Origin of the sequence: Streptomyces sp. NPDC056144, assembly GCF_042264145.1 — a bacterium.
Taxonomy (GTDB): Bacteria; Actinomycetota; Actinomycetes; order Streptomycetales; family Streptomycetaceae; genus Streptomyces.
The window spans coordinates 527,149-753,578 of record NZ_JBHJVF010000001.1 but is presented as its reverse complement, the minus strand read 5'-3'; the positions used below and the strand labels follow the sequence as shown (position 1 = coordinate 753,578).

The window sequence follows — 226,430 nt, the reverse complement described above, 5'->3', positions numbered from 1 at the left end:
GCCACCCGGCTGGTCGCCGGCCCGGGCGTCGCCGACCCGCTGGCCGTGGTCGTCATCACCACGTTCGACCTCGACGAGTACGTGTACGGGGCGCTGCGCGCCGGTGCCCGCGGATTCCTCCTCAAGGACACGGGCCCGGACCTTCTCGCGCAGGCCGTACGGTCGGCGTCCGACGGTGAGGCGCTCATCGCGCCCAGCGTCACCGTCCGCCTGCTCCAGGCCTTCGCGGACCTGCCCGCCGGCCGGCCCGCGGCCCAGCCGGTCTCCCCCGTCACCGCCCGCGAGGAGGAGGTGCTCCTCGCGGTCGCTCGCGGGCTGACCAACACCGAGATCGCCGACGCCCTGCACATCAGCCTCAGCACGGTGAAGACGCACCTGGCCAGCCTGATGGCCAAACTCGGTGCCCGGAACCGGGTCGAGATCGCCATGTGGGCGTACGAGACGCGCCGCATCCTGCCGGGGGCGTGAGGCCAGGGCTCTGCCCGGACGGGCCGAGATCAGGCGGCGATCCGGCCGCGATCAGCCCGCGATCACGCCGCGCGGCAGAGCGTCGCGGGGTCGGCCGGGGGCGCACCGTCGGAGACCGCCGCGAGCAGGACGGGCCGCGCCGTCGCCTTCGTACGGCTCCGGGCGAAGACGACGAGCCGCAGGACCGCGAACCGCGCGACACCGGCGAGGGCGGACGCCGCGAGGTAGACGACCAACTGGATTACGGACCCGGGCCGTTCCACCAGGTACGGGAGCGCGAGCACCGCCAGGCAGGTCACGACGTAGGCGGCGAGCGCGGAACCGGCGGACTGCGCGTGCTGGCGCACGGTGGCACGCCCACCGGCGCCGAAGGTGAACCGGGCGTGCAGCTCGGTGGCGAGCACCGTCGAGACGACGGTGACGAGCGCGTTGGCCAGAGCCCAGGGGAGCCACGCGGCGAGACCTGCCACCGCGAAGCTGGAGGCCAGCCCGACACCGCCGCCGCAGAGGACGAACCGCGCGAAGGCGCGGAAGGCGCCGGGCGCCGCCTGCTGCCCGTTTCCCGCTGCCTCCATGACCCGACCCCTTCGCTCGACACCGCGAACCCGCAGTGGTGCCACTATGGCACACATGTGGCGCCATCGCGAGCCATTCGTGATGCCACAGAGGGGCCGAAGGGGCTCCGAAAGGGCTCGCACGGGCGACCACGCCGCGGCATCCCGCCGCCGACGCGAGGGAGTCGCTCAGCCTCGGCCGAGAATGTCCGTAGTTCGGACAGGGGCCGAAAGAATTCTTCCGCGCGGGCGCCCCCGCCCACTCCGACGCGCCGTGCGGCCGTATCCGAAGAAGGGGTGTGGTACGGCCGATTCGGGGCATGCGATACCCGGGAATCGCCTGTGGCGCGGGGGGCATCTGCCGCATATTCCGACAGCACCCTCACAAACGACTCTCTTGACGTTTCTGGCAGTTGATGATCAAGTCAAGTACTCTTTCGGTCGCTCCCGGGACTCGTGAAGACCACCCGGGATCACAACCTGGGGGGCCTGTGTTCAACGCCGCGATGCTCGATCTACCGTTCCCACCACGCGCCAATCCGCATCGCGGATTCGGCGCGGAGGGCAACCACGCCTGGCTCCTCCGTCACCAGGGGCTCGCCGCCCCTCTCGACCTGTCGTCGTACGACAAATGGGACGTTCCCCGCCTCGCCGCGTTCACCAGCCCCGAATGCGACGCCGAGGACCTGGTCCTCGCGGTGGACCTGATCAGCTTCTACTTCCTCTTCGACGACCGCTTCGACTCGGATCTCGGCCGGGCCCCGGCGCGCGTCGCGGAGGTGAGCGCCCGCCTGACCGCCCTGCTGCACGGCGAGGGGCCGGAGCCCGAGTCCCGTACCCCTGTCGAGGAGGCGTTCGTCGACCTGTGGGAGCGCAGCGCGCGCGGCATGTCGGCCCGCTGGCGCGCCCGTTCTGCGTACAACTGGGAGTGGTACTTCGCCTGCCACCCCGCCGAGGCCGCCGGGCGGCTTTCCGGCCGACTCCCGGACCGGGAGGGCTACTTGGCGCTGCGCCGGGGCACGGCCGCGATGGAGACCCTCTTCGACATGGTCGAGCGGCTCAACCGCTTCGAGCTGCCGCAGGAGCTCCTGCACCACCCCGACTTCCGCCGCATGCGTCAACTGGCCGCCGACATACCGTCGTTCACGAACGACGTGCACTCCTACGCACAGGAGCTCGAACGGGGCGACGTCGCCAACCTGGTGATGATCGTTCGCGAGGAGCGCGGCGGCACGCCCGAGGAGGCGGCCGCACAGGTCATGCGGGAGGCACAGACGATGGTCGACCGCTTCGTCGAACTGTCCTCCCGCGTACCCGAGATATGCGACCTGCTCGGGATCACCGTCACCGGCCGCGAGGCGGCGCAGCGGTACGTGGACGGTCTCGCGGCCTGGATAGCCGGGTACCACCGCTGGGAGATCGCCACCGGCCGCTACGCCAACTAACCCACCAAGTCGACGAGTTCGGGCACGTACGTCAGGGGTACGTGCGCACGTCGTCGTTGTACTCCGCCGCCCGCTCCCGCACGAGCTCGGGCAGCTCCCCCGCCACCAGGTCCGCGAGCGTCGTGCCCTCCAGGACCTGACGCAGGCTCGTCCGCACGGCCCGCCACACGTCGGGCAGCGGCGCCGCCGCCCGCTGGTACTCCAGCCCCGTCAGTTTCAGGTCACGCACGCTCACCAGGGGTCCGTCCATCGCCCGGATGACGTCGGCGAGCGTGATCTCCGCCGCCGGCCGGGCGAGCGTGTAGCCGCCTTCGGGGCCGCGCACGCTCGTGACCAGCCGCGCCTGCCGCAGATCGCCGAGGACGACGAAGAGGAACCGGCCGGGAATGTCCTGGCGGCCGGCGATGTCCTCGGCCTTGAGCGGCCGGTCGGGGGCGTCGGCGAGTTCGGCCATGGCCCGGATGGCGTAATCCGTACGTGCAGAGATCCTCACCGGCCCAATGTCTCACAGGGGTTCGCCCGAGCGGCAGTCGGCGGGCTCCCGCACGCCTCCCCGATCACCTCTTCACGCCCTTGTCCGAATCCGGCGTTGCCCATCCACTTTGTTCATCGACATAGTGAACAACGTCGCTCCTTCCCGCTACTCCGTCCGCTCCGGAGGTACCCGTGGCGTCCGCCGCCGTGTCAGCCCCATCCCCCACGACCCGGTCGCGCGCGACCGTGGCCGTCGTCGGTGCCGGCGCGGCCGGCGCGCTCGTCGCCATCCAGCTCTGCGAGGCCGCGGCCCGGCGGCGCAGCCCGCTCGATCTGGTCCTCATCGACCCGGCCCCCGAGGCCGGCCGGGGCGTCGCCTACTCCACCCCGGCGCCCGAGCACCGGCTCAACGTGCCCGTGGGCGGCATGAGCTGCTACCCCGACGACCCGGGGCACTTCCAGCGCTGGCTCACCTGTCACGGCGAGTCGACCGTCACCGCCGGGGACTTCGCGCCGCGCCACCGGTACGGCTCCTACCTGGCCGACACCCTGGGCCGCGCCATCATCGCCGCGCACGGCACCGTGTCCGTGCGCCGTCTCCGTACGCGCGCCACGCGTTGCTCCGAGACCGCCGCCGGGCGCGTCGAGCTGACGCTCGCCGACGGCGGGAGCGTGACGGCCGACAGCGTGGTCCTCGCCACCGGCCCGGCGAAGGGCCGCGCCGAATGGGCCCCGGCCGCGCTCGCGGCGTCCGACCGGTTCGTGGCCCGCCCCTGGGCGCCCGGGGCCCTGGACCCCGTAGCCGACACGGACGACGTCCTCCTCGTCGGCACCGGCCTCACCGCCGTCGACCTCGCGCTGCTCCTCGACCGGCCCGGCCGTACCGTGCACGCCGTGTCGCGGACCGGTCTGCTGCCGCAGCCGCACGCGCTCGCCCCGCTGCCCGCCGTCGCGCCGCCGCGGGACCTCGCCGCCCTCCCCTTCGCGCGCCTGCGCCGGGAGTTCACGCGGTACGTCGCCGAGACCCGCCGTCTCCACGGCGACTGGCGGCCCGCGTTCGACGGCGTACGCCCCTGGATCGGCCGGCTCTGGGAAGGGCTGACGGACGAAGAACGGGCCGAGTTCCTGGGCCGCGACGCCACCCGATGGAACGTCCACCGGCATCGGATGGCCCCCTCCACCGCCGAGGTGATCGCCCGGGCGCGGGCCGCCCGCCGCCTGCGGATCCACGCCGGGCGGGTCGCGTCCGCCGCGCCGCGCGAGGACGGCGGGCTCACCGTCTCGCTCGCCGACGGCCGTGAGGTGCACGTGGCGTGGGTCGTGGACTGTACGGGGCCCGGGCTGCGGGCCGACGCGGGCGGCGACCCCCTGTGGGGCGGCCTCCTCGCCGACGGACTCGCGGTGCCCGGGCCCCTGGGCATCGGCGTCGCGACGGCCGACGGGCGGCTCCGCGACGCCGAGGGCCGGACGGACCGGCGCCTGTTCACGCTGGGCTCGCCGCGCCGGGGCGAGCTGTGGGAGACGACGGCGATCCCCGAGATCCGCGTCCAGGCGAAGGCGGTCGCCGAGGCCGTCCTCACCTCGCTCCCCCAGGCCTCGCGCCCCACCGCCCGCCGCCGCCCGACGGACCAGTTCGGCCTGTCGCTCTCGACCCACGCGGCCGCGGCCGCCGCGTACCGCAGCGGGCTCGGCCGGGTGATCACGGTACGGGCCAAGGCGGCCGAGGCGTTCACCCGCGCCGTCGAACTCGACCCGGGCTTCGCGCTCGGCCACGCGGCCCTCGCGCTGCTCGGCCACGAAGGCGGCGCGGACGTCGACGCGGCCCGGGCGCTGGCCGACGCCCAGCGGAGCGTGCGCGAGCGGGCGGACGAGCGGGAGCGCTCGTTCGTCGACGTCGTGACCCGCCGGATCCACGGCCACGCCTCCCCCGGGGCCGCCGCGGACGGCGACACGGCGCTCGTCGACCACCTGTCCCGCTTCCCCGGCGACGCGTTCGCGCTCGGCATCGCGGTCCCGACCATCGCCTTCGCGGGCGTCGGCGACCTCGACGGCAGCCTCGCCCTCCGGCTCGTCGAGAGCACCGCCCCCGCCTACGACGGCCACTGGTTCCACACCTCCCTCCTCGCCTTCGTACGACAGGAGGAAGGCCGGATCGACGAGGCGGGCGACCTCGCGCGGGCGGCACTCGCCGCCGAGCCCGCCTCAGGGCACGCGGTGCACGCCCTCGCCCACGTCCACTACGAGTCCGGCGCGCACCGCGTCGGCCGCGAGTGGCTGGACGGCTGGATCGGCGGCCGGGGCCGGGGCGCCGTGCACCGGGCGCACTTCTCCTGGCACGTGGCCCTGCACGAACTCGCCCTCGACGACACGGCCGCCGTCCGCCGCCGCTGGTTCGCCCAGCTCGCCCCGGGGCAGGTGAACGGCGTACGGGCCCTGGTCGACTCGGGCTCGCTCCTGTGGCGGGCGCGGATGTCGAAGAACTGGTCCGGCCGCGTCCCGGTCGACGGCGTGCTCGACGCCGTCACCCGCGACCTGGTGGAGCGCCCGGCGACCGCGTTCACCGCCCTGCACAGCGCCGTCGCCCTCACGGCCGCCGGCGACCTCCCGGCCCTGCGCCGCCTGAGGACCCACGCGTCCGGCGCGGACCCGGTCCAGCGCGAGGTCGTCGTGCCCCTGTGCAGCGCCCTGGAAGCCGTACTCGAAGAGGAGTGGTCGACGGCCGCGACCGGCCTGCGCGCCCTCCTCCCGAACCTCCGCCGGGTCGGCGGCAGCGCGGCCCAGCGCGAGGTCGTGGAGGAGACCCTCCTCTACGCCCTCCTGAAGGCAGGCCAGAGCGACCCGGCCCGCCGCCTCCTGGAACAACGCCTCGACCGCCGAGCCTCCCCCCTGGACACCCGCCGCCTGTCCGGCCTGACCTCCTGACCCGACGCGCGTCTCAGTCCGCCGGGCACCCTTCAGGCCCGGCCGCGGACCGGCCTGTTCTCCAGGCGCGCGACGACGTCGGTGTGGAAGCGGTCGACGGCGTCGTCCACGCTGCGGATGAATCCGCTGTCGGCGTTGCCCCGGGTGTTGCCCAGGCTCTTGCGGAGGGAGAGACGGAATCCGGTGATCCGGGAGCCGTCCTTGGGGAGGAGGTCGCCGGGCTCCGGGCGGAGGTGGGCCAGGGTGCCGCGGGGGCCCGCGGCGTCGCCGTCGAGGAGGGTCTCGACATGCAGGTCGGCGGGGGCGTCGGCGAGCTGGCGGACCAGACGCTTGGCCCAGGTGAGCGGGTAGCCGGACGCGGGCACCGGAATGTCGATCGACGTGCGGAGCTTGCCGGTGCGGAGATCGGCGGTGATGCCGGTGGCCCCGGGGGCACCGTCGATGCGGATCTCGGCGTGGAGCCGGCCCTGCTCGCAGAGCGAGTCGGCCAGGGCGGCACGCCGGGCGTCGGGGCCGGTGCCCCGGCGGGTGCGCTGGACGGGGAGCACCTTGCGGCCGAGTTCGCCGCCGAGACGCAGGCAGATCTGGAGGATCAGACGTTCCCAGTTCTCGGCCACCTCGACGGCGCGCTGATCGCCGCGGGCGAGCGTCTCGTCCTCGACTCCCTTGCGGGTCGGGACCCAGGACGGGCCCATGTTCTGGAAGCCGTGGCAGCCGGACTGCTCGTGCTGGAGGTAGTGCAGCAGTTCCTGGAGGAGCCAGGCGTGGGCCGCGTTGCCGACGCCGTCGTGACGGATCAGCATCTGCGCCTGGTGGGTGACCTCGGCCCAGGACAGGTGCCAGAGGGCGACCTTGTGCTTGCGCCGCCCGTCGGTCTTCACGTGGACCAGCGGCACGCCGTCGAGGGCCACGTCGTTGGAGAGGGTGATCACGGCCTCGTAGCCGCGGCGGGCGGCGATGTCCATGTACGCCTGGACCTGCTCCTGCTTCAGCGGGTTGCCGTTGGTCTTCGTCTCGACCAGAGCGGTCCAGATCTTGCCCGCGCGCTCGACCCGGATGACGCCGTCGGGTCGCCGGGGCGTCTCGCCGTGCGGCAGCGTCACCTCGGTGAACGTCTCCGTACGGCCGGACGGGGCGCCGAAGGGAACGGTCAGACGGCGCCCGAACTCCGGGACCTGAGCCATGACGGACAGCAGGACGGAGGTGGCCCGGACCTCGCGCTCCCGGTCGCTCTTCAGCGAGGGCACGGGGAAGAGCCGCGCCAGACGCCAGTCGTCCTTCTCGGCGAGCGACGGCTGCGCGGCCTTGGGGAGGGTGACCTTCTTCTTCGCCGTACGAGGCCGCTGCCGGGGAATCGGAGAGGCCGCCTCCGGCTCCGGAGACCGGGGCGACGCCTGCGCCGGAACGACCACCGGGGCCGCCTCGGCCGCCGCGATCTCGGTGTCGTCCGTGTCGAGGACGGCGACCTCGGCCGTCTCCTCCGGCGAGTCGTCCACGTCGATGCCGAAGTCGGTGGCCAGTCCGGCGAGTCCGGTGCCGTAGCCCTGGCCGACCGCGCGGAACTTCCACGCGTCGTTCCTCCGGTAGAGCTCGCCGAAGATGACGGCGCTGTCCGCGCCGGCGTCGGCGACGGAGAAGCTGAGGAGCGCCTCGCCGGTGCTGTCGGCGATCGTGACGCGCAGATCCTCGAGGTCGCCGAACGCGGCGCCCGCGTCACGGCTGGCGGCGACCACGACGCGGTGGACGTCCGAGGGAACGGCGTTCAGGTCAAGGCTGATCCGGTCTTCGTTGCCGCCGGCCGCCGGCCTCCTGTCGAGCAGCTGGACGCTGCCGTCGGCGGCGGTCGGGTTGTTGTAGAAGACGAAGTCGGAGTCGTCGCGGATCTTGCCGTCCTCGTTGAGCAGCAGGACCGACACGTCCGCGTCCGCGTCCCCGGTGGTACTGCTCCAGGAGAGACTGACCATCACCGAGGCGGCGCTCTCGCTCAGCGTGTCCAGTCCGACGTTCGCGCCCTTGACCATCTCGAGCATGTGGCCCCCCACAGGATCCGGGCCGGTGCAGCACCCGCCCCAGGGGGCCCGGCCGCCGTGATGATTGTGCGGTGAACCCTATCCACTCACTCCGGGCGGCCGTGCCGAGAACAGCAAAAAGTCCTGGCCGAGACGGTGTCTCGACCAGGACTTCGCGATAGCCCGTGGGCTACCAGGTGGTGTCCGAGGGGGGACTTGAACCCCCACGCCCGATAAAGGGCACTAGCACCTCAAGCTAGCGCGTCTGCCATTCCGCCACCCGGACAAGGTGTCTGTCGTTTCGCGGGGTTTCCCTCGCGGCGACAGAGAGAAATCTACCAGGCCTTCGGGGTGTTGTTCGACCACGTTTCCCGTGGTCAGGGCGGTTGAGTGGAGCATACGGGGAGGGAGTGGGGTGAATCGTGTCGAAAGAAGTGGATCGCTGGTGCACTTCCGCCATGCCTTTCGACCACTACGGCGTGCTGGTGGGGACGCTCCACCGGCACTACCGCGACGAGCCCGACAACCAGGGCCGCTGGTTCCACGTCAATCTGGAGGTGGACGCGCCCCTCGGGCGGTACCACTGCGCGGTCGACGTCGACAGTCACAAGTCCAACGTGGGGGTGCGGTGGAAGTCCTTCACCGTGGACGCGCGCGCCCTCGGGCCCGTCGCCGCGTTCGGGCCCGGGTACCACGAGCTGGATTCCACGGCGTTCTCCGGCGCCCTGGACTACCTGCGCCATCCCGAGCTCGTGGACCACACCGGAGTGCTGTTCGAGCGGCGTCCGCCGTCCTGGCTCCGGGAGCTGCTCGAACTGTTCGGGTCGCGGCCCTGGGAGGCCGGGTCGAACGTCGACGCCGCCGCCGCGCTGGAGGGCGTACTCGTGCCGGGGCAGCGGGTGCTCGTCTTCGGGGAGCCGTTCACGGACGATCCCGAGGGCGATCTCGGGATGCACAACGTGCATCAGAACCAGGGCGACCCGGTGGGCTCCCAGTGGTGGCCGGAGAACGGGATCTGGCAGGACGGGGCGACCCTCGCCCGGCGTGACGACGGCCGGTACGACGTCTTCCTGAACCGGTTCTCCAGCCAGGCGGCCGCCACGGACGCCGACGGGCACCCCGTCTGACGCGCTTCTAGCGCGTCGGGGTGCTTTCGCGGACCACCTGCTCCGCCGGGAGCAGGAGGCCGCTGGTCGGGGCCGACGCCGGGTTCTCGACGGCCGTGATCAGGCGGTCCACCAGGGCGTGGGCGATGTCGGCGAGCGGGAGGCGCACGCTGGTGAGCGTGGGCTGGAGGACCGTGCAGACCGGTGAGTCGTTGAAGCCGGTGACGGCGACGTCGGTGCCGACGGTGAGGCCGGCCGACCGCACGGCCTGGTACGCGGTCAGGGCGAGCCAGTCGTTGACGCAGACCAGGGCCGTCGGACGGTCGGGGCCGGCGAGGAGGCGGCGGATCGCGTCGGTGAGGGCGGCCGGGTCGTCGTCGGGTACGCCGATCTCGAAGGCGCCGTCGGGCGCCGCGGCCGCCGCGCGCAGGAAACCGGCCCGGCGGTCGGCGAGCCAGGGCAGGGTGGCGGCGGAGTTGACGAAGCAGATCCGTCGGTGGCCCTGGCCGAGGAGGCGGGCGACGAGGGTCGCGGTGGCCTCGGCGGAGTCGATGTCGACCCAGTTCTGCGGGCGGCCCGGGGCGGTGCGGCCGAACGCGGCGAAGGGGACGCCCGCCTCGGTGAGCGCGTCGACCCGGGGGTCGTCGTGGACGACGTCGGAGAGGACGAAGCCGTCGACCTGGCGGCCGGCGATGAGCCCGTTGAAGGACTTGGCGACCGCGCCCGCACCGCGCGCGGGGTCGCAGCGGAAGAGCAGGATGCGGTGGTCCACGGCGTCGGCGGCGCTCACCAGGGCCTGGAGGAAGCCGCCCATCAGCGGGTTGGGGTCGGCGGGGTTGTCGGCGGGCGCCGGGTAGCCGAAGACCTTGCGGGTGCCGGTGCGCAGGCTGCGGGCGGACTGGTCGGGCTGGTAGCCGAGCTCGTCGATGGCGGCCGTGACCCGGGCGAGGGTGGTGGCGCGCAGGCGGTGGGGGGCGTTGAGGGCGTTCGAGACGGTCTGGCGGGAGACGCCCGCCGTGCGTGCGACGTCCTCGATGGTCACCTGTCGAGCGGTCATCTGTCCTCTGTGTGCGGTGGTCGGCGGGCTGCGGGCGGTGGACGGCCCGCCCGCGGCCCGCCGTCGGTCAGCGCTCGCGGGTCAGGGTGAGCAGTCCGCCGGTCGGAACGGTCACCGGGTTCACGCCGGCGACGAGGTCGAGCACGGTCTCGGACAGGATCTCACCACGGCAGTCCTGGACACGGGCGAGGGCCTGTTCCGGTCCCTCGGAGACCAGGAGGAGGGTGGTGTCGGCGTCCGCGTTCGCGACGAGCAGGAGCTCCCCCGCACCGGTGCCGTTCCGCTCCGGGACGGCCACGGGCAGCGGCGCGTACCGGGCCACGATCGTGGTGCGGCCGTCGGCGGAGCGCGTGACGACCTGCGGGTAGCCGAGCTCGGGGCGTGCCGGTTCCAGGGCCCCGGTCTGCAGCACGTCGGCGTGCTCGCGGAAGACGCCCAGCCAGAAGCGGAGCGCGGCGAGCTGGTCCGGGGTCTGTGTCCCGAGGTCCACGGAGATCTGCGGCACCGAGAACAGCGCGTTGACGAGGTGGACGGCGATCGCCTCGGGCGTCTCCGCCGCGTGCCACATGATCATGTCGGCGTGGACGGCGAGCGGTCCCCCGACGAGCCGGCAGTCGACGGTGCGCTGGCGGTTCTCGGAGGGGCTGAGCGGGCAGTCGGTGGCGCGGACCATGGTGGCGTACGGCCACAGCCCCGGGCTGACGTACGGCTGGCGGTGCTCGACGATGACGTCGGGCTTCGCGCGGCGCAGCCGGTCGTCGAGGCCCGCGAGCAGCGCGCGTACCCCCTCGTGGACGGTGGCGTGGTCGGCGCCCTCGGGGGCGGGCGGCGGGGTGGGGACCGCGAAGAGGTCGACGAAGTCGATCTTCACGCCGTCCATGCCCCATTCCTCGACGGCGCGGGAGATCTTCTCGATCAGGTGCTCGCGCACGGCGGGGTGGCGCGGGTCGAGCACGGCGGCGTCCATCGTCGGGACCTCGCGGAGCGTGAGCCCCTTGAAGCGGTCCCAGGCCTCGTTGTGGCGGCCGATGAAGGGGATCGCGTACCAGAGGAGGTAGGCGAGGCCGAGGCGGTGGACCTCGGCGACGTGCGCGCGGATGTCGGGGAAGGCCTCGGTGTTGACGTCCCAGTCGCCGCAGTGGCCGTAGCCGCGAGCGCGGTCGGCGGTCTGCCAGCCGTCGTCGACGATGATGCTGTCGCAGCCGATCTCGGCGGCCAGCGCCGCCTGGCGCTCGACGGTCGCGGCGTCGACGTTCTGGTGCAGGCTGTACCAGGTGGAGTAGGCGGGCATGCGGGCGGCGGGGGCGACGCCGGGGTGTCCGGTGCCCTCGGCCCACCAGTCGGCGACGTCCTTGAGGGTGGTCGCGAAGTGCCGGCCGCTCAGGTCGATCCGTATCCGCAGCGGCGGTCCGTCCGGGGTGAGGTCCTGCTCGACGGTGAAGGCGAACTCGCCGCTCTCCTCGACCACTCCGGCGCCGACGCGGACGGGCGCGCTCGTCTCGCCCGCCGCGGCGGTGCACAGGGCGCGGTCGCCGGTGCCGACGAGGCTGGCGACGGGGGCGCCGAGGGCGAGGGAGACGGTCTTGGGGACGATCCAGGACGGCGGGAGCCAGCGCGTCGCGTCGGTGTTCGGGGTCCAGTAGGCGGTGGCCCCGAGACAGGGGACCCGCCATTCGGCGCGGAGGGTGAGCTCTTCCTTGGCCGTGATCTCGACGAGGGCCACGCCGTCGGCGACGGCGACGGCGGACGACTCCCAGGCCTCGCCGCCGAGGCCGGTGAGGTGGAGGGTGAGCGGGGTGCCCTCGGGGAGCGTCAGGCCGGTGGGCAGCTGTCGCTCGACGACGATGTCGGGGGTGGCGTCCGCCGGGTGGTGCGGGCGCCACGCCGGGACGGGCTGCGGGGCGGTGGTCACGGGGTCACTCCTTGGTGGCACCGGCCAGGAGGCCGGAGATGAACTGGCGTTGCAGGACGAGGAAGAGGGCCATCACGGGGATGGCGGCGATCGCGCTGGCGAGCAGCACCTGCGCGTAGTTGGTCGTGGCGAGGCCCTGGAGGGTCGCCGTCGCGACGGGGAGCGTGTACATCTCCGGGCTGCGCAGCGCGATCAGCGGCCAGACGAACTGGTTCCAGCCGCCGAGGAAGACGAAGAGCGCGAGGGCGGCGATGATCGGCCGGTTGACCGGGAGGACGATCTTCCACAGCACCCGCAGCTCCCCGGCGCCGTCGACGCGGGCCGCGTCGAGGAGCTCGTCCGGCATGGACTTGAGCGCCTGGCGCATGAGGAAGATGCCGAACGGGGTCACGAGGCCGGGCAGGATGATCGACTGGTACGAGTCGATCAGGCCGATCTCCATCATCATCTGGAAGATCGGGATGAGCATCACCGTGTCGGGGATGACGAGGGTGCTGAGCAGCAGGACGAAGAAGAGGTTCCGTCCGCGGAACTCGAACTTGGCGAAGGCGTACCCCGCGAGGACCGAGACGGTGACGGCGCCGATCGTCTGCACGCCCGCCACGATCACGGTGTTGAGGAGGACGCGGTCGAGGCCGACGGACTCCTGGAGGCCCCGGAGGTTCTCCATGAGGTGACCGCCGGGGAGCAGCTTCGGCGGCCAGGAGAAGACGTCCTCGTTGGCCTGGGTCGCGGCCATGGCGAGCCAGTAGAAGGGGCCGACGCAGAGCCCGAAGGCGGCGGCGAGGAGCAGGGTGAGGATCACTCCGCGCGGCTTCCGCGGCTTGTGCGGCTTCACCGTCTCCGTGGGTGCCGTGGGTGTCGTGGGCGCCTTGGTCGTCGTCGTGCTCATCGGCGCTCCCCCATCATCCGGACCTGGACGATGCCGAGGACGGAGACGATCAGCGCGAGCGCGTACGCGAGCGCCGAGGCATAGCCGAAGTCGAAGTACTTGAAGCCGTTGTTGTAGAGGTACATGGTCACCGTGAGGGTGGAGTTGTCGGGGCCGCCGCCGGTGAGGACGTACGGCTCGTCGAAGAGCTGGAGCGTCCCGATCGTGGAGAGCACCACGGTGAGGAGGAGGATCGGCCGCATCTGGGGCAGCGTGATCGAGAAGAAGCGGCGGACCGGTCCGGCCCCGTCGACCATGGCGGCCTCGTACAGCTCCTTGGGAATGCCCTGGAGCGCGGCGAGGTACATGACCGCGTTGTAGCCGGTGTAGTGCCAGGTGATGACGAGGACGACGGCGACGCGGGCCCAGGCGGGGCTGCCGAGCCAGTTCACCGGGTCGATGCCGACGAGCGAGAGCACCCAGTTCATGAGGCCGGCGTCACGGTTGAGGATGACGGAGAACATCACGCCGGCGGCGACGAGGCCGGTGAGGGACGGGACGAAGACGCCGAGCCGCCACAGGGGCCGCAGCCACACCTTGGCGGAGTTGAGGCCGAGGGCGACGAGCATGGCGAGGCCGAGCATCAGCGGCACCTGGACGACCAGGATGAGCCCGGTGTTCTTGAGCGCGGTCCAGAACAGCGGATCGGCCACGAGACGGCGGTAGTTGGCGAGACCGGAGAACGTCGTCTCGTCGCCGTTTCCGGTGGTGAGGCTGATCCAGAACGAGGCCACGATGGGGTACGCCTTGAAGACGGCGAAGCCCAGGACGGCGGGCATGATCAGCAGGTACGGGAAGGACGTACGGGTCAGGAGGGCGCGCCGGGCGGGGCGGGCGGCCTCCCGGCGGGCTCCACGAGCGCCGGAGGTGCCGGGCGTGCCGGCCCCCGCGGGGCCCGAGGGACCGGTGGCGACACCGGCCCCCCGGGCGGTCGCGGTCCCGCCCTCGGAGGCTCGTTCGGACGGTGCGAGGGACATGGTCAGGCCGCCTGCTGCCGGCCGGTCTGCTGGGCGAGCTGCTTGGCCGCGGCCTTGAGCGCGTCGGCCGGGTCGGCGCCCTTGACGAGGACCTGGCTCTGGGCGTCGCTGGCGAACTTGAGCGCGCGGCTGTAGTCGCCGGTGAAGTTGGTGGCCTCGGAGCCCTTGGCGAGCGAGTCGGTGAAGGAGCGCAGCACCTTCTGGCCGCCGTAGAAGGGGTTCGGCGCGTCGAACTTCGGGTCGTCGTAGGCCGCCTTGAGGGCGGGGAAGACGCCGCCCGCGGCGAACATCTTGTTGATCGGGGCGGACTGCGTGAGCGCGTACTCGATGAAGCGCCAGGCGGCCTTGCGGCGCGGGCTCGTCGCGGACACGGTCAGGAAGGTGGAGTTGACGATGACGCTGCGCTTGCCCCCGGGGACGGCGGCCGGCGGCTCCATGACCCGCCACTTCCCGCTCTGCGCGGCGTAGTTGGAGGAGAGGTACTCGATGGCCCAGGCCGGGTACGGGGCGCAGGCGAGCTTGCCCTGGCTGAGCAGGCGCTTGCCGGTGCCGGTGCCGGCGGTGTCGGCCATCAGGCCGGCGTCGTTGAGGCGCTTGATGATGGTCATGGCCTTGACGGCCTCGTCGGAGGCGAGGGTGACCTTGCCCTCCTGGTCGAAGTAGAAGGCGCCCTGGAGCTGCATCAGGTTCTGGAAGAAGTCCATGTCCTGGGTGGTGCCGGGCTTGTCGAGGCCGATGAGCTGGGCGCCGGTGGCGGCGCGGATCTTCGGTCCGGCGGCTATGAGGTCGTCCCAGCTGGTGATGGAGGCCGGGTCGACCTTGGCCTTCTCGAAGTAGTCGTTCCGGTAGAAGAGGCCGAGCGGGTTGACCTCCCAGGGCAGGGCGTGGACGGCCTTGTCCTTGCCGATGGTGGTCGGCCAGAGGCCCTCGGCGAACGCGTCCTTGTACGTGTCGGCGCCGAGCTTGGAGAGGTCGGCGAGGCCCTTGGGGAACTTCTCCATGTAGCCGGGGAGGTAGTCGACGCCGATGTGCAGGACGTCGCCGAGACCCTTGCCGCCGGCCGCGAGACCGACGGTGATCTTGTCCCAGATGGCGGGGTTGCCGAGGTCCTGGACGTCGACCTTGATGCCGGGGTTGGCCTTCTCGAAGTCGGGCACGACACCGCGCAGGGCCTGGGCCGCGGTGGTCCAGCTCCAGACGGTGATCTTGCCGCTGTCGCCGTCGGCACCGGCGTCGTCGCCGCCGCCCGCGCCGCCGTTGTTGCCACAGGCGGCCAGACCGAGTCCGGCGGCCGCCGCGGTGGTGAGGTGAAGCATCTGTCGACGGCTCAGGTGGTGGGACATGACGGCTCCTGGGTGCGGGTGGTGTCGCTGGTGGGCGGGGTGAGGGTGATGTCGCCGGACGTCGCCGGGACGGTGGTGCCGGTCCTGCTGGTGGTGCTGGTGGTACTGGTGGTGTCGCCGGTCGCCGGGACGGTGGTGCGGGTGGTGCGGGCGCGGCCGGAAAGCGTGTGCAGCACGTCGGCGAGCAGGTCCGCCGCGACGGCCGGGGTGGAGACGTGGGGCGAGAGCCGGATCCACTCGCCGCGGCGCGTCGTGACCACCCCGGCGGCTTCGAGGGCCCGGTGGACGGTGGCGGAGTCGTGGCCGGGGAGGCGGAACGTGCCGATGCCGGCCCGTTCCCCGTAGGCGATCCCGTCGAGCAGGACCTCCGCCCCGGCCTGCCGGGCGCGGTCGAGCAGCTCGGCGAGGGTGGCCCGGATGCGGGTCCCCACGGCGGCCGGGCCACCCTGGCCGAGCAGCTCGTCCACGGCCGCGCCGATCGCCGCGGCGGCCGGGAAGTCCGGGTTGGTCGCCAGGTGGGCGGCGGCGCCCGGCAGCGGCGGCGCGGGATGGTGCCCGGCGAAGGGGTCCTCGACCCCCGCCCAGCCGCCGAGCCCGGGGGCGAGGCGCTCGGCGCACCGGTCGCGGATCATCAGCAGGGCGGCTCCCCAGCCGGCCCGCAGCCACTTCTGGCCGCCGCTGACGAGGACGTCCACGGCGTCCGTGTCGAGCGGGACGGCGCCGAGGCCCTGGATCGCGTCGACGATCAGGAGCCGGTCCGGGCCGAGGACCTCCTTCAGGTCGGCGAGCGGAGCCACGTACCCGGTGAGGGAGTCCACGGCGCTCACCGTGAGGGCGGTGACCTGGGGGGTGAGGTGGCGGCGCAGCTGGTCGGGGGTGATGTGGCGCCATCCGACCGGGTCGACGAGGCGGACGTCGGGGCCGCCGCGGCCGGCGAAGCGGAGCCAGGGGTAGAGGTTGGCGGGGAACTCGTTCCGGGGGACGAGCACGGTGCCGGGGCCCCGGAGCGCGGCGGCGACGGTGAAGAGGCCGTTGCTGGTGGACGGGGCGAGGGCGACCTCGTGCGGTGCGGCGCGGAGGAGCGTGGCCGCCGAGGCGCGGGCGGCGTCGCCGAGGGCGAAGAGCCGGTCGACGTCGGCGGGGGCGGCGCGGGTGGCCAGCGCGGTCGCGGCGGCGGAGGCGGCGACGGCCGAGCGGCTGATCGGGCCGATCCGGGCATGGTCGAGATAGCCGGGGGCAGGTCCCGGCGGAGGGAGGTGATCGGTAATTTGATCGTTCAAAATATGTTCCTCAAAAGGCCAGGCGCGTGGCACTCCCTGGATTTGAAGGTTCACATTAGGGAGAACGGACCACCCCGACAAGAGGTCTGGCGGAGAGATTTCCCGGACGATGGGAAGAGGTGACGGCACCGACCCCGCGTCGCCCCGACCGGAAGGTGGGAGTCCCGTGGCCGTACAGCCCATCCCCAAGGAGTACCCGCGCATCACGCCGTACCTCTGCGTCGACGGGGCGGCGGACGCGATCGACTTCTATGTGTCGGTGTTCGGCGCGGTCGAGCGCATGCGGATGCCGGCGCCCGACGGCACGATCGGCCACGCCGAACTGGCCCTCGGCAACTCGGTCGTCATGCTCGCGGACGAGTACCCCGGCATGGACTTCCGCTCCCCCAAGGCGGTCGGCGGCACGCCCGTCACGCTGCACGTGTACGTGGCGGACGTCGACGCGGTGTTCGCCAAGGCGCTCGCCCGGGGCTCGCGCGAACTCCAGCCGGTCAAGGACCAGTTCTACGGCGACCGCACCGGACAGCTGGAGGACCCGTTCGGCCACCGGTGGAACATCGCGACGCACGTGGAGGACGTCTCCGACGAGGAGATGGAGCGCCGGGCGACGGAGGCGATGAAAGCGATGGGCGGCGGGGGCGGGGGCGGGGGCGGGGTGGCGGCCTGAGGAAGCCTCGGCTCAGAAGCCGTAGGGGAGCCAGCCGAAGGTGATCGCGTACGCGCGCCGCCACGCGTGGCGTCCGTGGTCCGTGTCGACGTACACCCCGGTCAGGGCGGCGAGGAACAACAGCAGGAAGGCGCCCGCCACGATCCCGCACGCCGGGAAGGCGCCGAACACGCCGAGGACGATCAAGGCGACGGTCACGAGGGCCGCTCCCGCGTGGGCGTCGCGCAGGTGGACCGGCGCGGCCCGGCGGCGCGCCCGGCCCTCGGCGCGCTCGGCTTCGAGGCGTGCGTCCCGGACCGTCTGGGGCTCGTTCACGTCGAAGGTCATGGATCCTCCGCGGCCAGGGGCCTCGGGCGATCCGGGGCCTCGGGAACGGAGACCTCCCCGGGCACGGAAAGGTTGCCCGAGAACGGCCGCGGCACCGTGCCGCGCCGGGGAGGCGACGCACGGTGCCGGGGGTGGGGAGGGAGACGGGCGGGCGGGGGCGGTGGGGTCAGGAGATCTCGGGGAGCAGGCCGGTCGCGAAGGAGGCCTGGTCGGTGAGCTGGGTGAGCTGGTGCAGCTCGTTGACGCCGTTCAGCCCGCCCAACTGCTGCGCGACACCGGGGAACTGACCGCGCGACTCCTCGGGGATGCCCATCGTGGTGACGGCGTCGAGCTCGGTCACGGGGTTGATCGGCGGGCCGAGCGGGCTGGTCGGGGCGGCGGTCGCCGCGGTCGCGCCGAGCGTGGAGACGGCGGCGGCGAGGGCGAGGACGGCGGAGATGCGTCGTGTCGAAATCACACCCTCACAACGGGACGGCGACCCGACGGACACGGCCGCCGCCCCTCCTGACGGCCGAACAGGGGACCCCGATTCCGTCGGGGCCGACCCTCCTCGCCGCGTCGCGGCCGACGGCTCTACACCCGTCGCAGCCGCGCGCTCCACGGCCCGTCCGCGCTCTCGACCTGCACGATGAGCGGCCCCGCCGGCAACGGCACCGTCTCGCGCCGGGGCCCGGACTCGCAGACCAGGTCCTCCATCTCGGGCAGGGTGGTGGGGTCGTGGTGCCCGCGGAGCTCGTACATGTTGGCGATGAACAGGCCGTCGGCGCGGTAGTCGATCACGAGGTCGGCCAGACCGCCCGTGTGCAGCAGCACCTCCGGCCCCCCGTACGCCAGTTCGGCCTCCGTCAGCACCGGCGCCGACGCCAGCGGTGCGACCTCCAGCCGCCACGGCCCCTCCGCCTCCAGGCGCAGGCGCAGGTTCCCGTTGGCGGGCACGGTGGCGAGCATCCGCCCCTGGAAGTCGTCCTCGGTGCTGCTGACCAGGTCGTCGACGTCCTCGGACTCCTTGTTGCGGTGGTCGAGTACGTACAGGCCGGTGTAGCCGCGGCCCTGGATCTCCAGCTGGACCACGACCGGCCCCGGGGGCAGGCCGGGTACGGAGATCACGTCGTTGTACCGCCCGGTCAGGACATGCGGGGCGAAGACGTGACCGTACGGCCACGGGACCGGGGCGGGCGTCGGGACGGGGGCCGGAACGGGGGCCGCTGCCTGCGGCGGAGGGGGCGGGAAGTAGCCGGGCGGCGGGCCGTACGCCGGCGGCGGGCCGTAGCCCGGGGAGGCCGGGGGCGGCGGCGCGAAGGCCGGGGCGGGCGGCGGTGTCCGCACGGCGGGAGCCGTCGGCGTTGCCTCCCGCGCCACGTCCACCCCGTGGTCCGTCGCCAGCCCCGCGAGCCCGCTCGCCCAGCCCTGGCCCACGGCCCGGAACTTCCATCCGCCGTCCCGCCGGTACAGCTCGGCCAGGACCATCGCCGTCTCCCCGGCGCCGTCCGTCACCTCGTACCGCGCGACCGAGGCGCCGTCGGGGGCGTACGCCTCCACGCCGAGACCCGCCACGTCCCGCATCGTGCCGTGCTCCGTCGAGCCGACGACCAGGACGCGGGTGATCCCCGCCTCGACCGTCGGGAGGCCGACCTCCAGCCAGGACGTGCCCGCCGCCGCGTCCCCCTCGGTCAGCCGGACCGTGCCGGTCGGATGCGCGGGTGCGCCGTGGAAGACGACGTCCGCGTCGCCCCGGACGGTGCCGTGCTCCGTGAGCAGCAGCGCCATGGCGTCGAGTCCCCCGCCCCGCACGGCGATCCGCAGCGGTACGGACGGCACCCAGCCGTTCTTTCCTTTGATCATGGTCCCCACCCCAGCCCGATGCTTCCGCGCACGCCTACCCGGCGATCTTGCAGGCGCGGGACGCCCCGGACAAGGGCGGCGGGGGGAAGGAGGGAGAAAAGAAGAAGGGCGGAGGGAAACACCACCTCTCGCCACTCTTAAGTTATAGCGCACAGGGGGGCTTGCGGCAAGGCCCCCTCCGGAGCGGAGAATCTCGGACCATGACCCCCCTGAGCACCAGCGCTTTCGACCTGCCCGACCGACTTTCCGACAAGGCCGACCCGGCCCTGATCGCCGCCGACGAGCGGCACTTCGCGGACATCGAGGAGAGCCTGACGCGGGTGATCGCCGAGCTGTCCGACCGTCTCGACGCCGTCCTCAGGGCGCCGGGCGGGGTCGGCCGCGAGGCGATGGAGCGGGACATGGAGGTGCACCGGCTGTCGGCGCGGCTGCGCGCGCTGCGCCGGTTCGGGCTCGACCTGTGCCTCGGGCACATGGTGGCGGGCGACGGCTCCGAGCCGCTGTACGTGGGCAGGCTCGGGCTCACCGACACCTCGGGCCGCAGGCTGCTCGTCGACTGGCGCTCCCCCGCCGCCGAGCCGTTCTTCGGCGCGACCCACGCCAACCCGATGGGGCTGACGAGCCGGCGTCGGTACCGGTGGACCCGGGGCCGGATCGGCGACTACTGGGACGAGGTCTTCGCCCCGGAGGGCTTCGCCGGGCACGCGGCCGCGCTCGACGACCAGTCGGCGTTCCTCGCGAGCCTCGGGAGCAACCGGTCCTCGCGCATGCGGGACGTGCTCGGCACGATCCAGGCGGACCAGGACGCGATCATCCGGGCGGGCTCCCGGGGCGCGCTGGTCGTGGACGGCGGGCCGGGTACCGGCAAGACGGTCGTGGCGCTGCACCGCTCCGCGTACCTCCTCTACTCCGACCCGCGGCTCGGTCACCGGCGCGGCGGCGTCCTGTTCGTCGGTCCCCACGACCCGTACCTCGCGTACGTGGCCGACGTGCTGCCGAGTCTCGGCGAGGAGGGTGTGCGGACCTGCACGCTGCGCGACCTCGTGCCGGAGGGGGCGGGAGCCCCGGACGAGTCGGACGCGGCGGTCGCGCGGCTGAAGTCGTCGGCGGACATGGTGCGGGCGGTGGAGAAGGCCGTCCGGTTCTACGAGGACCCGCCGACCGAGGGCATGACGGTCTCCACGCCGTGGTGCGACCTGTGGCTGAGCGCGGCGGAGTGGGTCGAGGCGTTCGAGGCGCCGGGGCCGAGTACCCCGCACAACGAGGCGCGGGACCTGATCTGGGACGAGCTCGTCACGATCCTGTGGGACAGGTTCGAGAACGACGACGAGGAGGACGCGGTCACGCCGGAGCAGTTCCGGCGGGCCCTGTCGCACGACAAGGAGCTCGTCGGCACGCTCCACCGCGCGTGGCCGCTGCTCGAACCGGGCGACGTCGTCGGCGACCTGTGGTCCGTACCGGCCTATCTGCGGATGTGCGCGCCCTGGCTCGACCGGGACGAGGTGCGGCTGCTCCAGCGGGCGGAGCCGCAGGCCTGGACGGCGTCCGACCTGCCGGTGCTGGACGCGGCGCGGCAGCGGCTCGGCGACCCGAAGGCCTCGGCGCGCCGGCGGCGGCTCGACGCCACGGTGGCGGCCGAGCGGGAGCGGATGGCGGGGGTCATCGACGACATCGTGGCGGCGGACGCGGACGGCGAGGGCGCGGTGACGATGCTGCGCGGGCGGGACCTCCAGGACAGCCTGGTGGACGAGTCGGCGCTGCCGCCGGGTGACGTGGATCCGCTGGCCGGGCCGTTCGCGCACGTCGTGGTGGACGAGGCGCAGGAGCTGACGGACGCGGAGTGGCAGATGCTGCTCGTACGGTGCCCCTCGCGGAGCTTCACGATCGTGGGCGACCGGGCGCAGGCGCGGCACGGCTTCACGGAGTCGTGGGAGGAGCGGCTCGCGCGGATCGGTCTCGACCGGGTGGAGGTGGCGCGGCTCTCCGTCAACTACCGCACGCCGGAGGAGGTCATGGCGGAGGCGGAGCCGGTGATCCGGGCGGCGCTGCCCGACGCGAACGTGCCGACGTCGGTCCGCGCCAGCGGTATCCCGGTGGTCCACGGCCAGGTGGCCGACCTCGACACGGTCGTGGAGGGCTGGCTCGCGGAGAACGCCGACGGCGTCGCCTGTGTCATCGGCGCCCCGGACTTCCCGGAGTCGGCGCGTGTCCGCTCGCTGACGCCGAGCCTGTCGAAGGGCCTGGAGTTCGACCTGGTGGTCCTCGTCGACCCGGAGTCGTACGGCGAGGGGATCGCGGGCGCGGTCGACCGCTATGTGGCGATGACGCGGGCGACCCAGCGGCTCGTGATCCTCACGTAGGACGGGGCCGGGCCGCCCGAAGGACCGGGCGGCCCCGATCCCTCGCGGGGCGGCCCGGTCCAGGGCTCGCGCTGGGCTCTGTCACCAGTAGTGGTTTCGCCCGCCGACCGCGTGACCGGTCGCGCCCATGATCCAGAGGACGGCACCGATGAGCAGCAGGATGATGCCGATGGTCCACAGGATCGAGATGCCGGTGACGAACCCGATGACCAGAAGGACGACTCCTAGAAGGATCATGACGTGCCTCGATTCCGTGAACCCCCTGACCCGTGCACGGCGTCTGCCCACTTCCGGCCGGTTCATGGGTGAAAGACGCGGGACGGCGGGTCGGGGGGTCCGGGGGCACGTCAGGTGATCAGCTGCTCACCGCCACGCCGAGGTCCGTGAGGACCTCGTCGGCCGCGCGGACGCCGGACTCGGCGCCGCCCTCCATGTAGCCCTGGGCCACCTCGGAGGTGTGCTCGCCCGCGAAGTGGGTGTTGCCCTGGCGGACGCCCTCGTAGCCGGCGTACTGGTGGGCGTAGCCGGGCGGCCAGGCCGAGTACGAGCCGTACGCGTTCGGGTTGAGCGGCCAGGCGGCGAGGGTGGCCTTGCCGGTCCAGTGGGCGGTGATGCCGGGGAAGACCGGTTCGAGCTGGGCGAGCGCCGCCTGCGCGTAGCCGGCGATCTGGGGGTCGGCGGCCGTGCGGAAGGGCGAGGACGGGGTGAAGCCGGCGGTGCGGCTGCCGCCGGCGTAGACGGTGAGGATGCCCTTGGTGCCGGTCTGCGCGCGGCTGGAGTCCCAGGAGGTCTGGTAGCCGGTGTCGGACATGGTGCTGCCGGTGGCGATGCCCCAGGGTCCGGAGCCGTTCCAGTGCCGGGTGTCGAACTGGAGGGAGAGCTTGCAGTTCTTGCCCATCCGGAGGGCCGCGATGCCGGCGCGCTTGCGGGCGTCGAAGCCGGAGGCGGAGAGGTCGAGGCGCTGGAGGACGCCGATCGGGAGGGCCAGGATCGTGTGGTCGGCGAGAACCGTCTGCGTACACCCGGCGGCGGTGAAGGTGAGGAGCTGTCTGCCGCCGGCGGCCGCGGCGACCGACTGGAGGCGCCAGCCGTGGCGGACGGTGCCGGCGGGGAGGGCGGCGGCGACGGCCTGCGGGATGCGGTGGTTGCCGCCGCGGACGCGGTAGCGGGTGTCGCTCTCGCCGAAGAGCGAGAAGCCGTTCGGCGTCGGCTGGTACGCGAGCATGCCGAGGATGCCGAGCGCGGAGGAGGCGTCGGTGTCGACGCCGAACTCCGTGGTGTACGCGACGTCGAGGAGCTGCCCGAAGGGCGAGGCGAGGCCGCCGGGGACGCGGGTGGCGATCCAGTCGCGGATCGTCATGTTCGACAGGGCGACGGCGCCGGGGCTGTTGGCGGCGTTCCAGGCGACCGGCCAGTTGAAGGTGGCGAGGTCCTGCTGGATGACCGGCTTCAGCTTCTTGAAGTCGGCGCTGGCCTGGGCGTACGTGTAGTAGGCGCCGTCGAAGCGGTAGACCTCGGTCGAGCCGGCCGGTTCGGCGGCGCGGATGTCGTCGAGGGGCAGGTTGAAGCGGGCGGCGAGGCTCTGCATGATCTGGTGGCCGGTGTCGATCATCTCGCCGCCCCACTCGGAGCTCTGGCCGTCGCCCCAGTAGGCGCCGGCCGGGTTCGAGTGGATGCGGCCGCCGACGCGGGTGTCGGCCTCGTAGACGGCGGAGGTGATGCCGTGGTCGGCGAGGCGGAGGGCGGCGGCCAGGCCGGCGATGCCGGCGCCGATGATCGCGACGACGGGGGCGGCCGTGTCCGCGCGGGCGGTGCCGGCCGCGCCGAGGGTGGAGGCGGCGGCCAGGCCGACGCCGGCGGCGAGCCCGCCGAGGACGCTGCGGCGGGAGAGGCCGTGGGTGCCGCCCTGCGTCTCGACATCGGTGTCGGTGGAGTGTTCGGCGACGATCCGGCGCAGCATGCGGGCCGGGGCGGTGCGTGCCATGTACGGCTCCTTCCAAGGGGGGCCGGTCCACCCTGGGTGGCGGGAGGACCGGGAACGGCGGTGACGGGATGTCACGGCCGAGGTCGGGAGGGCCTCGCGCGAGCGGCGGTGGGTCAGCCGAGGTAGCGCGCGGGGCGGCGGGCCGGCCAGCCGTCGAGGGTCTCCAGCTCGGCGGCGACCCGGACGAGGGCGGCCTCGTCCCAGGGGCCGGCGATCAGCTGGCTGCCGACGGGGAGGCCTTCGGCCGAGGTGAAGGTGGGGAGGCTGATGGCGGGCAGGCCGGTGATGTTGCAGATCGCGGTGAAGGAGATCATCCGCGTCTCGGTGGTGCGGGGGCCGCCCGGGTCGGCGTTGGCCTCCTTGAGCAGGGCGTCGACCGGCGGGGGCAGGCAGGCCATCGTGGGGGTCAGCAGGAGGTCGAACTCCCGGCCCCACTGCGCGCGGATCTCGCGGGACTCCTCGGCAAGGAGGTTCGCGGCGCGGGTGTACTCCCCCGAGTGCTTCCCGGCCGCCCGGTCCATGCGGAACCGCAGGTGCGGCTCGGCGAGTTCGGGCTGCTGGTAGGGCGCGGCCCAGAGGGCGGCGTCGAGGACGGTCTGCGCGTACCCGGTGATCGCCCTCTCGCTGAAGAAGCGGGGTGCGGCGGGGGCGACGTCGTGGCCCAGGGCGACGAGGAGGCGCGCGGTGTGCTCGGCGGCGGCGACGCACTGCGGGTCGACGGGGAGGCCCGTGGGCGCCTCCGTGAGCAGGCCGATCCGCAGGCGTCCGGCGTTCCGGCCGATCTCGTCGAGGTACGGCCGCTCGGGCGCGGGCGCCTGGTACATCGCGAGGCGGTCCGGTACGGCCATGGCGTCGAGCAGCGCGGCGGCGTCGCGGGTCGTCCGGGTGATCGCGCCCTCGACGGTCGCGTGTTCCCAGCCCGGCACCTGCTGCGGGACCCGGCCCCGGCTCGGCTTCAGGCCGACCAGGCCGCAGGACGAGGAGGGCATCCGGATCGAGCCTCCGCCGTCGTTGGCGTGCGCGACGGGCGCGAGTCCCGCGGCGACGGCGGCGGCGGCGCCGCCGCTGGAGCCGCCCGAGGAGTGCTCGGGGCTCCAGGGGTTCCGGGTGCTGCCGAAGCGGGTGTTGTCGGTGGTCGAAAGGAGCCCCATCTCCGGGGAGTTGGTCCGTCCCATGAGCAGGAACCCGGCGTCCAGCAGTCGTCCGACCACCGGTTCGGTGAGTTCACGGGGACGGTCGTCGACCCCGTACGACCCGTAGGTGGCCGGCTGGCCCTGGACCTGCGTCAACTCCTTCACGGGCACGGGGACTCCGTGGAACGGCGCGAGGGTCCGGCCGTCGACGACGTCCTGTTCGGCCCGGCGGGCGGCGGCGAGCACGGCCTCCTCGTCGACCCAGGTGAACGCGGCGAGCTCGGGGTTGTGCGCGTCGATCCGGCGCAGGTAGGTCTCGGCGATCTCGACAGGGCTGAGCTCACGACGGCGGACGGCCGCGGCGAGGTCGGTGGCTGAGGAGAAGGGGTCCATGGTGGTGCTCCTGGGCTGGGTGGGGTGGGGTGGGTCAGCTCACGGCGAGCAGGGCGTTCAGACGGTCGCGAAGGCCCTCCTCGTTGGGTTCGTCGAGGACGACGCGGCCCGCTTCCATCGCCACCACGTGGCGGCTGTGGTCGAGCAGGGCGCCCGCGTGCTGGTCGACCAGGAGGACGGCCGTGCCCGCCGCGGCGATGGTCCCGAGGGCTTCGAGGACGTCGGTGACCACCGAAGGCTGGAGGCCCTGGGTGAGTTCGTCGACGGCGATCAGGGTGCGGCCCGCCAGCATCGCGCGGGCGATGCCGAGTTGCTGCTTCTGGCCGCCCGAGAGCGTGCCCGCCTGCTGGCCCGCCCGGTCGGTGAGCAGGGGGAAGACGGCGTACGGATCGACGGCCGGCGTCACGTCCTTGCGCCGGGCGAGGCGGAGGTTCTCCGCGACGGTGAGGGCCGGGAAGACGCCTCGGTCCTCGGGCATGAGGGTGGCGCCCGCCCGGGCGAGGAGTTCGGGGCGCCCCGGAGGTACGGCGACGCCGTCGAGGGTGACGGTCCCGCCGTGCCGGTCGGCGAGGCCGAAGACCGTGCGGAGCAGGGTCGTCTTGCCCGCGCCGTTGCGGCCGATCAGGGCGGTGATCTCGCCGCCCCGTACGGTCAGTTCGGTCGGGTGGACGACGGGGGCCTGACCGTATCCCCCGGCGAGAGCGGTGAGTTCGAGCATCAGTGCGCTCCCAGGTAGGCGGCGCGGACGGCGGGGTCGGCGGCGACCTCGTCGAGCGAGCCGCGGGCGAGGACGGTTCCGCCGGCCAGGACCACGACCTCGTCGGCGAGTTCGCGGACGATGTCCATGTCGTGTTCGACGACGAGGAGGGCGCAGCCCGTGCGGCGGTTGAGCGCGCGGAGTTCGCGGGTGAGTCGGCGGGCGTCGTCGGGGCCGAGTCCGGCGGCGGGTTCGTCGAGGAGGAGCAGGCGGGGGTTGGCGGAGAGGACCATGGCCAGTTCCAGGCGGCGGCGGTCGGCGAGCGGGAGGGTTCCGGCGGGGCGCAGCTCGTCGGCGGCGAGGTCGGCGAACTCGGCCGGCGGGTCGACGGGTTCGGGTGCCTCGACGCGGGCGAGGCGGAGGTTGTCGGCCGGGGAGAGGTCGGCGACGACGCTGGGGATCTGGAACATGCGGCCGACGCCGAGGCCGACCCTGCGGTGGACGGGGAGTCCGGTCGCGTCGGTACCGAAGATCCGGAGGCTGCCGGCGTCGGGGGTGAGCTGTCCGGCGACGACGTTGAGGAAGGTGCTCTTCCCGGCGCCGTTGGGGCCGATGAGGCAGACGCACTTCCCGGACTCGACGGTGAGGTCCATGCCGGTGAGGACGTCGACGGGTCCGAAGGACTTGCGGACGCCGGTGACGGCGAGGGGCGGTGCGGCGGAGTCGGGTGCCTCCGCCGCCGGAGCCGTACGGGTGTGGGTTCGGCGCGCGGAGGCCGGGAGGCGCAGGTCGGGGCCGGGGCCGGCGAGCCACCGGCGCGGGGCGGCGGTGAGGCCGGCGGGGGCGAACTGGACGACGACGAGGAAGAGGGCGGCGAGGGCGAGGACGTACCAGCCCTGCCAGGTGGAGCCCAGGTACTGCTGTCCGGCGGTGACGGCGAGGGCGCCGAGGAAGGGGCCGACGGTGGACTCGCGTCCGCCGAGAGCGAGCCAGATCAGGACGGCGGTGGACAGGCCGAGACCGAAGACCTGCGGGGAGACGAGCCCGGCGACGGGGGCGTAGAGCGCTCCGGCGAGGGCGGCGACGGCGGCGCTCGCGGCGAAGGCGGCGGCGCGGACGCGGGTGCCGTCGATGCCGCTCTGGGCGGCGCGTTCGGGGTTGCGGGCGGCGGCGACGAGCCGGGTGCCGAAGCGGCCCCGGTGGAGGACGAGCGCGCAGACGGCGACGACCGCCGCGACGGCGCCGAGGGTGACGTAGTACGCGGTGACGACGTCGGGTCCGGAGACGGAGAGGCCGTTGGTGCCGCCGGTGACGGGGGTGAGGGTCGTGGCGGCGCGCTGGAGGAGCAGGCCGACGCCGATGGTGAGGAGGATGAGGGGCGCGTCGGGGACGGGCGCGGCGAGGCCGATGCGGACGACGGGCAGGGCGAGGAGGACGGCGGCGGCGACGGCTCCGGCGACCGTGACGGTCCGGGGGAGGTCGTGTTCCTGGGCGAGGGCGACGGCGTAGGCGCCGAGGCCGAAGAAGGCGGCGTGGCCGACGCTGAGGAGTCCGGCGCGGCCCCAGGAGAGGTCGAGGCCGTAGGCGAAGAGGCCGTGGCAGAGACCGAGGGTGAGGGTGGCGACGGCGAAGGCGTCGAGGCCGAAGGGGGCGGCGAGCAGGCCCACGGCGGCGAGGCCGGGGAGCGCGACGCGCAGGGTCCGGCGGAGGCGGTCGGCCGTGGGGGTGGTGACGGTGGCGGGTCCTGGGGCCGTGGCCGTCGCGGGGACGGTCACGAGCAGCCCTTCTTGGGGGTGTTGTCGGCGACCATCGGGTGCGTACGGGTCACCTTGTAGGAGCCGTCGGCGCCGATGGTGACCTCGCGCATGTCGGCCTGGAAGACGTGGTTGGTGGGCGAGAAGCGGGTGCCCTTGCCGAGGGGGCTGTCGAGGGTCAGGCCGCCGATGGCCTTGTTGACCGCCTCGGGGTCGCCGGAGCCCGCCTTCTCGGCGGCGGCGAGGAAGAACTTGACGCCGAAGTAGGCGTTTCCGGCCACCTCGGGGATGGGGGCCTTCCACTGGTGGGCGTCGCGGTAGCTCTTGGCGAAGGCGGTGCTCTCGGGGTCGTCGAGGCCGTCGCTCCAGCGGACGGTGTGGGTGCGGCCGGTGACGAGGTCGGAGAGGGCGGGGTAGAAGTCGGCGTCGAGGGGGGCTCCCTCGTAGCCGAGCTTCGGGGTGAGGAGGCCGAACTCCTTGGCCTGCTTGCTGAAGGTGACGGCGTCGGCGCCGACGACCATGGAGAGGACGGCGTCGGGCTCGGCGTTCTTGAGGCGGCTGATGACGGGCTGCCAGTCGGTCTGCCCGAGGGGGCTGAACTCCTTGGCGACGACCGTGCCGCCCTCCTTCTTCACGAGCTCCTCGGCGACCTCGGCGTAGAAGCGCGGGTAGTTGTAGTCGGAGCCGGCGAGGGCGATCTTCTTGCCGTACTTCCGGACGAGTCCGGGCACGGTCGGGACGAGCATCTGGCGGGTGGACTCGCCGAAGCCCCACTGGTAGGCGAAGCAGCGGTCGGTGTCGCCGAGGATGGCGGTGCCGAAGGGGACGTGGGCCTCGTCGGCGACCCGGCCGACGGCCTCGGCGGTGTCGCCGGTGATGGTGCCGAAGAGCATCGTCACCTTGTCCTGGCGGATGAGGCGGCGGGCGAGCTGGGTGGAGTTGGCGGGGTCGCCCGCGTCGTCGACGACGACGTACTCGACGGGCCTGCCGTGGACGCCGCCGTCGGCGTTGACCTTCTTGACGGCCAGTTCGAGGCCGTTGCGCAGGGCGGTGCCGACCTGGGAGACGGGGCCGGTGAGCGGGACGACCACGCCGATCTTCACGGGTCCGCTCGCGGCCGGGGCCGCGTCGTCGTCGAGGGCCGCGCCCTGACAGCCGGTGAGGGCGAGGGTGAGGGCGAGCGTGCCGGCCGCCGCGAGCGCGGTGGAGCGGGGGGTGAGCGTCATGCGGCGCTCACCGGCGCGGGAGTACGACGGAACCATGCGGAGAACCTTCCGATCCAGGGGCGCGAGCGCAGGGCGGCGATCGCGACGACGACGGCGTAGAAGACGGCTTCGGCGACGGTGTCGGAGAGCCACGTGCGCAGCAGGACCGACAGCGTGGCGATCAGCAGGGCGGCGCCGGCGGCGGTCGCCAGGGCACCGGGGCGGCTGAGCAGCAGGCCGAAGAAGACGGGGACGAGCAGGCCGAATCCCATGCTGGGGTTGACGGCGAGCACGGGGCTGTAGAGGGCTCCGGCGAGGATCGCGAGGAGTCCGCCGACGGTGAAGGCGGTGGCGCGCATGCGGCGCGGGTCGGTGCCGAGGAGCGCCGCCATGGACGGGTTGTCGGCGACGGCGCGGAGCCGGAGGCCCCAGTCGGTGCGGTGGGCGGCGAGGAGGACGAGGCCGATGACGGCGATCGCGGTCACCGCGCAGACCAGCCGGTAGACGGGGTAGGGCGTGCCGAGGATCGTGACGGTGCCCTCGACGGGTACGGCGACGGTGCGCGAGGTCCCGGTGAAGAGGAGTTCCGCGCCCTGCCGCAGGGCCATGCCGAGGCCCCAGGTGACGAGCATGGCGGCGAGGCCGTCGGTGCCGATGCGGCGCAGCAGCAGCCGCTCGACGAGGAGGAGGAGCGGCACGCCGGCGACGAGGGCGAGCAGGGTGCGCAGGCCGAAGGGGAGGGTGGTCGCGGTGGCGGCGACGTACGCGCCGACCATGGCCAGGTCTCCCTGGGCGAGGTTGACGACCCGGGTGGCCGCGAAGATCACCGCGATGCCGACGGTGAGCAGCCCGAAGAGGCCGAACTGGCCAAGGATGGCCAGAAGTACATCCATCTGTTACCGCCTGTGTGCTTCAGGTACAGCGAGGACTCTGCGAGCATCTGGCAATCCCGTGGTGGGCACTGGTCCGGCAGCGCAGAGTTCTGTGCCCGCAGTGCGCGGACCGGACGGCGCGAAGGATGCGTCCGGGGCGCACGGGGATCGGGAGGGAGTACGACCATGCCGGTGGAGCGACGGGACGACGGCAACCTCGTCTTCGGCTACCTCGACACCGCGGCGGACCGCGCGGGGGCCTTCGACACGGTGCTCGTACGGGCACCGGCGGGTGACTCGGGGTACGCGGCGGACATGCGGTCGAGCCGCTTCGGCGCGCTGAACGGCTGTGACATCAGCGGGGAGCAGGAGATCCGGGTGATGCCCCGGCCCTCCCCCGCCGCGCGGAAGCCGGGCCACCTCCTGGGGCTTCTGGTGTCGGGGCGGGGTGAGCTGGAGCAGGACGGGCGGCGGGCGGAGCTCGCGCCGGGCGACTTCGTGCTCTACACCGGGGCACGCCCGTTCCGTCTGGAACTGGGCACCTCGCACCGGTACTTCGTGCTGTCCCTGGACGAGGGGACGGCGGGGCGGGTGGCGACGGCTACGGGCGCGGTGACGGCCAACGCGGATCTTCCGCGCTCGCCGAGCGGCCGGGTGCTGTCGGCGGTGGTCGGCGAACTGGCGGAGCGGGCCCACGGTTTCGGTCCGCTGGCGCGCCGGGAGATGGGCGAGCACGTCTCGGCGATCCTGGGGACGCTGCTGCGCGAGGCGGGCGGCGGGGCCGTCTCCGCCGCGCGGGGCTCCGCGGATGCCGTCGACCGGGTCCTCGCCTACATCGACGACCACCTCGCGGAGGACCTGTCGCCGGGGACGATCGCGGCGGCGCACCACATCTCGGTCCGTCACCTCCACGCGATGTTCCGGGAGTCGGGCGTGACGGTGAGTGATCACGTACGGCGCAGGCGGCTGGAGCGGATCCGCCGCGACCTCGTCGACCCGGCGCTCGCCCACCTCCCCGCGTACGTCCTCGCGGCCCGCCGGGGCCTCGGCGAGGCGAGCCACTTCAGCCGGGTGTTCCGCGCGGAGTTCGGGCTGTCGCCGCGGGCGGTACGGGAGCGGGCGCGGGCCGGGGCGTAGGGCCTCGGGCACAGGGGCCCCGGGCGCAGGGGCCTCGGGCACAGGGGCGTCGGGCGCAGGGCGTCCTCTACGATGCCGACGATCATCAGCGCCGCCGCTCGGGGCACCTCCGGGGGCGGCACCACGTTCCGGGGGGAATCAGTGGACCAGTACAACGTGCCCGTGGGGCCGGCCGCCGTGCGCGGGCCGCGCTATCGCTTCCGCAACCCCGCGGGGCCGGCGTTCGTCGTCCAGAGCCTGTTCGCTACGCAGGCGATCACCGACGTGTACGTGATGGCCACCGGCGGCAGCCGGTCCCCGTGGAGCACGGACTTCGGCGCCGAGGCCGGGGCTCTCCAGATCGCGTGCTGGGTCGCGTTCCTGTTCTGGTTCTACCGCGTGCGCTGCAACGCCGAGGTGCTCGCCCCGGGGAGCCACAAGTACTCCCCGGCGTTCGCCCTCGGCGCCTGGGTCGTCCCGCTCGCGATGTGGTGGCTGCCGCGCCGGATCACCCTCGACATCCGCCGCGCCGGCGGTCCGCCGGTCGACGTCTGGCTGATCAACGCCTGGTGGGCCGTCTGGCTCCTCGACGGACCGGTCTCGGTGCTCGTCCACTACCTGGTGCTCCGGCACTACGACTACGGCAGCCCGATGGACCTGGTGCTCAGCGTGGTGGACGTGGTCCTGGCGATCGCGGTCGTCCGCCGAGTGACCGCCGACCAGCCGGCGGGTCCGCTGCCGTACTTCAACATGACCTAGGGCCTGTCCGACCCTGATCCGCCGGACAGGCCCTGGAGGGGTGGTCCCACCCCTCCTCGCTCAGCTGTCGAAGCCGAGGCCGAGGCTGTCCAGGGTCCTCAGCCAGAGGTTGCGGCGGCCCCGGTCGTGGTCCGCGCGGGTCATCGACCACTGGGTGATGCCGATGCCGACCGAGCGGACCGGCTCGGGCGGGAACGGGAGGGGCTTGCGGCGGACCAGTTCGAGCTGGGTGCGTTCGGTGCGGGCGCCGTCGAGGAGGTCGAGCATGACCTCCGCGCCGAAGCGGGTCGCGCCGACGCCGAGGCCGGTGAATCCGGCGGCGTAGGCGACCTTGCCGCGGTGGCTCGTGTCGAAGAAGACGCAGAAGCGGGTGCTCATGTCGATGGCACCGCCCCAGGTGTGGCTGAAGCGCACCCCTTCGAGCTGCGGGAACGTCGTGAAGAAGTGCTTCGCCAGGGTCGCGAAGGTCTCGGGCCGCTGGTCGTGCTCGGCGCGCACCTTGCCGTTGTAGTGGTAGATCGCGTCGTAGCCGCCCCACAGGATCCGGTTGTCGGCGGAGAGCCGGACGTAGTGGAAGTGGTTGTTCATGTCCGCGAAGCCCTGGCGGTTCTTCCACCCGACCGCGGCGAGCTGCTCCTCGGTGAGCGGCTCCGTCATCAGCGCGTAGTCGTAGATCGGGATGGTGTACGGGCGGTGGCGGCGCAGCAGCGAGGGGTACGCGTTGGTGGCGAGGGCCACCTTGCGGGCGGCGACGCTGCCGTACGGGGTGCGGACGGTGACGGTGTGCCCGCGCTCGTCGAGGGAGAGCGCCGGGGTGTTCTCGTGGAGGCGGACGCCGAGCGCGAGGCAGGCCGCGCGCAGGCCCCAGGCGAGGCGGGCCGGGTTGACCATGGCGACGTCGTGCTTGTTCCACAGGCCGGCGAGGAAGGTCGGGGAGTCGATCTCCGCCCGTACGGCCTCGGCGTCGAGGTACGTGGAGGAGCCGCCGTAGCGCGCGACGGTCTCTTCCTCCTCCTTGAGCCACTCGACCTGGTGGGGCTCGGTGGCGACGGCGAGGGAGCCGGTGCGCTCCCAGTCGCAGTCGATGCCGTGGCGGACGAGGGTGTCCTCCATGGCCTGGAGGTTCTCCCGGCCGAGGCGCTCCAGGAGGCCCATCTCCTCGGGCCAGCGGGTGACGCCGTTCTGGAGGCCGTGGGTGAGGCTGGCCTCGACGAAGCCGCCGTTGCGTCCGGAGGCGGCGCCGCCGGCCTCCTGCGCCTCGACGAGGACCACGTCGAGGGAGGGGTTGCGCTCCTTCGCGACGAGCGCGGTCCACAGGCCGGTGTACCCGCCGCCGACGACGAGAAGGTCGCACGAGGTCGCCCCGACGAGGGCGGGGGCGGCGTGCGGCTTCTCGGGACTGTCGAGCCAGAACGGGGTCGGTTCGGCGTCCCGGAGCGAGGCGAGGGGATCCATGACGGCGTGCTCCTTGGAGGGGTCGCGGAGGCGAGGTACGAGCCTCCGAAGTACCGCCATGACACCGTCCGGCCAGATCAAGGTCAATGGTGTTGACATAAGAGCGGCCGGGTCCGCCCGCGCGATCCCGGACGTGCGCCCGGGCAACCCGGGGCGTGCGGCCGACGTCCTATCCCTTACGGTGACGCACTGCGCCTTCAGCCCCCACCCCAGCGAACAGGACATCCCATGAGCGACAAGGCCCGCATACTCTTCGACGCGCTCGACCTCGATCACGACGGCAGCCTCACGCGCACCGAGGTGATCAGCGCGCTGCGGTCCAAGGGTCCGACGCTCGCCGCGCAGGGCGTCATCCCCATGTGGGGCGTCGGGGACGTCGACGACTCGGCGGCGCTGTTCGACGCCTGCGACCAGAACGGCGACAAACTCCTCTCGTTCGAGGAGTTCGCCGCCGTGGTGAACCGCCGTTTCGGCTGGTGACGTCCGGCGCGGGCCGCGCCGGACGGTCCGTCAGTTCTCGATGCTGATCTCGCGCTTGAGGATCTTGCCCGTCGGGCCCTTGGGCAGTCCCTCCACCAGCTGGACGATCCGCGGGTACTTGTAGGGCGCCACGCGCTCCTTCACGAACGCGCGCAGTTCGTCGGCGGTCGCCTCCGCGCCCGGGCGCAGGGTGACGACGGCCGCGATCTCCTCGCCGTGCACCTCGTGCGGGACGCCGACGACGGCGGCCTCGGCGACGGCCGGGTGCTCGTAGAAGACCTCTTCTATCTCGCGCGGGTAGACGTTGTAGCCGCCGCGGATCACGAGGTCCTTCTTGCGGTCCACGATGAAGTAGAACCCGTCCTCGTCGCGCCGCGCGAGGTCGCCCGTACGGAACCAGCCGTCGACGAAGGCGGCGGCGTCGGCCTCGGGGCGGTTCCAGTAGCCGGGCGTCACGTTGGGGCCCTGGACGGCGATCTCGCCGACGTCGCCCTCGGGGACGTCCTTGCCCTCGTCGTCGAGGAGCCGGACCCGGACGCCGTCGATCGGGGTGCCGATCGAGCCGGGCTTGCGGGGGCCTTCGAGCGCGCCGAAGGTGACGACCGGGGAGGTCTCCGAGAGGCCGTAGCCCTCGACCACCACGCAGCCGAAGGCGTTCTCGAAGCGGTGCAGCACCTCCACGGGCATCGCCGAACCGCCCGTCACGCTCAGGCGCGGGCCGCCGTCCGTGAGCCCGGTCGAGCCGGCCGCCTCGGCGGCGGCGAGCAGGCCGAGGAACATCGTCGGCACGCCCTCCATCACCGTGACCTTGTCGCGGGAGAGGATCTCCAGCGCCTTCGCCGCGTCGAAGCGCGGCAGCAGGGTCACCCGGGCGCCGGTGAGGACGGCCGCGTTCAGCCCGCAGGTCTGGCCGAAGACGTGGAAGAACGGCAGACCGCCGAAGACGGTGTCGGTCGAGGTCATGCCGAGGACGCGGGCCACGGTGTCCGTGTTGGAGCCGAGGTTTCCGTGGGTGAGCCGGGCGCCCTTCGGGCGTCCGGTCGTGCCCGAGGTGTAGAGCAGGACGGCGAGGTCGTCCGCGCTCCGCTCCACGACCTGGTGGCGCGGGTCGACGGCGGCGAGCACCTGGCCGAAGGCCGGGTCGGTGACGTCGACGCAGTCGATGCCCAGCTCGGCAGCGGCCGGGCCGGCCTCGGCCAGGGCCGCGCCCCAGGCGAGGATCAGGCGGGCCTGGCAGTCCCCGGCCCCGTACGCGATCTCGCCGGACTTGAGCAGCGGGTTCATCGGCACGGCGACGGCGCCGGTCCGCAGGACGCCGTAGTAGGCGACGGCGAAGTGCGGGATGTTCGGCAGCATGATCGCGACACGGTCCCCGGCCCCGACCCCCCGCTCGGCCAGCCAGCCGGCGACGCGGGCGCTGCGCTCGTCGAGCGACCGGTAGTCGAGCGCCAGGTCGTCCAGCTGGATCGCCACGCTGTCCGGCCGTGCCGCCGCCGTACGCGCGAGGTTGAGGGCCAGGTTGGTCATCGTCGACCTCTTTCCGGGACAAGGATGTTCGCGAAGAGCCGGAACTGGAATGGTGCCTCTTCCGCGACCCTCGCGTCGATGCGATCCAGATCACTTCCACCCAGCTCAGGGGCCAGGTTACCGGCCGGTTCTGTCACCCGCTTGCCGGTCCCCCGGTTGCGGCTAGGGTCGAAGGAGAGGCCATACGAGAGGAGGCCTTCCATGACTACGAACCGGACATTGCGGAGCGCCGTCGCCCTCGCCGGAGCCGCGGCTCTGGCGCTCGGGGCGGCGGCGCAGATCGGGGCGGCCACGCCGGGGGCGGGGAGCGCGGCACAGGGCGAGGTACGGATCGGGCTGCTCCTGCCGGAGAGCAAGACGACGCGGTACGAGAAGTTCGACCGGCCCTACATCGAGGCCAAGATCAAGGAGCTGGCGCCCGGCGCCACCATCGACTACTACAACGCCGCCGAGAGCGCGACGACCCAGCAGCAGCAGGTGAACACGGCGCTCGCGAAGGGCGACAAGGTCCTCATCCTGGACGCCGTGGACGCCAAGTCGATCCAGTCCTCCGTGCAGAAGGCCCATGACGCGGGCGTGAAGGTCGTCGCGTACGACCGGCTGGCGCAGGGGCCGGTCGACTCGTACGTCTCCTACGACAACCGCAAGGTGGGCGAGCTCCAGGGCAAGGCGCTCCTCGACGCGCTCGGCGACAAGGCCGGGGACGGCGAGATCGTGATGCACAACGGCTCCCCGACCGACCCGAACGCGGCCGAGTTCAAGGCGGGCGCGCACTCCGTCCTCGACGGCAAGGTGAAGATCGGCAAGGAGTACGACACGCCGAACTGGGACCCGAACAACGCCAACCAGCAGATGTCCGGGGCCATCAGCGCCCTCGGCAAGGACCGGATCGTCGGCGTCTACTCGGCCAACGACGGCCTCGCCGCCGGCATCGCGACCGCGCTCAAGGCCGCCGGTCTGAACGTGCCGCTGACCGGCCAGGACGCCCAGCTCGACGCGATCCAGCGGATCCTCGTCGGCACGCAGACGATCACGGTCGAGAAGCCGTACAAGCCGGAGGCCGACATCGCCGCGACGATGGCGGTGGACCTCGCCGAGGGCAAGGAGCTCCCGGCCTCGCTCACCCCCACCACGGTCACCAGCGGCAGCGGCCAGAAGGTCCCGGCCAACCTGCTGACGCCGGTCGTGGTCGACAAGACCAACATCAAGGACACGGTCGTCAAGGACGGGCTGTACACGGTCGAGGAGATCTGCACGCCGACCTACGCGGCCGCGTGCGAGGAGGCCGGACTCCGCTGACCGGGGCCCGTGCCCTTAAGCAGGAGGAGGCGGTTCCCTTGCCGGAGCCACCCGTGCTCACTCTGCGGGGGATCTCCAAGCGGTTCGGCGCGGTCCAGGCCCTGAAGGGGTTCGACCTGGAGGTCCGCTCCGGCGAGGTCGTCGCGCTGGTCGGCGACAACGGCGCCGGGAAGTCCACCGCCGTCAAGGCGATCGCCGGGGTGAACCCGCCCGACGAGGGGGTGATCGAGTGGGAGGGCCGTCCGGTGGCCGTCAACCGGCCGCACGACGCCCAGAACCTCGGCATCGCGACCGTCTACCAGGACCTCGCGCTCTGCGACAACCTCGACGTCGTCGCCAACCTGTTCCTCGGCCGCGAGCTGCGCCGCTTCGGCGTGCTCGACGAGGTCCGCATGGACCAGCGCGCCCGCGAGCTCCTCGACACGCTGTCCATCCGCATCCCGAGCGTCCGCATCCCCGTCGCCTCGCTCTCCGGCGGACAGCGCCAGACGGTCGCGATCGCCCGCTCGCTGATCGGCGCGCCGAAGGTCGTGATCCTCGACGAGCCGACGGCGGCCCTGGGCGTCGAGCAGACCGCCGAGGTGCTCGACCTCGTGGAGCGGCTCCGGGACCAGGGGCTCGGGACCATCCTCATCAGTCACAACATGGTCGACGTGATGGCGGTCGCGGACCGGATCGCCGTCATGCGGCTCGGCCGGAACAACGGCGTCTTCGACAAACGGTCCACGACCACCGAGGAGATCATCTCCGCGATCACCGGGGCCACGGACAGCGCGGTCACCCGCCGCCAGGCCCGTAAGCGCGGGGAGGAGGCGGAAGGGTCATGAACGGCGACGCGCGCCGTGGACGCGGCCGTCGGCTCTCCGACGACTCCGTCACCCAGGAACCGGCGAAGGGCGCGGTCCCCGCCGTCGACTCCCGGCTCCTCGTCCGCGAGGAGGGCGTCAAGGGGTACGCCGACGAGTTCCGGCGCAAGCTGCGCAGCGGCGAGCTGGGCTCACTGCCCGTCGTCCTCGCCCTGATCATCATCTGGACGGTCTTCGGCAGCCTCGACAGCGCCTTCCTCTCCGCCCAGAACCTCTCCGACCTCAGCCAGCAGATCGTCGGCACCGGCATGATCGCCGTCGGGATCGTCTTCGTCCTGCTGCTCGGCGAGATCGACCTGTCCGTCGGCTCGGTGAGCGGCCTGTGCGCCGCGATCTTCGCCGTGCTGAACGTGCTCAACGGCATGAACGAGTGGCTCGCGCTGCTCGTCGCCGTCGCCGGCGGCGCGGTCGTCGGGCTGATCCACGGGTTCTTCTTCGCCGTGGTCGGCGTGCCCGCCTTCGTCGTCACGCTCGCCGGCAACCTCGCCTGGAACGGGCTGATGCTCCAGGTCCTCGGCACGAGCGGCACGGTCAACATCCCCGCCGAGAGCGTCGTCTCGCGGCTCTACTCGACGATCTACCACAGCCCCGCCGCCGCGTACGTGACGGCCGCCGTCGGCGTCGGGCTCTTCCTCGCGGCCTCGCTGCTGGACGCGCGACGCCGCAGGGCGGCCCGTGTCCCGTCCCGCCCGGTGGCCGAGATCGTGCTGCGTACGGCCGTGATCGCCGCGATCGCCTTCGTGGCGGCGTACATCCTCAACCGGTACCAGGGGCTTCCGCTCGCCCTCCTGGTCTTCCTGGTCCTGCTCGTCGTCCTGGACTTCGTGCTGCGCCGCACGACGTACGGCCGCCGGATCTTCGCGGTCGGCGGGAACATCGAGGGCGCGCGCAGGGCGGGCATCAGCGTGCCGTTCGTCCGGATCACCGTCTTCTCGATCGCCGGGACCATGGCGGCGGTCGGCGGCCTCTTCCTCGCCGGCCAGATCCAGTCGGCGAGCCAGACCTCGGGCGGCGGCAACCTGCTGATGAACGTCATCGCGGCGGCGGTCATCGGCGGCACGAGCCTGTTCGGCGGGCGCGGCACGGTCTGGTCGGCGCTGCTCGGCGCGCTGGTCATCGGCTCCATCCAGTCCGGCATGAACATCATGGGAGTGAGCAACGCCGTCCAGTTCATGATCACGGGTTCGGTGCTCCTCGCCGCCGTGGTCGTCGACTCGCTGTCCCGACGCAGCCAGAAGGCGGCGGGACGGGCCTGATCCAAGGGAGGCTGGTCGCCCATGGGAGCCGATCGAGAGGACACCGGCGGCGGTGCGGAACGCCGAGACGGCCGGGACGAGACCGAGGACGAGCGGGCGGACCGGCGCTGGCAGGAGGTCATCCAGGAGATCCGCGTCGCGCAGACCGGTGTGCAGATCCTGCTCGGCTTCCTCCTCACGGTCGTCTTCACCCCGCACTTCCAGGGGCTCGACCAGTCCGACAAGACCATCTACATCGTCACCGTCGTCCTCGGCTCCCTGGCGACGGGCGCGCTCATCGGCCCGGTCGCCTTCCACCGGATCGTGTCGGGGCGCCAGGTCAAACCGCAGGCCGTGGTCTGGGCCTCCCGTCTGACCTTCACCGGTCTCCTGCTCCTCCTCGCGACCCTCACCTCCGCGCTCCTGCTCGTGCTGCGCGTGGCCACGGACGACTCGTACGTGCCGTGGCTGGTCGCCGGGGTCTTCGCCTGGTACGTGCTCTGCTGGTTCGCGCTGCCGCTGTGGGTGCGGCTCCGGTACACCAGCGGCAAGTGAGCTCACAGCGGGGACACGGGCGCTGTGTGACCGGCGTTACGGACCATGATCCGATCGGTTGACACGGGCGTAACGGCCCTTCCGTACGGTCATGACTCGATCGGTTCCACGGAGAGGCGCCCCGGTGACCCCACACGACACACAGGTCCGGTCCGTCTGCTCGTACTGCGGTGTCGGCTGCGGCCTGCTCCTCGACGTCGGGATGGGCGCCGACGGCCGGCGTACGGTCCTCCGGGCGACCGGCGACAAGGACCACCCGGCCAACCGGGGCCGTCTGTGCACCAAGGGCGCCACCACCGCCGACATGCTCGCCGCGCCGGGGCGGCTGACCACCGCGCTCGTCCGCGAAAGCCGGGCCGACGGCGCCGGTCGCGCCGCGGAGCCCGTACCGACGAGCGTGGAGCGCGCCGTCGCCGAGACCGGGCGCCGGCTCCGGGCGATCGTCGACGAGCACGGCCCCGACGCCTTCGCGCTGTACGTCTCCGGCCAGATGAGCCTGGAGGCGCAGTACCTGGCCAACAAGCTCGCCAAGGGATTCGTCGGCACCAACCAGATCGAGTCGAACTCCCGGCTGTGCATGGCGAGCGCCGGAACCGGCTACAAGCTGTCCCTCGGCGCCGACGGCCCGCCCGGCTCGTACGACGACCTCGACCACGCGGACGTCTTCCTCGTCATCGGCTCCAACATGGCCGACTGCCACCCCATCCTCTTCCTCCGGATGATGGACCGGGTCAAGGCCGGGGCGAAGCTCGTCGTCGTCGATCCGCGGCGGACCGCGACCGCCGAGAAGGCCGACCTGTTCCTCCAGGTGCGGCCGGGCACGGACCTCGCGCTCCTCAACGGACTCCTGCACCTGCTGCACGAGAACGGGCACACCGATCCCGCGTTCGTCGCCGCGCACACGGAAGGCTGGGAGGCGATGGTGCCGTTCCTCGCCGACTACCCGCCCGCGACGGTCGCCGCGCTCACCGGGATACCGGAGGGCGACCTGCGGACGGCGGCCGAGTGGATCGGTACGGCGAAGGAGTGGACCAGCTGCTGGACCATGGGCCTCAACCAGTCCACGCACGGCACCTGGAACACCAACGCCCTGATCAACCTGCACCTGGCCACCGGCGCGATCTGCCGCCCCGGCTCGGGCCCCTTCTCGCTCACCGGCCAGCCGAACGCCATGGGCGGACGCGAGATGGGGTACATGGGCCCCGGCCTCCCCGGGCAGCGGTCGGTCCTCGTCGCCGAGGACCGGGCGTTCACCGAGGAGCTGTGGGGGCTCCCGGCCGGCACGATCCGCGAGGACGGCTCGGGAACCGGCACGGTCGACCTCTTCCGGCGCATGGCGGACGGCGCGATCAAGGCCTGCTGGATCATCTGCACCAACCCGGTCGCGTCGGTCGCCAACCGGTCCACGGTGGTGGCCGCGCTGCGGGCCGCCGAACTCGTCGTCACCCAGGACGCGTTCGCCGAGACGGAGACCAACGCGTACGCCGACGTCGTCCTCCCGGCGGCCCTGTGGACCGAGACCGAAGGCGTCCTGGTCAACAGCGAGCGCGGCCTCACACTCGCCCGCCCGGCCGCCGACCCGCCCGGCGAGGCGCTCGCCGACTGGCGGATCATCGCGGGCGTGGCCCGGGCGATGGGGTACGGGGAGGCGTTCGCGTACGAGAGCGCCGAGGAGGTCTTCGAGGAGATCCGACGCGCCCGGAACCCCAAGACGGGGTACGACCTGAGCGGAGTGACGTACGAGCGGCTGCGCGAGACGCCCGTCCAGTGGCCGGCGGCGAGCGACGGACCGGCGCGGAACCCGGTCCGGTACGTCCCCGGGGACGCCCCCGGCCCCGTCTTCCCGACGCCGAGCGGGCGGGCGGTCTTCCACGCGCGCCCGCACATCGACGCGGCGGAGATGCCCGACGACGACCACCCCTTCGTCCTCAACACCGGCCGCCTCCAGCACCAGTGGCACACCCTGACGAAGACGGGGAAGGTCGCGAAGCTCAACAAGCTGAACCCGGCACCCTTCGTGGAGGTGCACCCCGAGGACGCGCGGGGACTCGGCATCGCGGAAGGGGACGCGGTCGAGGTCGTGTCACGCCGGGGGAAGGTGGTCCTTCCGGCGGTGGTGACGGACCGGGTGCGGCCGGGGAACTGCTTCGCGCCGTTCCACTGGAACGACCTGTTCGGCGAGGACCTGTGCGTGAACGCGGTGACGAACGACGCGGTGGATCCGCTGTCGTTCCAGCCGGAACTGAAGGTGTGCGCGGTGGCGCTGAGGCGGGTGGCGGTCCCCACGGCCGTCCGGCCGGGCCCGGACCGGGCCCCCTCCGTCCTCGGGGCCGTCGAGACCCCCGGGCCGCTCGGGGCCTTCGGGCTCGCCCCGGCCCCTCCTCCGGTGCTGAGCGCGGAGGAACGGCAGTACCTGGTGGGCTTCCTGGCGGGGCTTGAGCAGGGGGCGCCGGGGGTGCCGGTGCTTCCGCAGGGGGCGCCGTTCCGCGAGGAGCACGCGCGCTGGGTGAACGGGGTGCTCGCGGGGATGTACTCCCGTGCGCCCGAGGCCGCGCCGTTGCCGCTGCCGATGTCGGTGCCGGTGCCGGTGCCGGTGCCGGTGCCGGTGCCGGTGCCGGTGCCGGTGCCGGTGCCGGTGCCGGTGCCGGTGCCGGTGCCGGTGCCGGTCGGGGACGGCCGAGAGGTCGTGGTCCTCTGGGCCTCGCAGACGGGGAACGCGGAGGAGTTCGCGGCGACGGCGGCGGAACGGCTCCAGGCGGCGGGCCACCGGCCGGCGCTGACGGGCATGGACGCGACGGACCTGACGGCCCTCTCCCCCACGGCCGACCTCCTCCTCATCACGAGCACCTTCGGCGACGGGGACGCCCCCGACAACGGCGCCGGGTTCTGGGACCGGCTCGCCGCGCCGGACTCGCCGCGCCTGGACGGGCGGCGGTACGCGGTCCTGGCGTTCGGGGACTCCTCCTACGGCGACTTCTGCGGGCACGGACGGCGCCTGGACGACCGGCTGGGCGAGCTCGGAGGCGTACGCCTGGCACCGCGCACGGACTGCGAGCCGGACTTCGAGCCGTCGGCGCTGGCGTGGCTTGACCAGGTGCTCGCGGGCCTCGGCGACGGCGGGGCGCCCGCGCCCGCCCCCGCCCTCGACCCCGTGAAGCCGAAGCGCCGGCCCGGTCCGGTGACCACCCCTGCCCGTCTGGTCGGCAACCGGCTCCTGAGCCTGCCGGGGGCGGGCAAGGAGGTGCGGCGGTTCACGTTCGACACGAGCGAGGGCGGGGGTGCGCCGCTGGGGTACGAGGCGGGCGACGCGCTCGGCGTGCAGCCGGTCAACTGCCCGGACCTGGTGGCGGAATGGCTGGCGGTGACGGGCCTGCCGGCGGACGCCCCGGTGGAGCTCCCCACCCTCTCCGCGCCGATCGCCTTCGGCGAGGCGCTCCACCGCCACCTGGACATCACCCGCGCCACGGGCGCCTTCCTCACGTTCGTCACGGAGCGGACCGGCGACCGGACGCTGAAGCGGCTGCTCCGCCCCGACAACAAGGACGGCCTCGCGCAGTGGACCTGGGGCCGCCAGGCGGTCGACGTGCTCGCCGAACACCCGGTCCGGGCGGGCGCGCAGGAGTGGGCGGAGGTCCTGGCCCGCCTCAAGCCCCGCCTGTACTCGATCTCGTCGAGCCCCCTCACCGACCCCCACCGGATATCCCTCACGGTCTCCGTCATCCGGTACGAGAACCTCCACGGCCGCGCGCGGAAGGGCGTCTGCTCCCCGTTCCTCGCGGACGCGGAACAGGGCGCGGAGGTCCCGGTCTTCGTCCAGCGCACGCCGAACTTCCGTCCCCCTTGCGACAGTTCGACGCCCCTGATCATGGTCGGCCCGGGTACGGGCGTGGCCCCCTTCGTCGGCTTCCTGGAGGAACGCCGGGCGCTCGGCCACCGCGCCCCGAACTGGCTCTTCTTCGGCGAGCAGCACCGGGCGACGGACTTCTACTACGAGGACGACCTGACCGCCCTCCTGGCTGACGGCACCCTCACCCGCCTCGACACGGCCTTCTCCCGCGACCAGCGGGCCAAGGTCTACGTCCAGGACCGCATGCGCGAACACGGCCCCCAATTCTGGTCCTGGCTCCAGTCCGGTGCCCACGTCGCCGTCTGCGGCGACGCGACCCGCATGGCGAAGGACGTCGACCACGCCCTCCGCGACATCGCGATCACCCACGGCGGCCACGACGAGGCCTCGGCGGCGGTGTACCTGAAACAACTGGCGGCCGACCGGCGGTACGTGCGGGACGTGTACTGAGCGCCGTCGCGCTCAGCGGGGCATGCGGCGCCCCAGATCCCGCGCCCGCTCACGCAGGCCCGCGGACCAGGCTCCGCCTTCGGCGGGGGCGGCCATCCCCGTACCGGCCAAGACCTGGACGTCGTGGAGCGGCCCTCCGGGGGCCCGTTCGTGGCTCGACCAGTCCACGGTGACCCCGGCACGCTCGGCGAGGACGAGCATGACGGCGACGAACCCTTCGGACAGGGCAAGCCGGACGGCGTGGGTCGTTCTCCGGTGCTCGGCCAGGAGGGCGTTGACGAAGACGCCGAGCGCGACGGGGTCGATCTGGCACTCGTCGTTCTCCATCGGCGCGACGCCCGAGGTGATCCCCAGCTCGGCCTCGAATACGGCCACTTGGTGCCGGAACATGCGGGACGCTCCGTTCGCCGGGTTCCACAGCGTCTCTTCGCCGATGTCGTAGTACTGGCTCATCGCAGGCCCCTCACGTCCGTCCCTGGTGGAGCGGACCAAGGTAGTCAGCCGGGTCGACGGCGTCGTGGGGATTTCCTCGTGCCTCGGGACGCCGGTGCTCGCACGGAGGGTTGTCAGCCGTGGGGTGGCGGCCTATTGTCGCCCACGCAGAAAGCGCTTTCCAGGAGGTGTGAGGACGACACAGACGACCTGATCCCGCCCTGTGGCGGGAAGCGAGGAAGGCAACCCATGAGACGACTTCAGGCAGGGCTCGCCGCCATGGCGCTCGCCGCCGCGGCCGGGGCCGTGGTCGTGGCGCCCGAGGCGTCCGCCGCGATCGGCGGGCCCACCGGGTACGCGACGCAGAACGGCGGCGCCACCGGCGGCGCCGGTGGGCAGACCGTGCGGGCCACCACGGGGACGGCGATCCACGCCGCGCTCTGCGCGCGGGCCAGCAGCAGCACCCCGATCGTCATCGAGGTCGAGGGGACGATCAACCACGCCAACACCACCGCGGTGTCGGGCCCGAGCTGCAACACCGCCGCCGGGGTCATCGAGCTCAAGCAGATCAGCAACGTCACGCTCGTCGGCGTCGGCGCCGGGGCCGTCTTCGACCAGCTCGGCATCCACATCCGCCAGTCGAGCAACATCGTCATCCAGAACGTGACCGTCCGGAACGTCAAGAAGTCCGGCTCCCCCACCTCCAACGGCGGCGACGCCATCGGCATGGAGACCGACGTGCGGAACGTCTGGGTCGACCACGTCACCCTGGAGGCCTCGGGCGGGGAGTCCGAAGGCTACGACGGGCTCTTCGACATGAAGGACAACACCCAGTACGTCACCCTGTCCTACAGCGTGCTGCGCAACTCCGGGCGCGGCGGGCTCGTCGGATCGAGCGAGACGGAGCTGTCGAACAGCTTCCTCACCTACCACCACAACCTCTACGAGAACCTCGACTCCCGCGTCCCCCTGCTGCGCGGCGGCACCGCCCACATCTACGACAACCACTACTCCGGCATCAACGAGTCCGGCATCAACTCCCGCGCCGGCGGCCGCGCCAAGGTCGAGAACAACTACTTCCAGAACTCCAAGGACGTCCTCGGCACCTTCTACACCGACACCACCGGCTACTGGCAGGTCGGCGGGAACGTCTTCGACAACGTGACCTGGTCGAGCCCCACCACCGACTACCGCCCCGCCGGGCCGAACCCGCAGTCCAACACGACGATCTCCGTCCCGTACGCGTACACCCTGGACCCGGCGAGCTGCGTCCCCGACGTCGTGAGCCGAACGGCCGGAGCGGGCAAGGGACTTCAGGTGTCGGACGGTTCCTGCACGCCGACGACGCCGAGCCCGACTCCCACGGCCACCACCCCGGCGCCGACCGCCACGCCGACCACCCCGGCGCCGACCACCTCCGCGCCCACCGGCACCAACCTCAGCATCGGCGCCGGTTCCGACGGCTCCGGCAAGGCCGACGGGACCAGCTACGGCAACGTCCGGGACGGTGACCTCGCCACCTACTGGTCGCCCGCCGGGGCCACCGGGTCCGTCTCCGTCAAGTGGGGTTCCCCGACCGCGATTTCGAAGGTCGTCATCAGGGAGCCGAGCGGCGCCACCGGCCGGATCGGCACCTGGCGGCTCCTGAACGCCGACACCGGAGCCGTACTCACCTCCGGTACCGGCGCGGGGACCCTCTCCTTCGCCTCGACCACCCTGAGCAAGGTCACCTTCGAGATCACCGGCTCGTCGGCCACCCCGCGGGTCGCCGAGTTCGAGACGTACGCCGGATAACGCCGGACAGCGCCGGACAACGGCGGCGCACGTCTCGTTCGCTCAGCCGCCGGCCAGCAGCTTCCGCAGGTCGGCGGTGAGGCGTTCGTACTCCTCGGGGCGGTTGTAGATCTGCCCGGAGATCCGGATCCCGCCGCCGGTCGGCCAGTTCCAGATGAGGACGCGGTGGCCGAGCCGCGCGGCGATCTCCTCCCGCAGCTCCGCCGCCTCCGTCTTCGTCCGGGCCAGACCGCCCGGCAGCCGCAGCGAGCGGATCGCGAGACCCTCGCTGTACGGGAGCGGCGTCGCGCCCGGGATGCCGTCGAGCAGCAACTCCGTACCGTAGGCGACGAGTCCGGCGTTGTGGGCCCGGACGTCGGCCGCTCCGAGGTGTTCGATCAGGTCGAGGCCCTCGGGCGCGGCGAGCCAGCCGGTGTAGTCGACGGTGGCCCGGAACTCGACCGAGCGGGGGTAGCCCCGTTCGTCCTCCCAGGACGGCACGGGCGGGGCGACGCGCGCCCGGTACGCGGGGGCCACCGAGAGGATCGCGGTGCCGGCGGGGGCGTACGCCCACTTGTGGAGGTTGCCGAACCAGAAGTCCGGTTCGCCGGCGAGGGGGTCGGCGAGCATGCCGGGCGCGTGGGCGCCGTCGATGACGGTGGCGATCCCGCGCTCGCGGAGCTCGGCGAGGAGCCGGGGCGTGGTGAGGATCCGCGCGGTGGGCGAGCTGATGTGGTCGATGAGGACCGCTCGGGTGCGGGGCGTGACGGCGCCGAGCACCGCCTCGCGTACCGCGTCCTCGTCGGGCAGGCCGAGGCCGAGTTCGACGGTGACCGTCCGGGCTCGGCGCTCGGCGGCCGCGACGACCGTTCCGTAGCCGTGGTCGGTGACGAGGACCTCGTCGTCGGATTCGAGGCGCAGGGCGTCGAGGGCGAGGTTGGCGGCCTCGGTGGCGTTGGCGACGAAGGCGAGGCCTTCGGCGTCGGCGCCCAGGTGGGCGGCGACGCGCTCCCGGGCGGCCGCGATGCGGTCGGGTACGCCGATGAAGAAGGCGTCGGGGTCGGCCGTGACCTCCTCCGCGAGCCGCCGCTGGACCTCGGCGACCGGCAGGGGGACGGCGCCGAAGGAGCCGTGGTTGAGGTGGGCGACCGCCGGGGTGAGGCCGAAGAGCTCGGCCCCGCCGGGGAACGCGGCCGGGGTGCGGCCCTCTCGGGAGGCGGCTGTCGTGCTCATCGGACCTCGATCGTGACAGTGCGGCCGGGGGCCACGCGCGTACGGACGACAGTGTAGGTCGCGCCGTCGATCACCTCGGTCCTGGCCCCCTTCGCGGCCGCGCCGTCGACGGTGACGGCCGCGTGCGCTCCGGGGAAGCGGGCTTCCCAGGTGTACGGGGCGGTGCCAGAGGTGTGGGTGAGGGTCGAGCGGCGGTCCGTGTCGTGGCGGAGGGCGAAGACGGAGTCGCCGATCCGCAGGTCCTCGATGCTCAGCCAGTCCATGCCGGAGGGGAGGCGCGACTGGGTGGCGAGCTTGCGGGCGGGGGCGTTCGGGGTGACGCCCATGAGGCCCTGGACGGTCTGGCCGACGAGGGTGAAGGAGACCTCGGGGTAGTCGCCGTTGGTGCCCTGGCGGGCGTTGACGTGCTGGACGTCCTTCTGGGCGTAGATGTGCCGCATCCACTTCCACGCGGTGTCGGCGCGGTTGTTGGTGAGGAAGGTGTCGGGGAGGTAGGTGAGGGCCTCGATGTTGTCGGGGCGGCCGTCGCCCTCGGCCTGCTGGTCGATGTAGTCGAGGTAGGCCTCGCGCCGCTCGCCGGGGGCGACGATCTGCTTCATCGGCATGAACCAGCTGTTCTCCTTGCCCCAGCCGGTGAGGGCGCGCCCGTCGGTGGTGTAGCCGCGGACCATGTCGGCTCCGGTGCCGGTGCCGCTCCAGGTGGTGTTGAAGTACGTCTTGAGGTCGCGGGCCCGGTTCGCGAAGCGGGCGGCGAGGGCGTGCTCGCCCTTGGCCCGGGCGAGGGAGGCCATGGCGCGGTAGGCCTGGTACTGGGAGCCGATGGCGTCGCCGGCCTCGGCCAGCGGGTCGTTGCTGGTCTCGTTGTAGCTGGCCACGCCCTGGAAGATGCCCTTGCCGGTGCCTTCGGCGACGTTCACGCCCGGCCCGTTGTCCTTCTGTCCGTCGTGGAGGGTGACGAACTCCTCGGTGGCGTGGCGGTAGAAGGCCCAGAGGGCGGGGTCGTCGAGGTAGGCGGGGTCGCCGCTCCAGCGGTACGCCTCCTCGGCCTTCTGGACCAGCTCGAAGGGGGCGGGGACCTCGCGGACGAAGAGGTCCCGGTCGCGGTAGTCGATGGAGAGGTAGGTCCGGTTGTCGAAGTTGAGGGCCCACACCGGGTAGTAGGCGTGTTCGTCGGTCGCGGAGGCGGCGAAGGCGCGGAGCATCTCCTTGTTCTCGGCGTGGAGGCCGAGGACTCCGGCGCCGGACAGCTGGTGGGCCATGTCGCGGGAGTAGTAGGCGCTGCGGTTGGCGTAGCCGGCCCAGTAGGAGGGTCCGTAGACGGCGTTGCCGATGCCGCCGGTCTGGCGTTCGTCGGCGTTGAGGGGGCCGCGGGTGCCGGGGAGGTGGACCCAGCTGTTGGCCTTGGTCTTGGCCCAGTCGAACATCGCGACGATCTCGGGGTCGCTGGAGGTGACGCGGGGGTCGGCGGGGCTCGCCGGGGAGATCATCACGTCGTCGACGTTGACCCAGCCCTGGCCCGACTCGAAGGCGATCTCCAGGCGGTCGCCGGGGGCGAGGGCGATCCGGCCGAGGGTGTGGCGGCGGTAGTTGGCGGCGGCGGGCAGGGTCCGTTCGGCGACGGTGGTGCCGTCGACGCGCAGGACGTACCGGGCGCCGGGTCCGCCGGTGGCGATCCAGGCGGAGACGAGGTAGTCGCCGCGACCGGTGGCGGTCACGGTCTGGGAGACCTTCAGGCCGCTGCCGGCGTCGAGGTAGGCCTGCCGGTTCCCGGCGTGCGGGTAGTTGGTCCCGACGCCCGTTCCGGAGGTGAACTCCCAGCCGGAGACGCCGTGCTCGAAGCCGGGGTTGGCGACGGACAGGGGCGCGTCGGCGGGGCCCTGGGCGGGCGCGCTCGCCGCCGCCGGGGTCCCGGTCGCGGCGAGCGGGGCCAGCGAGGCGAGCAGGGCGACGGCGGACAGCAGCGACAGGCGGGTGCGCGACATGCGGGGTCTCTCCCGGGTCTGGGCGGTGCGGGGCAGGTCAGGGCGGGGCAGGTCAGGGCGGGCGGCACGCTAGCAACAGCCATGACGTCTTCGCAATGGTCACGTCATGAATCGACAGTCGATCGGACTGAAAGTTTTCACGGCTCAATTGCAAGTCGAGCGAACTTGCTTGTAACGTCCCGCCCCGTCACCACGACGAACCACGTGAGCAAGGGGACCCGACATGACCGACCAGACCAGCGGAAGACAGCAGCCCGGACAGCGGACCGGTCAGCGGACCGGTCAGCGCCCCGGACGCCGGCAGGTGCTCCTCGGGGGCGGCGCCCTCGCCGCGGCCGGCTTCGCGGGGCTCGGCCTCACCGGCTGTTCGGGCAGCGGAGACACCGGCGCCGGCGCCTCGGGCTCCGCCGGCGACCCGAAGAAGGGCAAGATCACCGTCTGGTCCTGGCAGGGTCCCGCCGCCGAACTGAAGGCGCTGCTGCCCGAGTTCAACAAGAAGTTCCCCGACATCCAGGTCACCGTCGAGGACATCGGCAACCCCGCGATCTGGGACAAGATCACCGCCGGTCTCGCGGCCGGCGGCCAGGGCCTCGCCGACGTCCTGCACATCGGCGTCGACTACCTCCCCGGGTACGTCGAGAAGTTCCCGGGCGGCCTCGCCGACCTCGCCCCGCTGGGCGCGACCGCCCACAAGGACGCCTTCGCCAACGGCCTCTGGGCCACCGTCTCCCCCGACGGCAAGCGGGTCAACGCGCTTCCCTGGGAGGCGAACTCGGCGGGGTTCTACTACCGCGCCGACCTCTTCGAGAAGGCCGGTGTCGACGTCGAGGCGCTCCAGACCTGGGACGAGACCATCGAGGCGGGCAAGAAGCTCAAGGCGAAGACCGGCGTCCACCTCCTCGGCATCGACAAGCCGGCCTCGCAGCCGGACGCCGCGAACTTCTTCCAGATGCTGCTCCAGCTCCAGGGCACCTTCTACTTCGACCTGGAGGGCAACATCGCCCTGGATTCGCCGGAGGCGGTCCGGGCGATGACGATCATCAAGAAGATGAACGACGCCGGGCTCGTCAGCGATCTCGCGGGCGGCTGGAACGCCCTGATGAGCTCCCTGACGAAGGGCACGGCGGCGGTCCTGCCCTGGCCCACCTGGTTCGGCGGGATCATCGAGGAGCAGGTGCCGGAGGAGGCCGGCAAGTGGAAGGTCCGGCTGCCCCCGGCCGTCCGTCGCGGCGGCCCCACCGCGGCCACGGTGAACTCCACCCACCTCGCCGTCTCCGGCAGCAGCAAGCAGCAGGCGGCGGCCTGGTCCTTCGTCGAGTTCGCGCTGACCCGCCCCGCCTCGCAGGTCAGCATCTACCGGGGCAAGGGCATCGCGCCCGCGCTCCTCAAGGCGTACGACGACGCCGTCTTCCACGAGCCGTCCGCCTTCTTCAGCGGGCAGCGCAAGGGCGAGACCTTCCTCGCCGCGCTCAAGGCCCCGAGCCCGGCGGTGAACTACACCTCCGACTACGCCCGCGCGCTCAAGCTCGTCACCGACGCCCAGACGAAGGTGCTGCTCAAGGGCGCCGACCCGGCGAAGGTCCTCGGCGAGGCGGCGACCGAGCTGGCCCGCCAGACGGGCCGGAAGAACGCCCGATGACAGCGAGCGCCCCCGGCGCCTCCGTGTCCCGCCCCTCCGCGCGTCAGCGGAGGCGGCGGGGCACGGCCGCCCCGTACTTCTTCGTCCTGCCCGCCCTGCTGCTGTTCGCCGGGTTCAAGCTCTACCCGATCGTCTGGTCGTTCTTCCTCAGCCTGCACCGCAAGGTCGGCGCGACCGAGACGTTCGTGGGCGCCGACAACTACCTCCGGCTCGCCGAGGACCCGCTCTTCCTGACGGCGCTGCGCAACACCGGAGTGATCCTCCTCGTGCAGGTGCCGCTCATGCTGGCGCTCGCCACCGGGCTCGCGGTCGCCCTCGACTCGACCCTGCTGCGCGGCCGGCCCGTCTTCCGGCTCGGCTTCTTCCTGCCGATGGTCACGGGCCTCGTCGCGTACGGCATCGTCTTCTCCGTCCTCCTCAACCAGGAGTACGGCCTCGTGAACTGGCTGCTCGGCCTCGTCGGCATCGACCCGGTGCCCTGGCTGACCCAGGGCATGTGGGCCCGTATCTCCCTCGGGCTCGCGCTGACCTGGCACTACACCGGGTACAACGCGGTGATCCTGCTCGCCAGGCTCCAGACGATCCCGCGCGAGCTGTACGACGCCGCGGCCGTCGACGGCGCGGGCGCGTTCGGCGCGTTCCGGCACGTCACGCTGCCCGGCCTGCGGCCCGCGCTGCTGCTCACCACGGTCCTGTCCACGATCGGCACGCTCCAGCTCTTCGACGAGCCGTACGTCCTGACCGGCGGCGGGCCCGACAACGCGACCCTGACCATCGGCGTGTACCTCTACCAGAACGCCTTCAAGTACTTCGACTTCGGCTACGCCTCCGCCATCGCGTACGCGCTCACGCTGATCGTCGGAGTCCTCGGCCTGCTCCAGTTCCGTCTCCTCGGGGAGAAGTCGTGACCGCCGACCGCACCGGCACGTCCGGTCAGCTCCGCCACCCCGGCCGGAGCATCCTGCTCACCTCCGGGCTCGCCATCGCCCTGGCCGCCGTCGCGGTCCCCTTCTACTGGCTCGCCATCGGCGCCACCCACAGCTCGCGGGAGATCTTCGACAGCCCGCCGCCGCTGCTGCCCGGCGGGCAGCTGGCCAGGAACCTCGCCACCCTCCAGGAGACGGCGGACTTCGGCCGGGTCGTGCTCAACTCCCTCGGCATCGCGACCGTCTACACGCTGCTCGCCGGGGCCGTGTGCACCCTCGCCGGATACGGCTTCGCCACGTACCGCTTCCGCGGCCGCGAGGCCCTGTTCGGGCTGCTCATGCTCGGCCTGGTCGTGCCCGCGCAGATCACCCTCGTCCCGCTCTTCCAGATGATGGCCGACCTGCACTGGCTCAACACCTACCAGGCCGTCATCGCCCCCAACCTGGCCCTGCCCTTCGGCATCTTCCTCATGCGCCAGTCGATGGCCGGGCTGCCGCAGGCGCTGCTCGACTCGGGACGGATGGACGGCTGCGGGGAGTTCCGGCTGTTCTGGCGGGTCGCGCTGCCCCCGATGCGACCCGCGCTCGCCGCGCTCGCGCTGTTCCTCTTCCTCTACCAGTGGAACGACTTCGTGTGGCCGCTGATCGTGCTGCGCGACGACAGCACGTTCACCATCCCGGTCGCGCTCGCCTCCCTCCAGGGCCTCGACGAGACCGACTACGGCGCCATCCTGGCCGGCACCGCCGTCGCCGCCGTACCGATGGCGATCGTCTTCCTCGCGCTCCAGCGCCACTTCGTGTCCGGGCTCCTCGCGGGCGCGGTGAAGGAATGAACATGACCACGAGTACCCCCGTGAGCGCCACCGTGACCACCGCGCACGCGGCCCCCGCCCCCTCCGAGCCACTGCTCGACGACGTGTCGATCGCCGTCCTCTCCCCCGGCCACCCGGAGGTGCGTCCGGACTGGGAGCTGACCGAGCTCCCGGGCGGGACCCGGATGCTCTCCGTCCGGGCCGACGGGCTGCCCGTCGAGATCCGGTTCTCGGTCCCGCTCGGCGACGCGGCCGGGTACTGGCATCCGCAGGGCGGCTGGCGGCGGACGCTGGTGGCCGACTGGGAGGGGATCAGCGGAACCTTCCTGGTCAGCGGGCCCGCCGTCGGCTGCCTGTACGAGCACTCGGGGGCGACGCTCCTCGCGTTCGCCGCCGCCGACCCCGTGCCCGAGGCCCTGATCCGCTTCGGCGTCTCCGAGGAGAACGACACGCACGTCGTGCACCTCGCCCTGCCCGCGTCCGACGGGCCGCACCGGATCCTGCTCGTCCCGCGCGCCCCGTCCGTCGCCGACGCCCTGCGACGGGTCCGCGCCTGGTTCGCCGCCGCCCTCCCGCCGATGCCGGTGCCGGACGCGGCCCGCCTGCCGGTGTACTCGACCTGGTACGCCTTCAACCAGGACGTCACCGCCGGAGCCGTCGAGGCCCAGGCCGGGCCCGCCGCCGACCTCGGCTGCGGGGTGCTCATCCTCGACGACGGCTGGCAGCGCTTCGGCAACGGCCGCGGGTACGCCGGGGTCGGCGACTGGACGCCGGACACCGCCAAGTTCCCCGACCTCGCCGCCCACGTGGCCCGGGTCCGCGACCGGGGACTGCGGTACGTGCTCTGGACGGCGCCGCTGCTCCTCGGCCCCGAGGCCGACTGCCACGCGCGTTGGGAGTCCTCCGCGCCCGTACGGGCCACGGTGCCGGGCGCCTTCGTGCTCGACCCGCGCCTGCCCGAGGTCCGCCGGCACGTCGTCGACCTGTGCGTCTCGCTCGTGCGGGAGTTCGGCGTGGACGGGCTCAAGCTGGACTTCCTCGACGAGGCCGGGGTGTACGCGGGCGACGGCGCAGGGGACGTGGGCCTCGCGATGACCACGCTGCTCACGGAGGTGCGCCGCGCGCTGGAGGCCGTACGGCCCGGGCTGCTGCTCGAACTGCGTCAGCCGTACGTCGGTCCCGGCATGGCCCCGTACGGGAACATGCTGCGGTCCTTCGACTGCCCGGCGGACGCGACCGCCAACCGGGTCAGGACCGTCGACACCTCCCTCCTCGCCGTCGGCGGGGCCGTCCACTCCGACATGGTCATGTGGTCGCCCACCGCGCCGGTCGAGGCGGTGGCGCGCCAGATGATCGGCGCGCTCCACGCGGTGCCGCAGATCTCCGTCCGCCTCGACGAGGCGCCGGCGGAGCACCTGGCCGTCGTGCGGTTCTGGCTGGGGCGCTGGCTGCACCACCGGGAGCTGCTGCTCGACGGGGTCGTGGAGCCCGGGCGGCCGGACGAGCTGTACCCGCTGGTGCGGGCGGCGCGGGGCGACGAGTGCCTGGTGAGCGTGCACGGCGACCGGGTCGTGGAGCTCGACTTCGCCGCGTACCGCGGCTTCCACCTGGTCAACGGCTCGGACCGGGACCGGATCGTCGTGGACGTCACCGGGGGCGGCGGGCGGGTGGCCGCCCGGGTCCTCGGACCGGACGGCCGTATGATGGATGATCCGCTGGCGCTCCTGCCGGAAGGGCTCCGCGCCCTGGCCGTCCCGCGTGGCGGTCTGGTGTCGCTCGTACTCACGGAAGGACCGCGATGAAGGTCGGGATCACCGACGTCGCAGCCCACGCACAGGTCAGCGAGGCCACGGTCAGCCGCGTCATCAACCGGCGGCAGGGCGTGTCGAAGAAGACCCGCGAGGCGGTCGAGCGGGCGATGGCCGAGCTCGGCTACGAGCGGGTCACGCAGGGGCAACTGGTCGCGGTCGTGACCGAGTTCGTCTCCAACCCGTTCTTCGCCGACGTCGCCGAGCGCATCGAGTCGGCGCTGGCCCCGCACGGCCTCAAGACGGTGCTCTGCCCCGTCTTCCCGGGCGGTGTCCAGGAGTTGGACTTCCTCACCTCGCTCGTCGACAAGGGCGTCGCGGCCGTCGTCTTCCTCTCCGCGTCCAACACCGTGGAGGGCGCCGAGACGGACGGCTACGAGCTGCTGCGGCAGCGCCGCGTGCCGTACGTCGGGATCAACGGCGAGTTCGCGGACGGCGTGCCGGTCCCGGTCTTCTCCACCGACGACGCGCTCGCCGCCGAGCTGGCCGTCGACCACCTCCACCGGCTCGGACACCGCCGGATCGGCATGTCCTCGGGCCCGGCGGGGAACCGGCCGGCCGACCGCCGGGTGCGCGGGTTCGTCGAGGCCATGGCCCGGCGGGGCATCGAGGACGCCGGGGACTGGGTCGTGCGCCAGTCGTACAGCGTGGAGGGCGGGCAGGCGGCGGCGACGACGCTGGTCGGGCTCGGAGTCACCGGCATCGTCGCGGCCAGCGACTTCATGGCGCTCGGCGCCGTGCGCGGCATCCGCCGCCAGGGCCTGTCGGTGCCGGGGGACGTGTCGGTCGTCGGCTACGACGGGTCGACGGTGACCGAGTTCACCGACCCGGCGCTGACCACGGTCCGGCAGCCGGCCGACCGGCTCGCCCTGGAGGTGGGCCGGAGCGTGCTCGCGCTGGTCAGCAACCGCGAGGTGCCGACGGGCGAGCTCCTCTTCGACCCGGAGCTCGTCATCCGCGCGTCGACGGGTCCGGTGGCCTCGTAGGAGGCACCGGGTCGGTTCTCGGGAAGGAGACAGGGCCAGTGACGGAGTCCGGGAAGGCCGGAGCGGCCTCGCTCAGCGCGCGGGCGCGCGAGGCCGTGCTCCAGCGCATCGTCGACCGGCGGTACGCGCAGGGCGCCCGGCTCGTCGAGCGGGAGGTCGCCGAGGAGCTCGGCATGTCCCGTGTCCCCGTCCGCGAGGCGCTGCGCGCGCTCGTCGCCGAGGGCCTGCTCGAACTGCTCCCGCACAGCGGGGTGCGCGTCCGCCGGCTCGAACGGGCCGACGTGGAGCACCTGTACGAGGTGTGGGAGCCGCTCGCCGTCCAGGCGTCCCGGCTCGCGGCGCGGGCCCTCGCCACGGGCGCGGGCCGAGGCGACGGCGGCGGCCAGGGGCTCGCCGCCCTGGAAACCGCCCTGCGGCAGGCCGAGTCGGCCGCCGCCGCGGACGAGGCGAGCCAGGAGGTCGCCGCCCACACCGCCTTCCACGAGAGCGTGGTGGAACTGGCGGGCAATCCGCTGCTCGCCCGGACGATGGGGCAGCTGAGCTGGCAGCTGCGGCTCCTGTTCGGGCTGCGCGAGGAGCCCGCGCACATGCGGGCCCAGCACGCGGAGATGTTCCGGCACATCGCCGCGGGGGACGCGGACGCGGCGGCGGCGAGCACGCTGCTGCACGTGCGGGACAGCAGGGCGGTCGCGCTCCGGTCCCTCTTCGGCGACGCCTGAGAGTATTTGTATACCAATCCCGACTTCAAGCATCTCCGGCGCCGAGTCGCCGTCTCTCTTCGTGCGGATTTCGTGGACTTTCCGGACTCCCGATCGTCACCCTTGTTCACGGCGTGACGCTTGGTATACAAAACGGGGACCACCTACCGGCCTCGCCGAAGGAGCCCCCATGCAGCCCTCCCCCACCCCCGCGCTCTCCCGCCGCACGATGCTCGCCGGAGCCGCCGCCCTCGCCGGCGCCACCGCGACCACGGCCGCCACCGCCGGCGCGGCCCAGGCCGCCCCGCTCTCCCGCGACGAGGCCGCCGTGTCCGGCGCGGCCGGCCGCCGCGCCAAGGCCGTCGTCTACCGCAACGTCCGCCCGCTCGGCGCCGTCGCCCCCACCGACCTCGTCGTCGTCGACGGCCGCATAGCCCGCGGCCCCGCGCCCAAGGGCGCGAAGGTGGTCGACGGCGGCGGACGCATCGCGCTCCCCTCGCTCGTGGACGCGCACATCCACCCCGAGAAGACGACCTGGGGCGGCTCCTGGGTGTCGCGCCGGCCGGCCGAGACCATCGCCGACTACGTCGCCCAGGACGTCGAGCTCTTCAAGGCCCAGCGCCGCTCCGTCGCGGAACGCGCGTACGGCCTGATGTCCCACGCCGTCACCCGGGGCACGCGTGCGATGCGCGCCCACGCCGACGTCGCCCCGGCGTACGGCCTCACCGGGGTCGAGGGACTCGGCCAGGCCCGCGAGCGGCTGCGGCACGCCCTCGACGTGCAGATCGTGGCCTTCCCGCAGCACGGCGTCGTCCGTACGCCCGGCACGGCGGCGCTCCTGGAGCAGGCGGCGCGCGAGGGGCTCATCGACATGATCGGCGGCATCGACCCGATCGGCTTCGACCACGCCCTCGACGAGCAGCTCGACATCGTCTTCGGCATCGCGGACCGGCACGGCGTCGGCGTGGACATCCACCTCCACGACCGCGGCGAGAAGGGCCTCGCGGCGATGCGGGGCATCGTGGACCGTACGCGCGCGCTGTCGCTCGCCGGGAAGGTCACCGTCAGCCACGTCTTCTGCCTGCCGGGCCTCGCGGACCGCGAACTCGGCGCGCTCGCCGCCGACCTGGGCGCCCAGGACATCGCGCTCACGACGGTGGCGCCGTCCGACTCGCTGGTGCTGCCGATCGCGCGGCTGCGCGAGTACGGCGTGCGGGTCGGTCTCGGTTCCGACGGTGTCCGCGACTCGTGGAGCCCCTTCGGCAACGCCGACATGCTGCACCGCGCGCAGCTCCTCGGCTGGGTCCGCGACGTGCGCCTCGACGAGGAGCTGGAGGACTGCTACCGCGTGGCGGCCCACGGCGGCGCGGACGTCATGGGCCTCGCCCACGCCGACCTGACGCCGGGCGCGCCCGCCGACTTCGTCCTCGTCCGCGGCGAGTGCACGCCTCAGGTCGTCGTCGACATGCCGCAGCGGGACATGGTCGTGCACGGCGGGGCGGTCGTGGCGCGCAACGGCGAGTTCCTGGACTGACGTCTCGGGGCGGGCCGATGCCTGGGAGCGCTCTCAAGCGGGGAGGGCCACGGCTATTCTGGTGGCACGGACCGCAGCTCAGGAGACGCAGACGAGGGAGCGCCCGCCTTGCCCGATCAGCCCACGGGGTCACGCCCCACGCTCGAAGTCGTCGCCGCGCGCGCGGGCGTGTCCCGCGCCACGGCCTCGCGGGTCGTCAACGGGGGTGCGGGGGTACGCGCTCCGCTGGTGGAGAAGGTGAACCGGGCCGTCGAGGAGCTCGGTTACGTCCCCAACCACGCGGCCCGCACCCTCGTCACCCGGCGCAACGGCGCGGTGGCCGTCATCATCGCCGAGCCCGAGTTCCGGATCTTCTCCGACCCGTTCTTCGAACAGCAGGTCCGCGGGATCAGCCGGGAACTCACGGCGCACGACACCCAGTTGGTGCTGCTCTGGGCCGAGGGTCCCGGTGACCACGAGCGGATCTCCCGCTACCTGGACGGCGGGCACGTCGACGGGGCGCTCGCGTTCTCGCTCCACAGCGACGACGAGCTGATCGCCCTGATCGACCGGGCGCGCATCCCCGTCGTCGTCGGCGGGCGGCCCGGCCCCGGCACCGACCCGGCCGTGCCGTACGTCGACGCCGACAACCGCGGCGGGGCCCGCGAGGCGGTGGGCCATCTGGTCCGTCTGGGCCGCCGGGCCGTGGCCCACATCGCCGGGCCCCCCGACCAGACCTCCGCCACCGACCGGCTGCACGGCTACCACGACGTGCTTCCCGACGCCGATCCGGCGCTGCTCCGGCACGGCTCGTTCACCGAGGAGAGCGGCGCCCTGGCGATGGCCGAGCTCCTCGACGCCCGGCCGGACCTCGACGCCGTGTTCGTCGCCAACGACCTGATGGCGAAGGGCGCGCTCCGCACCCTGGGCGAGCGGGGCAGGCGGGTCCCGGAGGACGTGGCGGTCGTCGGCTTCGACGACATGGCCTCCGTCGCCGAACTGACCGTCCCGGCGCTCACCACGGTCCGCCAGGACATCGAGGGCATGGGACGGCTCATGGTGAGGCTGCTGATGCGGCGCCTGGACGGGGACGGGGGTTCGGCGCCCGCCTCCGTGATCACCCCGACCTCGCTCGTGCGGCGCGATTCGGCCTGAGGAACGCGAGAAGGAGCGGATGGCCCGGAGGTCATCCGCTCCCTTGTGCGCGCGGGGTGGGTCGGTCTTGCTGGGTTGGTCGGTCTTACGGGACGGGTCGGTCTTGCGGGACGGGTCAGTCGTACGGGATGACGATCACGGACTGGTCCGCGCCCGTCCTGAGCTTCGCGTCCCCGTTCCCGATGGCGGCCCAGACCTCCAGGCGGACCGTGCCGCCGCGCAGGTCACCGAGGGTGCCGGTGGCGGACTTGAGGCCGCGGGTCTGGGCGTACTCCTCCCAGCCGGCGACCGGGTCGGTGGCGAAGTAGTGGTACGTCTCCGTCCTGTCGAAGCTGCCGTCGCCGGTGAGGTCGTAGCTGATCCGGGCCTGCTGGCCGAGGCCGACGAGGCCGGCGGCGTCGACGTGGAGCCGGAAGGCGGTGGTGCCGCCCGCCCTGAGGGTGCCGTTGACGTTCCTGATCTCGTAGACGAGCGGACGGTTCGGCGTGCCGTCGTGGTTGGCGCCCTGGGCGGAGAGGACGGTGTCGCTGCCTTCCGTGCCTCCGGTGGCCGTGGTGAGCGTGCCGCCGGAGCGGAGCCGGAAGGTGTTGCCGGTGGAGGGCTGCGGCTCCGGGTCCGGGTCGGTGCCGCCGCCCGATCCCGTGCCGGTCGCGGTGGAACGGGCCGGGACCGTCAGGGTCTTGCCGTCGGAGAAGGTGACGGTGCGGGCGGTCGTGCCGTGGTTGTGGGCCACGTACGTGCGGGTGGTGCCCTTCGTGAAGACCGCCGAGGTGGGCAGGTTGCCCGAGACGGAGGCGTCGGGGGCGCCGAGCGTGTCGAGGGCGGTGAGCCAGTGGTAGGTGTGGGCCTTGGACTCGCCCGCCTCCGGGGTGTATCCGGCGTTGCCCGCGTCCCACTTGGCCTTGGCGGCGGCCGGGTCGGCGAAGGACTGGAACTCCCAGAGGATGTCCCGCCATTCGACGGCGGGGCCGCCGTTCTCGCGCTCCATCTCGGCGATGTTGCGGCGGACGGCGTCGGGGCGTCCGCCGAGGTGGAGTGAACCGCCGGTCACCGGCAGGACGTTGATGCCGTGGATCTCCTCGGGGTTCGCGGTCCACCAGGTGGAGTAGGCGGCGCCGCTGCCCCAGACCATGCCGGCCGTGTCGTGGGTGAAGCCGGACGGGAAGACCTGCTGGTCGGCGTCGAACCAGTACTGGGCGATGGCCTCGCCCTCGGTGGTGAGGAGATAGGTGCCGAGGTCGCGCAGGGAGGCGTCGCCGGTGGCGGATCCCCAGAGGACGAGGGCGGCGCTGAGGTTGGTCGACTCGGAGGACGACTCCTGGTTGTTGCCCGCGGCGAAGCCCTGGTGGCCGCTGGCCCAGCTGTGCCCGGCGTAGACGTCGAAGCCGCGCAGGAAGGGGTAGGCGCCGTCGGTGCGGCTCGGGTTGGCGGTGTCCCTGACGAGGGTCTTCACCATGGAGCCCCAGGCGGAGTCGGCGGCCCAGGACGGGTCGTACTGCGCGACGATCGCCGCCGCGTAGACGTAGTAGCCGTAGTGGAAGTGGTGGTCGTTGAGCTCGGTGTCGCTGCCGTACGAGGCCGGGTAGCCGGTGAGGGTCTTCCACGACCCGTCGTACGAGAACTCGGCCGCCCCGCCTGCCGTGAACCACTCCTGGAGACGGCCCTTGATCAGGCCGAGGAGCTTGTCGCGGACGGCTCCCTCGCCGATCTGGTCGGCGAGCGGGACGAGCTGGGCGAGCTTGCCGAGGGCCTTTCCGGTCCAGTACGTGTCGACGGCGCCGGAGAACGGGTCGGAGGCGTTCGCGACCTCGTTCAGGTAGCCGCGCAGCCGGGCCGGGTCGGCTCCCGTGCCGCCGGGGAGGAGGGCGGGCAGGGTGGCGGCGGCGCGCTGGGAGGTGGTGAAGGAGGCGGCCTCGCGGACCTTCATGGTGCCGCGCGGCGAGACGTACGTGTACGCGGTGAGCGGGTCCGTGGTGTGCAGCCACTGGTGGCGGTAGAGGGCCTGGAGGGTGCCGCGCTCGGTGCCCTCCTTGGCCTCGGTGGTGAGTGCGTAGGTGGCGCGGACGGTTCCGGCGTCGTAGGTCCAGTTCACGGTGGAGCCGGTGACGAAGCTGTAGGCGTACTTCTTGTAGGTCGCGAGGGCGCCGGTGGAGGGCAGGACGGCGACGGAGAAGTAGTCCTTGCCGCCGAGGCCGGCGGTGAGGGTCGAGCCGGAGATGTTCCAGTCGGTGCCGGTGGGGGCGAAGAGGGCGTAGTGGTGGCCGGCGACGGTGATGCCGAGGACGTTGCCCTGGTCGGCGAAGACGGTGGGGCTGCCCGCCGTGGTGATCCGGGCGTCGCCGCCGGTGCCCTTGGCGTACACGAAGGGCATGCCGTGGCCGATGGTGGTCCGGAGCGTGCGGGTGCCGTCGGACCAGGCGGGGGTGACGGTCCAGTCGGACCAGGCGTCGACCTTGGTGTCCGGCGAGTTGAGCCCGGTGAGGCCGAGGGTGAGGTCGCGCTGGTGGGCGTACTCGTACTGGCGGCCCTCGCCGACGACGGCCGGGGTGGTCGGGTAGCCGATGTCGAGGCCGCCGGAGGTGGCCTGGTAGGTGAGCGGATGGCCGTACATGGGGGTGGACCAGGGGTTGTCCCCGTAGCGCTGGAAGGCGAGGGAGGACCACCAGTCGTTGGTGGGCACGGGCTTGCCCTGGGCGGCGGCGGTGAGCTTGGGCGCGACGGGGGCGCCGGTGTTGGTCGTGGGGCCCGAGGTTCCGGCGGGGCGGGTGTCGGAGTAGCTGCCGGCGCCCGAGGGGACGGTGGCGGCGGCCGCGGGGGCGGCGGCGGGGCCGAGTCCCAGGGCGGCGAGGGCGGAGACCAGAGTGAGCACGGCGGCTGATCTGGCGCGGGGGGCTTTGCTGGCGCGGGGCGCTGGCATGGACGGCACCTCATGTCCTCATGGTGGGGGATGAGTGAGAGCGCTCTCAGAATGTCCGGACGGCCGAGAACGTAAAACTCTCGAAACCTGGGTGTCAAGAGAACCGACAGAGAGGGGAGTTGGCGACAACTCCGCCACGAGTCCAAGCTGTTACGCCTTCAAGTCTTGACGGAAGCATCGCCGCGCGGGCACGCTCCATTCGCATTCCTGAGAGCGCTCTCAACCGGCTCTCTCGCTCGCCCGTCGCCCAGGGAGGCCCCCCATGACCACTGCCCGAGCCGCCAGAACCGCCCGCCTCACCGCGGTCGTCCTCAGCGGCGCGCTGCTCGCCGCCTGCGGAGGAACGTCGGACGACGCCTCCTCCGACGGCGCGGCCGGCGAGGTCACGATCACCGTGGACCTCTTCGGCTCCTTCGGATACAAGGAGGCCGGTCTCTACGCCGAGTACGAGAAGGCCCACCCCGGCGTCACGATCAAGCAGACGGACACCGAGGACGAGGCCGACTACTGGAAGTCCCTCCAGACCCGCCTCGCCGGCGGCGGCGGCCTCGCGGACGTCCAGGGTGTCGAGGTCGGCCGCATCGCCTCCGTCACCCAGCAGCAGGCCGACAAGTTCGAGGACCTGAAGAAGTACGGGGCCGAATCCCTCAAGGGACAGTTCGCCGAGGCCAAGTGGGCGGCGGCGACCGGGAAGAACGGCGAGGTGCTCGGTCTCGGCACCGACGTGGGCCCCGAGGCGATGTGCTACCGCTCCGACCTCTTCGCCAAGGCCGGACTGCCGACCGACCGCGAGGAGCTCGCCAAGCGGTGGGCCACCTGGGACGGGTACCTGGAGCTCGGCAAGCAGTACAAGGCGAAGGCCCCCGCGAAGAGCACCTGGCTCGACAGCGTCGGCAGCCTCTACTCGATCATGATCGGCCAGGAGAAGGAGCGGTACTACGACGCCTCCGGCCAGCTGATCTGGGAGAAGAACCCCGCCCTCCGCACCGCCTGGGACCACGCCGTCGCGGCCGCCGACGCCGGGCTCAGCGCCAAGCTCGACCAGTGGTCGCCCCAGTGGAACCAGGCCTTCGCCGCCGGTTCCTTCGCCACCATGCCCTGCCCCGCGTGGATGCTCGGCTACATCAAGGGCCAGGCCGGCGAGGGCGGCAAGGGCAAGTGGGACGTCGCGAAGCTGCCCGGCGGCGCCGGGAACTGGGGCGGCTCCTACCTCGCCGTGCCGAAGGCCGCCGAGCACAAGAAGGAGGCGTACGAGCTGATCGCCTGGCTCACCGCCCCCGAGCAGCAGACGCGGCTCTTCGAGAAGCAGGGCAACTTCCCCTCCTCCACGGGCGCGATCGAGAAGGTGGCCGCCGCCAAGGACCCGTACTTCTCGAACGCGCCGATCGGAAAGATCTTCGGTGACGCGGCGAAGGCGGCCCCGGTCCAGGTCCTCGGCGTGCACGACCAGAACATCGCGCAGCAGATCACGAACGCGCTGAGCGAGGTCGAGCGCAAGGGCACCAAGCCCGAAGCCGCCTGGGAGAACGCGCGGAAGGGCGTCGCGAACACCCTCGGCTGACCGCGCGCCGGAGCCGCGGCGGGCGGGGGCCGCCCACCCGGGCACGCCCCCGGGCACACCCCGGGCGAGCCCCGGGCACGCCTCCCGGGCGCGTCCCCGCCCCCGCCCTCCTTCCCCGACCACGATCCCCTCCCCCGAAGGGCCGCACCGTGACCCTCACCGCCCCGGCGCCGCCGCCCCAGGCCGCCACCCCTGCCCCGCCCCGGCGCGAGCCGTCCGTCCGCCGCGCCTGGCGGAAGGCCTCGCCGTACGCGTACATCGCCCCGTTCTTCACCCTCTTCGCCGCCTTCGGCGTCTTCCCGCTGCTCTACACGGCGTACGTGTCCCTCTACCGCGTCGAGCTCCAGACCCCCGGCTCCATGGAGTGGCGGGGCCTCGGCAACTACACGGCGCTGCTCGGCGACACGTACTTCTGGACCGCGCTGCGCAACACCTTCACCATCGGCGTGCTGTCCACCGTCCCGCAGCTCGTCATGGCGATCGGCCTCGCCCACCTCCTCAACTACCGCATGCGCGGCCGGACTTTCCTGCGGACCGCGATCCTGCTCCCGTACGCGACCTCGGTGGCCGCCGCCACCCTCGTCTTCACCCAGCTCTTCGGCCGCGACTTCGGTCTCGTCAACTACGCCCTGGACCTGGTCGGCATCGGCCCCGTCGACTGGCAGACCGACACCGTCGCCTCGCAGATCGCGGTCTCGACGATCGTCGTGTGGCGCTGGACCGGGTACAACGCGCTGATCTACCTCGCCGGGATGCAGTCGATCCCCGACGAGCTGTACGAGGCGGCCGCCATGGACGGCGCCTCCCGGTGGCGGCAGTTCTTCCACGTCACGCTGCCCGGTCTCCGCCCCACGATCGTCTTCACGGTCATCGTGTCGACGATCGGCGCCACGCAACTCTTCGGGGAGCCGCTGCTCCTCGAAGGCAAGCTCTCCGGCGGCATCTCGCACCAGTACCAGACGCTCGGGCTCTACATGTACGAGCAGGGCTGGGGCTTCTTCCACCTGGGCCGCGCCGCCGCCATCGCCTGGGTGATGTTCCTGCTCATCGTGGTGCTCGTCGGGGCCAACGCCCTGATCGCGCGCCGCCGTTCCCGCAAGGAGGCCGGCCGATGACCTCGACCGTCCTGGCCCGCACGCGACGCGCGGGCACCACCGGGGCCGAACGCACGGGCCCCTCGCGGGCCGGGCGCACGCTGCACGCGGGCCCCTTCGCGTACGGGATCCTGATCCTCGCCGTCCTGGTCTCCGCGTTCCCGTTCTACTGGACGCTCGTCGCGGCGAGCCGGACCAACGCCGACCTGGCCCGGGTCCCGCCCTCGCTCGTCCCGGGGCCGCACCTGATCCGCAACTTCGAGGCGGTTCTCGAAGAGGCCGACATCGGCAAGGCGTTGCTCAACTCGCTGCTCGTCTCGGGGTCGATCACGCTGGGCACCGTGCTCTGCTGCACGCTCGCCGGCTTCGCCTTCGCCAAGCTCCGCTTCCGCGGCCGGGGCGCGCTGCTCGCCGTGACCGTCGGGACGATGATGATCCCTCCCCAGCTCGGCGTGATCCCCCTGTTCATGCTGATCGCCGAGCTCGGCTGGGTGAACCAGCTCCAGTCGGTGATCCTGCCCGGGCTCGTCTCCGCCTTCGGCGTCTTCTTCATGCGCCAGTACCTGGTGCAGACGCTGCCGGACGAGCTGATCGAGGCGGCCCGGGTCGACGGGGCGTCCACGGCACGGATCTTCTGGTCGATCGTGGTCCCCATCGCCCGGCCCGGCATGGCGGTCCTCGGCCTGCTGACCTTCATGTCGGCCTGGAACGACTTCTTCTGGCCCGTGGTGGCCCTGAGCTCCTCCGAGCCGACCGTCCAGGTCGCCCTGCGGCAGCTCGGCGGCGGCTACGTCCACGACCAGTCGGTGATCATGGCCGGCACCCTGCTCGGCACCCTTCCGGTGCTGCTCGTGTTCGGGCTCCTCGGCCGGCAGATCGTCGGCGGGATCATGCAGGGCGCGGTCAAGGGCTGAACCCGTCCCCCCTTCGCCTCCACTCCTCACCCGACCTCTCACGTACGGGAGTTCCCACCCCATGACCGCGCTTGACGCACGCCCCCAGTCCCCGGCCACCGTTCTCCGCTTCCCGGAGGGGTTCCGCTGGGGCACCGCCACGGCCGCCTACCAGATCGAGGGCGCCGCCGCCGAGGACGGCCGGACGCCGTCCGTCTGGGACACCTTCAGCCGGACCCCGGGCAAGGTGCGCAACGGCGACACGGGCGACATCGCCGCCGACCACTACCACCGGCTCGACGAGGACATCGCCCTGATGCGCCGCCTCGGCGTGACCGACTACCGCTTCTCGATCGCCTGGCCGCGCGTCCGGCCCGGTGGGAGCGGCCCGGTGAACGCCAAGGGCCTCGACTTCTACGGCCGGCTCGTCGACGGGCTCCTGGAGGCGGGCATCCGCCCCGTGGCCACGCTCTACCACTGGGACCTTCCGCAGGAGCTGGAGGACGCAGGAGGCTGGACGCACCGGGACACCGCGTACCGCTTCGCCGAGTACGCCGCGATCATGGCGGAGGCCCTCGGCGACCGCGTGGCGACCTGGACGACGCTCAACGAACCCTGGTGCGCGGCCTTCCTGGGGTACGGGAACGGAGTGCACGCCCCGGGCCGCACCAGCGACCTCGACGCGCTGCGCGCCGCCCACCACCTCAACCTCGCGCACGGCCTCGCCGCGCGGGCGCTGCGCGGGGCGCTCCCGGCGTCCTCGGAGATCTCCCTGACTCTCAACCTCCATGCCGTACGGCCCCTTTCGGACTCGCCCGAGGACCGTGACGCGGCCCGCCGGATCGACGCCGTCGGCAACCGGATCTTCCTCGACCCGGTCTTCCACGGCCGGCTTCCCGAGGACCTGGTCCGGGACACCGCCGACGTCACCGACTGGTCGTTCGTGGAGGACGGCGACCTGGCCACGGCGGCCGCGCCGATCGACTCGCTCGGCATCAACTACTACTCCCCCGCCGTGGTCGCGGCGGGCTCCTCTGAGTCGCCCTCGCCGTGGGCGGGCGCGGAGCGGCACGTGCGCTTCGAACCGGCTCCGGGGCCGCGGACGGCGATGGACTGGCCGGTGGACGCGACCGGCCTGTACGAACTGCTGACGCGGCTGCGGGACGAACTCCCGGGCGTTCCGCTGGTGGTGACGGAGAACGGCGCCGCGTACGAGGACTACGCCGATCCCTCCGGGAACGTGAAGGACCCCGAGCGGGTGGCGTACCTGGACGGTCATCTCCGTTCCGTGCACCGGGCGTTGGCGGACGGCGCGGACGTACGCGGGTACTTCCTGTGGTCGCTCCTCGACAACTTCGAGTGGGCGTACGGCTACAGCAAGCGGTTCGGGATCGTGCACGTGGACTTCGCGACGCAGCGGCGGACGCTGAAGGACAGCGCCCGCTGGTACGCGGAGGTGATCGCGCGCGGCGGACTGGAGAACTGACGAAGGGGGTGCGACGAGGGGGCACGGCGAAGGGGGTGCCGCGACACCCCCCGGGGCCGCGACACCCCCGGTCATCGCCAGGAGGAGGGACTAGAGCTCGGGTCAGAGGCGCTGCCAGAGGGCGGGGACGTTCGGCGGCTCCCAGCCGGTCTGGGCCTGGTGGCCCTGGAGGCAGCGGTACGTGGCTCCGCCGTACGTGACGGTGTCACCGGCCGCGTAGACCTTGCCCGCCGCCCACGTGCCGCCGGGCTGCGGCTCGCCCGGGCCGGGGCCGGGGCCCGGGTCGCTCCCGGTGGTCTTGAGGGTGAGGCCGTAGTTCTGGAGGATCGGGTTCAGCGGCTGGAAGTAGGTCGTGCCGCCGCTGGAGCAGTTGCCCGAGCCGCCGGAGGTGACGCCCTGGGCCTGGCTGCCGGAGATGTACGAGCCTCCGGAGTCGCCGGGCTCGGCGCAGACGGTCGTGCGGGTCACGCCGGAGATGGTGCCCTCCGGGTAGGTGACGCTGGTGTTGTGCTGCTGGATGGTGCCGCAGTGCCAGCCGGTGGTCGAGCCGGAGCGGCAGACGGAGGCGCCGACGGCCTGCAGGACGGAGCCGGTGACCTGCACGTTCGCGCCGCCGGAGCCCTTGACGTACGGGGTGGCGGTCCAGTTGGTGTTGGTGGCCACCCAGGCCATGTCGTTGCCGGGGAAGATCGAGGCCTGGAAGCTGCCCTGGGCGACCTGGTTGAACCCGGTGGTGGTCGTCCCGGCGCGCCCGCAGTGACCGGCGGTGGCGAAGCCCTGGGTGGTGCCGCGGGTGATGGGGAAGCCGACGGAGCAGCGTCCGCTGCCGTTCATGTAGTACGCGTCGCCGCCCCGGATGTCGTACAGCGGGCGGGGCGCCTCGGTGGTGCGGACGACGCGGACGAGCTCGCGCGGGACGCCGGTGGCGCGGACGAGGGCGGCGCCGGCTCCGGCGCGGGCCTCCTCGACGACGAGGACGTTGGCGCGGACGTCGACGTAGCGGACGGGCGCGTCGGCGGTGGCGGCGCGGTCGAGGGTGTCCTTGGCGCGTTCCAGCGCGGCGAGGCCCCGGGTGACGATCCGGGCCTGTGCGCCGGTGGCGCGGATCGCGGCGGCGTCGGCGGCGCGGGTGGTGGCGACGGTCAGGGTGCCGGACTCGGCGCCGTCGACCCAGGCGCCGGCGAAGGCGGCGCCGAGCCCCTGCCGGAGGCGGGCGGCGGTGGCGCCGGCCTCGGCCTCGTTGGCGAGCCGGGCGCGGGCCTGGGCGGGCGTGAGACCCAGGTCGCGGCCCATGGCGGCGATCACCTCGGGCTGTACGTCGCCGACGGCGAGGGTCTGGGCCGCGCTCTTCGCGGCGGGCCCCGGGTCGGGCGCCGCGACGGCGGCCCCGCCCTGGAGTCCGGCAAGCACGAGCCCTGCGGCGGCCAGGGCCGTACACGCCGCGCGGGCGTGTCGTCGGAGCATGGGGAGTCTCCTCGGTTCTCGGTGGGGGATCGTTCCCCGGTGGGGGAGAGTGGGGGATCTGCCGGAACCGTAGGGAGACGGGCGGGGGCGCGGGGAGCTGTCGTCCTGCCCCTGCCACGGCGTTATGGTCCGCCGGTGGCCGGGACGCGTCGGGCCTCCCGGCCCGCCTGGGTGCCGCCCGCGCTGCGGGTCAGGGCCTCCGCGTGGGCCGCGCGGGCGTGGGTGAGGACCGCGGGGGCGCGGGTCGCGGCGCGGGCCTCGGGGTGCCAGCCGAGGAGGTGGCGCCAGACGAGGGGGGTGCCGGTGAGGGGGCGGGTGACGAGTCCCGGGGTGGCGGGGAAGGTGGCCCGGCAGAGGCCGACGGCGCGGCCGACCTGGACCAGGTGGACGCAGGAGGCGGTGTCCGTCTCGTACACGCAGGCGGGGGTGAACCCCGCGCGGACGCAGGCGGCGGCGAAGCAGTCGCCGAAGCAGCCGTCGCCGGGGACGTCGGTCCAGGCCTCCACCGCCAGTTCGGCGAGGTCGAGTTCGGTGCGGGAGGCCAGCGGGTGACCGGCCGCGAGCATGACGTGGACGGGGTCGCGGGCGATCTCGGTCCAGGCGAGGCGTCCCGCCTCGGGCGGGGAGCTCTCGCCGCAGACGCCGACGAGGGCGAAGTCGAGGCGGCCGGCGGTGACCCCCCGGGCGATCTCCCCTTCCGACCAGGAGGTGTGGGTGGTCACCGGCGCGCCCGGGTCGGTACGGGCCAGCCGGTCGACGAGGCCGCCGAGGAGCGGTCCGTGGGTGCCGCCGAGCCGGTAGCCGTCGGCGCCCTCGCGGGCGAACCGGACGGCTTCCCGCTGGAGTTCGCAGACCGCGGGGAGCACGACGCGGGCGCGTTCGAGGACCAGGTCGCCGAGGGCCGTGGTGCGCACGCCCTCCCGGCTCCGCTCGAAGAGCGTGCCGCCCAGGGCGCGTTCGATGCGTTTGAGCTGGGCACTGAGCGCGGGCTGCGCGAGACCGAGGGTGGTGGCGGCGCGCGTGAGACTGCCCGCGTCCGCGATGGCCCGGATCGCCTTGAGGTGCCTCAACTCCAAGTCCATGACCAAAGCTTGACCCGCGCGCGCCCACAGGTCCAGACCAAGGACCGCTACCGCGGTTCCGTGAGCAGGGTCGCCAGCGTGTCGGCGTACGCCACGAGGTCGTCCCGCCCGGATCCGTCCCGCGCGCGCCGGAATCCGTGCCGCCGCCCCCAGAACGCCGCCTGCACGGCGTGGAACTGGGCCCAGCGCCGCACACGCTCCCGGTCGAGTTCGGCGGCTTCGCCGAACACGGCGACGGCCCGGTGGACGGCGGCCCGCAGGTCGTCGGCGGCGAGGAAGGCGAGCGCGCGGGTCTTGAGGAGCGTGCCGCCGTCGTAGGCGGGGTCGCCCGCGCAGCCCTTGGGGTCGACGGCGAGCCACGGTTCGCGGACGGCGGGCAGGATGTTGCGGGCGTGCAGGTCGCCGTGGACGAGGGTGTCGGGCTGGACGGAGCCGAGTTCGCGGACCGTGGCCACGGCCTCCGCCACGACGGCGTCGGGCAGGGCGCCCGCGAACTCCGCCGCGTCCGCCCGCAGCCCCTCCTCCCACGCCTGCGCCTTGTCCTGGAGCCGGGGCAGTCCGGCGGGCGCGGGGACGGCCAGGCGGCGGCTGAGGCGGCCCGCGACGCGCAGGACGGCGTCCTCGTCGGGGAGGTCGGCCAGGGTGCCGGGCGAGGCCCGCTCCAGGAGCATCGCGAAGCGGGCGTCGTCCCGTTCGTGGAGCAGGACGGCGCCGCGTCCGCCCCAGGCGGCGAACGCGTCGGGCTCGTGGACGTTGCCGGGGTGCGGGAAGGAGACCTTCAGGACCGCGGCCGTCCCGTCCGCCCGCCGTACGGGGACGATGACCCCGACCCCGCCGTGCAGGACCTCGCCGTCCCGCGCGCACCGCCACGAGCCGAGCAACTCCGCTACCAGGGAGGGCAGTCCGGAGAGCCACGCCTCGCCCTTCTCGCCCTCGCGCTCGATCGTGGTCCGCGCGAACGCCTCTGGTGTTCCGATCATCCCGACACGGTACGCGGGGACGGGTAGCGGCTCCGTCAGGACCGCCCCGCTCGTTCACGTACATGAACTGCACATACATACGCACCCATTGACGCGCCCACGGCGACACCTTTAGCGTCCCGTCCAGAGCCGCTGGAAAGCGCTTTCTGCATCGCTTCCGGCACCCCCACACCCCCACCTCGACCCTCACCCCCACACCCTGGAGAACACCGATGCGCACGGGACCCGTCATCGCCTGTGCCGGTCTGCTGGCCGGCACGCTCGTCTCCCTGACCGGCACGGCCGCGCAGGCCGCCGCCACCCCGTACGAGGCCGAGGCCTCCCCCGCCGTCTGCACCGGCGCCATCGAGTCCAACTGGGCCGGTTTCAGCGGCACCGGCTTCTGCAACGGCACCAACGCGGCCAACGCCTATGCCCAGTTCACCGTCAACGCCTCGGCCGCCGGTACCGCCGCCCTCACCGTCCGCTTCGCGAACGGCACCACGACCGCCCGCCCCGCCGCCCTCCTCGTGAACGGCGCGACGGTCTCGTCCGCCTCGTACGAGGGCACCGGCGCCTGGTCGTCCTGGGCCACGAAGACCTTCACCGTCCCGGTGAACGCGGGCGCCAACACCGTGCGCCTCAACCCCACCGCCGCCGACGGTCTCCCCAACATCGACCGCCTCGACGCCGAGGTCACCGCCACCACCCCGCCGCCCGCCGGCTCCGCCCTCTACGTCGCCCCGAACGGCACGGACGGCGCGGCCGGGACGGTCTCCGCGCCCACCACCCTGGCCTCGGCGATCTCCCGCGTGACCTCCGGCGGGACGATCTACCTGCGCGGCGGCACCTACAGCCACAGCACGACCGTCACCGTCCCGGCCGGGAAGAACGGCACGGCGTCCGCCCGCACCAAGCTCTCCGCCTACCCCGGCGAGGTCCCGGTCCTGAACTTCTCCGCCATGACCGAGGACCCGGCCAACCGCGGTCTCACCCTGAACGCCGACTACTGGCACGTGACCGGCCTCGTCGTCGAGCGGGCCGGGGACAACGGCATCTACGTCGGCGGCAGCAACAACGTGATCGAGCGCACGGTGACCCGCTTCAACCGCGACTCCGGCCTCCAGCTCGGCCGCATCGCCTCCAGCACCCCGCAGAGCCAGTGGCCGTCGAACAACCTCGTCCTGAGCGCCGAGTCCCACGACAACGCCGACTCCGACGGCGAGGACGCCGACGGCTTCGCCGCGAAGCTCACGGTGGGCGCCGGGAACGTCTTCCGGTACGCCGTCTCCCACCACAACATCGACGACGGCTGGGACCTCTACACCAAGACCGACACGGGTCCCATCGGCGTCGTCATCGTCGAGGACTCCCTCGCCTACGACAACGGCACCCTCTCCGACGGCACCCAGAACACCGCGGGCGACCGCAACGGCTACAAGCTCGGCGGCGAGTCCATCCCCGTGAACCACGTCGTGCGCCGCAGCATCGCCTTCCACAACGGCAAGCACGGCTTCACGTACAACAGCAACCCGGGCACGATGGCCGTCTCCAACAACCTGAGCGTCGACAACGGGCAGCGCAACTTCGCCTTCGACGTGGGCACTTCGGTCTTCCGGAGCAACACCTCGTGCCGCTTCACCGGCACCACGACCGACAAGATCACCGGGGACGCCGACGGCTCGAACCAGTTCTGGTCGGGGACGAACGGATCGCGCTGCTCCTCCTACTCCGGCGCCCTGAGCTGGTCGTACGCCTCGGACGGCCGTCTCGTGGTCACCCTGGGCGGCAAGCAGGTGATTCTGTAACGGCCGATCGGGTGGTTGTCCGCCACGGCGGGAGGGCCGTACGGGTTCCCCCGCCGTGGCCGGTTCACCATGATGACCCCGGCGGATCCCTCGGCTTCCGCACCCGCGCACGGTGGTGAAGGGGAGATCATGGGCTTCCGACTCAGGGCCGCCTCACGGCTCCTGACGATGTGTCTGATCATGGGCGCCTCCGGCGGAGGAACCCAAGGCCCGGCCTCCGCCGCCCCTCCGCCCAAGGCCCCGGCCGCCCTCCCCGCCGACCAGCACACCATCTCCCACGACGACCTGCGGACCGGCTGGGACAAGGACGAGCCCGGCCTCGCCCCCTCCCAGGTGTCGAGCTCCGACTTCGGCCTCCAGTTCTCCACGACCGTCGACGGCCAGGTCTACGCCCAGCCCCTCGTCGTCGGCGACACGCTCGTGGCCGCCACCGAGAACAACAAGGTGTACGGGATCGACGCGGCCGGCGGGGCGATCACCTGGACCAGGAACCTCGGCGCCCCCTGGCCCGCCTCCGCCATCACCTGCGGCGACCTCGTGCCGAACATCGGCGTCACCTCCACCCCCGTCTACGACCCGGCGACGAACGCCGTCTACCTCACCTCGAAGGTGAACGACGGCCCCGACCTCCAGCACCCCAACTGGTACGTGCACGCCCTCGACCCCGCGACCGGCGCCGAGCGCTCCGGCTGGCCGGTCAAGGTGACGGGCGCGCCCGTGAACGATCCGGGGCGCGCGTTCAACCCGTACACGGCGGGGCAACGCCCCGGCCTGCTCCTGATGGGCGGTTCCGTCTACGCGGCCTTCGCCTCGCACTGCGACCGGGGGCCGTACGTCGGCTATGTGATGGGCGTGAACACGGCGACCCGCAGGACGACGCTGTGGGCCACCGAGGACGCCTCCGCCAACGGCATGGCGGGCGTCTGGATGAGCGGCGGCGGTCTCGTCTCCGACGGTCCGGGCCGGATCCTCTTCTCCACGGGCAACGGGGTCTCCCCCGCGCCGGGCCCCGGCACCCCGCCGCCCGGCCAGCTCGCCGAGTCGGTGGTGCGGCTCGGGGTGAACAGCGACGGCACGATGTCGGCGCAGGACTTCTTCAGCCCGTCGAACGCGGCCGAGCTCGACCTCAACGACACCGACCTCGGCTCCGGCGGCCCGGTCGCCCTCCCCGGACCGGTCTTCGGCACCAGCCGGTACCCGCGGCTGCTCGTGCAGATCGGCAAGGACGGGCGGCTGTTCCTCCTCGACCGGGACAACCTCGGCGGGCGCGCCCAGGGCCCCGGCGGCTCCGACAAGGTGGTCGGCGTGTTCGGCCCGTACGAGGGGGTGTGGGGGCACCCGGCGGTCTACGGCGGCCAGGGCGGGTACGTGTACACGATCGGCAGCCGCGGTCCGCTGCGGGCCTTCGCGTACGGGCTCACCGGCTCCGGCCTGCCGGCCTTCACCAACACCGGGAGCAGCACGGGCACCTTCGGCTACACCTCGGGTTCGCCGGTGATCACCTCGACGGGGACGAACGCGGGCTCGGCGCTCGTGTGGGCGGTGTACTCGGACGGCGCGAACGGCGCCAACGGCCAGCTGCGCGCGTACGACGCCGTGCCGGTGAACGGGCAGCTGCGGCTGCGCTGGTCGGCGCCGATCGGGATCGCCTCGAAGTTCGCCGTGCCCGCGACGAACAACGGCCGGGTCTACGTCGGCACCCGCGACGGGCACGTCATGGCCTTCGGCCGCCCGGCGAACACGGCCCTGACGGGGTCGCCGGTGGACGTCGGGGACGTGGCGGTCGGGGCGAGCGGTACGGCCACGGCGACCGTCACGGCCACGCGTGACGTGACGGTCTCCGCGGTGGGCACACCGGGCGGGAGCCCGTTCACGGTGTCGGCCGTGGGCCTGCCCCGGGCGCTGCGCACGGGAGAGTCGTTCAGCGCGCAGGTGAGGTTCGCGCCGACCGTGCCCGGGCCCGACACGTCCGCGGTCACCTTCACCACCGATCTGGGTGACAGCGCCCTCGGGGTGACGGGGTACGGGACGCGGCCGGGGCTGCTCGCCTCGCCCGCCTCGCTCGACTTCGGCACGGTCGCCACGACGACGAGCAAGTCGCTCGGCGTCACCTTCACGAACACCGGCACGGAGGACGAGACGGTCGCCTCCGTCGCCGTCCCGTCCGCCCCGTTCACGGCGACGGGCCCGCCCGCGCCGGGCACGGTCGTCCCGCCGCGCCAGTCGCTGACCGTGCAGGTGGCGTACGCGCCCACCGTCGCCCGGGACGACAGCGGGACCCTCGCCGTGACCGGGCAGAACGGCACGGCGTCCGTGCCGCTGAAGGCGACCGCCGTGACCGGGCGCGCCCAGCTGACGGTGACACCGACCTCCACCGGTTTCGGGCAGGTGAAGGTCGGCCAGTCCGTCACCAGGACCTTCGACATCAGCAACACCGGCAACATCCCGCTCACCATCACCAAGGCGAAGCCGCCGACCGCGCCCTTCCACGTCACCAACCCGGTGAGCGAAGGCCAGGTCCTCGGCCCCGAGGACGTCGTCCACCAGTCCGTCACCTTCTCGCCGACCTCGCTCGGGGCGGTCACGGCCGCGTACGAGCTGACCGCGAACGACGGGCGCGGTCCGCAGAACGAGACCCTGACGGGGACGGGTGTCGCCGGGACCGGCGTCACCCTGCCCGCCCCGAGCGCGGGCGGCTGGAAGCTGAACGGCTCCTCGCGGGTCTCCGGCGCCGACCTCCAGCTGACCCAGGCGAGCCCCTCCCAGCGCGGCTCGGCCGTCTTCCCGGTGCCCGTCCTCACCGACGGCCTCAAGGTCAGCTTCCGCGCGGTGATCGGCGGCGGCACCGGCGCCGACGGCCTCGCCCTCGCGCTCCTCGACCCGGCCCGTACGACCCCGAGCGCGCTCGGCGGGACCGGCGGAGGCCTCGGCTACAGCGGCCTGCCGGGCGTGGCCGTCACCGCCGACACGTACAAGAACCCGGGCGACCCGTCGGCGAACTTCGTCGGCATCGCCACCGGCGGCTCGGGCTCCTCGCTCACGTACGCCGCCACGACCACGGACATCCCGAACCTGCGCGCCGGCACGCACACCGTCGCGTTCACGATCAGCGGCAAGACGTTCACGCTCTCCGTCGACGGCGTCCAGAAGCTCACCACCACCGTGGCCGCGCTGCCGCCGGCCGCGCTCCTCGCCTTCACCGGCGGGACCGGGTCGATCACGGACATCCACGCCGTGCGGTACGTGACGATCAGCGCGAGCTCGTACGCGCTGCCGCCACCGGGCCCGAACGGCTGGACGTACAACGGCGCCGCGGCCCTGTCCGGGACGAGTCTGGTCCTCAACCCGGCCCAGACGTACGTGAAGGGCACGGCGATCCAGGGCACGGCGGTCCCGTCGGCGCGGCTGCGGGCCCGGTTCACGGCGACCCTCTCCGGCGGGACGGGCGGCGACGGCATGGCGCTGATGCTCCTCGACGCGTCGAGGACGACTCCGAAGGCGATCGGCTTCGGGGGCGGCGGGCTCGGCTACAGCGGGCTCCCGGGGATCGCCGTCACCCTGGACACGTACCGCAACCCGGGCGAGCCGTCGTCGAACTTCGTCGGCGTCGCCACGAGCGGCTCGGCCTCCACCCTCACGTACGCCGCGACCTCGACGGCCGTCCCCGCGCTCCGTACCGGCAGCCACGTCGTCGACGTGAACGTGTCCTCGACGGGCCGGCTGCTCGTGCTCGTCGACGGCCGCCAGGTGATCGACGCGGCGGTGACGCTGCCGCCGAACGTCCTAGTCGGATTCGGCGGCGCCACCGGAGGATTGACGGACCGTCATGTCGTCACGGGCATGCGCGTCGGGTACTGATCACCCGGCGCCCCACGCGGTAGTGTCGCCGCTTTCGGCACTCTTCCGCGAAGTGGGCGATGCGCATGACCGAAATGAGCCGGATATACGCCGACACCTGTCTGAAGGAGTCCGGGGGCGGCGGTCTCGGGGACGCCGTCACCCGGGCCGTCTTCCCGCCGGCCTTCGAGAAGGCCTGGCGCTCCTACCTCCTGCCCCGGCCCTGGTTCGTGGACGCCGCGGAGACGGAGGCCTTCGCCCGGGACCTGGGCACCCTCTTCGAGCTCCTCGTCTCGCTGCCGGAGCGGCTGCACGGCGGTGACATGGAGCGGTACGCGGAGGCCGTCGGGATCGACCCGCGCCTCGGGGCGCTGCTCGGCCGGGGCGCGTCGGGGAAGCCCGCGCTGCTCGGTCGCGCGGACGCGTACCACGACGGCACCGCGTACAAGCTCCTGGAATTCAACCTCGGCAGCGAGGTCGGCGGCCTCGAACTCGCCGTCTTCAACCAAAGCCTCCTCGGCGTACCGGAGTTCGCCGCCTTCGCCCGCGAACACGGCCTCGGGCACGTGGACATCGGCGCGCGGATGGCGGCCGTGCTGCGCGAGCGGGCACGCCCCGCGGTGGCGGGCGGCGGCGAGCCGGTGATCGGGCTGATCGAGGGGCGGGGCGGAGTCGCCGCGTACGGCCGGATGATGGAGGCCACGCGGGAGGCGATGGCCCGGCACGGTCTCGACCTGCGGGTGGGCGAGGTCGGGGACGTACGGACACGGCCCGACGGCAAGCTGACCCTGCGCGGGACGCCGCTCGACCTGGTGCTGCGGAACTTCGCGGCGAGCCAGCTGCTCGACGACCCGGACGGGCCGGAGGTGGTGGAGCCGTTCCTGCGGGCCGACGCGGCGGGGAAGACGGTGCTCTTCACCTCCCTGGAGAGCGGCTTCTTCGGGAACAAGAACGCCCTCTCGCTGCTCACCGACCCGCGCGCGGCGCTCGACGCGGACGAGCTGGCGCTGACCGAGCGGCTGCTGCCCCTGACCCGCCGTCTTGACGCGGCCGGCGACCCGGCGGTCGTCGACCGCTGCCTCGCCGAGCGGGAGCGGTACATCCTGAAGCCCGGCGCCGGGTACGGCGGACTCGACACGTACGTCGGCTGGGAGACGTCCGAGGACGCGTGGCGGCGGCTGGTCACGCGCGCGCTCGCGAGCGGGGACTACGTCGTGCAGGAGCGGGTCGTCCCGCGCCCCGAGCCCGTGTACGACCCGGCGACCGGGGCCGTCGACGACTGGATCGCGGTCCTCGGGATCTTCGTCACCGAACAGGGCTACGCGGGCACGCACGCGCGGGCGAACCGGGCCGACGGGGGCGCGATCGTCGGCCTCAGCAGCAATCCGGGAACGCGGATGGTGGGCGTGTTCTCCCACTCCTGAGAGGGGTCAGGAGGCGCTCCGCGGCCCGGGCTTGAGCGCCTCCACCGCGCTGAGCATCAGCTCCAGCGCGAAGGGATAGCCGCTGTCCCGCATGTCCGCCGCGAGGAGCGGGAAGATCGCCGCGATGTGCGGGTGGGTCTCGGCCGAGAGCTTGCCGTACACCGACTGCCAGACCTCCTCGTCCGCCTCCCTGGCGGCCGGCGGCAGGGACTTCGCCGCCGCGTCCTGGGCGGCGAAGGCCAGCGCCTGGTCGACGAAGGCGTGGTAGATCCGCACGGCGAGGGGGTCGGGGAAACCGCCCTCGCGCAGGATGCCGAGGATGCGTTCCACGGCCCGGGTCTCGTGGACGCGTCCGGTGGTGCGGAAGGCGGCGAGGACGGCCGCCTGGGGGTGGTTCTGGTACGAGGAGTGGATCCGCAGCCCCATGGTGCGCAGGTCCGTCCGCCAGTCCCCCGTCTCCTCCCAGCCCTCCTGGGCCCGGCCGATCAGCGTGTCGGCGATGGCGAGGAGCAGCGCGTCGGTGTTGCGGAAGTAGCGGTAGAGCGCGCTCGGGTCGGCCCCGAGCGCCGCTCCGAGCCGCCGTACGGACAGCGCGTCCGCGCCGTGCTGGGCGACGAGGCGGAGCGCCGTGTCGATGATCAGCTGCTCCGAGAGGACGGCGCCCTGCTTGGTGGGGCGGCGGCGCTGCCTGCTGACTTCGGGGACCACGCGTTCGGACATGGCCGGAACCTTACGACAACACCATTGACGTGTAAACGGGCTCACGCTTCCCTTGCTCCCGTCGATATGACGTCCGTCTCATCGTCGTCCAGCACGTTTGGAGCGTTCCATGGCCAAGGCCGATCTGGTCTTCACCCAGGGTCCCGTGTTCACCGCGGACTCCGCCCGTACCCGGGCGACCTCCCTCGCCGTCATCGGGGAGCGGATCGCGGCCGTCGGCCATGACGAGGTGCGCGAGCTCATCGGCCCGGACACCGAGGTCGTCGACCTGACCGGGAAGCTGCTGCTCCCCGGCTTCCAGGACGCGCACATCCACGCGGTCTTCGGCGGCGCCGAGCTGTCCCAGTGCGACCTGACCGAGACCGTCGACGTCGCCGAGTACCTGGCGCGCGTCCGCGCCTACGCGGAGGCCAACCCGGACCGCGAGTGGATCACCGGCGGCGGCTGGTCGATGGAGAGCTTCGAGGGCGGCCTGCCGACCCGGCAGCTCCTCGACTCCGTCGTCCCGGACCGCCCGGTCCTGCTCACCAACCGTGACCACCACGGCGCCTGGGCCAACACGCGCGCCCTGGAACTGGCCGGAATCACCGCCGCCACCCCCGATCCGGCCGACGGCCGCATCGAGCGCGAGGCCGACGGGTTCCCCAGCGGCATGCTCCAGGAGGGCGCCACGGCGCTCGTCAGCAAGCTGACGCCGCCGAGCACGGCCGCGGACCGCCTGGCGGGGCTGCACCGCGCGCAGACCCTCCTGCACTCGCTCGGCATCACCGGCTGGCAGGACGCACTCCTCGGCGAGCTGCACGGCCAGCCCGACCCCTCCGACGCGTACGTGACGGCAGCCAACGACGGCACGCTCACCGCCCGGGTGACCGGCGCGCTGTGGTGGGACCGCGAGCGGGGCACCGAGCAGCTCGCCGAGCTGGTGGCGCGCCGCGAGAAGCTGACCACGGGCCGCTTCCGCGCGACCTCGATCAAGATCATGCAGGACGGCGTCGCGGAGAACTTCACCGCGGCGATGATCAACCCGTACCTGGACGGCTGCGGCTGCGCGACGACGAACTCCGGCCTGAGCTTCGTCGACCCCGAGGCGCTGCGCGGGTACGTGACCGAGCTCGACGCCCTCGACTTCCAGGTCCACTTCCACGCGCTCGGCGACCGTGCCGTCCGCGAGGCCCTGGACGCGGTCGAGGCGGCGGTCGCCGCCAACGGCCGCCGCGGCAACCGCCACCACCTCGCGCACCTCCAGGTCGTGCACCCCGACGACCTGGCGCGCTTCGCGCAGCTCGGCGCCATCGCCAACATCCAGCCCCTGTGGGCGGCCCACGAGCCGCAGATGGACGAGCTCACGATCCCGTTCCTCGGCCCGGAGCGCGCGGCCTGGCAGTACCCGTTCGCCTCGCTCGTCCGCGCCGGTGCCACGCTCGCCGCGGGCAGCGACTGGCCGGTGTCCAGCCCGGACCCGATCCTCGGCATCCACGTGGCCGTGAACCGCCAGGACCCGGAGTCGCCCGACGCGCCGGTCTTCTACCCCGAGCAGCGGATCGACCTGCCGACCGCGCTGGCCGCCTACACCGCCGGCACGGCCCACGTGAACGGGCACGAGGACGCGGGCAGCCTGCGCGCGGGCAACCTGGCCGACCTCGTGGTCCTCGACCGCGACATCCTCACGGCCCCGCCGGAGGAGATCGCCGCGGCCAGGGTCGAGCGGACCTACGTCGGCGGCAAGCTCGTCCACGCGGTCTGACCGGGCGGGGCCGGCCGGTCATGTCACCCCTGTCGCTCCCGGTCCTCCCGCCTCAGGGAGGAGCCGCGCACGTCGAGCCGCGTCGGGACGAGCGTCCCGGACTGCTCCACGCGGCCGTGTTCCAGGACCGCGAGCATGTGCTCGACGCCCGCTTCGGCGACGGCGTCGGGGCGCAGGCTCACGGTGGTCACGGGCGGTTCGGTGTGCTCGGCGGTGACGTCCTCGCTCACGCAGGCGAGGAGCAGGTCGCCGGGTACGTCGTAGCCGAGCCGGCGGGCCGCCTCCAGAACGAGGGGCGGGCTCGCCTCGGCGACGACCAGCAGGGCGTCCGGCCGGTCTCCCCGGTCCGGCCGGTCACCCCCGTCCGGCCCGTCCCCGTGGTCGCGCAGCGCGGTCTCGACGGCGTGGACCACGGCTCCGTTGCCGGTGTCCGCGGCCCGTACGACCCGTACCTCCGCGTCGTTCTCGGCGCACCACGCCCGGTGCGCCGCGTCCACGTCGGCGTGGAAGCGGGTGGTGCTGTCCGGCACGACGACGACCGGTCTGCGGGCTCCCTGCTCGCGGAAGTGGTCGAGGACCGAGCGGACGGCCGCGTCCGTGTCCACGTCGACCCAGTGGGCCCCGGGCCGCCCCTCCACGGAGCGGTCGGAGAACACCGGGATCCGGGCGGCGAGGAGTTCGTCGACGATCCGGTCGTCGGCGGCGGGGTCGGTGACGATCACACCGTCGAGCGGCAGGTCGGCCCACTCGCTCTGGAGCGATCCGGCGGGCAGCAGGACCATCGCGTACCCGTTCCGCAGCGCGGTCGCCGCCACGGCCCCGGTCAGCCGGGCGAAGTAGGGCGACTCCACGAACGCCCAGGGCGCGCCGGCCAGTTCCCCGAGCACGTACCCGATCAGCTTGGCTCGTCCCGCGCGTAGTTGGCGCGCGGTGGCATTGGGCCGATAACCCATTCTGCGCGCTGTCTCGCGGGCCTTCTCGCGCACGGCGGGAGAGAGTCTCCCGGTGCCGTTGAGGGCCGCCGAGACGGTCGTCTTGGAGAGTCCCGCCTCGCGGGCCACATCGACGAGACGGACGCGCGGGGTGGGCGGCGAGGGCTGCCCTCGGTGGCGTGAGGCATCGGTCATGAGGACGATGTTGCCACCCCTCTGACCTTTGCAAAACCGTTCCCGCAAGGTCTTGTGCGGGAACGTTCCCGCATTAATACTCGCTGCATCCCCCAGCGCCCGTCACTACACCCGTAAAGGGGTGAGTCTGCATGCGCATGTACAGAACCATCGCGCTTCTCGCCTGTACTGCCTCCCTCGCGGCCACGACCGCCGCCTGTTCCGGCGCCACGAAGCCCCCCACGACTTCCGGGGGAGGAGCCGGCTACACGGTCTCCCCGACCTCGGCTCCCGCGAAGGGGTCGCTCGACTCCTTCACCTGGTCCCTGTACGCCGAGCCGTACACGCTCGACTACGCCCTCGCGTACGACTACCCGCCGAACACGGTCATCGCGAACCTCTGCGAGTCGCTCTTCCGGGTCACGCCCGAGATGAAGATCGAGCCGGCTCTCGCGACCGGGTACAAGCAGCCCGACCCGCGCACGCTCGTCTACACCCTGCGCTCCGGGGTGAAGTTCCACGACGGCACGACGATGACGGCCGACGACGTCGTCGCCTCCATGAAGCGCCAGATGGACCCGGCGACCGGCTCGCCGTGGGGATCGGTCTTCAAGAACGTCGACAGCATCGAGAAGACCGGGCCGCTGGAGGTCACCCTCCACCTCAGCAAGCCCGACGTCCTGCTCCACGAGCTGATGGCCGCCTCCCCCGGCACCGTCGAGAGCGCCGCCTACCTCAAGAAGGCCGGCAAGGACTACGGCACGCCCAAGGGCGGCGTGAACTGCACCGGTCCCTTCTCCCTGGAGAAGTGGGACCAGGGATCCGGCATCACGCTGAAGAAGAACGACGCCTACTGGGACACCAAGCTCGCCCCGAAGTCGAACGAGGTGAAGTTCAGCTTCATCGAGGACCCGGCGGCCCGTACGAACGCCTTCCTCACCGGCACCGCCGACGGCGGCTACATGATCCCGGCGTCCGCGTACGGACAGCTCCGCGGCAAGGGCAAGGGCGAGCTCCTGTTCGGCCCGAACACCGCCGCCTGGGACCTCGCCGTCCTCGACTTCAACGGCCCGCTCGGCAACCTGAAGGTCCGCCAGGCCCTCTCGCTCGCGCTGGACCGGAAGAACATCATCAAGGCCGCCGCCGGCGGTGTCGGCGTCACCGCGAAGGCCCCGGCCGCGCGCGGTGCCTGGGCGCTCGTCCCGGGGAAGGCCGCCGAGCACTACGACCCGCTGCCCGAGCCGGCGTACGACCTCGCCGCCGCGAAGAAGCTCGTCCAGGAGGCCGGCGTCAGCGGCCGCACGATCACCATGGTGACGAGCACGCTCGCGCCGGAGATCAGCGTCGTCGCCAACGCCCTCCAGGCCGCCGGCAAGCAGATCGGCCTGAACGTCACGCTGAAGCCCGTCTCCCCCGACGCGTACAGCAGCATCTTCGTCGACCCGAACGCCCGCGAGGGCATCGACCTGGTCATCACCAGCGGCTACGACAACACGCCGGACCCGCTGGAGTTCTACCAGTACTTCCGCACCGGGGACTTCGGCAACTACGGCAAGTGGTCCGACGCCGCGTACGACGTCGCCTTCGACGCCGCCAACTCCGAGCAGGACCCCTCCGCCCGCGCCGACAAGACCGCCGAGCTCCAGAAGATCGCGGTGCGCGAGCTGCCGAGCATCCCGGTGTTCGAGGCGCCGTACTCGGTCTTCCTCGGCAAGCGGATCACCGGCGCCCCCACCGGCATCTCCCAGCTCTACTACCCGTGGGCCGCGATGATCGGGGCCGCGAAGTAATGACCCGCTACCTCGTCGGCCGGCTCCTCGGGCTGCTGTCCGTGCTCTTCGTGACCTCTCTCCTGGTCTTCGGAAGCATCCAGCTGGCCCCCGGCGACCCGGTGACCTTCCTGCTCCACGGCCGCCCCGCGACGCCCGAGGCCGTGGCGGCCCTGCGCTCCCAGTACAACCTGGACGATCCGCTGATCGTCCAGTACGGCAAGTGGCTCGGCGGTGTCCTCCAGGGCGACTTCGGGGACTCCGCCCAGTTCCACCAGCCGGTCACCGACCTCCTCGCCTCGCGCCTGCCGGGCACGGCCATGCTCGTCGTGTACGCCGCGATCCTCGTCGCCCTCATCGGCGTCGGCTCCGGCATCCTCGCCGCGCTGCGCCCCGGCGCCGTGGACCGCACGGTCCTCATCGGCACCGGCGTCGCGACCGCCACCCCGTCCTTCGTGACCGCGATCCTGCTCGTCTCGGTCTTCTCGGTCCAGCTCGGCTGGTTCCCCGGCCCCGGCGGCACCGCGGAGGGGTTCACGGACGAGCTGTACCACCTGACCCTGCCGGCCTTCGCCCTGGCGCTCACCTTCGCGGGTCTCCTCGCCCGGGTCACCCGCTCGGCGATGCTCGACGAACTCGGCCGCGAGCACGTCGAGGTGGCGCGCGCCCGCGGCGTCGCGGGGAACACCGTGGTCCGCCGGCACGTCCTGCGAAACTCCCTCGGGCCGGTCGTCACCGTCGGCGGCACCATGCTCGCCGGACTCCTCATCAGCACCTCGATCGTCGAGACCGCCTTCGACGTCACCGGCATCGGCTCGCTGCTCGTGCAGTCCGTGACGGCCCAGGACTTCGCGGTCGTCCAGGCCATCACCCTGCTGAGCGTGGCGGCGTTCGTCCTGGTGAACCTGGTCGTCGACCTGCTCGCGCCCCTCATCGACCCCCGGCTCTCGCTCCTCGGGGAAGGCACCTCATGACCTCCACCACCACGACCCCGGTGCCGTACCGCAGGCCCGGCTTCCGCCGGCTCCGCGTCTTCGGCCAGGGCCCCCTCTTCGCCGTCTCCGTGGCGGTGCTCGCCCTCCTCGTCCTCGTCGCCGTCTTCGCTCCGCTCCTGGCGCCGTACGACCCGGAGGCCGTCGACCTGACGGCGAGCCTCGTCGGCACCAGCGCCGACCACCTGCTCGGCACCGACCAGTCCGGCCGCGACATCCTGTCCCGGCTGCTCTACGGAGCCCGTACGGGTCTGCTCGGACCGCTGCTCGTCGTCGCCGTCTCCACGCTCCTCGGCACCCTCCTGGGCGTCGTGGCCGCCTGGCGCGGCGGCTGGGCGGACACGATCCTGTCCCGCTCCATGGACATGATCTTCGCGATCCCGGGTCTGCTCCTCGCGATCCTGCTCGTGACCGTCGTCGGCCCCGGCATGACCGCGCCGGTGATCGCCATGTCGATCGCGTACACCCCGTACGTCGGCCGGCTCGTGCGCGGCATCGCCCGCCAGGAGAAGGCCCGCCCGTACATCGAGTCGTACCGGGTGCAGGGCTGGTCCGGGTGGAACGTCTCCGTGCGCCACCTGCTGCCGAACATCGCCCCGACGGTCTTCGCGCAGTCCGCGATGAACTTCGGCTACGCGCTGATGGACCTGGCCGCGCTCTCCTTCCTCGGCTTCGGCGTCCAGCCGCCGACCGCCGACTGGGGCGCGATGATCAACGAAGGCCAGTCGGCCGTCCAGCAGGGGGCGATGCTGCCCGCCCTCGCCCCCTCCGCGTGCATCGTGCTCGCCGTGGTGGCGTTCGGCATCGTCGGCGAGGGTCTCGCCGACCGGATCGCGAAGCGTGAGCGGTGAACGCCATGAACGACACGAACAACGCGGCCCAGGGCTCCGTCCCGATCCTGGAGATCGACGGGCTCGACGTCCGCCTCCCGCTCGACCGCGCGGGGCGCCCGATCCTCGACGGCGTGAGCCTGCGGGTGAACCCGGGTGAGAGCGTCGGCCTGGTCGGCGAGTCCGGCTCCGGCAAGTCCGTGGCCTGCCGCAGCGTCCTCGGCCTCCTGCCCGGCGGCGCCCGTACCACCGGCCAGGTCAGGGTCGGCGGCAAGGACGTCCTGTCCATGAACCGCAAGGAGCTGGCCGCCCTGCGGGCGAGCCAGGTCTCCATGGTCTTCCAGGACCCCCGGGCCTCCGTGAACCCGCTGCGCCGCGTCGGCGACTTCCTCACCGAGGGCCTGCGCGCCGCCGGTGTCCCGGCCGCCACGGCGACCGCCCGCGCCCTGGAACTCCTCGAAGCGGTCGGCATCCGCGACCCGAAGGGCGCGCTGCGCCGCCGCCCCCACGAGTTCTCCGGCGGCATGCTCCAGCGCGTGGTCATCGCGGCGGCGCTCGCCTCCGAGCCCGCGCTGCTCGTCGCCGACGAGCCGACCACCGCCCTGGACGTCACCACCCAGGCGGAGATCGTCCAGATCCTCACCCGCCTGCGCGCCGAGCACGGCACGGGCATGCTCTTCGTCACCCACGACCTGGAGCTGGCCGCCGCCGTCTGCGACCGCGTGTACGTGATGTACGCGGGCCGGATCGTCGAGACCCACGGCACGGACGAGCTGTTCGAGCGCCCGCGCCACCCGTACACGGCGGGCCTGCTCGCCTGCACGCCGAACATCGAGCCCGGCTCCCCGCCGCCCCGGCCCATCCCGGGCCGGCCGGTCTCGCTCGCCGAGTCGCCGAAGGGCTGCGCCTTCGCCGCCCGCTGCGCGCACGTCGTGGCCCGCTGCCACGAGGAGAAGCCGGTCCTCGCCCCGTTCGGCGACGGATTCGCCGCCTGCCACCGCGCCGACGAAGGGATCACGCTGTGACCACCTCAGCGAAGCCCGCCCCCGCCGGCGAGGGCCGGACGACCGAGGAGGGCCTCGTCGTCGAGGGCCTGCGCAAGCAGTACGGCGACCACACGGCCGTCGACGGCGTGTCCTTCACCCTCGCGCCCGGCTCCTCCCTCGCCATCGTGGGCGAGTCCGGCAGTGGCAAGACCACCACGGTCCGGATGCTCGTCGGCCTGGAGCGCCCGGACGGCGGCACCGTCCGCCTCGACGGCCGCGACCGGTCCGCGCGCCCCAAGGGCCGGGCGGAGCGGCTGGCGCGGGCCCGGGAGATCCAGATGGTCTTCCAGGACCCGTACCTCTCGCTCGACCCCCGGATCAGCGTGTCCGGCTGCGTCGACGAGGTGCTCCGCCTCCACACGGACCTCGACAAGACGGCGCGCGCGGCGCGGCTCGCCGAACTCCTCGACCAGGTGGGACTCGGCGCCCGCGAGGCCGCCGCGCTCCCGAAGGGGCTCTCCGGCGGTCAGCGGCAGCGTGTCGCGATCGCCCGCGCGCTCGCCGTGCAGCCGCGGGTCCTCGTCCTCGACGAGGCCGTGGCCGCGCTCGACGTGTCCATCCAGGCGCAGATCCTCGAACTCCTCGCCGCCATCCGGCGCGACTCGGGCATCGGCTACCTGTTCGTCACGCACGACCTGGCCGTCGTCCGGCACATCGCGGACGAGGTGATGGTCCTCAAGTCGGGCCAGGTCGTGGAGTCGGGCCCGGTCTCCCGGGTCCTGGGCTCCCCGGAACACCCGTACACCCAGCTGCTCCTGAACTCCGTGCCCCGGCGCGGGATGTTCTCGAAGGACGGCTGACCGGTACGGACGGGACGGGGGACGGACGGGGGAACAGCAGGGGGAAGCAGGCGGGGCCGGTGGCGCGGGGGGCGCGACCGGCCCCGTCGGCGTGCCGGGGTGTCAGCGCGCTTCCGTGAGGTGGCCGAGGACGGCGCGCATGGCCCGCTCCACCGCCGCGCGGGACGCGTCGGTCGGGTCGACCAGCTCGAACGCGTGGTGGCCGTCCGGTACGTCCACGATCTCGACGTCCGCGTTCCGCTTCGCGGCGGCGTCCAGGAAGTCCTGGACGGTGTCGGCGAAGGCGGGGTGCTCGCGCCCCGCACGGGTGAGAACGACCGGCGGCCCGTCGGCGGTTCCCACCGTGTCGGCAGGCCGGAAGCGGGCCTCGACCGCGCCCCAGCCCGGCAGCGGTCCGAGGGCCGGGTAGCTCGCCGCCACGCAGCGCAGCCACGGGGGCGGCGCCGCGAGCCAGTCCGCCGCGAGCGGGCCGCCGGTGGAGAAGAACCAGAGCGCGATCCGGTCCGCGTCGACGCGCGGGTCGGCGCGGACGGACGCGACGGCCTCGGCGAGGTCCTCGGCGGCGCGCGGGTAGTCGGTGAGGGCGTGCAGGCGGTGGTCCAGGGTCACGCCGACGGCGCCCAGGCTCGCCGCGTAGCGGCCGTACCCGAGGAAGAACGGCGTGTCGCGCGGGGTGGGCCGCTGGTCGGGGGCGATCGGTCCGCCGTGGACGAAGACGACGGCGGGGCGGGGGCCGTCGGCGGCGGGCAGGTGGAGGTCGACGCGCCCGTGCCGCTCGCGCGGTGCCTCCGGGACGTCCATGAGGAACGGCAGGAGGTGGGACGGCGTCCCGTGGTCCGTCGTGGCCGCCCGCTCCGGCGCGGTCACCCGCTCCCCCTCTCCCGCCGCCGCGCGCAGGAGGGCGGTGGCGAGTCCGGCGGGGTCGGAGAGCATCGGCCAGTGTCCGGTGGGCAGTTCGAGGAAGCGTACGTGTTCCTCGGTGAGCGCGAGGAACTGCGGCGGCCCCGACTCCACCAGCATCCGGACGAGGTCGAGGCTCGCCCCGTTGCCGGTGCACAGAACGCCGGTGACCGGCAGCGTCGCGGTCGCGCCGGAGAGCCGGACCGGCTGGGTGAGCGTGGCGCGGGGCTGGGGAGCGGCGCGGCGGGCAAGCCGGTCGAGGGCCTCGGCCGGGACGTCCTCGGTGCTCCCCCAGCGCGCCCAGGTGTCGCGCGTCGGGGGCGGGACCAGGGTGTCGGCGGCCGATACCGCCCGGGCCCGGAGGTCCGGGTCCTGGACGGTGCCCAGGGCGGGTTCGCCGGGCTGCGGAAGCGGCGTGTCCAGGGCGACGATCCTCGCGATCCGGCCGGGGCGCCGGTCGGCGGCGGCGAGGGCGGGGTGGAGCCCGTACCCGTGGCCGACGAGGACGACCTCGCGCGCGGTGAGTTCGTCGACGAGCCGGAGGACGTCCTCGACGTGGGTGTCCAGGTCGACACCGGCACCGCTCGCCCCGCCCTCCCCGTCCATGCCGGTGAGCGTCACCGCGTACGCCCGCGCTCCCGCCTCCCGCAGTCCCGAGGTGGTCTCGTCCCATATCCAGCCCCCGGTGAAGGCCCCTGCCACCAGCACGAATGCCGTCATGATCGTCTCCTCGCGACACCTCGGCGATCTCCTGCGGTTACGCTAGAAGCTCCCGCTGGGGGAGGTTCAAGTCGTGGGTTCCGAGGACCTGCTGAGCATCGGGGAGCTCGCCGCGCGGGCGGGCGTCACCGTGAAGACCGTCCGCTACTACTCGGACCGGGGCCTGCTCCCCGAGGCCGGCCGCAGTGGCGGCGGGCATCGGCGGTACGGTCCCGAGGCCCTGGACCGGCTGCGGTTGATCCGCTCGCTGCGCGGGCTCGAACTGCCCGTGCCCGAGGTCGAGAAGGTCATCGAGCGCGACGACGTCCTGGAGGAGGTCCTCGCGGGGCAGTTGAGGGAGCTCGGCTCCCAACTCACCGCGCTGCGCTGGCGGGAGGCGTCGCTGCGGCTCGTGAAGGAGTGCGAGGCCGGTGAACGGGCCGAGCGGCTGCGGCTGATCGGGACGATCACCCTGCCGCCGGACACGGGCGCGCTGGCCCGGTTCTGGCGCTGTTCCCTGCCCGCGCGGCTGCCCGCGCCGCTGACGCGGACGGTGCTCGACGCGGTGGTGCCGCGGCCCCCGGAGGACCCGACGCCGGGCCAGGTCCTGGCGTTCGCCCTGCTGCACGGGCTGGTGACCGATCCCCGGCTCGCGGACGAGACGTTCCGTCCGGCGCCGCCACTGCCGGCGGGCGCGTACCGGGCTGCGGTGCTGTACGAGGGGCTCGCCGAGGCCTACGCCCTGGCGGAGCGGGCGCCGAAGGCCGAGGACGGTTCGCCCGGGGAGGGCGGCGAGGCGCTCGACTGCTTCGTGGCGGCGTACGCGGGCGCTCTCGGCACGCGCGACACGCCCGCGTTCCGGCGGCGGCTCCTGGGGCTGCTGGGCCTGAGCGACGGCCCGGTGATCCGCCGCTACTGGAAGCTCGCCGCCGGCCTGTTCGCCCCGGGCGAGCCGGTGCTCGGCGCGCTCCACCACCACCTCTCCGTCGCCCTGCACGCGCAGGTCGCCGCGCGGGCGGCCTGACCGGTCGGCGGACGGCCGTCAGCGGACGGCCGTGTGGAGGTGCTGGGCGCGGGTCCTGGACGGCGGGTCGGCGGGGAGGGTGGCGGTGAGGGGGAAGCCGCGGCCGAGGGCGGTACGGCAGGAGCCCTCGTTGCCGACGGCGTGCACCAGCTCCAGGGCGCGTCCCGCGAACGGGCTGTCGTCGCGCGCGGCCCAGTCCGCCACGAGCCCCAGGGCCCGGGAGGCGATGCCGCGGCCTCTGGCCTCGGCGGCGGTCCAGTAGCCGATCCGCACGGGCGCCGGGGGCGCGCCGGTCGTGGTGAGGGCGATGTGCCCCAGCGGACGGCCCGCGGCGTGCGGCCCCGGACCGGTCTCCTCGACGGCGAACGCCGCCCTCGTCCCCGCCTCCCACCCGCGGCGCTGCGCGTCCACCCACTCCCGCGCCTCGGCGGTCGTGTCCAGGTGGGTGGCGAGCCAGGCGCGCAGCTGGTCGTCGCCGTGGTGGCGTACGAGCACGTCGGCGTCCTCGGGGGCCCACGGGCGCAGCGACAGGCCCTCGGCGGCGCTCTCCCGGAGGGTGGGTTGTGCGGTGTCCATGGGGGGACGGTACCCCGGGGCCCGGCGCACCCGTGCGCGTGGTGTTTCCGCGCACACGGGTGAACGGGCGCATGCCGGGCGGTGGGGCGGGGAAGGCGCGGGTGCGGCCGGGGAGCGGCCCGGGACCGGGAATCGAGGAGTTGGTGAGGGTGGCGGTGAGCGCGGAGGCGGTGGGCGCGCCGTGCTGGGTGAGTCTGGCGGCACGCGATCTCGACGCGGCGGAGCGGTTCTACGGGGCGGTGTTCGGCTGGTCGTTCCGGCGGGGCGCGCTCGGGGACGAGTACGCGGTCGGCGAGCTGGACGGGGTGCCGGTGGCCGGGATCGCGGCGGTGGCCTCGCAGCTGGCGGTGCCCGTGGCGTGGACGGCGTTCTTCGCGGTCGACGACGCGGACGCGGCGGTGGCCCGGATCAGGGAGCGCGGCGGCACGATCGGCGTGGGGCCGGTGGCGTTCCCGCCCCGGGGGCGGGCGGCGCTCGCGACGGACCCGGACGGGGCGGCGTTCGCGGTGTGGGAGGGGCGGCTCGTCTCGCGGTGGCGGGTGGGCGAGCGACGGGCCCCGGCCTGGCTCCAGCTGCACACCCGGGACGCGTTCGACGCGGCGGTGTTCTACGGCGGCGTCCTCGGCTGGGCGGACGGCAGCCCCGGGGGCTGCGAGGTCAGCTACGAGAAGGACCAGGTGGTGCTGCGGTGGCGGGGCGAGGCCGTCGCCCGCCTGAACAGCGGCCCCGTGGAGTCGGCCTCGCCCCGTCCGCAGCTGCGCCCGCGCTGGCTCGTACGGTTCCGGGTTCCGGACCTGGAGGCGGCGAAGGCGGCGGTGGTCGCGCACGGCGGGGCGCTCGTGCCGGGCGAGGACTGGGGCGGGGTCGGCGCGCCGGAGGGCGGCGACGACGGGGTGGTCGTCCGCGACCCGGACGGCGCGCTGTTCACCCTGGACGCCGCGACGGAGGAGGACGCCCTGTAGGGGAGCCCTCCTCCGGACCTTCTCTTCTGCGGTTCTCCTCTTGTACGGGCTACCGCAGGGCGGCGCGCGAGCCGGCCTCGTCGTCGGTTCCGGCGGAGCCGCCCTGTGCGGGCACGTTCGGGCGGGCGGCGGTGGCCGGGGCGAGCCGGGCGGGGATGAGCGCGGCGACGGCCGCGGCGACGAGTCCGACGCCGGCGCCGATCGTCATGGCGGTGCGGAAGCCGTCCTCGGAGGGCAGGGTGTGGCCGCCGAGGGTGGTGGTCATCTGGGCGAGGACGACGCCGATGACGGCGGCGGACGCCGAGGTGCCGATGGACCGCATGAGGGTGTTGAAGCTGTTGGCCGAGGCGGTCTCCGCCTGCGGGACGGCGCCCATGATCAGCGCGGGCATGGCGCCGTACGCGAGTCCCACGCCGGTGTTGCAGACGATCGTGACGACGAGCAGGCCCCAGGTGGAGCCCATGAGGGCGAGCGAGGAGGCGTACCCGGCGGCGATGACGAGGGAGCCGACGGAGAGGGTGACCTTGGGGCCCTTGGCGGCGGAGAGCTTCGCGCCGAGCGGGGCGAGGGCCATCATCATCAGGCCCGCGGGGGCCATCCAGAGACCCATGGCCATCATCGACTGGCCGAGGCCGTAACCGGTCGCCTCGGGCAACTGGAGGAGCTGCGGGACGACGAGCGACTGCGCGTACATCGCGAACCCGACGAGGACCGAGGCCGCGTTGGTCAGGAGGACGACCGGGCGGGCGGTGACGCGGAGGTCGACGAGCGGGTCGGTGGTGCGGAGCTCCCAGAAGCCCCAGGCGAGCAGGACGACGGCCGAGCCGGCGAAGAGGCCGAGGGTGGTGGCGCTGCCCCAGCCCCAGGTGGCGCCCTTCGAGACGGCGAGGAGCAGGGCGACGAGTCCGGCGCCGAGGCCGAGCGCGCCGGGCAGGTCGAAACGGCCGGGGGCCGGGTTGCGGGGGCCGGCGGGGACGACGCGCCAGATCGCGAGGCCGACGAGGGCGCTGAAGGCGGCGGCGACCCAGAAGAGGACGCGCCAGCTGGCGTTCTCGGCGACGGCGGCGGAGAACGGCAGGCCGAGGGCGCCGCCGACGCCCATCGAGGCGCTCATGAGGGCGATGGAGCCGCCGAGCTTCTCGGGCGGCAGAAGGTCCCTGAGGAGGCTGATGCCGACGGGGACGACGCCCATGCCGAGGCCCTGGAGGCCGCGGCCGACGATCATCGGGACGACGGAGTCGGCGAGCGCGCAGACGACGGAGCCCGCGACGAGCGGGACGACGGAGGCGAGGAGGACCCGGCGCTTGCCGAGGGTGTCGCCGAGGCGGCCGGCCACGGGGGTGGCGACGGCGGCGGCGAGGAGGGTGGCCGTGATCACCCAGGAGGCGTTGGACGGGGTGGTGCCGAGGAGTTTCGGCAGGTCGCCGATGAGCGGCACCACCAGGGTCTGCATGAGCGCGGCCACGATGCCCGCGAGGGCGAGGACGCCGACGACGCCTCCGGTGCGGGGTTCGGGCTGGGGGCCGTCCACGGGTTTCTCCCTGGGTTTCACGAAAGACGAGGTACATGCGATCGATATGCATGATGCACATGGATTGCTTCATACACAAGCCATGCAGGATGCACATCAGATCATTCCGGGAGAGAATGACCCCATGGACAAGCCCACCCACCTGGTCGAGTTCGAGACCATGCTGCTCAGCCGGCACGCCCATCTCTACGCGCCCCGCTCCCGGGCCGCCGGGGGCCAGCTCGACCGCAGCGCGTACGTCCTGCTGAGCCGCATCGAGATGCACGGGCCCATGTCCATCGGACAGCTCAGCGAGGCCTTCGGCCTCGACGCCTCCACCCTCAACCGGCAGACCGCCGCGATGCTGCGCACCGGCGTCGTCGAGCGCATCCCCGACCCCGAGGGCGGGATCGCCCGCAAGTTCCGCATCACCGAGGAGGGCGCGCGGCGCCTCGCCGCCGACCGGGACGCGAACATCGAGGGACTCGACCGGGTGATGGAGCACTGGTCGGCCGAGGACGTGGCCCGGTTCGCCGCCTTCCTCGAACGCTTCAACCAGGACATCGAGCGCCTGGAAGGCCGTCCCTGGCCGCGCGCCTGACCCGCCCTCACCCACCCCTGCGGGGCCCGTGACCACCTCGGTCGCGGGCCCCGTTTCCGTTCGATCCCTTTACGCGGGGCCCCGGCGGGGGTAACTTCCGGCCGACGCAAGATATTTCTGCAACTTTCCGACTGTGTTTCCAACGGATTCCGCATCCCCGCCTCACGACCGGACTCCGCACGGCGACACGGCGCCCCCCCCGCCTGGAGAATTCAGATGACACGCACCCGCAGACGGCTGCCGGCCCGCCCGGTCGCCGCCCTGGCCGCCGCCGCCGGCGTCCTCGGCCTGGTGGTCGCCTCCCCCGGCTCCCCCGCCTCCCCCGCCTCGGCTCCTCGTACGGCTCCGGTGGCCGCCACCGCCGACAGCACGGCCACGGTCTTCTACTGGACGAAGACCAAGAACTGGGCGCTCTACAACCTGCACTACGCGCCCGACGGCGGCGCGTGGACGACCGTCCCGGGCGTGGCCATGGAGGCCGCCTGTACGGACTGGGTGAAGAAGACCGTCACCCTCGGCGCGGCCACCGGCCTCCAGGCGACCTTCAACAACGGCAGCGGCACCTGGGACAACAACGGCGGCAAGAACTACGCCCTCGGCACCGGCGCCATCACGGTCAAGGACGGGGTCGTCGCCCACTCCGACCCGTGCGCCGGGACCGAGCCGACACCCACGCCGACGCCCACGCAGACCCCCTCCCCCGCCGCCAAAGCGACGGTCTACTACTCCACCGAGGCGCTCGGCTGGTCCACCGTCAACGTCCACTACCAGCCGGCCGGCGGCTCCTGGACGACCGCCCCCGGTGTCGGCATGCAGGCCGCGTGCACCGGCTGGTGGAAGCGGGAGATCGACCTCGGCACCGCCACCTCCCTCAAGGCCGCCTTCAACAACGGCAACGGCACCTGGGACAACAACCGGGGCTCCGACTACACCATCGGGACCGGCGTCAGCACCGTGCGGAACAACGTGGTGACCGCCGCGGCCGCCGACCCGTGCGCCGCCGCCGTCCCCGACACCCAGGCCCCGACCGCGCCCACCCGCGTCACCGCCGCCGCCGACGGCGTCTCCGTCCTCCTCACCTGGGACCCCGCCACCGACGACCGAGGCGTGACGAAGTACCAGGTCACGCGCGTCGGCGGCAGCGGCACGGTCGTCACCGACGTCGGCTCCACCGTCTTCTCCGACACGAACCTCGCCGAGCGGACCGCGTACACGTACACGGTGAAGGCCGTGGACGCCGCCGGGAACGTCTCCGCCGCCTCGGCCGCCGCGACCGCCACCACCGGCGACAAGCCACAGACCCCGGCGGCGGGCAAGCCGATCGGCACCGACCCGCGCAAGGACCCGATCTACTTCGTCCTCACCGCCCGCTTCAACGACGGCGACCCGGCGAACAACCGGGGCGGCAGCCAGCACACCAAGTCGGGCAACGCGGCCAACGACGACCCCATGTTCCGGGGCGACTTCAAGGGCCTCATCCAGAAGCTCGACTACATCAAGGGCCTCGGGTTCTCCGCGATATGGGTGACCCCGGTCGTCCTCAACCGCTCGGACTACGACTACCACGGGTACCACGGCTACGACTTCTACAAGGTCGACCCCCGCCTGGAGTCCGCCGGAGCCTCGTACCAGGACCTGATCGACGCCGCGCACGCCAAGGGCGTCAAGATCTACCAGGACGTCGTCTACAACCACTCCTCCCGCTGGGGCGCCAAGGGCCTCTTCGTGCCGACCGTGTACGGCGTGCGGGACAGCCAGTGGAGCTGGTACTACGACGAGAAGCAGCCCGGCTTCGAGTACGACGGCCTGACCGTCGACGCCAAGTCCGGGAAGTCGTACTACAACGGCGACCTGTGGTCGACGGCCGAGCCCACCGGCAACACCTGCCTCAACTGGGGCAAGCCGACCGGCGGCAAGAGCGCCGAGGGCTACACCGTCTACAACTGCCAGTGGCCGAGCCCGACCTCCGGCATGTTCCCCAAGTCCCTCTTCCACCAGTGCTGGATCGGCAACTGGGAGGGTGAGGACTCCCGTTCCTGCTGGCTCCACGAGGACCTCGCGGACTTCAACACCGAGAACGCGACCGTCCAGAACTACCTGATCGGCGCCTACAACAAGTACATCGACATGGGCGTCGACGGCTTCCGCGTCGACACCGCCGTGCACATCCCGCGCACCACCTGGAACCGCCGCTTCCTGCCCGCGATCCAGGAGCGCGTGACCCAGCGTCACGGAGCCGAGGCGGCACAGAACTTCTTCGTCTTCGGCGAGGTCGCCGCCTTCGTCAACGACAAGTGGAACCGCGGCTCGGTCAACCACTCGGCGCAGTTCTACACCTGGAAGGAGCGCAAGGAGTACGACGCCGACGACACCAAGGCCGCCCTGGAGATGTACGACTACGAGCAGCAGCAGGGCACCGGCAACCAGCCGACCTCCAACAACGCCTTCCTCAGCGGGAACAGCTACCACGCCCCCGACCACAGCCGCTTCTCCGGCATGAACGTCATCGACATGCGCATGCACATGAACTTCGGTGACGCCTCCAACGCCTTCTACAACGGCAAGGACTCCGACGACAGTTACAACGACGCCACCTACAACGTCGTCTACGTCGACAGCCACGACTACGGCCCCAACAAGTCGAGCGAGCGGTACGCGGGCGGCACCGACGCCTGGGCCGAGAACATGTCGCTGATGTGGACCTTCCGCGGCATCCCGACGCTGTACTACGGCTCCGAGATCGAGTTCCAGAAGGGACAGAAGATCGACTGCGGGCCGACCTGCCCGCTCGCCACCACGGGCCGCGCCTACTACGGCGCACACCTCGCGGGCTCCGTCACGGCCTCCGACTTCTCGCAGGTCTCGTCGGCCTCCGGCGCCGTGGCGACCACCCTCCAGCAGCCACTGGTCAAGCACGTGCAGCGGCTCAACCAGATCCGCCGCGCGATCCCCGCGCTCCAGATGGGCCAGTACTCCACCGAGGGCATCTCGGGCGGCATGGCCTTCAAGCGCCGCTACACCAGCGGTTCGACGGACAGCTTCGCGCTCGTCACCGTCTCCGGCGGGGCGACCTACTCCGGCATCCCGAACGGCACGTACACCGACGCCGTCACGGGCGACGTCCGGACCGTCACCAACGGCAGCCTCACGGTCGCCGCGCCCGGCAAGGGCAACCTCCGGGTGTACGTCCTGAACGGCCCCGGCAGGATCGGAGCCGCCGGACCGTACCTGAAGTAGCGGACGGAGGGGTGTCGGACGGGCGCGGTGGCGCGCGTCCGACACCCCTCGCGCCCGTCCGACAGCCCCCGCGCCCGTTTGACACTCCTTGCGGCGCGGCGGACGGTGGGAACCGGGGATGCCGGACCACCTCGCACGAGGGAGATGAGAGCCGGATGGCAGCCGGTACGGAGCTCCGCGCCGCGCCCGCGCTGACGCAGCGGCCCTCCCCGGTCATGGCCCTGCACACCACGCCCGCCCTGGTGGCCTTCGCCTCCTTCCTCCAGCTCCCCTCCTGGGAGCTGGAGGCCCGGGTCGCCCAGGAACTCGCCGAGAACCCCGCGCTCGAAGAAGACCCGGCGGCCGCCGCCTGCCCCCTCTGCGGGACACCACTGCGGCCGCCCGCGCTGTGCCCGTGCCTGTACGGGGACGCCGACGGCCGCTCCGGGGCGGCGCCCGGACCGCGTACCGAGTCCCGCACCGAGCCGCGTGCCGAGGACCGTGCCGCACGGCTCATCGCCGAGGTCGGGGCGGGGCTCCCGGCGTCGGACGCGCCGCTCGCCGCGTACCTCGTCGGCAGTCTCGGACCGCGCGGCCGGATCGACGCCTCCGCCGAGGAGATCGCCGCCGCCCTCGGCGTCACCCCCGCCCGCGTCCGGCGCGGCCTCGCCGCCCTGCGGGCGGTGACGCCTCCCGGGACCGGCGCCATCGACCTGCGCGAGTGCCTGCTGCTCCAGCTCGACCGGTGGGAGGAGACCCACGGGACGCGGGAGCCGGCGGTGCGGGCCGTGCTCGCCGGACACCTGGAGGCGCTCGGCACCGAGCAGGACATGGCGGGGGCCGCGCGGGCGCTCGGGATGCCGGCCGAGGAGATCCGGCGGGTCCGGGACTTCGTCCGGGCGGAGCTGCGCCCCGGTGCCGCGCTCGACCTCGGGCCGCCGCCGGCCGGGGCCTGTGCCCCGCCGGACCTCGTCGTCGCCCGCGACCCCCGGGCCCCGGGGACGTACACCGTCGTCCTCCTCGAACCCCTTCGTCTCCGGCTCGCCGTCAGCCCCGCCTACCTCGCCTACCTCTCCGGCCCGGCCCCGGCCGCCGCCGACGCCCGGCTCGCGCGGGACCAGGTCGGACGGGCCCGCGAGTTCCTCACCCGCCTCGACCGGCGCTGGCGGACGCTGCACCGGATCGCGGCGCACGTCGTGGACGCGCAGCGGCCCTTCCTCGACCACGGCCCGGACGCGCTGCGGCCCCTGTGCCGCCGCGAGGTGGCGGCCGCCCTCGGCCTGCACGAGTCCACGGTCTCCCGGGCCGTCGCCGGGCGCGTCGCGCTCCTGCCCTGCCGCCGTGTGATGCCGCTCGCCGGGTTCTTCGGTACGGCGACGGGCGACGGCGTCCACGGAGTCCACGGGGTTCTGCGGGAGCTCGTGGAGCGGGAGAGCCGCCCGCTCACCGACACCGAACTCGCCCGGCTGCTCGCCGCGCGAGGCTTCCCGGTCGCGCGCCGCACGGTCGCCAAGTACCGCGCGGGCCTGGGCATCGCCCCCTGCTCCGCCCGCCGCGCCGCCCCCTGCTCCGCCCGCCGCGCCGCCTCCTGATCCCGCGCGCCCCGCCCCTTCCCGCGCGCCGCTTTTCCCCCGACCCGCCGAAGCTCCCTTCGCCGCCGTCCCCCCGGCCCGGCGAAGGGAGCTTCGGCCGACCCGGTCCCCCGCCCCGTGATTCCGGCCCCCTCGCCCTGGCACGCGACTTGCAGGAGAGGAAGGTGAACCGAGGAGGCCGCCATGCACAACATGGATCGCACACCACTCGAGTACGACGCCTACGCCCCCGAGTTCGAGGGCGCGGCCGGGTACGGCCTCCAGGAGGCCGAGGGGAGTCTCGACGAGGTCCAGGAGATGGAACTCGCCGGTGAGCTCCTGGAGGTGGCGGACGAGGCGGAGCTCGACCACTTCCTCGGGAAACTGGTGCGCTCCGCCGCGCCCCTGCTCCGGGGCGGTCCGGGCAAGGCGCTGCAAGGCCTCCTGAAGAACGCGGCCCGGCAGTTCCTGCCGGTGCTCGGCGGCGCGGCCGGCAATCTCGTCCTGCCCGGAGTCGGCGGGCTCGTCGGCTCGCAGCTCGCCTCGCAGGCGGGCGGACTCTTCGGTCTCGAACTGGAGGGACTGAGCCCGGAGGACCAGGAGTTCGAGGCGGCCCGCCACTTCGTCCGCTTCGCCGCGGACGCGGCGCGGACGGCGGCGGACGGGGACGGAGAGGCCGAAGCCGAGTACGAGGGTGAGGGGGAGACCGAGTTCGGCGCGGAGTTCGAGGCCGATCCTGAGTACGCGTACGCGGGCGAGTCCGAAGGGGACTTCGAAGGGGACTTCGAGACGGACATGATGTCCGGGGAGTTCGAGGCCGCCGACTTCGAGGCCGCCGACTTCGAGGGCGCGGATCTCGAAGCGTCCGACTTCGAGGAGGGGTTCGGTCAACCCGGCGAGCTCGAAGGCGGCGGGGAAGGTGTCGACGAGATCGACGCGGGTGCCGCGCGGGCCGCCCTGCTCAGCGCCGCGCAGCGGTACGCCCCCGGGCTCGTCCCCCTGGCCTCGGCGCCCGGAGCTCCCTCGTACGGAGCTCCCTCGTACGGGGGCCCCGCGTACGGCCGTCGGCGGACCAGCGGCCGGTGGATCAGGCGGGGCCGCACGATCATCCTCCTCGGCATCTGAACGGGCACCGGAAGGGAGACCGGTCATGAGCACGCACGAGTGCGGGTGCGGCGGCCACCGGCGGGCCGCGGAAGCGGAGAGCGCCGGCGCGGTCGCCCCGGAACTGCGGGACTACGCGGCCGAGACGGGCCTGCTCGGCGGCGAGTACGGAAGCCCCTTGACCGAGGCGGAGGAGAACGCCCTCGCGGCGGAGCTGCTCGGCGTGTCCGACGAGCGGGAGCTTGAGGCCTTCCTCGGGTCGTTCCTCGCGCCCGTCGCCCGCCGCGACGGCGGATTCCTGAGCTCCTCGGCGGGCGCCGCTCTCGGCGGCGTCCTCAAGAACGTGGCCATGACCGCACTGCCCGGCGGGGCGGGCGCGGGCACCGGCGGCGGCAGGGGCGCGGGGTCTACCGGCCCCGGCCGGCAGGTCGTGGAGCGGCTGCCGATGCTGCGGCGGCACGCCGGGACCCCGCCCGACCTGATCCTGAAGTGGAACGCGATGGACCGGCCGTCCCGGATCGACGTCGTGGTCCATCTGCACGGCTTCGCCGTGCGGGGTCCGCGCATGACCCTGCCGGCGGACATGGAGGCGGTGAGCGGCCTGGACCTCGGCGCCAACCCGGCCCGCACGCGGCCGACCCTGCTCGTCCTCCCCCGGGGCCACTACTTCGGCGGCCGGTCGGGGCGCGGGTACACGCACCCGGCCCTGGAGGGCCGGGGCGCGATCGACCGTCTGGTCGCCGAGTCCCTGGCCCGGTTCAAGGCCGCCACGGGCGTGGACGCCCCGCTCGGGCGGCTCGTCCTCACGGCCCACTCCGGCGGCGGCGCCTCACTGATGCGGATCCTGCGGTACGCCGACCCCGACGAGGTGCACACCTTCGACGCGCTGTACGGGGACCCGGGGGCGCTCGTCGACTGGGCGCGGCGGCGGATGGCACGGGGTGACGGGGCGCTGCGGGTGCTCTACCGGCCGGGCGAACCGACCGCCCGCAACAGCGAGCGGGTGGCGGCCGCGGTGCGGCCGGCGGCCTCGCCGCGGTTCCGGGTGGAGTGGACGCGCGTCCCGCACATGCGCATTCCCCGGCTGTACGGGCCGCTGCTCCTCGCCGACGCGGGGGCGGACCTGCCGGGCACGGGTCCCTCGCCCCTGCGCCGCGGCACCCACCGGGAACTGGGCACCGACCGTGAACTCGGCGCGCAGGACGAGCTGGAGGAGGAGACGGGCGGCGGGTGGAACGGTGCTCCCGAGCAGGTCGACTTCCGGCAGCGGGTCCTCGACGCGCACCTGGCGCGCTCCCGGAAGCGGAAGGCTCCCGGACGCGACCTGACAGCGGGCGAGTTGGACACCGTCCCCGGGACGTCCCTCTCCATGCGCACCGACGCCGCCGCCGCGGCGGGCCGACTCCTCGCCGCCGCGAACGCGGCGCTCGTGGCGGCGCAGGCGGCGGGCGACGAGGACGCCGCCCACACCCGGCGCCTGACCGGCGGCAGCGGCTACCGGGGCAGCGAACACCAACGACGGCTGTGGCTCGGCTACTTCAGGAACTACTACAACCAGACCCGCGACGCGCGCGCCGGGCTCCCCGGCGGTCCGCACGGTCCCGCCGCCGTCCGGTTCATGCTGGACGTCTTCGGGATCCCGTCGAAGATCGCCGCGCCGGGGTACAGCAACCACCAGAACGGGATCGCGATCGACTTCCTCCAGGTGCGCGGGCGCGGCTTCGCCCTCAGCAACAGCACCGGCGCGCGGGCCGTGAAGCGCTGGCACGCGACCTGGTTCTTCCGCTGGCTCCAGTCCCACGCGCACCGGTTCGGCTTCGTCCCGTACGACCGGGAGCCCTGGCACTGGGTCTACCGGGGGTCCGGCACGCCGCCCCTCGTCGGCCGCGTCGGCCAGGCCGCCGGACTGTTCGGCGAGACCGGCGAGTGGGACGGCTCGGGCGAGACGGGCGAGACGGGCGAGAGGGAGGAGATGGACGAGATGGAGGTGGCGCGCCGGTTCGTCCGGCTGTCGGCGGCGGCCGCGAGGAACGCGGCGATGGCGCCCCGCGACCGGCACCGCCGGTACCGCCCCTACCGGGGACGGGCCGGTGACGCCGCCGTGGGCCGGGCGGCCGTGTTCGCCGCCGCCCGCCGGTACGCGCCGGGCCTCTACCGCAGCTTCCCGCGCTACGCCCGTCCGGCCCGCTGGACCTGGCCGCGACCGCTCCCCGTCCCCCGCCGCCGCTGGTACGGCCCCGGTTACCGGTACGGCTACCCGTACGCCTACGGGCATCCGGGCGGCTACGCCGACGGCGCCGGGTACGCGGCGGAGCCCGTAACCCCGCCGCCGTACGCCCCGCCGCCTTACGCCCCGGGTCCGTACATCCCCGGCGCGGGCGACGCCGGTGCGGGTGACCTGGGGGCGGACGCACCCGTCACCCCCGAACCCGCCGCCGCACCGGACGACGGCCCGCAGCCGGGCGGCCAGGAGCCCCCGGCAGAAGGCACCACGGCTTCAGCCGACCCCACTCCCACCACCGGCACCTGGGTCCGCCAGGGCGACCGGGCCGTGATCACGGAGGCCTGACCATGCCCGGCACGTCGTCGACCGCCACCGCACGCCGGCTGCTCTCCGGCGAGGCGCGGGCGCTGCTCACCCGGCTCGACCGGGTGCAGCCCTTCGCCGTGCGCGAGACGATGCTGCCGGCCGCCGCCCTCTCGCCGGCCGCGCAGATCGGCATCGAGCGGACGCTCGTCGCCGGGCGGCGCGAGCTGCGCGGCCGGGTCCGGGCGTACCTGGCCTGGCTCGACGGGGAGGGCGGGGCGGCGACGCCGGCGGAGATGCAGCGGCGGTTCACGGCCCTCCGCTGGCGGTTCAACGACGTCCTGGGCCAGGTCGACCTCTTCCAGCAGGCGATCACCCAGCGCAGCGAGCACGAGATCGGGCTCTGGCTGTCCGGGATGGACGTGGTGGCGGCCGACGCGCTCGACGTGCCGGGCCGGCTCTTCGAACCGCCGCCGGTGGTCTGTTATCTGGACCGGGGTCCCGGCGCGGCGATCCGGCGCGCCAGGACCCGTCTCCCCGGCGGCGGTTCGAGCCCGGTCGCGATCGTGCGGGTGCCGCGCGAGCGGATGGTCGGCGGGTACGGGCTGAGTTCCTCGCTCTGCCACGAGGTGGGCCATCAGGGCGCCGCGTCGCTCGGCCTCGTACCGTCGCTCCGGAGCGAGGTGCGTCGCACGCGGACACGGACGACAGGGGACGAACTTCCCCTCCCTTGGGCGCTGTTCTCGCGGTGGATGCCGGAGATCGTCGCCGACGTCTGGGCCATCGGCAAGCTCGGCGTGACGGCGACGATGGGGCTGATCGGCGTGCTGAGCCTGCCGCGCCGGTTCGTCTTCCGTCTCGACCCCTTCGACAGCCACCCCTTCCCCTGGATCAGGGTCCATCTGGGCCTCGCCGTCGGCGCGTTGCTGCATCCCGATCCGCAGTGGCGGGCGCTCGGCGACCTGTGGTCGGCCCTCTATCCGCCCGACGGTCTCGACGCCGCCTCGCGCACGCTGCTCGCCTCACTGATCTCGGCGGCCCCCGACCTCGCGGCCCTTCTCGTCGCGCACCGGCCGCGGGGGCACGAGGAGTTCACCCTCGGCGGCCTGTTCCGGCCCGCCGAGCGTTCCCCGCGCCGGCTGCTCGCCCTGTACGCGTCCGCGCGGCTCCGTCCCGAACTGCTCGAACGGGCCGCGCCGACACTCGCGTTCGCGGCGCTCGGCCAGGCCAGGGCCGCCGGTCTGATCTCGCCCGAGGCGGAGAGCCGCCGGGCGGAGGCGCTGCTGCGGCGCTGGGCGCTGCGCAGCACCCTCGCCACCACGGCGGCCTGCGCGCGAAGCGCACCACCGGCCCTCGGGCCGGCCGTTCCCCGGAAGGCCGTCCCCGTGGGCGGCGGCCTCCCTCTCCGTACCACCCTGCCCGAGGAGGAGTCATGGGCACACCACTGACACCGCGCGCACCGCTCCAGGTCACGCTGACCGCCACCCCCGACGAGGTGACGCGGGGCGAGATGGTGCGGCTGCGGGCCGACACGACGGAGCCGGGCGTGAAGTACGCCTGGGCCGTGTCGGGCGGCACGCTCGCCCTGTGGTCGGAGGACGACGCGGAGGTCGTCTGGGACACCCGGGGCGCCGACGCGGGCGTGGAGAACGCCAAGGTGGAGGTCCGCGACACGCACGGGCGGATCAGCACCCAGTACGCCGACGTCCGGGTCAAGCTGCCGGTCGACGACGCGCGGCGCGCGTCGGCCTTCGACGCGCGGCGCGCCTCCGTCTCCGTGCACCTGGAACCGGCGGGGGTCGTACGGACCGACAGCCAGGCGCTGTGGACGGCGATCCGCAACAGCAGCGAGGCCCTCGGCTTCGGCGAGTACCAGGACTTCATCGACCTGGTGCTGTGCCCCTCGCCGGACGGGCTCGACCGCGAGTCGCGGCGGCGGCGCGCCGAGGGGCGGGCCGAGCTGAAGGCTGTACGGAAGACGGGCGGGCTGCCGTATCCGGACGTGGACGCGTACTGGCTGCTGAAGACGGCGACCGAGGCGTTCATGCGGCTGCGCTGCGGCATCCTCGTCGACCCGAAGCGGCCCGGTGAGCCCTTCGAGGGCGTGGACCTCCTCCAGGAGCAGCACCGCTACCAGGACGGTCCGGTGTCGCGCGAGGAGATCGAGGCGATGTGGAAGGCGTTCATCGAACCGGTGCCGCAGGACCCGAACTTCTACACGCTGCCGTACTTCGCCCGGATCCTGGACGGGCTGCGGGACGTGCAGGTGCGCGGGGCGGGCAAGCTGGGCTTCCCGTGCGACGCGATCCTCCGGTACAAGCTGACGCACCCCTGCCTCATCGAACTCCTGTGGAACTACTGGGAGGAGGAGAGCCTCCTCGTCCAGTCCATGATCGAGATCAGCCGCCGGTTCCAGAACATGCGGCGCTCGGTCGAGCCCGATCCGCTCGCCCATCTGGAGATCGCGCCGCTGCTGCCGCTCGGCAACCTCCTGTGGGGGTACATCCAGGACGAGCAGCACCGCCTGTCGGTGGTGCGCAGGGCGTACGAGTACGACCACCACTACGGAATCACGCTGATCGGCAGGGCCGTACCGCCGCTGCGCGGGGCCGACAGCCGGTCGAAGTTCCTGGAGGCGTTCCACAGCCTGCTCAAGCTGTGCACGACGTTCTTCACGCAGGCCGACGACATGACGGTGACGCCGGACGGGTTCCCGGTCCTGAACGGGCTCAAGGAGGTCCACCTGCTGCTCACGGAGGGGCAGCACAACCAGTACGGCGACCTGCCATGGACGGCGCGGCAGGAGATGCTGATGCAGCAGTGGCTGCTGGCGAGGCCGGAGATGCGGCAGTTCCTGCCGGCGCGCGCGATGGTCGCGTACCCCGAGCCCTGGATGGGGACGGTGGACGTGATGAAGAAGCTCCAGGGGTGGACGGACACGCCCACGCTGCACTTCCACAACCTCGCGTCCTTCGGCGAACGGATCCTGCTCTCCATCCGGTTCGGCGACTGGAACTCGGTCATCGACCGGGACGAGGCGGCGAACTGGGCGCGCTACTGGCGTGCGGAGATCCAGGGGTACATCCACGCCTACCGGGCCGCGACCGGTGTCGACCTGACCTCGGACCGGCTCGACGTGACGATGCCGGCGGTCCATCTGCGGCGGCGCAGGGCGCAGCAGCTCAGCGGCGCGGGCCGGGAGCGGGCGGCGCTCGGCGGCGGGGCGCGGCCGGGAGCGCGGGCCGGCGCGTGGGCGGGCTCGTGGGCCGGGGCCGGGATGGCGGGGCGGCGGGCGCGGCGGATGCCTCCGCCGGACCAGCCGTACTGAGCGGCCGGTGCGTGTCATGTCGTACGAGACGCTCTCCGGCCCGCCCTTCGTGGCGGAGTTCGAGGGGGGCACGGGGTTCAGCCCGTGGGAGCTGGCGCGGGTGGTGGGCGCGGTCGCCCGGGGCAACCGGGACGAGGCGGCGCTGACGAGCCTGGTGTTCCACCAGCGGCATCCGGAGCGGGGCGGGGCGCGGATCGGCCGGGGCGAGTCGGCGGCGGTACGGGAGTGGCTGGCGATCCGTGACACGGTGGTCCGGCCGCTGCTCGCCGGAGGCCGTACGACGGCGTCCCCGGCACCGGCCCCCGCACCCGCACCCGCACCCGCACCCGCCGGGGATCCCGCCTCCGCCCCGCGCCCGGCGCGGTCCTGCGCCGCCCCGGGCGGGACGGCCGTGACGAAGTGCACGCGGCCGGGGCGGCTGGCCTGCCCGCCCGTCCCCGGACTGCTCTGCGCCGAGGGCGTGGACGGGGTCCCCTTCCACTACCCCGAGGCGGTCCGGCGCGACCCCCGGAGCGGGCTGCTCGTCGTGACGGACCGCCAGTGGCGGCGCGAGCAGCGGTTCACGGCCCCGGTGAGGGACGCGATGAGCGCGTTCCTGCGGAACATGCGCGGGTTCGGCATGCCGGTGGAGGCGATCCTCACGGCCGGTTCGCTGTACTGCCGCTGCGTGAAGCGCTCCGACCCGGCGAAGCCGGACATCCTCAGCAACCACTCGTTCGGCGACGCGCTCGACGTCGTCGGGGTCCGGTGGCCGGCCACCGGCGGCCCGCCGGGCGCGCCGCGCGAGACGATCGTGCACAACTGGACCGACCCGGGGCAGCGGGTGCTCCTCCGGCGGATCGACGCCTGCCTGCGGCTGTCGTTCGCGACGGTCATCGACTACTACCGGGCCGACCACCGCGACCACTTCCACTGCGACACCAACCGGGGCCGGGGCGACCTGCCCCGGACGACGGCCGGTCTGCCGTTCACCCGCGAGGCGCTGAGGGCGGTGGGCCGTCCGGTGGTGCCGACGGGGCATCCGGAGGCCGACGTGTTCCGCTCGCTGGGGGCGTTCGCCGGGGTGTCCCCGGCGGCGCTGCGGGACCCTTCGGTGCTGCGGCGGGCGCTGCGGGACCTGTTCACCCGGGTGGCGTCGGGATGATCGTCGACTGCCACTGCCACGCGGGGCCCGGAGACCGGCTGACCGGGCCGTGGGACGACGCGGGGCTCGGCCGCTACCTGCCGCGCGCCGAGCGGGCGGGCATCGACCGGACCGTCCTCTTCCCGGCCTTCCACCGGGACTACGCCGTGGCCAACCGGTGCGTGGCCCGGATCGTGGCCGCGCGCCCCGACCGGTTCCTCGGCTTCGCCTTCGTCCACGCGGACCGGGACGCGGGCAGGATCGCCGGGCTCGTCCGGACGGCGGTCTGCGCGTACGGCTTCGTCGGGATCAAGGTGCACCGGCACGACGCCCCGATCACCCGCGAGGTCTGCGACGCAGCCCGCTCCTTCGGGCTGCCGGTGCTGTACGACCCGATGGGCGAGGTGGCGGTGGCGGAGCTGCTCGCGGAGCACTACCCGGACGTGCCGTTCGTCTTCCCGCACCTCGGGAGCTTCGCCGACGACTGGCACGCCCAACTGGCCTGTGTGGACCACCTGGTGCGCCACCCGAACCTCTACGCGGACACCTCGGGGGTGCGCCGCTTCGACCTGCTCGCGGAGGCGGTGCGGCGGGCGGGTGCGGAGAAGGTCCTGTTCGGTTCGGACGGCCCGTGGCTGCATCCGGGGGTGGAGGTGGCGAAGGTACGGGCCCTCGGCCTGGGCGCCGAGGAGGAGTCCCTGGTCCTGTCGGGCAACCTGCTGGCGCTCGTACGGGGCGAACGGCGACGGGCCAGGCGCCGCACGCGCGGACGTCCTGGCCCTCTCCGGCGGGGTGACGGTTACTCGCCGATGCCGGCGCGGAGGATCGCGGGGAAGGCCGTGGTCGTGTCGACGTAGTACTTGCGGATCAGCGGGCCGAAGCCGCTGGGGTCGTTGCCGAGGATCATGAGCTTGATGTGCGCGACGGCTTCCGCGTGCGTCATCGTGGCAACCTTGGCGGCGGTGTCCCCGAGGGTCTTCTTGATCACCCAGGCCATGCGGGACTCCGGCGTGGCGCTGACATCGGGGTCGAAGCCGAGGAAGAAGGACCGGCCGCCGGGACCGCCGTCGGTGCCGGTGGCGAGGAGGATGATGACGTGGAACCCCGCTCCGTCCTCCCGGAGGAACAGGCTCCTGGAGCCGCCGACGTGACCGGTCGGCCCCTTGACGGTCGCGGCGCGGTCGAGGTGCAGGCGATCGCGGATCCCGTTCCACTTCCCCATGATGTCGTCGGCCGCCGACAGGTCCGCGGGTTCCCACAGCCCCCCTGCCGCGGCCGAACTCAGAACGATCCCGAGGCGCTTGCCGCGGGCCTCGCACAGCTTGTCCAGCGTCGTGGTGAACATCGAGGTGGTCGGTGCTTGCAGCCAGTAGGTGACACGGTCGAGGGCGGTTCCCGCACCCGGCGGGGGATTGTTGTCGATCGCGTTCCCGATCCGGGTCCGTAACGCCGCGACCGTCGGGTTGGTCACGTCCCCCTGCTGAACGTACGCCTGCTCGATCATGAGAGATCCCCTCCCATTCGGCTCTGTTGCTCCCACTATGGCGCACGCCACGTGTTACCGGTGGAATAACCGGAAAATCACCAACTGCGGCGCCTGGCAGGCGTCATGGCCTCCTCGTGCCGTTCGCCGCGTCGGGAGCGGCGGCGCGGCGGAGCTGGAGGGCGCGGTCGGTGACACCGAGGGCGCGGGCGGCCTCCTGGAGGTTGCCGTCGGCCTCGCGGAGGGCGATGTCGACGGCGAGGTCGCGGGCACGGACGCCGATCTCCTTGAGACGGACGCCGGAGGCCAGGGCGGCACGGAGGGAGCGCTCGAACCCGTCGTCGGGCCAGGAGTCCACCCCCGCTTCCCCGGCCGAGGGCGGTGCGGCCGGTCGCTCCTCGGGCGGTACGTCCCCGGCGCTGATCGGCCCCGATCCGACGTGACGGCGGGCCATCCGGCCGACCAGCTGCCGCAACTCCCGGATGTTTCCCGGGTACTCACGCTCCGTCAGAAGTCCTTCGACGGCGGGGTCGAAGCCCTCGGGTCCGGACTCCGTCCCGTCGGCGGGGCCCAGTTCACGGAGGAAGTGGCGGGCGAGGGGAAGGATGTCCTCGGGGCGCTCGCGGAGGCTGGGCAGTCGGCAGGTGTGGGCGGCGATGCGGTGGTAGAGGTCGCCGCGGAAGCGCCGTGAGCCCTCCTCGCCGGCGAGGTCGCGGTGGGTGGCGCAGACGAGGCGGAAGCCGGTGGTGTGCCAGGCGTTGCCGCCGACCTTCTTGTAGGTGCCCTCCTGGACCACGCGGAGCAGCTCGGCCTGGAGTTCCAGGGGCAGTTCACCCACCTCGTCGAGGAAGAGGGTGCCCCGGTCGGCGAGGGCGAAGGCTCCGTCGCGGGAGGCGAGGGCGCCGGTGAAGGCGCCCTTCTCGTGGCCGAAGAACTCGCTGCCGGCGAGGGAGGGCACGATGGTGGTGCAGTCGAGGAGGACGAGCTGTTCGGTGCCCCGGCGCGGGTCGAGGGCGTGGACGAGGCGGGCGACGAGCTCCTTTCCCGTACCGCTCTCGCCGGTGACGAGGACGGAGGTGTCGCTGAAGACGGCGGTCTCGACGATGTCGCGCAGCAGGCTCCGCCAGGCCGCGCCGTCGCCGACGAGGTTGTCGGTGACGAGGGGCGAGGTGACGAGGGCGTCGACGGCGGCCCATCGGCGCAGCCGCCGCAGGACGTCCTCGGCGGGGGTCGGGGAGGCGTCCCAGGCGAGGACGTCGGCGGCTCCGGCGTCGAGCAGGGGCCACGGGCCGGACGGCCCGAGGGCCGCGCGGGTGAGCGCGACGGCGAGGACCCGGTGGCGTCCGCCGTCGCAGAGCCGGGCGAGGCGGGTCAGGAGGGTGTCGTCGGCGGCGGTGAGGAGCAGGACGCCGGGGCCCTCGGCGGGCTCCCGTCCACCGGTGCCGGTGCCGGTGCCGGTGCCCGTGCCGAGGTTGATGTCGATGTCGAGGCCGGTGCGCCGGAGCCGGGCGACGGCGGGTTCGGCGCGCTCCTCGTGGCCGGGCGGGTGGACGGCCACCCAGGCCCGGACGGGAGCTTCCTCCTCGCCACCGTCACGCACAGTCACCCATTATCGCGCGCCGCCTCCTCCCTCGCGAACCGGGCGCGTCGGGCCACGGGCGCGAAGCCGAGTCCGCGGAAGAGCGCGGCCGAGGCCGGGTTATCGGCGTTGACGTCGAGGTAGACCTGGCCGTGGCCGTGGGCGCGCAGCCGGTGGAGCGCGGCGGTGGCGAGCGCCCGGCCGAGGCCGGTGCGGCGGTGGTCCGGTACGACGCCGAGCTGGACCACGTACTCCTCGGCGCAGGTCACGAAGGCGACGGGGGTGCCGTCGGCGGTCCGGGCGAGGAGGGAGCAGCCGGGCAGGAAGGTGTCGTCGACGAGCCAGGTGGTCCAGGCGTGGAGGGAGGGGTCGGGGAAGCCCGGCCGGTCGGCGAAGGAGGCGCGGTAGGCGGCGTGGAAGCCGGCCGGGCCGGCGTCCGGCCATTCCTCCGTGGTGATCCCGGCGGGCAGCGGCGTGACCGGCGGCGCGGAGTCGGGTGCGAGGCGCAGGACGTCCTCGGTGAAGGTCCGCGCGAGACCCCGGGCTGCGAGGAACTCCTCGCCGCGCGGCTTCAGGGACTCGGTCTCCAGGAGGAGTTGTCCGGTCACGCCACCGGTCGCCTCCGTCACGAGGGTGAACAGCTGCGATCCCAGGCCGCGTTCGCGGTGGTCCGGGTCCACGAGGCCGGTGGCCATGGTCCCTTCGGGGATCTTCCGGCGTGCTCCGCACGCGATCAGCCGGTCTCCGGCGAAGGCCCCGACGGCGAACGCCCTTCCGTCGGCGCCCAGCCCCACGTACCGCCGTCGCAGGAAGTCCCGCGTCGCGGTGGCGGGGAGGCCGCCGTCGTGCGCGGCGACGCGGGCCGCGAGGGCGACGACCAGGTCCAGGTCACTTTCGGACAGCACTCTCCAGCCGCCGCCCTCCTCGGGAACGAACGACGCTTTTTCCCGCATACAACCACCTTTCCGGCACCTTCAGATCAACAGTACGCAACACGAACACGCTTTTCGGGCAGAAGACTTCCCTCCGCCGCACGATTCTGGGATCTTGCGTCCACCCCACACACCACAGGGCCCGTCAAGCGCCACCCGCGCCACCGGGCCATCGGAGGACGCATTGTTTTCCCACATATCCAGCCGGTTGAGAATCTCGGCCATCGCCGTCGCGGCCCTCGGCACGACCATGGCGCTCGCCGCTCCCGCAGGATTCGCCCAGGCGGCGCCCGTCGACACCGCGCCCGTCGCGGCCAACTCGGCTGACGCGACCCGCACCCCCACGAGCGCCAAGGCCGCCGCCGCCCCCTCGGCCTGGGCCGCCGGCACCCGCGCCTACCTGGTCATCACCGCCCCCGGCGGCACCGCCGCCGTCTCCGGCGCGGTCGCGACCAACGGCGGCTCGGTCTTCGCCACGTACGACGCCATCGGCGTGATCGTGGCCCACTCGACCTCCGCGACCTTCGCCTCCTCGATGCGTACGGTGAGCGGCGTCCAGCAGGTCGGCGCGACCCGCACCTCCGACGTCCCCGCCGACGCCTACAACCCGGCGCTCCCGGCGAACCCCGCGCAGTCCGCGACCACGCTCACCGAGTCCAACCGCTGGGACATGACGCAGATCAAGGCCGAGCAGGCCTGGGCCGTCACCACCGGTTCGGCGACGGTCAAGGTCGGCATCCTGGACACCGGCGTCGACGACCAGCACCAGGACATCGCGCCCAACTTCAACGCCGCCGACTCGGCGTCCTGCGCCTACGGCAAGGCGGACACCCGCGCCGGTGCCTGGCGTGACGTCGGCACCCACGGCACGCACGTCGCCGGCACGGTCGCGGCGGCGAAGAACGGCAAGGGCGTCATCGGCGTCGCGCCGGGCGTGAAGATCTCCTCGGTCCGCATCGCGGAGCCCGGCAGCAGCCTGTTCTTCGCGGAGAACACGATCTGCGGCTTCGTGTGGGCCGGTGACCACGGCTTCAAGGTCACCAACAACAGCTATTACACGGACCCGTGGCAGTTCAACTGCCCGGACAACATCGACCAGGCCGCGATCATCGAGGGCGTCCGCCGCGCCCAGGTGTACGCCGAGGGCAAGGGCTCGCTCCAGGTGGCGGCGGCCGGCAACTCGAACTACGACCTGGCGAACAAGACGACCGACTCCGAGTCCCCCAACGACTCGACGCCGGTCACCCGCACCATCACCAACGCCTGCATCGACATCCCGACCGAGCTCCCGGGCGTCGTGACGGTCGCCGCGCAGGCGAGCGGCGGCGCGAAGGCCTCGTACTCGAACTTCGGCAACGGCGTCATCGACGTCGCCGCGCCGGGCGGTGACGGTTCGACCCAGGTGTACTCGACGCTCCCGGGCGGCAAGTACGGCAACATGAGCGGTACGTCGATGGCGTCCCCGCACGTCACCGGTGTCGCCGCGCTCATCGCGAGCGTCAACCCGACCTTCACCCCGGCGCAGATCCGTGACCAGCTCGGCGTCCAGGCGAACGACCGGGCCTGCCCCTCGGACGCCCGCTGCACCGGCACCACCGCGAAGAACGGCTTCTTCGGCGAAGGCGCGGTCGACGCCCTCAAGGCCGTCGGCGGCTCCACCCCGCCGCCCGGCGCGTACTTCGAGAACCTGACCGACGTCACGATCTCCGACAACGCCACGGTCGAGAGCTCGATCACGGTGAGCGGCGTGACGGGCAACGCCCCGGCCACCCTCAAGGTGGGCGTGGACATCAAGCACACCTACATCGGTGACCTCAAGGTCGACCTGGTGGCGCCGGACGGCTCGGTCTACACGGTGCACAACCGGACCGGCAGCGGCACGGACAACATCGCGCAGACGTACACGGTCAACGCCTCCTCGGAGGTCGCGAACGGCGTCTGGAAGCTGCGCGTCAACGACAACGCCGCCTCGGACACCGGCAAGATCGACGCCTGGAACCTGACCTTCTAGGCAGCACACGGGAGGGGCCGGAGCCGACAGGTTCCGGCCCCTTTCGCGTGCCCGCGGCCGCGCCCTCGGCCGTACCCGCGGTAACTCCCTTCGAGAAAGTCCGTACCGAGGGGTAGGAACACCCCGGAGTCTTGCTATACCTTCCGTCTAACAAGCTTGCTAGACGCGATGTCTAACAAGCCCCGAGGAGTCGAGGAGCCGAGGAGCCGCCCCATGGGACACGACGCACGCAACGAAGGCACCGACATCGCCTCGCGGCTGCTCACGTCCGCCGCGAAGCTCTCGTACGACCCCGCCGTCGAGGTCGACTGGGACACCCCGCTCGACAGGGACTTCCACGGCCAGAGCCCCGAGTGGAACAGCCTCTACGGGACGGCCTACTGGAACGAGATGACGGAGGCGCAGCGCAAGGAGCTGACCCGTCAGGAGACCGCGTCGGTGGCCAGCACCGGCATCTGGTTCGAGATGATCCTCCAGCAGATGGTGCTCCGCGACATCTACCGGATGGACCACACCGACCCGCGCTTCCAGTGGGCCCTGACCGAGATCGCCGACGAGTGCCGGCACTCGATCATGTTCGCCCGCGGCTCGGAGAAGCTCGGCGCCCCCGCGTACAAGCCCAGGCGCGCGGTGCTCGAACTCGGCCGCTTCATGAAGACCGTGGGCTTCGGCGAAGCCGCGTACGCCGGGATCCTCGTCGCCGAGGAGGTCCTCGACGTCATGCAGCGCGACTGGATGCGCGACGAGCGGGTCGTCCCCTTCGTCCGCACCATCAGCAACATCCACGTCGTCGAGGAATCCCGGCACATGAAGTTCGCCCGGGACGAGACGCGCCGCCACCTCGCCCGCGCGAGCCGGCCGCGCCGCCACTTCCAGGCGCTGATCGTGGCCATCGCCGCGTACTACATCATCACCAGCCTCGTCAGCCCCGAGGTGTACGTACGGGCCGGGCTCGACCCCGAGCGCGCCGTCCGCGAGGCCGCCGCCAACGAGCACTACAAGGCGCAGCTGCGCGCCAGTTGCGCGGGGCTGATGGAGTTCCTCGCCGACGTCGGCATGCTGACGCGGCCCGCGCTCTACTTCTACCAGCGCGCCCACCTCGTCTAGGGCCTGCGGGCCCCTTCTCCCCTCCCCTCTCCCCCGAGCCGAGCAGAGCAGAGCCGACGACATGACCTACGCGATCACCCAGACCTGCTGCAACGACGCCACCTGCGTCGCCGTCTGCCCGGTCAACTGCATCCATCCGACGCCGGAGGAACCGGACTTCGGCACCACGGAGATGCTGTACATCGACCCGAAGGCCTGCATCGACTGCGGAGCCTGCGCCGACGCCTGCCCGGTCGACGCGATCTTCCCCGTGGAGCGCCTCACCGGCCGCCTGCGGGAGTACGAGGACATCAACGCCCGCTACTACGCCGAGCGCACGCCCGCGCCGGTCCTGGCCTCCCCCAACTTCCACCCCTGGGGCGAGCCGTCCTTCCCGCGCTCCCTGCCCGCCGACTTCGCGCCCCTGCGGATCGCGGTCGTCGGCACCGGACCGGCCGGGATGTACGCGGCGGAGGACCTGCTCCTGCACACCAACGCCGAGGTGACGCTGATCGACCGGCTCCCGGTGGCCGGCGGGCTCCTCCGGTACGGCGTGGCCCCCGACCACCCGGCGACCAAGGGCGCGGGCGAGACCTTCGCCCGCTTCCACTCCCACCCGCGCGCCCGGCTGCGGCTCGGTGTGGAGATCGGCCGGGACGTCACCGTCGAGGAGCTCGCCGCGCACCACGAAGCGGTGGTGTACGCGGTCGGGGCACCCGCCGACCGGCGCCTCGGCATCCCCGGCGAGGACCTGCCCGGCAGCGTCTCCGCGACCTCCGTCGTCTCCTGGTACAACGCGCATCCGGAGACGGCCCCGGACGCGGTCGACCTCACCGCCCTCGCCGCCGAGCGGGTCGTGGTCGTCGGCAACGGCAACGTCGCCCTCGACGTCGCCCGCGTCCTCGTCATGGACCCCGCCGCGCTCGCCGCCACGGACATCGCCGACCACGCGCTGGCCGCCCTCCTCAGGGGTACGGTCCGCGAGGTCGTGCTCCTCGGCCGGCGGGGCCCCGAGGACGCCGCGTACACGAGCTCCGAACTCCTGGCCCTCAAGCACCTGCCGGGCGTCGACCTGGTCGTCGACGACCAGGACCCGCGCACGGGAGCGGCGATCGAGGCCGCCGCGACCGGGGAGAAGGCGGCGCTCCTGAAGGACGTGGCGCGGGAGGCGGTGGACTGGGCGCGGGGGCCCGCGCGCGACCGGCGCCGGATCGTGCTGCGCTTCCACTCCGCGCCGGTGGAGGCGCTCGGCGAGGACGCCGTGCGGGGCGTCCGGGTCACGGCCGCTGGAACGCCGGGCGGCACGGAGATCGCGACCGGGCTGCTCGTCCGGGCCATCGGCTATCGCGGGGTGCCGCTGCCGGGGCTGCCCTTCGACGAGGCCACGGGCACGGTCCCGCACGAGGGCGGGCGGATCGCCGGGATGCCCGGCGCGTACGTCGTCGGGTGGGTCAAGCGCGGTCCCTCGGGCGGTATCGGCGCCAACCGGGCGTGCGCGGAGGAGACGGTCGGGACGCTGCTCGCGGACGCGGTCGCGGGTGCCCTGCCGACGCCCTCGGGGACCTCGCAGGGCTTCCGGAAGCTCGTACGGGGCCGGAGCGGGGCCCTGGTGGACGCGCGCGGTCTCGCGGCGATCGACCGGGCCGAGCGGGAGCGGGGCCGGGAGGCGGGGCGGCCGAGGGTGAAGCTGGCGACGGTGCCGGAACTGGTCACGGCGGCGCGGGGCGGGCGGTGGCGGCTCTCGCGGTGAGGTCGACCGGTCGAGAGGGACGGCCCGGGACGGCGGGCCGGTCGGTCGTACGGCTCAGGCTGCGACGGTCACGGCCTGGCGGAGCACGATCGCGTTGAGCCGCACCGCGAACGGGACGACATCGGTCAGCTCCAGGGCGGTGGCCTCGGCCTTCGGCAGCTCGACGGTCACGTCGACGCAGAAGGCGAGGGCGTAGAGGTCGTCCCCGGTCCGCTCGTCCTGGAGGGCGAAGAACAGGTCGCGGTAGAAGCGGGTGCGGTGCTCGGACTCCTCGTAGAAGGCGAGTCCGGGCTGCCCCTCCTGCGCGGCGAGGCCGGTGAAGGCGCCGACGAGCTCGCGCTCGACGGTCTCCCAGAACCCGGCCTCGGCGTACTCCGGGGGCAGGGCCTGGCGGACGGCCTCCTTGAGGGAGAGCACCATGACGAGGACGGGGGCGTGTTCCTGGAGCCCCCAGCCCCGCACCATGCGGACCACGGTGGCGTCGGGGACGGCCGCGGCCGCCTCCCGGATCGCCTCGAAGTCGAAGTTGACGGTCGCGGGCGCGATCGCGTCCTGGAACACCCGGTCGATGGACCGGGCCTGGTCGAGGTGGTCGGGACCCACCTCGACGACGGTCCTGAAACTGGCGGCCAAAGCTCCTCCTGGCTGATCTCGATGATCAACTCGATGATCAAGAGGGGCCAGTATGCCCGCAGGACGCCGCCCACGGCCTTTCTCAGCCGCGACCGCGGCGGGGCTTCGCGCCCTTGCTCGTCTTCGCGGCCTTGCCCCGGGCGGGCGCGGTGCCCTTCGCGGCGGTACGCGCTCCGCTCTTGGCGCCGCCCTTCGGCCCGCCCTGCTTGGACCCGGCCGCCTGCTTGGCCCCGCCGCCCGACCTGGCGCCGCCCGGCTTCTTCTTCGGGTCCTGCCGGGGCTGCTTCTTCCCCTTCAGCTCCTCGGCGCGGCGGCCGCGGGTGCTGTTGACCGTGCGGCCGCGCACGATCCCGATGAACTCCTCCACCAGGTCCGGGGCCTCCTCGGCCGCCGGCCAGGACAGCGCCACGCGCGACTGCGGGACGTCGTTCAGCGTCCGGTAGGTGAGGTCCTTGCGGTGGTGCAGGCGGGCCAGGGACTGCGGGACGGCGAGCAGGCCGACACCGGCCGCGACCAGCTCGATCGCGTCGGCGGTCGTCGCGGGGCGCTCCAGGGCGGGGCGGCCCGGCGGCTGCTCCCAGCCGAGGGTGTCGTCGAGCGGGTGGAGGACGAGCTCGTCGGCGAGGTCGCTCGCGAAGATCTCCTCGACCTCGGCGAAGAGGTGGTCCTTCGGGACGACGACGACCGTGGTCTCGGTGTAGAGCGGGATGGCGCTGAGGTCGTCCCCGTCGACGGGGAGCCGGACGAGCCCGGCGTCCGCGGCGCCCCGGCGGAGCAGCCCGAAGGCCTCGGCGGGCTCCGCCTGGACGAGGGCCAGGGGTACGTCGGCCAGGCGCTCGTTCCAGATCCGCACCCACTTCGAGGGCGTCACGCCCGGCACGTACACGAGCCGAAAGGAGGGAAGGGAAGGGGTGGCGGTGGGGGATTCCGCAGGGGAATCCGCGAGGGGAACGTCCGTGCCTGTCACCCCGCAAGGCTACCGGTTGGCCGACGTGGTCGGAGGTCGCCCACATGCTCGATACCCTTGACACCATGACGTCGCACCAGAGCACCCAGACGATGAAGCCCGCGACCGCGGCGAAGAAGCTGGGTGTGTACCTCGAAGCCACCCCCGCCGAGTTCCAGGAGGGTGTCGTCTCGCGCGCCGAGCTGACCGAGCTCCAGGCCAACCCGCCGGCCTGGCTCCAGGAGCTGCGCGAGAACGGCCCGCACCCGCGCCCGGTCGTCGCCAACAAGCTCGGCGTGTCCATCGCCGGCCTCGCGCGCGGCGGCATCACCGAGCCCCTCACCACGGAGCAGATCGAGGCGATCAAGCAGGAGCTCCCGGAGTGGCTCAAGAAGGAGCGCTCCACGCAGTCGGAGGTCCGCAAGGAGACCGTCCGCATCAAGGAGCGCAACGCGGAGCGCGCGGAGAAGGCGCGCCGCGAGCAGAACGCCTGAGCCCTCCCTCTCTTCCCCGCACCGGCCCGCACCGATTCGCTTCGGTGCGGGCCGGTGTGGCGTTCGGGCGCGCACGGGAGGCATTCCCTCATGAGTGACATGAGCACAGCGTCCGAGCGGCCGGTCGTCGTGGGCGTCGACGGGTCCGATCACAGCCTCCGCGCCCTGGAGTGGGCCGTGGGGGCCGCCGAGAGCCTGGGCGCGCCTCTGGTCGTCGCCCACGTCCGCTCCGACGCGCTCCAGCTCGGGGAGGCGCGGATCTCCTCCCTCGGTGAGGAGCGGACCCTGCCCGACACGCTCCTGGACGCGGTCCGGACGGTGGTCGAGGAGCGGGGGCACCGGATTCCGGTGCGGTACGAGTCCCTGGACGGCTCCGTGACGGACGCCTTGCCGGCGGCGGCGAAGGGGGCGCGGCTGCTGGTGACGGGGTCGCGGGGGCACGGCGGGTTCATGACGCTGCTGCTGGGTTCGACGAGCCGGACGCTGGCGATGACGGCGCCCTGCCCGCTGGTGGTGGTGCCCCACGAGGCCCGTGCGCCGCAGGCGTCCGGCGGGGGCCGGGTGCTGCTCGGGCTCCAGCCGGAGGAGACCCCGGACGAGGCGGTGGCCTTCGCCTTCGAGGCGGCCGAGCGGGCCGGCGTACCCCTGGAGGTGGTGACGGCGTTCCGGCTGCCGCCGGAGCCGGGGGCGCTGCTCGCGGCGCCGTCGCCCGCGCTCCAGGTGCCGCCGCCGCTGCCGGACGTCGAGGACGCGGCGGAGCTCGTCGAGGGCGCGGAACGGGAGCAGCGGGAGCGCCTGCGGCCGTTCGCGGACCGGTGGCCGGGGGTCGAGGTGCGGTCCTCGGTGGTGCCGGGGGACGCGGCGGGCCGCCTGGAGGAGGGTTCGCGGGACGCCGGTCTGCTGGTCGTGGGGCGGCATCACCGGCACCGTATCGGCACGCTCCTCATCGGGTCGGTCGCGCACGCGGTGCTGCACGAGGCGCACTGTCCGGTGGCCGTGGTGCCGCCGTCACCGGCCGTTGTCAGTGGCGGCTGATAGACACGGGGCATGACGACCGAAGACCACGCCTCGACCGCTCTCCGCAATGTCCGGCCGCCGTCCGCGCAGGCCTCGCTCGGCGCGGGGGTGATCGTCGTCGACGGCGCGGGCCGCGTGCTGCTCGGGCTCGACCCCTCCGGGGTGTGGGAGCTGCCGGGCGGCAAGGTGGATCCCGGCGAGTCCGTCGAGAGCGCGGCGGCCCGCGAGCTGGCGGAGGAGACGACGCTGGTCGCGGACGCGGCCGACGTGGAGGTGCTCGGGCTGATCCTGGACTCGGTCACCTCGGCGGAGCTGACCCGGATGACCGTGGCCACGGTGGTGCGGAGCTTCTCCGGCACGCCGGCGGTCGCCGAGCCGGAGAAGATCGTGCGCTGGGAGTGGACGGATCCGGAGGACCTGCCGGAGGGGCTGTTCCTGCCCTCGGCCCAGGTGCTGCGGATGTGGCGGCCCACGCTCGCGGTCCCGGACGGCCCGTTCCACCGCTACGCGATGAGCCGTCTCGCCGACTGAGCGTCGCCGTCACTCCGTGTCACCGAGCGGGGTGCGGCGGGCGTGGTTAGCGTGTCAGAAAGACCCGATGTCGAGATCGAGCAGTCGAACGCACGAGGGAGAGTTACGGTCATGGCCTCACGACCCGCAGGCACACCGGTCTGGTCCGACGCGATGTTCACCGACGTCGAGGGCGCCAAGACGTTCTACGGCGACGTGCTCGGCTGGACCTTCGGCGAGTCATCGTCGGAGTACGGCAACTACACACAGGCGTACAAGGACGGGAAGGCGGTCGCGGCCGTCGTCCCGCCGATGCCCGGACAGGACGGGGAGCCGCAGTCGGCCTGGTGTCTGTACTTCGCCTCGCCTGACGTCGCGGCGACGGCGGAGAAGATCCGGGCGGCGGGCGGCACGGTCCTGATGGACCCGATGCAGGTCGGCACGTTCGGGTCGATGTGCATCGCGCAGGACCCGACGGGCGTGGTCTTCGGCGTCTGGCAGGCGGGCGACCACGTGGGCTTCGAGCTGGAGGGCGAGTCCGGCTCGTACGTCTGGGCCGAGGTCTTCACGCGGGAGCCGGAGAAGTCCGACGCCTTCCTGACCTCCGTCTTCGGGTACAACACGAAGAAGATGACGGACGAGCACATCGACTACAAGGTCTTCGACCTGGGCGGCGAGCAGCCCGTCCTCGGCCGGATGAAGATGGAGGCGAAGGACTTCCCGCCGGAGATCCCCGCCCACATCCAGGTGTACTTCGCCGTCGACAACTGCGACACGGCCGTGCAGAAGGCCGAGGCCCTCAAGGGAACGAAGCTCTTCGGGCCCATGGACAGCCCGTTCGGCCGGTTCGCGACGCTCCGCGACCCGCAGGGCGCGGTCTTCGCCGTGATCGACGTCAAGACGACGGTCGGCGAGATGCCCGAGCTGGCGTGAGCGGTGGGCGCGGCGCTCCCCCCGGGGGGCGCCGCGCCCTCACGCGTCAGGCTGCTGTCAGGCTCCGTCGCGGACGGCGACGATGCCGTTGAAGACCCCCACGTACGCGGTGCCGTCGGGGCCGATGGTGATCGGCGCCCAGTTGTTGTCGTAGGCGTATCCCGTGCCGGTGAAGCGGGTGAAGGCCCGCTGTCCGGTGCGGAAGTCGACGGCGGTGAGGTACCAGGCGTCGATGCCGAGGGCGTTGGGGCGCTTCTCGTAGAAGTAGAGCAGCCCGTTCGCGGTGGAGAGCTTGGGGACGGTGGAGGGCGAGCGGACGTCGCTCTGCCAGACGGTGTCGCAGCCGCTGCCGTCGGCGCGGACGTCGATCCGGGTCGCGCCGCCGACGACGCTGCGGCCGAAGGTGAGCGTGCTCGGGTTCTCGTAGCCGTAGTTGTTCTCGACGACGAGGCTGTTGCCCCAGCTGATCAGCGAGTTGTCCGTGGTGGACGCCCCGGAGCCGAAGACCGGCACCTTGCAGACGAGCCGCTCGGCGGCGGGGACGTCGACGCCCCTGCGGTAGACGAGGACGTTCATGCGGTCGTCGGCGTTGTCGGTGATCGCGACGTACTGGCTCCGGTCGCCGAACAGGTCGGGGGTGGTGCCCGAACCCTGGTTCACGGAACCGGGCTTGGTGCCGGTCCCCCGGTCGTACGTCTCGCGCCACTGGACGCGCGGGGTGCCGTCGGCGGCGGCGCGGAAGCTGTAGAGGGCGTGGTCGGTGACGATCGAGACGCCGTCATCGGCGACCGAGAAGGAGTTCTGGATCTCCTCGCCGTCCAGGCGGATCACGCGGAGCGCGCCGGTCGCCGGGTCGACGGTGCCGACGCGGCCGAGGCGGGTCACCCACCAGATGCGGCCGTCCCAGTCGGGCATGACGGAGGTCACGGGGTCGCAGACTCCGCTGGGGAAGAGGTTGGTCCAGCTGACACAGTCGTGCGGGACGAGGGAGGTCAGGTCCCAGTCGTTCTCGACGACGAACTCCCAGGCCCCGTCCGCCTTCTGACGGTGGGCTATGCGGAGCACGTGCTGCCGGGAGTCGGCGAGGACGACCCGGTCCTCGTTGTCGAGGTAGAAGTAGGCGCCGCCCGAGGTGTCCTTGAAGATCTTCTCGAAGTCGAGGCGGGTGACGGCCTCGACGGTGGAGGAGCGCTGCGGCAGCTTGTACTCGGCGAGCGTGGCCAGGGTGCGCGGGTCGAGCAGCTTGAGCAGGAAACCGGTGAAGGTGCCGCAGACGGTGACGAGTCGGCCGGCGGTGTCGAAGGTGACGGTGGCGCACTCGCCGCCGACGGCGGCGATCTGCTCGCTGGTCACCTTCGGGTCGCGGCCGAGCGGGCCGGACCAGGGGTAGGTGGCGCTGCCGGCGCCGTCGGCGTGCATGCCGCTGCGCCCGTTGGGCGCGAGGTACGGGTGCTGGACGGGGGCCGTGCCGGGCACGGGCCGGGCGGTGGCGGGGGCGCCGTCGTAGTGGTCGACGAGTCTGTGGCCCGGGGCGAGTGGGATCTCCTCGGCCTGGGCCACGGGTGCGGAACCCGCCAGGACGGTCGCCGCGAGCGCGGCGATCAGCGCGAAAGCGCGTGCTCGTCTGCGGGGCGGTGGGCTGGTCAAATCGGCTCCTCGGGGGTCCTGACTTGTGTCGCGCCGACGGCCGACGCTAGGCCCGAGTGCGTGAGATGTACATGGCATCGCTCTGCGTTCCAGGCCCGTTCACGATGCTGAAACGATCAAGGTCGGAGGGCTGGAGAGCTCGTCGAAATGCGGCACCCCGGAGCCCTGGGGAGAATCTGGGGAGAATGCGCGACCTTGTAGAGTGAACGACTGACTGACCGGCCTGCGGCTCTGCTCCCCTTCACGGCCAGACAGAAGCCGAACTGCTACTGCGGCCGTCACTCAGAGTGCTGGCCGAGCTGACATGCGGCTGCTCGATGTCGCGCAGCCCATACAACGAGAACGGGTGGCACAGCGTCTGCCGTGCCACCCGTTCTCTCAGGTGAGGGTGAGGACTTCTGGGGTTCGCTCAGGCACCACGCCAAGCAGTGCGTCGACCGCAGCGCGCCCCTTTCCACCGGCCTCGGGCATGAAGTGAGCATAGTGGTCAAGGGTGATGGTCGGGCTGGAGTGGCCCAGCCATCGGGAGCACGCTGCCCTGTGTGCGTCAGGCCGTCAGGCCCGCCACGTTCAGGGTGTAGGCCACCAAGGGATCGCGGAAGCGTGGTTCAAGGCGTGGTCGTCCAGGGGAGCCATCACCTTCATCGTCTCCTCCGCCGCACCGATGAACAGCGCCGGGGCGCCGTACGGTGGTGCCCCTGCGGCCGCGCGCGGTGTTGTGGGCGGCATTAGGCCGGCGGACCGGGCGGTGCCCGGCGTCGAAGGGCCACACCCCGAGCACCCAGCAGATCCACTTGACGCCGAAGTCAGCGCGGTGGTCGGAGATGAAGTCCCAGCGGCGAGGGCTCACTTCACCTCCCGAGCGAAATGCGCGGCCGCCGGGCGCAGGATCTCCCGCTCGAGCTGCCACTCCTTCTCGGCTTTGAGCAGCCGGGCGTTCTCCGCCCGCAGCCGGGCCAGCTCCTCCGCCTCGCCGCCCTTGTCACGGCGTCCGGGCACAGCGTGGGCGTCGCCCTTACGCACCCACGTCCGCAGCGACGTGCCCGCGTACAAGCTCATCTGCAGAACCCCGTACAAGCCACAATGCAGAAGCCGAACGCCACTCGTCCGGGGCCATCCGATAGCCCGCCGAGCCTCGGATCGGGACGAGTTGTCCAGGGTAGGCGAAGCCCATCGCGCAGCGACGCCGCAGGCGCCCTTGACCACTCGGCGCGGTCAGCACACTTCCAGATCGGATGGCCTCGGCAGCCTTCGCGTGTACTCCAGTTGGAGCAAGTCGATCTCTGCGCTTGAGCCCGTACCGGGCTGTGTACGTGAGCTTGTACTCGACAGGCAAGCCAGACCTGGGCGAACTCGTCGAGCGCGGCACGGGCCACCGTCGGTGAGCGCGTAGTAACGGCGGGGCGGTCCGGAGGCGGACTCCTGCCAGGTGGTGGCGGCCAGGTCGTCACGGCGGAGCCGGGAGAGCAGCGGGTAGACAGTGCCCTGGCTGGTGGCCAGGGCATCCGACTCCTCCAGGGCACGGATCAGCTCCACGCCGTAGCGAGGTCGGTCCCGCATCAGTGCGAACACGCAGTACTCCGGAGCTCCCCTGCGCAGCTGAGCAGCCACTCGGTCATGGGAGCCGGCCATGGCGGCCAGGACCCTACTGTCGGCCTACGTGCCCATGACGTCCCCGCGGATGATGCCGCCCGCCCCGCCGAGGGTCACGCGAGAACGAACCCGGCGAGTCAGGTGGGACTGGGAGCAGCCGCGGTTCTTGCCGCCGGTGTAGACGACGACACCGGCGTAGTAGGTGGGCGTTCTTCTTCGCCCTCATCGCGGTGAGCGAGGGCGCCGTGCACGCGTCGAACGCCCGGCCCATGTGCGTCCGCTGCGCCGGTCACACGGTGGCCGCCATGGAGGTCTACGCCACGGCCCCGGAACCCGCCACGGCGACGACGCCTGTCGTCGCCAAGGTCATGTAACGGCCCTTCTTGGACAGCCGGTGCTTCGCTATCCCCGACCCCGTCCGGATATCTGGTTTCTGGTCTCCGGACCCTCCCAACATATGCGGGCACGACGGGACCGGAGCGACCGGTCGACGCCGCACCCGCCGACACGCATCGGGGCGGCCAAGGAATTCTGGCCGCCCCGACGTTCATCGTCCGCTTCCTACGTCGGCGTCCTCGTCCTCCGACGCTGCTGGCGTCGGAGGCGAATCAGTCCCGATACTCCTCATCCGATGTTTCGGACAGTGTCTTCGGGATCTGTTCGATCTCCCATTCCTGACCGCCGTCCGCCAGTCCGTGGCGAGTGTGGTCGTGGAAGGGATCTTCGTGGGTGAGGAGCTCGTGCATCGCCTGAGCAGCACTGCCCAGTTCCACGGCACAGTCACCGGCACCCAGATCGGCCAGCCTCTGGGTGACGTGCGCGAACCATTCCTCCTGGTTGGTCACGACGAAGTCCCAGCGGCCCGTGACGCTGACGCGCTCGACGTCTCCGGACACCGAGCTGTCATCGGACTCGTCGTCTTCCGTGCCCTCAACGTTCTCCTCGTCCTCGAACAGGTCGGAGAAGGGGCTTCCCCATCCCGATGATTGGAAGATGGCGTCGGAGTAACGCGCTGCAGCGACCCGCACCCGTTCGGTGGCCTCGACAGCCCTTTGAGGTGCGACTTCCTGACCAGACATCACCTTGGCGTGTTCGGTCAAGGAAGCCACGAGCTCATTCAGCGCGGCAGGGATACTCATGTGCTCGGTACCGTTTCCTTCGTCTTCGGCTTTCTGTCCATGTCGCCCCGTCACCAGTTGTAGTGGCGAGTGTGCGAGATGCGCCCGCTCTTGTTGAAGTAGTCCACGTGAACGTGGTTGCCCGAGGAACAGACTCCACGGTAGCGGCAGCGCCCGCCCAGTCGGGCATCACGCCTGGCGGCCGCTATCGCCTGCGCCTTCGACTTGAACTTCGTCGGTGTGCGCAGATCCATCCAGCCCCGCTTCTTGGGAATACGGCGAGCACAGTTGTGGACGAGCGCGGATTTCCCGTCAGCCACCACGAAGTAGGTGTGGGTACCGGCGACGGTCAGGTTGAAGACGGTGCGAACCGCCTGTGTGCGCTCGGTGGCCGTGACCTTCGGAGTGCTCCCGTCCGAGTTGGTCAGGCGTGAGCCAGGGGTCAACTGGACCGCGTCGACCCATCCGCGCCCCTGAACGAAGAAGGGGTGGCCGGCGGTCGCGGTGATCTTCTTCGACCGGCCGTTGCCGTCCGCGTCCACGGACAGGGTGACGAGGTCCTTGGTGCCGTGGCCGACGATCACGTCGGAGACCGGAGAGACCTTGGTCTCGCCGGTGATCTCATCGACCGCCTTGACCCGGTCCCCGACCTTCACCTGGCTGATCGACTTGGTGCTGCCGTCGGCCATGACCACCGGTGTCTCGGGCAGGAAGGAGTTACCGCGGCAGCTGCGCGCGATGGTGCGTGCGGCGCGCAGGGCTCGGTAGCCGCGGTAGGCCCGGTAGCCCCAGGCTGCTGCACCGAGGCCGGGGATGAACCCGGCGGCAGTGAGCGCGATGTCCCACTTATTGCGCCAGGCCCAGCGCTTGGCCTTCTTGAAGAGCTTCTTCCAGCCCCACTTACCGTCGAGGTCGAAGCAGTTCACCGGGTCGGCCGAGCAGTATTCGTAGGCGTTGGCGTTGCCGCCTTGCTGGGGGTCGACGGACAGGAAGCGGCCGGTGGCGGGGTTGTATTGACGTACGCCCATGAGGGTGAAGCCGGCCAACGTCTCGCTGGAGCGCTGCTTTCCGCCCACCCAGCCGTAGCGCACGGCCTGCTGCTTGTCGCGCGGGTTGCCGTACTCATCGGTGTCGAGGACGATCGGGGACTCACCCGCGGCGAGCGGGAGCTGGAGCGCCACGTCGCCGTGGATGTCGGTGAACTGCAGAACCGTGTCCCCGGTGCCGCTGGTGATCGCGCCGAGGTTGCCAGAAAGGGCGTCCACGTTGCGGGTCAGGGCGCCGGTGGCAGTGTTCTCGACGATCCAGCGCGGATTGTCGTTGTCACCGTCGTAGTGGTTGAGCTTGTTCTCAGTCGGCGACCAGGTTCCGCCGCTGTTGGTCTCCACCGTCCAGCCGCGGAAGCGCAGTGCGGCGTCGAGGGTCCACGTCTGTCGCTTTGCACCGCTGGTCTGCTGGTGGGCGAGGTCGTTGGCGTAGTAGCCGACGCTCACGCCGCCCGGCAGGGCGGTGGTGCGGCCGAAGGCGTCGTAGACATAGCCCGCGTCGGTGATGCGGTCGGCGCTGTCGAACATCGAAGTCTTGCTGGTTCCTCCACTGGTGGGGCAGTCCATGCCGGGCGTCGAGGCGGCCGTGGTCAGGGACGTGCGGTTGGCCTGCTTGTCGAACCCGTAGATGCGCCGGGTGCAGACCGTCTCCACCGTGTCGTCGACCTGGACGAGGCGGCCGACGGCGTCGTAGCGATAGGTCTGGTCCGACCAGCCGGCGTGGCTGGTCGTCTGGCCCTGCACGGACTCCGTGACCGTGTCGGACATCACCACGGTGCCATCGCTGTCACGGGTATACGTGCGCTTGACCGGAGTGCCGGTGGTGTCCTCGGTCTGGGTGAGGGTGTACCCGCCGGGCAGTTTCTCCGTGACGACCGAGCCGTCCGCGTCGTACGTCGCCTGGAAGACACCCGCGATGGAGTCCGTCGCCTTCGTAGTGAGGCCACGGGGCTCGGCGGTGTGGTCGTAGGTGAAGGTGACCGTGGACGGGACGGTGTCGCCGACCTTGACCGGCCGGTCCAGCAGGTCGAACTCGGTGGTGGTCTTGCCGCCGTCGGCGTCCGTGTACGAGGCGAGTCGCCCGAGCTTGTCGTAGACCCGCATGATGGTGCCGCCCGTCGGCGACGTGGTGCGGATCTCCTGTCCGGTGGCCGGGTCGTACTCGGTGGTGACGTCCGGGACGGCCTGGCCGCTGCCACCGGTGATCTTCACCGTGGCGGGGCGGCCCGCTGTGTCGTAGGTGGTGGTCGAGGTCCGGGTGACACCGTTGGCGGTGTCGGTTCCGGTCGTGGCGTTGCCCCACCAGTCGTACTGGGTGGTGGTGGTCGGCAGTTGCGCCGGGTTGCTGCCGCCGCCGGTGATGGCGCCTCCCGGGCCGGTGGAGCAGACAAGGTCGGCCCACTCCGGGCGGCCGTTGCAGGTGCCGGTTCCGGTGGCCGACCAGTAGGTGGTCACCACGGCGCCCGCGTCGGCCCCTGTGCTGCCCGTGTTGTACGTCTTGGTGACGCGGCCCTGGGCGTCGTACTCGGTTGTGGTGGTGATGGCCAGTCCGGCTGGGTCCTGGACGGACTTCGTCGGAAGGCCCCTGGCCCAGTCGTACTGGGTCTCGACGACGCGCTTCTCGGCGTGGACGCCCGGATGCTCGCGGACCTGGGCGCCGGTGGTGACCCTGGTGAGCTGGTCCTTGATCGTGGCGGTCCCGTCGGTGGGACGGCCTGCGTCGTAGTCGTTGACGGTCCAGCTGCGCGCCACGACCGAGGTACCGGCCGTCACCAGGGTGGTGGTGCCCGACTTCAGATCGGCGGTGAGGTCGACGCGCCGCAGCGGGCCGAACTCCTCCAACTCCCGTGTTCCGTTGTCGTTGTAGACGGACTTGGTGGTGAGCAGGTCGGCGCGCTCGGACGCGGGCCGGGAGGCGATACCCAGTTCGGCCTGCATCGCACGGTCCGCGACGCTCGTGCCGAGTGCCACGGCCCGGTTGGCCGCGGTCAGTTCACGGACTGTGTTGCCGAAGCGGTCGTACTCGGTCGTCGTGATGTGCCCGCCGGGCGTGGCGGCGTTCACCGCACGGCCCGAGGCACCCATGTAGGTGACGTCTGCACGCTGGTAGGACGTGGCGGACAGGGCACTGCCGGCGTTCGACGCCGGGGTGACGTCGGCGGGGAACACGGCGGTCGCGTCGGTCGGCGCGTCGTCTGTCTGGCCCCACGCCTTCACATCGGCGGCGCCCATCTTGTGGGGGGCAGTGGTGCCGGTCAGCGGCACGTCGTAGACGATGCTGGTGGCAGACGTCCCTTCGATCACATCGAGGGTGCCCTGCCGCAGCGCGGGCCGCGACGCCTTGAGCAGCATGCCGTCACCGACCGCGCTGCCCGCGCCCGCCGTGCCGTAGGTGAACGTCCACGGCAGCTGACCGGGCGGGGTGAGCTGAGTGACGCGGCCCGCAGTGTCGTAGGCGTACCGCGTCTTCAGCGCAGGGCTGATCAGAGGGTTCCACGTCTCGGTGAGCCGACCCGCCCCGTCGTACCGGTAGGTATGCACCGCCTTGGAGGTTGCCGAGGCGGCCCCGGGGTCGGTCGACCACAGACGGATCTCCTTCACCTGGCCGACGAAGTCGCCGAGCGTGGTGGCGTCGGCCGTGGTGGTCGTCGCGTAGACGAACTCCAGCGAGCGGCAGCCCTTGGCGGCGGGTGTCGCGGTGCAGGTCGCGGCGGACGCCGCCGACGTGGGTGCGATGACTCGCTTGGGGCGGGCCAGCGTCTTGCCGGAGACGCTCACTGTCTCGGAGACGACGGTCGTCGTGGTCTGTGCCATGCCGTCCAGCAACGCGCTGGAGACCTGCCAGGTCGTCGCCGACGGGTCCGGCTTGGTGAACTCGGTGACCGTACCCTCGGTATCGGAGAGGGTGAAACTGCCGGTCACGCTTCCAGTAAGCGTCAGATCCTCCGATCCGGGCTCCGGTATCCAGCCGTTCTTGGCCGCGTTCGCGGTGAAGGAAGTCTCCTCGCCTTCCAGATCCACCACGGCCACGGCCGTGTCGGAAATCCTCCGCAGGTGTGAGTAGTCGGAGTTGGTGGCTTCGGCGGCGGTGCCCGAGACCCATTCCTTGCCGAAGACGGCCGCTTGACCAGTCTGCTGCGCCCCGGCGTCCGGCTTGCGGGAGGACGCGGTGCGGGTCACCGACAGGTCGAAGTGTGTCGTGTCGGTGGTGGGCAAGCTGTAGTCACCGGTGAGCAGGTTCAGCGAACCCGGGCCGATCTCGTCCACCGCGGCACCAGACGCGTTGCGGTCGACGACGACGGCGAGGGGCTGAGTGCTGCCGGTCGCGGAGTTGGGTCCGGTGAAGTCGGCCTTGATCCGGATGGTGCCGTCGGGATCGACCGTGTCCGTGGCATTCCACACCAGCGGGCTGTTCCTGCCACCGCTGAGCGGTACTGGCCAGGTGGTCAGCGGGGTGCCGCCGGAAGAGACCTGGCCGGCCGGAATCGTCACCCAGGCGTCGGCCTCGGAACGACGCCAGGAGAAGGAGACCTTGTCGTACTTGCCGCCGTCGGCCTCGGCGACCAGCGGCAGACGGCGGGCGGTGCGCTCGCCCTCGCTGGGCTGGACGAACCCGCCGGGGCCGGCGTGGAAGGTGTACTCGACCGGCTCGGACTTGTTGTCGGCCTTGTCCACCTGGCGTATCTGGAGGCTGTGGGTGCCGTCCTTGGGCGGGGTGACCGAGAGGGCCTTGGCAGCGGTGGAGCCACCGGTGGCGACCTTAGTCCAGGTCACACCGTCCAGTGACCACTCCAGCCAGTTGTGGTCGGTGCCGTTCGGCGTGACGGTGAAGGTTCCGGCCTGCCCCGCGCCCTTGACCCACGCGGTGGACGGGTAGTCCGTCGAGGTGATGCCGGTGGGGGCGGACGGTGCGGCGGTGTCGACCGTGAAGGTCTTCCACGCCGACCAGCCCAGGTTGTAGTGCGCTCCGTCGTACGGGGAGGTGCGGAATTTGTACGTCTTGCCGTTGGTCAGCACACCGGCCGGGACGGTCACGGAGGCGACCTGTCCGGAGTTCACCCACGGGGAGACGATGACGTCACCGACCTGCGTGTTGGTGGCGTTGTCGAAGATCTGGAAGGTGCCGTTGACCTTGTCACCGTTGGCGTCGACGAAGGTGTCACGCAGCGTCGGCGTGAGCGTGTTGACGACGTAGGCGCCGCTGTAGGAGAAGTACGGCGGGCCGGCCTCCTGCTTGGTGCCGGTGCGCGGCCGGTAGTTGTAGGTGACGGTCAGCTTGGGGACGTTCGAGGCGGCGTTGGCGGAGTTGACCCGCTTCCACTCCTTGATGTCGTTCTCGTCCGTGGCCTTCAGTCCCATGCCGGAGTGGGACCACTTGTTGTTCGCCCAGTGCTGGACCAGGTCGGTGACGTCGGCGTTGATCCACCCGTCGGGCTGCGTGGAGCAGCCCGCGTTTCCTCTGGTCTGGGTGGAGGTGGCCATCTTGGTCACCATGGCCGGCCGGTTCGTCCAACGGGAGGCGGTGGAGGCGTTGTTCGCCGTCCACACCTCCCACGGCTGCGCGGTGCAGTCGGTGTTCCCGGAGTGGAAGTTCCACAGGCTCAGTGTGGCGCTGGAGACCAGGGCGTCGGAGACCGGCGCGGTGTTCCAGGTGATGTACGACTGGGCGATGCGGTAGGTGCCGTCGGCGTTCTTGGTACCGGGATTGCCGAGGTCGAGCTCGGTGTCGGCGGACCAGTCGACGGTCTCGCCCTGCTGGACGTAGGTGTCAAACAGGTTCCCCAGCGATGATGTGGACGGGTCCACAGTGACCGGGTATTTGGTAGCGGGGTCGGTGAGGAAGGCCACGTCCGGAGTGACGACCAGATCGACGCCGCCCTTGGTCTTGGCGACCTTCATCGCGACCTTGGCACGGCGGGTGTGCTCCCCGGAGACGTCGTCGACGGTGGCATCCCACATCACCGGGGCCGGCATCGTCGCGGTCTTCTGTGACTTCTTGTCCGTGAACAGCACACTGCCGTCGGCCTGCTGCTCGACCTTCAGCCCCTTGGCCTTCAGCGGCAGCGTGTAGGAGAAGCCGTCGGCGGAGGTCCTCTGCTTGACCTCGACGAACTGCTCGAAGCCGGTACGCGTGGCCTCGACCACCACATCCGCTCCGGGCACCGCGTTCACATAGGTAGCACGCGTGCCGTCCAGCTGGGGCGAGGGTAATCCTCCCCGCCACTGCAGGGTGATCTGCTCGTCACCCTGGCCAAGGGTGACCAGGTCAGTGGCGGCAGCGGTCTGGGCCGCGCGCAGAGAATGCGCGGGCACACCCGCCTTCCCTGCCAAAGTCAGACCTTCTGGATGCGCCTTGGCAGCGACCGAGCCGTCAGCCTGGGCCACCAGATCAACATCCACGTCGCGCCAGGAACCGGTGGCGGAGTCCTGGAAGCGCACCGGTCCGGCGGCCAGTTCGGTGGTGAGGGAGCCATCCTTGTTGGCCCAGGTAGTCGCCGTCTCGGTCCGTTCGGAGAGCGCCTCGACCCTCTTGCCGGACAGCTTCGCGGCCACGCGCGCCGATGCGATGTCAGCTGCCTGCGTCACCACTTCCTGATTCAGCTCGGCTGCGGGCTCCTTCCGCGGCTGAGCCATGGCGGAACCGGCGCCGTTGAGTGTAGTGATGGCTAAGACCAAGGCGAGGCCGCCGGCGATGTGCCGCAGGCTCCTCCCAGTCCAAGGCCGATCCCGCTCCTGTGGAGCGGGTGTGTGAATCGTCATGATCCCTCTGTCTACTGGTTCCTGACGCACCGTTGCTTGGTGCACGCATTGAACGTACAGAGAGAAGAATCATCAAAAAACTCGCAAAGGTCCCGCAAAGTGGCAGCGGCAGATCCAGCTTTCGAAGTGATTTGCGGCACTCTTCTCCGCAAATTAACGCCCCAGCCTTGCCGGCTGCGACAGCGCTGCCCGACCGTGAGCGCCCGATCCTGAACGAGGCGATCCGTTCCCTGCGGCGCACGCCGTCGTGGATCATCTCCCGGGCGGTGCAGGACGGTGCCAGTGAACTCATGTGGACAGAAGATCTGATCATGCAGTTGGAACTGTCGGCCGACGAACTTCGAAGGGCTAGCTAGCTAGCTAGCCGGGAGCATCAGCGGCAACATCTCCGCAGGCCAGCACCTCGGAACTCCTGTACCACCAGCAGACCAAGAAGCTGCTGGACTCCGATCGAGCAGCCCAGCACCCTGCGAGCGGGCGGCATCCACCCCGCCCATCTTCCGCTACGGCATGCAGGCCGTTGGGGAGCGGCTGGGGAGAATCGACCGCGTCTCGAATTCGAGTCGGGTGACGGCCTCGACAGTGGAGGAGCGCTGCGGCAGCTTGTACTCGGCGAGCGTGGCCAGGGTGCGCGGGTCAAGCAGCTTGAGCAGGAAGTCGGTGAAGGTGCCGCAGACGGTGACGAGCCGGCCGGCGCTGTCGAAGGTGACGGTGGCGCACTCGCCACCGACGGCGGCGATCTGCTCGCTGGTCACCTTCGGGTCGCGGCCGAGCGGGCCGGACCAGGGGTAGGTGACGCTGCCGGCGCCGTCGGCAGACGCTAGGTCCGGGGCCCCGAGAAGTACATGCAACTGCCATGCTTTTCATGGCACTTGACGATCACTCAATGATCGTCACGGCTGGATGCCGGAGACCACGTTGGCGGTGGCGGCGACACCGTTGTGGATCGTCGGGGCCATGCTCGTACCGGCGAGGAAGAAGCCGAGCAGGGCGCAGACGAGCGCGTGGGTGAGCTTGAGCCCGCCGCTGCGCATGAAGATCACCGCCAGTACGAGGAGCAGCACGAGCACAGAAATGGAAACGGCCATCGCCTTCACGTCCCTCCGTCGCCGCACCGGAATTGCGGCGTTCGGCGGACAGTGTGGCGGAATGGGCGGTCCGTCCGGGCGTATGGCGGGGCGGCCATCCGGGTGAGATCCGGGTGAGATCCGGGTCGGCTCCGGGCGCTACGCGGCGGGCAGGCAGTCGGTCCACTCCACCGTGCGGTCGCACCAGCGGTTCAGCAGCGTGCGGTCGTGGCCGACGGAGAGCAGGCCCGCGCCGGATTCCGCGCGGTAGCGCTCGACGGCGGCGACGAGGGCGGCCGTGGTGGACGCGTCGAGCATCGCCGTCATCTCGTCGCAGATCAGCCAGCGCGGGCGGAGCGTCAACGCGCGGGCCAGGCAGGCGCGTTGGAGCTGCCCGTCGCTGACCTCGTGGGGGCGGCGGCCGAGGAGGTCGGGGGTGAGGCCGACAGCGGGGGCCAGTTCGGCGAGCCGGTCGGCCGCCTCGCCCTTGCGGCCCGTGGCGCGGAGCGGCTCGGCGACGAGGTCGGCGAGGGTGAGGCGGGGGTCGGCGGCGGTGCGCGGCTGCTGGAACACGACGCCGACGGAGGTACGGAGCTCACGCGGGGCCCGGTGCCGCCAGGCCCGGACCTCGACGCCGTCGAGGACGAGCCGTCCGGCGTCCGGGCGGTGCAGCAGCGCGGCGACGCGCGCGAGGGTCGACTTGCCGCAGCCGCTCGGTCCGAGCAGGCCGACGGACTCGCCGGGTGCGAGGGTGAGCGACGCGCCCCGGAAGACGGGCTCGCGGCGGTCGTATCCGGCGGTGACGGAGTCGAGCTCAAGCACGGGACTGCTCCGGGTGGTGACAGGCGACCCCGGCGCGCGGCTCGGGGCGGGTGGTGGCGCAGAGGTCGGTGGCCCGGGGGCAGCGCGGGGCGAAGGCGCATCCCTCGGGGAGGTCGGAGAGCTCCGGCGGCATCCCGGGGATGGGAGTGAACGCCCGCTCGGGGAGGGCGTCGAGGAGCCCCCGGGCGTACGGGTGGCGGGGTCCGGTGGCCCCGAAGAAGCGGTGGGCGGGGGCGATCTCGACGATCCGGCCCGCGTACATGACGGCGACGCGGTCCGCGACGCGGGCGGCGGCGGCGAGGTCGTGGGTGATGAGCAGGAGCCCCCGGCCCTCGTCGACGTGGCGCCGCAGCTCGTCCACGGTCCGGTCGACGAGTTCGCGGTCGAGCCCGGTGGTCGGCTCGTCGGCGAGGAGCAGCCGCGCGTCCCCGACGAGCGCGAGCGCGGTGGCGGCGCGCTGGGCGAGCCCCCCGGAGAGCTCGTGCGGGTACCGGTCGAGGTGCCCGGCGGGGAACGCGGCCCGCTCGGCGGCCTCCTCGGCCGCCCGCCGCCGCCCTCGGCGCGCGGTCCCGGTGAGGGCCCGTACGGTCTCCTCCAGCTGGGACCGGACGGTCCGTACGGGAGTGAGGTGGGCGGCCGGGCTCTGCGGCACGAGCCCGACCCGCCGCCCTCGTACGGTCCGGGCGAGGGTCTTCTCGTCGGCGGCCAGGAGGTCGGTCGACCGGTCCCCGCCGGCCAGCGTCGCCGTGCCGCTCGTCTCCGCGTTGCCCGGGAGGAGGCCGAGGAGGGCCGAGGCGAGGACGGACTTGCCGCAGCCGCTCTCGCCGACGAGGGCCAGGCACTCCCCCGGCGCGAGGTCGAAGTCGGCGTCGCTGACGGCGGCGACGCTCCGGCCGCCGCTCAGGCGGAAGCGGACAGTGAGGCCGCGGACGCTGAGGAGCGCGTCCTCGGCGCGTTCGGCGGCGACGGCGTCCAGGGCGCGCAGGAGGTTCCCGTTCACAGCGTTCACAGCATGAGCTCCGATCGGCGGCGCGGGTTGAGGCGGTCGCGCCAGACGCCCGCGAGGCCGGCGATGGCGAGGGTCGGGACGATCAGGAGGAGGCCGGGGAAGAGGGTCGGCCACCAGTCGCCGGCGAGCAGCGAGGAGCGGGCGTTCTGGACGAGGTTGCCCAGGCTCGCCTGGTGGCTGGGCAGGCCGAGTCCGAGGAACGACAGGGCCGACTCGTGCCACATGGCGTGCGGGATCATCAGGACGGCCGCGAGACCGGCCTGCGGCAGAACCCCGGGCAGCAGGTGCCGGACGGCGACCCGCCACCGAGAGGCGCCGCCGGACACGGCCGCGTCCACGAAGGGCCGGGTGCGCAGGGAGAGGACCTCGGACCGGACGATCCGAGCGGTGGAGAGCCAGTGGGTGACGGCGACGGAGACGATGACGGGCCAGACCCCGGGCCGGAAGAGCGCGACGACGAAGATGCCGAGGAGGAGGTGCGGCACGGAGGAGAAGGTGTCGACGATCCGCATGAGGGTGCGGTCGGTCCAGCCGCCCAGCGCGCCCGCGGCGGCGCCGACGGCCGTGCCGACGACGGTGGCGACGAGCGCGGCGACCAGCCCCACGAGCAGCGAGATCCGCAGGCCGTAGACGCAGCGGAGCAGCAGGTCGCGGCCGAGGTCGTCGGTGCCGAAGGGGTGGTCCCAGGAGGGCGGCAGGAGCTTCCGCGAGAGGTCGACGGCCTGTTCGTCCAGGGGGACGAACAGGGGGACCAGGACGACGGCCAGGAGCAGGAGGCCGACGGTGACGGCGGAGCTCCACAGGCGCAGGCGGTGGGTGCGCGGGTCAGCCATCGAAGCCCACCCTCGGGTCGGCGAGTCCGTACAGGAGGTCGGAGAGGAGGTTGCCGAGGAGGACGGCGGCGGTGGCGAGGACCGTGAGCGCGGCGAGGAGCGGGAAGTCGACGGCGGTCGCGGCCTGTACGGTGGCGGCGGCGATGCCGGGCCAGCTGAAGACGGTCTCGACGAGGAGCGCGCCGGTGATGAGCTCGGGGACGCGGGAGCCGACGAGGGTGAGCATCGGCAGCATGCCGGAGCGCAGGGCGTGCCTGGTGAGGACGGTCCGTTCGCGCAGGCCGCGCGCGCGGGCGCCGCGTACGGGGTCCTCGTCGAGGGCGTCGCCGACGCCCTGGCGGACGTACAGGAAGAACCAGGGCAGCTGGGAGAGGCCGAGGACGAGCGCGGGCAGGACGAGGTGGCGGGCGACCTGGTCGGCGGTGACGGTGTCGCTGGCCGTGTCGGTGAGCCCGCCGGCGGGCAGGACGCCGAGCTGGAGGGCGAAGGCCCAGATCGCGAGGAGGCCGAGCCAGTAGGCGGGGGCGGCTTCCAGGGTGTACGCGGCGGAGGTCACCGTCCGGTCGACGAGGCCGCCGCGGCGGCGGCCGGCGAGGACGCCGAGGAGGGTGCCGAGCACGATGGCGACGAGGAAGGCGCTGACGGCGAGGAGGACGGACCAGCCGAGGCGTTCGGTGATGACGTCGACGACCGGCATGCGCATGACGGTGGAGTCGCCGAGGTCGCCGGTGACGGCGGCGGTGAGCCAGTCCCACCAGCGGGTGAGGAAGCCCTGGTCGGCGCCGAGGTTGGCGCGGAGCTGGTCGAGGTTCTCCTGCGAGGCGGTGAGGCCCGCGGTGCCCGCGTAGGCCTTGACGGGGTCGAAGGGGGAGGCGGCGGCGACCGCGAACACCGCGAGGGTGACGGTCAGGAGGACGGGGACGGCGGCGAGGGCGCGCCGTCCCGTCATCCGGGCCATGGCCCCCCAGGGGAGGCGGCGGCTCACTTCTTCGCTTCTCCGCCGCTCTTCGGCTTCCAGGACTCGACGTTCCACCAGGGGCCGGAGGCGAGGCCGTGGTCGTGCGGCTCGACCTGGGTGCTCAGGCCGTCCCAACGGTCGTTCACGACGTACAGGTGGTCGATGTGGGTGAGGAAGGTGTAGCCGGGGTCCTTGGCGAGTTCGCGCTGGACGGTGTCGTACGCGGCCTTCCGCTCGGCCGGGACGTCGGTCTTCCGTCCCTCTTCGAGGGCCTTGTCGACGGTCTTGTTGTCGTACCAGGCCATGTTGTTGAAGCCGTCGCCCGCGAGGGAGGACTTCAGCAGGAGGTACTGGTCGAAGTCGGGGTCGCCGGGCGAGCCGCCGCCCGCGAGGACGGCGTCGGTCTTCATCCGCGGCTCGATGACCTCCCACGTGCCGGCCTGCGCGGTGATCGCGATGCCGGCCTTCTTGGCGTCGGAGGCGTACGCGAGGGCGTGGTCCTGGCGGAGCTTGTCGCCGGAGAGGTACCAGAGCGGGAAGGCGGCGCGGACGCCGTTCTTCACGCGGACGCCGTCGGGGCCGGGCTTCCAGCCGGCCTCGTCGAGGATCTTCTGCGCCCCGGCGAGGTCGTGGCGGCGCTCGGTGCCCTTCGCGAACCAGGGGCTGTCGGTGGGGACGGGGCCGTAGGCGGGCTTTCCGGCCCCTTCGAGGATCTGGTCGACCATGGCCTGGCGGTCGACGGCGATGTCGAGGGCGCGGCGGACGGCGGTGTCTCCGGCGACCTTGTTGTGGCTGGGGAGGGTGACCGTGCGGTAGTCGTAGGTCTTCGCCGCGTACGTGGTCTTCGCCTTGTCGTTCTCGAACCCGGCGGCGAGGTTCGGCGGCAGGATGGCGCCGTCGAGGTCTCCGGCGCGCAGCCGGGTCGCGCGGACGTCGTCGTCCTTGACGACGGCCATGGTGAACTTCTTCACCGCGGGCGCGCCGTTCCAGTAGGAGGGGTTGGCCTTGAAGGTGAGCTTCTCGCCCTTGGACCAGCCGGTGAGGACGTACGGGCCGGTGCCGATCGGCCTGGTGGTGAAGGCGCCGGTGTTGACGTCCTGCTTCGCGGCGACGTGCTCGGGCGCGATGGCGTGGACGGTGCGCTCGGCGAAGGGCGCGTAGGGGTACTTGAGGGTGAAGACGACGGTCTTGTCGCCGACGGCCTCGACCTTCCTCACCGCGTCGAGTTCGGTGCGGGAGGCGTTGTTCGTCTTCGGGTCGAGGATCGTCCGGTAGGTGAAGACGACGTCCTTCGCGGTGAAGGGGACGCCGTCGCTGAAGGTGACGCCGTCGCGGAGCTCGTACGTGTAGGTGAGGCCGTCGGCGCTGACCCGCGGGAGCTTCGCGGCGAGGGCCGGCTTCAGCTTCAGGTCGGCGTCGAGGGCGAGGAGCCCGTCGAAGATCTTGGAGTTGCCGTCCTTGCCGTAGCCGAGGAGCGGGCTGAGGGTCTCGGGCTCGTAGGCGATGCCGACGACCGCGGAATCCTTGGGTCCCGCGGAGCCGCCGGCGGTGGAGCCGGGGTTCGAGCAGGCCGCCGCCGTCAGGGCCACGGAGCCCGCGAGGAGCACGGTGGCGGTACGGCGGATGGATCGGGCGGTCATGACGTCCACACCCCTTTTGGAGATCAACTGTTATTGCGAACAAGTTGCAATTAAACAGTACGTAAAGGGGTGCGGACGCAGCGGGCCCCTTACATCGGGGCGGGCAGGCCGACAAGACCCGCGATCACGTCCTGATGCCGGCCCGCAGAGCCGAGGGCGAGCTGGTCGGACTTGGCCCGCTTCAGGGCGAGATGGGCGGGGTGCTCCCAGGTCATCCCGATGCCGCCGTGCAGCTGGACGCACTCCTCGGCGGCGCGGACCGCCACCTTCGAGCAGTACGCCTGCGCCACCGCGACCGTCAGCCGGGCGTCCGGGCTGCCCGTGGCGAGGGCGTCGGCCGCCGCGCGGGCCGCCGCCCGCGCGCCGACGACGTCCAGCCAGAGCTGGGCCATGCGGTGCTTGAGCGCCTGGAACGAGCCGACGGGCCGGTTGAACTGGTGGCGCTCGCGGGTGTGCCGGACGGCCTCCTCCAGGCACCAGGCCGCGAGGCCGAGCTGCTCGGAGGCGAGCAGTCCGGCACCCGCGAGGAGCCCCCGGCGGACGGCCGCGCGGGCCTCGTCCGGTCCGGCGAGCCGGGTGCCGGTGCCGGTCTCGGTGGTGACGCGGGCCAGGGGGCGCGTGAGGTCGAGCGGGGTGCCCGGCACGACGGCCGCCTCGGCGGCCGGGACGGCGTACAGGCCGTCGGGCCGGGGCACGAGGAGGACGTCGGCGGCGACGGCGTCGGCGACCGCTCCCGCCTCGGTGACCGCTCCCGCCTCGGTGACCGCTCCCCCCTCGGCGACCGCTCCCCTCTCGCCGGGCAGGTCCGCGTCCGGGGCGGCCGTCAGCGGGACGGCGAGCACCGCGACCGTGCCGCCGCCCGCGAGGCCGCCGAGGAGCCCGGCGGCCGGGGCGCTCTCCCCCGCGAGGGCGAGCAGGGTCTCGGTGGCCACGACGGCGCTCGTGAGGTACGGGGCCGGGGTCACCGCGCGCCCCAGCTCCTCCAGGACCACGGCGGCCTCCCGGTGGCTCGCGCCCTGCCCGCCGTACTCCTCGGGTACGAGGAGGCCGGCGGCGCCCATGTCTCCGGCGAGGGCCTTCCAGAGGCCGGGGACGTACGGGCTGTCCGTCTCGATCCGGGCCAGGACCTCCTGGTGTCCGGCGCGGTCGGCGAGGAGGGCGCGGACGGCGGCCCGCAGGTCCTCCTCGGTGTCGGAGTAGAGGAGATCGAGCTGGTCGAGCTGGTCGAGCTGGTCCGTCGGTCCGGTCATCGGGCGAGGTCCTTCCAGGGGACGTCCTTGTCGTTGCGGGGCTCGGGCGGGAGGCCGAGGACGCGTTCGGCGACGATGTTGAGCAGGACCTCGGTCGTGCCGCCCTCGATGGAGTTGCCCTTGGAGCGGAGGTAGCGGTATCCGGCGTCGCGTCCGGTGAAGTCGACGAGGTCGGGTCGGCGCATCTCCCACTCCCCGTACAACAGCCCCTCCTCGCCGAGGAGTTCGACCTCCAGGCCGCTGATGGCCTGGTTGAGCCGGGCGAAGCCGAGCTTCATCGCGCTACCCTCGGGGCCGGGCTGGCCCGCGACGAGCTGCTGACGGAGCCGTTCGCCGGTGAGGCGGGCGACCTCGGCGTCGACCCAGAGGTCGAGGAGGCGCCGGTGGAGCTCGTGGGTGCGGAGCCCGGGGCGTTCGCGCCAGGTCGCGGCGGCCTTGCCGATCATGCCGCCCTCGCGGGGGATACGGGCTCCGCCGATGGAGACCCGCTCGTTCATGAGGGTGGTCTGCGCGACCCGCCAGCCGTCGCCGGGCTCGCCGAGGCGGTGGGCGTCGGGGATGCGGACGCCGGTGAGGAAGACCTCGTTGAACTCGGCCTCGCCGGTGATCTGGCGCAGCGGCCTGACCTCGACGCCGGGGTCGGTCATGTCGCAGACGAAGTACGTGATGCCCCGGTGCTTGGGGACGTCCGGGTCGGTGCGGGCGATGAGGATGGCCCAGCGGGCGACGTGGGCGCTGGACGTCCACACCTTCTGCCCGTCGATCACCCAGTCCTCGCCGTCGCGGACGGCGCGGGTGCCGAGCGCGGCCAGGTCGGACCCGGCACCCGGCTCGCTGAAGAGCTGGCACCACACCTCCTCGCCGACCCAAAGGGGCCGCAGGAAGCGGCGCTTGACCTCGTCGGAGCCGTACGCGAGGAGCGTCGGTGCGGCCATGCCGAGGCCGATCCCGATCCGGCGCGGGTCGTTGTCGGGGGCGCCGGCGGCGGCGAGCTCGGTGTCGACGACGGCCTGGAGGGCCCGGGGCGCGTCGAGTCCGCCGAGACCCGTGGGGTAGTGGATCCAGGCGAGTCCGGCGTCGAAGCGGGCGCGCAGGAAGTCGGTGCGGTCGGTGGTGGCGGGCGGATGCTCGGCGAGCAACGTGCGCGTGCGCTCGCGGAGTTCGGCGGCGTCGATCACGCGTCGGCCCCTTCCGGGAGGACGACCAGGCGTCCGGTGGTGGTGCCGTCGGCGACGCGCTGGACGGCCTCGGCGGCGCGGGCGAAGGGGACGCGCTCGCCGATGAGGGGCTTGACGAGGCCCTTGGCGGCGTAGGCGGTGAGGGTCTCGTGGCAGCGGGCGATCGCGGCCGGGTCCTTCTGCGCGTACAGGCCCCAATGGAGGCCGAGGATCGTGTAGTTCTTCACGAGGGCGTGGTGGAGGGCGGGGGCGGGGACGGTGCCGCTCGCGAAACCGACGACGACGATCCGGCCCTCGAAGGCGACGCACTTGGCGGACTGCTGGTAGGCCTCGCCGCCGACCGGGTCGTAGATCACGTCGGCGCCCCGGCCGCCGGTGGCGGCCTTGACGGTCGCGACGACGTCCTCGGAGCGCCGGTCGATCACCACGTCGCAGCCGAGGGCGCGGGCGACGGCGGCCTTCTCGGGCCCGCCGACGACGCCGATGACGGTGGCGCCGGCCGCCTTGCCGAGCTGGACGGCGGCGCTGCCGACGCCTCCGGCGGCGGCGTGCACGAGGAGGGTCTCGCCCTCCTGGAGGGCGGCCCTGCGGTGCAGGCCGAACCAGCCGGTCTGGTAGCCGATGTGGAGGGCGGCGGCCTCGGCGTCGTCGAGCGACTCGGGCGCGGGCAGCAGCCCGGCCGCGTCGGCGAGGGCGTACTCGGCGAAGCCGCCGTGCGGGAGGGCGACCGTGGTCAGGACCCGGCGGCCGTCCCCGGTCTCGGCGCAGACCTCGACGCCGGGGGTGAAGGGCAGCGGGGGCCGGACCTGGTACTGGCCTCGGCAGAGGAGCGCGTCGGGGAAGTTGACGTTCGCGGCGCGGACCTTGAGGAGGACCTGGCCGTCGGCGGGGGTGGGCGGCTCCACCTCCTCGCGGCGCATGACCTCGCCGGGTTCGCCGTTCTCGTGCACACGCCATGCCTGCATCCGGGGGCCTCCTCCGTACCGGGTGGTCGGTCGACGGCATACTAAGCGGTCGCTTGCTCCTGGCGGAATGGGTCAGCCGGACTTCTTGGGTCAGCCGGACTTCTTGGGGCGCGCCCGCACGTGCATGCGCTCCCCCTGCGGCCCGTACAGGCTCAGGAACTCCACCGGCCCGTCCACCGGCCCGAACCAGTGCGGCACCCGCGTGTCGAACTCCGCCGCCTCGCCCGCGCCCATCACGACGTCGTTCTCGCCGAGGACCAGCCGGAGCCTCCCCGAGAGCACGTACAGCCACTCGTACCCCTCGTGGACGCGCGGCTCGGGCACCTCGGAGGTCTTCTCCTGGACGATCTTGTACGCCTGGAGTCCACCCGGCTGGCGGGTGAGCGGGTACATCGTGCGGCCGTGGCGGACGATGGGCTTCGCCTTGATCCGGGGATCCCCGACGGCCGGGGCGCCGATCAGTTCGTCGAGCGGGACCTGATGGGCGCGGGCGAGCGGCAGGAGCAGTTCGAGACTGGGCTTGCGCTGCCCGGACTCCAGGCGGGACAGGGTGCTCACGGAGATGCCGGTGTCGGCGGAGAGCTCGGCGAGCGTCACCCCCCGGTCGCGGCGGACGCGGCCGAGGCGGGGGCCGACCTCGTCCAGGACGGCGGCGATGCGGTCGTCTTCGGTCATGCGTCCAGTGTTGCAGAAACGGCAAGTTTCCTTGCCGCAGATCCGGCTTCCGGGCGACGCTCGCCCCATGAACGCACAGACGAACGACAGCTACGAGGCCGTGGTGATCGGCGGCGGCGCGGCCGGCCTGAGCGCCGCGCTGATCCTCGGCCGCTCGCGCCGCCGGACCCTCGTCATCGACGCGGGCGAACCGCGCAACGCCCCCGCCGCGCACATGCAGGGCGTCCTGTCCCGCGACGGGATGAGCCCGGCGGAGTACCTGGCGGCCGGGCGGGCCGAGATCGCCGCGTACGGGGTCGAGTGGCGGGACGGACGGGCCATCGGCGCCGAGGCCGACGGCCGGGGAGGCTTCACCGTCACCCTGGCGGACGGGGGCGTCGTCGCGTCCCGGCGGCTCGTCGTCACGACGGGCCTCGTCGACGAGGAGCTCCCCGCGGTCGACGGCCTCGCCGGGCGCTGGGGCCGGGACGTGCTGCACTGCCCGTACTGCCACGGCTGGGAGGTCCGCGACCGGGCCTTCGGCGTGATCGCCCACCCGACGATGCCCGCGCACCAGGCGCTCGTGGTCGCGCACTGGTCGAAGGACGTGACCCTCTTCCTGCACACCGCCGCCGAGCCGACCGAGCGGGAGGCGGCGCTGCTCGACGCGGCCGGTGTCGAGGTCGTCCGGGGCGAGGTGGCCGGCCTCGTCGTGGAGGACGACGCGCTCACCGGCGTACGCCTGGCCGACGGGCGTACGGTGCCGCGCGAGGTGCTGTTCGCGGCGGCGGCGCGGTTCACGCCCCGGGACGGGGTGCTGCGGCAGCTGGGCGCGGAGCTGCGCGACACGCCGTTCGGCCCGTTCGTGGCCGTCGACGAGACCGGCAGGACGAGCGTGCCGGGCGTGTGGGCGGCGGGGAACGTGACGGGCGCGCACGAGCAGGTGGTCAACGCGGTGAGCGGGGGCTACCGGGCGGGCGTCGCGCTCAACGCCGAGCTCCTCTTCGGGGACCTGGAGGCGGCCGCGGACCGTCGGCCGATCGGCTGATCGGCTGAAGGAGGCACCCGCGGTGCGCCGCCCGTGCGGGAGGGCGAGAATCGGCCATGGTGGCCTGGCCGGGGCTGCCTCCTCGGCACGACGTCACCCCTACGGACGGGACAGCGCCCATGCTCGGTACGGAGTACACCACCGGATCACCCTGTTGGATCGACCTCGGCAGCCCGGACACCGCGGCCGCCGCCGACTTCTACCGCGCCGTCTTCGGCTGGGAGTTCGTGTCGGCGGGCCCCGATGCCGGGGGCTACGGGATGCTCCAGCAGGACGGGCGGACGGTCGCCGCGATCGGGCCGCTCACCGAGGAGGGCGCGCACAGCGCGTGGACGACGTACTTCCACACCCCGGACGCGGACGCCACGGAGAAGACGGCGGCGGAGGCGGGCGGGACGGTACGGACCCCGGCGTTCGACGTCATGGACGCGGGCCGGATGGCCAACCTCACGGACCCGGGCGGCGCGCGGTTCGCCGTGTGGCAGCCGGGCCGGACGAAGGGCCTGGACCGCACCTCGTCCACGAACACCCTGGTCTGGGCCGAACTCCACGTCGCCGACCCCGAGGCCGTCCTCGGCTTCTACCGGCGGCTCTTCGGCTGGCGGTGGGCCGAGATGGAGGCGCCCGGCATGACGTACCGGGTGATCTCCACCGCCGAGGGCGACCAGGAGGACGCCTCCTTCGGCGGCGCCGCCACGCTCCAGGAGGGCATGGAGCCGAGCTGGGTCCCGTACTTCGCGGTCGAGGACGCCGACGAGATCGCCACCGCCGCGGCCGAGAACCGCGGCTCGGTGATCATGCCGGCCGCCGACATCCCCGACGTCGGCCGCATCGCCTGGCTGGCCGACCCCTTCGGCGCGCCCTTCGCGGTCCTGAAGCCCGCGCCCATGGGGTGACCGCGTGCGGGACGCCCGCCGGACAGTCCCTAGCGACCGAAGAGTTCGAACGTCACCGCCGGGCGGCCGCCGAAGCGGTCGGCGGCGCGGGCCGCGTTCCCCGTGAGGAACTCGCGGACGTACTCCTCGGGTTCCTGGTCCGTCAGGGCCTCGATGTAGGCGCGGTGGCAGAGCAGCGAGCGGACCGCGCGGTCGAGGCCGGGGGTGGCGTCGACCGCGTGGGTCGGGGTGCTGGAGGCGGCGACGGCGACCCAGCGGACGCCGTTCCAGGGTTCCAGGCCCTCCTCCGTGAGCTCCGGGAAGATCCAGCGGTTGCCCGCGTCGGCCGCCGCGTCGAGGACGGCCCGGCCGACGGCGCGGTGGTCGGGGGTGTTCCAGGGCGCGCCGGGGCCGCCGCCCCAGGTGTCCCGGTGGTTGAGGGTGAGAACGAGTTCGGGGCGGTGGCGGCGGATCGCGGCCGCGATGTCGCGGCGCAGACCGAGCCCGTACTCGATGACGCCGTCGCGGTGGTCGAGGAACTCGACGGTGCCGACACCGACGACGGCCGCGCTGTCGCGCTGCTCCCGCTCGCGCAGCGGCCCGCACACGTCGGGGGCGAGGGTGTCGATGCCGGCCTCGCCCCGGGTGGCGAGGACGTAGACGACCTCCTTGCCCGCGTCGGTCCAGTGGGCGACGGCGGCCGCGCAGCCGTACTCCAGGTCGTCGGGGTGGGCGACGACGGCGAGGGCGCGCTGCCAGTCGCCGGGCATCTCGGCGAGGTCGGTCACATCGTTCTCGGTCATGATCGCAGGATACGGGCCGCGTCCGCGGCGGTCGGGCGGAACGCTCCGGCGAGGATGACGGAGCGTGAGATGTTGCGCGGGCGGTCGGGGTTGAGGCCCCGACGGGCGGCGAGCGCGACCGCGAGCTTCTGGGCGCGGACCAGCGCGGCGACCGGGTCGATCGCGTCGGCGGCGAACAGGGCGCCGGTGGAGTCGACTTCCTCCTGGAGCCCGGAGGGCGCGGGGCCGAAGCACCAGACCAGGCTGGCACGGTCGCTGATGGCGATGGGCCCGTGTCGGTACTCCATGGCGTTGTACGACTCCGTCCAGGCACGGGCGACTTCGCGGAGTTTGAGCGCGGCCTCGTCGGCGAGCCCGACGGTCCAGCCGGTGCCGAGGAAGGTGAACTGGCCGCGGCGCTCCCAGGCGACGGGGAGCTGCTCGTACAGGACGAGCTCCGCGTCGGCGATCGCGGGGCCGAGGTCCACACCGAGCCCGGCGCGCAGGAGTTGGAGGGCCGTGGTGGCGAACCGGGTCTGGACGACGGAGCGTTCGTCGGCGAAGCCGAGGTCCACGATCCGGTCGGCGCGGAGACCGGCGGGGCTGTCGGGAACGCCGGTGACGACGACGGTGGGGACGCGGCCGGCGGCGCCGGTGAGCAGGTCGACGACCTCGGTGGTGGTGCCCGAGCGGGTGAGGACGACGACGCGGTCGTAGTCACGGCCGAGCGGGGTGGGGTCGGAGGCGGGGAAGGCGTCCGTCTCGCCCGCGCCGAGGGACTCCCGGAGAGCCGCGTAGGCGCGGGCGATGGCGTACGACGTTCCGCAGCCGACGACCGCGACGCGCTCGCCCCTGGCGGGCAGGAGGCGCGCGTCGCGGTCGGCGAGGTCGGCGGCGCGGCGCCAGCAGTCGGGCTGGGCGGCGATCTCGGCGCTGACGTGGGTGCTCATGGGCCGAGTTCTACCCCCGGCGGGTGGGCGGCACCATGAGTAATCCGGCCGTAACGCTTGGACTTTTACGCGTCACACCTCGCCGCGGGCGAGGGAGAGCAGCCGGTCGAGAACGCGCGGTCCCCCGGCCCGTACGCCGTCGTGCTCGAACTCGTCGGTGACCCAGGTCCGCAGCCCGCGGACGGCCCGCGCCGTCTCCAGGGAGTGGGCGGTGTCCACGTACATGTCGTCGTGGTAGACGGCGGCGGCCACGGGGACCTCGTTGGCGGCGAGGCGCTCCGGGTCGTACAGCGGGGCCCAGTCGGAGCGGGCGGCGAGGAGTTCGGCGGTCTCGCGGAGGGGGCGCAGGGCGGGGTCGGTGGTGAAGAGCCAGGGGTGGACGGTCTCGCCGGTGAAGAGGAACGGCGCGCCGTCGACGAGGGCGGCGCGGGCGTCGAACTCGGGGAACTCGGCGCGGACACGCTCGGCCGCCCAGTCGGTGGGCCCCTGGCCCTGGGCGTAGATGGCCTCGTGGAGGACGGCGTAGAGGGGATGGCCCGCGTACGAGAGATGGGCCTGGACCTGCTCCAGGAACGCGTCGGCGAGCTCGGGCCCGGACGGGGTGGGCACGAAGGCGTGCTCCAGGAGCAGGTGGAGCTGGTGGGTGCCGTCGCCGCCGCCGAGGAGGATGCCGAGGGACTGGAATGCCTCGACGGTGAGGAGCCCGCCGCCGGGCAGGGTCACCTCGCGGTCGACGAGATGCGCGGCGATCGCGCGGGCGCGCTCGGCGTCCTGCGGGTAGCGCGCGAAGTGGTCCTCGTTCTTGCGGCGGACGCGGGGGTAGGCGGCGCGGTACACGTCGTCGGCGGTGGCCTGGAGGGACGGCAGACCACCGGTGATCAGGACCGTCTTGAGCCCCTCGGGCGCGGTCGACAGGTAGTGGGTGGCGCAGAACCCGCCGAAGCTCTGGCCGAGGACGGTCCAGGGGGCGCCGCCGGTGAGCCGGCGCCGGATCAGCTCGCAGTCCCTCACGATGGAGTCGGCGCGGAAGTGGCCGAGGTAGTCGGCCTGCTCGCGCGGGGTGCCGCGCAGGGCCAGGGTCTGCCGGTTGGCGGGGGTGGACCGCCCGGTGCCGCGCTGGTCGAGCAACAGCACCCGGTACTCCCGCACGGCCCGCCCCAGCCACGCCTGCTGCCCGACGAACCGCCGCGCCCCGAACCCGGGCCCGCCCTCCAGATAGACCAGCCAGGGCAGCTCCTCCCCCTCCCTGCCCGCGGCGACGAGCTCACGCCCGAACACCTCGATCCGCTCACCGTCGGGACGGTCGTGATCGAGGGGGACGACGAAACGGTGGTCCGTGAGGACGAGGCCGGGCTGACGGTAGGTGGTCAACGCTGCTCCTGCTGCTGATCCTGTGTGCGTACGCCCCCGTGGGGACAGTGGATCACATGGGGGGTTCCGGCGGCCGGACGGGCCGCCTACTGTTCGATCATGGGCAGCACGTTTCAGACCGTCGTCGGGCTCGACGCGACCGCCGAGGACGCCGTCGCGCACGGGGAGCGGGTGACGGCGTGGCTCGTCGCCGAGGGCATCGTGGAACCGTCGAAGCTCCTGCCCGGTCCGCGCTGGGAGGCGGCGACCGGGGAGCGGGACCCGTACCCCGGCGCGTGGCTGACCGTCGTCACCAGCCGGACGGTCTTCGTCTCGCCGCAGAAGGGCGGGGTGCCCGTCTGCCCGCACTGCGCGAGCGAGTACGCCGACACGCACCGCGCGGTGTTCTCGCCGGCCATGGACACGTGGTGGACGACCGGCCGGGCCGACATCCCGTGTCCGGCCTGTGGGCGGGCGGTGCCGCTGTGCGAGTGGAGGTGGCCCGAGGACGGGTTCGCCTTCGCGTACCTGGGGTTCGATTTCCGGGACGCCCCGCCCCTGCTGCCGGAGTTCGTGGCCGAGCTGAACCGGGTGATCGGGCAACGGACCCGGTTCGTGCGGGGCAAGTGGTGAAGGAGCCACTTCCGGGGCCCCGTCCGGGGCCCCTTCCGGGGCCCCGTCCCCTGGCTCAGGGAGCGATCGGCAGCTGGCGCTTGTGTTCCGTGAGCTCGTAGCGGCGGACGATCGTGGCGAAGGCGGGTTCGGCGACGGGCTTGCCCTCCAGGAAGTCGTCGATGTCGTCGTACGTGACGCCGAGCGCGTCCTCGTCGGGCTTGCCCGGGTCGAGGGTCTCCAGGTCGGCCGTCGGGACCTTCCAGACCAGTTCGGCGGGGGCGCCGAGCTCGGCGGCGACCGCGCGGACGCGGCGCTTGGTGAGGCCGGTCAGCGGGACGACGTCGGCGGCGCCGTCGCCGAACTTGGTGAAGAAGCCGGAGACCGCCTCGGCGGCGTGGTCGGTGCCGACGACGAGCCCGTCCTTGGCGCCGGCGACCGCGTACTGGGCGATCATGCGCTGGCGGGCCTTGATGTTGCCCTGGACGAAGTCCTGGTGGTGGGCGTCCCGGAAGGTCACCCCGCCCGCGAGCGCGGCGTCGAGGGCGGCGTCACTCGCGGCCTTCACGTCCACGGTGAGGACCTCGTCGGCGCGGATGAAGCCGAGGGCGGTCTGCGCGTCGGTCTCGTCGGCCTGGACGCCGTACGGCAGCCGCATCGCGTAGAAGGTCGCGTCGTGACCGGCGGCGCGGGCCCGCTCGACGGCGAGCTGGCAGAGGCGGCCCGCGGTCGTCGAGTCGACGCCGCCGCTGATGCCGAGCACGAGCGAGCGCAGGCCGGTGGAGGTGAGCCGCTCGGTCAGGAAGGCCACCCGGCGCTCGATCTCCACGGCCGGGTCGAAGGTCTCGGAGACCTGGAGGTCCCGGGCGATCTGCTGCTGGAGGGCGATGGGCGCCGGGTCGGTCACGGGGGGCTCCTCGTCGGGGTCGGTCGGTGTCGCGGGTGACGGTGCACCCTGGCATCGACTTTACGCGGCGCCCCGCGCCCCGCCCGATCGGAGGTCCTCCCCCTCCGCCGCGCAGTACACGTCGACGTGCTGCACGAGGTTGTTCGCGAAGCCGCCGCGGTTCCACGGGCCGGTGAGCGGCTGAACGTACCCCTCGGCGTCCGTCGCCCGCGCGGTGAGGCGGTACGGCCCCGGCGTCGCCGTCCAGCCGGCCCGCCACGAGCACCAGGCCCAGGGGTGGGCGGGGTCGCGCGTGACGGAGGCGTCGGTCCACGTCGTCCCGTCGTCCGCGCTGACCTCGACCCGGGTGACGGGCCCGTGCCCCGACCAGGCGCGGCCGGCCAGGGGGACGGGCCCCGGCCGGACGACGCGCACGCGGGACATGAAGTCGGGGAAGCCCGGCGGGATCATCAGGGCCCGGGGCGCGATGAGCGTGACCGCCTCCCCCGGCTCGCCCGGCTCCTGGCGGAGCCGGTAGGCCACGGCCTGCTGGAAGCCGGTGTACGGAGTGCTGGTGAGCGTGATGTCGCGCAGCCACTTCACGTGCGCCATGCCGTACCAGCCGGGCACGACGAGCCGGAGCGGGCTGCCGTGCTGCGGGGGCAGCGGGGCGCCGTTCATGGCGTACGCGACGAGGACGTCCCGGGCCGGGTCGGCGGCGGCGGTGAGGGGCAGGCTGCGGCGGTAGTCCTGCTCGACGCCCCGCTCGACCCCGTGGTCGGCGCCGGTGAACACCGCCTCGACGGCGTCCTCGCCGACCCCCGCGTCGGCGAGCAGCGCGGCGAGCGGCACCCCGGTCCAGTCGGCGGTCCCGACGGCCTCCACCAGCCAGGGCTGGCTGACGGGCCGGGGCAGCAGCCGGGCCCGCCCGTTCCCGGCGCACTCCAGGGTCACCCGGCGGGTGACGGCGGGCCGGGCGCGCAATGCGTCGAGCCCGAGCGAGAGCGACCGCAGCACCCGTCCGCCGACGGTGAGCCGCCACCCGTCCGGGTCGGTGGCGGGGATGTCGTAGTGCACGAGGACGTAGTGCAGGCCGGGCGGGGACACGTCGTACCGCAGCGCTTCGAGGGGCATCCCGTGGTTGCGGGTCGCGAGGGCGAGCTCCTGCGCGCTGATGCCCTCCTCGGGCCCGGCGAGCCGTCCCGGCGGGCTGATGTCCATGCCTTCATGGTGCGCCGGGGCGGGTGGGGTGTCCTGTTCGGGACGGCGCGGCGCTCAACGGCGCGGCGCTCAGCCGGGCTCGCGCAGTGCCCGGTCCAGGCCGTCCTGCGGCAGGCCCGTGAGGGCGCGCTGGAAGGTGGCGTCGTACGCGGCCGCGCCGATCGCCTCGCGGGCGATGTCCGTGTACGTCTCGTGCAGGGCGCGCAGACCCGGCAGGCCCCGGCGGGGCTGGCCGGTGAAGCGCCAGTAGGCCTCGCCGGTGCCGGAGACGTCGGCCGCGCGCTCGGCCTCCCCGGCGGCGGCGAGCGCGGTGGCGAGGACGTCGAGCCCGAGCGCGACGCCGAGGGTGGCGCCGAGTCGGCGCGTCCCGTCGAGCATCGCCCGCGCGTGCCGCGCGGCGGCCACCGGGTCGCCCTCCAGGAGGCCGGTCAGAGCGAGCTGGTACTCCAGGGCGGTACGGGTCCAGTGCTCGTCGAGCGCGTCGCACACGGCCCGCAGGGCGAGTGCCCGGTCCCGTGCCTCGGCGAGCCGCCCGAGCCCGGTGAGCGCGAAGACCCGCACGAGCTCGCACCGCAGACGCGCGGCGGAGTCCCCCGGCGCACCGCGTACGGACTCCAGTACGTGCCCGACGAGGACGTACGCGGCCTGGACCCGCCCGGTGGTCATCGCGACGAGCCCGGCCAGGGCGGCGGCATCGAGGGTGAGCTCCCGGGAGGGGCCCGGGGCGTCCGGGACCGGGACGGGTGCCGGGTCCGGCCCCGGCTCCGGCTCCGGCTGCGGCTCCGGCTCCGGCTCCGGCCCCGGCTGCGGCTGCGGCTGCGGCTGCGGCCCCGGCTGCGGCTGCGGCTGCGGCTGCGGCTGCGGCTGCGGCTGCGGCTGCGGCTGCGGCTGCGGCTGCGGCTGCGGCTGCGGCTGCGGCTGCGGCTCAGTGTGGTGGGGTCCGGGCGCCGGTGGCGCCGACGGGTCCGGCCGTCGGCCGGCCCTCGGTCCGCCGGCCCGGGCAGCCGACCGACCACCCTCGCCGCCTTGCCCATCGCCCGGCCCGGCCTCGGAAACGAGCTCGGGGGGCGAGCCCCGCCGTACCTCCGGCACGGCCTCGGCTCCCGCCGCAGCCCCGCCGTCACCACCCGGACCCGACCGTCGGGGCCCCGCCGACGCCGCCGACGGTCCGGGCCCCGCCGTTCCCGGCGGCGGTCCGGCGCCGGGCCGTTCCGGCGGGTCCGCCGGGGGCCTGGGGGCCCCGGCCGAGGACTCCGCGCCCTCCGCGTACCGCGCCTCCCGTGCGCACCGCTCGCTCACCTCCTGGGCCGGGACGAAGTCGCCCTGGAGCAGGAGGGTCACGCCCAGGGCCCAGAGGGCCCGGGAGCGGGCTCGGCCTCGGGAGGCGGAGCGGGCGAGGGCCTGTTCGAGGCCGTCGCGGGACTCGCGGAGGTGGCCTCGGCAGGACCAGGCGAAGGCGACGGAGCCGATGAGGTCGAGGGCCGCGTCGGGGTCGGTGCGGAGCAGGTGGTCGAGGGCCCTGCGCAGGTCGGTGTGGTGGGCGTCGGCGCCGCCGTGCCGGAGGCGGGGCGCGCCGAGCCAGGCGGTGTCGGCCTCGCGGGCCAGGGTTCTGAAGTGGTCCGCGTGCCGGTCGGCGACCGTCGCGCTCTCGCCGGTACGGTCCAGCCACGTCGCCCCGTACGACCGGATCGTGTCGAGCATCCGGTACCGCCCGGCCGCGTCGGGCGGCCGGACGACGGAGGAGCGGACGAGTCCGTCGAGGGCGGTCGGCAGGGTGTCGGGGGTGAGGGGGCCGCCGCGGCAGACGGCGGTGGCCGACGCGAGGTCGAAGGGACCGCGGAAGACGGACAGCCGGGCCCACAGGAGCCGTTCGAGGGGGGCGCACAGCGCGTGGCTCCAGCCGATGGCCGCGCGCAGCGTCTCGTGGCGGCTGGGCCAGACCCGTTCGGTGGAGGCGAGGAGGTCGAAGCGGGCGCCGGGCGGCTCGTCGGGCCGGGACCTGAGCTGGTCCCGTACGGCCTCGGCGCCGACGCGCCGTATCTGCGCGGCGGCGAGCTCCAGGGCGAGGGGGATGCCTTCGAGGCGTGCGCAGATGTCCGCGGCGGGTCCTTCGGCCGAGAGCGTCTCCCCGGCGGCCCGGCGCAGCAGTTCCAGGGCGTCGGGTCCGTCGGGCGGCAGCGGTTCGAGGGCGACGACGTGTTCCCCTTCGACGCCGAGGGACCGGCGGCTGGTGGCGAGGACGGTCAGCCCGGGCGCGGCGGCGAGGAGTTCGGTGACGAGCCGGGCGCAGGGTTCGGCGAGGTGCTCGCAGGAGTCGAGGACGAGGAGCAGCCGGTCGTCGGCGAGACGGCGGCAGAGCGCGGTGGCGGCCATGCCGGGTGTGTGGTCGGAGAGGTCGACGGAGTCGGCGACGAGCGCGACGAGCAGCCGGTCGCCGTCGAGGGGCGTGAGGTCGGCCCACCAGGCGCCGTCCGGGTACCGTTCGGCGGCGTGGCGGGCGGCGCGCAGGGCGAACCGGGTCTTGCCGACCCCGCCGACGCCGGTCACGGTGACGAGCCGGTGCTCGGCCAACGCGGCGGAGACGTGCTCCAGTTCCTCGCGGCGCCCCACGAACCCGGGGCTCTCGTCCGGAAGATGTCCACGCACGGCAGCAGTCTCCCTCATCGAACCGCCGAACGGGGCTGCTCGACCAGGTTCGTTACGAGGGGCGCTCCCGTACGGTCACCTCGACCGTGTGCCATCCCTGCGCCCCGTCGGGCATGGTGCTCGTCCGCCGCTCCGGCTGGGTCGCGCCGGTGCCGTCGGTGGCGCGGACGGTGATCGCGTGACGGCCGGGCGCTGCCTCCCAGGCGTACGACCACTGGCGCCAGGTGTCGCGGCCGGTCGGGGCGGCGAGCCGGGCGGGGCGCCAGGGGCCGTCGTCGATCCGCACCTCGACCCGTTCGATGCCCCGGTGCTGGGCCCAGGCGACCCCGGCGACCGCGACCGTCCCCGCGTCGGGGCGGGCGCCGGCGCGGGGGGTGTCGATGCGGGACTGCGTCTTGACGGGGGCTTCGGCGGCCCAGCCACGCGGCACCCAGTAGGCGTCGTACGCGTCGAAGGTGGTCAGTTCGAGGGACGTGATCCATTTGCAGGCGGAGACGTACCCGTACAGGCCGGGGACGACCATGCGGACGGGGAATCCGTGGGTGAAGGGCAGGGGTTCCCCGTTCATCCCGAAGGCGAGGAGCGCGTCCCGGCCGTCCATGACGTCCTCGACGGGGGTGCCGATCGTCATGCCGTCGACGGAGCGGGCGACGAGCTGGTCGGCGGGCCCGCCCCGGGAGGGCGGCCGGACGCCGGCCTCGCGGAGCAGGTCGGCGAGGGGGACGCCGAGCCAGCGGGCGTTGCCGACGTACGGGCCGCCGACCTCGTTGGAGACGCAGGCGAGCGTGATGTCCCGTTCCAGGGCCGGCCGGGCCATGAGCTGCGGGAGGGTCAGGACGCGTTCCTCGGGGACGCCGAGGCCGTGGAGGCGCAGCCGCCAGCGGTCGGCGTCGACCTTGGGGACGACGAGCGCGGTGTCGACGCGGTAGAAGTCCCGGTTGGGGGTGAGGTAGGGGCTGATGCCGGGGACGGGGAGCCGGGCCCCGGCGGGCACGGGCGGGGCGGGGGACGCGGGCCGGGGCAGGCGGAGCGCGGCACGTGAGGCGGCGGCGTGCTCTTGTACGGGTGAGCCGGCGGCCCGGCCGAGTGCGGCGGCACCGGTGGCGGCGAGCCCGGCGCCCCCGGCGATGAGCAGGAATCCGCGCCGGCCGGCCGCGTCGGTGGCCGCTCCCGGTGCGCGCAGCCGTCCCGCCAGGACGTACAGGAGGGCCGCCCCGCACGCCGTCCCCACCAGCGACGGCACCGCGTCGAGGGCCGAGTCGGAGTCGGGGCGGGTGACGGCCGCCAGCGCGCCGACGACCCCGAAGGCCCCGGCCGCCGCCGTGCCCAGGGCGCGGTTCCGGAGGGCGAGGCGGCCGGTCGCGGCGGCGAGCAGGCCGAGGAGGAGCAGGATGCCGGCGGTCAGGACGGTCTTGTCGGCCTCGCCGAAGGCGCGGATCGCCCATTCCTTCACCGCCGCCGGTGTCCGGTCGACGACCGCGCCGCCGACCGCCGGGACGGGCGCGGCCTCGGGCCGTACGCGGGCGGCGACGAGGTCGGCCACGGCGAGGGAGACGTACGCGGCGACCAGGCCCGCGAGCGCGGCCAGCAGCCGGGTCGTGGGGGTCGCGCGCGGGGGCGTGTCGGAGTCCTTGTCCATGGGTCGAACTTCGGCACTTCCCGTCCCCCGCACAAGCCCCCTCAGGGCCGGTCGGGTCGATCGGGCCGGCCGAGCTGGTCGGGCCGGCCGGGCTGGTCGGGCCGGTCTCCCGGGACCGCCAGCTCCTCGACCGCCCCGGCGCCGACCACCGCGCCCGTGGTCCGCTTCCCGCGCCGCAGCCGCCGTTCCAGCCAGGACGCGAAGGTGGTCAGCGCGAAGTTGAGGATCACGAAGACGACGGCGACCACGGTGAAGCAGGCGATGGTGTTCGCGCCGTAGTTCGCGCTCATCGGGCGCACGGAGGCGAGGAGTTCGGAGAATCCGAGCATCGCGCCGCCGAGCGCGGTGTCCTTGACGATGACGACGAGCTGGCTGACGAGCGCGGGCAGCATGGCGGTGACGGACTGCGGGAGCAGCACGTACGTCATGATCTGGCCCTTGCGCATGCCGATGGCCTTCGCCGCGTCGGTCTGGCCGATCGGCAGGGCGAGGATGCCTGCGCGGACGATCTCGGCGAGGACGGACGCGTTGTAGAGGACGAGGCCGGTGACGACCGCGTACAGGGGCCGGGTGTCGGGGCTGATGTCGGTGAACTCGGAGTACGCGGCGTCGGCGAAGAGCATGAGGATGAGGACGGGGATGGCCCGGAAGAACTCGACGACCGTGCCGGCCGCGACCCGGACCGTGCGGTGGTCGGAGAGCCGGGAGATGCCGAGGAGGGCGCCGAGGGGCAGGGCGATGACCATCGCGAGCCCGGCGGCGGTCACGGTGTTCTTCAGGGCGGGCAGGAGGTACGTCTCCCAGACGCGGGCGTCGGTGAAGAAGGGCGCCCACTTGGACCATTCGAGCTGGCTCTTCGCGGCGAGGCCCGCCAGGACCCACCAGACGACGGCGGCGAGGGCCAGCAGGAACAGGACGGTCCACAGCGTGTTGCGGCGCCGGGCGCGGGGGCCGGGGACGTCGTACAGGACGGTCGGGGTGTCCTTCCGGGGCTTGGCGGCCCTCTCCCTCTTCACCGTTTCACCGCCACCTTCTTGGCGATCCAGCCCATCAACAGGCCGGTGGGAAGCGTCAGGCAGAGGAATCCGACGGCGAAGATCGTCGAGATCAGGATGAGTTGGGCCTCGTTCTCGATCATCTCCCGCATGAGCAGGGCCGCTTCGGCGACGCCGATCGCCGCCGCGACCGTCGTGTTCTTGGTGAGCGCGATGAGGACGTTGGTGAGCGGTCCGACGACGGATCGGAAGGCCTGCGGGAGCACGATGATCCGCAGGACCTGCGGGAAGCTGAGTCCGATCGCGCGGGCGGCCTCGACCTGCCCGAGGGGGACGGTGTTGATGCCGGAGCGGAGCGCCTCGCAGACGAAGGCACTGGTGTAGGCGGTGAGGCCGAGGACGGCGAGCCGGAAGTTGATGACGGTGAACCGCTCGGCACCGAGGCTGACGCCCAGGGTCTGGAAGAGGCCGAGCGAGGTGAAGACGATGATGACGGTGAGGGGGATGTTGCGGACGATGTTCACGTACACGGCGCCGAAGCCCCGCATGAGGGGGACGGGGCTCACGCGCATGGCGGCGAGCAGCGTCCCCCAGACCAGGGAGCCGATCGCGGAGTAGACGGTCAGCTGGACGGTGGTCCAGAAGGCTCCCAGCAGGTCGTAGCCTTCGAGGAAGTCGAACACGGCGGTCCGCTCACTTCACGACGACGCCGATCTGCGGTGCCGGTTCGTTCTGGTAGCCGGCGGGGCCGAAGTTCTTCTTGACCGCGGCCTCCCAGGAGCCGTCGGCGACCATCTTCTCCAGGGCGGTGTTGATCTTCGCCTTGAGCTCGCTGCCCTTCTGGACGCCGATGCCGTAGTTCTCGTTGCTCATCTCGAAGCCGCCGAGCTTGAACTTGCCCTTGAACTCCGGCTGCGCCGCGTACCCCGCGAGGATCGAGTCGTCGGTGGTGACGGCGTCGATGACCCCGTTCTCCAGTCCGGTCAGGCACTCGGAGTAGCCGCCGTACTCCTGGAGCTGGGCGTCGGGGGCGATCTTCTCCTTGACGTTCTGCGCGGAGGTCGAGCCGGTGACCGAGCAGAGCTTCTTGTTGTTGAGGTCGGACGGCTGCTTGATCGAGTCGTCGTCGGCGCGGATCAGGACGTCCTGGTGGGCGAGGAGGTACGGGCCGGCGAAGTCGACCTTCTCGGCGCGCTTGTCGTTGATCGAGTACGAGGCCGCGATGAAGTCGACGTCGCCGCGCTGGAGCAGCGTCTCGCGGTCGGCGCTCTTCGCCTCCTTCCACACGATGTCGGAGGGGTCGTGCCCGAGCTGCTTCGCGACGTACGTGGCCACGTCGACGTCGAAGCCGGTGTACGTGCCGTCCGGGGTCTTGAGGCCGATGCCGGGCTGGTCGTACTTGATGCCGACGGTGATCTTGTCGCCGTCGCCGTGGTCGGCGGGTACGGCTCCGGTGGCGCCCTGCGCGAATCCGGCCGACGTGACGGAGAGGACCACGGCCGCCGCTACGGCGACGGAGGCCCTGACGGTTCTTCCGCACCCGATCGGGTGCGTGTGGCTCATGATCATGACGATCACCCCTGGGGGCTGCTGAGCGCGCGGGCCACGGTCCGTCAGTGGTGGAGGATCTTGGACAGGAAGTCCTTGGCCCGTTCGCTGCGCGGATTGCCGAAGAACTCGTCCGGGGTCGTCTCCTCGACGATCCGTCCGTCCGCCATGAAGACGACGCGGTTGGCCGCGGAGCGGGCGAACCCCATCTCGTGGGTGACGACCACCATCGTCATGCCGTCCCGGGCGAGCTGCTGCATGACCTCCAGGACCTCGTTGATCATCTCGGGGTCGAGCGCGGAGGTCGGTTCGTCGAAGAGCATCACCTTCGGTTCCATGGCGAGGGCGCGGGCGATGGCCACGCGCTGCTGCTGGCCGCCGGAGAGCTGCGCCGGGTAATTGTCCGCCTGCGAGGCGACCCCGACCCGGTCCAGCAGGGCGCGGGCGTGCCGCTCGGCGGCCTTCCGGTCCTTCTTGCGGACCTTGATCTGGCCCAGGGTGACGTTGTCCAGCACCGTCTTGTGCGCGAAGAGGTTGAACGACTGGAAGACCATGCCGACGTCCGCCCGCAGGGCCGCGAGTTCACGGCCCTCGGCGGGCAGCGGGCGGCCGTCGATGACGATCTCGCCCGCGTCCACCGTCTCCAGGCGGTTGACGGCCCGGCACAGGGTGGACTTGCCCGAGCCCGAGGGGCCGATGACCACCACGACCTCGCCGCGGTGGATCGTCAGGTCGATGGACTGGAGGACGTGCAGGGAGCCGAAGTGTTTGTCCACTCCGCGCAGTACGACGAGCGCGTCGCCGCCCTCCGGGACGGGCATGGCACCCTCCAGGGTCGCGCCCCCTCACGTTCATGCTCCGCCCTCCGCCGGGCCCGCGCACGCCGGGCCGGGCGGGGGGGGCAGGGGGCCAGACACCCCCGGGTCGTCAGCCGGCGGCGGTCTCCCGTACCGCGAGCTCGATCAGGTCGCAGACCTCGGCCGGCCGGGAGGCGAGCGAGGCGTGGCTCGCGTCGAGCTCGACGGTCTTGCGCGGGTTCATGCGCTGCGCCATCCGGCGCTCGTTGTCGGGATGGATCATGCGGTCCTCGGTCGACACCTGGTACCAGCACGGCTTGGCCCGCCAGGCGGGTGCGGTGACCGTGTCCCCGAAGGTGGAGCCGAGTGGCGCCTTCTGGGTGACGGCCATGACGAGGGCCTCGTCCTCGCCCAGGTCCTGAGCGAAGCTGTCGCGGAAGGCGTCCTGCCGGATCCAGAGGTAGCCGTCCGAGTCGGGGACGATGTTGTCGAAGGCGGCCGGCGGCTTCTCCTGGCTGATCTGCCCCGGGCTCTCGCCCGCGTCCGGGGCGAACGCGGCGACGTAGACGAGGGCTCTCACGTTCGGCAGGTCGCCGGCCTCGGTGATGACGGCGCCGCCGTAGGAGTGACCGACGAGGACCACGGGCCCGTCGACCTGGTTGACCATCTTGCGGGTGCGCTCGGCGTCGTCGGCGAGCGAGGTGAGGGGGTTCTCGACGGCGTGCAGCCTGTCGTACCCGCGCCGGTGGAGCTCGACGACGACCTTCGACCAGTGGGCGGCGCCGCCCCAGAATCCGTGCACGAGGACGATCGCGGGCTTGTCTGCCATGGGTGTGTCCGTACCGATCTGCGCGAGGGATGGATTCCCGCCCCCTGACCCCACCCGGTCTCCCCTCCGCCACGCTACGTACGCGCCGCGCGCCCCGCACCCCCGGGCCCCGCCCGTCCGGGCGTACGACGGCTGCGTACGCCCGGCCCGTGTCCGACACTGGCAGGGGGAGCCGAACGTCCGAGGAGGGTCCGCCATGAACAGCGCCGCACCCAAGGTCAGCACGTTGCCGCCGGAGCACCGCGAGCGGCTCATGGCCTTCGCCGAGGACGTGTACTTCGATTCCGGTCACCGGCTGTTCGAGGAGCAGCAGCACGCGGACAAGTTCTGGATCGTGAAGACGGGCGCGGTGACGCTCGACGCCAAGGTGCCGGGCCGGGGATCGCCGGTGATCGAGACCCTGCGCCACGGCGAGCTCGTCGGCCTGTCGTGGCTGTTCCCGCCGTACCTGTGCCAGTCGGGCGCGGAGGCGATGACGCCGGTCCGGGCGTTCGAGTTCGACGCCCCGGCCGTACGGTCGATGTGCCGCTCCGACACGGAGTTCGGCGCGTCCGTCACGTACTGGGTGGGCTCGATCCTCGCCCACCGCCTCCAGGTGACCCGCGTCCGCCTCCTGGACCTCTACGCGCCCCACGGCAGCGGGATCATGGCGTAGGGAGAGGGCCGACTCGTCGAGATCCTGACCGCCCTGCACCGCGCGGCGCTGGGACAGCTGCTCCGCTTCACCTCGGCGCCGCTGTCCCCTGGCCCCGCCCCGCGGCTCGTCCGCGGCGTCCTGCCACCACCGGAACGGCCTGGCGCGACCCGCGTCGTCATCGGTGACGGTGGCGGTGACGCGCCGCAGGACTGGGTGGCGTACGACGTGCCGCTGATCACCGACCGGGGCGACGCCGTCCCCTGGCCCCACCTGATCGCCGCCCTCCGCCACGTGCTGGCCGATCCCCCCGCGCCCGACCGTGCCGATCCGCTGGGCATTCCCCTGGCCGACGCCCGCCGCCCCGTGCTCGACGCCGTCCCCCCGTTCGCGCTCGGCGACGCGCTCCACGCCGCCGCCTCCCTGCTCCTTCCGCCCACCGCACCAGAGGAGGCCGGTCACCTGACGCTGGACGGCTTCCTTCTGCGGGATCGCGCCACCGCGCGCCTGTACGTCACCGCGCCCGAAGTCGACGGCCGTCTCGGTCTCGACGTGTCCCTCCGCGACACCGACGGCCGGGTACGCGTCGGCAACACCGCCCTGGCCGCCGCGCTGCCCTCCCTCGTTCCCGACGAGCTCGACGTCAACCGCTCCCCCGCCCACGACCCGTACGCTCCCGGTGGCGTCCACGACTTCACCCACTGGTGACCTGGCCTCCGGGCGGGCCGAAAACCGCTGGTCAGGCGGCACGGCGTCTGTCAGCCTGACCCGCATGCGCGACCACGAACAGAGCACCGGTCCCGTCGACCAGGCCCGCCGCCTCGCCCGCTCCCGCTTTCCCGGCGCGCGCGCCGTGGTCCTCGCCGGGTCGACCGCCTCGGGGCGGGCCACCGCGACGAGCGATCTCGACATCGCGGTCCTCCTCGACGACGGGCCCGGCGCGGAGACGTACCGGGAGACGATCCGCCACGAAGGGCGGGTCGTCGAGCTGTTCGTGCACACCCGGACCGGCCTCGGCGAGCTCTTCGCCGCGGACGTCGCCGCCCGCCGCGCGGTCCTCCAGACCATGTACGTGAACGGCATCGTCCTCGCGGACCGTGACGGCGCCGCCGCCGAGGCCCGCGCGCTGGCCGAGGCGGACCTCCTCGCGGGGCCCCCGGCGCTCGCGCCGGAGACGGTCGAGTCGAAGCGGTACGGCCTGACGGACGCGCTGGACGACCTCGGCGACTGCGCGGACCGCGTCGAGCGGCTCGCGGTCGGCGGTTTCGTCCTCGGCGCCGCCGCCGACCTCCTCTGCGACCACCGCGGCACCTGGCTCGGCGGCGGCAAGTGGCTCCCCCGCCGTCTCCTCGACGCCGACGCGGCCCACGACACCGCCCATGGGGCGGCTCTCCTCGACGGCCACCTCCGGCTGTGCGAGCACGACGAGACCGCCCCGCTCGTCTCGGCGGTCTCGACGGTCCTCGCGCTCGTCGGGGGCCCGGTCCGCGAGGGGTACCGGCGCACCTGGCACGGCGTCATCGACTCGGTGGCGGCGCGGGGTTGACCGTGCGGCCCCGGCTCTTTCCGGAGTCTTGTCCAGGCGCTTGACGTGCCTTGTACGGGGCCTTCACCGGCCGCCGCGAGAGTGACACCACACGAACCGCTTCGCGTTCGAGACCCGTTCACTCTCGCAGGAGCCAGGAGCCCGCATGAAGCGTCAGCCCCCCACCCGTACCGGCGCCCCGACCCGTACCCGTACCCGCGCCGTCATCGCCGCCGCGCTCGCCGTCGCCGCGCTCGGCACCTTCGCCACCGGGGTCGGCGTGGCCGACGACGAGGAGAGGGTCACGAAGCGCGAGATAGCCGGACTCTTCGACCAGTGGAACGCGGCTCTCCGCACCGGCGACCCGGCGAAGGTCACCGCGCGGTACGCGAAGGACGCCGTGCTGCTGCCGACCGCCTCGCCCCGCATCCGTACCAACCACGCCGAGATCGCGGACTACTTCGCACACTTCCTGCAGAAGAAGCCCCGGGGCGAGAAGATCCGTTCCGTGATCCACGTCCTCGACCAGAACTCGGCGCTCGACGCGGGGCTCTACCGCTTCCACCTCACCGACCCGAAGACCGGGATCACCAAGGCCGTGGACGCCCGCTACACGTACGAGTACGAGAAGCGCGACGGCCGCTGGCTGATCGTCAACCACCACTCCTCGGTGCTCCCGGCCGAGGGCTGATCAACGCATCGGATGGTCAGGTGGTCAGCTGATCCATCGGGCCGCCTGTCCGGCCTCCGTCCGCAGGACGATCCGGACGCACAGACCGCCGCCGGGCGCGGACCTCAGCGCCACCCCTCCACCGTCGTCCGTCACCAGCTGTTTGACGATGGCGAGGCCGAGGCCCGAGCCCGTGCGGCCGGTCAGGCCCTGGCCGCGCCAGAACCGGTCGAAGGCGCGGGCCTGTTCGGCGGCCGACATGCCCGGGCCCTCGTCGGCGATCTCCAGGACCGCCTCCTCGGGGCCGCCCGCCTCCACCCGCACCGTGATCGTCCCGCGGTCCGGCGAGACCTCCAGGGCGTTGGACAGGACGTTGTCGAGGACCTGGTCGAGGTTGCCGGGGCCCGCGAGGACGCGGGGGCCGCAGCCGGCGCCGCCGGTGAGGACGATCGTCACACCGCGCTCGTCGGCGGCCGGCCGCCACACGTCGAGTCGTTCCTCGACGAGCTCGCGCAGGGCGACGGGTTCGGGCACGGAGACCCGGGACTCCGCACGGGCGAGCACGAGCAGGCCGCTGACGAGGCGGCTCATGCGCACGACCTCGGCGGTGGCCTGGTCGACGTCCTCGCGGACGAACTCGTCGTCGACGCCGTCCGCGATGTTGTCGAGCGCCAGCCGCAGCGCGGTCAGGGGCGTGCGCAGCTGATGCGAGGCGTCCGCGACGAAGATGCGCTGCGAGGCGACGAGGATGTCGAGGCGTTCGGCTCCCTGGTTGAGGGTGCGGGCCAGGGTCCGGGTCTCCTGCGGGCCGGTGACCGGCGAGCGGGCGGTGAGGTCGCCGTCGCCGAACTTGCTGGCCATGTCGTTGAGTTGGCGGAGCGGTTTGGTGAGGAGCCGGGCCGACACGGCTCCCAGTCCGGCGGCGACCGCGAGGACGCCGACCGCGAGGACCGCGCGGAAGCCCCAGATGCTCCAGAGCCGGCTGGAGAGTCCGTCCGTCGCGTACCGGACGCGTACGGCTCCGACGATCCGGTCGGGCCCGTGCTGTCCGCGGGCGACGTCATGGCCGGCGTGGACGGGCACGGTCACCGTCAGCTCCGGGCCCCAGACGTACCGCGAGCCCCAGTCGACGGTCGTCTCCCCGTCCCGCAGGGCGGCCGCGAAGGCCGCGTCGCCGGGGTTCCCGGCGGGCGGCAGCGGCGGCACGGGGCTGCGGCCGTCGGCCGCCACCACTTCCACGGTCCCGGGTGTCTCGTCCGCGTACGCCCCCGCGAGGCGGGCCAGCGCCTGCCGGGCGGGCTCGTCGCCGTCTCCGAGCAGCAGCGCCATGGTGGTGGCCTCGCGCCGTACGGACTCCTCGGTGTCGGCGCGGAGTTGGGCGGTGAGGGTGAAGGCGACGGGCACGGTGAAGGCGGCGAGCGCGACGCCGACGAGGGCGACGTAGCTGACGATCAGCCGCTTGATCACGGCAGTTCCACCGAGGCGCCGTCCGGCCCCGCCGGGGCGGAGGCGACGACGAGACGGAAGCCGACCCCGCGCACGGCCTCGATGGCGACCGCTCCCGCCAACTTCCTCCGCAGCGCTGCCACATGGACGTCGAGGGTCTTGGTCGGGCCGAACCAGTTGGCGTCCCAGACGGCTTCCATGATCTGTTCGCGGGACATCAGGGCGCCCGGCTCCTCGGTGAGGAAGGCGAGCAGGTCGTACTCCTTCGGCGTCAGCGCGACCTCGGCGCCGTCCGTCCACACCCGGGCTGCCTTGCGGTCGACGCTCAGGCGCGCGCCGTACCGCTGCGGTCCCGCCGTCCGCGTCTCGGGACGCACCCGGCGCATGACGGCCCTGATGCGGGCGATGACCTCGCGGACGCCGAAGGGCTTGGAGACGTAGTCGTCGGCGCCGATCTCCAGGCCGACCACGCGGTCCGTCTCGTCGCTGCGCGCGCTGATGACGATGATCGGCACGTCGCCGCGGCGGCGGAGCGCACGGCAGACGTCGAGGCCGTCGGTGTCGGGCAGGCCGAGGTCGAGCAGGACGAGGTCGTAGGGGGTGGTGACGGCGAGGCCCTCGGCGCCCGTCGTCACCCATTCCACCGCGAACCCGTAGCGCAGGAGCCCCCGTCGCAGGGACTCGGCTATGGGCTCGTCGTCTTCCACCAGCAGTACGCGCACGGGGGCAACCCTAGTTCGCCTCCCGGACGCCGGTTCACTCAGTAGTACTCGCGCATGATCTCGTCGGCCCAGGCCGGCTGGACGGTGGGTTCCTGGGGGCCGAACTCGGCCATGTACGGCTTGATGTCGAGGACCGGGGTGCCGTCGACGGCGTCCAGGCCCCGCACGTGGAGGTCGAGGCCGTCGGTGCGGACGAGGCGGCAGCGGGAGACGCCGATGCGGTTGGGGCGGTTCTTGCCCCGCTGGGCGAAGATGCCGACGAGCGGCCATTCCGTGTTGCCGCGCGGGTGGCGGGCGCCGGTCTCGACGGCCTCGGGCTTCACCCGGTCGAAGTGGTAGACCACCTCCAGGTGCGAGAAGGCGTCGAGCCCGGCCAGGGCCTCGGGCCCGAAGGCCTCGGCGTCGAGCCGGATCACGGCCTCGACCCCGCCCCACTCGTCGTCGCGCACCTCGCCCCGACCGCCGACGACGTGTCCGACGGGGTACGAGACGACCGCGTCCTGTTGCTGCGCCATGTGCTGCCTCACCTCTCGCCCGCGGGACGACCGGCCCCGCCTCCGTACAAGATCGTCCCGACCGTACTCCCGTTCCCCCGGAGGCGCCCCCGCATCCCCCGCATCCCCCGCATCCGTCACATCGGGATCAGCGGCCCGGTTTCGAGGCGAGGCGGCGCAGTTCCTCCGCCGTGCGGGCCGCGTCGCGGGCGGTGTCCCGGTGGCCGCGCTTGCGCAGGTACCAGGCGAGCCAGGCGAGGGACTCGGCGAGGGCGGCGGTGTCGTTGCTCGGGTGCATCCGCTCCACCGGGCCGAGCAGCCGGACCGCCTCCGCGGTGGGCGGAGCCACCTCGTCGGCGCGTTCGAGGCGGGCGAGCCGGAGGGCGAGGTTGGACAGGGCGTGGACGAGCCCGTCGCGCTGCTTCTCCGGCTCACGCCGGTGGAGCCGCCGGTGGATGTCGACGGCCTGTTCGGTGACGGCGAGCGAGTCGGCGTGCCGGTCGCTGTCGGTGAACCGGATGCCCAGGTTGTTGAGTGCGCGGGCGAGTTCGCCCTCGTACGCCAGGGGGTCGGTGTGCGCGAGTTGCCGGTAGAGGGCGACGGACTCGGTCGCGGGCGCGACGGCGTCCCGGTGCCGCCCGAGCACCGCGAGCCGGCTCCCGAGGCTGTCGGCCGCCTCCGCGAGCAGCGGCCGTACGACGTCGGGCGCGGCGACCAGCAGCCGCCGCCCGAGGTGGACGGCCTCGTCGGCGGCTTCGAGGGCCTGCGCCCGGCGCCCGGCCCAGGCACGGACGAGCCCGAGGTGGTGGAGGGTGCGGGCGAGGGCGACGGCGGCCCGGGCGCTGCCGTCGGCGGCCGCCGCGCGGCCGAGGACGATCGCCTGGTCGAGGGTGGCGACGGCGAGGTCGACGCGGCCCACCTCGGCGAGGGCGAGGGCACGGGAGTTGAGCCGGGCGATGTCGGGGAGGGGATCGGGGGCGGCGGAGTCGGCCGGTGGCTCCGCGCGGGCACCGGTACGGGCCCGGGGCGCGTCGCCGTCGCGCCCTGTCCCGTACCCGCTCAGGAGGTGGTCGGCGAAGGCCGTGGCCCTCGGTTCGCGTGCCTCGATCTCGGCGCGGAGGGCCGCCGCCTCGATGAAGCAGGGCGCCGCCTCCTGCGTACGGCCCAGGCCCGTGAGCGTACGGGCGAGGGCGAAGGCGACGGCGGCGTGCTCGGCGGTGTCGCCGAGGGTCCGGGGGCCGAGGGCCCGCTCCGCCGCCTCGCGGTACGTGGTGACCGCCTGGCCCAGGACGTCGACGGCCTCGGTCTGGCGGCCCATCTCGCCGAGCTTGATGCCGAGGTCCCCGAGGGCGGAGGCCAGCGCCCCGGCGCCCGCGCCGGTCGCCGGGTCGACGAGGGAGCGCCGTATCGCCACGGCCTCGGTGACCCGGTCGAGGGCCTCGTGGTGGCGGCCCGTCTCGGCGAGCTGGTTGCCGAGGTTGACCAGGGCGTCGGCCAGTTCGCCGCGGCCGTCCTCGACGACTCCCTTGCCGATGGCCCGGTGGAGGGCCCCGACGGCGCCGTCGGCGGCGGCGCGGGCTTCCTCGCGGCGGCCGACGACGCCGAGGCTGAGGGCCTGCCGGTGCAACGCGACGGCCAGGCCCGGGAGATGGACGTCACCGTGGAGGGCGAGCAGGTCGCGGTAGGCATCGGCCGCCTCCCCGAGGATGCCGATCGACTCCTCGTGCCGGTCCGGGTCTCCGGCGAGCAGAGAACCTAACTCAAGGAGGGTGTGACCGAGTTGGGCGAGGAAGGCGTCGGGGTGGGCGGCGGCAGAGCGCCGCAGCGCGGCGACCCGCCGTTCCAGGTCGCGTCGTCTCGCCGCCTCGGTCTCCGGTGTGCCGTCGTGTGTCGCCATGCCGCGCCCCCTTGCCCGGAAGGATGGGACGGAAATGATCCTCGACGCGATTGAACGCCGAGTAAAGAGACTGTCCGCGGGGCGACTTGGTTCCGCTAACGGGTGAGGGCGATCGCGGTGAGCACGACTCCGTCGCGTACCAGCCAGCGGCCGGTGAACCGGTCCCGGCGCGCGCCGTCGACCACGGGGCCGGGGACGAGGAGGTCCGCGGTGAAGGTTCCCGTTCCGGTGGGCGCGCCGTGCCCGCCGTCGGGCGTGAAGGCGATCATCGCCTCCTCGAAGTCCAGCTCCCGGCCCGTCAGCGGGTACCAGGTCTTGAAGACGCTCTCCTTGGCGCTGAACAGCAGCCGTCCCCACGGCATCCGGGGTGCTCCGACGGCCAGTTCGTCGAGGTGGCGACGCTCTTCCGGAAGGGATATCACCGGCAGGACGCCGTCCGGCAGGGTCGCTTCCGCCGGCTCGGCGTCGATGCCGAGGGAGGCGACGTCCGCCGTGCGGGCCACGGCCGCGGCACGGTAGCCCACGCAGTGGGTCATGCTGCCCGCGATGCCCTCGGGCCAGCGCGGAGCCCCCCGCTTGCCGGGCGGCAGGGGACCCTCGGGCACGCCGAGGCGTCCCAGGGCGCGGCGCGCGCAGTGCCGGACGGTGGCGAACTCCTGTCGCCGCTTCTCGACCGCGCGGGCGACGGCCGCCTCCTCCTCGGGGAACAGGGCGACCGGCAGCGAGTCGTCGGTCCGCCACTCCGTGGCGACGGAGCCGGGCACGAGTTCACCGATCACGCTTCTCCCCTCCCTGCTTCCCATGTCCATGATCAGAAGACCGACGGACATGGGATCACGGCCGCCTCAGGGGCCGCAAGGGCCCCCCGGCGGTGTCAGCGGCCCCGTCGGACCCGGGCCGCCGCACGGGCCTCGGCCTGCTGCTTGGCCTCGCTGGAGCGGCGGGAGGCGTTCTTGGCGCGGCCGGGCTTGCCGGGGACGGTGCCGATGCCCCGGAAGGCGGCGCCGCGCGGGTCGCGGTCGGGGGTGACGGGCGCGTTGCCGCCGATGGCGACGCCGGAGGGGGTCTTGGCGCCGGTGATCCGGGTCAGCTCGGCCTCGCCGGAGCGGACCTGGGTGATCTTCGGCCGGATGCCCGCGTCTCCCATGAGGCGCAGCACGTCCTGGCGCTGGTCCTTCGTGGCCAGGGTGACGACGAGGCCGGACTCGCCGGCGCGGGCGGTGCGGCCGCCCCGGTGGAGGTAGTCCTTGTGGTCGGCGGGCGGGTCGACGTTCACGACGAGGTCGAGGTCGTCGATGTGGATGCCGCGCGCGGCGACGTTCGTCGCGACGAGGACGGGCACGGCGCCGGCTCTGAACCGTTCCAGGGTGTGGGTGCGCTGCGGCTGCGACTTGCCGCCGTGCAGCGCGGCCGCGCGGACGCCGCTGCCGAGGAGGTGCCGGGTGAAGCGGTCCACGGACGCCTTGGTGGCGAGGAACATCAGGGTCCGCCCGTCGCGGGCGGCGATCTCCGTGGCCGTGGCGTACTTGTCGGGGCCGTGGACCTGGAGGAGGTGGTGCTCCATGGTGTCGACCGAGCCGGCCGAGGGGTCGACGGAGTGGACCACCGGGTCGTCGAGGTACTCGCGGACGAGCTGGTCGACGTTCTTGTCGAGCGTGGCCGAGAAGAGCAGGCGCTGTCCGCCGTCCTTGACCAGGTCGAGGAGGGCGGTGACCTGCGGCATGAAGCCGAGGTCGGCCATCTGGTCGGCCTCGTCGAGGACCGTGACGGTCACCTGGTCGAGGCGGCAGTCCTTGCGCTCGACCAGGTCCATGAGGCGGCCGGGGGTGGCGACGAGGACCTCGACGCCGTCCCGGAGCGCACCGACCTGCCGGTTGATCGAGACGCCGCCGACGACGGAGGCCATCCGGACCTTGAGGACCTGGGCGTACGGCTCCAGGGCGCCGGTGACCTGCTGGGCGAGCTCGCGGGTGGGGACGAGGACGAGCGCGAGGGGCTTCTTCGCGTCGGCGCGGCGCCCGGCCGTGCGGGCGAGGAGCGCGAGCCCGAAGGCGAGGGTCTTGCCGGAGCCGGTGCGGGCACGGCCGAGGACGTCGCGGCCGGCGAGGGCGTTCGGCAGCGTCGCGGCCTGGATGGGGAAGGGGGTGGTGACGCCGAGCTCGGTGAGCTTCCCCAGCACCTCGGCGGGCAGCTCCAGGGCGTCGAAGGTCTCCGCCGGCGGCAGGGCCGGGGTGACGGTCTCCGGGAGCGCGAACTCGTTCTTGCGGTCCGGCTTGCGGTCCGAGGTGTTCATGAATGCCTTCCTTGGCACGGCGGCGGCGCGGCGGCGGTACGGCGACTGCACATCGACTGCACGGCGACGCACCGGTGCCCCCCACCCAAGGGGTGAGGGGCACCGGCGGTGTCAACGCGTCAGCGTCAGGCGGGGAGGATGTTCTCCGCCTGCGGGCCCTTCTGGCCCTGCGTGACGTCGAAGGTCACCTTCTGGCCCTCGTGGAGCTCACGGAAGCCCTGGGTGGCGATGTTCGAGTAGTGGGCGAAGACGTCCGGGCCGCCACCCTCCTGCTCGATGAAGCCGAAGCCCTTTTCCGAGTTGAACCACTTAACGGTGCCGGTAGCCATGCGATATCTCCTTCGAGGCAGTACCCGGAATGCACACTGCGTGAATTCCGGCGTCGCCGCGATGATTGCCCCGTCCGGAAAGCACCGAAAATACAAAAAGTGCCTGGTGGAAACAGCCCACCAAAGCACTTGAAGTTTACTGGGAACCACAACTGCAACTGATATCCACTGTATCACGGGAGCCTCCAGCGGGTCCTTTGCCACGCGAGACGACCTCTGTTCGACCGCGATCGAAGGGACGCGCCCGAGACCCGTGTTCCCAAGATCGGCCGCTGCTAGTGTCCGTGGCGGGGCGCGCGTCCCGGGACAGCGCCCGTCGGAGAGACGAGGAGGAGCCCATGCACGCCGCCGAAGAGGGACGGCAGCAGCAGCTGGACGCGGTCAGCGTCCTCAACGCCAAGAGGACGCTCCTCCAGCTCCTGGCGCGCGCGGGGGTCTGGTCGGGCGACGCCGAGGAACTGATCGGGCTCGTCGAGGCGGGCGCGCTCGCCCTCGCGCACACGGAGATCGGCGGAACCGCGCGGCGGGACCCCGGGGACAAGGACAGGGGCGAGCCCTACGAGGCGGGGTTCCGCGACGGATCGCGCGCGGTCGCGGACGAGCTGGCCGACATCGCCGAGCGCACCCTGCGCCACGCCCTCGCGCCCGGCGCCGACGACGACGCCGCCGACGCGCGCTCTCCCGTGGGGCGGGCGGAGATGGAGCGCACGAAGGTGGCGCTCACGCCGCTCTACCTCTCGTACACCGATGTCTCCGACCTCGACCCGAACGCCACGGAGCAGGTGCTCACGGCGGTGCTCGGCACGATGAGCCCCCGGCAGCGGGCGGGGTACGCGGGCAGGCTCACCGAGTTCGCCTCGGTGCATCACGCGCGCCTGGAGCGGCTGTACGCGGAGTACGGCCCCCAGAGCGCGATCGCGATCCACGGCCGCTACTCGCTCGTCCACTCCCCCACGAGCGTCGCCGTCCTGGAGCGGCTCACGGCGGCCTCGGAGTCGCTGCACGAGGAGTGGGACGCCGCCGAACTGCCGCCGGCGTGGCTGGACGGTCTGACGACGGCGTGGGACTCGGCGACGTAAGGCGTCTGGTGGCGTAGACCCCTGTTCCGCGGATCATGGGATTACTAGGCTGCCACGATGGAACGTACTGACGACCCGATCGTCGCCGAGACCGTGGACCCGGCCGAGGCGAACGACTACGACAGCTTCGCCGAGGCGTACGCGGCGGACAACGAGACCAACCTTCTCAACGCCTACTACGAGCGGCCCGCGATGCTGGCCCTCGCCGGGGACGTGACCGGTCGCCGGATCCTGGACGCGGGCTGCGGCGCGGGCCCGCTGACGGCGGCGCTGCGCGAGCGCGGTGCCGTGGTGTCCGGCATCGACTCCAGCGCCGGCATCCTGGCCCTCGCCCGGCGGCGGCTCGGGGACGGGGCCGATCTGCGCGTGGCCGACCTGCGCGATCCCCTGCCCTTCGCGGACGGGGCGTTCGACGACGTGGTCGCCTCGCTGGTGCTGCACTACCTGGAGGACTGGGGGCCGACGCTCGCCGAGGTGCGGCGCGTGCTGCGGCCGGGCGGGCGGCTGCTCGTGTCGGTGCAGCACCCCTTCGTGGACTACGCGATGCAGGACCCCCGGCCCGACTACCACGCCACCACGAGCTACGACTCCGAGATGGTGTTCAGCGGCCGGACCGTCCCGATGACCTTCTGGCGGCGTCCGCTGCACGCGATGACCGAGGCCTTCGCCGACGCGGGCTTCCGTCTCTCCGTCGTCAGCGAGCCGCAGCCCGACCCGGCCGCACGCGAGGCGCACCCGGAGGGCTTCCAGGCACTGTCGACGAAGATCGCGTTCCTCTTCTTCGTGCTCGAGGTCGCGGGCTGACGCCCGGAGACTCCAACTCCGTTTCACGCCAGGGCGCTTGGGATCCAGGCGTCTTGGCCTGACCCGCTTGACCGACGCCAACTATCGTTCAACAATTCCCTTGTTGAGAGATTCCCTCTCCGAGGAGAAGCCCCGTGACCGGTTCCCGCGCTTCCTCAAGTCCCCCTCCCGTTCCCGTCCCCGCCACCATCAAGCGAGCCCGGATCCTCGTCGCCGCCCAGGCCCTGAGCGCGACCGGCGTGGGCGTCCTCCTGCTGGCGCTGGCCCCGGAGGAGCGGGGGGACGGTGCGACGCTCATGGCCCCCATCGGCCTGGTCGCCCTGGCCTTCGGCCTGTTCCTGGCGTACTGCGTCTACCGCCTGGGCCGTCCGCTCCCCCGGGCCCTGCGCACCGCGCTCGTCGTGATCGAGAGCCTCTACCTGGCCGCCGGCGTCGTCATGCTGTTCGCGACGCCGGGGCTGGCCTTCGCCTCCGTCTTCGCGGTCATCGTCCTGATCTCCCTGCTCGGCTCCGACGGCGGCGACTGGATCGCCGACTGACCCTCCGGAACACGGAGAACGGAGAGGGCAGGGAAGACGGAGAGGTCGGGGAAGACGGAGACAGCGGGGAAGACCGAGAGCGCACGGAGGGGCGCCGGGCCGGCCAGGGCGACCACGGCCGCCCGGCTCCGGTCCGTCCACTCCAGGGTCGTCAGGCCGGACTCCCCCGCCTCGTCGATCCGCGCCTGCCCGGCCTTGAACAGGGCCTCGCCGCGCACCCAGAGGCGGAGCAGCGCCGCCTCCGGGTCGGGTGCGGCGGCGGCCTCCCGCACGGCGGCTTCGGGCAGCATGCGGCCGAGCGTCGACGGGGGCCCGGGACGGCGAGCCGCCGGCTCCACGTCGATGCCGACCGCGCCCGGCCCGACCGCCGCCGCGACGAGCCCGTCGGCGTGGCTGAGGCTGATGCCCAGGTCGGGTCGGTCGGGGAGGTACGGGCGCCCGTGGCCGTACCGTCCGCAGCCGGGGCAGTGCTGGGCCGGCGCCGCTTCGCCCGGCGGCCGTCCGGTGCACCGGGCGACGCAGAGGCGCAGCAGGAGGCGCGCGGCGACCACGTCGGCGCGGCGGGCCGGGACCCGTATCGCGTCGAGCCGCCGCAGCTCCCAGGGCGCGAGCAGGCCCTCGTGCAGTTCCGGGTGGTCGAGGACCTCGGCGGTCGTCGCGACGGCCGCCGTGACCGTACGGGCTTCCGCGCCGCTCACCGCCCGGAGGTCATCCGGCGGCGGGGGTCAGGAAGCGCTCGCGCACGCGGGAGAGCGTGCGGAAGTCGTCGATGGTGACGTCCTGGAGGTCGATGCTCGCGCCGGAGAGCTCCTCCAGCAGGTCGATGAACTCCAGGAAGTCCATCGAGTCGATCAGCCGGGCCTCGATGAGGTCCTCGTCGGTGCCGATCGGGCCGTCGAGACCGGGGTTCTTCTCGCGGAGCCAGGCGTCGATGCGTTCCATGGTGCGGGTCACTCCTTGCTGGTGGGGTTACGGGTGTTCGCGACGGCTCAGGCGGCGGCCGCGCGCAGCCGCGCGAGGGCCTGCTCGGGGGTGCCGTGGGCGAGGATCATGGCGTGGACCCAGCGCTCGACGCCGAAGGCGACGCAGGCGCTGTAGGCGGGACCCTCGGATCCGGCGCGGATGTCGAGCCGCTCGCCGAAGAAGTTCCGGTGCCGGTTCACGGAGGCGATGGCCGTGCCGTCGGGGGCGCTGAACTCGTGCTTGACGGGGTCGAGGGCCATGAGGCGGGCGCGGGAGCCGCCGCGGTCGTAGAAGGGGTCGTCGGCGGTCGCCCGGGTCAGGTCGAGGCCGAGGCGCCCGGCGAGCTCCTGGACGAACTCGCCGCCCGCTTCCAGGTGGTCGAGGGCGCCCTGCTTGGTGCCGAGGTACAGGACCTCGCGCATGTGGAAACCCCACAGGCGCCGCAGCCCGTCGTAGTGGGTCTCGTTGCGGAAGCAGCGGCCGGTCGCGGAGAGCCGCAGCCCGTCCTCGCCGACGTCCCGGCCCTCCAGGGAGAGCAGCAGCCCGTAGCAGGTGGCGGAGGGCAGCAGGTGGCCGGTGGGTTCGAGCGGGAGTCCCGCCGGCGCCTCGCCGGCGGCGAGACCTTCGTGGGCCTCGGCGGTGAACCGCCCCGCGGAGACCCCGAGGTGGGGGAAGTTGCGGAAGTAGTCGAGGCGGGTCAGACCTTCGACGGACAGCAGCGGTGGTCCGACCACTTCGGGGGCCGACAGCCGGGCGGCGAGACCGGTGAGCAGCTCGTCGAGGCCGTGGAGCAGGGCGGTGTGGACGGGGTCGAGCGTGAGCAGGCCCGGACCGGGATTGCGCAGGTCGAGCGTGGTGTTCGGCAGCGTCGGCGCGGTGGGCGCACTGGTGGAACGGGACGTGGTCATGGGGGGAAAACGCTCCCTCGGCGTGGGCGGACAGTCGAAGGCGTCGACCGGGGGAAGTCCCGGGAGCCGGAGCCGCGCCAAGGACCCTAGGCCAGTCGTCCACACCTTGTCTAGACCACTTGACGGAGTATGCCCTGGTCATCGAACGGTGCAATCGCGGTCATCAAACGGTCACTTGACATCGCCTATGGTCTAAACCAATGCTCCTGACTGATCGGCACTTCCGTCCGCCGGACAGGACCCTGGCCCCGACTCCCCCACCGGAGCGACCCCATGACGACACCCGCTTCCGCCCCTCGCCCGCGGCGCCCCTATCTCCACCGGGCCGCGTCGGACCGGCCCTACTTCAGCGCCGACGGCGAGTCGTACCTCGCACAGACGACCCTGCGGGAGTTGACAAAGTCCCGGCCCCTCCGGGTGCTGTCCGAAGAGGACTTCGCGCACTGGCAGACGTACGGATACGTCATCGTCCGCGAGGCGATACCGGCGGAAGACGCCCGGAAACTCCTGGATTTCACCTGGGAGTTCCAGGGCCTCGACCCCGACAACCCGGACAGCTGGTACGAGGACAGGCCGTTCCGGTCCGAACTGGACCAACAGCTGCACGTCTACGGGTTCGTGGAGGCCTACCACCATCAACTCCTGTGGAACAACCGCCAGGCCCAGCGCGTCTACGACGCGTTCGTGGACGTCTGGGACTGCGAGGAGCTGTGGGTCACCCTGGACCGGCTCAACCTCAACCCGCCCAACGTCGGGAACCGTGACCGCGCCCTCATCGAGCCCACGGAGCGGGGCTTCGACATCGAGCTGCACTGGGACATCGACACGACGATCGGCGTGCCTCCGCAGCGGGTGCAGGGCATCATCGCGCTCAACGACACCACGCCCGAGACGGGCGGGTTCCAGTGCGGACCGGAGCTCTTCCGGCGGTTCGAGGAGTGGAAGACCGACCAGCCGGCCGACCGCGACCCGTTGCGCCCCGCCCTGGACCGCGACGAGTTCCCCGTCGTACGGCCCGACCTCCACCCGGGCGACCTGCTGATCTGGAACGGCCTGCTCGCCCACGGGGTGGCCCGCAACACCTCGACGGACGGCGTGCGCGCGGTCCAGTACCTGTCGATGATGCCCGCCCTCGAAGAGCACGAGCGGCTGCGTCACTCCCGCGTCGAGTCCTGGCGCCACCTGCGCACGCCTCGCTGGAACCGCACCCTGGTCGGCGACCCGGTGCTCCACGAGTCCAAGCGCTACCCGACGGCGGAACTGACCGCACTCGGCAGCCGCCTCCTCGGTCTCACGTCCTGGCACGAGCCGGAAGACGACAAGCAGAACGTCGCGGCCGACGGACAGAGCGGAGAACCCGCGTGCGCCGCGTCTGTCTGACCCTGCCCACCAATCGGGCCTGCACGGAGGCGATCCGCGCCACCGCGGCGGAAGCCGCCTACGGAGCACGCCACTTCGACGTCGAGGTCCACCTCGTCGTCCTGGACTCCTCCGATGACGCGGTGCTCGCCGAGCACCGGGCGACGGTCCGCGCGCTGCCGCCGGAACCCGGCATCGTCGTCCACCATCTCGACGAGACGGACCAGCGGGCCTTCCTCCGGGACGCGGTCGCCAGGGCGGCCGTTCCCGAACCGGAGCGCGTGCTCGACCTGTTGCTCCCCTCCGGCGTCTCCTACGGTTCCTGCACGAACCGCGCGTTCCTCGTGGCCGAGGCCCTGGGATGCGCGTCGGTGCACCGCCGGGACTCCGACAGCCGCTACCAGTCGTGGGACGGACAGCCGGTCTTCCCCCTCCACCAGGAGCTGACGGCCCTGGGGCGGCGAGCCGCCGACGTGGCCGGCGCCGTGACCCGGAGCAGGCTCGACCCCGCGTACGCCCACCGGACGGTCGCGATGGTCGGCGGCTCGTTCGTCGGCGAGATGTCCGTCGACGTCGCGGAGATCCGCGGCCTCGACCCCGCCGTCTACGAGGACGTCGTGGGCCTGTCGATCCCCGACGGCTACCCGGCGATCTGGCGCGGCAACCTGATCGCGGAGGCGTTCCGGGGTGCCGGGACGGCCACGTTCACGGGCGACGAGTCCACGCTCACCACCGTCAGCCCCACGCGCGTGGACATGTGCAACATCGGCTTCGCCCGCGAGGTGTACGGGCGCGTGCCGCTGCCGCCCGCGAAGGACACCATCGGCAGCGACTACTTCCTCATCCACCTGGTCCACGACGCCCGGCTCCCCGGCGTGCTGCACAACCGGCACATCGTCAACTTCCATACGGGCGAGCGCCGGTCCGACAGCGGATTCCTCGCCTACCAGCGCCGGTTCGCGAAGTTCCTGCTCTCGATGCCGTACTTCCACGCCGTGTACGCCGGTCTGACGGCGGCCGGCGAGGGGCTGCTCGACCCCGAGGGCCGCGTCCGGGCGCCCGCCGTGGCCGCACTCGTCAGGGAGAGCGCCGGCCGCGACCGACGCGAGGACGCCGAGCGCTTCGACGTCCTCGACCGTTCCTACCGCAAGCTCGGCGGCCGTTACGCCGAGGCCGCCGACCTGCTCTCCGCCGACCTCGACCGGCTTCTCGACGAGGCCCGGGACGACATGGAGGACTTCGCCCTCCTGATCGACGCCTGGGAACCGCTGGTCCGTGCCGCGAACTCCCCGGAAGTCCTCGCATGGTGACCGCGGCCCACGAGGCGACCGCCACCCCGCGGCCGACGCACTCCTCCTCCGTCACCGTCGCCTACGCGGGCGGCGCGGCCCGCCGGGGCTCCGTGACCATGGGGCAGGCCAACATGATCCGCTGCATCCTCCGGGACGAGCCGGCCCACATCAACATCCACGACGTCTGGCCGGCGCCCGAAGGGACGACTCTGGACGCGGCACTCGACGCCCTGCGGACGCTCGCGGTACGGCATGAAGGACTCCGCACCACCTTCCCCGGCGATCCCTCCGGCATCCCCGGCGAACAAGTGGTGACCGGTGCGGGCGAGTTCACCGTCACGCTCCTCGATCACGCCGAGCTCCCCGACGACCCCGCCGGGTACGCCGACGGGCTCGCGCGCCAGGCCCGCGACGCGCGCTTCCACCTGGACCGCGACTTCCCCCTCCGTGTCACCCTCGTCTGCCTGGACGGCGCGCCCCGGTTCGCCGCGCTCGCGGCGAACCACGCCGTGACCGACTTCGGCGCGCTCGGCGTCCTCCAGGAGGAGTGGCAAGCCCTGCTGTCCGGCGGGACGCTTCCCGAGCCGACGGCCCTCACCCCGCTCGACCTCGCGGCCGAGGAGGCCACGCCGGCGGGCATCCGCAAGTCCGGTGCGTCCCTGCGCTACTGGGAGCGGATCATCCGCGACGAGCCGCAGGCCATGTTCGCCGAGCCCGGCGCCGAGGGCGCCGAGGTCCACGCCTCGCAGCTGACGCTGCGCTCCCGGCGGGGCGCCGTGGCCCTGGCCCGGGTCGTGGAGCGGACCGGCGCCCTGCCGTCCACCGTCCTGCTGACGGCCTGGTGCGCGCTGGTCGCGCACCGCGCGGGCCAGCCGACCTGCGTGGCGGCCGTCCCGACCTCCAACCGGTTCGGGCCGCGGCTCGCCCGAGCGGTGAACACCCTCTCGCAGGACGCGCTGCTCGCCCTCGACGTGCGGGTACCGTCCTTCGACGCGCTCCTCCGCAAGACCTGGGGCGCGGCGCTGAACGCCTACCGGCACAGCCAGTTCGACGCGCTCGCGCTGTGGGACATGATCGGCCGGACGACCTTCGAGCGGGGCAGCCAGTTCGCGCGGGACGTCGTGTTCAACGACGTGAGCGCGATGCGGACGCCAACGGCCACGGCCACGGCCACGGCCACGGCCACGGCAGGGGAACCGGTCGGGGAAACGGCGGAGATCCCCGCCGTCCCCGACCTGGAGCTGAGCTGGGGTCCCGTGCAGGTGCTTCCCACCCGTGTCCTGACCTTCGTCCACGAGACGGACCCGCTGCTGCGGCTCGGGGTGTGGGTCGACCCGGCGCTGTTCACCCGGGACGAGGCCGAGGGATTCGCCACCGGACTCGTACGGCTCCTGGAGTCGGCCGCCGTCGCGGACGTGCCGTGTGAGGCCCTCACCGAGGTGACGGGCGTCCGGCCGGTCGAACGGGGTCCCGGGTGGGAGCGGGTGGACGGGTCGTGGGTGTCACCCGCGGCCGTGGCCGAGGCCCTGAGCGGTGCCCTGGGCGGCGTACCCGTCCACGTACACCTCACGGAACCGGCCGGGACGGAAGGCGCCGGGCCGGAGCTCACGGCGTATCTCGCCGCCGGGGGCTCGCCGCTCACACCGGCGCGGGCGCACGGCGCGCTGATGGCGGCGCTGCCCGGCCGACCGGGAGTCCTGGCTCCCCGCCGGTACGTGATCGTCCAGGACGCCCCGGCGGAGGGCGAAGGAATCGGCGCGTGGTCGCGTCGGCCCGTACTCATCGAAGGGACCGGCCGGGAAACGGCGGATGTGACATGACGATGGACGACGTGACGGTCCGGCAGGAGCCGGAGGCGGCGCTGCCCAGCCCGTGGCGGTCCCACCGCTTCCGGCTGTTCTTCACGGCCCGCAGCACCTCGCTGCTCGCCGACGGCATGCTGATGGTCTCGCTCACGACCGCGGTCCTCGGGGCCGGGTACGGGGCGAGCGGCGTGGGGTACGCGCTGGCCGCGTGGATGGCGCCGATCGTGCTGCTCGTCCTCGTCGGCGGTGTGCTCGCGGACCGGTTCACGCCCCAGGTGATGATGGTCGGCGCCGACCTGGTGCGCATGGTGGCCATGCTCACGCTCGCCGCGCTGCTCGCGGCCGGCGACGTGCGGCTCTGGCACATCATGGCCCTGCTCGCGCTGAGCGGGGCCGCGACGGCGATGTTCCAGCCCGGTCTCGCGAGCCTGGTGCCGCGGGTCGCGCAGGACATCCAGCGGGCCAACGCGCTGCTGCGGATCTCCGAGGCGGTCTGCACGCTCCTCGGCCCCGGCCTCGCCGGTCTCCTCGTCGCGTCCTGGGACGTGGCCGGCTCCTTCCTGGTCATCGCCGCGGCGTACGCGCTGAGCGCGCTCGGCCTGGCGCCGCTGCGGAAGCTGAGCACCGCGAAGGACGAGAGCGCCGACCCGCTCTGGCAGCGGCTCGCCACGGGCTGGCAGGAGTTCCGGGCGCGGTCGTGGCTGTGGGGCGTCATCGCCGTCTGGGCCGTGTACGGCCTCTTCGTCTTCGGCCCGGCGCTGCCACTGGGCGCCGCGCTCCTCACCGAGCAGCACGGGGCCGGCGGCTACGGCTGGATCGCCTCGGCGGACGGGGCCGGCACGATCGTCGGCGGTCTCCTCGGCATGCGCGTACGGCCCAGGCGCCCGCTCGTCGCGGGAGCCCTCGCCATGTTCTTCTTCTCGCTGAACCCCCTGGCCCCCGCCCTCGGCTGGTCCTTCACTCTGACGGCCGTCACGGGTGTCATGGCGGGGTGCGGCTTCGCCTTCTGGGGCGTGATGTGGGCGACGAGCGTGCAGTCCCACATCCCGCTGGCCGTCCTCAGCCGCGTCTCCGCCTACGACGTCGCCGGCTCCATCATGGTCATCCCCGTGGGCCGCGCCCTCTCCGGCCCGGCGGCCGAGGCGGTGGGCGCGGACCGCGTCCTGCTCTTCTCCGCCGTCATGGGCGTCGTGTGCATCGGCGTGATGCTGTGCGTTCCGGCGGTGCGGGCGCTGGGGCGGAAGCCGGAGGAGAGTTCATGACACCGTGAGCAGCGCCGCGACCGCGCGGGCCGTGTCCGGGTAGCGGTCGGGCAGCGCCGGGGTCCGGGCTCCCGTCTCCGCCGCAGCCCAGGGCTCGTCGACGCCGAGGAGTCCGGCGAGCGCGTCGCAGGTCGCCGGGTGCGCGGGGAGCAGGGCCGCGCCCCTGGCGTCGCCGGTACGGGTGCGGGGCACCGGGGCCGTGGGGGCCTGCTGCTTCCACGGCGGGACCCAGGTGTCCAGGGCCGCGAGCCGGGCCGGGAAGACGCGGCCCGCCTCGCGGATCAGGAGCGGGGCCAGGTCCGCGGCGTTCGCGCGGAGCGTCGTGATGAGGGTCGGGAGCCAGGGCAGGAGCACGGCGTCCGGGAGGCGGCCGAAGGCGTTCGAGACGGCTTCGACGACGACGTCCGCGAGGCCCGGGACGGGTTCCAGGGCGTGGACGAAGCCGCTGAGGTAGCGCGGGTAGGCGGGGACGACGAGCGGGTTGCCGAGGAGTTCGTCGCAGCGCTCGCGGAGCCCGGCCCGGGAGAGCGTGCCGAGCTGCACCTGAGCGGCCCAGAGCAGGGCCGTCTTCGCCTGGTCTCCCGGGTGGGACTGCGCCACGGCCAGTTCGAGCTGGGTGCGGTCGCAGCCGAGGGACAGCGCCAGGCTCTCCATGCTGAAGAGGAAGCCGAGCATGGCCGCCACCTGCCCCACGGTCGCGTCCTCGTCGCGGAACGCGATCGGCAGCAGCGTGCAGTAGTGGGCGTATCCGGTGCGGACGAAGGACTCGATCCAGGACGGCAGGACCGCCTCGTGGGTGCGGTAGTAGGCGAGGAGGCCGCGCACCCGGCGCAGGACCTCCGGCGCCCCGTCGGCCGTGCGCTCGGCGGCCAGGACCTCCAGGGCGCGGGTGCCCAGTTCGTCGGCAAGGCGTCGGCCGCCGAGGTGGAGCAGGGCGTCCTCGACGGTCTCCAGGACCTCGGCGGCCGTGGCACGGGGGCCGAAGGCGGTGCGCCGCAGTCGCTGTTCCAGGACCTGTTCGAGGCTCACGCCCTCGTAGCCGAGCTCGATCAGCGCCCGCTGGTGGGTGCCAAGCGCGAGGTCCCAGGACTCCTGGATGGGCCGCTCGCCGAGGCGGCGCTCGCCCATGATCGGGCGGGCGGCGCCGGGCGGCATGAGCCGGCGCAGCATCCACAGGACGTCCGAGCAGGCCCGCAGCCCGGGGTCGGCCGCCATGTCGAGAAGGGCGCGGCGGACCCCGCGCTGCTGGAGGTTGAGCTCCAGCGGGGCGAGCCGGTCGTGGACGTCGCGCGCGAGGGGCGGCAGGGCCTCGTAGCCGACCTGGCCGATCCTGTCCCCGCCCATCATGATCTCGACGAGCCTGCGGACGTCCCTGCGCCCGGGCACGGAGTCCTTCTCGATGCAGGTGACGGCCGCGTCCTGGAAGTCGTACGGCGTGGGCTTGGCCCGGTCCCGCATGCCGGCGAGGAGGATCGAGGTCTCGAAGACGGCGATGGCGTCGGCCGTCGAGGAGAGGTAGCCGTTGCGGCGGGCGGCGCGGACGATGTCCACGGACCAGCCGAGCAGTTCGGCCTCGTCGAGGGTGTCGACGACCGGCGGCCGCCGGAGGAAGCCGGAGAGCCGGTCCTCGGTGGCCACGGGCGCGGCGGGCGTCGCGGCGGGTGCGGGGCGCGTCGTGCGCGTACCGGCCTGTCCTTCCAGGCGGTACGGCTTCACGCGGGTGCGCTTCAGGTTCTTCGCCCACTGGGTGGCGGCGATCGACACCGAGCCGGAGGCCAGGCCGAACTGGGCCTCGATGGCCGTGTGGCTGGAGGGGATCAGTCCGTACTGCCAGGTCGTGGCCGTGCGCGGGGAGATGGTGAAGCCGTCGGCGCCGGCGACGCCGAACTCCTCGACGCGGCTGGCCGCGTGGAAGGCGCCGCACACGTAGAGGCAGTCGGCGGGGTCGGTGCCGGTCGCGGTCAGGTGCTCGCGCATGCGCGTCCACATGTACCGCTCACGGTCCTCGTCGACGCGGACCCGGTCGCCGTCGCCGGGGGCGAGGCGGCGGAAGAGGCTGCCGATGAGGAACATGACCTGGCGGTACGTGTCGTGGTCGCTGTCGCCGAGGGGCACCTCCACGTACTGGTGCCACCACTCCGACCAGTGCCGGACCTTTCCGTGGCGCAGGAGGTGCTGCTCCAGCTCGGCGAAGCGCGGGCGCAGGTCGCCGATCTCGATGCCGACGGCCTCGCCGTGGAGGGCCGCCTCGGGCTCGGGGGCGGCGGCCTCCCGCTTCGTGCCGCCGGGTTCCTCCTCGGGGGCGCGGTCGTGCCTGCTGTCCCACTGGAAGACGTGGTCGGAGGAGCGGTCGACGAGGACGAGCTCCACGCCGGGGGTGTCGAGGGCGTAGGCAATGGCCTGGTACTCGGCGGAGGCCTCGGTGATCGGGGCGACGACGGAGAGCGGGGCCCACTCGGCGGGGAAGCCGTCGATGTCGCCGGCGAAGGCCTGGACGGCGACGGGCAGTCGGCAGTTGCGCAGCTCGGTCAGGAGCGGCGCCATGTCCTCGCACAGCTCCAGGTAGACGACCTTGGGCTGCTTCTCCCGCAGGCGCCGGGCCATGGCGAGCGCCGAGGCGGGCGAGTGGTGACAGACGGGGAAGATCTCCAGCGGCTCGGCCGCCGCCCGGTCGACGTCGTCGACCAGGCCGAGCAGGATGCCTTCCAGGGCGTCCGCGCCGCCGGCGAACTCGGCCGCCGCCTCGTGCAGTTGCCCCCGGAGCGCGGCGAAGGGGGTCTCGGCGGGGGCGCTCACGCGAGCCTGCCGATGGCGTCGCGGCCGCCTTCCAGGAACTCCGGCCAGGCGCCGCCCTCTTCCTTGCCGCGCGGTTCGACCACGCCGTGCAGGTACTTGTTGAGGATGGCGAGGTCCTCGGGTTCGCGGCGGGCGAGGGAGCCGACCAGGGAGGCGGCGAGCGTCCGGGCGGTGAGGGCCTGTTCGCCGAAGAAGTTGCTGTGGAGGACGGCGTCCTCCAGGACGCCGATCTGCTCGGCGGTGGAGAGCGCGGACTCCAGCTTCTCGTCGTCGCTGCCGGCCGCGGCGGAGGAGGCGCGCAGGTCGGCGAAGCTCTGGAGGAGGACGTCGAGCAGGGTGGGCGGGACGTCGAGGTCGATCTGGTGGCGGCGGAGCAGCTCCTCGGTGCGGAAGCGGACGATCTCGGCCTCGCTCTTCTTGTTCGTCACGACCGGGATGCGGACGAAGTTGAACCGGCGCTTGAGCGCGGAGGAGAGGTCGTTGACGCCCCGGTCGCGGCTGTTGGCGGTGGCGATGACGGAGAAGCCGGGCTTGGCGAAGACGATGTTGTCGCCGCCGCCGTCGCTCTCCAGTTCGGGGACGGAGACGTACTTCTCGGAGAGGATCGAGATCAGCGCGTCCTGGACGTCGCTGGTGGAGCGGGTGAGCTCCTCGAAGCGTCCGATGGCGCCGGTCTCCATGGCGGTCATGATCGGCGAGGGGATCATCGACTCGCGGGACTGGCCCTTGGCGATCACCATCGACACGTTCCACGAGTACTTGATGTGGTCCTCGGTGGTGCCGGCCGTGCCCTGCACCACGAGTGTGGAGTTGCGGCTGATGGCGGCGGCGAGCAGCTCGGCGAGCCAGCTCTTGCCGGTGCCGGGGTCGCCGATGAGGAGGAGGCCGCGGTCGGAGGCGAGGGTGACGATGGAGCGCTCGACGAGGCTGCGGTCGCCGAACCACTTCTGTGACACCTCGCGGTCCAGGCCGTCGGCCCGCTCGGAGCCGAGGATGAAGAGGCGGACCATCTTCGGGGAGAGCCGCCAGGAGAACGGCTTGGGGTTGTCGTCGACGGACTCGAGCCAGTCGAGCTCCTCGGCGTACTTGATCTCGGCGGGGGCGCGGAGCAGATCGGACATGGGAAGGCCTCTCAGGTCAGGAAGGTCTTGAGTTCGTGGACGAGCTTGTCGATGTGGCCGGAGATCACCGGGGTGCCGAGCGCCTTGAACCGCTCGCGGAACCAGGGGTTGACCTCCTGGCGTCCCGAGCTGGTCACCGAGCCGACGGGGATGAACTTCACGCCGGAGCGGTGGACCGCCTCGATGCCCTCGAAGAGCGGCTGCGAGCGGTCGAACTCGTAGAAGTCGGAGATCCACACCATGACGGTGTTCTTCGGCTCGGCGATCTTCGGCCGTGCCATGGCCATGGCCACCGGTCCGTCGTTGCCGCCGCCGAGGTTGGTGCGCAGCAGCACGTCGAACGGGTCGTGCACCCAGGGCGTGAGGTCGATGGACCGGGTGTCGTACGCGATGAGGTGGACGTCCACCTTCGGCAGCCCGGCGAAGATCGAGGCGAGGATGGTGCAGTTGACCATCGAGTCGACCATGGAGCCGGACTGGTCGACGACGACGATGAGCCGCTGCGGCGTGGTCTTGCGGACCGTGTGCCGGTAGTAGAGGCGGTCGACGTAGAGCCGCTCCTCCTCCGGGCTCCAGTTGGTCAGGTTCTTCCAGATCGTGCGGTCGAGGTCGAGGTTGCGGAAGACCCGCTTGGGCGGGACCGAGCGGTCGAGCTCCCCGACGGTCGCCTTCTCGACCTGGGTGCGCAGGACCTCGGCGACCTCGTCCACGTACCGCTTGATGAGCGACTTGGCGTTGGCCAGGGCGATGCCGGAGAGGTTGCCCTTGTCGCGCAGGAGCTGCTCGATCAGGGACATGCTGGGGGTGAGGCGGGCGGCGAGCGCGGGGTCGGCGAGCACCTCGCGCAGGTGCATGCGCTGGACGAGGTCGGCCTCGACGGCGCCGAGTTCGGCGCCGAGGCCGCCCCCGGTGACGCCCTTGCCGGGCCCGCGTCCGCCGCGCAGTCCGCCGGGCTCGCAGCCGAGCGCGCGCTCCAGCCAGCCCGCGTCGGCCTGCCAGCGCGCCAGCTGCCCGGCGGAGACCGTGCCGGAGCCGGTGGAGAAGACATTGAGCAGGACCTTCGAGGCGAGGGCGGCGCGGCGCACCTCGGCGGCCCGGTCGCGGTCCTCCTCCGGCTCGGGGGCCGGGGTCATCAGGCCGTCGAACTCCTCGGCCAGCTCGGGGTGGCGCTGGACGACGGAGTCGACGGACGCGCCCGGGTCGAGCAGCGCGGACGGCAGTCCGATGTCCTCGACGACGGCGAGGCTCGCGGCCTCGAGACCGGCCTGTTCCTCGTGGTCGAAGAGCCGGGCGAGCAGGCGCCAGTAGAGGACCTGCCGGCGGTTGTCGTTCGCGTCGACGACGTCGGCCGGAGGGGTCGCGTCGCTCGGAGAGGTCACGTCGGTCATTTCCGCAGCAGCCTTCCCGCTCGCTCCCGCAGGACGGCGACCGCGTCCGTGGCCGCCTTCTCCGCGCGGACGCCGGCCTTGTCGGTCGTGCCGCCGGCCCACGCGCCCGCGTGGACGGCGACGGTCTTCTTCCGCACGGTCGTCTCGACGGCGAGCGGCTGGAGCACGAACTCCCCGGCGTCCCAGCGCAGCAGGCCGACGCACGCGCCGGACGCGGCGACCGCTTCCGGGGTGAGGGGCCCGGCGGCCGGTACGCGGTCGGTGTCGACGGTCAGCCGGTGCCCCGCGAAGGTGAAGACCGTCGCCCCGCTCCCGTCCCCGTCCCCGTCCCCTCCCTCGGATCCGCGCTCCACTCCGTACCCCTCGACGAGGACGGGCACGGCGATGCGGACCGGGTGGCGGTCCAGCGGCGCGGTCACCGGCTCCGCGGCGGTGGCGAGCGCGACCCTGGCCGTGGCGAAGGGGTCGGCGGGCTCCCCCGCGCGGGCCCGCTCGTCGTCCCAGAGCAGATCGCCCTCGACGGTGAGGGGCATGGCGTCGAGCTCGACGGACAGGCCCTCGCTCACCGCGGCGAGCAGCGACATCCGGGGCCGGAGCAGCTGCCACAGTCCGGCGCCGACGACGGTGTCCGGCTTCGGAGCCGAGACGGCGGCCCGCACCAGGCGCGGGGCGGTGCCGTCGGCCGGCTCGTACACCGCGTGGATCTGGGCCTGGACGGCGGTCGCGTGCTCCTGGAGGTCGGCGCCGAGCGGCAGCAGGCGGCCGGTGGCGGTGGTCGTGGCAGGGGCACGGGTGGCGCCGGGCAGGGTGAGGAGCAGGGCGCGGGACCAGAGGTCGGCCCAGCGCCGGACGGGCACGCGCTCCAGGGTGGCGCCCGGGCAGGAGGCGGCGAGTTCGGCGGCGAAGCCGTCGAGGAGCGTCGCCTGCCGGCGCAGCAGCGGGTCCGGGAGCATCGCGGAGACGACGGGGGCGGCTCCGGCGACGAGTTCGTGGTCGATGCCCTGCCAGCCGGCGCGGGCGAGGTCGCAGAGCCAGGCCCGCGCGGCGGCGAGCACGTTCCCCGCCGGGTCCTCCCCCTCGCCGGGTGCGGCGTCGCTCTCCTCGGCCGGGGACCGGCCGGTGATCTCGCCGATCCGGTCGGTCAGCGCGTCGTGGACCGCGCCCATGAGCGCCGTGCGGGCGGCGGCGAGGGCGACGAGGTGGTCCTCGCCCGCGGCGCCGGCCGCGGCTTTCTCGGCGGCCTCGGCGACGAGCCCGGCCAGCGGGGTCCCGCCGACGGCCTCGGTCAGCGCGGCCAGGCCCTCGGCCTGCGCGGGCTGCGGGCGGAGCAGTCCGCCGACGAGGGCGCGGTCGAAGGCGTCCACGGCCGCGAGTGCCTCGTCGAGCCCCTCGACGGGGTCGGCGAGCAGATCCGTACGCATCAGGCCACCGCCCTCGTCGGCGGGAACCACTGCATCTCGGGCAGCGGCGCGGTCACGGGCTCCCGCTCCAGGTAGGCGAGGTGCCGCAGGAAGCGGCTGAAGACCGGGGCCGCGGCCGAGGTGTCGCCCTGCTCGGGGCGCGTGCCGGTCATCGCGACGACCAGCGACCCGGCGTCGTGCTCGACGCCCGGCGCGTCGGCCTTCAGGTAGCGGGCGACGCGCCCGGCTCCGTATTGGAGGACCGCCTCGGTGACGAGCGCCCTGATGTGGTTGCAGAACGAGCCGCGCGCACCGCCGCAGGGCCGGTTGTTGTTGGTGCTGCACGCGAACGCGTACGTCCCGGCGGCGATCGAGGACACGTACACGCGCCCTATGTCGGACCCGCTGGACACGACACCCTGCAACCGCCCGTCGGCCAGCTCGACGAACGGCACCTTGGCCAGCTTCCGCGGTCGCGCGGGCGGCACGACCCGCACCGCACTCGCCGTCTCCCAGACCGTCAACAGACTGCTCCCTTGCACGTCAAAGGGGATGTCGACACCGGATCGGTGCGACAACGACGAAGCTATCGCCCCCCACTGACAACGCCCTGTCGCGTCGTCAGCGGGCACCCCTCCGACGGCCCCTGAACCCGCGTCAGCACGGGCCCGAGGTGGTCAGGGAGAGTCCTCGGTCACCACCAGTAGACGGGGTACTTCGGCCCCTCGCGGCGCACGCGGTGGGCGGACCAGGCCGTCAGGACGAGGAGGACCGTGGCCCCGAGGAGCAACGGCACGAACCGCCCGGGGGCGGGCGCCTGGAGGACGATGACGACGGCGGTCGCGCAGGCCGGGGAGTGCGGGGTCCGCGCGAGGGTCGTCAGGGCGAGCGTGACGCCGGCGGCGAGCGCGGCGACCCACGCGCTGCCGCCCGCCACCGCCGCCATCGCGTACCCGGCCGCCGCGCCGAGCATGTGCCCGACGATCACGCTGCGGGGCTGCGCCAGGGGCAGGGCCGGAGCGCAGTGCACGAGCGCGGCGCTGGCCGCCAGCGGCGGTATGAGGACGGGCTCGTGGATGACGGCGCCGATCCCGACGAGCCCGAGGAGCGCGGCCGTCGCGGCGCTCACGCTGTGGACCGCAGCGCCGGGGGCGGGACGGGCCGGGGCACGACCGGCGATCTTCCGGCGGCGCGGGACGGCGGCCGGGGCGGTGCCGGGGGCGGAGGCGGCGCCGGGGGCGGATTCTGGGCGCGCGGAGGCGTCGATGCTCATCGGTGCGGTGTTTCCGGGCAGGGGTCGGATACCGGCAACCACTCTAATCAGCGGTTTCACGCCGGAGCGCCCGGGTACCGCGTCACGCCGAGGTGACCCGGACCCGCCAGGCGTAAAATATGACAAATGAGCACACTCAGGTATGAGCTGGTGTTCTCCGACGGCTCCGCCCCTGACGTCGTGATCGTGGAGCGCACCGCCTCCACCGGACCCGGCGGCCACCCCGTGTACGCCGACCGGACCGGCATCATCCGGGCCGAGATCAGCGACCGGGACGAAGTACGGATCCTCGCGACCGGCGGCCACCAGGAGCACGCGCCGACGGTCGTGGCCCGGCGCCTCGACGCGTGAGATCACGGGAGACGCGTGAGATCACGGAGAAGTACCCCCCGCCTGCGGGGACGGGGGGCCTTCGAGTCGCCCGTCCCGCGGGGGATTCGGGACCGGCACGCCATTCGGCTGGGGTAAGTCCGACGGCACGCCCGAGACTAGGGGCAGCGGGCCCACCTGCCGCCCCATCCCCGGCCCATCACCGGGTAACGCCCCCGGCCCTCCGGCTCAGGCCTCGCGCGATCCCTCGTACATCGCCTCGATCGCCTCCGCGTAGGTCCGCTCCACCACCGGCCTCTTCACCTTGAGGCTGGGCGTGAGCTCGCCGTGCTCGATGTCGAGGTCGCGCGGCAGCAGCGAGAACTTCTTGATCGTCTGCCACCGCTGGAGCTCGCCGTTGACGGTCCGGACGTAGCCGTCGACCAGCGCGCGCACCTCGGACGAGGCGACGACCTCGGCGTACGCGCGGCCGGCGAGGCCGTTGGCCTCCGCCCACGGCATCAGGACGCTCTCGTCGAGCGCGACGAGGGCGGTGCAGAAGTTGCGGCCGTTGCCGATGACCAGGATGTTGCTGACGAAGGGGCAGACCGCCTTGAAGCGGCTCTCGATCTCCGTGGGCGCGATGTACTTGCCGCCCGAGGTCTTGAACAGGTCCTTCTTGCGGTCGGTGATCCGGACGTAGCCGTCCTTGTCGACCTCGCCGATGTCCCCGGTGTGGAACCAGCCGTCGCTCTCCAGCACTTCGGCGGTCTGCTCCGGCAGGTTGTGGTAGCCGCGCATGACGCCGGGGCCGCGCAGGAGGATCTCGCCGTCCTCCGCGATCCGGACCTCCGTGCCGGGCAGCGGCTTGCCGACCGTGCCGACCCGGCAGTCGTCGACCGGGTTGACCGTGACGGCCGCGCTCGTCTCCGTCAGGCCGTACCCCTCCAGGACGGGCACGCCCGCCCCGGCGAAGAAGTAGCCGATGTCCGAGGCGAGCGCCGCGCTGCCCGACGCGCTGCCGCGCAGCGCCCCGCCGAAGGCCGCGCGGATCTTCCCGTACACGAGCCGGTCGGCGACGGCGTGCTGCACGGTCAGCAGAAGGGGCACCTTGCGGCTGCCCGTCGCGACCACCGACTCCTGGCCGGTCCGCGCGTAGTCGCGGGCGACCTTCGCCGCCCACAGGAAGATCTTGTACGTGGCTCCGCCCTCGGCCCGCGCCTTGGCCGCGATGCCGTTGTAGACCTTCTCGAAGATCCGGGGCGCGGAGGCCATCACGGTGGGGCGCACGACGGGCAGGTTGGTCACGATCCGGTCGATGCGGCCGTCCACGACGATCACGCTCCCGGTGCGCACCTGACCGGCTATCAGGGCGTTGCCGAAGACGTGCGACAGCGGCAGCCACAGGAACTGGACGTCCTCCGGGAGCAGCAGGCCGCTCGCCTCCTGCGCGAAGGCCTGGTACGACCAGCAGTCGTGCACGAGTCGCGCGCCCTTCGGGCGGCCGGTCGTGCCCGAGGTGTAGATGAGGGTGGCGAGCTGGTCCGCCTCGATGGCCCCGACCGTCGTCTCGATCGCGTCGGGGTGCTCGGCGAGGTACGCGGCTCCGCGCCGCTCCAGCTCGGCCAGGGTGAGGATCTCCAGGCCCTCGGCCTGCGGCAGTCCGGTCCCCGACGGGGCGCCCAGAGCATCCAGGCCGTCCGGGGCGTCGAAGACGATGACGTGGCGGAGCCCGGGCAGGTCGTCCTTGTGCGCGACGACCTTCTCCACCTGGGTGGCGTCCTCGGCGAAGACCGCGCGGCTCTCGGAGTCGGCGAGGATGTACGCCGTCTCCTCGGCGTTGGTGGTCGGGTAGACGGCGGTGGCCGCGGCCCCGGCGCACATCACGCCGAGGTCGGCGAGGATCCACTCGATCCGCGTGGAGGAGGAGACGGCCACCCGCTCCTCGGGCCGCAGGCCGAGGGCGAGCAGCCCGGCCGCGATGGCGTGCACGCGCTCCGCGGCCTGAGCCCATGTCAGCGAGCGCCAGACCTCGGCGCCGGAGGGGCTCCCGCCCTCGGCCACCGGGAAGCGGTACGCCTCGCGGTCGGGCGTCGCGGCGACCCGCGAGAGGAAGAGATGCGCCACGGAAGCGGGGCGGCTCTTGAGAAGGGACTGCGTGGCACTCATGCCGACCTCCGGGCCCAGGGCGCCCATCAACGATTTTGTTAACCGACAGGTAACTTGCGAGCAGGGGTGAGGCTAGGCGCAAACCTGCCGGAGCGTAAGGGGGTTGGGAGAGAGAGTGCCCGCCCGGCCGCGCGACTATCCGCCCGCGCGGCCATCCGACCAGAGAAGGGGCCCTGTGCGCCGCACACCGCGAACGGCGCACGGGACCCTTCCGGTTGACGGAACGGGACGGCGAGAGCCACTCCTCCGCCCGGCGGCCGACGCGAGCCAGTCAAGCAGCCGCCGCCCGGCCGGGGCGATTGGATCCAGACACAGAATTCGCGGCTGCGGAGCGGGCTCCGTACGGCACATCATCCAAGAGGGTGGATGGATATTCAGGCCCCAATTTGCCAGCTGGATGGCCCTTTCCCGCTCGCACATACCCATGCGCCAGGCTTCGTCCCTCACGGCAGGCCCGCGCGCGCGGTGAGCCGATCGGCGCGTCGCGGACACCCGTCCTGCCGCGTCCGGAAACACCGGCGGCGAACGCTGGCGTCATGCCTCCCGCCACCGTTTCCCCGCTCGTCGAGCCGTCCCCGAGCACACCGGCGCACCCGAGCGCACCCACGTACCCGACCACACCGCCGCACCCGCGAGCGGTCGCCTGGGACGAGGCCCGGACGCGCGCCCACGGGGCCGCGCGTCCGGCGCCGCCCCGGCGCGTACCCCTGGACGAGGCCGCCGGACTCACGCTCGCCGCCGACCTCCTCGCGCTCGCGCCCCAGCCCGCGTTCGACACCGCGGCGATGGACGGGTTCGCCGTGTCGGGTCCCCCGCCGTGGCACCTCCGGGGCGCCGCACGCGCGGGCGTGCCGTGGGGCGGACTCCTCACGCCCGGTACGTGCGTCCGCATCTCCACCGGGGCGCTCGTCCCGCCCGGCGCCGACGCCGTCCTGCCGTCCGAGCTCGCCACCGTCGCCGGGGGCCTGGTCTCGGGCCCCGTGCTCCCGACGGGCCGTCACATCCGGCGCACCGGCGAGGACGCGACGGCCGGCGACATCCTCGCCCCGGCCGGTACGAGGATCGGCCCGGCGCTCCTCGGGCTCGCCGCCGCGGCGGGCCACGACACGCTTCCCGTACGGCTGCGGCCCCGCGTCGCCGTCCTGGTGACCGGTGACGAACTGGACCACGCGGGCACCGCCGCTCCCGGCCGGGTGCGCGACGCGCTCGGGCCGCTCCTCCCCCGCCTCGTCGGCGACTTCGGCGGCGAGGCGGTCGCCGTCCGCCACGTTCCCGACAGCCCGGCCGGACGGCTGGCCGAGGAGGTCCGCGGCCGCGACCGGGCGGAGGTCGTCGTGGTCACCGGCTCGACCTCCGTCGGCACCACCGACCAGCTGCGCCGCCTCCTCGCCGACGGCGCGGCCCGCACGGTCGTCGACACGGTCGCCTGCCGCCCCGGCCACCCCATGCTGCTCGCCGAACTCCGCACCGGACAGCTCCTCGTCGGGCTCCCGGGCAATCCGTACGCGGCCCTGGTCGCCGCGCACACTCTCCTCGGTCCGCTCCTCGCCGGCCTCTCCGGCCGCCCGCTCCCCCTCCTCCCCCGCGTCCCCGTGCACGGCGACGCCCCCGCCCTCGCGGGCCGCACCCGACTCGTACCGGTCGCGTGGTCCCCCGACGGCTGCCGGATCGTGGCGGGGCACGGCGCCGCCTTCCTGCGCGGCGCCGCGGTGGGCGACGCGCTGGCCGCGCTCGGCCCCGACTGGACCGCCGGGAGCCCGGCCCCGCTGCTCCTGCCGCGGGGGTGACGCGGGCCCGGAGGAGGCCGGGTGCCGCCGCGCGGACCGGCAAAAGACATTGAGCCCCCGGCCGCGCCATGGCAGGCTCACGCCACATGATCGACAACATCGCGAAGGACACCCTGTACGGACGGCTGCACCGCGACCGCGAGGCGCTGCTCTGGAAGATCGACGGCCTGTCCGAGTACGACGTGCGCCGACCGCTCACGGCGACCGGCACCAACCTCCTCGGCCTGGTCAAGCACCTGGCCAACGTCGAGGCCCGCTACTTCGGCGAGGTCTTCGGCCGCCCCTCCCCGGAAGTCCTGTCCCCGTGGCAGGAAGCCGACGGCAGCGACCTGTGGGTGGCCGAGGACGAGACCCGCGAGCAGATCGTCGCCCTCTACCGGCGGACGTGGGAGCACTCGGACGCGACGGTGGCCGCGCTCCCCCTCGACGCCGCCGGCCACGTGCCGTGGTGGCCGCAGCCCCATGCCGACACGAACCTGTTCGCCGTGCTCGTCCACGTCGCCGGCGAGACCCTGCGTCACTCCGGCCACGCCGACATCCTCCGCGAGAACCTCGACGGCCGCGTCGGCCTGCGCCCCGAACACGTGAGGCCGGTCGACGAGGCGGCCCGGGCGGCCCACTGGAAGACGGTCGAGGAGGCCGCGAAGGCCGCCGCGGCGAAGACGGCCTGACGGCCGCGTCCCCCCGCCGCCGGCGACCGCGTCAGGCGAGGTCGCGCCGACGGCCCACCTTGGTGGAGTACAGGTAGAGCGGGGGCAGGAAGGCCCCGGCGCAGACGATCCAGAGGGCGGTGTGCGCGCCCGCCCAGGTGGCGAGGAGGCCCGCGGTCAGCGCGCCGAGGGGCAGCGCGCCCCAGGAGACGAAGCGGACCGTGGCCATCACCCGGGACAGCAGTTCCGGCGGTGACTGGGTCTGCCGGTAGGTGCGGGTGGTGATCGAGCCGATGACGGTGCCGAAGGCGAAGCCCGCGTTGCCCAGGGCGAACCAGTACGCGTCCCCCGCCGACGTGGTCAGCGGGGCGAGCAGCAGCAGCGCGCCGCCCGCCAGGTCGGCCGCGATGATGCCCCACGCGGTGCCGAGGCGGGTGGTCACGCGGACCGCGACGGCGGCGCCGGCGAGTGCGCCGACCCCGTCCATGGCGAGGACGAGGCCGAGCTGTACGGCGTCGAGGCCGGCCTCGCGGACCAGGTAGAGCGGGGTGAGGGCGAGCAGGGCCGCGTTGAGGAAGTTGGCGGCGGTCGCCCAGATCATGCAGGGCCGCATGACCGGGTGCCGGGTGACGTACCGCCAGCCCTCGCGCATGAGCCGGAGCGCGCTGTCGCCTGTGCGGGGCGCGGGGCGGCTCTCGGGGAGGGTGCGCAGCAGCGCGGCGGAGGTCAGGTAGCTGACGGCGTCGACGACGAGGGCGCCGACGGGGCCGGTCGCGCCGATCAGGACGCCGCCGAGGGAGGGGCCTCCGGTGTCGGTGACGGCGTGCGTGCCGGACATGACGCTGTTGCGGGCGGCCAGCTGCCGGGCCGGGACGACGGCGGGCAGGAACGTCGAGTTGCCGATGTCGAACAGCACCGTCGCCGCGCCCGTGACGAGGGCCGCGAGCAGCAGGTGGGGGTAGGTGAGCGTGCCGAGCCACCAGGCGAGCGGCAGCGATCCGAGGGCCGCGAACCGTACGAGGTCGAGGGTGACCTGGAGCCTGCGCAGCGGTACGCGCTGCGCGACGACTCCGGCCGGGAGGCTGAGCAGCAGCCAGGAGACCTGTCCCGCGGCGGCGAGCAGGGCGACCTGGAGGGCGGTGGCGTCGAGGACGGTGAGGGCGACGAGCGGCAGGGCGAGGGCGGTGACGGCGGAGCCCGCGTTGCTGACGGTGGCCGCGGCCCAGTAGCGCCAGAAGACGCCCGGCGGGGAGGTCTCCTTCTCGTCGTCCTCCCGGTCGCGCTCCGGGATCACTCGTGTGCCGCTCATACGGCGCCCACCCCCTGGGTCTCGTTGGTTAGTCTCTTTTGGGAACTCACTCGCCCCGAGTGAGTTTCTATCGGGAACTGACCTCATGGCGCAAGATGGATCGCAGCCATGAAGGAACGAGGGAGCAGAGGAGTGGGGACTCCGTGATGAAGTCGGTGCCCGAGCGGGACGCCGCCTGCGCGATCGCGCAGGCGGCGGCGGTGATGGGCGACTGGTGGAGCCTGCTCCTGATCCGGGAGACCGCGCGCGGACACCACCGCTTCGACGCGCTCCAGGAGGAGCTGGGCATCTCCCGGAAGGTGCTCACCGAGCGCCTCGCGCACCTGGTGGAGACGGGGGTCCTGGAGAAGGTCCCGTACCAGGACAGACCGGTGCGGCACGAGTACCGGCTGACGGAGAGCGGCCGCGGCCTCCTGCCGGTCCTGCTGTCCATGCAGGACTGGGCGGACCGCTGGGTCTTCGGCGACGGCTCGCTCAGCGGCACCGCCGACGAGGCGAGCGCGGAGGCGCGGCGCGTCGCGGGCCTGACGGGCGAGCGGCTGCCGCGCCTGGAGCTGCCGGGCCACCGGGACGGCGCACCGCTGGACCCGGTGACCGGCGACGCGGCCACCGTCCTGTTCTGCTATCCGGCGACCGGGTCCCCCAGCCCCCTGCCGGAGGGCTGGTCGGGCATCCCCGGAACCGTCGGCTGCACCCTGGAGAACCGGCTCTTCCGCGACGCGTACGAGGACTTCCGCGCGGCGGGCGCGGAGGTACGCGGCGTCAGCACCCAACGTCCGGACGAACAGCGGGTGTTCGCGGTCGAGGAGGGCATCCCCTTCACGCTCCTCTCGGACGTCGACCTGCGCCTCGCCGCCGCCCTGCGCCTGCCCACCTTCCGCGCCGGGCAGCTGCTGCGGCTGAAGCGGGCCGTCCTGGTGGTGGACCGCGACCGCGTGGTGCGGCACGCGCGCTTCCCGGTGACGGACATCCCGGCGGCGGTGGCCGAGGCGCTGACGGAGGCGCGGCGGATCGCCGCAGGTCAGTACGATGAACCGCGCCCGCGGCGGTAGGCGGCGCCTGGACAGCGGGAGGCCCACGGCATGACGGACCACAAGAGCACCGGCCCGGTGGCCGCACGCCGACGGGGCCAGGGCGAGCTGGAGACGCAGGTGCTCGCGGCCCTGCGCGCCGCACCGGGGCCGGTCACGGCGGGGTGGGTCCAGGACCGGCTCGGCGGCGGCCTCGCCTACACGACGGTGGTCACCATCCTCACCCGCCTCCAGGTCAAGGGGGCGGTCACCCGGGAGCGGTCGGGGCGTTCGTTCCAGTGGACGGCCGTCGCGGACGAGGCGGGCCTCGCCGCGCTGCGGATGCGGCGGGTCCTCGACTCCGAGAGCGACCGCGAAGCCGTGCTCACGAGCTTCGTGAGCACGCTCTCGGCGGGCGACGAGCGCCTCCTGCGCGCGCTCCTGGACGCCCCCGACTCCCCCGACTCCCCGGAGGAGGGAGAGTAGCCCCCATGGGAGTCTTCGTCTTCCTGCCGCTGGTGCTGCCGTTGACGGCCTGGCCCGTCGCCCGGCTGGCCGAACACCACCTGCACCCCCGGGCCGCCACCTGGCTCCTGAGCGCGGCCGCCGCCGTGCTCGCCGTGTGCAGCACCTTGTGCCTCGGGCTGCTCATGGTGGTCGGCACCGCCCAGCTGCCCGGGAATCCCCTGCCCGACGGCTGGTCGGACCCCGAGGTCCGTGCGGCCGTTCCGTACGACGAGATCGCCGGCCGGATCGCGATCCCCGCCCTCGTCGCCGTGCTCGTCGCCTGCGCGGCGGCGGTCCGGCGCCACCGGCGGGTGCGCCGACGGGCCGAGCGGGCCCTCTCCGGGCTGCCGGGTTCCGCCGTGGCCGTGCTGCCCGACCCATCCCCGTACGCCTACGCGCTGCCCGGCCGACGCGACCGGATCGTCGTCACCACCGGCATGCTGGCCGGGCTGGACGGGGGTGAGCGGCGCGCGCTGTTCGCTCACGAGCGGGCGCATCTGGCCCGGCGCCACCATCGGTTCCTCCTGACGGTCCAGCTCGCGGCCCGGGCCAATCCGTTCCTGCGGCCCCTGCGTACGGCCGTCGTCTACTCCACCGAGCGGTGGGCGGACGAAGAGGCGGCCCGGCGGGTGGGCAGCCGCAGGACCGTGGCGCGGGCGGTCGGCAAGGCGGCGCTGATGTCCCGGGGTTCACCGGCCCCCACACTGGCCCACTTCGCCGACGCGGCCGGACCCGTGCCGCGCCGGGTGAGGGCGCTGCTGAGTCCCCCGCCGTCTCCCCGCATCTGGCCGCCGGTCTTCACCGGCGTCGGGCTGGCCCTCTGGGGCGCGACCCTGGGGACGGCGGTCTCGGCCCTGTCCTCGGCGAACGCGGCCGTGACGCTCTTCTCCGTCCTGCACGCCACCACACCCCTGTAGCGCGAACGGGGATCACCGTGCCGTCGTGGCGGGCGGTGACCCCCGTGTCCCGTCTCAGGGTGCGCTCAGAGGTCGAACTCGTGCGGCGGAAGGTCGAGGGTGAAGCACGCCTCGCGGACCACGGCCTGTTCCGTCTTGTCGAAGTCGCCGTCGGCGCCGCCGATGACGATGCCGATCTGGATCACGGCACGGGCCTCGGCCGGCTTCTTCTTCGCCTTGGCGATCTCCTGGAGGACGCTGACCTTCCCGAAGTCGAAGTCGGCGGTCAGCTTGTCCAGGTTCGCGTCGAACCTGCGCTGGAGGTCGATCGCGTCGAAGTTCTGCAGCACTTCGTTGGTGGCGATCAGCTGGGCGACCCGGCGGCGCTCCGTCGGGTCGATCGTGCCGTCCGCGGCGGCCACGAGGGCGCACATCGCCATGGAGGCGTCCCGGAAGGCACCGGACTTGAGGTCGTTCTTCTTCGCCACCAGCTGCGTCTGCATCGTCGACGCGGACTCCTTGATGCGGTCCCACAGGGCCATGGAGAACTCCCTAGAAAAGCATGGAGGATCCGTCCGGGCCGGGTGGGTGGTGGCCCGGACGCATCCGACTTCTACATTCTTGTAGAAACTATCAGGTGCGCGCGACCGCACGCCGGAACGGCGGCGCCCCTCGCGCGTCGCCCTCGCGCATCGCCCGCGCGCGCCACTCACCGCGCCCGGTGGGGCTGGAGTTCAACAACGGCACAGCGAAGGCGACTTGCCCCGAGAAACCGTCCTGCCGAATGTCGCGTTCGTCCCCGGAGCCGGGTGCGCTTCGGTCATGATGGTCGGGCCATGCCGACCATCCGCGCGTTCGCTCGCCACCGTTCGGCCCCGCGCTCCTCCGTGAGCGCCGCCGCCGTCCCGGCGGTCGTCCGCGCCCTCACCGCGGCCACGCTCGCCACGGTGCCCGGCCGGCTGGAAGTGACGAGTACGGACGTCCCCGCCGCCCGGCTGGACGGACACCCACGACTCCCGTCGGACTGGCACCACCAGCCCGTGGTCATGACCGCCCTGAACCTCCTCACCGGAATCGCCCTCGTCCTCTTCCTGCACCACACGGCCGGCGTTCCCGCGCGCATGGCGCACGCGGCGGCCGGGACCGTACGCCGATGGTGGACCCTCCTCCCCTCCTCCGCCCGTCTCCTCACGCGCCGCGCGGACGCGGACCGGCCCGCGCCGCGCAAGGCACCCTGCCCCGCCGTCACGCTGCCGGGACCGCGAGCGCTCGCGGTCCTGTGGCACCGCGCGCAGCCCTGCGCCCCGTAGCGGGAGCAGAAGCAGAAGAGCAGAAGCAGTACGTCACCACGCCACGTCCTCGGGTACGCCCGCGACTTCGGCGTGCCCCCACCGACACCGGAGCGTCCGCTGTGTCTTCCGCATCCGCATCCGCATCGCCCACGACACCCACGCCACCCACACCACCGACGAACGCACAGAAGAACGGAGCGACGTCGCTGAAGTCCACACTCAAGAGGCTCGTGAGACGCACGGGATTCGACATCGTGCGCAGCACCAACAACCGAGGCGGGGTGGACGACTTCCTGCCGTTCGAGCCCACCATGCGGGCCGCGCGGGCGGCCGGGCTGTCGGTCGGCGACTACCTCGACGAGGTCATGAACGGCACGCCCGGCGCCACCCAGTCCACCATCGACGCACTGCGCGCGCTGGGCGTCTTCGCCGCCGCCCCGAGGACGGTGCTGGAGATCGGCCCCGGATCCGGACGGTACCTGGAGCGGACGCTGAAGGAGTGCTCCCCGGAGCGCTACGAGATCTACGAGACGGCGAAGCCGTGGGCGGACCACCTCGTCGCCACGTACCAGGTGATCGCCCAGCCGACCGCCGCGTGCAGCCTCGCCCCGACCCCCGACGGGAGCATCGACCTCGTCCACGCCCACAAGGTCTTCAACACCGTGACCTTCCTCAGCGCCTCCCGCTACTTCTTCGAGATGGCCCGCGTCACGCGCCCCGGCGGCCGGATCGTCTTCGACGTCATGTCGGAGACCTCGCTGGACCCGGCGACGATGCGCGCCTGGGCGACGAAGGGCGGCGTGGGGCACGACTCGTACCCCGCCGCCATGCCCCGCCGGGCGTGTGTGGACCTCTTCGCGTCGCTCGGCTGCGTCCTGGAGGCCGGCTTCCTGGCCCCCATGGGCTTCGCCTCCACCGAGGTCCTCGTCTTCGGGAAGGAGGCCTGACGACCGCGACGGTCAGGACTCCGTACGGTCGCGCCGACGGCTCCACCACCAGGCCCCCGCCAGGACCAGGAGCAGCAGGACGACACCTCCGGCCACGAGCGCGGCGGACGACGAACCGCCGTCCGCTGCCTCGCCGTTGCCGCTCTTCGCGTCCGAGGGAGCCGACGTGGCCGGAGCGGGCGGAGAGGCCGGTGCGGACGAGGCGGGGGCGGGCGGGGTGGTCGCCGGAGGAGCCGTGGTGGCCGGAGGAGCCGTGGTCGGCCGACGGGTGGCCGGCGGGGTGGTGGCGGGCGCCACCGGCTTCGCGCCGGGCGCCGCCGCGCCGAGCTCCAGCGTCGGCGCGGGGTTGCCGCCGTGGCCGCCGCCCCCGTGGGACTTCTCCTGTTCGATCCAGCGGTCGACACGGCCGTCGCTGTACGTCTGCAGCGTCTTGAACGCCAGCGTGTCGACGTCCGGGAGCTGACGGACGACCACCTGGTACGCGGCTTCCTCACCGGCCTCGACCGCCGGACCCGACACGACGTAACCGCGCCCGGTGGGGGTCAGTTTCCAGCCGGACGGGCCGCTCTTGTACGTGACGTCGGCCGGTGTGACGCCCTGGGGCAGGACCACTTCCAGTGCGGTGATGCCGGCCGTGGACGACTCGGACTCGGCGTGGAAGGACAGCACGACGTTCTCGGCGAGGGCACGGGCGTTCTCGGCCTCCACCTCGACGTGGGCGAAGGCGGAAGAGGGCAGCGCGAGCGCGGCGCCGAGCGTCACGGCGGCGACGAACGGGACGCGGGCCCGGAGAGTACGGGACACGAGGGACTCCTGGGTGGGAAGTGCGGGCATGCCGGAGCACGCCCCGGCCGGACGGGCGGAGAACTGTCCGACCGGCGGCCCGCGCCGCACCAGGGCGTGCGTGAGCACCAGGAGCCCCGAACGGGCCGACGAGCTCCGCGAACGCGCCCCCGTCCGGAGGGCGGGAACGCGAGCCGATCGCGCCGGCCCCGTGGGGAGAAGTCCGAGGAGCAGCGCGGCGACGGCCTCGGCCAGGCACTGCCCGGCCCGGGAGGCGGCGCCGCGCTCGGCGACGTCGGCCCGCTGCATGAGCCACGCCACGGTCAGGGCCGCGACGAGATGGGCGAGCCCCATGGACAGGCCGTGGACATGGGGGCCGGCATGCCAGTCGGCGGCGTCGCCGCCGAGGGACGCGCGCCCGGCGAGGGCGTCATGTCCGGCGTGCGCGACCGACCCCGCGACCACCGCCGGTCCCGCGACCACCGCCGCTCCGGCGTGCGACGCGGCTCCGTCGACCCAGTCGAACCACGTGTGCAGCAGCGCCTGCGCCGCCGTCGTGGCCACGGTCACCGCGAGCAACGACCGTTCCCTGCGTACGAGGAGCAGCGCGGGGAGGAAGAGCATCGCGCCGCCCAGCAGGGCGACGGTCCAGGATTCCGTACGGCCGGAGACCAGGTGATGGCCCGTCACGGCGAGGGCGGTGCCGACGACGCCGAAGAGCCCCGCCCGCACCACACGCGCGGGCGCGCCGCCGTCCGGGCTCCCGGGACGGCGCGCGGATCGGATGGGCTTCGTCCACGGCATGGCGGGCCCATCATGAACCACCCTGGCGACTCCGTACACAGGACCCGAAGCGGCGACGGGGGTCAGGCGGCGGCCCGTGACGTGGTCCGGTCCCGCGCGGCGGGCCAGCGCCGGTGCAGGACGTCGATGCGGAAGTCGTGGCTGTGACGGTGCCCCGCGCCCATACCCGCACCCGCACCAGCGCCCGTCAAGTGCGGGTGGTCGCCGGGCAGTTCGGGGTGCTCGTGCTCGATCTCCGAGGGGTCCTCGCGCGGCCAGAGCCGTACCGAGGCGAGGGTACCCGCCAGCGCGAGCGCGGCCAGCGCGCCGGCCGCCGCCGCCAGGCCGGCACGGGAGGCGAGCCAGCCGGCCACCGGATAGGTGATCAGCCAGCAGGCGTGGGTCAGGGAGAACCGGGCGGCGAAGACCGCGGGCAGGTCGGACGGGGCGGCCGAGCGGCGCAGGAGGCGCCCGCCCGGGGTGAGGATGGCGGAGGTCGCCGCGCCGATGACCGCCCACGCGGCCAGCAGGGCGGGCCATGACCGGCCTGGCGCGGGGTCACCCGTACGCAGCCCCACCGCGAGGGCGCCCGTGGCGAGGGTCAGGACGAACGCGGCCGGCAGCATGAGGGTCCGGTCGCCGAGCCGGACCAACAGGCGCGGCAGCAGCAGGGCCACCAGCAGGGAACCCGCGCCGTAGGCACCGAGGGCGAGCGACACGTCCCCGGCGGAACGGCCGAGGGTGCCACGGACGAGGACGACCGTGTTGACCAGGACCATGGCTCCGGCGGCGGCCACCACGAGGTCGAGGGCGAGGAGGGCGCGAAGCCGCGGGGTGGCGAGGAAGAGCCGGGTGCCGAAGACGGCCTTGGCGTAGGCGCCGCCCGCCCGCTCCACCGGCTCCGGCGTGGGCAGCAGGACGGACAGGACGAGCAGGCCGGAGGCGGCGAAGCCGACGGCCGTCCCGGCGAAGAGCCACGGGTAGGAGACCAGCGACAGGAGCGCCGCCGCGAGCGCCGGGCTGAACAGGCTCTCCAGGTCGTAGGCGAGCCGGGAGAGCGACAGGGCCCGCGTGTAGTCCCGCTCCTCCGGCAGGACTTCGGGGACGGTGGCCTGGAAGGTGGGGGTGAAGCACGCCGAGGCCGCCTGGAGCAGGAGGATCAGGCCGTACACCTGCCAGACCTCGGTGACGAACGGCAGCACCAGCGCCACGCCCGCGCGGACCACGTCCATGGAGACGAGGAGCGCCCGCCGGGGTATCCGGTCGGCGAAGGCGCTGATCAGCGGCGCGATGCCGACGTACGAGGTCATCTTGATCGCCAGCGCGGTCCCCAGGACCGCGGAGGCCTGGCCTCCGGCGATGTCGTACGCGAGGAGGCCGAGCGCGACCGTCGCCAGGCCGGTGCCCACCAGCGCGACGACCTGAGCGGTGAAGAGACGGCGGTAGGCGCGGTTCCCCAGGACGGACAGCATGCGGGCGCATCCCTCGGTCGGCGGCGGGTGATCCCACGATAGCCAACATGTGCATGGATGCGCACCTATTGAACTGTCACCCACTCAAGCCTCTCGGCTCAGTCGTGCCAGGGCTCCCCCGTGACCTGGTGATCGGCATGACTGATCGCCTCGACGACCAGCCGCTTCATGTGCCCGTCGGGCAGGGAGTACACCACGCGGCGCCCGTCCTTGCGGGTGTCGACCAGCCCACCGAGCCGCAGCTTGGCCAGATGCTGACTGACGGCGGGACGCGCCGCGCCGACCGCCTCGGCGAGGGCGCTCACGTCCGACTCCTCGCGGCACAGGAGCCACACGAGGTGGAGCCGGGTGGGATCGGCGAGCAGCGCGAAGACCCGCGCGGCGGCCTCCAGCTCGCGGGCACCCGGAGTGCGCTGATGCGTACCTGCCGCAGGTGAGGTCGAGTCGCGTGAAGCCATGGAGGAATCGTAGGCGCGGCGCGGCCCCCCGAACGCGGGGCGCCCGGCTGGTGGCGGCGGACAGCGGGCAGCACACGCGCCGGGTCAGGGATCTCATCCAGCTGCGCCTCGGCCTCGTGGTTCGTCAGCGTCATCCGTGCCGTCGCGGTACAGGAAGTGGAGGCCGAGGGCCGTCAGCGCGATGGCGCCCGCGCAGGCGGCCAGAATGTGCTGCCACGGCATGTGCGGCATGAGGAGGCCCGCGAGGGCCGCGCCCACGACACGGCCGGTCCGGGTGACGACCCGGTAGGCGGCCGTGGTCCTGCCGAGGATCTCGACGGACGTCACCAGCTGCCGTACCGAGATCGAGATGGTGTTCCAGAGGAGACCGCTGCAACCGCCGACGACCAGGCTCCCAGCAACGGCGTACGGGTTCGACGTGAGCGCCGGCACCGCGAACCACACCGTCCAGCCGACCAGGCTCAGCGTCAGCGCGCCGCGCAAGGGGAAGGCGCGCAGCATCCGGTGGACCAGGCGGGCGCCTACGAAGCCGCCGGCCGCCCCGGACAGGAGCAGCAGCGAGTAGCGGAGTTCGGAGACTCCGAGGCCGTCGTCCGCGAGGGCGTAGGCCGCGAAGGTGGTCTCCCAGAGGTACCAGATGACGGAGACGAGGCAGCTCGCCGCCGCGAGGGCCAGGAGGGTGCGGGTGCGCCAGATGTACCGGAAGCCGCCGAGACCGTCCTTCACCATGCTGCGCGGCCGCATGGGCTCGTCGCGCAGGGGCGGGACGGAGGGCAGCCGCAGGGTGAAGAGGAGGGTGAGGGCCGCGAGCACGGCCAGGACCGTCGTGGCGAGTTGCCGGTTCCAGGTGAGGAGCGCCCCCGCGAGCAGGGGCCCGACGAACGCCCCGTACAGCTGGGAGACCTTCGCGATCTCCACGTTGGCGGAGACGAGGTCCTCGGGTCCGGCGACGAGCTGCGGTACGAGGGACTGGCGCGCGATCTCCGAGGCCACCCCGCAGGTGCCCAGGCCGAACGCCACGGCGGGGAACAGCCACTCCGCGCCGCTGGCCCAGAAGGGCAGGGCCGCGAGAAGCACGGCGAAGCCGAGGCGTCCGAACGCGGCGCCCTTCGCGAGGCGCGTCCGGGACAGGTGATCAGCGAGGTAGCCGAGTGGCAACGATGTCAGGGCCCAGGGAGCGGTCAGGGCGATGAAGACGGCCGCGACGCCCATGTCCCCGGCCGACCTCTGCGCGAGGACCGGGAGGACCACCGCGAACGCGCCGTCCTCCAGGCTGGACACCGTGCTCACACGGCGGAGAAGACGGACGGGCCTCGCCGCCCGCGCGCCCTTGGGCGTGGACGTTGACGAGGACGTGGGGGCGGGGGTCACCATGTTTCTCCTTCCGCGCCCGCGCGATGCGCCGGCAGTCCCCGCAGGATCCGCGAGCCGGTGCCGGTGCCGGTACGCCCCGCTGAACCATTCGTCGAACGGGCCGTAGCGCACAGGCGTGGGACGCTGCCGGTGGACGGTCGCGGCCCGGGAGGCGAGCCGGCGTCACGTTAGGAGCTCAGCTCGATGACGGTCAAGGAGTGGAGCCCCCGACCGAGGGCCATCGGAGTCCGGTCATGACCATCCGTCACCAACCATCAATGGGCGGCGAGACTCCACCGGGGGCGACACCCCCGGCTCGGTGGCCGCCCAGGCACAGCGCTCCGCGCGGCCCTTCCCCGTTCAGGTAGCGTCCGCGGCCATGGGTGAACTCATCGTCATCAGACACGGCCAGACCGAGTGGAGCCTGTCCGGCCGGCACGCGGGCCGGACCGATGTTCCCCTCACCGACGCGGGCGAGGCCGCGGCCAGGGCGCTCGCTCCGAGGCTGGCCCGCCGTCGGCCGGTCGCGGTGTTCAGCAGCCCGCTGAGCCGCGCCATGCGCACGGCCGACCTGGCCGGCCTGACCGGCGCCGAGCCCGACCCCGACCTGCTGGAATGGGACTACGGCGGCTACGAGGGCCTGACCGCCGAGCAGATCCGCGCGTCCAGGCCGGGGTGGGACCTGTGGCGCGACGGCGTCGTCCCCGGCGACGCCGACCACCCGGGCGAGCGGCTCGCGCAGGTGGCCGCCCGCACGGACGCGGTGCTGGACCGTATCCGTCCGCTGCTGAACGACGGCGATGTCGCCGTCGTCGCGCACGGCCACCTGGCCCGCGTGCTCACCGCACGCTGGCTCGGCCTCGACGCGTCAGCGAGCCGACTGCTCGGCCACCCGCACCCGGGCACGCTCGGCTTCCTGGCGACGGAGGACGGCCAGCCGGTCGTCTCCGCGTGGAACGTCCCATAGGTAGCAGGGGTCCGCCGCGCCCCGGGTCACCCCCGCGTCAGCGCAACCATGGCCATTCCCGAGGCCAAGGACTGGCCCTCGACCGGAGGAGCGTGCCCAACGAGGTCGGGCTCAGCCTGGTCGACGACCTCTGACCTCAGCGCCGGAAGCCCGCGGACCGCCCCCTCAGGAGAGGCGGTCCGCGGGCTTCCAGGCTCGTCCGTCTGTACGGTCGCCGGTCACGCCGCTTCCGCGGCAGGGCCGGCGAGCTGCTCCGCGAGCTCTCGCTCGCTCTCCTCCGAGAGCGACGTCTTGAGTACGGTTCCGCCGAAGGCCTCCATGGCCGCGGCGAACCTGTCCTCGGTGATCCTGGAGGCCATGACGACGACGGCCGCCGAGCCGGGCGCGAGCAGCTCCCCCACCTTCTTGCGGAACTTGCCGTCGACCCCCACTTGGTTCAGCTTGCCGATGAGGCCGCCGACGGCGGCGCCCACGACGCCGATGCCCGGCGTGAGGATGACGATGCCGAGGACCATCCCCCACACGGCGCCGGCCGTGGCCGAGATCGCGACCTTCTCGCTCTTCCTCGGAGTGTCCACGTGGGTTTCGCCGTCCGCGTCCACTCGGACGACGGCGAGACCGTCGAGTTCGACGACGTCGTCGTCACGAAGCTGCTGGACCGCCTTGAAGGCCTCGGTCGCGACCGCGTGGTCGTCGTAGCCGATGACGATGAGTTCGGACATGCTGCGGTTCTCCTCTGTCGTGACGGACGGACGGACGGATGGGCGGATGGGCGGATGGGCGGACGTCCGGCCCGTCAGTACCTCTGTGCCTTGGTGAGCCTCGGTGACAGCTGCGCGTCCTTGGGCTGCCGGCTGATGACCAGAGGCTGTTCACGCTGCCCCGGCGCGAGGTCCTCGGCGCCGGTGAACTGGGTCTCGACGACCTTCCCCGACGGGTCGAGGAAGTCGACCTGGACCGCGTACGACGCCGTCGCGTCCGTCTTGTTGGTGATGGTGACGACGACGGTGAGCAGGCCGCCCGTGTCGGCCCGCGGCTTGCCGGTCATCGCCACCTCGCCCAGGGCGTTCCCGCTGCCCTCCACACCTTTCAGAGCGTCCTGGGCCGCCTGCCGGGAGCGTTCGATCTCGGCGCCGATGGACGCCTTGCGCGAGGCCTCCCGCGCGGAGGCCGAGGCCGCCGCCGTCGACGCGGAAGCGCGCGCGGACTCGATCGCCTCCTCCGCCGCCGAGGCGACGGACGAAGGGGGCTCGCCGGAGAAGGCGGCGGTGTCGGGGGCCGAGGGGCGTTCGCTGAACGCCGGGCCGCCGGTGTCGTCACCGCCCGTGTCGCAGGACACCAGGGCGGCCGCCCCGAGGGCGGTGAGGACGACGGCGACGGCGGCGCCGGCCGCCCGGGCACCGGCCGGCCGCCTCCCGCGGGACGATGAGGTCTTCATGGTCGGGTTCCTCCGAGGGGGGCGTGGAGTCGGCGTCAGTAGCGCAGTACCGCGGCGACACGGCCCGCGCCCGCCAGGGCGTCGTCGCGTACGAAGCGCACCTCGGCGCCGGTCTCCAGGGCCTGCTCGACGATCTCGTCCACGATGTCGTCGCGGGAGTCCAGGTCGGAGGAGTCGGCGGGTTCGAGGTGGTCCCCGTAGTCACGCACGACCGTGCGGTAGTGCTCCTCGACGGCCAGCAGGCGGATCCGGCCCTCCTTCACGGCCTGCCACACCTCGTCGAGGCCGCCGGCGTACTCCCGCCGGCCCCGCGCCGCGTCCAGCTCGGCCACGACGGTGGCCGTCAGGGCCTCCTCGTGCGCGGCCAGCAGGGGTTCCACCGCCTTCCGCACGGCGCTCTCGGGCCCCTGCCCCAGGCCCCCTTGGTGGATCGTCGTCGTCCCCTGCGGCAGCGTCCCGGTCTCCTCCAGGAGGGAGACCGCGGGCGCTTCGCCGATCACGTACAACGGCCTGGGTTCGGAGGCGAGGACGGTACGCAGTGCCTTGTGCGCCTCCCGGAGGAAGGCGCGCGTGTCCTCGTCACGGAAGGTGCTCGGCAGGTCTCCGACCTGCTCCTTGCGCTCCGCGTCCGAGTCCTCCAAGCTCCGTGTCAGCGGGAAGCCGTCCGCCGTGTGCTCGACGGCCCGTTCCGGCCCGCCGCTCCACAGCGCCACCCGGTCGGCCGCCACCGTCAGCGCCCAGTAGGGCTGCTCGGCGGCCTGCGCGGCGACGAGGTTGCGGGTCAGGAAGGTGTCGCCGATGACCACCCGCTCGGGGACCGTCCGGGCGACCGACCACACCTGGTGCTCCCCGGGTGCCGCGTAGATCACCAGGCCGTCCTCCGCGTGGGCGAGGTCGATCTCGGCGACGGCCCGCTCCAGCTGGTCCAGTACGTCCGTACGCCGCTCCCGCGTCACGCCCGGGTCCTCCTGCACGGCCTTCGCCGCTCTCGCCAGCAGGTTCCGCAGGCGTACCGGATCCTGCGCGTTGTCCGGCTCGCGACGATGCGTCGGCATCACGAGCGACACGGCCGGGTACGGGCGGGGCTGACGCAGCTTGGCCAGGGCGTCACTGCTGAGCGCGGGGTACATGAAGGAACCTTTCGCGAGGCGGCCGCACGACCGTTCCCGACGCGGCCCACGTTCCGACATCCTCGTCCGGAATGCCCCCCTTCGCGACTCGACGCCTGCCGGCCTGGCACCGGCGTGCCGCACCACTTCTGGCACAGTCGTGCCCGTCTCGTCCGACACCGCGTCCGGCACCGGGCAGGAAACGGGACGGACGGACGCGAGGGGGAAGAAGCGATGAACACGCTGCCATTCGTCGACGAGCACACGGTGGTCGTCGACGCCGAGGTCGAGGAGGCCTGGCGACGGCTCTGCGCGGGGGTGGAGCGGTCGCTTTCCCAGGTGGGCGGGGCGCGGTACGCGCGGCTCGTACGGACCGATCCCCCGGCGGCGGGCGGACCGCGGCCCCTGGCCGAGGGGTCCGCGTTTCCCGGCTTCCGGGTGGCCGGCTTCGTACCAGGGCGGGAGCTGGCACTCCGGGGCCGGCACCGGTTCTCCACGTACAGCCTGGTCTTCCGGATCGAGGACCTCGGGGACGGCCGCTCCCGGCTGCGCGCCGAGACCCGGGCCGCCTTCCCCGGGGCGGCCGGGCGGGCCTACCGGCTCCTCGTCATCAGCAGCGGCGGGCACGCCTTCGCCATGAGGCGGCTGCTCGCCTCCTGCGGCCGCGCGATCTGACGCTCACGCCTCACGCCTGACACCCCACGCCCCACGCCCCACGCTGACACTCATCCGCACCGCACATCACGGCCACTCGATCGATTCAACCCGCGTCAGCGCACACGGCCCCGTGCCTTCAGCGGCCCTGGGGGCAGTTCGGGGGCCGGGAGCGGGGCGCCGTCATAGCCCTTCACCTCGCCGAAGCGGGAGCCGGTCATCCAGTCCGCGCGGGCCTGGGCGATCTCCTCGTTCGTGCGGCCGATGAAGTTCCAGAACATGATCAGCTCCTCCTCGAAGGGCTCGCCGCCGAGGAGCATCAGGCCCGCGTCGGAGAGCGCGCGGAGGGGGAGTTCGGTGCGGCCGCAGCCGAGGTAGAGCATGGAGCCGGGGAGGACCGGGACGCCGTCGACGTGGGCCTCGCCGGACATCGACAGGACCGCGTACTCGAAGTCCGGTTCCAGCGGGAGGCTCGTCTCGGTGCCCGCCGCGAGGGCGAGGTCCGCGCCGACGATCGGGGTGTACGTGGTGCCGGGCGAGGTGGCACCGTCGAGGCTGCCCAGGATCACGGTGGCGGTCAGACCGGGGGCCGTGACCTGCGGGAGGTCCGCGTGGTGCTGGAAGTGGGGCTCGACGTGCCGGTGCGCGTCGGGGAGCGCCACCCAGAGCTGGGCGCCGTGCAGGAAGCGGGCGTGGGACTTCGGGCTCTCCTCCGAGTGGGAGATCGCCCGGCCCGAGGTCATGAGGCCCAGCTCGCGCGGGCGGATCGTCTCCAGGCTGCCGGTCGAGTCCCGGTGCAGGACCTCGCCCTCGTGGAGCCAGCTCACCGTCTGGAGGCCCATGTGGGGGTGCGGCGGGACCTGCATGCCCGGCTCGTCGGCGATGTCGTCGGGGCCGTAGTGGTCGACGAAGGCCCAGGCGCCGACCATCCTGCGGCCCAGGTTCGGGAGCAGTCGGCGGACCTCCGTCGACTCCCCGAGGCGGACCTTCCGGGGGCTGAGAAGCTCCCGTACCGGCTCGGCGACGACGAAGCCCCGGCCGCCGCACACCGTCATCGCGGCCTGGCGATCAAGATTGCTCATGACACTCAACCTACCTTAGTGGAATGTTCAACCATCGGGTCTTGTTGACGTGGTCGACCGCCACAAAGAGTGGCAGATCCGGCCAGCCGGAGAGGAAGAGCAAGTGAGCGACACGTACTACGAGTTCGGAACGGCCGCGGAGCGCTGGGATCGCGCGCAGCTGTTCTTCGACGCGAAGGAGTACCAGACCGCCGTCCGCATCCTGAGCGGCCTCGTCGCCGAGCACCCCGGCCAGACCGCCCAGCGGCTGCTCCTCGCCCGCGCCTACTACCACTCCGCCCAGCTCTCCCGGGCCGAGACCGAGCTCCGGACCATCCTGGAGCGCGACCCGGTCGAGCACTACGCGCGGCTGATGCTGGGCCGCACGCTGGAGCGCCAGGGACGCCCGGAGGAGGCGGCGCCGCATCTGCGCATGGCGGCGGCGATGGCCGGCGAGCTGCCGGACTGACCACCTCCTCACGCCGTTCTGATACCCCCACACGGTATGGTCTCGGCCAGGAGGTCCTGACCCTTGCGACCACGCCGTGCGGAACGTCGTATCCGAGCAGGAGGTGCCCTGGCGCACCTTCTGCTCGTCGGCGTGCTCGCGCTCGGCGTGTTCCTCATGCACGCCGTCGGGCACCCCGAGGGGGCCGGTGACACCAGGCCCTCCGGGACGGCCACCGTCACCACCGTCACCACCGCCGCGCATCACACCGGCGAGGGCACGGGCGACGACGGCGGCTCCGACGCCCGCCACGAACCCGGTTCCGGGATGGACATGACCACGCTCTGCGTGGCCGTCCTCGGCGTCTGGCTGCTCGCCGGGCTCGTCCGGGCCGCCCTGGCCCGCCGCCCCGACTGGCTCGCCGTCCTCCTCGCGCGGCTCGTCCCCGCGCTCGGGCCCCACGCGCCCCCGCCCAGACCTCCCGACCTCGCCCAGCTGTCGATCCTGCGGATCTAGGCCGTCACGCCACCGCGGGCGCCTCGCGCTGCCCGTGAACGCCTTCGACCTGCTCTTTTTCCGCTCGTACGGGCACCCCGTGCGCCGTACGGACAGCACACACGAGGTATCACTCCCATGCGCAGTCTCAGCACCAAGAAGAAGCTCGCCCTCACCGGGGCCGTCGTCGCCGCCGGGCTCCTGCTCTCCGCCTGTGGCGGGAACGACGGCTCGGACGGCGGCATGAGCGGGATGGACCACGGCGGTACGTCCACGACGTCGTCCGTCTCCGCCTCCCCCTCCACCACGGGGGCCGTCACCAGCTTCAACGACGCCGACGTGATGTTCGCGCAGATGATGATCCCCCACCACCAGCAGGCCCTGGAGATGGCGGAGCTCGCCGACGGCCGCGCCCAGGACCCCCAGGTCAAGAAGATCGTCGCCGCGATCGAGAAGGCACAGGACCCGGAGATCCTGAAGATGAAGGCCTGGCTCAAGGGCTGGGGCAGGCCCGACACCGCCCAGGGCGGTTCCGGGAGCGGTCACGGCATGGCCGGGATGATGTCCGGGCAGGACATGAAGGAGCTCGCCGCGACCCGGGGCAAGGCCTTCGACCGGAAGTTCGCCGAGCTGATGATCGCCCACCACGAGGGCGCGGTCACCATGGCCGAGAACGAGCGGAAGAACGGCCTCGACGCCGGCGCCAAGCGGCTCGCCGACGACGTCGTGCGGACCCAGTCCGTCGAGATCGCCGAGCTGCGGAAGATCCTCGGCCGGCTCTGATCCCGGCCCCTCCCCCGTGATCTCCCGGGGCGGCCGGTCCCTCACCGGGCCGGCCGCCCCTCCTCTCCTCCCTCGGCGAAAGAACGATGAAGAAGCATTTCAGCGGGACCGCGGCCACCGCCGCCGTCACCGCCCTCGGCCTTGCCCTGGCCCTGACCGGCTGCTCCCAGGACCAGCCGTCCGACGACTCCCCCGCCGCCCTCAGCCACATCCACGGTCTCGGCGCCCTCGGCGACACCCTCTACGTCGCCACCCACGAAGGGGTCCACTCCCCCGGTCCCGCCGGCCGCCCGACCCCGGTCGGCGACCGCCGGGACGACTTCATGGGCTTCACGATCACCCCCGCCGGCACCTTCCTCGCCAGCGGACATCCGGCTCCCGGCACGGACGGCCCCGCCGACCTCGGTCTGATCGAGTCGACGGACTCCGGCCTCACCTGGCGCGAGAAGTCGCTCGGCGGCGAGGTCGACTTCCACTCCCTCGACACCGCCGCCGACTCCACGGTCTACGGCCACGACAGCGCGAACGGGCGCCTGCGGATCAGCCGCGACGGCGTCACCTGGCAGGACGGTGCCGCGCTGCGCGCCCTCGACATCGCCGTCTCCCCCACCTCCCCTGACACCGTCCTCGCCACCACGGAGACCGGAGTCGCCCGCAGCACGGACGGCGGGAAGACCTTCGCGCCCGGTACGGGGCAGGTCCTCGCGTACGTGGACTGGGGCGCCCCCGACGCCCTCTTCGGCGTCGACCCGAACGGCGTCCTCTTCAGGGGTACGGGTACGGGTACGCGGGCGGGGACGTCCTGGACCCGTGTCGCCGCCGTCCCGGGCGGTGCCCCGCAGGCGCTCACCGTCGTCGACGCCCGGCGTCTCCTCGTCGCGACCCAGGACGGGGTGTACGAGTCCCGGGACGCGGGCCGCACCTTCGAAGGGCGGATGGCGGTGACGACAGGGGGCGACGACCACTGACGGTCACCGGAGGCGCCGCTCCACGACCACCTCTCCGCCCACCACGACCGTCTCCGCGACCGTGCCCGGGATCTCCTCGGGCGCGACGCGGAGGATGTCACGGGAGAGGACGACGAAGTCCGCGAGCTTGCCGACGGTGAGCGAACCCCGCTCGTTCTCCAGGAAGTTGGCGTAGGCCGAGCCCATCGTGTAGCCCTCGACGGCGGTGGCGACGTCGATCGTCTCCTCCGCCGTCCAGGGCTCGCCTCCGGCGAGCGGGCGGCGGGTGACGGCCGCGTGGATGCCGACCATGGGGTCCATCTCGGCGACGTTCCAGTCGCTGGAGAGGGCGAGGACCGCCCCGGCCTCGCGCAGGCTGCGGAGCGGCCACGCCTTGTGCCAGCGGCCGGGGCCGACGTTCTCGGCCCACGCCTGGCCGGGTCCCGCGATGTCGGGGGCCGCGTGCCGGGGCTGCATGCAGGCGACGACGCCGAGCTCGGCGAAGCGCGGGGTGTCGGCCGGGTCGAGGCACTCGACGTGGACGACCTGGTGCCGGGCGTCGCGCGGGCCGTTGGCGGCTCGGGCGGCGGCGACGGCGTCGAGGACGGTGCGGATGCCCCGGTCGCCGGTGGCGTGCACGAAGCACTGGAAGCCGCGCGCGTCGAGACGGGTGAGGAGCTCCGCGAACTCCTCCGGCGGGTAGAAGGTGTCGCCGCGGTGGTGGGAGCAGCCCGCGTACGGTTCGAGGAGCGCGGCCGTCCGCGGCTCGACGACGTCGTCGATGTAGAGCTTGAGCGGGCCCACGCGGAGCCGGTCGTCCGAGAACTCTCGTGCTGCCGCGGAGAATTCGTCGAGGTCCTCGTCCGTCGTGCCGCGCGGGTGGAAGAGGGCGGCGACGATGCGCGAGCGCAGGCGGCCTTCCGCGCGGGCGCGCTGGAAGAGGGCGAGGTCGTCGAGGGAGTTCTGCGGCTCGACGACGGTGGTGATGCCGTAACCCACGGCGTCGTCCAGGCTCTTGGCCAGTCGGCCGTACTGGCGGTCGGGCGAGGCCCAGGGGACGCCGAGCTCGCGCAGGGCGCGGTGCCCCGCGCGGGAGAGCCCCTTGACGGCGAAGTCCTTGACGAATCCGGTGGGTTCACCGGTCCGCTCGTCGACGACGGCACGGCCGAAGGGCAGGTCCGTGTGGTCGGGGTCGACGCCGAGGCGTCGCAGGGCGGCGGTGTTGAGCCACGCGGTGTGGACGTCGTAGCTGAGGACGAGGGCGGGGGTGTCGCCGGTGACGGGGTCGAGGTCGGCGGCGGTGGGCATGCGTCCGCCGTCGAGCGCCGAGTAGTCGAAGGCCTCGGCCTCGATCCACGGGGCCTCGGGGTGGGCGGTGCGCCATTCCCGTATCCGCTCGTGGATCTCGTCGAGAGTGCGGGCTCCCGCGAGCTGCACGCAGGCGTCGTCCGAGCCGAGGCGGACGTGGTTGTGGGCGTCGACGAAGCCGGGCAGGACGAGCCGGCCGGCGGCGTCGAGGACCCGGGTGCCGGGGCCGGCCCAGGGGCCCGCGTCGGCGTCGGCGCCGATCCAGACGATGCGGCCGTCCCGTACGGCCATGGCCTCGGCCTCGGGCCGCGCCGGGTCGACGGTGTGGATGCGGGCACCCACGAGGAGGAGGTCGGCGGGGCGGGAGCGGTCGGCGGGGGTGGTGCGGTTCATGGGGAAGTGACTCCGTGTCGTACAGGGGTGGAGTGGTGCGGTTCAGAGGGCGGGCGGGTGCGGGGTGACGTGCCCGCTGGCGAGGAGCACGTACACCAGTGCCGAGACGACCGCGCCGAGGAGGGTGAGGTCGGCGCCGCCGAGCGGGGCGACGAGGGGGCCGGTCCAGAGGGTGGAGTCGCAGGTGAGGGCGGAGAAGAGGAGGCCCGCGAGGAGGGCGGTCAGTCCGGCGGGGTGCCCGCCCGCGCGGTACCAGTAGGCGCCGCCGGGCCCCGTGCGGTGCAGGGCGTCGGAGTCGTACCGGCAGCGCCGCAGCACCATGTCGGCGAGGAAGACTCCGCCCCAGGGGGCGAAGACGATGATCAGGAGGGAGAGGAAGGAGAGGAGCGAGGTGGTGAAGTCGGTGAGGAAGAGGGCGCCGAGGGAGCCGAGGGCGGTCACGGCGGCGCTGATGACGATGGCGCGGGCGCGGCTCCAGGGGATGCCGAGGACCTGGAGGTTCAGACTCGACGAGTAGAGCGTGATGATCGAGTTGGTGACGGAGCCGCCGAGGACGAGGGCGAGGAAGAGCGGCTGGAACCAGCCGGGGAGCAGGCTCTCGGTGCCCGCGACGGCGTCGGTCATGTCGACCTGGGTCGCGGCGGCCACCCCGGCGACGCCGAGGGCGACGGAGGAGAGGAAGCCGCCGAGCGCGCCGCTGACGGTGACGGCCTTGAGGGTGGTCGTGCGCGGCAGGTAGCGGGTGTAGTCGGCGGGCATCGGGAGGTACGAGAACGGGCCGGCGAGCATGACGACGAAGGCCAGGCTCCAGCCGGAGGCCCCGGGCGCGGCGGCGGGGGCGGAGGTGTCGGCGCCGGGCAGCACGAGGACGAGCAGGACGGCGAAGCCGACGGCGAGGACGTACGCCATCCAGCGCTCGGCGAACTGGACGGTGGCGTGGCCCCAGAGGGCGACGGCGAAGGTCAGCGCGAGGGTGACGGCGAGGGCGAGCGCGCGGGGGGCGTGGCCGCCGTGCCAGCCGAGGTCGGCGAAGAAGGCTTCGAGGGCGAGGGTGCCGACGACCGTGTTCACGACGGTGTAGCCGATGCTGACGATCCAGTTGAGGAGTCCGGCGGGCCAGTTGCCGCGGACGCCGAAGGCGGCGCGGGAGATGACGAGGGTCGCGGTGCCGGTGCGGACGCCGCTGAGTCCGGCGGCGCCGATGGCGAGGAAGGCGAGGCCGCCGATGACGACGACGGCGGTGGCCTGCCAGAAGGAGAGCCCGAAGGCGACGGCGAGGGCGCCGTTGATGACGTAGGTGAAGGTGAGGTTCGAGCCGAACCAGAGCCAGAAGACGTCCTTGGCGTCGCCGTGCCGTTCGGCGTCGGGGATGGGGTCGATGCCGTGCTCCTCGACCTGGAAGACCTCGTCCCGGCCCGTGGTCACGGTCGCCGTCTCGTGTCCGAGCACTCCGCACTCCTGTCGCTTCTTGAATGCCGTTCTATTTTCTTGAACGGCATTCAAGATGCGCGACGGGTTCAGGACACGTCAAGACCCCGGGCACCTCCGGTTAGGGTTTCCGTACACAGGACGACGGAACGGGGGCCACGGCGGTGGCAGGGGCGGCACGACGGCGGGACGGCAGCGTCACCCAGGAGCGGATGCTCGAAGAGGCCATGGCGGCCATCGCCGAGGACGGGCTCGCCTCGCTCACCATGTCGGCGCTCGCCGAGCGGCTCGGCACCAGCGGCGGCCACATCCTGTACTACTTCGGCAGCAAGGACCTGCTCCTGCTCGCCGCCCTCCGGTGGAGCGAGACCGCGCTCGCCGAGGAACGGCGCGCCCTGCTCGCCCGCCGGATCACGGCCGAGCGGAAGCTGGACCTCTTCCTCCGCCTCTACCTCCCGCGCGGGCCCCGCGACCCGCGCTGGACGCTCTGGATCGAGCTCTGGGCCCGCACGCCCGGGAACAGCGAACTGCAAGCGGCCCAGAAGGAGTTGGATCTCGGCTGGCAGGAGGACCTGGAGGAGATCCTGACGGCGGGCGTCTCCCGACGACGCTTCGCGCCGCTCGACGCGCCCGCCCGCGCCTCCGAACTCCTCGCCCTGCTCGACGGGTTGAGCACCCGGGTCGTCCTCGGCCAGGAGTCCGGCCGCGACGCCCGTCCCGCACTGGAGGCGGCACGGGCGGCGGCACGGATCCTCGCACCCCTGGCAGTTGACTGACCGTCAGCCCCGGTAGGCCTCCAGGAGACGGAGCCACGCCTCGCTGAGCGTCGGGTAGGAGGGGACGGCGTGCCAGAGGCGCGCGATCGGGACCTCGCCGACGATCGCGACCGTCGCCGAGTGGACGAGTTCACCGATGCCGGGGCCGACGAAGGTGGCGCCGACGACGACCTCCCGGTCGAGGTCGACGACGATGCGGGCGTGGCCCTTGTAGCCCTGGGCGTAGAGTCCGGCGCCCGCGACCTGGTTCATCTCGATGTCGACGGCGCGGACCCGGCGGCCGGCCCGTTCGGCCTCGGCGAGGCTGAGGCCGACGGCGGCGGCCTCGGGGTCGCTGAACACGACCTGCGGGACGGACGCGTGGTCGGCGGTGGCGGCGTACGGGCCCCAGGGCGTGCCCCCGACGTCCCCCTCCCCCACCCCCGGCGACTGAGCCTTCGCGCGCGCCCCGATCGCCGCCCCCGCGATCCTCGCCTGGTACTTGCCCTGATGGGTCAGGAGCGCGCGGTGGTTCACGTCCCCCACGGCGTACAGCCAGTCCGTGCCCGTGACCCGGAGGCTGTCGTCGACGTCCAGCCACGAGCCCGGCTCCAGGCCGACGGTCTCCAGGCCGATGTCCTCGGTGCGCGGGGCGCGGCCGGTCGCGAAGAGGACCTCGTCGGCCTCGACGTGGTCGCCGCCGTCCAGGACGACCGTCACCGGTCCGGTGCCCCCGTCCCGTACGACCGCGGTGACGTCGACACCCGTACGGATGTCGGCGCCGCGCGTGGCCAGGGCCTGGGCGACGTGTTCGCCGACGAACGGCTCCATGCGCGGGAGCAGGCCCCCGCCCCGTACGAGCAGGGTGACCTTGGATCCCAGGGCCTGCCAGGCCGTGGCCATCTCCGTACCGACGACTCCGCCGCCGACCACGACGAGGCGCTCGGGCACGTGGTCGGAGCTGGTGGCCTCGCGGCTGGTCCAGGGGTGGGCGCCGGGGAGGCCCGGAAGATCGGGGAGGACGGCGCGGCTGCCGGTGCAGACGGCGACGGCGTGGCGGGCGGTGAGCAGGTGCTCGTCGCCCTCGGGGCCGGTGACGGCGACGCGACGCGGGCCGACGAGGCGGCCGTGCCCCCGGAAGAGGCGGGCGCCGATCGAATCCAGCCAGTCGACCTGGCCGTCGTCCTTCCAGTCGCCGACGACGGCGTTCCGGTGGCGGAGCACCTCCAGGGCGTCGAGCGGCCCGTAGACCGACTCCCGCAGGCCGGCCACCTTTCGGGCGTCGGAGCGGGCGATGGCGGGGCGCAGCAGGGCCTTGCTGGGCATGCAGGCCCAGTACGAGCATTCGCCGCCGATCAGCTCGCTCTCGACGATCGCGGCGCTGAGACCCGCCGCGCGGACCCGGTCGGCCAGGTTCTCGCCCACCGGCCCCGCGCCGAGGACCACCACGTCAAAGGCGTCTTCCACCATTCGTGTCATGGGCACCAGTCTGCGGGGAAGGGGGCGGAATAGCGCGGCTCGCTACGCCGTTGTGCCGGGCGAGTCCCCGACAGACAGGAAGAGACAGCATGAGCACCGTAGAGCTCACCAAGGACAACTTCGACGAGGTCGTGAGCGGGAACGGGTTCGTGCTCATCGACTTCTGGGCGGAGTGGTGCGGCCCGTGCCGCCAGTTCGGCCCGATCTTCGAGGCCGCGTCGGAGCGTCACCAGGACCTGGTCTTCGCGAAGGTGGACACGGAGGCGCAGCAGGAGCTGGCCGCCGCGTTCGAGATCCGCTCCATCCCGACGCTGATGATCGTCCGCGACAACGTGGCCGTGTTCGCGCAGCCGGGCGCGCTGCCGGAGGCCGCGCTGGAGGACGTCATCGGGCAGGCGCGGAACCTGGACATGGACGAGGTGCGCAAGTCGGTCGAGGCGGCGCAGCAGCAGGGCCAGTGACCTGAGCCCACGCAGCCTCGAAGGGGGTCACGGGACCATCCCGTGACCCCCTTCTCGCGTGTACGCGTACGGGGTCAGGGCCGCGCGTACGGGGTCAGCGCTCCAGGACCAGCGCGAGGCCCTGGCCGACGCCGATGCAGAGGGCCGCGAGGCCCGTGCCCGATCCGGCGGCGGCGAGCTGGTGGGCGACGGAGCCGGCGAGGCGGGCACCGGAGGCACCCAGGGGGTGGCCGATGGCGATGGCGCCGCCGCGCGGGTTGACGATCGAGGGGTCGAGATCGGGCCACTCGGCGAGGCAGCCCAGGGCCTGGGCGGCGAAGGCCTCGTTGAGCTCGAAGGTCGTCAGGTCGGCGAAGGAACGGTCCGCCTTCTCCAGGGCGCGGCGGACCGCGGCGACCGGGCCGAGGCCGAAGAGCTGCGGCTCGATGCCGGTCACCGCCGACGCGCGGATACGGGCGAGGGGCTCGCGGCCGGTCTCGCGCAGCCCTTCCTCGTCGACGAGGAGCAGGGCGGCGGCGCCGTCGTTGAGCGGCGAGGCGTTACCGGCGGTGACGGTACCGCCCGTCGGGCGGAAGGAGGGCTTCAGCTTGGCGAGGGCCTCCAGGGACGTGGAGTCCCGGATGCACTCGTCGCGGAGCAGGTCCACACCCTCGTACGGGACGACCTCGCCGTCGTACAGACCCTTGGCCCAGGCCTCGGAGGCCTTCTGGTGGCTGGCGAGGGCGAAGGCGTCCTGCTGGTCGCGGGTGAGGCCGTGCTTGTCGGCGACGAGCTCCGCGCCCTCGCCGAGGGCGACGGTCCACTCGGCGGGCATGCGCGGGTTGGTCATGCGCCAGCCGAGGGTGGTCGAGTGGAGCTGCTGGTGGCCGGCGGGGAAGGCGCGCTCGGGCTTCTGGAGGACCCAGGGGGCGCGGGACATCGACTCGACGCCGCCGGCGATGGCGACGGTCGCGTCGCCGAGGGCGACGGCGCGGGCCGCCTGGATGACGGCCTCAAGGCCGGAGCCGCAGAGGCGGTTGACGGTGACGCCGGGGACGGTGACGGGGAGTCCGGCGAGCAGGACGGCCATCCTGGCCACGTCGCGGTTGTCCTCGCCGGCGCCGTTGGCGTCGCCGAAGTACACGTCGTCGATGCGGGCGGGGTCGAGCGCGGGCGTGCGGTCGACGAGCGCCTTCACCACGTGGGCGGCGAGGTCGTCGGGGCGGACCGAGGAGAGCGCGCCCCCGAACTTCCCGATCGGTGTGCGGACGGCGTCGACGATGTAGACGTCGCGGATGCTCATCGGTTCTCTCCCACGTGACCTTCGGAACGACTCTGTCCGCCTGGTGGGGAGCGTGTCCCTCTCCCCCCGTGCGCCGCCGAGTCTGTGCCGGATGCACGTACCGTGTCAACGGCCGTCTTCGGGCCGGGCCTCGGGGGCGGCGCCGGGGAGGGAGAGCGGCAGGTCAGCCGCGGGCCGCCGGGCGGACGAGGGCCGTGAGGCCGTAGTCGAGCTCGCGCCCGTCGACGAGCAGGGCCTCGACCGTGCGCGTCTCCGGGTCGAGGTCGGCGCGCATGCCGTGACCCTCGTAGATGGGATAACCGGACGCGCCCTGCCGCCCGGTGGCCTCGACGACGGCCGACCGGACCGCGGAGTCCTCCACGGAGGCGCCGCCCCGGTCCTCGACGTGCTCGGGCACCAGCAGGATCTCGAAACGCTGCGGAACAGTAGTCATGCGTCGACGCTAAGCGCTGCGCCCGGCTCCCGCCGGGCGACACGGTCCCGACCGGGACGGGCACGAGACCGCCCAGTACGGGCACGAGACCCGACCGGCGCGTGCACGACCCGCCGGTACGGGACGACGCGGCCCGCCGGTCCGGGTGGCGAGCCGGACCGGCGGGGTGCGGGGTGTGGGTGGCGCGTCAGCTCGATTCCCGGGGGATGACGCGGGAGTCGAGCAGGCGTCGCGACTTGAGCGGGGCGTCCGGTTCGCGGACCGCCTGGTCGATGAGCTCCGCCAGTTCGCCGCCGAGGACCATGTCGAGGCGGACCGTACTGAGCCGGGGCCGGAGCAGGCGGCCCAGGAGGAGGTCGTCGGCGCCGACCACGGCGGTGTCGTCGGGGACGGAGACGCCGGCGTCCTGGAGGGCGCGCATGAGGAGCATCGCGTACTCGTCGTTGTACGCGAAGACGGCGTCGAGGCCCAGCTCGGGCCAGCGCGCCGCCAGGGCTTCGGCCGCCTCCTCCTCGTACCGCAGCGGCAGGGGTACGACGGTGGCGCCGGAGCCCTCCGCGGCGCGGCGGACGCCCTCCAGGCGGGGGCCCGAGAACATCTCCAGGCCCGGTTCCTCGGGGACGATCACGCCGATGCGGCGCCGGCCGCGTGCGACGAGGTGTGCGCCGGCGACCTCGCCGACCTGGCCCTGGTCGAGGCCGAGGGCGTGCGCGCCCGCCACCTCCCGCGTCCCGAGGGTGATCACCGCGCGGGCGCCGGAGCGCTTGAGGAGCTCGACGCCCTGTGCCGTGAGCGCGATGTCGCCGACGGCGACGACGGTGACCGGGCGCAGCTCGGCCCAGGCGCGGGCCGCCTCGTCGCCGCCGAGGCCCTCGCTGCCGTACTGCACGACCGTGTAGTCGCGGCGGCGCAGCTCGCGCTGGAGGTCGCTGAGGAACCGGCCGTAGAGCGGGCCGATGGGGACGTGGGCGCTGGGCAGCAGCACCATGCGGGTGTGGCCCGCGCGCAGGCTGCGGGCCGCGGCGTGGGGCACGTACCCCAGCTCCTCGGCCGCCTCGCGGACCTTCCTGCGGGTGGGTTCGCTGATCCGGACCGCCGCCGTGTTGTTCAGCACGTACGAGACGGTGGCCCGGGAGACGCCCGCGAGGCGGGCGACATCGGCGCTGGTGGGGACGGGGCGCCCGGCGGTGCCTGTGGGGGACTGTTCGCTTTGCTCGCTCATCGATCCGGCATCTTTCCAGAACAATCCGGCGTCAGGTCTGGCGGTTGGCCGGAAATGGGTGCTACACAATGCTCACACGTGTCACTGACACGTGTAAATACCTGCTTCAGTCCGCTCCTCGCCCCCTCATCGGGCGATCTCCTCAGGAGGGCAACGTGGCCCTTTCCTCCCACCGAACCGGTTCCGAGACCGGCACCGCCGGCGCCGCCACCGGTTCGGCCGGCCCCGACTCCCCCGTGACGCCCCGGCCCACGCGGGGCCTCATGACCCTGCTCCTCGTCGGGAACACCGCCATGTACGCCCTGTACATCGGCGTCGCCGGCGTCCTCCTCGCCCTCCAGATCGAGGACATCGACCCGGCGAACAAGGTCGCCAACTTCGGCCTCGTCGCCGGCGTCTCCGCGATCTTCGCGACGGTGTTCAACCCGGTCGCCGGTGCCCTCTCCGACCGCTCGGGCCGCCGCAACCCGTGGATCCTGGGCGGCGGCCTGCTCGCCGTGCCGGTGATGTTCCTGCTCGGCAGCGTCCACACGATCCTGCTGGTCACGATCATGTGGTGTCTCGGCCAGGCCGTCATGAACGTCTACCAGGCGGCCATCACCTCCGTGGTGCCCGACCGCATCCCCATGAGCGCGCGCGGCAAGGCCTCCGCCGCCGTCGGCCTCGGCCTGCCCATCGGCTCCACCGTCGGCGCCCTCGTCGGCGCGGCCTTCTCCGAGGACTACCGCACCGGCTACCTCATCTTCGGCGCCATCGTCGCCGGCGCGGCCGTCCTCTTCACCACCTGCGCCCGCGAGGAGCGGATGCCCCCGAAGGCGCCGGTCCCGCTCAAGCAGCAGGTCACCGCGTTCGGCAGCGCCCTGAAGAACCGCGACTTCCTCTGGGCGTTCATCGGCCGCGCGCTGCTGATGCTCGGCTACTTCGCCATCGCCGTCTTCCAGATCTACATCCTCCAGGACCACACCGAGCTGCCCGACGGGCTCTCCCCCGAGGGCGCCGTCGCCATCCTCACCCCGATCGGCTCCGTCGCCATGGTGGTCTCCACCGTCCTGGGCGGCTGGCTGTCCGACCGCTACGACCGCCGCAAGCTGTTCGTCGGCGCCTCCGCCGCGATCACCGCGCTCTCCCTGGCCATCCCCGCCGTCTCGACGAGCTGGGCCGCGATGATGGCGTTCACGATCATCAACGGCATCGGTTTCGGCTGCTACATGGCGGTGGACACCGCCCTGGTCACCATGGTGCTGCCCAAGGCCGAGGACGCGGCCCGCGACATGGGCGTCCTCAACGTCGCCAACGCCGGTCCGCAGATCATCGCCCCGTTCGTCGCCTCGCTCGTCGTCTCCCTGAGCGGCGGCGGCTACACGGGCCTGTTCGTCGTCGGAGCCGCCCTGTCGGTCCTCGGCGCGCTCGCCGTGCGCCCCATCCGCGGAGTGCGCTGACCCCGCCAACCCGCTAACCCCGTTACGGCGCAGCCACGTTGACGTACCGTTCAGGCATGGACATGGGCGACGCGTCGAACGACCCCTCGATGGTGGGCCTGCTCGGCCGGGTGACCGGCACGGTCGGGCCCGGCCTCGTGGGCGAGGTGATCGTCCGGATCCGCGGCGGCGCCGAGCACTTCCTCGCCCATCCGGCGTCGCCGAAGGAGCGGATCGAGACCGGAACGGTCGTGATGGTCGTGGAACATCTGCCTCCGCGCACCGTCTATGTCACAGCCGCGTACGACAGTTGAAAGAACCGTTGAGTGTGCGCCCGCCACGGGCGCACACTCCCTTCACCGGGTCCGCACGGCCCCGGTGAAGGGGGAACTTCCCATGGGCATCGGCATTCTGGCGGGGGTCGTCGTCGGCGCCTTCGCCGTTCTGATCGCTGTCTTCAAGATGATGTGGCGCGTCGCGGAGCCCAACGAGGCGCTCATCATCTCCGGTTCCAACCACAAGAACGAGGGCCTCGGCGCGGGGATGGGGTTCCGCATCGTCACCGGGCGGGGCACGATGGTGATGCCCGGCGTCCAGGCGGTCCGCAAGCTCTCGCTCGACCTCAACGAGACGCAGCTGTCCGTCGAGTGCGTCACCCACCAGGGCATTCCGCTGAAGGTCCGCGGTGTGGTGATCTTCAAGGTCGGCGACGACTTCGTGTCGATCGCCAACGCCGCCCGCCGCTTCCTCGACCAGCAGAAGCTGATGTCGGAGCGGGTGCACATCGTCTTCGCCGGTCATCTCCGCGCCATCGTCGGCGGGTTGACCGTGGAGGACATGATCCGTGACCGGGAGAAGCTGACCGGGCAGGCCCGTTCGGCCTGTGGCACGGAGATGGAGAAGCTCGGTCTGATCGTCGACTCGCTCCAGATCCACGAGATCGAGGACCCGACCGGCTACATCAAGAACCTCGCCGCCCCGCACGCCGCCGCCGTCCAGCGGGACGCGCGGATCGCGCAGGCGGAGGCGAACCGGCGGGCCACCGAGGCGGAGCAGCAGGCCGCCGCCCGCATGTCGGAGGCGACCCGCGACAGCGAGATCCTCCAGGCCGGTTACCAGGCCGAACGGGACCAGGCCTCGGCCCGGGCCCGGCAGGCCGGACCGCTGGCCGACGCGGCCTCCCGCCAGGAGGTCGTCGTCCAGGAGACCCGGGTGGCCGAGCTGGAGGGCCACCGCAAGGAGCAGCAGCTCCAGGCGGAGGTCCGCAAGCCGGCCGACGCCATGGCGTACGAGACGCGGACGCTGGCCGCGGCCGAGCGTGACGCCCGTATCTCGGCGGCCGAGGCCGAGGCGAAGGAGACCGAGCTCGCGAGCGCGGCCAAGGCGACGGCGACCCGGCTCACGGGTGAGGCCGAGGCGGCGGCGCAGCACGCGAAGGGCCTCGCGATCGCCGAGGCGACCCGGGCGAAGGGCCTCGCGGAGGCGGAGGCGATCAAGGCCCGTGCGGCGGCGCTCGCCGAGAACCAGGAGGCCGTGGTGGCCCAGCAGTTGGCGGAGAAGTGGCCGGAGATCGTGTCGGCCGGTGCGTCCGCCTTCGGCAACGTCGACCAGATGGTCCTGCTCAACGGCGCCGACGGGATGGCGGACGTCTTCGCCAAGGCGCTGACCATGGGCGGGACGGGGCTCGGGCTCGCCCGGCAGCTGCTCGCGACGATGAGCCCGGCGGCGCAGGAGAAGCCGGGCGCGGCGGTGACGCCGGGCCCGAGGTCGCCGGAGGGCTCGGTGAACGTCGAGAGCGTACAGATCACGGTCGGCGACACCGAGTAGCCGGACGTCGAGCAGCCGGACGCCGGGTAGCCGGAAGTCGAGCGACCGGACGCCGGGTGACCGGTCGGGTACGCGAAGGGGCCCGGCGCCGTGACGGCGCCGGGCCCCTTTCCCGTACCGGTCAGGGCAGGGTGACGTTGTTGAGGGCGTCGTGGGTCGGCAGGGCCTTGTCGGCGGGTGCCTGCGGGGCCTGGTGCTCGCCCTTGCCGAAGCTCGGGGAGAGGAGTCCGAGGCCCGGGATGCTGTTCCCGACGCTGTCGGCGGACGCCGCCCCGGCCGAGGCGAGGACGGCGGTGGCCGCGAGGGCGGCGGTGGCGAGAGCGCGGCGGTTGAGGATCGTCATGCCGCGCACAACGACCGGGACCGCGTCAGGGCACGCCCGCCTACTCCGCTCCGGTCATGTTCAGTGAGTGTCATGACCGGCTCAGTTGTGGCCGAACTTCCGTTCCTTGCGGTGGGACGCGTGCTCCACGAGGGGCATCTGCGGCTCTCTCGTGGGGGTCGGCGCGCTCTTCTCCTTGGCCACCGCGTCCGTGCGGTGCTCATGGCCTCCGGTACGGGCGCCTCGGTTGGTCCGGGTCTGTTTCTTGCCCACGATCGTGCCTCCCAAGAGGGGATTCGGACGCTGGTCCGTATGGATTCAGCCTGGCACGGGGGTGCGGGAGCCGCATGTCAGGGCGGGCGGCCGAGCCGCGGAGGGGCGCTCTTGCACGCCGGTCGGTGGTGGCTTTAGGTGGAATCAGCAAGTTCCGGAGCGTTCACCGAGGACCAGGAGGTGTACGGATGGCGCCGAGCGGTGCACCGCGTGGCGATCCCCCGCTCACCGAGGCGGCGGCGGAGGAGCTGCTGCACGGCATCTGTTTCAAGACCGGCCCGCCCCGCACGGTGGGGGCGGAGCTGGAATGGTTCGTGCACGATCTGCGCGACCCGCGTCTGCCCGTGCGGCCGCCGAGGCTGGCCGCCGCACTCGACACCGTACGCTCCCTGCCGCTGGTCTCGGCGCTCACGTTCGAGCCCGGTGGTCAGCTGGAGCTCAGTTCCCGGCCGGCCGGCTCGCTCATGGAGTGTCTCGACTCGCTCGCCGCCGACCTGCGCGTGGTCCGGGAGGCCCTCGGATCCGCGGGCCTCGCCCTCAGTGGTTACGGGGTGGACCCCTGGCACGCGCCGCGCGGCCGGGTCCTGCACGAACCCCGCTACGACGCCATGGAGACCGCCCTCGACCGCACGGGTCCCGCCGGGCGGGCGATGATGTGCGACTCGGCCTCGGTGCAGGTGTGTCTCGACGCCGGGCTCGACGGGCCGGGGCCGCTCGGCTACCACCGGCGCTGGCAGCTCGCCCACCTGATCGGCCCCGTCCTCGTCGCCGCCTTCGCCAACTCCGCCGTCTACGGCGGCCGTCGGACCGGCTGGCTCTCGACGCGGCAGGCGCTGTGGACGGACCTCGACCCGCACCGGGCGCTCGCGCCCCTGCCGGACGGCAGGCCGCGCGAGGAGTGGACGGCACACGTCCTGGACACGCCGGTGATGTGCGTACGCACCCCGGAGGGGCCGTGGGCCGTCCCGGAGGGGCTGACCTTCCGCGACTGGCTGCGCTCCGGCCTGCCGCGCCCCGCCGACGCCGACGACCTCCGCTACCACGTGACGACGCTCTTCCCGCCGGTACGGCCGCGGGGCCATCTGGAGCTGCGGATGATCGACGCGCAACCGGGCCACGACGGCTGGATGGTGCCGGTGGCGGTGACGACGGCGGTCTTCGAGGACGCGGCGGCGGCCGAGACCGTGTACCGGGCGGTGGAGCCGCTGGCGGCGCGCGCGGGTGGCGGTCCCGCGCCGCGCAACCCGTTGTGGCAGGCCTCCGCGCGCACCGGTCTCGGCGACCTCGACCTGCACGAGGCGGCCCGCGCGGTCTTCGCGGCGGCCCTTGAGGCGCTGCCCCGGATCGGGGCGGGCGCGGAGGTGCGGCGGAAGGTCGCGGAGTTCCAGGAACGGTACGTGATCCCCGGGGGCTGCCCGGCCGACGAGCTCCAGGTGGTGACGTCATGAACGCCGGCGAACCGACAGCGACGGACGACCGCACGGCCCTGCGCGACCGGGCCCTCGACGCCCTGACCGTCGCGCGCGAGCGCACGGCACTGCTCACCTCCTGCGTCGACGACGGCGAACTCACCGCCCAGCACTCCCCCTTGATGTCCCCGCTCGTCTGGGACCTGGCCCACATCGGCAACCAGGAGGAGCAGTGGCTGTGGCGGGCCGTCGCCGGGCGGGAGGCGCTCCGCCCGGAGATCGACTCGCTCTACGACGCCTTCGAGCACCCGCGGGCCACCCGCCCCACGCTGCCGCTGCTGCCGCCGGGCGAGGCCCGCGCGTACGCGGCGGACGTCCGGCTCCGCGTGCTGGACGTGCTCGCGAGCACTCCGCTGACCGGACGGCCGCTGCTCGACGAGGGGTTCGCCTTCGGGATGATCGCGCAGCACGAACAGCAGCACGACGAGACGATGCTGATCACCCATCAGCTGCGAAAGGGACCGGCGGCGCTCACCGCTCCCCCGCCCCCCGTCACCCACACCGGCGGCCCGCTGCCCACCGAAGTCCTCGTGCCCGGTGGACCGTTCACGATGGGTACGTCCGACGAGCCGTGGGCGCTCGACAACGAGCGTCCGGCCCACGCGGTCCTCGTCCCGGCCTTCTGCATCGACACCGTCCCCGTCACCAACGGCTCCTACATGGCCTTCCTCGCGGACGGCGGGTACACCGAGCGCCGCTGGTGGCGGCCCGAGGGCTGGGCGCAGATCCGGGAGCACGACATCGTCGCGCCACTGTTCTGGCACCGGGACGGCGGGCAGTGGCTGCGCCGCCGTTTCGGGGTCACCGAGCCCGTACCGGAGGAGGAGCCGGTGCTGCACGTCAGCTGGTACGAGGCCGACGCCTACGCGCGCTGGGCCGGGCGGCGGCTGCCCACCGAGGCCGAGTGGGAGAAGGCCGCCCGGCACGACCCGGTGTCGGGGCGCTCGCGCCGGTACCCGTGGGGCGACGCCGACCCGGGGCCCGAGCACGCCAACCTCGGGCAGCGCCACCTGCGGCCGGCCCCGGCGGGCAGCTATCCGGCGGGCGCCTCGCCGCTCGGCGTGCGGCAGCTGATCGGGGACGTCTGGGAGTGGACGGCGAGCGACTTCCTGCCGTACCCGGGCTTCACCGCCTTCCCGTACAAGGAGTACTCGGAGGTCTTCTTCGGACCGGCGCACAAGGTGCTGCGCGGCGGTTCGTTCGCCGTGGACCAGGTGGCCTGCCGGGGCACCTTCCGCAACTGGGACCTGCCGGTGCGGCGCCAGATCTTCTCCGGCTTCCGCACGGCCCGCTCCGCGGAGCTCGACTGATGTGCCGTCATGTGGCGTACGTGGGCGGTCCCGTGGCCCTGGGAGAGCTCCTGGTGCGGCCGCCGCACGCCCTCCTGCGGCAGTCCTGGGAACCCCGTACGCAGACCAGCGGGGTCGTGAACGCCGACGGTTTCGGCGTCGGCTGGTACGCCGAGGGCGACCCCGTGCCGGCCCGGTACCGGCGGACGGGGCCGATCTGGGGCGACCTCTCCTTCCAGGACCTCGCCCGGGTGATCCGTACCGGCGCCTTCCTCGCGGCGGTCCGGGGTGCCACGGTGCCCGGCGCCGACGGGGAGGCGGCCGCGGCGCCCTTCGCCGCCGGGCCCTGGCTGTTCAGTCACAACGGCGCGGTCCCGGGCTGGCCCGACTCCCTCGCCGCGCCCGCCGCCGCCCTGTCCGCCGGAGAGCTGCTCCGGCTGGAGGCGCGCACCGACTCGGCGCTCGTGTGGGCGCTGCTCCTGCGCCGGCTCCGGGCCGGGGACGCGCCGGGCACGGCGCTCGCCGACACCGTCCGGGAGGTCGCCGAGGCGGCCCCCGGCGCCTCCCTGAACCTCCTGCTCACCGACGGCACCACCGTCGCCGCCACCGCCTGGGGGAACAGCCTCTGGTACCTGACCGGTCCCGACCGCGTGGTCGTGGCCTCCGAACCGTACGACGACGACCTTCGGTGGCGGGAGGTTCCCGGGCACACGCTCGTGACCGCCGACCGTGCCGACGTCACCCTCACCCCGCTCAAGGAGCCGTCCGCGTGAGCCCGTTCCAGCTGACCCGCACCCTCGCCCCCGACGCGGCCGACGCCGACCTGCGCGCCGACGTCCTCCACGGGCTGACCCGCTCCCCCAAGGCGCTGCCGCCGAAGTGGTTCTACGACGCCAAGGGCAGCGGACTGTTCGAGGAGATCACCCGGCTGCCCGAGTACTACCCGACGCGGGCCGAACGGGAGATCATCATCTCCCGGGCCGCCGAGATCGCGGCGGCGACCGGCGCGCGCACCCTCATCGAACTGGGCTCGGGCTCCTCGGAGAAGACCCGCTACCTGATCGACGCGCTCCTGCCGACCCTGGACACGTACGTCCCCGTCGACGTCAGCGAGTCCGCCCTCACGGGTGCCGCCGCCGGGCTGCTCGCCGAGCGCCCCGCCCTCAAAGTCCACGCGCTCCTCGCGGACTTCACCCAGGGTCTGGCCCTCCCCGACCTGCCGGGACCGCACCTCGTCGCCTTCCTCGGCGGCACGATCGGCAACCTGCTCCCCGACGAGCGGCGCGCCTTCCTCGACTCGGTACGGGCGATGCTCGCCCCCGGCGACGCCCTGCTCCTCGGCACGGACCTCGTCAAGGACGAGGCGACCCTCGTCGCCGCCTACGACGACGCGGACGGGGTGACGGCGGCCTTCAACAAGAACGTCCTGTCCGTGATCGACCGCGAACTCGGCGCCGACGCCGACCTCGACGCCTTCGACCACGTGGCCCTGTGGGACGCGGAGCAGGAGTGGATCGAGATGCGGCTGCGGGCCCGGCACGCCCTCACCGTCAAGATCCCGGAGCTCGACCTCGTGGTGCCCTTCGCGGCGGGCGAGGAACTGCGGACGGAGGTCTCGGCGAAGTTCCGGGAGGCGGGCGTACGGAAGGAGCTGTCGGCGGCGGGGTTCGACCTGGCCCACTGGTGGACGGACGAGAAGGGGCGGTTCGCGCTGTCGCTGTCGACGGCGCGGTGACCGGCCGTCTCAGTCCGAACCGCCCGCGACCAGGCCCCGCTTCAGGTCGACGTGGAACCCGGCCTGCCAGGCGGTGGGGTCGCAGCCCTCACCGTTCGGGGTCACCTTCCGGAGGGTGGTCCCGACGGTGCGGTCGAAGACGGTGCGGCCGGTCTCCGGGTCCGTGACCCGGAAGCTCACCGTCACCTTCTCCGGGCCCTTCGCCTCGGGGAGGGGAACCGTCAGGAAGGTACGGGGTTCGTCCTGGTCCACCGACGCGCGGTCCCGGCACTCCTCGCCCACGCACAGGCGATAGCGCGCCGCGCTCGGGAAGTCCGCGGGCCGCCACATGACGCTCGCCTCGGAGTCCGCGCCGGCCTGCGTGCACGCCTCGCCTTCGAGCTGGCACGCGGTGGCGAGCAGCATCGTCCCGACCACGGCCAGAGCCCCCACGCACGCCGTCGAAGTCCTCACGCTTTCGGACGATAGGAGCCAACTCTCCCTAAGGCAAGGGACGTTCCGTCACCGCGCGTTCGGCGGCAGCCGCCAGGGCGCGCCGGTCGGGGTACCGGGCCGTCGGGATGCGGGGCAGGACGCGGACCTCGGCGGTGAGCCGGCGGGTGGTGACCACCCGCCACAGGGACGTACCGAGCGGGTCGGGGCCGACGTACGCGGCGGCTCCCGTCGGGCGGTAGTCGAGGCGTACGGGCTGGACGTCGGCGCCGCCGTCCAGGGCCGCCTGGAAGGCGGCGCGACGGAAGCGGCCGGCGGTCCGGCCGCACCAGGTCGAGCCCTCGGGGAAGACGATCACCCGGCCGCCGGCGGCGAGGATCCCCGCCATCTCCCGGACCGTGCCGGGCAGCGCCCTGAGGCCGTCGCGGTCGATGAAGAGGGTGCCGCCGAGGGCGGCGACGGTGCCGAGGACCGGCCAGCCGCGTACCTCCGTCTTGGCGACCGTGCGGCCGGGGAGCACCGCGGCGAGGAGCGGGATGTCGAGCCAGGAGACGTGGTTGGCGACGACGAGGAGGGGGCCGGGGGTGGTGTCGCCGGGTGCTTCGTACCGGGCGCGGACGCCGAAAGCCCGGACCACCGCGCGTGCCCAGCGGCGGACGAGGGTCAGCCGGGCGGCCGCCGGGAGGAGCGCGGCGGCCGGGGCCGGCAGGAGGCCCAGGAGGACGGTGGTGATGCCCGCCGCAAGACGGATCACGGCGCGGACCGGCCCCACGACGTCTCGGACGTCGTACGCCTCCGGGTGCGCGGCGCAGTCGGGTCCGGGGCTGCACGGCGCCGTGGGGAGCCACGGCGAGGGTGCCGTGGTGGTGTTCACCGCGCCGCCGGGGCCAGGGACAGGAAGTGGTTGAGGTAACGCGGGTTGGTGCGGCGGAGCGAGAGGAGGACGTAGAGGTCGGCGACGCCGAACTCCGGATCGTGGGCGGGGGCGCCGCAGACCTGGGCGCCCAGGCGGAGGTACCCGCGCAGGAGCGGGGGCAGCTCGGTGCGGCCCTCGGGGCGGGTGACGCCCTCGGAGTTCCAGAGGCGGTGCGGGGTCACCCAGTACTCCTCGGGGGCGAGGTGCTTGGTCTTCACGGTGTCCCAGGTGGCGGCGGCGAGGGCGCCGCCGTCGGCGAGGGGGAGGGAACAGCAGCCGGCGAGCCACTCGTGCCCGGTCTCGGTCATGTAGCGGGCGAGTCCGGCCCAGATGAGGGAG

At 73.0% G+C, this 226,430-nt stretch carries 192 protein-coding genes, 1 tRNA gene and 4 pseudogenes (2 of these 197 only partly in view); 91 read left to right on the top strand and 106 right to left on the bottom strand.

Going from position 1 to position 226,430, the window contains the following annotated elements:
• A protein-coding gene (locus ACFC0Z_RS03250; protein ID WP_376432180.1) for a response regulator crosses the window boundary here: on the top strand, positions 1-468 show its 3' portion. 195 nt of this gene lie to the left of the window's left edge; only the last 468 of its 663 coding nucleotides appear in the window; the start codon falls outside the window, past its left edge; it ends in the stop codon at positions 466-468.
• Positions 469-530: 62 nt separating this feature from the next.
• Here the strand turns inward: ACFC0Z_RS03250 and ACFC0Z_RS03245 are convergent, their stop codons facing one another.
• Positions 531-1,043, bottom strand: coding sequence for a hypothetical protein (locus ACFC0Z_RS03245; protein ID WP_376432178.1), 513 nt, complete (start codon positions 1,041-1,043; stop codon positions 531-533).
• Positions 1,044-1,528: 485 nt separating this feature from the next.
• On the opposite strand from ACFC0Z_RS03245, the gene ACFC0Z_RS03240 reads away from it, so the two are divergent.
• Positions 1,529-2,467, top strand: coding sequence for a hypothetical protein (locus ACFC0Z_RS03240; RefSeq protein WP_376432176.1), 939 nt, complete (start codon positions 1,529-1,531; stop codon positions 2,465-2,467).
• Between the two features lie 31 nt (positions 2,468-2,498).
• On the opposite strand, the gene ACFC0Z_RS03235 is transcribed toward ACFC0Z_RS03240, so the two are convergent.
• Positions 2,499-2,960 (bottom strand): RrF2 family transcriptional regulator, encoded by a 462-nt coding sequence (locus ACFC0Z_RS03235; RefSeq protein WP_376432175.1) that lies wholly within the window; start codon positions 2,958-2,960, stop codon positions 2,499-2,501.
• A gap of 188 nt (positions 2,961-3,148) precedes the next feature.
• Here ACFC0Z_RS03235 and ACFC0Z_RS03230 point away from each other — a divergent pair, with 188 nt between their 5' ends.
• Positions 3,149-5,863, top strand: a complete 2,715-nt coding sequence (locus ACFC0Z_RS03230; RefSeq protein WP_376432173.1) for an FAD/NAD(P)-binding protein — start codon at positions 3,149-3,151, stop codon at positions 5,861-5,863.
• A gap of 32 nt (positions 5,864-5,895) precedes the next feature.
• Here the strand turns inward: ACFC0Z_RS03230 and ACFC0Z_RS03225 are convergent, their stop codons facing one another.
• The gene (locus tag ACFC0Z_RS03225) at positions 5,896-7,884 is read right to left on the bottom strand and encodes a TerD family protein (protein WP_376433430.1); all 1,989 of its coding nucleotides are present in this window, start codon (positions 7,882-7,884) and stop codon (positions 5,896-5,898) included.
• Between the two features lie 186 nt (positions 7,885-8,070).
• Positions 8,071-8,158, bottom strand: a tRNA-Leu gene (locus ACFC0Z_RS03220).
• 172 nt (positions 8,159-8,330) lie between these two features.
• Between ACFC0Z_RS03220 and ACFC0Z_RS03215 the strand changes: the two genes are divergently transcribed.
• Entirely contained in the window at positions 8,331-8,999 is a 669-nt protein-coding gene (locus tag ACFC0Z_RS03215) for a DUF2278 family protein (protein ID WP_376432171.1), read from the top strand.
• Positions 9,000-9,006: 7 nt separating this feature from the next.
• On the opposite strand, the gene ACFC0Z_RS03210 is transcribed toward ACFC0Z_RS03215, so the two are convergent.
• The 6 genes from ACFC0Z_RS03210 to ACFC0Z_RS03185 all read right to left on the bottom strand — a co-directional run bounded on the left by ACFC0Z_RS03210 (position 9,007) and on the right by ACFC0Z_RS03185 (position 16,478).
• Positions 9,007-10,035, bottom strand: coding sequence for a LacI family DNA-binding transcriptional regulator (locus ACFC0Z_RS03210; RefSeq protein ID WP_376432169.1), 1,029 nt, complete (start codon positions 10,033-10,035; stop codon positions 9,007-9,009).
• Between the two features lie 67 nt (positions 10,036-10,102).
• Complete coding sequence (locus ACFC0Z_RS03205; RefSeq protein WP_376432167.1) at positions 10,103-11,947, bottom strand: glycoside hydrolase family 36 protein; 1,845 nt, start codon at positions 11,945-11,947, stop codon at positions 10,103-10,105.
• A 4-nt stretch (positions 11,948-11,951) separates the two neighbouring features.
• Entirely contained in the window at positions 11,952-12,839 is an 888-nt protein-coding gene (locus ACFC0Z_RS03200; protein ID WP_376432165.1) for a carbohydrate ABC transporter permease, read from the bottom strand.
• Positions 12,836-13,855 carry a carbohydrate ABC transporter permease gene (locus ACFC0Z_RS03195; protein WP_376432163.1) on the bottom strand — a complete coding sequence of 340 codons (1,020 nt, stop codon included), beginning with the start codon at positions 13,853-13,855 and terminating at the stop codon, positions 12,836-12,838. Before ACFC0Z_RS03195 ends, ACFC0Z_RS03200 begins: the two co-directional genes overlap by 4 nt.
• A 2-nt stretch (positions 13,856-13,857) precedes the next feature.
• The gene (locus tag ACFC0Z_RS03190; RefSeq protein ID WP_376432161.1) at positions 13,858-15,198 is read right to left on the bottom strand and encodes an extracellular solute-binding protein; all 1,341 of its coding nucleotides are present in this window, start codon (positions 15,196-15,198) and stop codon (positions 13,858-13,860) included.
• The gene (locus tag ACFC0Z_RS03185) at positions 15,183-16,478 is read right to left on the bottom strand and encodes an aminotransferase class V-fold PLP-dependent enzyme (protein ID WP_376432159.1); all 1,296 of its coding nucleotides are present in this window, start codon (positions 16,476-16,478) and stop codon (positions 15,183-15,185) included. Before ACFC0Z_RS03185 ends, ACFC0Z_RS03190 begins: the two co-directional genes overlap by 16 nt.
• 166 nt (positions 16,479-16,644) lie before the next feature.
• Between ACFC0Z_RS03185 and ACFC0Z_RS03180 the strand changes: the two genes are divergently transcribed.
• Entirely contained in the window at positions 16,645-17,145 is a 501-nt protein-coding gene (locus tag ACFC0Z_RS03180; RefSeq protein ID WP_376432157.1) for a VOC family protein, read from the top strand.
• 12 nt (positions 17,146-17,157) lie between these two features.
• On the opposite strand, the gene ACFC0Z_RS03175 is transcribed toward ACFC0Z_RS03180, so the two are convergent.
• From ACFC0Z_RS03175 to ACFC0Z_RS03165, 3 genes are all read right to left on the bottom strand, one after another.
• The gene (locus ACFC0Z_RS03175; RefSeq protein ID WP_376432155.1) at positions 17,158-17,472 is read right to left on the bottom strand and encodes a hypothetical protein; all 315 of its coding nucleotides are present in this window, start codon (positions 17,470-17,472) and stop codon (positions 17,158-17,160) included.
• Between the two features lie 166 nt (positions 17,473-17,638).
• Entirely contained in the window at positions 17,639-17,929 is a 291-nt protein-coding gene (locus ACFC0Z_RS03170; RefSeq protein WP_376432154.1) for a hypothetical protein, read from the bottom strand.
• Positions 17,930-18,045: 116 nt separating this feature from the next.
• Positions 18,046-19,314 carry a TerD family protein gene (locus ACFC0Z_RS03165; RefSeq protein WP_376432152.1) on the bottom strand — a complete coding sequence of 423 codons (1,269 nt, stop codon included), beginning with the start codon at positions 19,312-19,314 and terminating at the stop codon, positions 18,046-18,048.
• Between the two features lie 200 nt (positions 19,315-19,514).
• On the opposite strand from ACFC0Z_RS03165, the gene helR reads away from it, so the two are divergent.
• Positions 19,515-21,674: an RNA polymerase recycling motor ATPase HelR gene (gene helR / locus ACFC0Z_RS03160; protein WP_376432150.1), complete on the top strand. Its 2,160-nt coding sequence runs from the start codon at positions 19,515-19,517 to the stop codon at positions 21,672-21,674.
• A gap of 81 nt (positions 21,675-21,755) precedes the next feature.
• Here the strand turns inward: helR and ACFC0Z_RS03155 are convergent, their stop codons facing one another.
• The 7 genes from ACFC0Z_RS03155 to ACFC0Z_RS03125 form a co-directional block, all read right to left on the bottom strand.
• Complete coding sequence (locus tag ACFC0Z_RS03155; RefSeq protein ID WP_376432148.1) at positions 21,756-21,911, bottom strand: DUF6131 family protein; 156 nt, start codon at positions 21,909-21,911, stop codon at positions 21,756-21,758.
• Positions 21,912-22,029: 118 nt separating this feature from the next.
• Positions 22,030-23,658, bottom strand: coding sequence for a flavin monoamine oxidase family protein (locus tag ACFC0Z_RS03150; RefSeq protein ID WP_376432146.1), 1,629 nt, complete (start codon positions 23,656-23,658; stop codon positions 22,030-22,032).
• 113 nt (positions 23,659-23,771) lie between these two features.
• The gene (locus ACFC0Z_RS03145) at positions 23,772-25,184 is read right to left on the bottom strand and encodes an amidase (protein ID WP_376432144.1); all 1,413 of its coding nucleotides are present in this window, start codon (positions 25,182-25,184) and stop codon (positions 23,772-23,774) included.
• Positions 25,185-25,218: 34 nt separating this feature from the next.
• Positions 25,219-25,902 carry an ABC transporter ATP-binding protein gene (locus ACFC0Z_RS03140; protein ID WP_376432142.1) on the bottom strand — a complete coding sequence of 228 codons (684 nt, stop codon included), beginning with the start codon at positions 25,900-25,902 and terminating at the stop codon, positions 25,219-25,221.
• On the bottom strand, positions 25,902-27,656 hold the full coding sequence (locus tag ACFC0Z_RS03135) for an ATP-binding cassette domain-containing protein (protein ID WP_376432140.1): 1,755 nt from the start codon (positions 27,654-27,656) through the stop codon (positions 25,902-25,904). Before ACFC0Z_RS03135 ends, ACFC0Z_RS03140 begins: the two co-directional genes overlap by 1 nt.
• Positions 27,653-28,861: a substrate-binding protein gene (locus ACFC0Z_RS03130; protein WP_376432138.1), complete on the bottom strand. Its 1,209-nt coding sequence runs from the start codon at positions 28,859-28,861 to the stop codon at positions 27,653-27,655. Before ACFC0Z_RS03130 ends, ACFC0Z_RS03135 begins: the two co-directional genes overlap by 4 nt.
• Positions 28,858-29,733 carry a branched-chain amino acid ABC transporter permease gene (locus ACFC0Z_RS03125; RefSeq protein ID WP_376432136.1) on the bottom strand — a complete coding sequence of 292 codons (876 nt, stop codon included), beginning with the start codon at positions 29,731-29,733 and terminating at the stop codon, positions 28,858-28,860. The genes ACFC0Z_RS03130 and ACFC0Z_RS03125 overlap by 4 nt, the downstream gene beginning before the upstream one ends.
• A 165-nt stretch (positions 29,734-29,898) precedes the next feature.
• Here ACFC0Z_RS03125 and ACFC0Z_RS03120 point away from each other — a divergent pair, with 165 nt between their 5' ends.
• Entirely contained in the window at positions 29,899-30,849 is a 951-nt protein-coding gene (locus tag ACFC0Z_RS03120) for a helix-turn-helix domain-containing protein (protein ID WP_376432134.1), read from the top strand.
• A 72-nt stretch (positions 30,850-30,921) separates the two neighbouring features.
• Entirely contained in the window at positions 30,922-31,587 is a 666-nt protein-coding gene (locus ACFC0Z_RS03115; RefSeq protein WP_376432132.1) for a DUF4328 domain-containing protein, read from the top strand.
• A 60-nt stretch (positions 31,588-31,647) separates the two neighbouring features.
• Here ACFC0Z_RS03115 and ACFC0Z_RS03110 read toward each other — a convergent pair whose 3' ends face one another.
• A complete protein-coding gene (locus ACFC0Z_RS03110) occupies positions 31,648-33,042 on the bottom strand; it encodes an NAD(P)/FAD-dependent oxidoreductase (RefSeq protein WP_376432130.1) in 1,395 nt (464 codons plus the stop codon).
• Positions 33,043-33,270: 228 nt separating this feature from the next.
• Here ACFC0Z_RS03110 and ACFC0Z_RS03105 point away from each other — a divergent pair, with 228 nt between their 5' ends.
• Complete coding sequence (locus ACFC0Z_RS03105; RefSeq protein WP_376432128.1) at positions 33,271-33,522, top strand: EF-hand domain-containing protein; 252 nt, start codon at positions 33,271-33,273, stop codon at positions 33,520-33,522.
• Positions 33,523-33,552: 30 nt separating this feature from the next.
• Here ACFC0Z_RS03105 and ACFC0Z_RS03100 read toward each other — a convergent pair whose 3' ends face one another.
• On the bottom strand, positions 33,553-35,049 hold the full coding sequence (locus tag ACFC0Z_RS03100) for a long-chain fatty acid--CoA ligase (protein ID WP_376432126.1): 1,497 nt from the start codon (positions 35,047-35,049) through the stop codon (positions 33,553-33,555).
• Between the two features lie 201 nt (positions 35,050-35,250).
• Here ACFC0Z_RS03100 and ACFC0Z_RS03095 point away from each other — a divergent pair, with 201 nt between their 5' ends.
• The 5 genes from ACFC0Z_RS03095 to ACFC0Z_RS03075 all read left to right on the top strand — a co-directional run bounded on the left by ACFC0Z_RS03095 (position 35,251) and on the right by ACFC0Z_RS03075 (position 43,301).
• On the top strand, positions 35,251-36,348 hold the full coding sequence (locus ACFC0Z_RS03095) for a sugar ABC transporter substrate-binding protein (RefSeq protein WP_376432124.1): 1,098 nt from the start codon (positions 35,251-35,253) through the stop codon (positions 36,346-36,348).
• A 38-nt stretch (positions 36,349-36,386) separates the two neighbouring features.
• Positions 36,387-37,175, top strand: a complete 789-nt coding sequence (locus ACFC0Z_RS03090) for an ATP-binding cassette domain-containing protein (protein WP_376432123.1) — start codon at positions 36,387-36,389, stop codon at positions 37,173-37,175.
• Complete coding sequence (locus tag ACFC0Z_RS03085) at positions 37,172-38,470, top strand: sugar ABC transporter permease (RefSeq protein ID WP_376432121.1); 1,299 nt, start codon at positions 37,172-37,174, stop codon at positions 38,468-38,470. The genes ACFC0Z_RS03090 and ACFC0Z_RS03085 overlap by 4 nt, the downstream gene beginning before the upstream one ends.
• A 21-nt stretch (positions 38,471-38,491) precedes the next feature.
• Positions 38,492-39,004, top strand: coding sequence for a DUF6328 family protein (locus ACFC0Z_RS03080; RefSeq protein WP_376432119.1), 513 nt, complete (start codon positions 38,492-38,494; stop codon positions 39,002-39,004).
• 91 nt (positions 39,005-39,095) lie between these two features.
• On the top strand, positions 39,096-43,301 hold the full coding sequence (locus ACFC0Z_RS03075) for a molybdopterin-dependent oxidoreductase (protein ID WP_376432117.1): 4,206 nt from the start codon (positions 39,096-39,098) through the stop codon (positions 43,299-43,301).
• 12 nt (positions 43,302-43,313) lie between these two features.
• On the opposite strand, the gene ACFC0Z_RS03070 is transcribed toward ACFC0Z_RS03075, so the two are convergent.
• On the bottom strand, positions 43,314-43,754 hold the full coding sequence (locus tag ACFC0Z_RS03070; protein ID WP_376432116.1) for a DUF6086 family protein: 441 nt from the start codon (positions 43,752-43,754) through the stop codon (positions 43,314-43,316).
• A gap of 228 nt (positions 43,755-43,982) precedes the next feature.
• On the opposite strand from ACFC0Z_RS03070, the gene ACFC0Z_RS03065 reads away from it, so the two are divergent.
• On the top strand, positions 43,983-45,527 hold the full coding sequence (locus tag ACFC0Z_RS03065; protein ID WP_376432114.1) for a polysaccharide lyase family 1 protein: 1,545 nt from the start codon (positions 43,983-43,985) through the stop codon (positions 45,525-45,527).
• Positions 45,528-45,569: 42 nt separating this feature from the next.
• Here ACFC0Z_RS03065 and ACFC0Z_RS03060 read toward each other — a convergent pair whose 3' ends face one another.
• On the bottom strand, positions 45,570-46,739 hold the full coding sequence (locus ACFC0Z_RS03060; RefSeq protein ID WP_376432112.1) for an aminotransferase class V-fold PLP-dependent enzyme: 1,170 nt from the start codon (positions 46,737-46,739) through the stop codon (positions 45,570-45,572).
• Entirely contained in the window at positions 46,736-48,721 is a 1,986-nt protein-coding gene (locus ACFC0Z_RS03055) for a hypothetical protein (protein ID WP_376432110.1), read from the bottom strand. Before ACFC0Z_RS03055 ends, ACFC0Z_RS03060 begins: the two co-directional genes overlap by 4 nt.
• A gap of 223 nt (positions 48,722-48,944) precedes the next feature.
• Between ACFC0Z_RS03055 and ACFC0Z_RS03050 the strand changes: the two genes are divergently transcribed.
• From ACFC0Z_RS03050 to ACFC0Z_RS03015, 8 genes are all read left to right on the top strand, one after another.
• Entirely contained in the window at positions 48,945-50,360 is a 1,416-nt protein-coding gene (locus tag ACFC0Z_RS03050; protein ID WP_376432108.1) for an ABC transporter substrate-binding protein, read from the top strand.
• Positions 50,357-51,268 carry a carbohydrate ABC transporter permease gene (locus ACFC0Z_RS03045; protein ID WP_376432106.1) on the top strand — a complete coding sequence of 304 codons (912 nt, stop codon included), beginning with the start codon at positions 50,357-50,359 and terminating at the stop codon, positions 51,266-51,268. Before ACFC0Z_RS03050 ends, ACFC0Z_RS03045 begins: the two co-directional genes overlap by 4 nt.
• Entirely contained in the window at positions 51,265-52,119 is an 855-nt protein-coding gene (locus ACFC0Z_RS03040; RefSeq protein ID WP_376432104.1) for a carbohydrate ABC transporter permease, read from the top strand. The genes ACFC0Z_RS03045 and ACFC0Z_RS03040 overlap by 4 nt, the downstream gene beginning before the upstream one ends.
• Before the next feature lie 2 nt (positions 52,120-52,121).
• Complete coding sequence (locus ACFC0Z_RS03035) at positions 52,122-53,900, top strand: glycoside hydrolase family 36 protein (RefSeq protein ID WP_376432103.1); 1,779 nt, start codon at positions 52,122-52,124, stop codon at positions 53,898-53,900.
• Positions 53,897-54,892, top strand: a complete 996-nt coding sequence (locus ACFC0Z_RS03030; RefSeq protein ID WP_376432101.1) for a LacI family DNA-binding transcriptional regulator — start codon at positions 53,897-53,899, stop codon at positions 54,890-54,892. Before ACFC0Z_RS03035 ends, ACFC0Z_RS03030 begins: the two co-directional genes overlap by 4 nt.
• A gap of 38 nt (positions 54,893-54,930) precedes the next feature.
• Positions 54,931-55,611: a GntR family transcriptional regulator gene (locus tag ACFC0Z_RS03025; RefSeq protein WP_376432099.1), complete on the top strand. Its 681-nt coding sequence runs from the start codon at positions 54,931-54,933 to the stop codon at positions 55,609-55,611.
• A 169-nt stretch (positions 55,612-55,780) separates the two neighbouring features.
• A complete protein-coding gene (locus ACFC0Z_RS03020) occupies positions 55,781-57,124 on the top strand; it encodes an amidohydrolase family protein (RefSeq protein ID WP_376432097.1) in 1,344 nt (447 codons plus the stop codon).
• Between the two features lie 108 nt (positions 57,125-57,232).
• On the top strand, positions 57,233-58,258 hold the full coding sequence (locus ACFC0Z_RS03015; protein ID WP_376432095.1) for a LacI family DNA-binding transcriptional regulator: 1,026 nt from the start codon (positions 57,233-57,235) through the stop codon (positions 58,256-58,258).
• 115 nt (positions 58,259-58,373) lie between these two features.
• Here ACFC0Z_RS03015 and ACFC0Z_RS03010 read toward each other — a convergent pair whose 3' ends face one another.
• Complete coding sequence (locus ACFC0Z_RS03010; protein WP_376432093.1) at positions 58,374-61,175, bottom strand: glycosyl hydrolase; 2,802 nt, start codon at positions 61,173-61,175, stop codon at positions 58,374-58,376.
• 262 nt (positions 61,176-61,437) lie between these two features.
• On the opposite strand from ACFC0Z_RS03010, the gene ACFC0Z_RS03005 reads away from it, so the two are divergent.
• From ACFC0Z_RS03005 to ACFC0Z_RS02990, 4 genes are all read left to right on the top strand, one after another.
• Entirely contained in the window at positions 61,438-62,736 is a 1,299-nt protein-coding gene (locus ACFC0Z_RS03005; protein WP_376432092.1) for an extracellular solute-binding protein, read from the top strand.
• Positions 62,737-62,885: 149 nt separating this feature from the next.
• Positions 62,886-63,851, top strand: a complete 966-nt coding sequence (locus ACFC0Z_RS03000) for a carbohydrate ABC transporter permease (RefSeq protein WP_376432090.1) — start codon at positions 62,886-62,888, stop codon at positions 63,849-63,851.
• A complete protein-coding gene (locus tag ACFC0Z_RS02995; RefSeq protein ID WP_376432088.1) occupies positions 63,848-64,744 on the top strand; it encodes a carbohydrate ABC transporter permease in 897 nt (298 codons plus the stop codon). Before ACFC0Z_RS03000 ends, ACFC0Z_RS02995 begins: the two co-directional genes overlap by 4 nt.
• Before the next feature lie 61 nt (positions 64,745-64,805).
• Positions 64,806-66,209 (top strand): GH1 family beta-glucosidase, encoded by a 1,404-nt coding sequence (locus ACFC0Z_RS02990; protein ID WP_376432086.1) that lies wholly within the window; start codon positions 64,806-64,808, stop codon positions 66,207-66,209.
• A 102-nt stretch (positions 66,210-66,311) separates the two neighbouring features.
• Here the strand turns inward: ACFC0Z_RS02990 and ACFC0Z_RS02985 are convergent, their stop codons facing one another.
• The 3 genes from ACFC0Z_RS02985 to ACFC0Z_RS02975 all read right to left on the bottom strand — a co-directional run bounded on the left by ACFC0Z_RS02985 (position 66,312) and on the right by ACFC0Z_RS02975 (position 69,735).
• Positions 66,312-67,673 (bottom strand): carbohydrate-binding protein, encoded by a 1,362-nt coding sequence (locus tag ACFC0Z_RS02985; protein WP_376432084.1) that lies wholly within the window; start codon positions 67,671-67,673, stop codon positions 66,312-66,314.
• 122 nt (positions 67,674-67,795) lie between these two features.
• Complete coding sequence (locus tag ACFC0Z_RS02980) at positions 67,796-68,755, bottom strand: LysR family transcriptional regulator (RefSeq protein ID WP_376432082.1); 960 nt, start codon at positions 68,753-68,755, stop codon at positions 67,796-67,798.
• A 47-nt stretch (positions 68,756-68,802) separates the two neighbouring features.
• Positions 68,803-69,735: an aminoglycoside phosphotransferase family protein gene (locus tag ACFC0Z_RS02975; protein ID WP_376432080.1), complete on the bottom strand. Its 933-nt coding sequence runs from the start codon at positions 69,733-69,735 to the stop codon at positions 68,803-68,805.
• Positions 69,736-69,947: 212 nt separating this feature from the next.
• Between ACFC0Z_RS02975 and ACFC0Z_RS02970 the strand changes: the two genes are divergently transcribed.
• The 3 genes from ACFC0Z_RS02970 (at position 69,948) to ACFC0Z_RS02960 (ending at position 76,783) form a co-directional block, all read left to right on the top strand.
• A complete protein-coding gene (locus ACFC0Z_RS02970) occupies positions 69,948-71,522 on the top strand; it encodes a carbohydrate-binding protein (RefSeq protein ID WP_376432078.1) in 1,575 nt (524 codons plus the stop codon).
• Between the two features lie 129 nt (positions 71,523-71,651).
• On the top strand, positions 71,652-75,380 hold the full coding sequence (locus tag ACFC0Z_RS02965) for a choice-of-anchor D domain-containing protein (protein WP_376432076.1): 3,729 nt from the start codon (positions 71,652-71,654) through the stop codon (positions 75,378-75,380).
• A 65-nt stretch (positions 75,381-75,445) separates the two neighbouring features.
• Positions 75,446-76,783 carry a hypothetical protein gene (locus ACFC0Z_RS02960; protein WP_376432074.1) on the top strand — a complete coding sequence of 446 codons (1,338 nt, stop codon included), beginning with the start codon at positions 75,446-75,448 and terminating at the stop codon, positions 76,781-76,783.
• A gap of 6 nt (positions 76,784-76,789) precedes the next feature.
• On the opposite strand, the gene ACFC0Z_RS02955 is transcribed toward ACFC0Z_RS02960, so the two are convergent.
• Positions 76,790-77,503, bottom strand: a complete 714-nt coding sequence (locus ACFC0Z_RS02955; protein ID WP_376432072.1) for a TetR/AcrR family transcriptional regulator — start codon at positions 77,501-77,503, stop codon at positions 76,790-76,792.
• Positions 77,504-77,612: 109 nt separating this feature from the next.
• Between ACFC0Z_RS02955 and ACFC0Z_RS02950 the strand changes: the two genes are divergently transcribed.
• Positions 77,613-79,247 carry an amidohydrolase gene (locus tag ACFC0Z_RS02950; protein ID WP_376432070.1) on the top strand — a complete coding sequence of 545 codons (1,635 nt, stop codon included), beginning with the start codon at positions 77,613-77,615 and terminating at the stop codon, positions 79,245-79,247.
• A 23-nt stretch (positions 79,248-79,270) separates the two neighbouring features.
• On the opposite strand, the gene ACFC0Z_RS02945 is transcribed toward ACFC0Z_RS02950, so the two are convergent.
• Positions 79,271-80,374: a LacI family DNA-binding transcriptional regulator gene (locus tag ACFC0Z_RS02945; RefSeq protein ID WP_376432068.1), complete on the bottom strand. Its 1,104-nt coding sequence runs from the start codon at positions 80,372-80,374 to the stop codon at positions 79,271-79,273.
• Positions 80,375-80,505: 131 nt separating this feature from the next.
• Between ACFC0Z_RS02945 and ACFC0Z_RS02940 the strand changes: the two genes are divergently transcribed.
• From ACFC0Z_RS02940 to ACFC0Z_RS02920, 5 genes are read left to right on the top strand one after another with little or no spacing between them, the layout of a single operon-like run.
• Positions 80,506-82,143, top strand: a complete 1,638-nt coding sequence (locus tag ACFC0Z_RS02940; protein WP_376432066.1) for an ABC transporter substrate-binding protein — start codon at positions 80,506-80,508, stop codon at positions 82,141-82,143.
• The gene (locus tag ACFC0Z_RS02935; RefSeq protein WP_376432064.1) at positions 82,143-83,096 is read left to right on the top strand and encodes an ABC transporter permease; all 954 of its coding nucleotides are present in this window, start codon (positions 82,143-82,145) and stop codon (positions 83,094-83,096) included. The genes ACFC0Z_RS02940 and ACFC0Z_RS02935 overlap by 1 nt, the downstream gene beginning before the upstream one ends.
• The gene (locus ACFC0Z_RS02930) at positions 83,093-83,965 is read left to right on the top strand and encodes an ABC transporter permease (protein WP_376432062.1); all 873 of its coding nucleotides are present in this window, start codon (positions 83,093-83,095) and stop codon (positions 83,963-83,965) included. The genes ACFC0Z_RS02935 and ACFC0Z_RS02930 overlap by 4 nt, the downstream gene beginning before the upstream one ends.
• 5 nt (positions 83,966-83,970) lie before the next feature.
• Complete coding sequence (locus ACFC0Z_RS02925) at positions 83,971-84,969, top strand: ABC transporter ATP-binding protein (protein ID WP_376432060.1); 999 nt, start codon at positions 83,971-83,973, stop codon at positions 84,967-84,969.
• The gene (locus tag ACFC0Z_RS02920) at positions 84,966-85,790 is read left to right on the top strand and encodes an ABC transporter ATP-binding protein (RefSeq protein WP_376432058.1); all 825 of its coding nucleotides are present in this window, start codon (positions 84,966-84,968) and stop codon (positions 85,788-85,790) included. The genes ACFC0Z_RS02925 and ACFC0Z_RS02920 overlap by 4 nt, the downstream gene beginning before the upstream one ends.
• Positions 85,791-85,892: 102 nt before the next feature.
• Here the strand turns inward: ACFC0Z_RS02920 and ACFC0Z_RS02915 are convergent, their stop codons facing one another.
• Positions 85,893-87,410 (bottom strand): alpha/beta fold hydrolase, encoded by a 1,518-nt coding sequence (locus ACFC0Z_RS02915; RefSeq protein WP_376432056.1) that lies wholly within the window; start codon positions 87,408-87,410, stop codon positions 85,893-85,895.
• A gap of 73 nt (positions 87,411-87,483) precedes the next feature.
• Between ACFC0Z_RS02915 and ACFC0Z_RS02910 the strand changes: the two genes are divergently transcribed.
• Positions 87,484-88,413, top strand: a complete 930-nt coding sequence (locus ACFC0Z_RS02910) for a MerR family transcriptional regulator (protein WP_376432054.1) — start codon at positions 87,484-87,486, stop codon at positions 88,411-88,413.
• Between the two features lie 18 nt (positions 88,414-88,431).
• Here the strand turns inward: ACFC0Z_RS02910 and ACFC0Z_RS02905 are convergent, their stop codons facing one another.
• Complete coding sequence (locus ACFC0Z_RS02905) at positions 88,432-88,989, bottom strand: GNAT family N-acetyltransferase (protein WP_376432052.1); 558 nt, start codon at positions 88,987-88,989, stop codon at positions 88,432-88,434.
• A 149-nt stretch (positions 88,990-89,138) separates the two neighbouring features.
• On the opposite strand from ACFC0Z_RS02905, the gene ACFC0Z_RS02900 reads away from it, so the two are divergent.
• On the top strand, positions 89,139-89,951 hold the full coding sequence (locus ACFC0Z_RS02900) for a VOC family protein (RefSeq protein ID WP_376432050.1): 813 nt from the start codon (positions 89,139-89,141) through the stop codon (positions 89,949-89,951).
• Positions 89,952-90,000: 49 nt separating this feature from the next.
• Here the strand turns inward: ACFC0Z_RS02900 and ACFC0Z_RS02895 are convergent, their stop codons facing one another.
• Positions 90,001-91,482, bottom strand: a complete 1,482-nt coding sequence (locus tag ACFC0Z_RS02895) for an MFS transporter (protein WP_376432048.1) — start codon at positions 91,480-91,482, stop codon at positions 90,001-90,003.
• A gap of 124 nt (positions 91,483-91,606) precedes the next feature.
• Between ACFC0Z_RS02895 and ACFC0Z_RS02890 the strand changes: the two genes are divergently transcribed.
• The 9 genes from ACFC0Z_RS02890 to ACFC0Z_RS02850 all read left to right on the top strand — a co-directional run bounded on the left by ACFC0Z_RS02890 (position 91,607) and on the right by ACFC0Z_RS02850 (position 105,788).
• Entirely contained in the window at positions 91,607-92,062 is a 456-nt protein-coding gene (locus ACFC0Z_RS02890; RefSeq protein ID WP_376432047.1) for a MarR family winged helix-turn-helix transcriptional regulator, read from the top strand.
• Positions 92,063-92,278: 216 nt separating this feature from the next.
• Positions 92,279-95,299 carry a carbohydrate binding domain-containing protein gene (locus ACFC0Z_RS02885; RefSeq protein ID WP_376432045.1) on the top strand — a complete coding sequence of 1,007 codons (3,021 nt, stop codon included), beginning with the start codon at positions 92,279-92,281 and terminating at the stop codon, positions 95,297-95,299.
• A 155-nt stretch (positions 95,300-95,454) separates the two neighbouring features.
• The gene (locus ACFC0Z_RS02880) at positions 95,455-96,870 is read left to right on the top strand and encodes a hypothetical protein (protein ID WP_376432043.1); all 1,416 of its coding nucleotides are present in this window, start codon (positions 95,455-95,457) and stop codon (positions 96,868-96,870) included.
• 183 nt (positions 96,871-97,053) lie between these two features.
• Positions 97,054-97,974, top strand: a complete 921-nt coding sequence (locus ACFC0Z_RS02875) for a hypothetical protein (RefSeq protein ID WP_376432042.1) — start codon at positions 97,054-97,056, stop codon at positions 97,972-97,974.
• A 25-nt stretch (positions 97,975-97,999) separates the two neighbouring features.
• Positions 98,000-100,522, top strand: coding sequence for a M15 family metallopeptidase (locus ACFC0Z_RS02870; protein ID WP_376432040.1), 2,523 nt, complete (start codon positions 98,000-98,002; stop codon positions 100,520-100,522).
• 2 nt (positions 100,523-100,524) lie between these two features.
• A complete protein-coding gene (locus tag ACFC0Z_RS02865) occupies positions 100,525-101,928 on the top strand; it encodes a hypothetical protein (RefSeq protein ID WP_376432038.1) in 1,404 nt (467 codons plus the stop codon).
• Positions 101,913-103,808, top strand: a complete 1,896-nt coding sequence (locus ACFC0Z_RS02860) for a hypothetical protein (RefSeq protein WP_376432036.1) — start codon at positions 101,913-101,915, stop codon at positions 103,806-103,808. The genes ACFC0Z_RS02865 and ACFC0Z_RS02860 overlap by 16 nt, the downstream gene beginning before the upstream one ends.
• 16 nt (positions 103,809-103,824) lie before the next feature.
• On the top strand, positions 103,825-104,952 hold the full coding sequence (locus ACFC0Z_RS02855) for an extensin family protein (RefSeq protein WP_376432034.1): 1,128 nt from the start codon (positions 103,825-103,827) through the stop codon (positions 104,950-104,952).
• Complete coding sequence (locus ACFC0Z_RS02850; RefSeq protein WP_376432032.1) at positions 104,949-105,788, top strand: amidohydrolase family protein; 840 nt, start codon at positions 104,949-104,951, stop codon at positions 105,786-105,788. Before ACFC0Z_RS02855 ends, ACFC0Z_RS02850 begins: the two co-directional genes overlap by 4 nt.
• On the opposite strand, the gene ACFC0Z_RS02845 is transcribed toward ACFC0Z_RS02850, so the two are convergent.
• From ACFC0Z_RS02845 to ACFC0Z_RS02835, 3 genes are all read right to left on the bottom strand, one after another.
• On the bottom strand, positions 105,731-106,435 hold the full coding sequence (locus ACFC0Z_RS02845) for a hypothetical protein (protein ID WP_376432030.1): 705 nt from the start codon (positions 106,433-106,435) through the stop codon (positions 105,731-105,733). The genes ACFC0Z_RS02850 and ACFC0Z_RS02845 overlap by 58 nt on opposite strands.
• 103 nt (positions 106,436-106,538) lie before the next feature.
• Complete coding sequence (locus ACFC0Z_RS02840; protein WP_376432028.1) at positions 106,539-108,020, bottom strand: sigma 54-interacting transcriptional regulator; 1,482 nt, start codon at positions 108,018-108,020, stop codon at positions 106,539-106,541.
• Positions 108,017-108,946 (bottom strand): GNAT family N-acetyltransferase, encoded by a 930-nt coding sequence (locus ACFC0Z_RS02835; RefSeq protein WP_376432026.1) that lies wholly within the window; start codon positions 108,944-108,946, stop codon positions 108,017-108,019. The genes ACFC0Z_RS02840 and ACFC0Z_RS02835 overlap by 4 nt, the downstream gene beginning before the upstream one ends.
• Positions 108,947-109,175: 229 nt before the next feature.
• On the opposite strand from ACFC0Z_RS02835, the gene ACFC0Z_RS02830 reads away from it, so the two are divergent.
• The 3 genes from ACFC0Z_RS02830 to ACFC0Z_RS02820 all read left to right on the top strand — a co-directional run bounded on the left by ACFC0Z_RS02830 (position 109,176) and on the right by ACFC0Z_RS02820 (position 113,772).
• A complete protein-coding gene (locus tag ACFC0Z_RS02830) occupies positions 109,176-110,936 on the top strand; it encodes a S8 family serine peptidase (protein ID WP_376433428.1) in 1,761 nt (586 codons plus the stop codon).
• Between the two features lie 213 nt (positions 110,937-111,149).
• Positions 111,150-112,043: a diiron oxygenase gene (locus ACFC0Z_RS02825; RefSeq protein ID WP_376432024.1), complete on the top strand. Its 894-nt coding sequence runs from the start codon at positions 111,150-111,152 to the stop codon at positions 112,041-112,043.
• A 61-nt stretch (positions 112,044-112,104) separates the two neighbouring features.
• Positions 112,105-113,772 carry an FAD-dependent oxidoreductase gene (locus ACFC0Z_RS02820; protein ID WP_376432022.1) on the top strand — a complete coding sequence of 556 codons (1,668 nt, stop codon included), beginning with the start codon at positions 112,105-112,107 and terminating at the stop codon, positions 113,770-113,772.
• A 54-nt stretch (positions 113,773-113,826) separates the two neighbouring features.
• Here the strand turns inward: ACFC0Z_RS02820 and ACFC0Z_RS02815 are convergent, their stop codons facing one another.
• A complete protein-coding gene (locus ACFC0Z_RS02815; protein WP_376432020.1) occupies positions 113,827-114,405 on the bottom strand; it encodes a Type-2Aa cytolytic delta-endotoxin in 579 nt (192 codons plus the stop codon).
• An 82-nt stretch (positions 114,406-114,487) separates the two neighbouring features.
• Positions 114,488-115,372, bottom strand: a complete 885-nt coding sequence (locus tag ACFC0Z_RS02810; protein WP_376432018.1) for a LysR substrate-binding domain-containing protein — start codon at positions 115,370-115,372, stop codon at positions 114,488-114,490.
• Between the two features lie 65 nt (positions 115,373-115,437).
• Here ACFC0Z_RS02810 and ACFC0Z_RS02805 point away from each other — a divergent pair, with 65 nt between their 5' ends.
• From ACFC0Z_RS02805 to ACFC0Z_RS02790, 4 genes are all read left to right on the top strand, one after another.
• Positions 115,438-115,845, top strand: a complete 408-nt coding sequence (locus tag ACFC0Z_RS02805) for a DUF5997 family protein (protein ID WP_376432016.1) — start codon at positions 115,438-115,440, stop codon at positions 115,843-115,845.
• A gap of 99 nt (positions 115,846-115,944) precedes the next feature.
• On the top strand, positions 115,945-116,880 hold the full coding sequence (locus ACFC0Z_RS02800) for a universal stress protein (protein WP_376432014.1): 936 nt from the start codon (positions 115,945-115,947) through the stop codon (positions 116,878-116,880).
• 12 nt (positions 116,881-116,892) lie between these two features.
• Positions 116,893-117,393 carry an NUDIX hydrolase gene (locus ACFC0Z_RS02795; protein WP_376432012.1) on the top strand — a complete coding sequence of 167 codons (501 nt, stop codon included), beginning with the start codon at positions 116,893-116,895 and terminating at the stop codon, positions 117,391-117,393.
• Positions 117,394-117,504: 111 nt separating this feature from the next.
• Positions 117,505-118,305: a VOC family protein gene (locus tag ACFC0Z_RS02790; RefSeq protein WP_376432010.1), complete on the top strand. Its 801-nt coding sequence runs from the start codon at positions 117,505-117,507 to the stop codon at positions 118,303-118,305.
• A 57-nt stretch (positions 118,306-118,362) separates the two neighbouring features.
• Here ACFC0Z_RS02790 and ACFC0Z_RS02785 read toward each other — a convergent pair whose 3' ends face one another.
• The 4 genes and pseudogenes from ACFC0Z_RS02785 to ACFC0Z_RS02770 form a co-directional block, all read right to left on the bottom strand.
• On the bottom strand, positions 118,363-119,952 hold the full coding sequence (locus ACFC0Z_RS02785; protein ID WP_376432008.1) for a hypothetical protein: 1,590 nt from the start codon (positions 119,950-119,952) through the stop codon (positions 118,363-118,365).
• 378 nt (positions 119,953-120,330) lie between these two features.
• A pseudogene (locus tag ACFC0Z_RS02780) lies at positions 120,331-120,480 on the bottom strand (site-specific integrase); the annotation flags it as partial.
• A gap of 244 nt (positions 120,481-120,724) precedes the next feature.
• Positions 120,725-120,999, bottom strand: a pseudogene (locus ACFC0Z_RS02775) (IS3 family transposase); the annotation flags it as partial.
• A gap of 290 nt (positions 121,000-121,289) precedes the next feature.
• A pseudogene (locus ACFC0Z_RS02770) lies at positions 121,290-121,584 on the bottom strand (PadR family transcriptional regulator); the annotation flags it as partial.
• 191 nt (positions 121,585-121,775) lie between these two features.
• On the opposite strand from ACFC0Z_RS02770, the gene ACFC0Z_RS02765 reads away from it, so the two are divergent.
• On the top strand, positions 121,776-121,919 hold the full coding sequence (locus tag ACFC0Z_RS02765; protein ID WP_376432006.1) for a hypothetical protein: 144 nt from the start codon (positions 121,776-121,778) through the stop codon (positions 121,917-121,919).
• Positions 121,920-122,153: 234 nt separating this feature from the next.
• Here the strand turns inward: ACFC0Z_RS02765 and ACFC0Z_RS02760 are convergent, their stop codons facing one another.
• The 13 genes and pseudogenes from ACFC0Z_RS02760 to ACFC0Z_RS02700 all read right to left on the bottom strand — a co-directional run bounded on the left by ACFC0Z_RS02760 (position 122,154) and on the right by ACFC0Z_RS02700 (position 139,866).
• Positions 122,154-122,684 (bottom strand): hypothetical protein, encoded by a 531-nt coding sequence (locus ACFC0Z_RS02760; protein WP_376432004.1) that lies wholly within the window; start codon positions 122,682-122,684, stop codon positions 122,154-122,156.
• A 50-nt stretch (positions 122,685-122,734) separates the two neighbouring features.
• On the bottom strand, positions 122,735-129,343 hold the full coding sequence (locus ACFC0Z_RS02755) for a polymorphic toxin-type HINT domain-containing protein (protein WP_376432002.1): 6,609 nt from the start codon (positions 129,341-129,343) through the stop codon (positions 122,735-122,737).
• 680 nt (positions 129,344-130,023) lie between these two features.
• Positions 130,024-130,284: pseudogene (locus ACFC0Z_RS02750) on the bottom strand (hypothetical protein); the annotation flags it as partial.
• Positions 130,285-130,362: 78 nt separating this feature from the next.
• Positions 130,363-130,557, bottom strand: coding sequence for a hypothetical protein (locus tag ACFC0Z_RS02745; protein ID WP_376432000.1), 195 nt, complete (start codon positions 130,555-130,557; stop codon positions 130,363-130,365).
• Positions 130,558-130,695: 138 nt separating this feature from the next.
• The gene (locus ACFC0Z_RS02740; protein ID WP_376431999.1) at positions 130,696-131,358 is read right to left on the bottom strand and encodes an ABC transporter ATP-binding protein; all 663 of its coding nucleotides are present in this window, start codon (positions 131,356-131,358) and stop codon (positions 130,696-130,698) included.
• Positions 131,351-132,358: an ABC transporter ATP-binding protein gene (locus ACFC0Z_RS02735; RefSeq protein WP_376433426.1), complete on the bottom strand. Its 1,008-nt coding sequence runs from the start codon at positions 132,356-132,358 to the stop codon at positions 131,351-131,353. The genes ACFC0Z_RS02740 and ACFC0Z_RS02735 overlap by 8 nt, the downstream gene beginning before the upstream one ends.
• 5 nt (positions 132,359-132,363) lie before the next feature.
• The gene (locus ACFC0Z_RS02730) at positions 132,364-133,200 is read right to left on the bottom strand and encodes an ABC transporter permease (protein WP_376431997.1); all 837 of its coding nucleotides are present in this window, start codon (positions 133,198-133,200) and stop codon (positions 132,364-132,366) included.
• A complete protein-coding gene (locus ACFC0Z_RS02725) occupies positions 133,193-134,185 on the bottom strand; it encodes an ABC transporter permease (protein WP_376431995.1) in 993 nt (330 codons plus the stop codon). The genes ACFC0Z_RS02730 and ACFC0Z_RS02725 overlap by 8 nt, the downstream gene beginning before the upstream one ends.
• Complete coding sequence (locus ACFC0Z_RS02720) at positions 134,182-135,798, bottom strand: ABC transporter substrate-binding protein (RefSeq protein WP_376431993.1); 1,617 nt, start codon at positions 135,796-135,798, stop codon at positions 134,182-134,184. Before ACFC0Z_RS02720 ends, ACFC0Z_RS02725 begins: the two co-directional genes overlap by 4 nt.
• 89 nt (positions 135,799-135,887) lie before the next feature.
• Entirely contained in the window at positions 135,888-137,048 is a 1,161-nt protein-coding gene (locus tag ACFC0Z_RS02715) for an acyl-CoA dehydrogenase family protein (RefSeq protein ID WP_376431991.1), read from the bottom strand.
• The gene (locus ACFC0Z_RS02710) at positions 137,045-138,226 is read right to left on the bottom strand and encodes an acyl-CoA dehydrogenase family protein (protein ID WP_376431989.1); all 1,182 of its coding nucleotides are present in this window, start codon (positions 138,224-138,226) and stop codon (positions 137,045-137,047) included. The genes ACFC0Z_RS02715 and ACFC0Z_RS02710 overlap by 4 nt, the downstream gene beginning before the upstream one ends.
• Complete coding sequence (locus ACFC0Z_RS02705; protein ID WP_376431987.1) at positions 138,223-139,191, bottom strand: NADPH:quinone oxidoreductase family protein; 969 nt, start codon at positions 139,189-139,191, stop codon at positions 138,223-138,225. Before ACFC0Z_RS02705 ends, ACFC0Z_RS02710 begins: the two co-directional genes overlap by 4 nt.
• 90 nt (positions 139,192-139,281) lie before the next feature.
• Positions 139,282-139,866: a helix-turn-helix domain-containing protein gene (locus ACFC0Z_RS02700; protein ID WP_376431985.1), complete on the bottom strand. Its 585-nt coding sequence runs from the start codon at positions 139,864-139,866 to the stop codon at positions 139,282-139,284.
• A 67-nt stretch (positions 139,867-139,933) separates the two neighbouring features.
• Between ACFC0Z_RS02700 and ACFC0Z_RS02695 the strand changes: the two genes are divergently transcribed.
• Complete coding sequence (locus ACFC0Z_RS02695; protein WP_376431983.1) at positions 139,934-140,893, top strand: NAD(P)/FAD-dependent oxidoreductase; 960 nt, start codon at positions 139,934-139,936, stop codon at positions 140,891-140,893.
• A gap of 119 nt (positions 140,894-141,012) precedes the next feature.
• Positions 141,013-141,789, top strand: a complete 777-nt coding sequence (locus ACFC0Z_RS02690) for a VOC family protein (RefSeq protein ID WP_376431981.1) — start codon at positions 141,013-141,015, stop codon at positions 141,787-141,789.
• A gap of 29 nt (positions 141,790-141,818) precedes the next feature.
• Here ACFC0Z_RS02690 and ACFC0Z_RS02685 read toward each other — a convergent pair whose 3' ends face one another.
• The 3 genes from ACFC0Z_RS02685 to ACFC0Z_RS02675 all read right to left on the bottom strand — a co-directional run bounded on the left by ACFC0Z_RS02685 (position 141,819) and on the right by ACFC0Z_RS02675 (position 144,871).
• Positions 141,819-142,571 carry a PIG-L deacetylase family protein gene (locus ACFC0Z_RS02685; protein WP_376431979.1) on the bottom strand — a complete coding sequence of 251 codons (753 nt, stop codon included), beginning with the start codon at positions 142,569-142,571 and terminating at the stop codon, positions 141,819-141,821.
• Positions 142,568-143,500 carry an SIS domain-containing protein gene (locus ACFC0Z_RS02680; RefSeq protein ID WP_376431977.1) on the bottom strand — a complete coding sequence of 311 codons (933 nt, stop codon included), beginning with the start codon at positions 143,498-143,500 and terminating at the stop codon, positions 142,568-142,570. Before ACFC0Z_RS02680 ends, ACFC0Z_RS02685 begins: the two co-directional genes overlap by 4 nt.
• A gap of 72 nt (positions 143,501-143,572) precedes the next feature.
• Entirely contained in the window at positions 143,573-144,871 is a 1,299-nt protein-coding gene (locus ACFC0Z_RS02675; RefSeq protein ID WP_376431975.1) for an alpha/beta fold hydrolase, read from the bottom strand.
• Positions 144,872-144,970: 99 nt separating this feature from the next.
• Here ACFC0Z_RS02675 and ACFC0Z_RS02670 point away from each other — a divergent pair, with 99 nt between their 5' ends.
• On the top strand, positions 144,971-145,483 hold the full coding sequence (locus ACFC0Z_RS02670) for a hypothetical protein (RefSeq protein ID WP_376431973.1): 513 nt from the start codon (positions 144,971-144,973) through the stop codon (positions 145,481-145,483).
• Positions 145,484-145,538: 55 nt separating this feature from the next.
• On the opposite strand, the gene nadE is transcribed toward ACFC0Z_RS02670, so the two are convergent.
• The 9 genes from nadE to ACFC0Z_RS02625 all read right to left on the bottom strand — a co-directional run bounded on the left by nadE (position 145,539) and on the right by ACFC0Z_RS02625 (position 156,023).
• Positions 145,539-146,369, bottom strand: a complete 831-nt coding sequence (gene nadE, locus ACFC0Z_RS02665) for an ammonia-dependent NAD(+) synthetase (protein WP_376431971.1) — start codon at positions 146,367-146,369, stop codon at positions 145,539-145,541.
• Positions 146,370-146,429: 60 nt separating this feature from the next.
• Positions 146,430-147,569, bottom strand: coding sequence for a sulfite oxidase (locus ACFC0Z_RS02660; protein WP_376431969.1), 1,140 nt, complete (start codon positions 147,567-147,569; stop codon positions 146,430-146,432).
• A gap of 69 nt (positions 147,570-147,638) precedes the next feature.
• Complete coding sequence (locus tag ACFC0Z_RS02655; protein ID WP_376431967.1) at positions 147,639-150,215, bottom strand: NB-ARC domain-containing protein; 2,577 nt, start codon at positions 150,213-150,215, stop codon at positions 147,639-147,641.
• Between the two features lie 52 nt (positions 150,216-150,267).
• Positions 150,268-151,854 (bottom strand): molybdopterin-dependent oxidoreductase, encoded by a 1,587-nt coding sequence (locus tag ACFC0Z_RS02650; protein ID WP_376431965.1) that lies wholly within the window; start codon positions 151,852-151,854, stop codon positions 150,268-150,270.
• A 41-nt stretch (positions 151,855-151,895) separates the two neighbouring features.
• Positions 151,896-152,870, bottom strand: a complete 975-nt coding sequence (locus ACFC0Z_RS02645) for an amino acid ABC transporter permease (protein WP_376431963.1) — start codon at positions 152,868-152,870, stop codon at positions 151,896-151,898.
• Positions 152,867-153,532: an amino acid ABC transporter permease gene (locus tag ACFC0Z_RS02640; protein WP_376431961.1), complete on the bottom strand. Its 666-nt coding sequence runs from the start codon at positions 153,530-153,532 to the stop codon at positions 152,867-152,869. The genes ACFC0Z_RS02645 and ACFC0Z_RS02640 overlap by 4 nt, the downstream gene beginning before the upstream one ends.
• A 10-nt stretch (positions 153,533-153,542) precedes the next feature.
• Positions 153,543-154,412: a glutamate ABC transporter substrate-binding protein gene (locus ACFC0Z_RS02635; protein WP_376431960.1), complete on the bottom strand. Its 870-nt coding sequence runs from the start codon at positions 154,410-154,412 to the stop codon at positions 153,543-153,545.
• Between the two features lie 50 nt (positions 154,413-154,462).
• Positions 154,463-155,218: an amino acid ABC transporter ATP-binding protein gene (locus tag ACFC0Z_RS02630; protein WP_376431958.1), complete on the bottom strand. Its 756-nt coding sequence runs from the start codon at positions 155,216-155,218 to the stop codon at positions 154,463-154,465.
• A gap of 106 nt (positions 155,219-155,324) precedes the next feature.
• Positions 155,325-156,023, bottom strand: coding sequence for an alpha/beta hydrolase (locus tag ACFC0Z_RS02625; RefSeq protein ID WP_376431956.1), 699 nt, complete (start codon positions 156,021-156,023; stop codon positions 155,325-155,327).
• A 196-nt stretch (positions 156,024-156,219) separates the two neighbouring features.
• Here ACFC0Z_RS02625 and ACFC0Z_RS02620 point away from each other — a divergent pair, with 196 nt between their 5' ends.
• From ACFC0Z_RS02620 to ACFC0Z_RS02605, 4 genes are all read left to right on the top strand, one after another.
• Complete coding sequence (locus ACFC0Z_RS02620; protein WP_376431954.1) at positions 156,220-156,678, top strand: cyclic nucleotide-binding domain-containing protein; 459 nt, start codon at positions 156,220-156,222, stop codon at positions 156,676-156,678.
• 195 nt (positions 156,679-156,873) lie between these two features.
• Positions 156,874-157,365: a hypothetical protein gene (locus ACFC0Z_RS02615; protein ID WP_376431953.1), complete on the top strand. Its 492-nt coding sequence runs from the start codon at positions 156,874-156,876 to the stop codon at positions 157,363-157,365.
• A 64-nt stretch (positions 157,366-157,429) separates the two neighbouring features.
• Positions 157,430-158,203 (top strand): nucleotidyltransferase domain-containing protein, encoded by a 774-nt coding sequence (locus ACFC0Z_RS02610; protein ID WP_376431951.1) that lies wholly within the window; start codon positions 157,430-157,432, stop codon positions 158,201-158,203.
• Positions 158,204-158,348: 145 nt separating this feature from the next.
• Positions 158,349-158,873 carry an SgcJ/EcaC family oxidoreductase gene (locus ACFC0Z_RS02605; RefSeq protein WP_376431949.1) on the top strand — a complete coding sequence of 175 codons (525 nt, stop codon included), beginning with the start codon at positions 158,349-158,351 and terminating at the stop codon, positions 158,871-158,873.
• 24 nt (positions 158,874-158,897) lie between these two features.
• Here the strand turns inward: ACFC0Z_RS02605 and ACFC0Z_RS02600 are convergent, their stop codons facing one another.
• From ACFC0Z_RS02600 to ACFC0Z_RS02570, 7 genes are all read right to left on the bottom strand, one after another.
• Positions 158,898-160,319, bottom strand: a complete 1,422-nt coding sequence (locus ACFC0Z_RS02600) for a sensor histidine kinase (protein ID WP_376431948.1) — start codon at positions 160,317-160,319, stop codon at positions 158,898-158,900.
• Positions 160,316-161,020: a response regulator transcription factor gene (locus ACFC0Z_RS02595; RefSeq protein WP_376431946.1), complete on the bottom strand. Its 705-nt coding sequence runs from the start codon at positions 161,018-161,020 to the stop codon at positions 160,316-160,318. The genes ACFC0Z_RS02600 and ACFC0Z_RS02595 overlap by 4 nt, the downstream gene beginning before the upstream one ends.
• A 38-nt stretch (positions 161,021-161,058) precedes the next feature.
• On the bottom strand, positions 161,059-161,535 hold the full coding sequence (locus ACFC0Z_RS02590; RefSeq protein WP_376431944.1) for an SAM-dependent methyltransferase: 477 nt from the start codon (positions 161,533-161,535) through the stop codon (positions 161,059-161,061).
• A gap of 127 nt (positions 161,536-161,662) precedes the next feature.
• Complete coding sequence (locus ACFC0Z_RS02585; RefSeq protein WP_376431942.1) at positions 161,663-163,411, bottom strand: tetratricopeptide repeat protein; 1,749 nt, start codon at positions 163,409-163,411, stop codon at positions 161,663-161,665.
• Between the two features lie 95 nt (positions 163,412-163,506).
• Positions 163,507-164,190 carry a 4'-phosphopantetheinyl transferase gene (locus tag ACFC0Z_RS02580; protein ID WP_376431940.1) on the bottom strand — a complete coding sequence of 228 codons (684 nt, stop codon included), beginning with the start codon at positions 164,188-164,190 and terminating at the stop codon, positions 163,507-163,509.
• Positions 164,191-164,285: 95 nt separating this feature from the next.
• On the bottom strand, positions 164,286-165,704 hold the full coding sequence (locus ACFC0Z_RS02575; RefSeq protein ID WP_376431938.1) for a DEAD/DEAH box helicase: 1,419 nt from the start codon (positions 165,702-165,704) through the stop codon (positions 164,286-164,288).
• Between the two features lie 125 nt (positions 165,705-165,829).
• A complete protein-coding gene (locus ACFC0Z_RS02570) occupies positions 165,830-166,033 on the bottom strand; it encodes a cold-shock protein (protein ID WP_360805002.1) in 204 nt (67 codons plus the stop codon).
• A gap of 338 nt (positions 166,034-166,371) precedes the next feature.
• Between ACFC0Z_RS02570 and ACFC0Z_RS02565 the strand changes: the two genes are divergently transcribed.
• Together ACFC0Z_RS02565 and ACFC0Z_RS02560 are read left to right on the top strand one after the other, a co-directional pair.
• The gene (locus ACFC0Z_RS02565; RefSeq protein ID WP_376431936.1) at positions 166,372-167,112 is read left to right on the top strand and encodes a hypothetical protein; all 741 of its coding nucleotides are present in this window, start codon (positions 166,372-166,374) and stop codon (positions 167,110-167,112) included.
• Between the two features lie 57 nt (positions 167,113-167,169).
• Positions 167,170-167,916, top strand: a complete 747-nt coding sequence (locus ACFC0Z_RS02560) for a class I SAM-dependent methyltransferase (RefSeq protein ID WP_376431934.1) — start codon at positions 167,170-167,172, stop codon at positions 167,914-167,916.
• Positions 167,917-168,331: 415 nt separating this feature from the next.
• Here the strand turns inward: ACFC0Z_RS02560 and ACFC0Z_RS02555 are convergent, their stop codons facing one another.
• The 3 genes from ACFC0Z_RS02555 to ACFC0Z_RS02545 are packed head-to-tail and all read right to left on the bottom strand — an operon-like array spanning position 168,332 to position 170,326.
• Complete coding sequence (locus ACFC0Z_RS02555; protein WP_376431932.1) at positions 168,332-169,153, bottom strand: 4'-phosphopantetheinyl transferase family protein; 822 nt, start codon at positions 169,151-169,153, stop codon at positions 168,332-168,334.
• Positions 169,154-169,163: 10 nt separating this feature from the next.
• Positions 169,164-169,397, bottom strand: a complete 234-nt coding sequence (locus ACFC0Z_RS02550; protein ID WP_376431930.1) for an acyl carrier protein — start codon at positions 169,395-169,397, stop codon at positions 169,164-169,166.
• Between the two features lie 47 nt (positions 169,398-169,444).
• Positions 169,445-170,326, bottom strand: coding sequence for a hypothetical protein (locus ACFC0Z_RS02545; RefSeq protein ID WP_376431928.1), 882 nt, complete (start codon positions 170,324-170,326; stop codon positions 169,445-169,447).
• Between the two features lie 273 nt (positions 170,327-170,599).
• Between ACFC0Z_RS02545 and ACFC0Z_RS02540 the strand changes: the two genes are divergently transcribed.
• Genes ACFC0Z_RS02540 through ACFC0Z_RS02525 form a run of 4 tightly spaced genes read left to right on the top strand, consistent with a single transcriptional unit; the run spans position 170,600 to position 176,044 of the window.
• Entirely contained in the window at positions 170,600-171,706 is a 1,107-nt protein-coding gene (locus ACFC0Z_RS02540; RefSeq protein ID WP_376431926.1) for a phytanoyl-CoA dioxygenase family protein, read from the top strand.
• Positions 171,688-172,995, top strand: coding sequence for a DUF6271 family protein (locus ACFC0Z_RS02535; protein ID WP_376431924.1), 1,308 nt, complete (start codon positions 171,688-171,690; stop codon positions 172,993-172,995). The genes ACFC0Z_RS02540 and ACFC0Z_RS02535 overlap by 19 nt, the downstream gene beginning before the upstream one ends.
• Positions 172,989-174,797 (top strand): condensation domain-containing protein, encoded by a 1,809-nt coding sequence (locus ACFC0Z_RS02530; RefSeq protein WP_376431922.1) that lies wholly within the window; start codon positions 172,989-172,991, stop codon positions 174,795-174,797. Before ACFC0Z_RS02535 ends, ACFC0Z_RS02530 begins: the two co-directional genes overlap by 7 nt.
• Positions 174,794-176,044, top strand: coding sequence for an MFS transporter (locus tag ACFC0Z_RS02525; RefSeq protein WP_376431920.1), 1,251 nt, complete (start codon positions 174,794-174,796; stop codon positions 176,042-176,044). The genes ACFC0Z_RS02530 and ACFC0Z_RS02525 overlap by 4 nt, the downstream gene beginning before the upstream one ends.
• Here the strand turns inward: ACFC0Z_RS02525 and ACFC0Z_RS02520 are convergent.
• From ACFC0Z_RS02520 to ACFC0Z_RS02495, 6 genes are all read right to left on the bottom strand, one after another.
• Positions 176,039-178,840, bottom strand: coding sequence for a hypothetical protein (locus ACFC0Z_RS02520; protein WP_376431918.1), 2,802 nt, complete (start codon positions 178,838-178,840; stop codon positions 176,039-176,041). The genes ACFC0Z_RS02525 and ACFC0Z_RS02520 overlap by 6 nt on opposite strands.
• Positions 178,837-179,961, bottom strand: a complete 1,125-nt coding sequence (locus ACFC0Z_RS02515; RefSeq protein WP_376431916.1) for an AAA family ATPase — start codon at positions 179,959-179,961, stop codon at positions 178,837-178,839. Before ACFC0Z_RS02515 ends, ACFC0Z_RS02520 begins: the two co-directional genes overlap by 4 nt.
• Before the next feature lie 11 nt (positions 179,962-179,972).
• A complete protein-coding gene (locus ACFC0Z_RS02510) occupies positions 179,973-181,349 on the bottom strand; it encodes a VWA domain-containing protein (protein ID WP_376431914.1) in 1,377 nt (458 codons plus the stop codon).
• Positions 181,346-182,770, bottom strand: a complete 1,425-nt coding sequence (locus ACFC0Z_RS02505; protein WP_376431912.1) for a hypothetical protein — start codon at positions 182,768-182,770, stop codon at positions 181,346-181,348. Before ACFC0Z_RS02505 ends, ACFC0Z_RS02510 begins: the two co-directional genes overlap by 4 nt.
• Positions 182,770-183,273: a hypothetical protein gene (locus tag ACFC0Z_RS02500; protein WP_376431910.1), complete on the bottom strand. Its 504-nt coding sequence runs from the start codon at positions 183,271-183,273 to the stop codon at positions 182,770-182,772. Before ACFC0Z_RS02500 ends, ACFC0Z_RS02505 begins: the two co-directional genes overlap by 1 nt.
• 170 nt (positions 183,274-183,443) lie before the next feature.
• The gene (locus ACFC0Z_RS02495) at positions 183,444-184,022 is read right to left on the bottom strand and encodes an HPP family protein (protein ID WP_376431908.1); all 579 of its coding nucleotides are present in this window, start codon (positions 184,020-184,022) and stop codon (positions 183,444-183,446) included.
• A gap of 126 nt (positions 184,023-184,148) precedes the next feature.
• On the opposite strand from ACFC0Z_RS02495, the gene ACFC0Z_RS02490 reads away from it, so the two are divergent.
• A complete protein-coding gene (locus ACFC0Z_RS02490; protein ID WP_376431906.1) occupies positions 184,149-184,373 on the top strand; it encodes a DUF6296 family protein in 225 nt (74 codons plus the stop codon).
• Positions 184,374-184,580: 207 nt separating this feature from the next.
• Here ACFC0Z_RS02490 and ACFC0Z_RS02485 read toward each other — a convergent pair whose 3' ends face one another.
• Complete coding sequence (locus tag ACFC0Z_RS02485) at positions 184,581-186,500, bottom strand: AMP-dependent synthetase/ligase (RefSeq protein ID WP_376431904.1); 1,920 nt, start codon at positions 186,498-186,500, stop codon at positions 184,581-184,583.
• A gap of 536 nt (positions 186,501-187,036) precedes the next feature.
• On the opposite strand from ACFC0Z_RS02485, the gene ACFC0Z_RS02480 reads away from it, so the two are divergent.
• Positions 187,037-188,287, top strand: coding sequence for a molybdopterin molybdotransferase MoeA (locus ACFC0Z_RS02480; protein WP_376431902.1), 1,251 nt, complete (start codon positions 187,037-187,039; stop codon positions 188,285-188,287).
• 86 nt (positions 188,288-188,373) lie between these two features.
• On the top strand, positions 188,374-188,958 hold the full coding sequence (locus tag ACFC0Z_RS02475) for a DinB family protein (protein WP_376431900.1): 585 nt from the start codon (positions 188,374-188,376) through the stop codon (positions 188,956-188,958).
• Between the two features lie 31 nt (positions 188,959-188,989).
• On the opposite strand, the gene ACFC0Z_RS02470 is transcribed toward ACFC0Z_RS02475, so the two are convergent.
• Entirely contained in the window at positions 188,990-190,246 is a 1,257-nt protein-coding gene (locus ACFC0Z_RS02470) for an MFS transporter (RefSeq protein WP_376431898.1), read from the bottom strand.
• Positions 190,247-190,392: 146 nt separating this feature from the next.
• On the opposite strand from ACFC0Z_RS02470, the gene ACFC0Z_RS02465 reads away from it, so the two are divergent.
• From ACFC0Z_RS02465 to ACFC0Z_RS02455, 3 genes are read left to right on the top strand one after another with little or no spacing between them, the layout of a single operon-like run.
• Complete coding sequence (locus tag ACFC0Z_RS02465; protein ID WP_376433424.1) at positions 190,393-191,298, top strand: winged helix-turn-helix transcriptional regulator; 906 nt, start codon at positions 190,393-190,395, stop codon at positions 191,296-191,298.
• Positions 191,299-191,328: 30 nt separating this feature from the next.
• Positions 191,329-191,742: a BlaI/MecI/CopY family transcriptional regulator gene (locus ACFC0Z_RS02460; protein ID WP_376431896.1), complete on the top strand. Its 414-nt coding sequence runs from the start codon at positions 191,329-191,331 to the stop codon at positions 191,740-191,742.
• Positions 191,743-191,747: 5 nt separating this feature from the next.
• Complete coding sequence (locus ACFC0Z_RS02455) at positions 191,748-192,680, top strand: M56 family metallopeptidase (protein ID WP_376431894.1); 933 nt, start codon at positions 191,748-191,750, stop codon at positions 192,678-192,680.
• 65 nt (positions 192,681-192,745) lie between these two features.
• Here the strand turns inward: ACFC0Z_RS02455 and ACFC0Z_RS02450 are convergent, their stop codons facing one another.
• Entirely contained in the window at positions 192,746-193,201 is a 456-nt protein-coding gene (locus ACFC0Z_RS02450; RefSeq protein WP_376431892.1) for a tellurite resistance TerB family protein, read from the bottom strand.
• A 294-nt stretch (positions 193,202-193,495) separates the two neighbouring features.
• Here ACFC0Z_RS02450 and ACFC0Z_RS02445 point away from each other — a divergent pair, with 294 nt between their 5' ends.
• Both ACFC0Z_RS02445 and ACFC0Z_RS02440 read left to right on the top strand, forming a co-directional pair.
• Positions 193,496-193,969 carry a hypothetical protein gene (locus ACFC0Z_RS02445; RefSeq protein ID WP_376431890.1) on the top strand — a complete coding sequence of 158 codons (474 nt, stop codon included), beginning with the start codon at positions 193,496-193,498 and terminating at the stop codon, positions 193,967-193,969.
• A 212-nt stretch (positions 193,970-194,181) separates the two neighbouring features.
• A complete protein-coding gene (locus tag ACFC0Z_RS02440; RefSeq protein ID WP_376431888.1) occupies positions 194,182-194,898 on the top strand; it encodes a methyltransferase domain-containing protein in 717 nt (238 codons plus the stop codon).
• Positions 194,899-194,910: 12 nt separating this feature from the next.
• Here ACFC0Z_RS02440 and ACFC0Z_RS02435 read toward each other — a convergent pair whose 3' ends face one another.
• From ACFC0Z_RS02435 to ACFC0Z_RS02420, 4 genes are all read right to left on the bottom strand, one after another.
• Positions 194,911-196,485: a DUF1775 domain-containing protein gene (locus ACFC0Z_RS02435; protein WP_376431886.1), complete on the bottom strand. Its 1,575-nt coding sequence runs from the start codon at positions 196,483-196,485 to the stop codon at positions 194,911-194,913.
• Positions 196,486-196,547: 62 nt separating this feature from the next.
• Positions 196,548-197,936, bottom strand: a complete 1,389-nt coding sequence (locus ACFC0Z_RS02430; RefSeq protein WP_376431884.1) for an MFS transporter — start codon at positions 197,934-197,936, stop codon at positions 196,548-196,550.
• Positions 197,937-198,034: 98 nt separating this feature from the next.
• Entirely contained in the window at positions 198,035-198,394 is a 360-nt protein-coding gene (locus ACFC0Z_RS02425) for an ArsR/SmtB family transcription factor (protein ID WP_376431882.1), read from the bottom strand.
• Between the two features lie 93 nt (positions 198,395-198,487).
• Complete coding sequence (locus ACFC0Z_RS02420) at positions 198,488-199,684, bottom strand: MFS transporter (protein ID WP_376431880.1); 1,197 nt, start codon at positions 199,682-199,684, stop codon at positions 198,488-198,490.
• A gap of 442 nt (positions 199,685-200,126) precedes the next feature.
• Between ACFC0Z_RS02420 and ACFC0Z_RS02415 the strand changes: the two genes are divergently transcribed.
• Positions 200,127-200,714 (top strand): histidine phosphatase family protein, encoded by a 588-nt coding sequence (locus tag ACFC0Z_RS02415; protein ID WP_376431878.1) that lies wholly within the window; start codon positions 200,127-200,129, stop codon positions 200,712-200,714.
• A 218-nt stretch (positions 200,715-200,932) separates the two neighbouring features.
• Here the strand turns inward: ACFC0Z_RS02415 and ACFC0Z_RS02410 are convergent, their stop codons facing one another.
• The 3 genes from ACFC0Z_RS02410 to ACFC0Z_RS02400 all read right to left on the bottom strand — a co-directional run bounded on the left by ACFC0Z_RS02410 (position 200,933) and on the right by ACFC0Z_RS02400 (position 203,282).
• Positions 200,933-201,436 carry a DUF1269 domain-containing protein gene (locus ACFC0Z_RS02410; protein WP_376431876.1) on the bottom strand — a complete coding sequence of 168 codons (504 nt, stop codon included), beginning with the start codon at positions 201,434-201,436 and terminating at the stop codon, positions 200,933-200,935.
• A 74-nt stretch (positions 201,437-201,510) separates the two neighbouring features.
• Positions 201,511-202,152, bottom strand: coding sequence for an FxLYD domain-containing protein (locus ACFC0Z_RS02405; RefSeq protein ID WP_376431874.1), 642 nt, complete (start codon positions 202,150-202,152; stop codon positions 201,511-201,513).
• A gap of 35 nt (positions 202,153-202,187) precedes the next feature.
• Positions 202,188-203,282, bottom strand: a complete 1,095-nt coding sequence (locus tag ACFC0Z_RS02400; protein WP_376431872.1) for a chemotaxis protein — start codon at positions 203,280-203,282, stop codon at positions 202,188-202,190.
• 213 nt (positions 203,283-203,495) lie between these two features.
• Between ACFC0Z_RS02400 and ACFC0Z_RS02395 the strand changes: the two genes are divergently transcribed.
• The gene (locus ACFC0Z_RS02395; RefSeq protein WP_376431870.1) at positions 203,496-203,936 is read left to right on the top strand and encodes a hypothetical protein; all 441 of its coding nucleotides are present in this window, start codon (positions 203,496-203,498) and stop codon (positions 203,934-203,936) included.
• A 95-nt stretch (positions 203,937-204,031) separates the two neighbouring features.
• On the opposite strand, the gene ACFC0Z_RS02390 is transcribed toward ACFC0Z_RS02395, so the two are convergent.
• Positions 204,032-204,997, bottom strand: a complete 966-nt coding sequence (locus ACFC0Z_RS02390) for a pirin family protein (RefSeq protein ID WP_376431868.1) — start codon at positions 204,995-204,997, stop codon at positions 204,032-204,034.
• Positions 204,998-205,100: 103 nt separating this feature from the next.
• Between ACFC0Z_RS02390 and ACFC0Z_RS02385 the strand changes: the two genes are divergently transcribed.
• The 4 genes from ACFC0Z_RS02385 to ACFC0Z_RS02370 all read left to right on the top strand — a co-directional run bounded on the left by ACFC0Z_RS02385 (position 205,101) and on the right by ACFC0Z_RS02370 (position 207,670).
• Positions 205,101-205,445, top strand: a complete 345-nt coding sequence (locus ACFC0Z_RS02385) for a tetratricopeptide repeat protein (protein WP_376431866.1) — start codon at positions 205,101-205,103, stop codon at positions 205,443-205,445.
• A 63-nt stretch (positions 205,446-205,508) separates the two neighbouring features.
• On the top strand, positions 205,509-205,940 hold the full coding sequence (locus ACFC0Z_RS02380; protein WP_376431864.1) for a DUF6153 family protein: 432 nt from the start codon (positions 205,509-205,511) through the stop codon (positions 205,938-205,940).
• Between the two features lie 117 nt (positions 205,941-206,057).
• Positions 206,058-206,702 carry a DUF305 domain-containing protein gene (locus tag ACFC0Z_RS02375; RefSeq protein ID WP_376431862.1) on the top strand — a complete coding sequence of 215 codons (645 nt, stop codon included), beginning with the start codon at positions 206,058-206,060 and terminating at the stop codon, positions 206,700-206,702.
• 86 nt (positions 206,703-206,788) lie between these two features.
• Positions 206,789-207,670, top strand: coding sequence for a F510_1955 family glycosylhydrolase (locus ACFC0Z_RS02370; protein ID WP_376431860.1), 882 nt, complete (start codon positions 206,789-206,791; stop codon positions 207,668-207,670).
• A gap of 3 nt (positions 207,671-207,673) precedes the next feature.
• On the opposite strand, the gene ACFC0Z_RS02365 is transcribed toward ACFC0Z_RS02370, so the two are convergent.
• Together ACFC0Z_RS02365 and ACFC0Z_RS02360 are read right to left on the bottom strand one after the other, a co-directional pair.
• Positions 207,674-209,350, bottom strand: a complete 1,677-nt coding sequence (locus tag ACFC0Z_RS02365) for an amidohydrolase (protein ID WP_376431858.1) — start codon at positions 209,348-209,350, stop codon at positions 207,674-207,676.
• Positions 209,351-209,392: 42 nt separating this feature from the next.
• Positions 209,393-210,799 carry a purine-cytosine permease family protein gene (locus ACFC0Z_RS02360; protein ID WP_376431856.1) on the bottom strand — a complete coding sequence of 469 codons (1,407 nt, stop codon included), beginning with the start codon at positions 210,797-210,799 and terminating at the stop codon, positions 209,393-209,395.
• Positions 210,800-210,942: 143 nt separating this feature from the next.
• On the opposite strand from ACFC0Z_RS02360, the gene ACFC0Z_RS02355 reads away from it, so the two are divergent.
• Entirely contained in the window at positions 210,943-211,554 is a 612-nt protein-coding gene (locus ACFC0Z_RS02355; RefSeq protein ID WP_376431854.1) for a TetR/AcrR family transcriptional regulator, read from the top strand.
• 3 nt (positions 211,555-211,557) lie between these two features.
• On the opposite strand, the gene ACFC0Z_RS02350 is transcribed toward ACFC0Z_RS02355, so the two are convergent.
• Positions 211,558-213,012 (bottom strand): dihydrolipoyl dehydrogenase family protein, encoded by a 1,455-nt coding sequence (locus tag ACFC0Z_RS02350; protein WP_376431852.1) that lies wholly within the window; start codon positions 213,010-213,012, stop codon positions 211,558-211,560.
• 89 nt (positions 213,013-213,101) lie between these two features.
• On the opposite strand from ACFC0Z_RS02350, the gene trxA reads away from it, so the two are divergent.
• Positions 213,102-213,473 (top strand): thioredoxin, encoded by a 372-nt coding sequence (gene trxA, locus ACFC0Z_RS02345; RefSeq protein WP_376431850.1) that lies wholly within the window; start codon positions 213,102-213,104, stop codon positions 213,471-213,473.
• A 94-nt stretch (positions 213,474-213,567) separates the two neighbouring features.
• Here the strand turns inward: trxA and ACFC0Z_RS02340 are convergent, their stop codons facing one another.
• From ACFC0Z_RS02340 to ACFC0Z_RS02330, 3 genes are all read right to left on the bottom strand, one after another.
• Complete coding sequence (locus tag ACFC0Z_RS02340; RefSeq protein ID WP_376431848.1) at positions 213,568-214,755, bottom strand: thiolase family protein; 1,188 nt, start codon at positions 214,753-214,755, stop codon at positions 213,568-213,570.
• 163 nt (positions 214,756-214,918) lie between these two features.
• The gene (locus tag ACFC0Z_RS02335; RefSeq protein ID WP_376431846.1) at positions 214,919-215,188 is read right to left on the bottom strand and encodes a hypothetical protein; all 270 of its coding nucleotides are present in this window, start codon (positions 215,186-215,188) and stop codon (positions 214,919-214,921) included.
• 187 nt (positions 215,189-215,375) lie between these two features.
• Positions 215,376-216,410 carry a LacI family DNA-binding transcriptional regulator gene (locus tag ACFC0Z_RS02330; RefSeq protein WP_376431844.1) on the bottom strand — a complete coding sequence of 345 codons (1,035 nt, stop codon included), beginning with the start codon at positions 216,408-216,410 and terminating at the stop codon, positions 215,376-215,378.
• 155 nt (positions 216,411-216,565) lie between these two features.
• Here ACFC0Z_RS02330 and ACFC0Z_RS02325 point away from each other — a divergent pair, with 155 nt between their 5' ends.
• The 3 genes from ACFC0Z_RS02325 to ACFC0Z_RS02315 all read left to right on the top strand — a co-directional run bounded on the left by ACFC0Z_RS02325 (position 216,566) and on the right by ACFC0Z_RS02315 (position 219,655).
• Positions 216,566-217,849: an MFS transporter gene (locus ACFC0Z_RS02325; protein WP_376431842.1), complete on the top strand. Its 1,284-nt coding sequence runs from the start codon at positions 216,566-216,568 to the stop codon at positions 217,847-217,849.
• A 62-nt stretch (positions 217,850-217,911) separates the two neighbouring features.
• Positions 217,912-218,142 carry a hypothetical protein gene (locus ACFC0Z_RS02320; protein ID WP_376433422.1) on the top strand — a complete coding sequence of 77 codons (231 nt, stop codon included), beginning with the start codon at positions 217,912-217,914 and terminating at the stop codon, positions 218,140-218,142.
• 82 nt (positions 218,143-218,224) lie between these two features.
• Positions 218,225-219,655, top strand: a complete 1,431-nt coding sequence (locus ACFC0Z_RS02315) for a flotillin family protein (protein WP_376431840.1) — start codon at positions 218,225-218,227, stop codon at positions 219,653-219,655.
• Positions 219,656-219,776: 121 nt separating this feature from the next.
• Here ACFC0Z_RS02315 and ACFC0Z_RS02310 read toward each other — a convergent pair whose 3' ends face one another.
• The gene (locus tag ACFC0Z_RS02310; protein WP_376431838.1) at positions 219,777-219,998 is read right to left on the bottom strand and encodes a hypothetical protein; all 222 of its coding nucleotides are present in this window, start codon (positions 219,996-219,998) and stop codon (positions 219,777-219,779) included.
• 81 nt (positions 219,999-220,079) lie between these two features.
• Complete coding sequence (locus ACFC0Z_RS02305; protein WP_376431836.1) at positions 220,080-220,250, bottom strand: hypothetical protein; 171 nt, start codon at positions 220,248-220,250, stop codon at positions 220,080-220,082.
• A gap of 188 nt (positions 220,251-220,438) precedes the next feature.
• On the opposite strand from ACFC0Z_RS02305, the gene egtA reads away from it, so the two are divergent.
• Genes egtA through egtD form a run of 4 tightly spaced genes read left to right on the top strand, consistent with a single transcriptional unit; the run spans position 220,439 to position 224,743 of the window.
• The gene (gene egtA, locus ACFC0Z_RS02300; protein WP_376431834.1) at positions 220,439-221,698 is read left to right on the top strand and encodes an ergothioneine biosynthesis glutamate--cysteine ligase EgtA; all 1,260 of its coding nucleotides are present in this window, start codon (positions 220,439-220,441) and stop codon (positions 221,696-221,698) included.
• Positions 221,695-223,029 (top strand): ergothioneine biosynthesis protein EgtB, encoded by a 1,335-nt coding sequence (gene egtB, locus ACFC0Z_RS02295; protein ID WP_376431832.1) that lies wholly within the window; start codon positions 221,695-221,697, stop codon positions 223,027-223,029. Before egtA ends, egtB begins: the two co-directional genes overlap by 4 nt.
• Positions 223,029-223,781 carry an ergothioneine biosynthesis protein EgtC gene (egtC, locus tag ACFC0Z_RS02290; RefSeq protein ID WP_376431830.1) on the top strand — a complete coding sequence of 251 codons (753 nt, stop codon included), beginning with the start codon at positions 223,029-223,031 and terminating at the stop codon, positions 223,779-223,781. Before egtB ends, egtC begins: the two co-directional genes overlap by 1 nt.
• Positions 223,778-224,743 (top strand): L-histidine N(alpha)-methyltransferase, encoded by a 966-nt coding sequence (egtD, locus tag ACFC0Z_RS02285; RefSeq protein ID WP_376431828.1) that lies wholly within the window; start codon positions 223,778-223,780, stop codon positions 224,741-224,743. Before egtC ends, egtD begins: the two co-directional genes overlap by 4 nt.
• A gap of 9 nt (positions 224,744-224,752) precedes the next feature.
• Here egtD and ACFC0Z_RS02280 read toward each other — a convergent pair whose 3' ends face one another.
• The 3 genes in view from ACFC0Z_RS02280 to ACFC0Z_RS02270 are tightly spaced (at most 28 nt apart) and all read right to left on the bottom strand, a layout consistent with a single transcriptional unit that may run on beyond the window.
• On the bottom strand, positions 224,753-225,196 hold the full coding sequence (locus ACFC0Z_RS02280) for a hypothetical protein (RefSeq protein ID WP_376431826.1): 444 nt from the start codon (positions 225,194-225,196) through the stop codon (positions 224,753-224,755).
• A 28-nt stretch (positions 225,197-225,224) separates the two neighbouring features.
• Complete coding sequence (locus ACFC0Z_RS02275; protein ID WP_376431824.1) at positions 225,225-226,049, bottom strand: lysophospholipid acyltransferase family protein; 825 nt, start codon at positions 226,047-226,049, stop codon at positions 225,225-225,227.
• On the bottom strand, positions 226,046-226,430 hold the end of the coding sequence (locus ACFC0Z_RS02270; protein ID WP_376431822.1) for a GNAT family N-acetyltransferase. It continues 440 nt past the right edge of the window; the window shows 385 of its 825 coding nt (coding positions 441-825); its start codon lies off the right edge, out of view; it ends in the stop codon at positions 226,046-226,048. The genes ACFC0Z_RS02275 and ACFC0Z_RS02270 overlap by 4 nt, the downstream gene beginning before the upstream one ends.

Coding starts and splice junctions, on each gene's coding strand:
- ACFC0Z_RS02905 (WP_376432052.1), bottom strand. CDS start 88,989: ATGGACACCGCACAACCCACCCTCCGGGAGAGCGCCGCCGAGGGCCTG.
- ACFC0Z_RS02855 (WP_376432034.1), top strand. CDS start 103,825: ATGTCGTACGAGACGCTCTCCGGCCCGCCCTTCGTGGCGGAGTTCGAG.
- ACFC0Z_RS02390 (WP_376431868.1), bottom strand. CDS start 204,997: ATGAGCAATCTTGATCGCCAGGCCGCGATGACGGTGTGCGGCGGCCGG.
- ACFC0Z_RS02505 (WP_376431912.1), bottom strand. CDS start 182,770: ATGCGTACGGATCTGCTCGCCGACCCCGTCGAGGGGCTCGACGAGGCA.
- ACFC0Z_RS02695 (WP_376431983.1), top strand. CDS start 139,934: ATGAACGCACAGACGAACGACAGCTACGAGGCCGTGGTGATCGGCGGC.
- ACFC0Z_RS02530 (WP_376431922.1), top strand. CDS start 172,989: ATGGTGACCGCGGCCCACGAGGCGACCGCCACCCCGCGGCCGACGCAC.
- ACFC0Z_RS02435 (WP_376431886.1), bottom strand. CDS start 196,485: ATGCCGTGGACGAAGCCCATCCGATCCGCGCGCCGTCCCGGGAGCCCG.
- ACFC0Z_RS02830 (WP_376433428.1), top strand. CDS start 109,176: ATGGCGCTCGCCGCTCCCGCAGGATTCGCCCAGGCGGCGCCCGTCGAC.
- ACFC0Z_RS02370 (WP_376431860.1), top strand. CDS start 206,789: ATGAAGAAGCATTTCAGCGGGACCGCGGCCACCGCCGCCGTCACCGCC.
- ACFC0Z_RS03130 (WP_376432138.1), bottom strand. CDS start 28,861: ATGACGCTCACCCCCCGCTCCACCGCGCTCGCGGCGGCCGGCACGCTC.
- ACFC0Z_RS03005 (WP_376432092.1), top strand. CDS start 61,438: ATGACCACTGCCCGAGCCGCCAGAACCGCCCGCCTCACCGCGGTCGTC.
- ACFC0Z_RS02835 (WP_376432026.1), bottom strand. CDS start 108,946: ATGCGGGAAAAAGCGTCGTTCGTTCCCGAGGAGGGCGGCGGCTGGAGA.
- ACFC0Z_RS02970 (WP_376432078.1), top strand. CDS start 69,948: ATGCGCACGGGACCCGTCATCGCCTGTGCCGGTCTGCTGGCCGGCACG.
- ACFC0Z_RS03240 (WP_376432176.1), top strand. CDS start 1,529: ATGCTCGATCTACCGTTCCCACCACGCGCCAATCCGCATCGCGGATTC.
- ACFC0Z_RS03055 (WP_376432110.1), bottom strand. CDS start 48,721: ATGTCGCGCACCCGCCTGTCGCTGCTGTCCGCCGTCGCCCTGCTCGCC.
- egtA (WP_376431834.1), top strand. CDS start 220,439: ATGGCGCCGAGCGGTGCACCGCGTGGCGATCCCCCGCTCACCGAGGCG.
- ACFC0Z_RS02575 (WP_376431938.1), bottom strand. CDS start 165,704: ATGAACACCTCGGACCGCAAGCCGGACCGCAAGAACGAGTTCGCGCTC.
- ACFC0Z_RS02730 (WP_376431997.1), bottom strand. CDS start 133,200: ATGGCTGACCCGCGCACCCACCGCCTGCGCCTGTGGAGCTCCGCCGTC.
- ACFC0Z_RS03120 (WP_376432134.1), top strand. CDS start 29,899: ATGCCGGTGGAGCGACGGGACGACGGCAACCTCGTCTTCGGCTACCTC.
- ACFC0Z_RS03050 (WP_376432108.1), top strand. CDS start 48,945: ATGACCGACCAGACCAGCGGAAGACAGCAGCCCGGACAGCGGACCGGT.
- trxA (WP_376431850.1), top strand. CDS start 213,102: ATGAGCACCGTAGAGCTCACCAAGGACAACTTCGACGAGGTCGTGAGC.
- ACFC0Z_RS02805 (WP_376432016.1), top strand. CDS start 115,438: ATGACGTCGCACCAGAGCACCCAGACGATGAAGCCCGCGACCGCGGCG.
- ACFC0Z_RS02315 (WP_376431840.1), top strand. CDS start 218,225: ATGGGCATCGGCATTCTGGCGGGGGTCGTCGTCGGCGCCTTCGCCGTT.
- ACFC0Z_RS02995 (WP_376432088.1), top strand. CDS start 63,848: ATGACCTCGACCGTCCTGGCCCGCACGCGACGCGCGGGCACCACCGGG.
- ACFC0Z_RS02605 (WP_376431949.1), top strand. CDS start 158,349: ATGAAGCGTCAGCCCCCCACCCGTACCGGCGCCCCGACCCGTACCCGT.
- ACFC0Z_RS03155 (WP_376432148.1), bottom strand. CDS start 21,911: ATGATCCTTCTAGGAGTCGTCCTTCTGGTCATCGGGTTCGTCACCGGC.
- ACFC0Z_RS02480 (WP_376431902.1), top strand. CDS start 187,037: ATGCCTCCCGCCACCGTTTCCCCGCTCGTCGAGCCGTCCCCGAGCACA.
- ACFC0Z_RS02395 (WP_376431870.1), top strand. CDS start 203,496: ATGAACACGCTGCCATTCGTCGACGAGCACACGGTGGTCGTCGACGCC.
- ACFC0Z_RS02365 (WP_376431858.1), bottom strand. CDS start 209,350: ATGAACCGCACCACCCCCGCCGACCGCTCCCGCCCCGCCGACCTCCTC.
- ACFC0Z_RS03175 (WP_376432155.1), bottom strand. CDS start 17,472: ATGACCTTCGACGTGAACGAGCCCCAGACGGTCCGGGACGCACGCCTC.
- ACFC0Z_RS02590 (WP_376431944.1), bottom strand. CDS start 161,535: ATGGCGCAGCAACAGGACGCGGTCGTCTCGTACCCCGTCGGACACGTC.
- ACFC0Z_RS03075 (WP_376432117.1), top strand. CDS start 39,096: ATGACTCGATCGGTTCCACGGAGAGGCGCCCCGGTGACCCCACACGAC.
- ACFC0Z_RS02510 (WP_376431914.1), bottom strand. CDS start 181,349: ATGACCGACGTGACCTCTCCGAGCGACGCGACCCCTCCGGCCGACGTC.
- ACFC0Z_RS02335 (WP_376431846.1), bottom strand. CDS start 215,188: ATGACTACTGTTCCGCAGCGTTTCGAGATCCTGCTGGTGCCCGAGCAC.
- ACFC0Z_RS02445 (WP_376431890.1), top strand. CDS start 193,496: ATGCCGACCATCCGCGCGTTCGCTCGCCACCGTTCGGCCCCGCGCTCC.
- ACFC0Z_RS02475 (WP_376431900.1), top strand. CDS start 188,374: ATGATCGACAACATCGCGAAGGACACCCTGTACGGACGGCTGCACCGC.
- ACFC0Z_RS02850 (WP_376432032.1), top strand. CDS start 104,949: ATGATCGTCGACTGCCACTGCCACGCGGGGCCCGGAGACCGGCTGACC.
- ACFC0Z_RS02700 (WP_376431985.1), bottom strand. CDS start 139,866: ATGACCGAAGACGACCGCATCGCCGCCGTCCTGGACGAGGTCGGCCCC.
- ACFC0Z_RS03060 (WP_376432112.1), bottom strand. CDS start 46,739: ATGAGCACGACAGCCGCCTCCCGAGAGGGCCGCACCCCGGCCGCGTTC.
- ACFC0Z_RS02955 (WP_376432072.1), bottom strand. CDS start 77,503: ATGTCCGAACGCGTGGTCCCCGAAGTCAGCAGGCAGCGCCGCCGCCCC.
- ACFC0Z_RS02930 (WP_376432062.1), top strand. CDS start 83,093: ATGACCTCCACCACCACGACCCCGGTGCCGTACCGCAGGCCCGGCTTC.
- ACFC0Z_RS02660 (WP_376431969.1), bottom strand. CDS start 147,569: ATGGACATCAGCCCGCCGGGACGGCTCGCCGGGCCCGAGGAGGGCATC.
- ACFC0Z_RS02795 (WP_376432012.1), top strand. CDS start 116,893: ATGACGACCGAAGACCACGCCTCGACCGCTCTCCGCAATGTCCGGCCG.
- ACFC0Z_RS02490 (WP_376431906.1), top strand. CDS start 184,149: ATGAGCACACTCAGGTATGAGCTGGTGTTCTCCGACGGCTCCGCCCCT.
- ACFC0Z_RS03070 (WP_376432116.1), bottom strand. CDS start 43,754: ATGAGCCAGTACTACGACATCGGCGAAGAGACGCTGTGGAACCCGGCG.
- ACFC0Z_RS02790 (WP_376432010.1), top strand. CDS start 117,505: ATGGCCTCACGACCCGCAGGCACACCGGTCTGGTCCGACGCGATGTTC.
- ACFC0Z_RS02495 (WP_376431908.1), bottom strand. CDS start 184,022: ATGAGCATCGACGCCTCCGCGCGCCCAGAATCCGCCCCCGGCGCCGCC.
- ACFC0Z_RS02330 (WP_376431844.1), bottom strand. CDS start 216,410: ATGAGCGAGCAAAGCGAACAGTCCCCCACAGGCACCGCCGGGCGCCCC.
- ACFC0Z_RS02845 (WP_376432030.1), bottom strand. CDS start 106,435: ATGATCGAGCAGGCGTACGTTCAGCAGGGGGACGTGACCAACCCGACG.
- ACFC0Z_RS02880 (WP_376432043.1), top strand. CDS start 95,455: ATGGCAGCCGGTACGGAGCTCCGCGCCGCGCCCGCGCTGACGCAGCGG.
- ACFC0Z_RS02890 (WP_376432047.1), top strand. CDS start 91,607: ATGGACAAGCCCACCCACCTGGTCGAGTTCGAGACCATGCTGCTCAGC.
- ACFC0Z_RS03125 (WP_376432136.1), bottom strand. CDS start 29,733: ATGGATGTACTTCTGGCCATCCTTGGCCAGTTCGGCCTCTTCGGGCTG.
- ACFC0Z_RS02760 (WP_376432004.1), bottom strand. CDS start 122,684: ATGAGTATCCCTGCCGCGCTGAATGAGCTCGTGGCTTCCTTGACCGAA.
- ACFC0Z_RS02485 (WP_376431904.1), bottom strand. CDS start 186,500: ATGAGTGCCACGCAGTCCCTTCTCAAGAGCCGCCCCGCTTCCGTGGCG.
- ACFC0Z_RS03210 (WP_376432169.1), bottom strand. CDS start 10,035: ATGACCGCTCGACAGGTGACCATCGAGGACGTCGCACGCACGGCGGGC.
- ACFC0Z_RS03150 (WP_376432146.1), bottom strand. CDS start 23,658: ATGGCACGCACCGCCCCGGCCCGCATGCTGCGCCGGATCGTCGCCGAA.
- ACFC0Z_RS02945 (WP_376432068.1), bottom strand. CDS start 80,374: ATGACCGATGCCTCACGCCACCGAGGGCAGCCCTCGCCGCCCACCCCG.
- ACFC0Z_RS03115 (WP_376432132.1), top strand. CDS start 30,922: ATGCCGACGATCATCAGCGCCGCCGCTCGGGGCACCTCCGGGGGCGGC.
- ACFC0Z_RS02565 (WP_376431936.1), top strand. CDS start 166,372: ATGCACGCCGCCGAAGAGGGACGGCAGCAGCAGCTGGACGCGGTCAGC.
- ACFC0Z_RS02465 (WP_376433424.1), top strand. CDS start 190,393: ATGAAGTCGGTGCCCGAGCGGGACGCCGCCTGCGCGATCGCGCAGGCG.
- ACFC0Z_RS02690 (WP_376431981.1), top strand. CDS start 141,013: ATGCTCGGTACGGAGTACACCACCGGATCACCCTGTTGGATCGACCTC.
- ACFC0Z_RS02680 (WP_376431977.1), bottom strand. CDS start 143,500: ATGAGCACCCACGTCAGCGCCGAGATCGCCGCCCAGCCCGACTGCTGG.
- ACFC0Z_RS03085 (WP_376432121.1), top strand. CDS start 37,172: ATGAACGGCGACGCGCGCCGTGGACGCGGCCGTCGGCTCTCCGACGAC.
- ACFC0Z_RS03105 (WP_376432128.1), top strand. CDS start 33,271: ATGAGCGACAAGGCCCGCATACTCTTCGACGCGCTCGACCTCGATCAC.
- ACFC0Z_RS02715 (WP_376431991.1), bottom strand. CDS start 137,048: ATGACCGGACCGACGGACCAGCTCGACCAGCTCGACCAGCTCGATCTC.
- ACFC0Z_RS02540 (WP_376431926.1), top strand. CDS start 170,600: ATGACGACACCCGCTTCCGCCCCTCGCCCGCGGCGCCCCTATCTCCAC.
- ACFC0Z_RS02585 (WP_376431942.1), bottom strand. CDS start 163,411: ATGGCGACACACGACGGCACACCGGAGACCGAGGCGGCGAGACGACGC.
- ACFC0Z_RS02685 (WP_376431979.1), bottom strand. CDS start 142,571: ATGACCGAGAACGATGTGACCGACCTCGCCGAGATGCCCGGCGACTGG.
- ACFC0Z_RS02340 (WP_376431848.1), bottom strand. CDS start 214,755: ATGAGCATCCGCGACGTCTACATCGTCGACGCCGTCCGCACACCGATC.
- ACFC0Z_RS02875 (WP_376432042.1), top strand. CDS start 97,054: ATGCACAACATGGATCGCACACCACTCGAGTACGACGCCTACGCCCCC.
- ACFC0Z_RS02755 (WP_376432002.1), bottom strand. CDS start 129,343: ATGGCTCAGCCGCGGAAGGAGCCCGCAGCCGAGCTGAATCAGGAAGTG.
- ACFC0Z_RS02820 (WP_376432022.1), top strand. CDS start 112,105: ATGACCTACGCGATCACCCAGACCTGCTGCAACGACGCCACCTGCGTC.
- ACFC0Z_RS02405 (WP_376431874.1), bottom strand. CDS start 202,152: ATGAAGACCTCATCGTCCCGCGGGAGGCGGCCGGCCGGTGCCCGGGCG.
- ACFC0Z_RS02825 (WP_376432024.1), top strand. CDS start 111,150: ATGGGACACGACGCACGCAACGAAGGCACCGACATCGCCTCGCGGCTG.
- ACFC0Z_RS03010 (WP_376432093.1), bottom strand. CDS start 61,175: ATGCCAGCGCCCCGCGCCAGCAAAGCCCCCCGCGCCAGATCAGCCGCC.
- ACFC0Z_RS02635 (WP_376431960.1), bottom strand. CDS start 154,412: ATGAGCCACACGCACCCGATCGGGTGCGGAAGAACCGTCAGGGCCTCC.
- ACFC0Z_RS02720 (WP_376431993.1), bottom strand. CDS start 135,798: ATGACCGCCCGATCCATCCGCCGTACCGCCACCGTGCTCCTCGCGGGC.
- ACFC0Z_RS02870 (WP_376432040.1), top strand. CDS start 98,000: ATGAGCACGCACGAGTGCGGGTGCGGCGGCCACCGGCGGGCCGCGGAA.
- ACFC0Z_RS03195 (WP_376432163.1), bottom strand. CDS start 13,855: ATGTCCCTCGCACCGTCCGAACGAGCCTCCGAGGGCGGGACCGCGACC.
- ACFC0Z_RS02960 (WP_376432074.1), top strand. CDS start 75,446: ATGACCGAAATGAGCCGGATATACGCCGACACCTGTCTGAAGGAGTCC.
- ACFC0Z_RS02940 (WP_376432066.1), top strand. CDS start 80,506: ATGCGCATGTACAGAACCATCGCGCTTCTCGCCTGTACTGCCTCCCTC.
- ACFC0Z_RS02525 (WP_376431920.1), top strand. CDS start 174,794: ATGACGATGGACGACGTGACGGTCCGGCAGGAGCCGGAGGCGGCGCTG.
- ACFC0Z_RS02860 (WP_376432036.1), top strand. CDS start 101,913: ATGGGCACACCACTGACACCGCGCGCACCGCTCCAGGTCACGCTGACC.
- ACFC0Z_RS02320 (WP_376433422.1), top strand. CDS start 217,912: ATGGGCGACGCGTCGAACGACCCCTCGATGGTGGGCCTGCTCGGCCGG.
- ACFC0Z_RS03035 (WP_376432103.1), top strand. CDS start 52,122: ATGACCACGAGTACCCCCGTGAGCGCCACCGTGACCACCGCGCACGCG.
- ACFC0Z_RS02620 (WP_376431954.1), top strand. CDS start 156,220: ATGAACAGCGCCGCACCCAAGGTCAGCACGTTGCCGCCGGAGCACCGC.
- ACFC0Z_RS02425 (WP_376431882.1), bottom strand. CDS start 198,394: ATGGCTTCACGCGACTCGACCTCACCTGCGGCAGGTACGCATCAGCGC.
- ACFC0Z_RS02400 (WP_376431872.1), bottom strand. CDS start 203,282: ATGTACCCCGCGCTCAGCAGTGACGCCCTGGCCAAGCTGCGTCAGCCC.
- ACFC0Z_RS03045 (WP_376432106.1), top strand. CDS start 50,357: ATGACAGCGAGCGCCCCCGGCGCCTCCGTGTCCCGCCCCTCCGCGCGT.
- ACFC0Z_RS02455 (WP_376431894.1), top strand. CDS start 191,748: ATGGGAGTCTTCGTCTTCCTGCCGCTGGTGCTGCCGTTGACGGCCTGG.
- egtB (WP_376431832.1), top strand. CDS start 221,695: ATGAACGCCGGCGAACCGACAGCGACGGACGACCGCACGGCCCTGCGC.
- ACFC0Z_RS02915 (WP_376432056.1), bottom strand. CDS start 87,410: ATGACGGCATTCGTGCTGGTGGCAGGGGCCTTCACCGGGGGCTGGATA.
- ACFC0Z_RS02625 (WP_376431956.1), bottom strand. CDS start 156,023: ATGGCAGACAAGCCCGCGATCGTCCTCGTGCACGGATTCTGGGGCGGC.
- ACFC0Z_RS02985 (WP_376432084.1), bottom strand. CDS start 67,673: ATGCTCCGACGACACGCCCGCGCGGCGTGTACGGCCCTGGCCGCCGCA.
- ACFC0Z_RS03095 (WP_376432124.1), top strand. CDS start 35,251: ATGACTACGAACCGGACATTGCGGAGCGCCGTCGCCCTCGCCGGAGCC.
- ACFC0Z_RS02935 (WP_376432064.1), top strand. CDS start 82,143: ATGACCCGCTACCTCGTCGGCCGGCTCCTCGGGCTGCTGTCCGTGCTC.
- ACFC0Z_RS02430 (WP_376431884.1), bottom strand. CDS start 197,936: ATGCTGTCCGTCCTGGGGAACCGCGCCTACCGCCGTCTCTTCACCGCT.
- ACFC0Z_RS02350 (WP_376431852.1), bottom strand. CDS start 213,012: ATGACACGAATGGTGGAAGACGCCTTTGACGTGGTGGTCCTCGGCGCG.
- ACFC0Z_RS03030 (WP_376432101.1), top strand. CDS start 53,897: ATGAAGGTCGGGATCACCGACGTCGCAGCCCACGCACAGGTCAGCGAG.
- ACFC0Z_RS03145 (WP_376432144.1), bottom strand. CDS start 25,184: ATGGACCCCTTCTCCTCAGCCACCGACCTCGCCGCGGCCGTCCGCCGT.
- ACFC0Z_RS02375 (WP_376431862.1), top strand. CDS start 206,058: ATGCGCAGTCTCAGCACCAAGAAGAAGCTCGCCCTCACCGGGGCCGTC.
- ACFC0Z_RS03080 (WP_376432119.1), top strand. CDS start 38,492: ATGGGAGCCGATCGAGAGGACACCGGCGGCGGTGCGGAACGCCGAGAC.
- ACFC0Z_RS03245 (WP_376432178.1), bottom strand. CDS start 1,043: ATGGAGGCAGCGGGAAACGGGCAGCAGGCGGCGCCCGGCGCCTTCCGC.
- ACFC0Z_RS02650 (WP_376431965.1), bottom strand. CDS start 151,854: ATGGACAAGGACTCCGACACGCCCCCGCGCGCGACCCCCACGACCCGG.
- ACFC0Z_RS02800 (WP_376432014.1), top strand. CDS start 115,945: ATGAGCACAGCGTCCGAGCGGCCGGTCGTCGTGGGCGTCGACGGGTCC.
- ACFC0Z_RS02670 (WP_376431973.1), top strand. CDS start 144,971: ATGGGCAGCACGTTTCAGACCGTCGTCGGGCTCGACGCGACCGCCGAG.
- ACFC0Z_RS02470 (WP_376431898.1), bottom strand. CDS start 190,246: ATGAGCGGCACACGAGTGATCCCGGAGCGCGACCGGGAGGACGACGAG.
- ACFC0Z_RS02415 (WP_376431878.1), top strand. CDS start 200,127: ATGGGTGAACTCATCGTCATCAGACACGGCCAGACCGAGTGGAGCCTG.
- ACFC0Z_RS03065 (WP_376432114.1), top strand. CDS start 43,983: ATGAGACGACTTCAGGCAGGGCTCGCCGCCATGGCGCTCGCCGCCGCG.
- ACFC0Z_RS02515 (WP_376431916.1), bottom strand. CDS start 179,961: ATGTCCGATCTGCTCCGCGCCCCCGCCGAGATCAAGTACGCCGAGGAG.
- ACFC0Z_RS02310 (WP_376431838.1), bottom strand. CDS start 219,998: ATGACGATCCTCAACCGCCGCGCTCTCGCCACCGCCGCCCTCGCGGCC.
- ACFC0Z_RS02570 (WP_360805002.1), bottom strand. CDS start 166,033: ATGGCTACCGGCACCGTTAAGTGGTTCAACTCGGAAAAGGGCTTCGGC.
- ACFC0Z_RS03020 (WP_376432097.1), top strand. CDS start 55,781: ATGCAGCCCTCCCCCACCCCCGCGCTCTCCCGCCGCACGATGCTCGCC.
- ACFC0Z_RS02865 (WP_376432038.1), top strand. CDS start 100,525: ATGCCCGGCACGTCGTCGACCGCCACCGCACGCCGGCTGCTCTCCGGC.
- ACFC0Z_RS02885 (WP_376432045.1), top strand. CDS start 92,279: ATGACACGCACCCGCAGACGGCTGCCGGCCCGCCCGGTCGCCGCCCTG.
- ACFC0Z_RS02980 (WP_376432082.1), bottom strand. CDS start 68,755: ATGGACTTGGAGTTGAGGCACCTCAAGGCGATCCGGGCCATCGCGGAC.
- ACFC0Z_RS03215 (WP_376432171.1), top strand. CDS start 8,331: ATGCCTTTCGACCACTACGGCGTGCTGGTGGGGACGCTCCACCGGCAC.
- ACFC0Z_RS02545 (WP_376431928.1), bottom strand. CDS start 170,326: ATGACCACGTCCCGTTCCACCAGTGCGCCCACCGCGCCGACGCTGCCG.
- helR (WP_376432150.1), top strand. CDS start 19,515: ATGACCCCCCTGAGCACCAGCGCTTTCGACCTGCCCGACCGACTTTCC.
- ACFC0Z_RS03165 (WP_376432152.1), bottom strand. CDS start 19,314: ATGATCAAAGGAAAGAACGGCTGGGTGCCGTCCGTACCGCTGCGGATC.
- ACFC0Z_RS02705 (WP_376431987.1), bottom strand. CDS start 139,191: ATGCAGGCATGGCGTGTGCACGAGAACGGCGAACCCGGCGAGGTCATG.
- ACFC0Z_RS02460 (WP_376431896.1), top strand. CDS start 191,329: ATGACGGACCACAAGAGCACCGGCCCGGTGGCCGCACGCCGACGGGGC.
- ACFC0Z_RS02745 (WP_376432000.1), bottom strand. CDS start 130,557: ATGGCCGTTTCCATTTCTGTGCTCGTGCTGCTCCTCGTACTGGCGGTG.
- ACFC0Z_RS02550 (WP_376431930.1), bottom strand. CDS start 169,397: ATGGAACGCATCGACGCCTGGCTCCGCGAGAAGAACCCCGGTCTCGAC.
- ACFC0Z_RS03225 (WP_376433430.1), bottom strand. CDS start 7,884: ATGGTCAAGGGCGCGAACGTCGGACTGGACACGCTGAGCGAGAGCGCC.
- ACFC0Z_RS03200 (WP_376432165.1), bottom strand. CDS start 12,839: ATGAGCACGACGACGACCAAGGCGCCCACGACACCCACGGCACCCACG.
- egtC (WP_376431830.1), top strand. CDS start 223,029: ATGTGCCGTCATGTGGCGTACGTGGGCGGTCCCGTGGCCCTGGGAGAG.
- ACFC0Z_RS02610 (WP_376431951.1), top strand. CDS start 157,430: ATGCGCGACCACGAACAGAGCACCGGTCCCGTCGACCAGGCCCGCCGC.
- ACFC0Z_RS02450 (WP_376431892.1), bottom strand. CDS start 193,201: ATGGCCCTGTGGGACCGCATCAAGGAGTCCGCGTCGACGATGCAGACG.
- ACFC0Z_RS02560 (WP_376431934.1), top strand. CDS start 167,170: ATGGAACGTACTGACGACCCGATCGTCGCCGAGACCGTGGACCCGGCC.
- ACFC0Z_RS03140 (WP_376432142.1), bottom strand. CDS start 25,902: ATGCTCGAACTCACCGCTCTCGCCGGGGGATACGGTCAGGCCCCCGTC.
- ACFC0Z_RS02950 (WP_376432070.1), top strand. CDS start 77,613: ATGGCCAAGGCCGATCTGGTCTTCACCCAGGGTCCCGTGTTCACCGCG.
- ACFC0Z_RS03110 (WP_376432130.1), bottom strand. CDS start 33,042: ATGGATCCCCTCGCCTCGCTCCGGGACGCCGAACCGACCCCGTTCTGG.
- ACFC0Z_RS02965 (WP_376432076.1), top strand. CDS start 71,652: ATGGGCTTCCGACTCAGGGCCGCCTCACGGCTCCTGACGATGTGTCTG.
- ACFC0Z_RS03190 (WP_376432161.1), bottom strand. CDS start 15,198: ATGTCCCACCACCTGAGCCGTCGACAGATGCTTCACCTCACCACCGCG.
- ACFC0Z_RS02630 (WP_376431958.1), bottom strand. CDS start 155,218: ATGCCCGTCCCGGAGGGCGGCGACGCGCTCGTCGTACTGCGCGGAGTG.
- ACFC0Z_RS02925 (WP_376432060.1), top strand. CDS start 83,971: ATGAACGACACGAACAACGCGGCCCAGGGCTCCGTCCCGATCCTGGAG.
- ACFC0Z_RS03100 (WP_376432126.1), bottom strand. CDS start 35,049: ATGACCAACCTGGCCCTCAACCTCGCGCGTACGGCGGCGGCACGGCCG.
- ACFC0Z_RS02410 (WP_376431876.1), bottom strand. CDS start 201,436: ATGTCCGAACTCATCGTCATCGGCTACGACGACCACGCGGTCGCGACC.
- ACFC0Z_RS02975 (WP_376432080.1), bottom strand. CDS start 69,735: ATGATCGGAACACCAGAGGCGTTCGCGCGGACCACGATCGAGCGCGAG.
- ACFC0Z_RS02990 (WP_376432086.1), top strand. CDS start 64,806: ATGACCGCGCTTGACGCACGCCCCCAGTCCCCGGCCACCGTTCTCCGC.